The organism is Microbacterium terrae (genome assembly GCF_017831975.1).
GTDB classification, from domain to species: domain Bacteria; phylum Actinomycetota; class Actinomycetes; order Actinomycetales; family Microbacteriaceae; genus Microbacterium; species Microbacterium terrae.
Genome location: NZ_JAFDSS010000001.1, coordinates 3,133,997 through 3,364,682 on the forward strand (window position 1 = coordinate 3,133,997; position 230,686 = coordinate 3,364,682).

At 69.4% G+C, this 230,686-nt stretch carries 202 protein-coding genes and 3 tRNA genes (2 of these 205 cut by a window edge); 123 read left to right on the forward strand and 82 right to left on the reverse strand.

All coding sequences use genetic code 11. The features are described 5' to 3' along the window. Positions 1–1,387, forward strand: partial view of an alkyl/aryl-sulfatase gene (locus tag JOD63_RS14325; RefSeq protein WP_045276662.1) — the 3' portion only. The gene continues 485 nt to the left of window position 1, outside the view; only the last 1,387 of its 1,872 coding nucleotides appear in the window; its start codon lies beyond the left edge, outside the window; the stop codon is at positions 1,385–1,387. A gap of 398 nt (positions 1,388–1,785) precedes the next feature. Here the strand turns inward: JOD63_RS14325 and JOD63_RS14330 are convergent, their stop codons facing one another. Then, on the reverse strand, positions 1,786–3,036 hold the full coding sequence (locus tag JOD63_RS14330) for a lactonase family protein (RefSeq protein ID WP_045276661.1): 1,251 nt from the start codon (positions 3,034–3,036) through the stop codon (positions 1,786–1,788). After that, complete coding sequence (locus tag JOD63_RS14335) at positions 3,036–4,322, reverse strand: adenylosuccinate synthase (RefSeq protein ID WP_045276660.1); 1,287 nt, start codon at positions 4,320–4,322, stop codon at positions 3,036–3,038. The genes JOD63_RS14330 and JOD63_RS14335 overlap by 1 nt, the downstream gene beginning before the upstream one ends. A 78-nt stretch (positions 4,323–4,400) precedes the next feature. On the opposite strand from JOD63_RS14335, the gene JOD63_RS14340 reads away from it, so the two are divergent. Both JOD63_RS14340 and JOD63_RS14345 read left to right on the forward strand, forming a co-directional pair. Beyond that, positions 4,401–5,168, forward strand: coding sequence for a Pr6Pr family membrane protein (locus JOD63_RS14340; RefSeq protein ID WP_245243952.1), 768 nt, complete (start codon positions 4,401–4,403; stop codon positions 5,166–5,168). 203 nt (positions 5,169–5,371) lie between these two features. Then, the gene (locus JOD63_RS14345) at positions 5,372–6,106 is read left to right on the forward strand and encodes a Pr6Pr family membrane protein (RefSeq protein WP_157004040.1); all 735 of its coding nucleotides are present in this window, start codon (positions 5,372–5,374) and stop codon (positions 6,104–6,106) included. 44 nt (positions 6,107–6,150) lie between these two features. On the opposite strand, the gene JOD63_RS14350 is transcribed toward JOD63_RS14345, so the two are convergent. Continuing rightward, positions 6,151–15,417 (reverse strand): DUF5979 domain-containing protein, encoded by a 9,267-nt coding sequence (locus JOD63_RS14350; protein ID WP_157004039.1) that lies wholly within the window; start codon positions 15,415–15,417, stop codon positions 6,151–6,153. A gap of 156 nt (positions 15,418–15,573) precedes the next feature. Between JOD63_RS14350 and argG the strand changes: the two genes are divergently transcribed. From argG to JOD63_RS14375, 5 genes are all read left to right on the forward strand, one after another. Then, the gene (gene argG / locus JOD63_RS14355) at positions 15,574–17,016 is read left to right on the forward strand and encodes an argininosuccinate synthase (protein ID WP_045276656.1); all 1,443 of its coding nucleotides are present in this window, start codon (positions 15,574–15,576) and stop codon (positions 17,014–17,016) included. Between the two features lie 45 nt (positions 17,017–17,061). Then, entirely contained in the window at positions 17,062–17,688 is a 627-nt protein-coding gene (locus JOD63_RS14360; RefSeq protein WP_045276655.1) for a TetR/AcrR family transcriptional regulator, read from the forward strand. Then, positions 17,685–18,362, forward strand: a complete 678-nt coding sequence (locus JOD63_RS14365; RefSeq protein WP_045276654.1) for a hypothetical protein — start codon at positions 17,685–17,687, stop codon at positions 18,360–18,362. The genes JOD63_RS14360 and JOD63_RS14365 overlap by 4 nt, the downstream gene beginning before the upstream one ends. Continuing rightward, positions 18,362–20,257, forward strand: coding sequence for a YhgE/Pip family protein (locus tag JOD63_RS14370; protein ID WP_045276653.1), 1,896 nt, complete (start codon positions 18,362–18,364; stop codon positions 20,255–20,257). Before JOD63_RS14365 ends, JOD63_RS14370 begins: the two co-directional genes overlap by 1 nt. 166 nt (positions 20,258–20,423) lie before the next feature. Then, the gene (locus JOD63_RS14375) at positions 20,424–23,066 is read left to right on the forward strand and encodes a penicillin acylase family protein (protein ID WP_084613672.1); all 2,643 of its coding nucleotides are present in this window, start codon (positions 20,424–20,426) and stop codon (positions 23,064–23,066) included. Positions 23,067–23,262: 196 nt separating this feature from the next. Here the strand turns inward: JOD63_RS14375 and mnhG are convergent, their stop codons facing one another. The 7 genes from mnhG to JOD63_RS14410 all read right to left on the reverse strand — a co-directional run bounded on the left by mnhG (position 23,263) and on the right by JOD63_RS14410 (position 30,811). Then, positions 23,263–23,664, reverse strand: a complete 402-nt coding sequence (gene mnhG, locus JOD63_RS14380) for a monovalent cation/H(+) antiporter subunit G (protein WP_084613703.1) — start codon at positions 23,662–23,664, stop codon at positions 23,263–23,265. A gap of 17 nt (positions 23,665–23,681) precedes the next feature. Beyond that, the gene (locus JOD63_RS14385; protein WP_045276652.1) at positions 23,682–23,951 is read right to left on the reverse strand and encodes a monovalent cation/H+ antiporter complex subunit F; all 270 of its coding nucleotides are present in this window, start codon (positions 23,949–23,951) and stop codon (positions 23,682–23,684) included. Further along, on the reverse strand, positions 23,948–24,517 hold the full coding sequence (locus JOD63_RS14390; RefSeq protein WP_052682596.1) for a Na+/H+ antiporter subunit E: 570 nt from the start codon (positions 24,515–24,517) through the stop codon (positions 23,948–23,950). Before JOD63_RS14390 ends, JOD63_RS14385 begins: the two co-directional genes overlap by 4 nt. Continuing rightward, positions 24,514–26,121: a Na+/H+ antiporter subunit D gene (locus JOD63_RS14395; protein ID WP_045276651.1), complete on the reverse strand. Its 1,608-nt coding sequence runs from the start codon at positions 26,119–26,121 to the stop codon at positions 24,514–24,516. The genes JOD63_RS14390 and JOD63_RS14395 overlap by 4 nt, the downstream gene beginning before the upstream one ends. Beyond that, complete coding sequence (locus tag JOD63_RS14400) at positions 26,118–26,645, reverse strand: Na(+)/H(+) antiporter subunit C (protein WP_045276650.1); 528 nt, start codon at positions 26,643–26,645, stop codon at positions 26,118–26,120. Before JOD63_RS14400 ends, JOD63_RS14395 begins: the two co-directional genes overlap by 4 nt. Further along, complete coding sequence (locus tag JOD63_RS14405; RefSeq protein WP_045276649.1) at positions 26,645–29,641, reverse strand: Na+/H+ antiporter subunit A; 2,997 nt, start codon at positions 29,639–29,641, stop codon at positions 26,645–26,647. The genes JOD63_RS14400 and JOD63_RS14405 overlap by 1 nt, the downstream gene beginning before the upstream one ends. Positions 29,642–29,731: 90 nt before the next feature. Then, positions 29,732–30,811: a LacI family DNA-binding transcriptional regulator gene (locus JOD63_RS14410; RefSeq protein ID WP_045276756.1), complete on the reverse strand. Its 1,080-nt coding sequence runs from the start codon at positions 30,809–30,811 to the stop codon at positions 29,732–29,734. 103 nt (positions 30,812–30,914) lie between these two features. On the opposite strand from JOD63_RS14410, the gene JOD63_RS14415 reads away from it, so the two are divergent. From JOD63_RS14415 to JOD63_RS14430, 4 genes are all read left to right on the forward strand, one after another. After that, positions 30,915–32,144: an MFS transporter gene (locus JOD63_RS14415; protein ID WP_045276648.1), complete on the forward strand. Its 1,230-nt coding sequence runs from the start codon at positions 30,915–30,917 to the stop codon at positions 32,142–32,144. 91 nt (positions 32,145–32,235) lie between these two features. Further along, a complete protein-coding gene (gene nucS / locus JOD63_RS14420; RefSeq protein ID WP_045276647.1) occupies positions 32,236–32,931 on the forward strand; it encodes an endonuclease NucS in 696 nt (231 codons plus the stop codon). 57 nt (positions 32,932–32,988) lie between these two features. Continuing rightward, on the forward strand, positions 32,989–33,672 hold the full coding sequence (locus JOD63_RS14425) for an HAD hydrolase-like protein (protein WP_045276646.1): 684 nt from the start codon (positions 32,989–32,991) through the stop codon (positions 33,670–33,672). Further along, positions 33,665–34,930 carry a hypothetical protein gene (locus tag JOD63_RS14430; protein WP_045276645.1) on the forward strand — a complete coding sequence of 422 codons (1,266 nt, stop codon included), beginning with the start codon at positions 33,665–33,667 and terminating at the stop codon, positions 34,928–34,930. Before JOD63_RS14425 ends, JOD63_RS14430 begins: the two co-directional genes overlap by 8 nt. A 39-nt stretch (positions 34,931–34,969) precedes the next feature. On the opposite strand, the gene JOD63_RS14435 is transcribed toward JOD63_RS14430, so the two are convergent. From JOD63_RS14435 to JOD63_RS14465, 7 genes are all read right to left on the reverse strand, one after another. Next, positions 34,970–36,265, reverse strand: a complete 1,296-nt coding sequence (locus tag JOD63_RS14435) for a UDP-glucose dehydrogenase family protein (protein WP_045276644.1) — start codon at positions 36,263–36,265, stop codon at positions 34,970–34,972. A 68-nt stretch (positions 36,266–36,333) separates the two neighbouring features. Next, positions 36,334–38,082, reverse strand: a complete 1,749-nt coding sequence (locus JOD63_RS14440; protein ID WP_052682595.1) for a S8 family serine peptidase — start codon at positions 38,080–38,082, stop codon at positions 36,334–36,336. Beyond that, the gene (locus JOD63_RS14445; protein WP_052682594.1) at positions 38,079–40,157 is read right to left on the reverse strand and encodes a glycosyltransferase; all 2,079 of its coding nucleotides are present in this window, start codon (positions 40,155–40,157) and stop codon (positions 38,079–38,081) included. The genes JOD63_RS14440 and JOD63_RS14445 overlap by 4 nt, the downstream gene beginning before the upstream one ends. After that, positions 40,154–40,783 (reverse strand): acyltransferase, encoded by a 630-nt coding sequence (locus tag JOD63_RS14450; RefSeq protein WP_084613670.1) that lies wholly within the window; start codon positions 40,781–40,783, stop codon positions 40,154–40,156. The genes JOD63_RS14445 and JOD63_RS14450 overlap by 4 nt, the downstream gene beginning before the upstream one ends. Then, complete coding sequence (locus tag JOD63_RS14455; RefSeq protein WP_045276643.1) at positions 40,780–42,147, reverse strand: wax ester/triacylglycerol synthase domain-containing protein; 1,368 nt, start codon at positions 42,145–42,147, stop codon at positions 40,780–40,782. Before JOD63_RS14455 ends, JOD63_RS14450 begins: the two co-directional genes overlap by 4 nt. Continuing rightward, positions 42,144–43,064 carry a glycosyltransferase gene (locus tag JOD63_RS14460; RefSeq protein WP_045276642.1) on the reverse strand — a complete coding sequence of 307 codons (921 nt, stop codon included), beginning with the start codon at positions 43,062–43,064 and terminating at the stop codon, positions 42,144–42,146. Before JOD63_RS14460 ends, JOD63_RS14455 begins: the two co-directional genes overlap by 4 nt. Next, positions 43,048–44,220, reverse strand: a complete 1,173-nt coding sequence (locus JOD63_RS14465; RefSeq protein WP_052682593.1) for a glycosyltransferase family 4 protein — start codon at positions 44,218–44,220, stop codon at positions 43,048–43,050. The genes JOD63_RS14460 and JOD63_RS14465 overlap by 17 nt, the downstream gene beginning before the upstream one ends. 268 nt (positions 44,221–44,488) lie before the next feature. Here JOD63_RS14465 and JOD63_RS14470 point away from each other — a divergent pair, with 268 nt between their 5' ends. The 5 genes from JOD63_RS14470 to JOD63_RS14490 are packed head-to-tail and all read left to right on the forward strand — an operon-like array spanning position 44,489 to position 50,355. Then, positions 44,489–45,415, forward strand: coding sequence for a hypothetical protein (locus JOD63_RS14470; protein WP_045276640.1), 927 nt, complete (start codon positions 44,489–44,491; stop codon positions 45,413–45,415). A gap of 11 nt (positions 45,416–45,426) precedes the next feature. Continuing rightward, positions 45,427–47,034, forward strand: a complete 1,608-nt coding sequence (locus JOD63_RS14475) for an O-antigen ligase family protein (RefSeq protein WP_045276639.1) — start codon at positions 45,427–45,429, stop codon at positions 47,032–47,034. Continuing rightward, on the forward strand, positions 47,031–47,885 hold the full coding sequence (locus tag JOD63_RS14480; protein WP_052682592.1) for a glycosyltransferase: 855 nt from the start codon (positions 47,031–47,033) through the stop codon (positions 47,883–47,885). The genes JOD63_RS14475 and JOD63_RS14480 overlap by 4 nt, the downstream gene beginning before the upstream one ends. Next, positions 47,882–49,471: a lipopolysaccharide biosynthesis protein gene (locus tag JOD63_RS14485; RefSeq protein ID WP_052682591.1), complete on the forward strand. Its 1,590-nt coding sequence runs from the start codon at positions 47,882–47,884 to the stop codon at positions 49,469–49,471. Before JOD63_RS14480 ends, JOD63_RS14485 begins: the two co-directional genes overlap by 4 nt. Beyond that, positions 49,468–50,355, forward strand: coding sequence for a GDSL-type esterase/lipase family protein (locus JOD63_RS14490; RefSeq protein ID WP_157004038.1), 888 nt, complete (start codon positions 49,468–49,470; stop codon positions 50,353–50,355). The genes JOD63_RS14485 and JOD63_RS14490 overlap by 4 nt, the downstream gene beginning before the upstream one ends. 155 nt (positions 50,356–50,510) lie before the next feature. On the opposite strand, the gene JOD63_RS14495 is transcribed toward JOD63_RS14490, so the two are convergent. The 6 genes from JOD63_RS14495 to JOD63_RS14520 form a co-directional block, all read right to left on the reverse strand. After that, complete coding sequence (locus JOD63_RS14495) at positions 50,511–51,461, reverse strand: glycosyltransferase (RefSeq protein WP_052682589.1); 951 nt, start codon at positions 51,459–51,461, stop codon at positions 50,511–50,513. A gap of 12 nt (positions 51,462–51,473) precedes the next feature. Further along, positions 51,474–53,039, reverse strand: coding sequence for a sugar transferase (locus JOD63_RS14500; RefSeq protein WP_211088130.1), 1,566 nt, complete (start codon positions 53,037–53,039; stop codon positions 51,474–51,476). Between the two features lie 190 nt (positions 53,040–53,229). Continuing rightward, the gene (locus JOD63_RS14505) at positions 53,230–54,414 is read right to left on the reverse strand and encodes a glycosyltransferase (protein ID WP_045276638.1); all 1,185 of its coding nucleotides are present in this window, start codon (positions 54,412–54,414) and stop codon (positions 53,230–53,232) included. After that, positions 54,411–54,962 (reverse strand): acyltransferase, encoded by a 552-nt coding sequence (locus tag JOD63_RS14510; RefSeq protein WP_045276746.1) that lies wholly within the window; start codon positions 54,960–54,962, stop codon positions 54,411–54,413. The genes JOD63_RS14505 and JOD63_RS14510 overlap by 4 nt, the downstream gene beginning before the upstream one ends. Positions 54,963–54,967: 5 nt before the next feature. Continuing rightward, positions 54,968–56,188: a polysaccharide pyruvyl transferase family protein gene (locus JOD63_RS14515; protein ID WP_052682586.1), complete on the reverse strand. Its 1,221-nt coding sequence runs from the start codon at positions 56,186–56,188 to the stop codon at positions 54,968–54,970. A 70-nt stretch (positions 56,189–56,258) separates the two neighbouring features. Then, positions 56,259–57,488, reverse strand: a complete 1,230-nt coding sequence (locus tag JOD63_RS14520) for a hypothetical protein (RefSeq protein WP_045276637.1) — start codon at positions 57,486–57,488, stop codon at positions 56,259–56,261. Positions 57,489–57,641: 153 nt separating this feature from the next. On the opposite strand from JOD63_RS14520, the gene JOD63_RS14525 reads away from it, so the two are divergent. Continuing rightward, positions 57,642–59,717, forward strand: a complete 2,076-nt coding sequence (locus JOD63_RS14525) for a bifunctional lysylphosphatidylglycerol flippase/synthetase MprF (RefSeq protein ID WP_045276636.1) — start codon at positions 57,642–57,644, stop codon at positions 59,715–59,717. Positions 59,718–59,723: 6 nt separating this feature from the next. Here JOD63_RS14525 and JOD63_RS14530 read toward each other — a convergent pair whose 3' ends face one another. Then, positions 59,724–59,930 carry a cold-shock protein gene (locus JOD63_RS14530; protein WP_045276635.1) on the reverse strand — a complete coding sequence of 69 codons (207 nt, stop codon included), beginning with the start codon at positions 59,928–59,930 and terminating at the stop codon, positions 59,724–59,726. A 318-nt stretch (positions 59,931–60,248) separates the two neighbouring features. Between JOD63_RS14530 and JOD63_RS18080 the strand changes: the two genes are divergently transcribed. After that, positions 60,249–60,914, forward strand: a complete 666-nt coding sequence (locus JOD63_RS18080; RefSeq protein ID WP_045276634.1) for a GntR family transcriptional regulator — start codon at positions 60,249–60,251, stop codon at positions 60,912–60,914. Next, positions 60,911–62,275: an amidase family protein gene (locus JOD63_RS14540; RefSeq protein WP_211088131.1), complete on the forward strand. Its 1,365-nt coding sequence runs from the start codon at positions 60,911–60,913 to the stop codon at positions 62,273–62,275. The genes JOD63_RS18080 and JOD63_RS14540 overlap by 4 nt, the downstream gene beginning before the upstream one ends. Positions 62,276–62,347: 72 nt before the next feature. Here JOD63_RS14540 and JOD63_RS14545 read toward each other — a convergent pair. Next, positions 62,348–62,431, reverse strand: a tRNA-Leu gene (locus tag JOD63_RS14545). Between the two features lie 154 nt (positions 62,432–62,585). Here JOD63_RS14545 and JOD63_RS14550 point away from each other — a divergent pair. From JOD63_RS14550 to pknB, 7 genes are all read left to right on the forward strand, one after another. Continuing rightward, complete coding sequence (locus JOD63_RS14550) at positions 62,586–63,329, forward strand: FhaA domain-containing protein (protein WP_045276632.1); 744 nt, start codon at positions 62,586–62,588, stop codon at positions 63,327–63,329. Next, a complete protein-coding gene (locus JOD63_RS14555) occupies positions 63,326–63,859 on the forward strand; it encodes an FHA domain-containing protein FhaB/FipA (RefSeq protein ID WP_045276631.1) in 534 nt (177 codons plus the stop codon). The genes JOD63_RS14550 and JOD63_RS14555 overlap by 4 nt, the downstream gene beginning before the upstream one ends. Positions 63,860–63,872: 13 nt before the next feature. Further along, positions 63,873–65,111 (forward strand): PP2C family protein-serine/threonine phosphatase, encoded by a 1,239-nt coding sequence (locus JOD63_RS14560; RefSeq protein ID WP_045276630.1) that lies wholly within the window; start codon positions 63,873–63,875, stop codon positions 65,109–65,111. Then, entirely contained in the window at positions 65,108–66,502 is a 1,395-nt protein-coding gene (locus JOD63_RS14565) for an FtsW/RodA/SpoVE family cell cycle protein (protein ID WP_045276629.1), read from the forward strand. The genes JOD63_RS14560 and JOD63_RS14565 overlap by 4 nt, the downstream gene beginning before the upstream one ends. Further along, positions 66,502–67,959, forward strand: a complete 1,458-nt coding sequence (locus JOD63_RS14570; protein WP_045276628.1) for a peptidoglycan D,D-transpeptidase FtsI family protein — start codon at positions 66,502–66,504, stop codon at positions 67,957–67,959. Before JOD63_RS14565 ends, JOD63_RS14570 begins: the two co-directional genes overlap by 1 nt. After that, positions 67,956–69,734, forward strand: a complete 1,779-nt coding sequence (locus JOD63_RS14575; protein ID WP_045276627.1) for a serine/threonine-protein kinase — start codon at positions 67,956–67,958, stop codon at positions 69,732–69,734. The genes JOD63_RS14570 and JOD63_RS14575 overlap by 4 nt, the downstream gene beginning before the upstream one ends. Positions 69,735–69,823: 89 nt before the next feature. Continuing rightward, positions 69,824–71,527, forward strand: a complete 1,704-nt coding sequence (gene pknB / locus JOD63_RS14580) for a Stk1 family PASTA domain-containing Ser/Thr kinase (RefSeq protein ID WP_084613662.1) — start codon at positions 69,824–69,826, stop codon at positions 71,525–71,527. Here pknB and JOD63_RS14585 read toward each other — a convergent pair. Genes JOD63_RS14585 through JOD63_RS14595 form a run of 3 tightly spaced genes read right to left on the reverse strand, consistent with a single transcriptional unit; the run spans position 71,509 to position 73,047 of the window. Continuing rightward, positions 71,509–72,168, reverse strand: a complete 660-nt coding sequence (locus JOD63_RS14585; RefSeq protein WP_045276626.1) for a glutamine amidotransferase-related protein — start codon at positions 72,166–72,168, stop codon at positions 71,509–71,511. The two genes, pknB and JOD63_RS14585, sit on opposite strands and share 19 nt — an antisense overlap. A 10-nt stretch (positions 72,169–72,178) precedes the next feature. Continuing rightward, complete coding sequence (locus JOD63_RS14590) at positions 72,179–72,334, reverse strand: hypothetical protein (RefSeq protein ID WP_045276625.1); 156 nt, start codon at positions 72,332–72,334, stop codon at positions 72,179–72,181. Further along, positions 72,334–73,047: a class E sortase gene (locus JOD63_RS14595; protein ID WP_084613699.1), complete on the reverse strand. Its 714-nt coding sequence runs from the start codon at positions 73,045–73,047 to the stop codon at positions 72,334–72,336. Before JOD63_RS14595 ends, JOD63_RS14590 begins: the two co-directional genes overlap by 1 nt. A gap of 147 nt (positions 73,048–73,194) precedes the next feature. Here JOD63_RS14595 and JOD63_RS14600 point away from each other — a divergent pair, with 147 nt between their 5' ends. Next, positions 73,195–73,428 carry a cell division protein CrgA gene (locus tag JOD63_RS14600; protein WP_045276623.1) on the forward strand — a complete coding sequence of 78 codons (234 nt, stop codon included), beginning with the start codon at positions 73,195–73,197 and terminating at the stop codon, positions 73,426–73,428. Positions 73,429–73,573: 145 nt separating this feature from the next. Here the strand turns inward: JOD63_RS14600 and JOD63_RS14605 are convergent, their stop codons facing one another. Beyond that, positions 73,574–74,452 carry a rhomboid family intramembrane serine protease gene (locus tag JOD63_RS14605; protein ID WP_045276622.1) on the reverse strand — a complete coding sequence of 293 codons (879 nt, stop codon included), beginning with the start codon at positions 74,450–74,452 and terminating at the stop codon, positions 73,574–73,576. Positions 74,453–74,467: 15 nt separating this feature from the next. After that, positions 74,468–75,040 carry a peptidylprolyl isomerase gene (locus JOD63_RS14610; protein ID WP_045276621.1) on the reverse strand — a complete coding sequence of 191 codons (573 nt, stop codon included), beginning with the start codon at positions 75,038–75,040 and terminating at the stop codon, positions 74,468–74,470. A 96-nt stretch (positions 75,041–75,136) separates the two neighbouring features. Here JOD63_RS14610 and JOD63_RS14615 point away from each other — a divergent pair, with 96 nt between their 5' ends. Both JOD63_RS14615 and JOD63_RS14620 read left to right on the forward strand, forming a co-directional pair. Further along, on the forward strand, positions 75,137–75,721 hold the full coding sequence (locus JOD63_RS14615; protein WP_045276620.1) for a hypothetical protein: 585 nt from the start codon (positions 75,137–75,139) through the stop codon (positions 75,719–75,721). After that, positions 75,714–76,202: an aminoacyl-tRNA deacylase gene (locus JOD63_RS14620; protein ID WP_045276619.1), complete on the forward strand. Its 489-nt coding sequence runs from the start codon at positions 75,714–75,716 to the stop codon at positions 76,200–76,202. Before JOD63_RS14615 ends, JOD63_RS14620 begins: the two co-directional genes overlap by 8 nt. On the opposite strand, the gene JOD63_RS14625 is transcribed toward JOD63_RS14620, so the two are convergent. The 10 genes from JOD63_RS14625 to dnaA form a co-directional block, all read right to left on the reverse strand. Further along, the gene (locus tag JOD63_RS14625; RefSeq protein ID WP_045276618.1) at positions 76,195–76,632 is read right to left on the reverse strand and encodes an NUDIX hydrolase; all 438 of its coding nucleotides are present in this window, start codon (positions 76,630–76,632) and stop codon (positions 76,195–76,197) included. The genes JOD63_RS14620 and JOD63_RS14625 overlap by 8 nt on opposite strands. 74 nt (positions 76,633–76,706) lie before the next feature. After that, a tRNA-Ala gene (locus JOD63_RS14630) sits at positions 76,707–76,779 on the reverse strand. Between the two features lie 31 nt (positions 76,780–76,810). Next, a tRNA-Ile gene (locus tag JOD63_RS14635) sits at positions 76,811–76,884 on the reverse strand. Positions 76,885–76,957: 73 nt separating this feature from the next. Continuing rightward, positions 76,958–77,362 carry a DUF3566 domain-containing protein gene (locus tag JOD63_RS14640; RefSeq protein WP_045276617.1) on the reverse strand — a complete coding sequence of 135 codons (405 nt, stop codon included), beginning with the start codon at positions 77,360–77,362 and terminating at the stop codon, positions 76,958–76,960. Beyond that, the gene (gene gyrA, locus JOD63_RS14645; RefSeq protein ID WP_045276616.1) at positions 77,359–79,911 is read right to left on the reverse strand and encodes a DNA gyrase subunit A; all 2,553 of its coding nucleotides are present in this window, start codon (positions 79,909–79,911) and stop codon (positions 77,359–77,361) included. Before gyrA ends, JOD63_RS14640 begins: the two co-directional genes overlap by 4 nt. A 32-nt stretch (positions 79,912–79,943) precedes the next feature. After that, positions 79,944–81,971, reverse strand: coding sequence for a DNA topoisomerase (ATP-hydrolyzing) subunit B (gene gyrB / locus JOD63_RS14650; protein WP_045276615.1), 2,028 nt, complete (start codon positions 81,969–81,971; stop codon positions 79,944–79,946). Between the two features lie 121 nt (positions 81,972–82,092). Further along, entirely contained in the window at positions 82,093–82,644 is a 552-nt protein-coding gene (locus tag JOD63_RS14655) for a DUF721 domain-containing protein (RefSeq protein ID WP_084613660.1), read from the reverse strand. Next, positions 82,637–83,806: a DNA replication/repair protein RecF gene (gene recF / locus JOD63_RS14660; RefSeq protein WP_045276614.1), complete on the reverse strand. Its 1,170-nt coding sequence runs from the start codon at positions 83,804–83,806 to the stop codon at positions 82,637–82,639. Before recF ends, JOD63_RS14655 begins: the two co-directional genes overlap by 8 nt. A 64-nt stretch (positions 83,807–83,870) precedes the next feature. Continuing rightward, the gene (gene dnaN, locus JOD63_RS14665; protein WP_045276613.1) at positions 83,871–85,022 is read right to left on the reverse strand and encodes a DNA polymerase III subunit beta; all 1,152 of its coding nucleotides are present in this window, start codon (positions 85,020–85,022) and stop codon (positions 83,871–83,873) included. A gap of 495 nt (positions 85,023–85,517) precedes the next feature. Further along, on the reverse strand, positions 85,518–87,008 hold the full coding sequence (gene dnaA, locus JOD63_RS14670) for a chromosomal replication initiator protein DnaA (protein WP_407665026.1): 1,491 nt from the start codon (positions 87,006–87,008) through the stop codon (positions 85,518–85,520). Positions 87,009–87,272: 264 nt separating this feature from the next. Here dnaA and rpmH point away from each other — a divergent pair, with 264 nt between their 5' ends. Genes rpmH through JOD63_RS14705 form a run of 7 tightly spaced genes read left to right on the forward strand, consistent with a single transcriptional unit; the run spans position 87,273 to position 90,842 of the window. Beyond that, positions 87,273–87,410: a 50S ribosomal protein L34 gene (gene rpmH, locus JOD63_RS14675; protein WP_036304730.1), complete on the forward strand. Its 138-nt coding sequence runs from the start codon at positions 87,273–87,275 to the stop codon at positions 87,408–87,410. A 9-nt stretch (positions 87,411–87,419) separates the two neighbouring features. Then, positions 87,420–87,758 (forward strand): ribonuclease P protein component, encoded by a 339-nt coding sequence (gene rnpA / locus JOD63_RS14680; RefSeq protein WP_045276611.1) that lies wholly within the window; start codon positions 87,420–87,422, stop codon positions 87,756–87,758. Continuing rightward, a complete protein-coding gene (yidD, locus tag JOD63_RS14685) occupies positions 87,755–88,111 on the forward strand; it encodes a membrane protein insertion efficiency factor YidD (RefSeq protein WP_045276610.1) in 357 nt (118 codons plus the stop codon). The genes rnpA and yidD overlap by 4 nt, the downstream gene beginning before the upstream one ends. Before the next feature lie 8 nt (positions 88,112–88,119). Beyond that, positions 88,120–89,178: a membrane protein insertase YidC gene (gene yidC / locus JOD63_RS14690; RefSeq protein WP_045276609.1), complete on the forward strand. Its 1,059-nt coding sequence runs from the start codon at positions 88,120–88,122 to the stop codon at positions 89,176–89,178. Between the two features lie 35 nt (positions 89,179–89,213). After that, positions 89,214–89,735, forward strand: coding sequence for a Jag family protein (locus JOD63_RS14695; protein ID WP_045276608.1), 522 nt, complete (start codon positions 89,214–89,216; stop codon positions 89,733–89,735). 19 nt (positions 89,736–89,754) lie between these two features. Further along, positions 89,755–90,378: a 16S rRNA (guanine(527)-N(7))-methyltransferase RsmG gene (gene rsmG, locus JOD63_RS14700; protein ID WP_045276607.1), complete on the forward strand. Its 624-nt coding sequence runs from the start codon at positions 89,755–89,757 to the stop codon at positions 90,376–90,378. Then, positions 90,375–90,842 carry a GNAT family N-acetyltransferase gene (locus tag JOD63_RS14705; RefSeq protein ID WP_245618034.1) on the forward strand — a complete coding sequence of 156 codons (468 nt, stop codon included), beginning with the start codon at positions 90,375–90,377 and terminating at the stop codon, positions 90,840–90,842. Before rsmG ends, JOD63_RS14705 begins: the two co-directional genes overlap by 4 nt. 33 nt (positions 90,843–90,875) lie before the next feature. On the opposite strand, the gene JOD63_RS14710 is transcribed toward JOD63_RS14705, so the two are convergent. Further along, positions 90,876–91,268 carry a VOC family protein gene (locus JOD63_RS14710; protein WP_045276606.1) on the reverse strand — a complete coding sequence of 131 codons (393 nt, stop codon included), beginning with the start codon at positions 91,266–91,268 and terminating at the stop codon, positions 90,876–90,878. Between the two features lie 1,232 nt (positions 91,269–92,500). On the opposite strand from JOD63_RS14710, the gene JOD63_RS18290 reads away from it, so the two are divergent. The 5 genes from JOD63_RS18290 (at position 92,501) to JOD63_RS14735 (ending at position 96,869) form a co-directional block, all read left to right on the forward strand. After that, positions 92,501–92,641, forward strand: coding sequence for a hypothetical protein (locus tag JOD63_RS18290; protein WP_157004037.1), 141 nt, complete (start codon positions 92,501–92,503; stop codon positions 92,639–92,641). Between the two features lie 1,167 nt (positions 92,642–93,808). Next, the gene (locus JOD63_RS14720; protein WP_045276605.1) at positions 93,809–94,417 is read left to right on the forward strand and encodes a hypothetical protein; all 609 of its coding nucleotides are present in this window, start codon (positions 93,809–93,811) and stop codon (positions 94,415–94,417) included. A gap of 150 nt (positions 94,418–94,567) precedes the next feature. Beyond that, entirely contained in the window at positions 94,568–95,509 is a 942-nt protein-coding gene (locus JOD63_RS14725; protein WP_084613658.1) for a ParA family protein, read from the forward strand. Continuing rightward, a complete protein-coding gene (locus JOD63_RS14730; protein WP_045276603.1) occupies positions 95,509–96,459 on the forward strand; it encodes a ParB/RepB/Spo0J family partition protein in 951 nt (316 codons plus the stop codon). The genes JOD63_RS14725 and JOD63_RS14730 overlap by 1 nt, the downstream gene beginning before the upstream one ends. 65 nt (positions 96,460–96,524) lie before the next feature. After that, on the forward strand, positions 96,525–96,869 hold the full coding sequence (locus tag JOD63_RS14735; RefSeq protein WP_407665027.1) for a tryptophan synthase subunit alpha: 345 nt from the start codon (positions 96,525–96,527) through the stop codon (positions 96,867–96,869). 109 nt (positions 96,870–96,978) lie between these two features. On the opposite strand, the gene trxA is transcribed toward JOD63_RS14735, so the two are convergent. The 4 genes from trxA to JOD63_RS14755 all read right to left on the reverse strand — a co-directional run bounded on the left by trxA (position 96,979) and on the right by JOD63_RS14755 (position 102,334). Further along, positions 96,979–97,302, reverse strand: a complete 324-nt coding sequence (gene trxA / locus JOD63_RS14740) for a thioredoxin (RefSeq protein WP_045276601.1) — start codon at positions 97,300–97,302, stop codon at positions 96,979–96,981. A gap of 87 nt (positions 97,303–97,389) precedes the next feature. Beyond that, positions 97,390–98,376 (reverse strand): thioredoxin-disulfide reductase, encoded by a 987-nt coding sequence (trxB, locus tag JOD63_RS14745; RefSeq protein WP_045276600.1) that lies wholly within the window; start codon positions 98,374–98,376, stop codon positions 97,390–97,392. A 110-nt stretch (positions 98,377–98,486) separates the two neighbouring features. After that, positions 98,487–100,085, reverse strand: coding sequence for a murein biosynthesis integral membrane protein MurJ (murJ, locus tag JOD63_RS14750; protein ID WP_045276599.1), 1,599 nt, complete (start codon positions 100,083–100,085; stop codon positions 98,487–98,489). Further along, positions 100,082–102,334 carry a DUF6049 family protein gene (locus tag JOD63_RS14755; RefSeq protein WP_045276598.1) on the reverse strand — a complete coding sequence of 751 codons (2,253 nt, stop codon included), beginning with the start codon at positions 102,332–102,334 and terminating at the stop codon, positions 100,082–100,084. Before JOD63_RS14755 ends, murJ begins: the two co-directional genes overlap by 4 nt. A 106-nt stretch (positions 102,335–102,440) precedes the next feature. Between JOD63_RS14755 and JOD63_RS14760 the strand changes: the two genes are divergently transcribed. The 9 genes from JOD63_RS14760 to rplI all read left to right on the forward strand — a co-directional run bounded on the left by JOD63_RS14760 (position 102,441) and on the right by rplI (position 111,000). Then, positions 102,441–103,976, forward strand: coding sequence for a DUF7059 domain-containing protein (locus tag JOD63_RS14760; RefSeq protein ID WP_045276597.1), 1,536 nt, complete (start codon positions 102,441–102,443; stop codon positions 103,974–103,976). A gap of 119 nt (positions 103,977–104,095) precedes the next feature. Next, positions 104,096–105,538, forward strand: coding sequence for a CCA tRNA nucleotidyltransferase (locus JOD63_RS14765; RefSeq protein WP_045276596.1), 1,443 nt, complete (start codon positions 104,096–104,098; stop codon positions 105,536–105,538). A 60-nt stretch (positions 105,539–105,598) separates the two neighbouring features. Further along, positions 105,599–106,927, forward strand: a complete 1,329-nt coding sequence (locus JOD63_RS14770; RefSeq protein WP_045276595.1) for a GAF domain-containing protein — start codon at positions 105,599–105,601, stop codon at positions 106,925–106,927. A 122-nt stretch (positions 106,928–107,049) separates the two neighbouring features. Further along, the gene (gene exaC, locus JOD63_RS14775) at positions 107,050–108,597 is read left to right on the forward strand and encodes an acetaldehyde dehydrogenase ExaC (protein ID WP_045276594.1); all 1,548 of its coding nucleotides are present in this window, start codon (positions 107,050–107,052) and stop codon (positions 108,595–108,597) included. Between the two features lie 159 nt (positions 108,598–108,756). Beyond that, positions 108,757–109,152 (forward strand): DUF779 domain-containing protein, encoded by a 396-nt coding sequence (locus JOD63_RS14780; protein ID WP_045276593.1) that lies wholly within the window; start codon positions 108,757–108,759, stop codon positions 109,150–109,152. Between the two features lie 211 nt (positions 109,153–109,363). After that, complete coding sequence (rpsF, locus tag JOD63_RS14785; RefSeq protein ID WP_045276741.1) at positions 109,364–109,711, forward strand: 30S ribosomal protein S6; 348 nt, start codon at positions 109,364–109,366, stop codon at positions 109,709–109,711. Positions 109,712–109,715: 4 nt separating this feature from the next. Then, positions 109,716–110,222, forward strand: coding sequence for a single-stranded DNA-binding protein (locus tag JOD63_RS14790; protein WP_045276592.1), 507 nt, complete (start codon positions 109,716–109,718; stop codon positions 110,220–110,222). Between the two features lie 59 nt (positions 110,223–110,281). Then, entirely contained in the window at positions 110,282–110,536 is a 255-nt protein-coding gene (rpsR, locus tag JOD63_RS14795) for a 30S ribosomal protein S18 (RefSeq protein WP_045276591.1), read from the forward strand. Positions 110,537–110,547: 11 nt separating this feature from the next. Further along, a complete protein-coding gene (rplI, locus tag JOD63_RS14800) occupies positions 110,548–111,000 on the forward strand; it encodes a 50S ribosomal protein L9 (RefSeq protein ID WP_045276590.1) in 453 nt (150 codons plus the stop codon). Between the two features lie 249 nt (positions 111,001–111,249). Here the strand turns inward: rplI and JOD63_RS14805 are convergent, their stop codons facing one another. Both JOD63_RS14805 and JOD63_RS14810 read right to left on the reverse strand, forming a co-directional pair. After that, the gene (locus JOD63_RS14805; protein ID WP_157004036.1) at positions 111,250–112,911 is read right to left on the reverse strand and encodes an LPXTG cell wall anchor domain-containing protein; all 1,662 of its coding nucleotides are present in this window, start codon (positions 112,909–112,911) and stop codon (positions 111,250–111,252) included. An 85-nt stretch (positions 112,912–112,996) separates the two neighbouring features. After that, entirely contained in the window at positions 112,997–114,061 is a 1,065-nt protein-coding gene (locus JOD63_RS14810; RefSeq protein ID WP_245618032.1) for a hypothetical protein, read from the reverse strand. A gap of 469 nt (positions 114,062–114,530) precedes the next feature. Between JOD63_RS14810 and dnaB the strand changes: the two genes are divergently transcribed. Next, positions 114,531–115,904 carry a replicative DNA helicase gene (gene dnaB, locus JOD63_RS14815; RefSeq protein ID WP_045276588.1) on the forward strand — a complete coding sequence of 458 codons (1,374 nt, stop codon included), beginning with the start codon at positions 114,531–114,533 and terminating at the stop codon, positions 115,902–115,904. A 155-nt stretch (positions 115,905–116,059) separates the two neighbouring features. On the opposite strand, the gene JOD63_RS14820 is transcribed toward dnaB, so the two are convergent. The 3 genes from JOD63_RS14820 to JOD63_RS14830 are packed head-to-tail and all read right to left on the reverse strand — an operon-like array spanning position 116,060 to position 117,746. Continuing rightward, positions 116,060–116,425: a DUF2255 family protein gene (locus JOD63_RS14820; RefSeq protein ID WP_045276587.1), complete on the reverse strand. Its 366-nt coding sequence runs from the start codon at positions 116,423–116,425 to the stop codon at positions 116,060–116,062. Further along, positions 116,422–116,850, reverse strand: coding sequence for a (R)-mandelonitrile lyase (locus JOD63_RS14825; protein WP_045276586.1), 429 nt, complete (start codon positions 116,848–116,850; stop codon positions 116,422–116,424). Before JOD63_RS14825 ends, JOD63_RS14820 begins: the two co-directional genes overlap by 4 nt. Further along, complete coding sequence (locus JOD63_RS14830) at positions 116,847–117,746, reverse strand: helix-turn-helix transcriptional regulator (protein WP_045276585.1); 900 nt, start codon at positions 117,744–117,746, stop codon at positions 116,847–116,849. Before JOD63_RS14830 ends, JOD63_RS14825 begins: the two co-directional genes overlap by 4 nt. 127 nt (positions 117,747–117,873) lie before the next feature. Here JOD63_RS14830 and JOD63_RS14835 point away from each other — a divergent pair, with 127 nt between their 5' ends. From JOD63_RS14835 to JOD63_RS14875, 9 genes are all read left to right on the forward strand, one after another. Next, positions 117,874–118,923, forward strand: coding sequence for a zinc-binding dehydrogenase (locus tag JOD63_RS14835; protein ID WP_211088132.1), 1,050 nt, complete (start codon positions 117,874–117,876; stop codon positions 118,921–118,923). A gap of 73 nt (positions 118,924–118,996) precedes the next feature. Further along, on the forward strand, positions 118,997–120,562 hold the full coding sequence (locus tag JOD63_RS14840) for a Na+/H+ antiporter (protein ID WP_045276583.1): 1,566 nt from the start codon (positions 118,997–118,999) through the stop codon (positions 120,560–120,562). An 85-nt stretch (positions 120,563–120,647) separates the two neighbouring features. Continuing rightward, a complete protein-coding gene (locus JOD63_RS14845; RefSeq protein WP_084613654.1) occupies positions 120,648–122,180 on the forward strand; it encodes an MFS transporter in 1,533 nt (510 codons plus the stop codon). Further along, positions 122,173–122,499, forward strand: coding sequence for a carboxymuconolactone decarboxylase family protein (locus tag JOD63_RS14850; RefSeq protein WP_045276582.1), 327 nt, complete (start codon positions 122,173–122,175; stop codon positions 122,497–122,499). Before JOD63_RS14845 ends, JOD63_RS14850 begins: the two co-directional genes overlap by 8 nt. A 48-nt stretch (positions 122,500–122,547) precedes the next feature. Next, positions 122,548–123,432: an aldo/keto reductase gene (locus JOD63_RS14855; protein WP_045276581.1), complete on the forward strand. Its 885-nt coding sequence runs from the start codon at positions 122,548–122,550 to the stop codon at positions 123,430–123,432. Positions 123,433–123,460: 28 nt separating this feature from the next. Then, positions 123,461–124,477 (forward strand): aldo/keto reductase, encoded by a 1,017-nt coding sequence (locus JOD63_RS14860; RefSeq protein WP_045276580.1) that lies wholly within the window; start codon positions 123,461–123,463, stop codon positions 124,475–124,477. Positions 124,478–124,609: 132 nt separating this feature from the next. Then, positions 124,610–124,906, forward strand: coding sequence for a hypothetical protein (locus tag JOD63_RS14865; protein WP_211088133.1), 297 nt, complete (start codon positions 124,610–124,612; stop codon positions 124,904–124,906). Positions 124,907–124,926: 20 nt separating this feature from the next. Further along, positions 124,927–125,709: an SDR family oxidoreductase gene (locus JOD63_RS14870; RefSeq protein ID WP_045276578.1), complete on the forward strand. Its 783-nt coding sequence runs from the start codon at positions 124,927–124,929 to the stop codon at positions 125,707–125,709. Beyond that, entirely contained in the window at positions 125,706–126,086 is a 381-nt protein-coding gene (locus JOD63_RS14875; RefSeq protein WP_045276577.1) for a nuclear transport factor 2 family protein, read from the forward strand. Before JOD63_RS14870 ends, JOD63_RS14875 begins: the two co-directional genes overlap by 4 nt. A 91-nt stretch (positions 126,087–126,177) precedes the next feature. On the opposite strand, the gene JOD63_RS14880 is transcribed toward JOD63_RS14875, so the two are convergent. Continuing rightward, positions 126,178–126,828: a TetR/AcrR family transcriptional regulator gene (locus JOD63_RS14880; protein WP_045276576.1), complete on the reverse strand. Its 651-nt coding sequence runs from the start codon at positions 126,826–126,828 to the stop codon at positions 126,178–126,180. 182 nt (positions 126,829–127,010) lie between these two features. Here JOD63_RS14880 and JOD63_RS14885 point away from each other — a divergent pair, with 182 nt between their 5' ends. The 8 genes from JOD63_RS14885 (at position 127,011) to JOD63_RS14920 (ending at position 142,242) form a co-directional block, all read left to right on the forward strand. Then, on the forward strand, positions 127,011–128,522 hold the full coding sequence (locus JOD63_RS14885) for an MFS transporter (protein WP_045276575.1): 1,512 nt from the start codon (positions 127,011–127,013) through the stop codon (positions 128,520–128,522). Further along, the gene (locus JOD63_RS14890; RefSeq protein ID WP_045276574.1) at positions 128,519–130,537 is read left to right on the forward strand and encodes a hypothetical protein; all 2,019 of its coding nucleotides are present in this window, start codon (positions 128,519–128,521) and stop codon (positions 130,535–130,537) included. Before JOD63_RS14885 ends, JOD63_RS14890 begins: the two co-directional genes overlap by 4 nt. A 48-nt stretch (positions 130,538–130,585) precedes the next feature. Continuing rightward, positions 130,586–133,090: a family 78 glycoside hydrolase catalytic domain gene (locus tag JOD63_RS14895; protein WP_045276573.1), complete on the forward strand. Its 2,505-nt coding sequence runs from the start codon at positions 130,586–130,588 to the stop codon at positions 133,088–133,090. A gap of 86 nt (positions 133,091–133,176) precedes the next feature. Beyond that, complete coding sequence (locus tag JOD63_RS14900; RefSeq protein ID WP_211088134.1) at positions 133,177–135,525, forward strand: glycoside hydrolase family 2 TIM barrel-domain containing protein; 2,349 nt, start codon at positions 133,177–133,179, stop codon at positions 135,523–135,525. Beyond that, entirely contained in the window at positions 135,522–136,532 is a 1,011-nt protein-coding gene (locus tag JOD63_RS14905; protein WP_045276571.1) for an SDR family NAD(P)-dependent oxidoreductase, read from the forward strand. Before JOD63_RS14900 ends, JOD63_RS14905 begins: the two co-directional genes overlap by 4 nt. 50 nt (positions 136,533–136,582) lie before the next feature. Further along, positions 136,583–138,538 (forward strand): glycoside hydrolase family 30 protein, encoded by a 1,956-nt coding sequence (locus JOD63_RS14910; RefSeq protein WP_245618031.1) that lies wholly within the window; start codon positions 136,583–136,585, stop codon positions 138,536–138,538. Next, complete coding sequence (locus JOD63_RS14915) at positions 138,538–139,482, forward strand: aldo/keto reductase (protein ID WP_045276570.1); 945 nt, start codon at positions 138,538–138,540, stop codon at positions 139,480–139,482. Before JOD63_RS14910 ends, JOD63_RS14915 begins: the two co-directional genes overlap by 1 nt. A 549-nt stretch (positions 139,483–140,031) precedes the next feature. Continuing rightward, complete coding sequence (locus JOD63_RS14920) at positions 140,032–142,242, forward strand: hypothetical protein (RefSeq protein ID WP_045276569.1); 2,211 nt, start codon at positions 140,032–140,034, stop codon at positions 142,240–142,242. 69 nt (positions 142,243–142,311) lie between these two features. Here JOD63_RS14920 and JOD63_RS14925 read toward each other — a convergent pair whose 3' ends face one another. From JOD63_RS14925 to JOD63_RS14935, 3 genes are all read right to left on the reverse strand, one after another. Next, positions 142,312–143,049: a hypothetical protein gene (locus tag JOD63_RS14925; RefSeq protein WP_045276568.1), complete on the reverse strand. Its 738-nt coding sequence runs from the start codon at positions 143,047–143,049 to the stop codon at positions 142,312–142,314. A 187-nt stretch (positions 143,050–143,236) separates the two neighbouring features. Continuing rightward, the gene (locus JOD63_RS14930; protein ID WP_157004035.1) at positions 143,237–143,815 is read right to left on the reverse strand and encodes a hypothetical protein; all 579 of its coding nucleotides are present in this window, start codon (positions 143,813–143,815) and stop codon (positions 143,237–143,239) included. 242 nt (positions 143,816–144,057) lie between these two features. Continuing rightward, positions 144,058–145,041, reverse strand: a complete 984-nt coding sequence (locus JOD63_RS14935) for an exonuclease domain-containing protein (RefSeq protein WP_045276566.1) — start codon at positions 145,039–145,041, stop codon at positions 144,058–144,060. A gap of 238 nt (positions 145,042–145,279) precedes the next feature. Between JOD63_RS14935 and JOD63_RS14940 the strand changes: the two genes are divergently transcribed. Both JOD63_RS14940 and JOD63_RS14945 read left to right on the forward strand, forming a co-directional pair. Further along, positions 145,280–146,137, forward strand: a complete 858-nt coding sequence (locus JOD63_RS14940) for a hypothetical protein (protein WP_157004034.1) — start codon at positions 145,280–145,282, stop codon at positions 146,135–146,137. Between the two features lie 317 nt (positions 146,138–146,454). Further along, complete coding sequence (locus tag JOD63_RS14945) at positions 146,455–146,967, forward strand: hypothetical protein (protein WP_045276564.1); 513 nt, start codon at positions 146,455–146,457, stop codon at positions 146,965–146,967. Between the two features lie 73 nt (positions 146,968–147,040). Here JOD63_RS14945 and JOD63_RS14950 read toward each other — a convergent pair whose 3' ends face one another. The 3 genes from JOD63_RS14950 to JOD63_RS14960 form a co-directional block, all read right to left on the reverse strand. Then, positions 147,041–147,997, reverse strand: a complete 957-nt coding sequence (locus tag JOD63_RS14950; RefSeq protein WP_157004033.1) for a hypothetical protein — start codon at positions 147,995–147,997, stop codon at positions 147,041–147,043. Further along, positions 147,994–148,296 carry a hypothetical protein gene (locus JOD63_RS14955; protein ID WP_157004032.1) on the reverse strand — a complete coding sequence of 101 codons (303 nt, stop codon included), beginning with the start codon at positions 148,294–148,296 and terminating at the stop codon, positions 147,994–147,996. Before JOD63_RS14955 ends, JOD63_RS14950 begins: the two co-directional genes overlap by 4 nt. Positions 148,297–148,380: 84 nt before the next feature. After that, positions 148,381–148,776, reverse strand: a complete 396-nt coding sequence (locus tag JOD63_RS14960) for a tautomerase family protein (RefSeq protein WP_045276563.1) — start codon at positions 148,774–148,776, stop codon at positions 148,381–148,383. A gap of 109 nt (positions 148,777–148,885) precedes the next feature. Between JOD63_RS14960 and JOD63_RS14965 the strand changes: the two genes are divergently transcribed. Then, the gene (locus JOD63_RS14965) at positions 148,886–149,551 is read left to right on the forward strand and encodes a hypothetical protein (protein WP_052682581.1); all 666 of its coding nucleotides are present in this window, start codon (positions 148,886–148,888) and stop codon (positions 149,549–149,551) included. A gap of 110 nt (positions 149,552–149,661) precedes the next feature. Here JOD63_RS14965 and JOD63_RS14970 read toward each other — a convergent pair whose 3' ends face one another. Both JOD63_RS14970 and JOD63_RS14975 read right to left on the reverse strand, forming a co-directional pair. Continuing rightward, positions 149,662–150,858 (reverse strand): Fic family protein, encoded by a 1,197-nt coding sequence (locus JOD63_RS14970; RefSeq protein ID WP_045276562.1) that lies wholly within the window; start codon positions 150,856–150,858, stop codon positions 149,662–149,664. A 272-nt stretch (positions 150,859–151,130) separates the two neighbouring features. After that, positions 151,131–151,397, reverse strand: a complete 267-nt coding sequence (locus tag JOD63_RS14975; protein WP_045276561.1) for a hypothetical protein — start codon at positions 151,395–151,397, stop codon at positions 151,131–151,133. 83 nt (positions 151,398–151,480) lie between these two features. Between JOD63_RS14975 and JOD63_RS14980 the strand changes: the two genes are divergently transcribed. After that, complete coding sequence (locus JOD63_RS14980) at positions 151,481–151,753, forward strand: DUF1905 domain-containing protein (protein WP_045276560.1); 273 nt, start codon at positions 151,481–151,483, stop codon at positions 151,751–151,753. 152 nt (positions 151,754–151,905) lie between these two features. Here JOD63_RS14980 and JOD63_RS14985 read toward each other — a convergent pair whose 3' ends face one another. After that, complete coding sequence (locus tag JOD63_RS14985) at positions 151,906–152,490, reverse strand: dienelactone hydrolase family protein (RefSeq protein ID WP_045276559.1); 585 nt, start codon at positions 152,488–152,490, stop codon at positions 151,906–151,908. 175 nt (positions 152,491–152,665) lie between these two features. Here JOD63_RS14985 and JOD63_RS14990 point away from each other — a divergent pair, with 175 nt between their 5' ends. Together JOD63_RS14990 and JOD63_RS14995 are read left to right on the forward strand one after the other, a co-directional pair. Beyond that, positions 152,666–153,505 (forward strand): alpha/beta hydrolase, encoded by an 840-nt coding sequence (locus JOD63_RS14990; RefSeq protein WP_045276735.1) that lies wholly within the window; start codon positions 152,666–152,668, stop codon positions 153,503–153,505. Then, entirely contained in the window at positions 153,498–154,295 is a 798-nt protein-coding gene (locus tag JOD63_RS14995) for an alpha/beta fold hydrolase (protein WP_052682580.1), read from the forward strand. Before JOD63_RS14990 ends, JOD63_RS14995 begins: the two co-directional genes overlap by 8 nt. A 137-nt stretch (positions 154,296–154,432) precedes the next feature. On the opposite strand, the gene JOD63_RS15000 is transcribed toward JOD63_RS14995, so the two are convergent. From JOD63_RS15000 to JOD63_RS15010, 3 genes are all read right to left on the reverse strand, one after another. Next, the gene (locus JOD63_RS15000) at positions 154,433–156,583 is read right to left on the reverse strand and encodes an exonuclease domain-containing protein (RefSeq protein WP_169748417.1); all 2,151 of its coding nucleotides are present in this window, start codon (positions 156,581–156,583) and stop codon (positions 154,433–154,435) included. Positions 156,584–156,838: 255 nt separating this feature from the next. Beyond that, positions 156,839–157,531, reverse strand: a complete 693-nt coding sequence (locus tag JOD63_RS15005; RefSeq protein WP_045276556.1) for a type 1 glutamine amidotransferase domain-containing protein — start codon at positions 157,529–157,531, stop codon at positions 156,839–156,841. Positions 157,532–157,590: 59 nt separating this feature from the next. Next, complete coding sequence (locus tag JOD63_RS15010) at positions 157,591–158,196, reverse strand: TetR/AcrR family transcriptional regulator (protein ID WP_045276555.1); 606 nt, start codon at positions 158,194–158,196, stop codon at positions 157,591–157,593. A gap of 84 nt (positions 158,197–158,280) precedes the next feature. On the opposite strand from JOD63_RS15010, the gene JOD63_RS15015 reads away from it, so the two are divergent. Beyond that, a complete protein-coding gene (locus tag JOD63_RS15015) occupies positions 158,281–159,222 on the forward strand; it encodes an NAD-dependent epimerase/dehydratase family protein (RefSeq protein WP_045276554.1) in 942 nt (313 codons plus the stop codon). Between the two features lie 113 nt (positions 159,223–159,335). Next, a complete protein-coding gene (locus JOD63_RS15020; RefSeq protein ID WP_052682579.1) occupies positions 159,336–159,884 on the forward strand; it encodes a uracil-DNA glycosylase family protein in 549 nt (182 codons plus the stop codon). Positions 159,885–159,967: 83 nt separating this feature from the next. Here the strand turns inward: JOD63_RS15020 and JOD63_RS15025 are convergent, their stop codons facing one another. Continuing rightward, on the reverse strand, positions 159,968–161,014 hold the full coding sequence (locus JOD63_RS15025) for a DMT family transporter (protein ID WP_045276553.1): 1,047 nt from the start codon (positions 161,012–161,014) through the stop codon (positions 159,968–159,970). A 150-nt stretch (positions 161,015–161,164) separates the two neighbouring features. Here JOD63_RS15025 and JOD63_RS15030 point away from each other — a divergent pair, with 150 nt between their 5' ends. Both JOD63_RS15030 and JOD63_RS15035 read left to right on the forward strand, forming a co-directional pair. Beyond that, complete coding sequence (locus JOD63_RS15030; protein WP_045276733.1) at positions 161,165–161,467, forward strand: YciI-like protein; 303 nt, start codon at positions 161,165–161,167, stop codon at positions 161,465–161,467. Positions 161,468–161,542: 75 nt separating this feature from the next. Further along, a complete protein-coding gene (locus JOD63_RS15035) occupies positions 161,543–162,151 on the forward strand; it encodes a recombinase family protein (RefSeq protein WP_211088135.1) in 609 nt (202 codons plus the stop codon). Between the two features lie 108 nt (positions 162,152–162,259). On the opposite strand, the gene JOD63_RS15040 is transcribed toward JOD63_RS15035, so the two are convergent. Continuing rightward, a complete protein-coding gene (locus JOD63_RS15040; RefSeq protein WP_045276552.1) occupies positions 162,260–163,117 on the reverse strand; it encodes a permease prefix domain 1-containing protein in 858 nt (285 codons plus the stop codon). Beyond that, the gene (locus JOD63_RS15045; RefSeq protein WP_045276551.1) at positions 163,114–163,458 is read right to left on the reverse strand and encodes a PadR family transcriptional regulator; all 345 of its coding nucleotides are present in this window, start codon (positions 163,456–163,458) and stop codon (positions 163,114–163,116) included. The genes JOD63_RS15040 and JOD63_RS15045 overlap by 4 nt, the downstream gene beginning before the upstream one ends. A gap of 187 nt (positions 163,459–163,645) precedes the next feature. On the opposite strand from JOD63_RS15045, the gene JOD63_RS15050 reads away from it, so the two are divergent. Next, positions 163,646–164,035: a RidA family protein gene (locus JOD63_RS15050; RefSeq protein WP_052682578.1), complete on the forward strand. Its 390-nt coding sequence runs from the start codon at positions 163,646–163,648 to the stop codon at positions 164,033–164,035. Positions 164,036–164,183: 148 nt separating this feature from the next. Here JOD63_RS15050 and JOD63_RS18295 read toward each other — a convergent pair whose 3' ends face one another. Continuing rightward, entirely contained in the window at positions 164,184–165,059 is an 876-nt protein-coding gene (locus tag JOD63_RS18295) for a phosphotransferase (RefSeq protein WP_045276550.1), read from the reverse strand. A 74-nt stretch (positions 165,060–165,133) separates the two neighbouring features. On the opposite strand from JOD63_RS18295, the gene JOD63_RS15060 reads away from it, so the two are divergent. Continuing rightward, a complete protein-coding gene (locus JOD63_RS15060; RefSeq protein ID WP_157004031.1) occupies positions 165,134–165,610 on the forward strand; it encodes a DNA alkylation repair protein in 477 nt (158 codons plus the stop codon). A 30-nt stretch (positions 165,611–165,640) separates the two neighbouring features. Here JOD63_RS15060 and JOD63_RS15065 read toward each other — a convergent pair whose 3' ends face one another. Both JOD63_RS15065 and JOD63_RS15070 read right to left on the reverse strand, forming a co-directional pair. Next, positions 165,641–166,957, reverse strand: coding sequence for a serine/threonine-protein kinase (locus JOD63_RS15065; protein ID WP_045276548.1), 1,317 nt, complete (start codon positions 166,955–166,957; stop codon positions 165,641–165,643). 150 nt (positions 166,958–167,107) lie between these two features. Then, a complete protein-coding gene (locus JOD63_RS15070; protein WP_245618029.1) occupies positions 167,108–168,682 on the reverse strand; it encodes a molybdopterin-dependent oxidoreductase in 1,575 nt (524 codons plus the stop codon). A 196-nt stretch (positions 168,683–168,878) separates the two neighbouring features. On the opposite strand from JOD63_RS15070, the gene JOD63_RS15075 reads away from it, so the two are divergent. From JOD63_RS15075 to JOD63_RS15105, 7 genes are all read left to right on the forward strand, one after another. Beyond that, positions 168,879–169,304: a hypothetical protein gene (locus JOD63_RS15075; RefSeq protein ID WP_045276547.1), complete on the forward strand. Its 426-nt coding sequence runs from the start codon at positions 168,879–168,881 to the stop codon at positions 169,302–169,304. Between the two features lie 798 nt (positions 169,305–170,102). Next, a complete protein-coding gene (locus JOD63_RS15080; protein ID WP_045276545.1) occupies positions 170,103–170,540 on the forward strand; it encodes a hypothetical protein in 438 nt (145 codons plus the stop codon). 56 nt (positions 170,541–170,596) lie between these two features. Further along, a complete protein-coding gene (locus JOD63_RS15085) occupies positions 170,597–171,550 on the forward strand; it encodes a hypothetical protein (protein WP_052682577.1) in 954 nt (317 codons plus the stop codon). A gap of 114 nt (positions 171,551–171,664) precedes the next feature. Beyond that, a complete protein-coding gene (locus JOD63_RS15090) occupies positions 171,665–172,561 on the forward strand; it encodes an alpha/beta fold hydrolase (protein WP_045276542.1) in 897 nt (298 codons plus the stop codon). Next, complete coding sequence (locus JOD63_RS15095) at positions 172,558–173,052, forward strand: GNAT family N-acetyltransferase (RefSeq protein ID WP_045276541.1); 495 nt, start codon at positions 172,558–172,560, stop codon at positions 173,050–173,052. Before JOD63_RS15090 ends, JOD63_RS15095 begins: the two co-directional genes overlap by 4 nt. Positions 173,053–173,075: 23 nt before the next feature. After that, positions 173,076–173,636 (forward strand): dihydrofolate reductase family protein, encoded by a 561-nt coding sequence (locus JOD63_RS15100; RefSeq protein WP_045276540.1) that lies wholly within the window; start codon positions 173,076–173,078, stop codon positions 173,634–173,636. A gap of 215 nt (positions 173,637–173,851) precedes the next feature. After that, complete coding sequence (locus JOD63_RS15105) at positions 173,852–175,531, forward strand: esterase/lipase family protein (RefSeq protein WP_157004030.1); 1,680 nt, start codon at positions 173,852–173,854, stop codon at positions 175,529–175,531. Positions 175,532–175,612: 81 nt separating this feature from the next. On the opposite strand, the gene JOD63_RS15110 is transcribed toward JOD63_RS15105, so the two are convergent. After that, positions 175,613–178,546, reverse strand: coding sequence for a hypothetical protein (locus JOD63_RS15110; RefSeq protein WP_045276538.1), 2,934 nt, complete (start codon positions 178,544–178,546; stop codon positions 175,613–175,615). Positions 178,547–178,721: 175 nt separating this feature from the next. On the opposite strand from JOD63_RS15110, the gene JOD63_RS15115 reads away from it, so the two are divergent. The 4 genes from JOD63_RS15115 (at position 178,722) to JOD63_RS15130 (ending at position 181,010) form a co-directional block, all read left to right on the forward strand. After that, positions 178,722–179,321: an N-acetyltransferase gene (locus JOD63_RS15115; RefSeq protein ID WP_045276729.1), complete on the forward strand. Its 600-nt coding sequence runs from the start codon at positions 178,722–178,724 to the stop codon at positions 179,319–179,321. Between the two features lie 103 nt (positions 179,322–179,424). Further along, positions 179,425–180,288 (forward strand): AraC family transcriptional regulator, encoded by an 864-nt coding sequence (locus JOD63_RS15120; protein WP_045276728.1) that lies wholly within the window; start codon positions 179,425–179,427, stop codon positions 180,286–180,288. Between the two features lie 69 nt (positions 180,289–180,357). Then, the gene (locus JOD63_RS15125) at positions 180,358–180,585 is read left to right on the forward strand and encodes a hypothetical protein (protein WP_045276537.1); all 228 of its coding nucleotides are present in this window, start codon (positions 180,358–180,360) and stop codon (positions 180,583–180,585) included. Beyond that, complete coding sequence (locus JOD63_RS15130) at positions 180,582–181,010, forward strand: TA system VapC family ribonuclease toxin (protein ID WP_045276536.1); 429 nt, start codon at positions 180,582–180,584, stop codon at positions 181,008–181,010. The genes JOD63_RS15125 and JOD63_RS15130 overlap by 4 nt, the downstream gene beginning before the upstream one ends. A gap of 35 nt (positions 181,011–181,045) precedes the next feature. Here JOD63_RS15130 and JOD63_RS15135 read toward each other — a convergent pair whose 3' ends face one another. Continuing rightward, entirely contained in the window at positions 181,046–183,496 is a 2,451-nt protein-coding gene (locus tag JOD63_RS15135; protein WP_245618028.1) for a transglycosylase domain-containing protein, read from the reverse strand. 91 nt (positions 183,497–183,587) lie between these two features. Here JOD63_RS15135 and JOD63_RS15140 point away from each other — a divergent pair, with 91 nt between their 5' ends. Next, positions 183,588–184,043: a GIY-YIG nuclease family protein gene (locus tag JOD63_RS15140; protein WP_245243955.1), complete on the forward strand. Its 456-nt coding sequence runs from the start codon at positions 183,588–183,590 to the stop codon at positions 184,041–184,043. Between the two features lie 52 nt (positions 184,044–184,095). Here JOD63_RS15140 and JOD63_RS15145 read toward each other — a convergent pair whose 3' ends face one another. Next, positions 184,096–185,109, reverse strand: a complete 1,014-nt coding sequence (locus JOD63_RS15145; RefSeq protein ID WP_045276535.1) for a LacI family DNA-binding transcriptional regulator — start codon at positions 185,107–185,109, stop codon at positions 184,096–184,098. A gap of 218 nt (positions 185,110–185,327) precedes the next feature. On the opposite strand from JOD63_RS15145, the gene JOD63_RS15150 reads away from it, so the two are divergent. The 4 genes from JOD63_RS15150 to JOD63_RS15165 all read left to right on the forward strand — a co-directional run bounded on the left by JOD63_RS15150 (position 185,328) and on the right by JOD63_RS15165 (position 190,468). Further along, on the forward strand, positions 185,328–187,010 hold the full coding sequence (locus JOD63_RS15150) for a glycoside hydrolase family 13 protein (protein ID WP_084613648.1): 1,683 nt from the start codon (positions 185,328–185,330) through the stop codon (positions 187,008–187,010). A 65-nt stretch (positions 187,011–187,075) separates the two neighbouring features. Further along, entirely contained in the window at positions 187,076–188,443 is a 1,368-nt protein-coding gene (locus tag JOD63_RS15155; RefSeq protein ID WP_045276534.1) for an ABC transporter substrate-binding protein, read from the forward strand. A gap of 70 nt (positions 188,444–188,513) precedes the next feature. Beyond that, positions 188,514–189,500 (forward strand): carbohydrate ABC transporter permease, encoded by a 987-nt coding sequence (locus JOD63_RS15160; protein ID WP_084613646.1) that lies wholly within the window; start codon positions 188,514–188,516, stop codon positions 189,498–189,500. Beyond that, positions 189,500–190,468, forward strand: a complete 969-nt coding sequence (locus tag JOD63_RS15165) for a carbohydrate ABC transporter permease (protein ID WP_084613689.1) — start codon at positions 189,500–189,502, stop codon at positions 190,466–190,468. The genes JOD63_RS15160 and JOD63_RS15165 overlap by 1 nt, the downstream gene beginning before the upstream one ends. A 49-nt stretch (positions 190,469–190,517) precedes the next feature. Here JOD63_RS15165 and JOD63_RS15170 read toward each other — a convergent pair whose 3' ends face one another. Next, positions 190,518–191,210 carry a type 1 glutamine amidotransferase domain-containing protein gene (locus JOD63_RS15170; RefSeq protein WP_045276722.1) on the reverse strand — a complete coding sequence of 231 codons (693 nt, stop codon included), beginning with the start codon at positions 191,208–191,210 and terminating at the stop codon, positions 190,518–190,520. Positions 191,211–191,326: 116 nt separating this feature from the next. Between JOD63_RS15170 and JOD63_RS15175 the strand changes: the two genes are divergently transcribed. Next, positions 191,327–192,244, forward strand: coding sequence for a LysR family transcriptional regulator (locus tag JOD63_RS15175; RefSeq protein WP_045276533.1), 918 nt, complete (start codon positions 191,327–191,329; stop codon positions 192,242–192,244). 582 nt (positions 192,245–192,826) lie between these two features. Here JOD63_RS15175 and JOD63_RS15180 read toward each other — a convergent pair. Then, the gene (locus tag JOD63_RS15180; RefSeq protein ID WP_052682576.1) at positions 192,827–194,326 is read right to left on the reverse strand and encodes an HNH endonuclease signature motif containing protein; all 1,500 of its coding nucleotides are present in this window, start codon (positions 194,324–194,326) and stop codon (positions 192,827–192,829) included. An 833-nt stretch (positions 194,327–195,159) separates the two neighbouring features. Here JOD63_RS15180 and JOD63_RS15185 point away from each other — a divergent pair. From JOD63_RS15185 to JOD63_RS15205, 5 genes are all read left to right on the forward strand, one after another. Then, entirely contained in the window at positions 195,160–196,656 is a 1,497-nt protein-coding gene (locus JOD63_RS15185) for an MATE family efflux transporter (protein WP_045275067.1), read from the forward strand. Positions 196,657–196,809: 153 nt separating this feature from the next. Further along, entirely contained in the window at positions 196,810–197,211 is a 402-nt protein-coding gene (locus JOD63_RS15190; RefSeq protein WP_045275126.1) for a Rid family hydrolase, read from the forward strand. A gap of 91 nt (positions 197,212–197,302) precedes the next feature. After that, positions 197,303–198,115: an alpha/beta fold hydrolase gene (locus JOD63_RS15195; protein ID WP_045275068.1), complete on the forward strand. Its 813-nt coding sequence runs from the start codon at positions 197,303–197,305 to the stop codon at positions 198,113–198,115. Between the two features lie 31 nt (positions 198,116–198,146). Further along, positions 198,147–199,388, forward strand: a complete 1,242-nt coding sequence (locus JOD63_RS15200) for an alpha/beta fold hydrolase (RefSeq protein WP_045275069.1) — start codon at positions 198,147–198,149, stop codon at positions 199,386–199,388. Positions 199,389–199,407: 19 nt separating this feature from the next. After that, positions 199,408–199,710, forward strand: coding sequence for a SelT/SelW/SelH family protein (locus JOD63_RS15205; RefSeq protein ID WP_045275070.1), 303 nt, complete (start codon positions 199,408–199,410; stop codon positions 199,708–199,710). A 47-nt stretch (positions 199,711–199,757) separates the two neighbouring features. Here the strand turns inward: JOD63_RS15205 and JOD63_RS15210 are convergent, their stop codons facing one another. After that, a complete protein-coding gene (locus JOD63_RS15210) occupies positions 199,758–200,198 on the reverse strand; it encodes a hypothetical protein (protein WP_045275071.1) in 441 nt (146 codons plus the stop codon). A gap of 188 nt (positions 200,199–200,386) precedes the next feature. Here JOD63_RS15210 and JOD63_RS15215 point away from each other — a divergent pair, with 188 nt between their 5' ends. From JOD63_RS15215 to JOD63_RS15225, 3 genes are all read left to right on the forward strand, one after another. Beyond that, a complete protein-coding gene (locus tag JOD63_RS15215; RefSeq protein WP_084613441.1) occupies positions 200,387–201,775 on the forward strand; it encodes a pyridoxal phosphate-dependent decarboxylase family protein in 1,389 nt (462 codons plus the stop codon). Positions 201,776–201,862: 87 nt separating this feature from the next. Beyond that, positions 201,863–203,338: an SDR family NAD(P)-dependent oxidoreductase gene (locus JOD63_RS15220; RefSeq protein WP_045275073.1), complete on the forward strand. Its 1,476-nt coding sequence runs from the start codon at positions 201,863–201,865 to the stop codon at positions 203,336–203,338. After that, positions 203,335–203,535, forward strand: coding sequence for a putative acetyltransferase (locus JOD63_RS15225; protein WP_211088209.1), 201 nt, complete (start codon positions 203,335–203,337; stop codon positions 203,533–203,535). The genes JOD63_RS15220 and JOD63_RS15225 overlap by 4 nt, the downstream gene beginning before the upstream one ends. A 110-nt stretch (positions 203,536–203,645) precedes the next feature. Here the strand turns inward: JOD63_RS15225 and JOD63_RS15230 are convergent, their stop codons facing one another. Next, positions 203,646–204,080: an NUDIX hydrolase gene (locus JOD63_RS15230; RefSeq protein WP_045275074.1), complete on the reverse strand. Its 435-nt coding sequence runs from the start codon at positions 204,078–204,080 to the stop codon at positions 203,646–203,648. Between the two features lie 120 nt (positions 204,081–204,200). Between JOD63_RS15230 and JOD63_RS15235 the strand changes: the two genes are divergently transcribed. After that, a complete protein-coding gene (locus JOD63_RS15235; RefSeq protein ID WP_045275075.1) occupies positions 204,201–204,923 on the forward strand; it encodes a hypothetical protein in 723 nt (240 codons plus the stop codon). Next, the gene (locus JOD63_RS15240) at positions 204,920–205,246 is read left to right on the forward strand and encodes a hypothetical protein (protein ID WP_045275076.1); all 327 of its coding nucleotides are present in this window, start codon (positions 204,920–204,922) and stop codon (positions 205,244–205,246) included. Before JOD63_RS15235 ends, JOD63_RS15240 begins: the two co-directional genes overlap by 4 nt. A gap of 164 nt (positions 205,247–205,410) precedes the next feature. Here JOD63_RS15240 and purB read toward each other — a convergent pair whose 3' ends face one another. Together purB and JOD63_RS15250 are read right to left on the reverse strand one after the other, a co-directional pair. After that, positions 205,411–206,793, reverse strand: coding sequence for an adenylosuccinate lyase (purB, locus tag JOD63_RS15245; protein ID WP_045275128.1), 1,383 nt, complete (start codon positions 206,791–206,793; stop codon positions 205,411–205,413). A 38-nt stretch (positions 206,794–206,831) separates the two neighbouring features. Continuing rightward, positions 206,832–207,335 carry a low molecular weight protein-tyrosine-phosphatase gene (locus tag JOD63_RS15250; protein ID WP_045275129.1) on the reverse strand — a complete coding sequence of 168 codons (504 nt, stop codon included), beginning with the start codon at positions 207,333–207,335 and terminating at the stop codon, positions 206,832–206,834. Positions 207,336–207,513: 178 nt separating this feature from the next. Here JOD63_RS15250 and JOD63_RS15260 point away from each other — a divergent pair, with 178 nt between their 5' ends. The 3 genes from JOD63_RS15260 to JOD63_RS15270 all read left to right on the forward strand — a co-directional run bounded on the left by JOD63_RS15260 (position 207,514) and on the right by JOD63_RS15270 (position 212,420). Continuing rightward, complete coding sequence (locus JOD63_RS15260) at positions 207,514–210,729, forward strand: ExeM/NucH family extracellular endonuclease (RefSeq protein WP_052682459.1); 3,216 nt, start codon at positions 207,514–207,516, stop codon at positions 210,727–210,729. Positions 210,730–210,822: 93 nt separating this feature from the next. Continuing rightward, positions 210,823–211,095 carry a hypothetical protein gene (locus JOD63_RS15265; protein WP_045275077.1) on the forward strand — a complete coding sequence of 91 codons (273 nt, stop codon included), beginning with the start codon at positions 210,823–210,825 and terminating at the stop codon, positions 211,093–211,095. Continuing rightward, complete coding sequence (locus JOD63_RS15270) at positions 211,092–212,420, forward strand: hypothetical protein (RefSeq protein ID WP_045275078.1); 1,329 nt, start codon at positions 211,092–211,094, stop codon at positions 212,418–212,420. Before JOD63_RS15265 ends, JOD63_RS15270 begins: the two co-directional genes overlap by 4 nt. Before the next feature lie 8 nt (positions 212,421–212,428). Here the strand turns inward: JOD63_RS15270 and JOD63_RS15275 are convergent, their stop codons facing one another. Continuing rightward, positions 212,429–213,457, reverse strand: a complete 1,029-nt coding sequence (locus JOD63_RS15275; protein WP_157003961.1) for a helix-turn-helix domain-containing protein — start codon at positions 213,455–213,457, stop codon at positions 212,429–212,431. A gap of 180 nt (positions 213,458–213,637) precedes the next feature. On the opposite strand from JOD63_RS15275, the gene JOD63_RS15280 reads away from it, so the two are divergent. Beyond that, the gene (locus JOD63_RS15280; RefSeq protein ID WP_045275079.1) at positions 213,638–217,348 is read left to right on the forward strand and encodes a S8 family serine peptidase; all 3,711 of its coding nucleotides are present in this window, start codon (positions 213,638–213,640) and stop codon (positions 217,346–217,348) included. Between the two features lie 73 nt (positions 217,349–217,421). Here JOD63_RS15280 and JOD63_RS15285 read toward each other — a convergent pair whose 3' ends face one another. Then, a complete protein-coding gene (locus tag JOD63_RS15285) occupies positions 217,422–217,814 on the reverse strand; it encodes a phage holin family protein (RefSeq protein ID WP_045275080.1) in 393 nt (130 codons plus the stop codon). A 108-nt stretch (positions 217,815–217,922) separates the two neighbouring features. Here JOD63_RS15285 and JOD63_RS15290 point away from each other — a divergent pair, with 108 nt between their 5' ends. From JOD63_RS15290 to JOD63_RS15305, 4 genes are read left to right on the forward strand one after another with little or no spacing between them, the layout of a single operon-like run. Next, a complete protein-coding gene (locus JOD63_RS15290; RefSeq protein ID WP_045275081.1) occupies positions 217,923–219,032 on the forward strand; it encodes a histidinol-phosphate transaminase in 1,110 nt (369 codons plus the stop codon). A 5-nt stretch (positions 219,033–219,037) separates the two neighbouring features. Continuing rightward, a complete protein-coding gene (locus JOD63_RS15295) occupies positions 219,038–220,198 on the forward strand; it encodes a thiamine pyrophosphate-dependent enzyme (RefSeq protein ID WP_045275082.1) in 1,161 nt (386 codons plus the stop codon). 56 nt (positions 220,199–220,254) lie between these two features. Beyond that, positions 220,255–221,220: an alpha-ketoacid dehydrogenase subunit beta gene (locus tag JOD63_RS15300; RefSeq protein WP_211088204.1), complete on the forward strand. Its 966-nt coding sequence runs from the start codon at positions 220,255–220,257 to the stop codon at positions 221,218–221,220. Between the two features lie 11 nt (positions 221,221–221,231). Beyond that, positions 221,232–222,596, forward strand: coding sequence for a dihydrolipoamide acetyltransferase family protein (locus JOD63_RS15305; protein WP_045275084.1), 1,365 nt, complete (start codon positions 221,232–221,234; stop codon positions 222,594–222,596). A gap of 114 nt (positions 222,597–222,710) precedes the next feature. Here JOD63_RS15305 and JOD63_RS15310 read toward each other — a convergent pair whose 3' ends face one another. Beyond that, the gene (locus tag JOD63_RS15310; RefSeq protein WP_045275085.1) at positions 222,711–223,376 is read right to left on the reverse strand and encodes a hypothetical protein; all 666 of its coding nucleotides are present in this window, start codon (positions 223,374–223,376) and stop codon (positions 222,711–222,713) included. 116 nt (positions 223,377–223,492) lie between these two features. On the opposite strand from JOD63_RS15310, the gene JOD63_RS15315 reads away from it, so the two are divergent. From JOD63_RS15315 to JOD63_RS15345, 7 genes are read left to right on the forward strand one after another with little or no spacing between them, the layout of a single operon-like run. Beyond that, positions 223,493–224,539 carry a metal ABC transporter solute-binding protein, Zn/Mn family gene (locus JOD63_RS15315; protein ID WP_045275086.1) on the forward strand — a complete coding sequence of 349 codons (1,047 nt, stop codon included), beginning with the start codon at positions 223,493–223,495 and terminating at the stop codon, positions 224,537–224,539. 2 nt (positions 224,540–224,541) lie between these two features. Further along, positions 224,542–225,363, forward strand: coding sequence for a metal ABC transporter ATP-binding protein (locus tag JOD63_RS15320; protein ID WP_211088205.1), 822 nt, complete (start codon positions 224,542–224,544; stop codon positions 225,361–225,363). Further along, on the forward strand, positions 225,360–226,229 hold the full coding sequence (locus tag JOD63_RS15325; protein WP_045275088.1) for a metal ABC transporter permease: 870 nt from the start codon (positions 225,360–225,362) through the stop codon (positions 226,227–226,229). Before JOD63_RS15320 ends, JOD63_RS15325 begins: the two co-directional genes overlap by 4 nt. Before the next feature lie 10 nt (positions 226,230–226,239). Beyond that, on the forward strand, positions 226,240–226,653 hold the full coding sequence (locus JOD63_RS15330; RefSeq protein WP_045275089.1) for a Fur family transcriptional regulator: 414 nt from the start codon (positions 226,240–226,242) through the stop codon (positions 226,651–226,653). Next, positions 226,640–227,665: a permease gene (locus JOD63_RS15335; RefSeq protein WP_045275090.1), complete on the forward strand. Its 1,026-nt coding sequence runs from the start codon at positions 226,640–226,642 to the stop codon at positions 227,663–227,665. The genes JOD63_RS15330 and JOD63_RS15335 overlap by 14 nt, the downstream gene beginning before the upstream one ends. Then, complete coding sequence (locus tag JOD63_RS15340) at positions 227,658–228,464, forward strand: TIGR03943 family putative permease subunit (protein ID WP_245243957.1); 807 nt, start codon at positions 227,658–227,660, stop codon at positions 228,462–228,464. Before JOD63_RS15335 ends, JOD63_RS15340 begins: the two co-directional genes overlap by 8 nt. Next, positions 228,454–229,875, forward strand: a complete 1,422-nt coding sequence (locus JOD63_RS15345) for a hypothetical protein (protein WP_045275091.1) — start codon at positions 228,454–228,456, stop codon at positions 229,873–229,875. The genes JOD63_RS15340 and JOD63_RS15345 overlap by 11 nt, the downstream gene beginning before the upstream one ends. Here the strand turns inward: JOD63_RS15345 and JOD63_RS15350 are convergent. Further along, positions 229,844–230,686 carry the 3' portion of an MFS transporter gene (locus JOD63_RS15350; RefSeq protein WP_045275092.1) on the reverse strand. 792 nt of this gene lie beyond the right edge of the window, so 843 of the gene's 1,635 nt are visible here — the last part of the coding sequence; the start codon falls outside the window, past its right edge; the stop codon is at positions 229,844–229,846. The genes JOD63_RS15345 and JOD63_RS15350 overlap by 32 nt on opposite strands.

Consider the following 230,686-nt stretch of genomic DNA (forward strand, 5'->3'; position numbering starts at 1 on the left):
GCAGGAAGACGTCGACGCCGGCAGGATCGAGATCATCGCCCCCGAGGGCTTCACCGAGCACGCGGTCGCCGAGAACGTATATGCCGGAACGGCCATGGGCCGGCGCGCCGGCTACATGTACGGCGCCAAGCTGGCCCGCGGCCCGAAAGGACAGGTCGGCGCGGGGCTCGGACAGTCCACGTCGAGCGGGCTCGTCGGACTCATCGTTCCCACGAAGGACATCAGCACCACCGGCGAGACCTACACGATCGACGGCCTCGAGATCGAGTTCCAGATGGCGCCCGGCACCGAGGCTCCGTCCGAGATGCACTTCTACTTCCCGCGGTACCGCGCACTGTGCATGGCTGAGAACGCGACCCACAACCTGCACAACCTGCTCACCCTGCGTGGAGCGGTCGTGCGCGACCCGCACGTGTGGTCGAAGTATCTGACCGAAGCCCTCGACCGGTTCGGTGACCGCACCGACGTCGTGTTCGCCTCGCACCACTGGCCGACGTGGGGCGCAGAGGACATCCACGCGTTCCTCGGGATCCAGCGCGATCTGTACGGCTACCTGCACGACCAGGTGCTTCGGATGCTCAACCGCGGTCACACGGGCATCGAGATCGCCGAGACGCTCGAGCTGCCGCCGGCGATCGAACGCGCCTGGAGCACGCGGGGCTACTACGGCTCGGTGAGCCACAACATCAAGGCGATCTACCAGCGCTACATGGGGTGGTTCGACGGCAACCCGGCGAACCTGTGGGCCCACACCCCCGCCGAGATCGGCGCGCGGTACGTCGACGCGATCGGCGGCGTCGACCGCGTCGTCGAGGTGGCGCAGGCGGCGTACGACGCCGCCGACTACCGCTGGGCTGCCACCCTGCTCAGCCACGCGCTGTTCACGGATGCCGCGCACCCGGGCGTTCGAGCCCTCTACGCCGACACCCTCGCGCAGCTCGGCTACGGCGCCGAGAACGGCACCTGGCGCAACTTCTTCCTCTCCGGTGCCACCGAGCTCACCGAGGGCAACTTCGGAACGCCCACGCAGACGGATGCTCCGTCGATCGTCGCGCAGCTCTCGCCCGAACAGCTCTTCGACGCGTTCGCTATCCAGGTCGACGGACCGAAGGCGTGGGATCTCGACCTCGCGACCGACGTGACCTTCAGCGACCTGGGCCGGTCGTTCCGCGTGACGCTGCGCAACGGCGTGCTGGTCTACAGCGAGAAGGCGCCCGCGCCCGATGCGCAGCTGCACATCACGCTCACGAAGATGCGACTCCTCGCCGTCGCCGGCGGCGACGTGTCGCAGGACGGCATCGAGGTGGAGGGCGACTTCGGCGTGCTCTCGACGCTGCTCGGCGTGCTCGAGCCGGGAGACCCCGACTTCGACATCGTCCTGCCGTAGGTCCCGCGCGTTTCGTCTCGGGTGCTGCGCGCCCTCGCTCAACGACCGGCCGGTCGCGAACACCCCGGTCGTTGAGCGAGCGCAGCGAGACGAAACGCCCCACCCGGCCGGTCGCACATCCCCGGTCGCTGAGCGAGCGCAGCGAGACGAAACGCCCCACCCGGCCCGTCGCACATCCCCAGTCGTTGAGCGAGCGCAGCAAGACGAAACGCCCCACCCGGCCCGTCGCACATCCCCAGTCGCTGAGCGAGCACAGCGAGACGAAACGCCCCACCCGGCCGGTCGCACATCCCCAGTCGCTGAGCGAGCACAGCGAGACGAAACGCCCCACCCGGCCGGTCGCACATCCCCGGTCGTTGAGCGAGCACAGCGAGACGAAACGCCCCACGCGGCGCGACTCAGCGCAGCGGAAGCAGGCAGGTCGGGCTCGGCCCCGCGGTGCGGTGACGCGCCCGGCCGGGCACACCCGTCCGGATGTCGAGAGTGAGCGAAGCGACCTCGTCGCCGAGCTGACCGGCCACGATCAGCGCGTCGCGGGCAACCACGTGGTGGCGGGGCCAGCGCACGCCGGCCTCGACGAGGGCCACCGGGGCGAGCTCGTCGCCGGCGCCGCGCACGCGCACCGCCGCGAGGGTGTCCGACCCGCGCACGCCCGCGTACAGGAACGCCCGGTCGTGCGAGAGGGCGAGCTCTGCGGCGGTGTCGCCGGGCTGCGTCGGGCCGAGCGGCACCCCCGCGATCACGCGCCAGGTGCCGGTGACGTCGGGAGCGAGCACGAAGACCTCGCACGACAGTTCGGCGACCACGTACAGGTGCCCGCTCGGGTGCCACGCCATGTGCCGCGGACCGCTGCCCCGCGGCAGCACGACGTCGTGGGCGTGGCGCAGGCCCGCGGCGCTCGCGCGCCACAGGCGCACGATGTCGAAGCCCATGTCGGTGGTCGCGACGAGGCCGCCCGGCAGGAACAGCGACTGGTGCGCATGCGGAACTCGCTCGGATGCCGCGGCGTCGGCGGCTCCCGGCTCCAGCTCCGCCGGCTCGGTCGGCGCGCGGTCGTGGTCGGGAACGAGGTGGGCGTACTCGTCGCCCGCGGCCTCGCGGAGGGCCCGTGCCGCGGCCGCGAGATCGACCCCGCCGTCGAACGCATATGCCGCCGCGGCGGGCGACGCCGGCGAGCCGGTGCCTCCGTGGGGATCGACCGGATCGGGCGCGATCGTGGGGCTCGACGGCCGGCCGGCGGCATCCAGCGACATCCGCACCACGCGACCATCGCCCCAGCAGGTGGCGAGGAGGAACGCCCCGCCCGGGTCGACCGCGATGTGGCACACGAACGATCCCGCCTCGACCGGTGCTCCGAGCGGCACGAACGACGCCTCGCCCGTGCGGCGGTACGCCTGCACGGCGCCGGCGCCCTCGAGGGCGGCGTAGACGACGTCGCCCCGCGACAGGCTCGGCGACCCGGATCCGAGACTCGCCTCAGTGCCCGGGTGAGCGGTCAGCCACGACGGCGACGCTGCAGCGGCGACCTCGCCGGCGTACGCCAGCGGACCGCCCGCGGAAGCGCCGTCGGCGTCGCCGACGAGCAGCATCCCGATCCCCGACGCGTGGCCGTCCATGTCGGCGGTGTACCCGCCGAGGAGCAATCGCATCAGTCGACGAGGTCGTGGCGCACGATGACGGCGTCACGCGCCGCGCCCACGCCGATCACCGAGATGCGCGTGCCGCTCATCTGCTCGAGGGCGAGGATGTACTGCTGCGCGGTCAGCGGAAGCTCGTCGAACGTGCGGGCGCCCGAGATGTCTTCCTTCCAGCCCGGGAAGTACTCGAGGATCGGCACCGCGTGGTGGAAGTCGGTCTGGTTGACCGGCACCTCGTCGAAGCGCTCACCGTCGACGTCGTACGCGACGCAGACCGGGATCTGATCCAGGCCGGTGAGGATGTCGAGCTTGGTGATCACCAGGTCGGTGATGCCGTTGATCCGTGTCGCGTAGCGCGTGATCGGGGCGTCGTACCAGCCCACGCGGCGCGGACGGCCGGTCGTGGTGCCGAACTCGAAGCCGCGCGAGCGCAGCCAGTCGCCCTGCTCGTCGAACAGCTCGGTCGGGAACGGACCCGCTCCGACGCGCGTCGTGTAGGCCTTCGCGATTCCGACGATGCGGTCGAGGCGGTTCGGGCCGACACCCGAGCCGGTGGCGGCGCCGCCGGCGGTGGCCGACGACGAGGTGACGAACGGGTAGGTGCCGTGGTCGACGTCGAGCATGGTCGCCTGGCCGCCCTCGAACACGACCACATCGCCGGCGTCGAGCGCCTCATTGAGCTGCAGACCGGTGTCGGCAACCATGGGCCGCAGCCGCTCGGCGTACGACAGCAGCTCCTCGACGATCTCGTCGACCGAGATCGCGCGCCGGTTGAAGACCTTCACCAGGAGGTGGTTCTTCTGATCGAGCGCGCCCTCGACCTTCTGCCGGAGGATGTTCTCGTCGAAGAGGTCCTGCACGCGGATGCCGACCCGGTTGATCTTGTCGGCGTACGCCGGGCCGATGCCGCGCCCGGTGGTGCCGATCTGACGCTTGCCGAGGAAGCGCTCCGACACCTTGTCGAGGGTCGTGTGGTAACCCGTGATGATGTGTGCGTTGGCGCTCACGCGCAGTCGCGATGTGTCGACGCCGCGGGCGTGCAGTGCCTCGAGCTCGTAGAACAGCACCTCGAGATCGACGACCACGCCGTTGCCGATGACGGCGTTGACGCCCGGCGACAGGATGCCCGACGGCAGCAGGTGCAGCGCGTACTTCTCGTCGCCGATCACGACCGTGTGGCCGGCGTTGTTGCCGCCGTTGAACTTGACGACCCAGTCGGTGCGGTCGCCGAGCAGGTCGGTCGCCTTGCCCTTGCCCTCGTCACCCCACTGGACTCCGACGATCACGATGCCTGGCATGGGCTACTCCCCCGTTTATCGGACGGTTACACCCCATCCTATCGACGCGGTCACCCGGACCGCCGATATCGTGACGCCATGAGCCGATCCGCGTGGGCGATCACCTGGAACTCCGTACGCCTTGTGATGGCCGTCGCCATCGTCGCAGCGATCACGACGCAGCTGTCGGCATCGATCGCGACCGCGACCGACCTCGGCCGCGACCTCGGCACGACGATCGCGAACTTCTTCAGCTTCTTCACGATCCTCTCCAACGCCGCGGCTGCGGTCGTGCTGGCGTGGACCGCGCTCTGGTACTTCGCGCGCGCACGTGCGGCCGGCGCGGCGGGGGCGGCGGGGGCGGATGCCGAGCCCTCCGGTCTCGCCGTGGCACTGGCATCCGTCACCACCTACATGGTGATCACAGGCATCGTCTACAACGCCCTCCTGCGCGGCATCGAGCTGCCGCAGGGCAGCGAACCGGTGCCCTGGTCGAACGAGGTGCTGCACCTCATCGCGCCGCTCGTCCTCGCCGCCGACCTGTTCGTCGGCCCGCTCCGCCGCGCCCTGCCGTGGCGGGCCATCTGGGTCGTCGTCGCGTTCCCGATCGTCTGGGTCGTCTACACGCTCGTGCGCGGACCGCTCGTGACGAACCCCGCGAGCGGCGACCCGTTCTGGTACCCGTATCCGTTCCTGAACCCGAACAACCCCGGCGGCTGGCCGTCGGTCGTCGTGTACGTGCTCGGCATCGCCGCAGCCATCATCGCGATCGCCGCCCTCGTCGTGTGGTGGGGCCGGCGGGTCGGGCGTGCGGAGCGTTCTTCTCCGGTGGGCGCAGGGGCGTCCGCGGCATCCGATATCCCCTGATCAGGCACCAGATACAGCGCTTCAGCAGAAGTGTCCGCCGAACGGTGGACACGTTGTAGACCCCACACAACAACGCATTGCGGGCAGCCCTGTTCCGCAGGATCCCGGCGCCAACGATTCGCGCCGCGCGGTACCAGTGAGGCCACATTCGCCCTCAGGGGAGATGGCACGCGAAGAGCGTGATGTCGAATTGGGGTGATCTCATGAGCTGGGCATGGTTTCGAATCGCGGCGGGGATGACGGCGCTGTCGGGCGTCGTCGCAGGATTCATCGTCAACGTCGATCGAGCGGCACGGGAGGAGCAGGCGCTCAGCGCCGTGCTCGCCAACTACTTCAGCATGTTCACGATCGTCTCGACGCTGCTGAGCGTCTCGGTGCTCGGCTTCGCCGCGGCATGGACGCTGCGGCACCCGGGGACGGCACGCGAGCCGCTGAGCGTGGCGCTGTCGCTCGCGGCGGTCGCGGGTCCTGTCCTGCTGCTCGGGCTCGTCTACAACCTGCTGCTGCGCGACCTGCCGGCTCCGGTCGCGCTGGGCGACTCGGCGGGCATCGCGATGCTCGACACCTACGCGGTCGAGGTGCTGCACGTGGTGATGCCGCTGTTCTTCGTGCTCGATCTGCTGTTCGCCCCGCACCGTCGCGGACTGCCGTGGTGGTCGCTCGGAGTGCTGGTGGGCTACCCGGTCGCCTGGGTCACCTACACGATGATCCGCGGTGAACTCGTCGCGAACCCCGACGGCACCACGCCGTGGTGGTACCCCTACCCGTTCCTCGACCCGCACGGCGCGGGTGGCTACGGCTCGGCGTTCCTCTACATCGGCGCCATCACCGCCGGGTTCCTCGCGATCGGGGCGATGATCATCCTGATCGGGCGCTACCGGGAGCGCCGTGCCGTGCACCGGAGCGCCCCCGCGACCCACGGACCGCTCGCCATCTGACGCTCACGCCGCCGGCATCCTTCCCGATGCCGGCGGCGTTCGCCTCAGTTCTGGCGGCGTCGCCGGACGATGACCAGCGCCGTGATGCCGCCGCCGAGCAGCAGCACGGCGATGATGCCCGCCGTCCACAGCGTCGCGGTCTGAAGCCCTGTCGGGGGCAGCGGCGGCGGGACCGGGTCGAAGGTGTTCGTCACGACGATCTCGACGGCGCCTGTGCCCATCACAGTGGTCGCCGTCGTGCCCTCGAGCGGCACGCCGTCGATCGTGATCGTCGTCGCATCGGCGCCGCCGGTGTCGACCTCGGTGATCGTGCACTCCGCACCGGTCGGCAGGAGCGTGACGAGCGGGCCGATGGGTCCGCCGATCTCGTACGTCCCGTCGCGCAGGAGCAGGCCCGGCGCCGGATGCGATGCGTCGATGAGCACGCAGCGCACGTCGAAGGTGAACGAGCGGCCGGCGAAGTCGGATGCACCGGCGCCGTCGACCACCTTCGTGACGGTGATGGGCGGGTCGAGGTACTCGTTGACGAGCTCCACCGAAGTCTGATCCGCGGCGTCCACGTTCGGCAGCGGAGCGAGCTCCGCGACCGTGCCGTCGACGGGGTCGCCGGTGACGCCTGCCTCGGTGACCGCGACCGTGGTGCCCGCGGCATCCATGGTGTCGGTCTCGGTGACGGTGCACTCCGCACCCTCGGGCAGCTCCGTCCAGATGATGGTCTGGCCGTCGGCGATCGTCTGCGTCATCGGCTCGGCCGCCGTGACCGACCCGCCGTTCCACTCGCAGGCGAGCTCGACCTCGAATGGGCCGTAGGTCACGGGGTCGCCGTTGATGTCGACCGCGGTCGTCGGGGCGACGGTCTTGGTCACCGAGACCTGCGCGAGATTGAAGGTGTTCTGCACCTCGAGGCTCGGCTGGGGCTGGTCGTCGACGCTGAGGATCGTCGGGTCGGTGACGACGGTGAACCGGTACGGTTCGCCGTCGCCGGCGACGACGTCGCCGTTCTCGTCGAGGATCGCGGTCGAGCTCGCCCCGCCGTCGCCGGTCTCGGTGAGGCTGCACTCGGCTCCGGTCGGGAGGTTGGTCCACAGGGCGGTCGGCGACGCGGCGCTCACGGTGCGCGCGATCCCGTCGGGGATGCGGACCGGCTCGCCGTCGCGGAAGCACAGCAGGCGCAGATCGAACTCGTCCGTGCCGAACTTGTCGACGCCGTCGCCCGCGAAGGTCTTGGTGACCTCGAGCGAGCCGGTGAGGTACCAGTTCGTCGCCGTGACCGTGGCGAGGCCGCCCTCGGCCGGCACCGTGCCGACACCGGTAGCGAGGTCCTCACCGTCGTTCGGCTCGATCACCACGGCATCCGCGCCCGCCAGGTCGGGCTCGGTCACGGTGCACTCCGACCCGGCCACCACCTGGGTGACCGCCGTCTGCCAGTCGTTCGCGGCGCTCAGCTCGACACTGCCTTCGAGCACCACCTCGCCGTCGAACGTGCAGGAGTAGTCCAGCACGAAGCTGTCGGCGCCGAACTGGTCGGCTCCGGCGCCGGCCACCTCCTTGCGCAGCAGCACCTCGGTCGCGTTGAACACGTTGGTGTACGACACGGTGTTGACCACCGCGGTGCTGTCGGGCTGCAGCTCGGGGATCACGACGGTGCGCGTCTCCTGATCGATCTGCGGCGCGAGTTCACCCTCGGCGCCCGGCACGTCGGCCTCCGTGATCGTCGCATCCGCGCCGCGGGGGTCGGTCTCGGTGATCGTGCACTCTGCGCGAGCGGGGATCGGCGCGATCGTCTCGGTCTGGTTCCCGTCGAGCGTGAAGGTCTCGTCGACCACGGTCTCGCCCTGGAAGGTGCAGACCACCTGGAACCCGAACTGCGTCGGGGTCGCCGCCGACTCCGAGACCACCGTCTTGCCCACCTCGAGCGATGCGGTCTCGAAGACGTTCGTCACGGTGACCGTGACCGGCTCGGTGGCATCGGGGTCGACGACGACCACGCCGTCGGCCGGGTCGAGTTCCACACTGGTGGCACCGCCGTCGGAGGTCTCGGCCACGGTGCACTCGGCGCCGTCGGGCAGATCCTCGTACGTGGTGGTGAGAGACGTGCCGGCCGACAGGGTGCGAACGGCACCCCCCGGGATGCTGTCGGCCGGAATGGCCTCGCCGTTCCAGGTGCAGTCGATGCCGATCACGAAGTCGCCCACGGCCCATTCCGCGGCATCCCCGTCGATCACCTTCTCGACGACGATGTCGCCGACGTCGAACGTGTTGTCGACCGTCACCTCGACAGGCTCGACGTCGCTGCCCTGGGTCACGACGACGTGCCCGACTGACGTGTCGGAGCCGTCGTTGGGTCTGATGACCACGCTGCTGGCGCCGCCGTCGTCGTCCTCGATCACGTCGCACTCCGAGCCGACGGGCGCTGTGAACGGCTCGCTCGTCGTGTCGGCCTCGAGCTCGACGACGACCGGGAACCCGGGGAGGGTCTGGCCGTCGAACGCGCACGACACCTGCACCGAGAACGGACCGGCGCCCCACAGCTCGGCGCCGTCGCCGCTCACCGTCTTGGTGACCTCGAGCGCCCCGAGCTCGAAGGTATTGACGACGCGCAGCGAGAGCTCCGTGTCTTCCTCGATCGTGAACACCCGCACGGGGTTGCCGTCGGCGTCGAGGATCTGCGTCTCGGTCGCACCGCCGTCGTCGGACTCGGACAGGATGCAGCGGGCGCCGGTCGGCAGCCGGTCGTAGGTCGCCGTCCATCCGCCTGCCTCGGTCAGCTCCCGCGTCGGGCCGCCGGGAATGGCGACGACGAGGATCGCGCTGGTCGGATCGACGCAGAGCAGAGTGACCTCGAACGGACCCACGTAGTCGGGGTCGTCGAAGCCCTCGATCTCCTTGGTGACCGTGAGGCTGCCCTCGGTGTAGGTGTTGGTGACCGTCACGAGCGCGGTCTCGGGCGAGCCGTCGGGCACGATCGTGACGGGCGAGGTGGCGACGTCGACGTCGTTCGCGAACCCGGTGTCGGTCTCCTCGACGGTGCACACCGATCCGGCCGCGATGCCCTCCACCTCGGCGGGCACGGTGGGCGTGATCTGGAGGTCGCCGTCCCACGTGGTCACGTCGCCCAGCGTGCAGGTCACGTGCACAGTGAACTCGGACTCCGCGAACGGCGAGTCCGCCGGCGCGATGACCTTGTCGATCTGCAGCGGCCCGACCTCGTAGGCGTTGACGAACGCGACCGAGTTGGTGATCTCGGTGCCCTCGTCCGCGGTGAGGATGACGGTCGTCGAGGTGCCGTCGACGGGCGCGACGGGCCCTTCGGCGGTCTCGCTGGCCACGGTCGTCGACGATGCGTTCGCCGTGCCGGACTCGGTGACGATGCACTCGGCGTTCGCCGGCAGTCCGTCGAGCGTGACGGTGTCGCCGTCGGCGATCTCGAACACCATGGGATCGTTCTCGTCGTAGCCCTCAGCCCAGACCTCGTCGCCCAGGAAGGTGCACGTCACCGATACGTCGAACGGACCGAACTCGATCGGCGTGCCGTTCGCATCGACAGCGTCGGACTCAACGGTCTTGCCGATCTCGAGTCCGGCGAGCTCGTAGACGTTCTCGATCGCGATCCGTCCGACGGCGCGCTCGCGCACGGACTCGGCGATCACCGTGTCGGGGTCGACGTCGAACGACACCTGACCCTGGGGCTTCTCGTCGAGTGTGCACTCCGCGCCCCACGGGAGCCCCTGAACCAGTTCAGGTGTGGGCGGCGTCACCGTGATCACCCACTCGGCGTCGGGGTCGGTGCTGCCGGGCGGAGTGACGGGGACACCCACCGAGGTGCAGTCCACGATCACCTCGAATGACTCCGGCGCGTACTGCGCGCCGTCGCCCTCCACCTCCTTCGCGACGATGATCGCCCCGGTGGCGAGCGCCGCACCGACCTGCGTGCCCTCGCTCGGCACCATCGTGCGCGCGTCGATCCCGGTGTCTTGATCCTCGGTCGTGTGGGCGCCCGTTGCGACGGAGTTCCAGGCGATCGTGTCGTCGCCTGCCTCCTCATTCTGAGACGGTGTGGTCGTGACCCCCTCTATGAGGATCACTTCGCCCGGCTCCAACGGATTGTCAGGCATATCGACGACGGTGCGCACTCCGGTGATCGACGCCGGGTCGACGCTGAGCGGGGCGACCCACGCGCCCGGGGCGCACGCCTCGAGCGGATCGCCGGGCTCGCCCGGCGCGTACACGTCGGCCGCACACACCTCGGCATCCGTAGTCACGAGATACGTGATCTGGGCCCCGTCGGGCAGCTGCACTGCCGTGAGCGTCGCCGCGTCGAGCTGCGGCGTCCATTGCGAGCCGCGGTCGGTGTCGCTGATCGCGCCCGTATCCCCCGGCTTCGGCAGCTCGTCGACCAGGACGAGTCGATCGAGGGCGACGTTACCGGTGTTCTGGATTCCGAATCGCCAGACGACCTCGCCGCCGGGCTTCGACCGCGGAACGCACGGCCACCAGTAGAAACCCTCGTCATCCGGGTCGATGAGAGGCCCGGCGTTCGGCGCGTCGCATCCCTGCTCCAGTCGGGTGCGGAAGTCGAAGGCTCCGAGCTCGGTGTCCACCGCGCGCACGACCTTGCCCGAGCGCACCGCGCCGGCCACGAGAGGCGTGACCACGGCGTCTGCCGAGCACTCGTCGACCGGCGTCGCGACGTTGTTGCAGCTGTCGAACTGACGGTCTCCGGAGATCGTCGCGGTGTTGGTCACCGGCGCCCCGCCCGGAACCCCCGGGGCGAAGATCATGTCGATCGTGATCGTGTACGACTGACCGACCTCGAGGGCCGAGCCGTCGGCGAAGCTGAACGTCACCGTTCCCGACGCCTCGTCGACGACGGTCGTGACCTCGGCAGGGTCCTCCGGCAACGGTGTTCCCGTCGGCGGCACAGGGGCATCGCCCGCCAGGGCGAACGTGTAGGGTTCGGGGTTGTCGGGGTTGAGGATGAGCGTTCCCGGCGCGGCCGGCGCATCCACGATCACCGGATTCGCGATCGGCCAGTCACCGCTGTTGGTGACCGTGATCGTGTACGGGATGCTCTGCCCAGGCGAGTACTGGCCGCTCGGGGTCTTCGTGATGACGACCTCACTCGAGGCGTGCTGGTAGAAGATCGTGTCCTCGGCGAAGTCCGACACCGTGCCCGGCAGGCCGATGGCGCAGGTGGGGGCGAGGATCGCGCACACCGTCGCCGAGCTCTCGTTGGTGAACTCACCCGGAGCCTCCTCGCCGGGTGCCGCCGTGTTGCCCGCGAGGTCGCTGGGCACCTCGCCTCCGCTTCGCAGCTCGGTGCGGCGCTGCACGAGCACCGGCACCTCCTGAAGGGGGTCGGTCGGGTTCTCCCACTGAACGGGCGTTCCGGTGTCGTCGACGGATCGGAACCCGAACCGCACGCTGTCGACCTGGTCGGCCGTCACGTCGGGCGGCAGCGGCGTGGTGAGGAACGTCGCGAGGTCGACCCACGGGCCCTCCTCCCAGGTTCCGCCCACCGCGACCACGCCGGAGCCGGTGTCGACGAACGTGCTGCCCACGCGCGCGTCCATGCGCACCTGGTTGATCGGCGTCGCGAGCGCGAAGGAGGGGTCGATGCCGACGTAGTCGAACGCGTTCCAGAAGGTCGGCGCGGTGTCGCCGATCACCATCGTTCCGACGCGCGCCGAGGTGTCGACCGAGGGCTGGCCGGTGAGCGTCATCACGACCGGGCTGCCGTCGGGCTCGATCTGGGTGTCGGGGTCGAACGTCTTGCCCGCGCTCACCCCGATCTGCAGGTCCTCGAGCGTGACGGTGGCGGAGGCGTCCGCCGTGGGGATGTTGTCGTCGGTGCCGCCGCCGGCATCGGCGACCGTCGCCTGCGCCGCGTTCGTCACGGGGCTGTCGGTGGTGGCGACGCGCGTGTCGGTGGTGCCGCGCACGAACTCGCGCAGGCGCAGATCCATCTCGACGACGGCGACGGCCCCGGCGTCGATGCGCCCGTCGTGCGTCACGACGATGGCAACGACGTCGGCGAGAGCAGCCGACCCCCGGCCGAGCGCGACACTCGCCTCGATCTCTTCGGTGTCGTCGCCGAAGCCGTCGCCGTCGGTGTCGTGGATGAGGGTGACGAGGGTGGTCTCGGTGCCGCCCGGGATCGAGATCTGCCGGATGTCGTAGAGGTCGAACTCGCGGAACGGGCTGTCCTCCGGCGCCGTGTCCGGCGTCGGGTCGGAGATCGTCAGAGTGTCGACCTTGGTCGCGGTGCGGTTGGTCGCCGTCAGCTGAACGCGCCCGGTCGGGTACGCCGACTGCGGGATGCCGTCCGGCGGAACGCCGAACGGGCTGTTCGACCAGGTCTTCTCGAGATCGACGTTCAGCGGCACGTCGATGATCGCGATGGTGTCGCTGTCGTCGGTGTCGATGACGGTCTCGCCGGTCGAGTCGGTTCCCGTGACGTTGGCGACGTCGAGCACCGTTCCGATCGTGCCGTCGGGGTCGTCTGCGCTGTCGTCGATGTTGTACTCGAGCGTTCCGATCGCCGGCTGCGCCGGGTCGGAGCGGAGGTAGTCGCGCAGCTGCACGTCGACGAAGATCTGCCGGTCGTTGCCGGTGGAGCGGGCCACGCCGCTGCCGACGGGGGGTGCCGTGAGGTCACCCGCGGCCGTCGCGGCGCGCGTCGGGCTCTCCTCCCACAGCAGTCGGATCCCGAGAGCCTGCTCCCGGTCGGCCGCCGTCAGCGTCACGCCGGGGAAAGCGCCGTCGCACGACGCCGGGCAGGGGTCGTTCTCGAGGTCGACCCACGCACTGCCGTTCCACAGCTGCACCGCGGTCACCTGGTCGTACTGGATGTAGGCATCCATGTCGGAGGTGATGGCGGGTACGCCGGTGATGTCGAACGCATCCCAGAACGACCCATGCAGCTCAGCGGCATCCGGGCTGCCTGCCGGCGACGCCGGTGGAGCAGCCTCGTCCTGCACGGTGAGCTCCTGCACGTCGCTCAGCCCGCCGGTGGACCAGTTCAGGGTGATCCGGGCGTCCGCCTGCGAACGCGCGGTGATGACGTTGGGCTCGATGTCCTTCTCGAGGGCGTCGGGGCCGTCGCCGTCGGGGTCATAGGGGTCGAGGTCGATCTCGGCGCAGGCGGTGTCGTCGGCCGACGGGGTGGACTGCAGGCCGCCGCTCCCGGTGGCCGAGCTCTGGCCGCAGTTCGCGAGGGTCGCGGGGGCCACCGTCTCAGGATCGGGCACGCGCTCGGTGTCGCGCACCTCGGCCGAGAAGTGCGGCTCGACCGACGTGCCGGGCGGGAAGGGCTCACCGTCGTCGGCGGTGTAGGTGAACTGCAGACCCTGGATGAGCTCCTGCTCGCCGGGCGGGATCTCCATGCTGAACACGGTCGGACCCTCGACGACGACCGGATCGCCGCTCGCGTCCAGCAGCGGCACCCACGCCGAGCCGTTCCAGTAGGTGATCGTGAGCGTCGCACCCGCGGGCACGGCGGTCTCGGTGATGGCCGTGGCGTTGAAGCTGTCCCAGAAGGTGCCGTCGACCGAACCCGGGTTCGCGGGGTCCTGCACGACGATCGTCTCGGCGCCCGTGGTCGACCGGGGGAAGTCGGCGATCTGGCTGTCGAGGGTGACGAGCACCCACTCGCCCGGACGGTCCAGGATCGTCGTGGGGTAGATCGACTTGCCCGTGATCACCTCGAGGTGCTTCTCGTAGACGACGAGGTCGGCGCCGGCCTGCTCGGTCGACGAGCCGCCGTTCGGGTCGGTGCCGATGACGTCGATCACGTTGGGGATCGTCGCGGGGTAGCCCGCCTGGTCGGGATCGGTCTGCACGTCGAAGCTGATGTCGACCGTCGCCTCGGGCGGGATCGCGCCGGTGAAGGTGATCGACCAGCGCACCACGTCTCCGCTCGGCGCCGGGGGCTCCTCACCGTTTGCAACGGGGAGCGGCCCTTCGGAGGTGCCGTCGTCGTAGTAGTAGGTGATGGTCGCGCCGGAGGCGCCTTCCGGCCACACGATCGGGTCGGTGAACCCGGCGAACGCCATCGACTGGTCGAACCCGTCGGCCCACGGGTCGTCGGGGTCGGTGAGCGTGGGCTCGGTGATGGTGAGCTCGGACAGCGTGAAGTCGCTGCCGTTGCCCGCGGTGATCGTCGCGGTCGAGGTGTCGCCGGCGGCGACCTCCTCGGGCGAGAACGACTTCTCGGCGATGACGTCGATGTTCGCCGCGAGGATCTCGTGCGTCGCGTCGTCGGTGTCGGTCTCCGTCTCGTCGCCGAGGCCGACCTCGCTCTCCGCGATGTTGGTGACGGTGAGGTTGCCCGCGAGTTCGCCGACGTCGTCGGGGTGCTCGAAGTCGAGGTCGACTCCGCCGGTCGCCCCGTTCGGGATGCCGGGCGCTGTCGTGCTGGTGAAGACGATCTGCACGCCGATGACATCCTCGGGCGGGACGCCGGCGGGTGGACCGGGCTGCGCCGGGTTCGTCGCCGGGTCTCCGGCGACCGGACCTCCGTCGGTGATGTAGACGATCTGCGCGGTCTCGGCGCCGTCCGGATACGAAACCGTGCCGACTCCCGTGAATGCGAGCTGGTCGAACGGATTCGGGGTGGCGGTCGGGTCGGCCGGATCGCTGATCGTCAGCGTGTCGACCTCGGCGTTCGACTGGTTCGTCGCGGTGATGGCCGCGACGACCGGCAGCCCCGGGGTGGCCAGCGCGCTCGTCGGGTCGAAGGTCTTCGTCGTCTCGACCGCGAGTTCGAGCGGCACGACGGGCGTGACCTCGGCTGTGTCGTCGAGCGGGCCCGAGGTCTGCGTGTCGGCATCGGTGACCGCGGTGTTCGGGACCGGGATGCCGTTGGCGGAATACGGCAGATCGGGGTCGGCGTGCACCTGGATCGTCACCGATCCCGTCGCGCCCGCCGGGATTCCGGCGGATCCGTCGGGGAGGGTGGAGGTGAACTCGACCAGCACCGACTGGCCGTCCTGCGTGACGTCGCCGGCGAGACCGGAGGAGATCACGACGTCGTCGACGATGAACTCGTCGGGGACCACATCGGTGACCTGGGCACCGCTGCACCCCGCGCCGAGCGATGTGCAGGTGAGGGTGATCGTGTAGGTGAACGTCTGACCCGGCTGCACCGTCTCGACGCTCGCGGTCTTGATGACCTCGACGTCACCGTCTGCCGCGACAGCCGGAACGGTGGCGACAAGAGCGCTGCCGAACCCGAGGGTCAGAGCCGTGACCGCGGCGATCCACCGGCGTCGCACCCGAAGGCGCCGCTCCCGTCGGTCACGATCGTGCATGCGCAAACCCCCCGGTCTTGGTCACTCCCAGACAGCCTATGGACAACTCACAGGAGTTTCCAGGCGTTACGGGAGTGCCAGGAGTGAACTGTGTGATCGTCGGCGGCCGTCATCCGAGCCAGGCGGACCGGCATGCCGTCGGTAGACTTGATTCCCATGTCCAAGGTGCTTCAGTCCCTGCCCGTCGGCGAGCGCGTCGGCATCGCCTTCTCTGGGGGCCTCGACACCTCCGTCGCCGTCGCCTGGATGCGCGACAAGGGCGCGATCCCCTGCACCTACACCGGCGACCTCGGCCAGCCCGACGAGACCGACATCGCGTCGATCCCCGACCGCGCACTCGCTTACGGCGCCGAGGTCTCGCGCCTGGTCGACTGCAAGCCCGCCCTTGTGGAGGAGGGCTTCGGCGCCCTGGCGTGCGGCGCGTTCCACATCCGCTCGGGCGGTCGCACCTACTTCAACACCACGCCCATCGGCCGCGCCGTCACCGGCACGCTCCTCGTGCGCGCCATGAAAGAGGACGGCGTCGACATCTGGGGCGACGGCTCCACCTACAAGGGCAACGACATCGAGCGGTTCTACCGCTACGGCCTGCTCGCCAACCCGGCCCTGCGCATCTACAAGCCGTGGCTCGACGCCGACTTCGTCACCGAGCTCGGCGGCCGGCAGGAGATGAGCGAGTGGCTCGTCGCGCACGGCTTCCCCTACCGCGACAGCGCCGAGAAGGCGTACTCGACGGATGCCAACATCTGGGGCGCGACCCACGAGGCCAAGACCCTCGAGCACCTCGACGTCTCGCTCGAGACCGTCGAGCCCATCATGGGCGTGCGCTTCTGGGACCCCTCGGTCGACATCGAGACCGAGGATGTCACCGTGACCTTCGACGCCGGGCGCCCGGTCGCGCTCAACGGCGTGGAGTTCGCCGACCCGGTCGAACTCGTCTTCGAGGCGAACCGCATCGGCGGGCGCCACGGCCTCGGCATGAGCGACCAGATCGAGAACCGCATCATCGAGGCGAAGTCGCGCGGCATCTACGAGGCGCCGGGCATGGCCCTGCTCTTCACCGCGTACGAGCGACTGGTGAACGGCATCCTGAACGAGGACACGCTGGCGACCTACCACGAGCAGGGTCGCCGCCTCGGCCGCCTCATGTACGAGGGCCGCTGGCTCGAGCCGCAGTCGCTCATGCTGCGCGAGTCGATCCAGAAGTGGGTCGGCTCGACGATCACCGGCACGGTCACGCTGCGCCTGCGTCGCGGCGAGGACTACACGATCCTCGACACGACGTCGCCGAACCTCTCGTACGCCGCCGAGAAGCTCTCGATGGAGCGCGTGGGCGACGCGGCCTTCGGCCCCACGGACCGCATCGGTCAGCTCACCATGCGCAACCTCGACATCGCCGACTCGCGCACGCGCCTCGAGCACTACGCCGCCGCGGGCATCATCGGCGGTGCGACGGGCGAGCTGGTCGGCCACCTCGGGCAGGGCGAGGCCGCCGAGATCACCGAGCACGCGTCGCCGTTCGACGCGGCCCGCGAGGAGCTCGCCGAAGCGACGGATGCCGCCAACGAGGCATCCGCGTTCGACGCCGGAACCGACTGATCCCACTAACTTGCACACATCTGTGCAAGTTAGTACTCTGGGGGAGTGACCGACACCCTCCCTGCTTCTGCGCGCCGTCCGCGACGCGATGCCCTCGAGAACCGCGCCGGCATCCTCGCCGCCGCCCGGGTCGCCCTCGCCCACGACCCCCGTGCGTCGATCGACGCCATCGCCCGCGAGGCGGGCCTCACACGCCGGGCGCTGTACGGGCATTTCGACGACCGCGACGCCCTCATCCGCGAACTCATCGCCACCGGCGCCGCACGGTTCAACGCGATCGCCGGCACCATCGACCATGACGACGCCCGCGTGGCCCTCGCCCGCCTCGCCGCGGCGCTCTGGCGCGAAGCGGCGGAGGTGCAGGTCGCCGCCGCCATCGCCCTCGACGAGAACCACCTCGAGTCCACCGGTCTCGCGCTCGCTCCGCTGCGCCGTCGGGTCGCCGCCATCGTGCGATCCGGACAGGACGACGGCGTGCTCCGCACCGATGTGCCCGCCCCCACTCTCGCGCGGCTCGTCGAGGAGACAGCGCGCACCGTCATCACCCGCATGGATGCCTCCTCCCCCGTCGCGTCGTCGCTCGCGGTGCGGGCGGTGCTGAGCATCGCGGGACTCGGCTGGCGCGAGTCCGAGGCGCTCCTCGCCGAACACCCCGAGGTGCTGCCCGCATGAGGATCGAGATCGAGTCGGTCGCCAAGGGCCGCCGCGAGCGGGCGCTCCCGGCGATCTCGACGAGCTTCACCACCGGCGCGGTCACTCTCGTGACCGCCGAGACCGAGCAGCGCCCCACCGTGCTCGGTCTGATCGCGTCGGGGCGCATGCGGCCCGACAGTGGCCGCGTGCTCGTCGACGGCGCATCCGACGCCCGAGCACTCCGGCGCCGCGTCGCGCTCGTCGACGCCCCCGGCATCAGCGAGCCCGAGCCGAACGTCACCCTCGCCGGCGTGATCGCCGAGGAGCTGATGTTCGCCGGGCGCCGGTCCGACCCGCTCGCGGTCGGTCGCTGGCTCGGCGAGCGCGGCCTCTCGGACTGGGCGGGAACGCCGATCACCGATGTCTCCCCTGCCGATCGCGTGCGCGCGCTGTGCGAGACCGCGGTGCTCCGCCGCGGCGTCGAGGCGCTCGTGATCGTCGCCCCCGACCGGCACGGCGGCGCCCCCGCCGCCTGGTGGACGATCGCCCAGGACTTCGCGACCCGCGGCTACGCCGTGCTCGCGATCGCCGGCGAGGCGTCGCGCCTGGCTCTCGAGGCGCCTCCCGCACCGCCTGCCCGGGCACGGCGGATGCCCCGGCCGGCCGGCATCCGTCTGCATCGCCTCACCGCCCGCACGAACGGAGGTGCGTGATGAAGGTGCCGCAGATGATCGCGGCCGAGCTTCGCCGCCTCACGTCGACCCGCATGTCGGTGATCGCGCTCGTCGCACTGCTCGCCGTGCCCATCCTCTATGGCGGCCTCTATCTCTGGGCCAACCGCGACCCGTACGGCGCCCTCGCCGACGTCCCCGCCGCCATCGTCGTCGCCGACACCGGCGCCGAGGTCGACGGCACGATGCGCAACATCGGCGACGAGGCAGCCGACGAGCTCATCGCCGACGGCTCGTTCGCGTGGGAGCGCGTGAGCGCGGAGGAGGCCGACGCCGGCCTCGACGACGGCACGTACGACTTCGCGATCGAGTTCCCGGAGGACTTCACCGCCGCGGTCGCCTCGATCTCGAGCGGCGATCCGCAGCGGGCCGACATCCTGCTCCACACGAACGACGCCAACAACTATCTCGCCTCGACCATCGGCACCCAGGCGGTCGAGCGCATCCGCACGACCGTCGCCGAGAAGATCGTCGCCGAGGCCGGGCTCACCATGCTCGACGCGCTCGATCAGATCCGGCTGAGTCTGCTGGATGCCGCCGACGGCGCCTCGCAGCTCACCGACGGCCTCGCGACCGCCGGCGACGGGGCGACGCAGCTCGCCGGCGGTGCCGCGCAGCTGGCCGAGGGCACGTCGCAGCTGGCGGACGGCACGTCGCAGCTCGCGGACGGCACCGCCGAGCTCGCCACCGGTGCGTCGTCGCTCTCAGACGGGGCGGCCCAGGTGGCAGCCGGAACCGCCGAGCTCGCCGCCGCCGCAGACCGCGTGGGCGCGGCGTCGGCGTCGGTCGTCTCCGCCATCCCCGACGCCCGCACCGACATCGCCGAGCGCCTCACCACCGCCGGTCTCGACCAGGCGCAGATCGACGAGGTGCTCGCCGTGCTCGACGAGGTGGGGAGCGATGTGACCGCGGTCGACGACCGGGTGCAGTCGACGGTGTCATCGATCGACCGCCTCGACGACGGCGCCGCGCAGGTGCGTGATGGCGCGGCCGCGCTGGCCGACGGCACCGCCACCGCCGCGGCCGGCGCCGCCTCCGCTGCCGACGGCGCAGCACGACTCGAAGACGGCGCGGCACAGCTCGACGACGGCGCCGCCGCGCTCGTCACCGGGATCGACACGCTCGAAGACGGCGCGGCCCAGCTGCGCGACGGGCTCGCAGACGGAGCGGCGGAGCTGCCCGCCTACGACGCGGCGACCCGCGAGGCGCAGGCCGACACGCTGGGCGATCCGCTCCTGATCGAGCGCTCCTCGGTCACCGAGGCGCAGAACTACGGTGCCGGGCTCGCCCCGTTCTTCGCGGCGCTGGCCGGCTGGATCGGCATCTACGCCCTGTTCCTCATCGTCAAGCCCGTCTCCAAGCGCGCCGTGACCGCACTGCATTCGCCGGTGCGGATCACGCTCGCCGGATGGGCGACCCCCGCGCTCCTCGGCGGTGTGCAGATGGTGGGGCTGTTCGGCGTGCTCGCCCTCGCCCTCGGCTTCTCGTTCTCGCATCCGCTCGCCACTCTCGGCATCCTGGTGCTCGCCAGCGCTACCTACGCTGCGATCGTGCTCGCGCTCAACGTCTGGCTCGGGTCGGTCGGGCAGTTCCTCGGGCTCGTGCTCATGGTGCTGCAGCTGGTGACGGCCGGCGGCACCTTCCCCTGGCAGACCCTGCCGGCGCCCCTCGCCGCCCTCCACCACGTGCTGCCGATGGGCTACGTCGTCGACGCGATGCGCCAGGTCATGTACGGCGGGAGCATGGACCGCGTGCTGGTGGATCTCACCGTGCTGCTGACCTGGCTGGTCGGCGCCGGCATCCTCGCGGCGATCGGCGTGACGCGCATGACGCACTTCCGCACCCTGCGCGACCTGCAGCCGAGCATCATCGGCTGAGTGCGGCGTGCAGTCCCGCGCGCCCGCCGGGTTCCACAGGGATTCGGCGGCCGGGTGCGCCCGGGGTTACGATTCCTCCCGGTGAGCGCCACCCGAAGGCGCGACACCGCGATGCGCCGTGTGTGAACCGGCGTGTCACCGTCGCCGAGCTCTGAAGGCCCATTCAATGTCGAACAGCACCATCCCCGCATCCCGCGCAGAGGTCCGCGCGGCGTCGGGCCCCATCGCTTTGCCGGAGCGGCCCCGCCGGTCGCTGCGCCGCAAGGTCGCGATCGCGCTGTTCAGCATCGTCGCGGGTCTCACCGTCATCGCGCTGATCGCGACCGGTTTCGTCGTCTACACGATCCAGCGCTCCTTCCCGCAGCTCGACGGCACCGCCGCGGTGAGCGGGCTCGGCGCCGACGTCACCGTGCAGCGCGATGCCCTCGGCGTCGCGACCATCACCGCCGACACCACCGACGACCTCTTCTTCGCCGAGGGGTACGTCCATGCCCAGGACCGTTTCTGGGAGATGGACTTCCGCCGTCACGTCACCAGCGGGCGCCTCTCGGAGCTGTTCGGCGAGTCTCAGCTGGCGACCGACACGTTCCTGCGCACCCTCGGCTGGCGCTCCATCGCCGAGCAGGAGGTCGAGGCCCTCGACGAGACCACCCGTTCCTACTACGACGCATACGCCGCAGGCGTGAACGCGTACCTCGCCGACCACGACGGCGCCGACGCGTCGCTCGAGTACGCGATCCTCGGGCTGCAGAACTCCGACTACGAGATCGAGCCGTGGACCGCCGCCGACTCGGTCGCCTGGCTCAAGGCGATGGCCTGGGACCTGCGATCGAACATCGAGACCGAGACCGAGCGCGCGGTCGCCGCGGCCTCATTCAGCTCCGACGAGCTCGCCGAGCTCTATCCGGCGTACCCGTTCGACCGCAACCCGGTGATCGTGCCCGAGATCTCCGACGTGTCGGGCATTGCGACCGTCGCCCACACCGCTGACCCCGCGCAGGCCGAGGCGTCGACCGCGTCGATCGAGTGGACCGAGGTCGACAGCGTGATCGAGGCCGTGAGCACCCTCGTCGGCGGGGCCGGTGAAGGCATCGGCTCGAACTCCTGGGTGGTGTCGGGTCGGCTCACCGACACCGGGATGCCGCTGCTCGCCAACGACCCGCACCTCGGAGCATCCCTCCCCAGCGTCTGGCATCAGATCGGCCTGCGCTGCTCGACCGTGTCGGAGGCGTGCCCGTTCGACGTGGCCGGGTTCGGGTTCTCGGGCGTGCCCGGCGTCATCATCGGGCACAACGCCCGCATCGCCTGGGGCTTCACCAACCTCACGAGCGACGTCACCGACCTCTACCTCGAGAAGGTCGAGGACGACGGCTACTGGTACAACGGCGAGCTCGTGCCGTTCGAGGAGCACACCGAGACCTTCCGTGTCGCCGGTGGCCCCGACGTCGACCTCGTCGTGCGCAAGACGGCGAACGGTCCGATCGTCTCGGGCCTGACCGACGACTTCACGGCGATCGCCGAAGCCCCGTACACCGGCACCGGCGGCGACGTCACCGAACCGACGGATGCCCCGACCGGGGAGTACGCGGTGAGCCTGCGCTGGACGGCCTTGGAGCCCGGCACGACGGCATCCGCGATCTTCCGCCTCAACACCGCGGCCGACTTCACGGGCTTCCGTGAGGCCGCCGCGCTGTTCGACGTGCCCGCGCAGAACCTCATCTACGCCGACGTCGACGGCAACATCGGGTACCAGACGCCCGGGAAGCTGCCGATGCGCGGCGCCGCCGACGGCTCGATGCCGCAGCCGGGCTGGGATTCGGCCTACGCGTGGCAGGGCTACATCCCGTTCGAGGAGCTGCCGGTGTCGTACAACCCCGACGAGGGCTACATCGTCACCGCCAACAACGCCGTCGTCGGCGACAGCTACGAGCACTTCCTCACCCGGGATTGGGACTACGGCTGGCGCGCGGCCCGCATCGTCGACATGCTCGAGCGCCGGATCGCCGGCGGCCTCGTGACCGCGCAGGACATGCGCGACATCCAGGCAGACAACGAGTCCTTCATCGGGCGTACCCTCGCGGCCGCCTACCTCGACGTGCGCACCGGCGAGTCGGGGCCCGACGAGGCCCTCGGCCTCCTGCAGGAGTGGGATGCGCAGAACTCCGCCGACTCCGCCGCCGCCGCGTACGCCAACGTGCTGTGGGACGAACTCGCCCAGGCGCTGTTCGTCGAGGGCCGCGAGCACGCGGCACCGCTGAGCGGTCAGGGCCGGCTCTTCCTCGTGGTCGACAACCTGCTCGACGACCCCGCGTCGCAGTGGTGGACCAACGAGGCGCTCGGCGTCTCGAGCATGGACGAGATGCTCACGTACGCGGCGACGTCGGCCTACGACCGCCTCGTCGACCTGCAGGGCGACACCCCCTCGCGCTGGAACTGGGGCTCACTGCACGCGCTCGCCCTCACCAGCGACACCTTCGGCTCGTCGGGTATCGCACCGATCGAGATGCTGTTCAACCGCGGCCCGTACGCGGTGGGCGGCGGCTCGTCGGTCGCGAACGCGACAGGCTGGGTGCTCGGCGAGGGCTTCGAGACGGTGACCGTTCCGTCGATGCGCATGGTCGTCGACCTGTCGGACTGGGATGCCTCGGGCTGGAACCACCTCACTGGCACGAGCGGCCACGCCTTCCACACCAACTACATCGACCAGGTGGAGACGTGGCAGAAGGCCGAGACCACCCCGTGGGCGTTCTCGGAGAAGGCCGTGGATGCCGCGACCACGAACACCCTCGTGCTGACCCCCGCGGGCTGACCCCCGGTCCGTCGCTCGCCCGGTCGTTGAGCGAGCGCAGCCCCACCCCGGTCGTTGAGCGAGCGGAGCCCCACCCCCGGTCGTTGAGCGAGCGCAGCCCCACCCCGGTCGTCGACCGAGCGGAGCCCCACCCCCGGTCGTTGAGCGAGCGCAGCCCCACCCCCGGTCGTTGAGCGAGCGGAGCGAGACGAAACGCTCAGCCGCCGGCGGCGGGCGGGGTGCGGCGCGAGTCGGCGAGCTCGTCGACGTAGAGGTCGGACTCGTCGATCGTGCCGTTGCGGTACGCCTGGCGACCGACCATGTGGGCCGACAGCGGCGCTGTCGCGAGCTGGATCAGCACGACGGGCACCAGGAAGGCCACCACCGGCCACGACCGCAGCGACAGCGCAACGGCCAGGCACACCAGGATCAGCCCGAGCACCTGCGGCTTCGTCGCCGCGTGCAGGCGGGTCGGCACATCCCGGAACCGCAGCAGGCCGATCGCCGCGGTGAGGCACAGCAGGGCCCCGATGAGGATGAGGATGAGCGCGGTCGTGTCGAGCGCGACGTCGACGGCCGACGGGGCGGCATCCGTCGACGGCCCCGCAGCGGAGACCAGTGAGAAGAGGAGCGCGTTCACGGGGTGTCGTTGTCCCTTCTCGCGACGAAGCGCGCGATCGAGATCGACCCGAACACGCCGACCGCGGCGATGATCAGCAGCACCGGCAGCGTCTTGGTGTGGTGGTTGATCGCCATCTCGGCGCCGAGCACGCACATGATCTCGGTGAGGAGAACGTCGGATGCCACGGCCCGGTCGAGGATCGACGGGCCGATCACGATGCGCCACAGGGTCAGCAGCGCCGCGATGGTGAACACGACGTAGATGACGATCAGCAGGGGGCTCATGCCTTCACCGCCTCGACCTGGGCGCGCGATCCGACGGCCATGACGATCCGCCGCTCCCATTTGAGCACGCTCTCGCGCTGGTACTCCACGTCGCGGTCATTGCGCACGCCGATGACGTGCAGGTAGAGGATGCGCCGGTCACGGTCGGTCTCGACGATCAGCGAGCCGGGGATGAGGGATGCGGTCACCCCGGTGTGGGTCATGATCAGGTCGTCGTCGGTGCGCAGCTGCACCGCCACGATCGCGGCGCCCGGCTGACGCCGCCAGTCCAGCGCCTGCCAGGCGACGGTGAGAGAGCCGCGCACCAGCGCGTAGATGAACTCGAGCACGAAGATGAGCCCGAACCAGAGGTTGACGCGGCCTGACAGCTCGACCGGCGGCAGGCGGAACACGCGGGTGACGACCGCAGCCGCGATCACGCCGGTGAAGAACGCCAGCCACGTGAACTGCCCCCACAGCAGCATCCACAGCGCGACGAGCCACACGAAGAACGGCAGCTGCCGCCACACCAGTGCGAGCAGCGACCGCTTGTCCTCCCGCGCCGGCTGCGCGTTCTCGGCGCTCACGGCGAGTCCTCCTTCTCGAGACCGCCCGTGCTGACCTGGTGCTGCTCCTCGAGCTGCACCAGGGTGACCGGCTCGAGGAGAGCCGCGCCGATGCGCGTGCAGACGTCGTACAGCGGCCCGGCGAAGACGGTGAGCGCGACGGTGAGGGCGACCATCCCCGCCGTGGAGGCCGTCATGATGCGGGGGATCACGCGGCGCTCGGTCTCGACGCCGCCGGGCGACGCACCGAGGTACGAGATGCGGGCCTCGGTCTCGGCGGAGTCGTCCTCCTCGCGCCAGAATGCGAGGTTCCAGGCGCGCATGAGGGCGTAGAGCGTCAGGAGGGATGTGACCACACCGCCGACGATGAGCACGATCATGATCGGGGTGCCGACCTCGGCCGCCGCGTCGAAGAGCGCGAACTTGCCGATGAACCCCGAGAACGGCGGCAGTCCGCCGAGGTTCACCGCGGGGATGAAGTAGAGCACGGCGATCACCGGCGCCGCCTTCATGAGGCCCTTCACGCGCAGGATCGAGGTCGAGCCGGCTCGGCGCTCGACGAGACCGACCGCGAGGAACAGGGTCGTCTGCACGACGATGTGGTGCACCGTGTAGTAGATGGTCGCGCCGATCGCGGCGGGTGTCGCGATCGCGAGCCCGAAGATCATGTAGCCGATGTGGCTCACCAGCGTGAACGACAGGATGCGCTTGAGCTCGGCCTGCGCGACCGCGCCGAGGACGCCGACGACCATCGTCGCGAGCGCGACCCACAGCAGCACCGTGTTCACGTCGTTGTCGAGGAACATCTCGGTCTCGGTGCGGATGATCGCGTACACGCCGACCTTGGTGAGGAGGCCGGCGAACACCGCCGTGACCGGCGCCGGCGCGGTCGGGTACGAGTCGGGCAGCCAGAACGACAGCGGGAAGACGGCGGCCTTGATGCTGAAGGCGAGCAGCAGCATGACGTGCAGCACGTACTGCGTGTCCTGCGGGAGCTGCGTCATGCGCTCCGAGATCTGCACCATGTTCACCGTGCCGAGCGCGCCGTAGATCATCGCGATCGCCGCGAGGAACAGGATCGACGACACCAGCGAGACGACGATGTAGACGACGCCGGTGCGGATGCGCGACTCCGTCGACCCGAGCGTGATGAGCACGAAGGATGCCACGAGGAGGATCTCGAACCCGACGTAGAGGTTGAAGAGGTCGCCCGCGATGAATGCCGTGAAGATGCCCGCGGCGAGGATCAGGTACGACGGGTGGAAGATCGAGACCGGTGTCTCGTCATCGCCGTCCGCGGCGCCCTGACCCACCGAGAAGAGGAGCACCGCGAGGAGCACGATGCTCGAGACGAGCACCAGCAGCGACGCGAGCCGGTCGACGTAGAGCACGATGCCGAACGGGATCGGCCAGCCGCCCACCGACACCGCGATCGCCTCGTCGCCGACATCGACCACGACGAGCAGCAGCGCCGCGATGATCGACACGACGGTGAGCGTCGTGATCGACACCACCACCTGCGTGCGACGGTGGCGCCCGGCGATGAGGGCGACGGCGGCTCCGAGCAGCGGCAGCGTCGCGAGGAGCGGAACGAGCCCCGGAGCGATCTGGGCGAGGAACGTCATGCGTCGCCTCCCCTGTCACGCGGCCGGTCCACCGGCGCGTCGTCGTCGAGGGCAGCGAGGTCGCGGCTGCCGAGCACCGTCAGCGGGGCCGTGTCGATGCCCACGAAGTCGGTCGTCGCATCATCGTCGGCATCCTCGATCTCGGTCTCGTCCTCGATCTCGTCCTCGGCGATGCGGCCGCGCACCTCGAGGTCGGCCTCGTCGTCCTCGACCGTGTCGGCCTGACCGAGCTGCCACGACCGGTAGATGAGCGCGAGCAGGAACGCCGACACCGCGAAGGTGATGACGATCGCCGTCAGTGTGAGGGCCTGCGGCAGCGGGTCCGACATCTCGTCGGGCGTGCCCTCGCCGAAGAACGGCGCGATGCCGGGCTGGCCCATGACGATGAGCAGCAGCAGGTTCGCCGCGTTGCCGAGCAGCAGGAAGCCGATGAGCACGCGGGTGAGGCTGCGCTCGAGCATCGCGTACACACCGCACGCGAAGAGCACCGCCATGATGACGATCAGCACCATCGAGACATCCATCAGGCGCGCACCCCCTGCGGTCGCGCGTCGGCGACGTCCTGCGCCTGTCGATCGACCTCGGCGCCGAGGCTGCGCAGCACGTCGAGCACCAGCCCGATGACGACGAGGTAGACGCCGACGTCGAACAGGGTCGAGGTGACGAACTCGATGTGGCCGAGCACCGGCAGCTCGACCTCGAACCATGCGCTCGTGAGCGGCGCGGCGCCGAAGAACAGCGGCACGATCGCGCAGGCGACGGCGATCGCCATGCCGAATCCGAGGAGCCTGCCAGCGTCGGCGGGAGCCGCCGCACCCAGCTCGTACCGGCCGCCCGCGACGTAGCGCATGACGAGCGCCATGCCGGCGACGAGGCCGCCGGCGAACCCGCCACCGGGCAGGTTGTGGCCCGCGAAGAGCAGGTAGAGCGACACGATGATGATCGTGTGGAAGAGGATGCGCACGACCACCTCGAGCATGATCGAGCGGTTCTCGGGGCGCACCCGCTGACCGCCGACGAGCCAGGCCATGCGGCCCGAGGGCGCCTCGGCGCGGGGCCTCACGCCTTGGTCGGTCTCGACCAGCGGCCGCCGGGTGCGCGTCGCCGCGGTCGGAAGCGGGGCGATGAAGCTCGAGAGCGTGTCGGAGCGGTGGGTGACGAACACGAGGGATGCCACACCCGTCGCCGCGAGGATGAGCACCGACAGCTCGCCCATCGTGTCCCACCCGCGGAGGTCGACGAGCGCCACGTTCACGACGTTCTTGCCGTGGCCGAGCTCGTACGCCAGGTCGGGGAAGCGCTCCGAGATCGGCACGCTGCTGCGGGCCGAGGTCGCCACCATCACGACGGCGGCCATGGTCACGCCCACCGCCGCGCCGAGCACGGCGCGCGCGATCGGCCAGACCGACGCGTTGTGCTCCCCCATCCGCGACGGGATCCGCCGGAGCACCAGAGCGAAGGCGACCAGGGTGACGGTCTCGACGAGGATCTGCGTGAGGGCGAGGTCGGGTGCACCGCTCGTGGCGAACAGCAGCACCATGCCGAGGCCGGTCACCGACACCAGCACGACGCCGGTGTAGCGCTTGCGCGCCCGTACGGCGATGAGGCCGGCGGCGATCATGATCGGCGCCACGACCAGCTGCATCGGCGTCTGATAGGCGTCGAGCTGCGCGGTCCACGCGTCACCCGCCAGCAGGGCGGTGCCCTGGGCCGCCACCAGCACCACGAAGATCGTGCCGACGTACACCGGCAGCGAGCCCCGCTGGGTGAAGCTCGTCGTCACGACCGACAGGCGCGCGACGGCACGGAGGGCGCCGTTGTACGCGTCGGCCGCCGTGAACGGCAGCATCCGTCGTGCGAGCACCTGTCGCCGGGTCAGCTGGAAGACCAGGGCGCCGACCACGATCGTTCCGAGCGAGATCCACAGGGCCGGCTCGAGCCCGTGCCACAGCGCCAGGTGCGCGGGATGCTCCGGGGCGGCGATGCCGGGTGACGCGGCCGGGGCGAGGTCGGCGTAGCCGGCGAACGCGGTGTCGAGCATCGATGCCGCGAACCCCGAGACGACGGTGAGCGCGGCGAGCACGACCGGAGCCCCGAGGAAGCCGATCGGCGGGTCGGGCCAGCGGGTGGGCTCGACGGCCGCGCCCGCGGCTGGGCCCCCGCGCCCCGAGGCTCCGCGCGCCGCGTCAGCGGCGGGTGGAGTGGGTGTGGGGACTTTCTTGGTCCAGAAGGCGCCCCACACGAAACGCACGCCGTACGCGACGGTGAGCACCGAGCCGAGCACGACCCCGGCGAGGGCGACAGCGCCCCAGACGGAGCCGGAGGTCGCCTCGTGGAGCAATGCGGCGAGCACGCCTTCTTTGGCGACGAAGCCGATCGTGGGGATGATGCCCGCCATGGATGAGACGGCGACGATCGCGAACGTCGCCATGATCGGCGCCTGCCGGCCGATGCCGCTGAGCTCGGTGATGTCTCGGGTGCCGAGCTGGCGGTCGATCACGCCGACGACGAGGAACAGCGCCGACTTGAAGAGCGCGTGGCTGAGCAGCAGGGCGAGGCCGGCGAGGGCGACGTCACGGGTGCCGTACCCGAGCACCACCGTGAGGAAGCCGAGCTGGCTGACGGTTCCGAACGCCAGGATGCGCTTCAGATCGGTCTCGCGCAGGGCCTGGAAGCCGCCGAGGAGCATCGTGAACACGCCCAGGCCGATGACCATCGGACGCCACGACGGCGCGAAGGCGAACACCGGGGCGAAGCGGGCGATCAGGTAGATGCCGGCCTTCACCATGGCGGCCGCGTGGAGGTACGCGCTCACCGGCGTGGGCGCGGCCATGGCGCCGGGCAGCCAGAAGTGGAAGGGGAAGATCGCCGACTTGCTGAGGGCGCCGACGAGCAGCAGCGCGAGCGCGACATCGACGACGAGGCCGGTCGGCGCCGCATCGAGGATGCCGGTGATGCTCGAGGTGCCTGCGTCGACCACCAGGAGAACCACCCCGATGAGCATGACGAGACCGCCGAGCGTCGTCACGAGGAGCGCCTGCAGAGCGGCGCGGCGGCTGGCGGCGCGGCGGTTGTAGTACCCGATGAGGAGGTACGACAGCACGCTCGTGATCTCCCAGAACATCACGAGCACGACGAGGTCGTCGGTGAGCACCAGGCCGTACATCGCTCCGGCGAAGGCGAGGAGCACGGCGGCGAACTGCCCCAGGTTCTCGCCCTTGCCGCGGAAGTACCAGCGGCAGTAGAGCATGACCAGCGCGCCGACGCCGGTGACCACGAGGGTCATGAGCCACGACAGCGTGTCCATCCGCATCGACAGGTCGATGCCGAGCGGCGGGATCCACGCGTAGGACTGGAACGGGATGTCACCCGAGAGCACGCGCGGCGTGAGCGATGCGGCATGCACGAACGCGCCGATCGGCAGCAAGGCGGCGACGAAGAACGCGCGGGGACCGAGCTTCGAGACCAGCCACGGCAGGGCGATCGGCAGGAGTGCGAACGCGCCGAGGAGGAGGAGCATGAAGCGGCCTCCTCATGGTCGTCGGCCGCGGGCTTCACACACGGCACAGGCGATCGGGGTCGCGTCCAGTCTACCGACGGCAGGGAGTGGTCAGTCCCGGTCGGGTGGAGACGCCGTCGTATTCCCCTCACGGAATGCGCACGTGAAGCGGATGGATGCCGCGTCCGCGCCCTCGAGCATCGTCGCCACCGCCTGACCGGCGGCGCGGCCCTTGTCGGTCGCGGGCTGCACGAGTGTCGTGAGCTCGTAGGGCGCGAGGCCGTCGACGACGATGCCGTCGAACCCCGTGACGCTGACGTCCTCCGGCACGCGCAGGCCCGCCTCCTCCACGGCGCGGATGACCCCGGCGGCGAGCAGGTCGCTCTGCGCGATCACCGCGGTGGGCCGGTGCACGGGATCGGCGAGGATCACACGGCCCGCCGCGAGCCCTTCGTCGATGAAGCTCCCGGCTGCCGCGAACGCGCGCGCCTCGGGGAACACGTCGAGGGCGCCGGCCAGGCGGTCGCGCGTGACGTCGATCGTGATGGCGGTGTCGTCGAGGATCCAGCCGCGCTCCCACCCGCCGCGCGCCGGCAGGGTGACGACCGCGACCTCGGTGTGGCCGAGGGTGCGCAGGTGACTGGCGGCCTGGCGGGTGGCCTCGCGGTTGTCGAGGTCGATGCGGGGCACGCCGTCGCCGGCGTCGCCCTCGATGACGACGACGGGGATGCCCCGCGCGATCACGGTCTCGAGCGACTCGCGCAGGTGCCCGCTGCAGCCGATGAGCACCGCCGCATCGAGAGGCGCGGTGGTGAGGGTCGGCACCGCGCGCGCCGGCGACCCGGAGTCGAGGGCCTCCACCGGCTCGTGGTCGCGCAGCAGCAGCAGGCCGGCGCCGATCGGGGCGACGCCGTCGGCAAGGCCGTCCATCATGAGCGTCTTGACCGGGTCGAGGAACGCCGTGCCGAGGTGCTCCTCGAAGACGACGCCGACGATGCCCGATCGCCCGCGGCGGAGCGAGGCCGCCCGGGGATCGGGTCCGGTGTAGCCGAGTGCGGATGCCGCGTCGAGAACGCGGCGCCGGGTCGCATCGGAGACGGGCGTCTTGCCACTGAACACGACGGACGCCGTCGAGGGCGAGACTCCCGCCTCGCGGGCGACGTCGGCGATGGTTGCGCGGCGCGTGCTCATGACGCCTTGATGGTAGCGGGATTCCGCGGGATCGGCCGAATCGATTCGAGGCTGATGCGAGGCTGATTCGGGGAGCGTCGAATCGATTCGGTAGAGTGCTCGCATGGAATTGGAACTCTCCCGGACGCAGCTCGCGCAGTGGCGCGCGGCGATCTTCACGATCTTCTTCGTGACCGGGCTCGGATTCGCGTCGTGGGCGTCGCGTCTTCCCGCCGTGAAGGCCGACCTCGGCATCAACGACTTCGAGATCGGCGTGCTGCTGTTCGTGATGGGCGCCGCGTCGATCGTCGGCCTCTCGCTCGCGAACGTGATCGTGGCGCGCTGGGGCGCCCGGCGCGGGCTCTTCGCCACCATCATCGTCTTCACGATCGGCGTGGTGATCGCCGGACTCGGCGTCTCGTACTCGCAGTCGTTCGCCGTCACCGCGGTGGGCCTCGTGTTCGTCGGGCTCGGGATGAGCGCGACCGACGTGCTCATGAACGTCGAGGCCGCCGCCGCCGAGCAGGCCACGGGCAAGACGCTCATGCCGCTCTTCCACGCCTTCTTCAGCATCGGCACGGTCGTCGGCGCCGGTGTCGGCATCGCGATGGCCGCGTGGGGTGTCGCCGTCGCCCTGCATCTGTGGGGCATCGGTGTGCTGGTGGTCGTCGCCGGGCTGGTCGCCGTGCGCTTCATCCCCCGCCGCGAGGTCACCCACGATGACGACGCCCCCGCCGCCACCCGCTCGGAGCGGCTCGCGCAGGTGCTCGCCGTATGGCGCGACCCGCGCACCTACGCGATCGGCGCGATCATGCTCGGCATGGCTTTCGCGGAAGGCAGCGCGAACGACTGGCTCACCATCGCCGTCGTCGACGGGCACGGGCAGACCGAGGCCATGGGCGCCGTCGCCCTGACCGTCTTCTCGGTCGCGATGACCGTCTTCCGCATCCTCGGCGGCCCGCTCGTCGACCGCCTCGGCCGGGTGTGGACCCTGCGCATCCTCGCGGTGCTCGCCGCCGTCGGCCTGATCATGTTCATCCTCGCGCCGTCGCTGCCGATCGCCTTCGTCGGCGTGGCGCTGTGGGGCGCGGGAGCATCGCTCGGATTCCCGCTCGGGATGTCGGCGGCGGCCGACGACCCGACGAAGGCCGCGGCATCCGTCTCCGCCGCCGCGACGATCGGGTACATCGCGTTCCTCTGCGGCCCGCCCGTGCTGGGCTGGATCAGCCACCAGATCGGCATCCTCCCGACGCTGTGGATCATCGTCGGCCTGATCGCGATGTCGGGCCTCGCCTCGGGCGCCGCCAAGCCGATCGCGGGTTCGACCGTGGGCGCCGGGCACCCCCGGCACTGACCGCCCCCCCCCCCCGTTCATCTCCGTCGAACTTGTGGGCGGAGGGCGACGGGGAGGGCGGGGGAGCGGCCGCGGCGATTAGGCTTCACGGGTGCGTCTCGTCATCGCCCGCTGCTCCGTCGACTACACCGGTCGGCTGAACGCGCATCTGCCCCTCGCCACCCGCCTCCTCGTCCACAAGGGCGACGGCAGCCTGCTGGTGCACTCCGACGGCGGGTCGTACAAGCCGCTGAACTGGATGAGCCCGCCGTGCCGGCTCGACGTCGAGGTGCCCGACGAGGAGTCGGCCTCGGCCGGCGTGATCGAGCACTGGCGGGTGACGCACGCCAAGACCGGCGACGCACTGCTCGTGCGCATCTACGAGGTGCTCCACGACAGCTCGCACGACCTCGGTGTCGACCCGGGGCTGCAGAAGGACGGCGTCGAGGCCGACCTGCAGCGCCTGCTCGCCGAGCAGGTCGACGTCATCGGCGCAGACCTCACGCTGGTGCGCCGCGAGTTCCCGACCGCGATCGGCCCCGTCGACCTGCTGCTCCGCGATCCCGCGGGCGGCACCGTCGCCGTCGAGGTCAAGCGCCGCGGCGACATCGACGGGGTGGAGCAGCTCACGCGATACCTCGAGCTCCTCGGCCGCGACCCGCACCTGGCCCCGGTCACCGGCGTCTTCGCCGCGCAGGAGATCAAGCCCCAGGCGAAGGTGCTGGCAGCCGACCGCGGCATCCGCTGCGTCACCCTCGACTACGAGGGCATGAAGGGCATCGAGTCGGGCGCCCCCCGGCTGTTCTGAGCCGACCCGACCCCGCGGGCCGCGGCGTCGCCGTGCTCGCGCAATAGGGTGGAGGGCATGACGAGCCGATCGCCCTGGACCTGTGTGCTGTGGGACGTCGACGGGACGATCGTCGATGCGTCCGACGGCATCCTGCGACGCCTGAAGATCACGCTCGAGCACTTCGGGCGCCCGGCCCCCACCCGCGCCGAGCTGGTGCACTGGATCGGGCCGCCCATGTTCCAGTCCTTCCAGGTGAACGTCGGCATGACGCCCGAGCAGGCTGACGAAGCCGTGTCTTTCTACCGCGTGCTCGGCAAGGCTGACGGCTACACGACGGGCGCGAAGCTGTTCGACGGGATCGCGGCCCTCATCGAGGATGTCGCCGCCGCGGGGGTGCCGCAGGCCACCGCCTCGTCGAAGCCCGAGGTGCAGGTGGTGGCCCTCATGGACCACTTCGACCTCTCGACCTCGCTCACCGCGACCGTCGGCGCCACCAGCGACGAGAAGACCCTGAGCGCCAAGAGCGACATCGTCGCCGAGGCGCTGCGCCGTCTGCAGGTCTCGGGCGTCGACACGAGCCGTCCGGTGCTCGTCGGCGACCGGCACCACGACGTCGAGGGCGGCGCCGAGCAGGGTGTGCCCGTGATCTTCGTGCGCTGGGGGTTCAGCTGGCCCCACGAGTCCGACGGAGCTCAGGCCGCCGTCGACACCGTCGACGAACTGCGCGCCCTGCTGCTGTTCCCCGAGGACGATGCCTGAGCTCGTCGCCTCGGTGCTCGGCTGGCTCGTGCCCGCCGCCGTCGTGTTCGCCGTCGCAGCCCTCGCTCTCGCGATCGGCATCTGGGCGGTGCGTCGCGCCCGTCGCTCGCCGCGCGCCCGCGCGCGCGCCGAGGCCGTCCGGGCCGCTGCCGGTGCGGAGCTCGTGCGCCTCGACGACGCCGTGGACGAACTCGACCTCGAGGTCGGGCTGTCGGGTGCCCTCTACGGCGGTGAGGCGCCGGCGTCGCTGCGCCGGGCACGCCTCACCTCGCAGCACGCACGCGACGACGCGTTCGATCGGTACCGACGGCTGAGCGACCCCGACCTGCACCCGGCCGAAGTGCGGCGCGAGGCGGCGCGCGTGAGCACCGCGGCACGAGGCGCCCAGGCCGTGATCGCGCGCGCCCGGGCCGACCACCGCGACTGGGTCGCCGCGAACGTCTCCGCGGCCGACCAGGTGTCTGCCGCCGAGCAGCGGCTCGACGCGCTGCAGCAGACGATGGGCGACCCGAGCGCCCTGGTCGCCGACCTGTCGAGCCGGTACGCCGACGACGAGTGGCAGGATGCCGCTGCCGCGGCGCGCTCCGCCCTGGCTGCATCGTCGGAGGCCGGGCGCCTCCTGCGCACCGCGGCCGCGCAGGCCGCCGACCCCGCGCAGTCCGCCCTCGCCGACCTCACCGCCGCCGAGCGGGCGCTGCGCACGGCAGAAGCCGACGCCCGCGCCCTCGAGGAGGCGCATCGCCTCGTCACCGAGGCCGCACGCGCCCTCGCAGGCGAGTTCGCCTCCGCACGGGAGGCGCTCCGTCAGGCAGCCGTCGTGCGTGAGCGGATGCCGTCGGCCGAGGGCGACCGGCTCGCCGACGAGATCCGTGCGATCAGCGCCGAGCTCGATGCGCTCGAGACCGACGCGGACCGTCGTCCGACCCGCACCGTCGATCGCATCGCCCGGCTGCGCGACCGGCTCGACCTCGCGGTCGGCGACGCGCGCACGGCGCAGCAGCGGCTGCGTGCCGCGCGCACGGCGCTCCCCGGCACCATCGCCGCGGCGCGGACAGCAGTCGCGCAGGCCGAGACGGCGATCACGCGCGCGCGCACGGGCGCCGATGCCCGGGCACGGCTCGGAGCGGCCCAGCATGAGCTCGCCGCGGCTCGGCGGGCGGGCGACCCGATCGAGGCGCTCGACGCCGCGCGACGCGCGATGCGCCACGCCGAGGACGCCAAGGCCCTCGCCGATCACGACCGCCTCGGCGTCCGCTGACGCTGCCGCTCCCGGGCTCGGGCGCGGCAGCGCCCTGACTCACGAGCGGCCGAGGCCGGCGTAGGTGAACCCGGCGTCCTTCCACGCGGTCGGGTCGAGCGCGTTGCGACCGTCGATCACCCGTCGGTGACGCACCAGCTCGCCCACCTCGCGGGGGTCGAGCGAGGTGAACTGCGGCCATTCGGTGACCAGCACCACCAGGTCGGCAGCACGCAGTGCCTCCTCGGCGACCGACGTGTAGATCAGCTGCGGATGCCGCAGGCGGGCGTTGTCGATGCCCTCCGGGTCGGTGACGACGACCTCGGCGCCGAGTCCCTTGAGCCGCACGGCGACATCGAGCGCCGGGGAGTCGCGCACGTCGTCGGAGTGAGGCTTGAACGTCACCCCGAGCACGGCGATCTTCCGCCCGTTCACCGAGCCGCCCAACGCGTCCACCGCGAGGTCGGCGACGCGCTGGCGCCGCCGCAGGTTGATCGCGTCGACCTCCTTGAGGAAGGCGACCGATTCGCCGCGGCCGAGCTCCTCGGCACGCGCGGTGAAGGCCCGGATGTCCTTGGGCAGACACCCGCCGCCGAAGCCGACGCCGGCGCCCAGGAATCGTCGGCCGATGCGGGTGTCGTGGCCGATGGCATCCGCGAGCTGCGTCACGTCGGCACCGGTGACCTCGGCGATCTCGGCCATCGCGTTGATGAACGAGATCTTCGTCGCGAGGAACGCGTTCGCCGCCACCTTGACCAGCTCGGCCGTCGCGAAGTCGGTGACGATCCGGGGGGCGCCCGCGGCGAGCGCGGTGGCGTACACCTCGTCGAGCACGTCGACCGACGACGGATCGGCGATGCCGTAGACGAGCCGGTCGGGGCTGATGGTGTCCTGCACGGCGTAGCCCTCGCGCAGGAACTCCGGGTTCCACGCGAGCGAGGCGCCGGTGGGGGCGACGACCGCGGCCAGTCTCGCCGCGGTGCCGACCGGGACGGTGCTCTTGCCCACCACCAGATCGCCCTCGCCGATGTACGGGAGGAGCGCATCGACAGCGGCATCCACATAGGTGAGGTCGGCGGCATAGGAGTCCTTCGTCTGCGGGGTGCCCACCGCGATGAAGTGCACGCTCGCGTCGTCGACGGCGGCCATGTCGGTGGTGAACCGCAGTCGTCCGCTCGCCAGTGCCGAGGCGAGGATCTCGGGCAGCCCCGGCTCGAAGAACGGCGCCTTCCCGGCGGAGAGGAGCGCGATCTTCGCCTCATCGACGTCGACCCCCACCACGTCGTGGCCGAGCTCGGCCATCGCGGCGGCGTGCACGGCACCGAGGTAGCCGCATCCGATCACCGACATCCTCATGATCGCTCCTTCGTCGTGGGCGTGCTCACCCGGGTCTTGCCGTGCATGTATTCCTCTCGCGGAATCTGTCAGTTGCGGATGGTGAACGTCGCCGGGTCGCTGAAGCCGACATTGCCGGCCGCATCGGTCGCCCGCGCCGTGAGCGGGTAAGTGCCGTTGGGGTACGCGCGGGAGTTCATGCTCGCCCGCCACGTGCCGTCGCTCTGCCGCGTGGCGCTGCCGAGGCGGGTGGATCCCGACCAGTACGAGACAGACACGACGCCCACGTTGTCGGATGCCGTCGACACGACCGCCACCGTGCCCGAGACCGTGGCACCCGACGTCGGCGCGGTGACCGTCACCGTCGGCGTCGTCACATCGGGCGTCGGGGTCGGAGTCGGCGTCGGGGTCGGGGTCGGAGTGGGCGTCGGTGTCGGAGTCGGAGTCGGCGTCGGGGTCGGCGTCGGGGTCGGAGTGGGCGTCGGTGTCGGAGTCGGAGTCGGCGTCGGCGTCGGCGTCGGGGTGGGTGTCGGAGTCGGCGTCGGTGTGACCCCTCCCGCGGGAACCGTCGACGCGAGATAGCCGTAGAACTTCCCCGCGATCGGCGAGAGCGGGTCGCCGGTGAACCGGTGGCCGCGCGCGGCAGCCGCGGCCGCCTGACCCATCACGATCGCCCGCACCTCAACCGGCGTGCGGCCGGTGCAGTCGCCCGCAGCGAAGCAGTCGAGCACGACGCCGCTGACCGCCGCGGCCGACATGCTGGTGCCGGACTGGATGTAGCCGTACCGGTTGCCCTTGGTGGTCGTGTACGGGCACATGCCGGGCGCCGCGATGGTGTGGGCCTGATCGGCCGTCGACACGGCGTAGTTGGAGTTGACGGCGGGCCGGTCATCGGGGGTCGACACCGCGCAGGGCGCCGTGCCGCGCCCGCCGGGCGCGCCGTCGTAGTCGGCGACGTTCGTCGCGGTGAGCACCTCGTCATACGAGCCCGGCACGAACTTCGCCATGTCCGTGGTCGAGTTCGCCGCCGAGGCGACGACGACGAGCCCGTCGGCGACGAGGCCGCACACCGCCTGGTGCAGCGCGTCGCCGTTCGTGTAGCCGCAGTTGCCGTCGTCGGCGCCGTTCGTGCCGAGGCTCATGTTGACGACGCCGATGCCGAGGCGGTCGGCGTTGTTCGCGACCCACTCGAGGCCGCACAGGATCGTGGAGAGCGTGCCGAGGTTCTTCGCGTCCATCACACGCACCGAGTACACCGGCGCACCGGGCGCGACGCCCACGATGCCGGTCTCGTTGTCGTAGGCCGCCATGTAGCCGGCGACCGCGGTGCCGTGTCCGTTGCCGTCGCTCGCATCGAGTCCGGGGACGCAGCCGACGGACCCCGCCAGGTTGTAGTCGTCGTGCGGGCTCACGCCCGAGTCGATGATGGCCACCGCCGGACCGTCCCACTCGGTCACCCCGTCGCCGGCGTCGACCGGGGTTTCGTCGGCCTCGACCGAGCGCACGTGCGGCGGCACGGTCTGCGCCATGCCCTCGAACACGACGTCGGGACTGACCGCGTCGATGCGGGGGTCGCGCGCCAGGGCCGTGGCTTCCTTCGCGGTGAGCTCCACTGCGAACCCGTCGATCGCCGCGGTGAACCGCTGATCGGCGCCGTACTTCGCGGCGAGCGCCCGCGCATCCACCCCGTCCGCCACCGAGACGACGTACGTGCCGGCCGGGAGGGGCGCCGCCGTCGCGGCCGGAGCCGCCGACAGCGTCGCCGCCACCAGGATCAGTGACGCCGCGAGGGCCACGCGGGATCGCGTCGTGGGACGGCGTGCAGCGGTGCGGTTCATCCTCGTGCTCCTTCAGCGGCCACCTGCGGCCGCGATATCGGTGTCCTGCCGCGCCGGGATCGGCGCCGGAACTCGTCGTAGGCGGTCAGGGTCTGCGCAGCGATCGCATCCCAGTCGAGCGCGCTGAGATCGGCCGAGGCCGGCCGGCCTTCCTCGGTCGCCCACGAGAGCGCTTCGCTCAGGTCTGCGGTCGTGAGCTCACCGGCGTACAGCCGCACCCACGCGGTGCCGAGCTGATCGCGCAGCTCCCGCATGCCGCCCTGATCGGGCACGAGCACCGGTCGGTCGGCCGAGGCCGCCAGGATCGCGGACCCCGAGTTCTGGATGCGCGAGTACGGCAGCACGACGACGTCGGCGGCGGCGAGCACGACGGGGATCTCCTCGTCGGGGAGGAATCGCAGATCGAGCACGACCCGCGGGTCGGCGCCCGCGGCTTCGCGCAGCTCATCCGCGAGGGCCGCGGGCGACGCTGATCCGGCCACGAGCAGCACAGCGTCACCGGGCATGTCGCGGAACACGCGGATGAGGTGCGGGATGTTCTTGTACGAGCGGATCTGGCCGACGGCGGCGATCACCGGCCGCTCCGGCGGGATCCCCAGCGCGGCGCGGGCCGCGGAACGCGGCATCCCGAACGTGTACTCGTCGCGGTAGTGCCCGTGCGGGGTCACCGCCGCAGGCACGTCGCGCAGCCGCGGATAGGCGTCGCGGGCCGCCTCGACCCCCTGCTCGGTGAGGCCGATGATGCCGTCGATGTTGCCGAGCAGCAGCCGCTCGGCAGCGCCGCGGATGGCGGGAGTCGAGCGCTCCTCGTGCGACGAGACGTTGTGGACCGTCCACACGAGCAGCGTTCCGCGCGGCCGCGCAAGGCGCAGCGCGCTGTAGAAGAGCACGAGGCGGGCGACGTGGATCGACCGTCGCCGCCCCGACAGGAACGACAGGTCGGGCCAGTGCAGGTGCACGACATCGGTGCGATGGGCGAGCATGCGCCAGTAGCTGAGGTCGCTCACGCGCACCCCGCGGCGCTGCAGTGCGCGGTAGAGGCTGCCGTTGTAGGGGTTGGCCTTCTCGGTGCGGAATGCGGGCTCCGCCTGAACGGTGAGCGGTCGCGGCGCCGGCGGCGCGGCGGGTGGCGGCGTGCGACCGAACAGCGTGCGCTCGGCCGCGGGGTAGCCGCGGCGCCAAGCCCGCCGATGGTAGAAGACGTCGCGCCAGGTGCGGCGCTTCGCACGCGTCACCCACTCGAGGAGGCCGCGTACGGCGGCACCTGCCTGCAGCAGCAGGATGCCGGCGAGCGCGAGGACCCGCGGCCACACCAGGTTCACGTAGGTGGCCTTGCCCGCCATCACCATGGCCATCTTGCGGCCGGTCGACGACGTCGACCCTCCGACGTCGTGCTGGATGACCGCCGACGGCACGATCACGGGGCGGAGTCCGTGGGCGCGGGCACGGGCGCTGAACTCGGCATCCTCCCCGTAGAGGAAGAAGCGCTCGTCCATCCCGCCGATCGCATCCCACTGCGCACGCGGCACGAGCAGCAGGCATCCCGTGATCACCGGCACCTCGCGCACGGTGTCGCGCTGCCAGCGGCCGAGCGATTCGGGGTCGAACAGCGCCGACCGTTTGAACACGGTGCTGAGGCCGGTGGCGAAGCACAGCAGCGACCACGGCGTCGGGGCGCCCCAGCACGACGACGGGTCGAGCGAGCCGTCCTCGCGCACGGTGCGCCCGCCGTACAGACCGTGCTCCGGATGCTCCTGCGCGAAGTCGATGAGCGCTTCGAGCGAACCGGGGAAGACCGTCGCGTCGGGGTTGAGGAGCAGCACGTACTCGGCCGTCGACGCCTCGACCGCGCGGTTCACTCCGCGGGCGAAGCCGAGGTTCTCCCCCGCGTCGATCACCTGCGCCTCGGGGTGCGCGGCGGCGAACGCCTCGGCCGAGCCGTCGGTGGAGCCGTTGTCGACGACGATCAGCCCGACTCCGGGGATCTGCTGGTCGACGACCGACCGCAGGCATTCGAGCGTGCGCTCGCGCGTGTTGTAGTTGACGACGATCACGTCGACGGTCGGAGCGCTCATGCGGCTCCGCGCTCAAGATCGGCGTCGACCGGGGGAGCGGCATCCGGCGACGGCGATGCGTCCGTCGCCGCGGCATCAGGCGCCTCCGCTGACCGCACGCCCGCGGCATCCATCCGCCAGCCGATCACCTTCGCCGGCACACCGCCCGCGATCGCGTCGGGTGGCACGTCCTTGGTGACGACCGCGCCCGCCGCGATGACGGCGCCGTCGCCGATCGTCACGCCGGCGAGCACGACCACGTCGGCGCCGAGCCAGGTTCCGGCGCCGATCACGATGTCCTGCTCGATCTTGGGCTGGTCCATCGGCGCGGTGCCTCGTTCGATGCCGTAGTTCGACGCCGTGATCGTCACCCGCGGCGCCAGCAGCGCCTTCTCGCCGAAGGTGATGCGACCGATGGAGTTGCCCGCCCAGATCGTGGAGTACTCGCCGATGTGCGTGCCGGCGCCGATGACGATGCGCTCGGCGTTGCGGAACGAGACGTTCGGCGCGAACGAGACGCCGGGCCCGCGGGTGAGGCGGCGCACCTGCGCGACGTGGGCGTAGCCGTAGAAGTGGAGGATGCGGAGGCCGTGCAGGTACACGCGCGGATCGAGCACAGAGCCGAGCGCCCGCAGCAGCCGCCTCATGCCGCGGTCTCCGTCGCCGCGGTCTCCGTCGCCGTGGTCTCCGGGGGGGCGGCGGCTGTCGCCGAGACGGTCGCCGGCGTCAGCGCCTGCTCGACGCGTGCGGCGATGCCCTCGACGTCGAGCTCGTCCCGGCTGATCACCGTGACCGCGAGGGTCGAGGCGTAGACGGTGGCGAACACCGAGATCTCGCTGCGGGCATCCCCCGCCGGGAGGATCGCGATCTGCTCGACCCGGGCGTCGCCGAACCACCGAGGCTCCTCGGCGAGCGGCATCAGCGTGGCGTAGCCGACCATCCGGCCCTCGTCCACGTCGGCCTCCTCATCGCGCACGACGCTTCGGACGAGGGCGCGCACGGCCGCCACGCGCTCCGCGAGCGAGGCGCCGGCGGGTCCGTGGGCGCGCGCCATCGACACGTGGTTGCGCACGTCGCCGCCCGCGCCGCCGCGGCGGCGCGAGACCGGCACGAGCACGTCGACCCCGCGGTCATCGTCGTCGACCGCGCCCATGGCCGCCGCGACGAGCAGGTCGCTGAGCGAGCCGCGCATCCGCGCCGCCTCGCGCGCCGCCCGAGAGGCGTCGACTTCGAAGATGACCGGCCGGGTGGGTGGCAGCATCTGCGCCCGGAGCCCCTTGCGCCGGATCAGGTACTCCTTGACGAATCCGGCATTGCGGGCCGCGACGCGCTTCGCGCGCCTGACGACGGGCTTCCGCCAATACTCGTGCCACATGCCGCCGAGTCCCTCGGTGCGGCCGCGGAAGTCGCGCAGCGCCTGTGCCGGCACGGCGAACGCGGTGCGCGGCGGTGCGCCGATCGGGGTGAGCACCTGCTCGAGATCGGGCGTGACAGGCTCGGACTCGGTCATCCGCTCGATCACGCTGAAGCCCCACTGGCCGTCGCCGACGACGTGGTGCATCCGCGCCCCCAGGGCGATCCGCCCGTCGGTGAGCACCGTGACCCGGATGTCCCACAGCGGCCGGTCCTTCGACAGCACGGGCCGTCCGAAGCCCGCGAGCCGCCGCACCGTGGTGCTGTCGAACGCGCTCGGGGTGTCATCGAAGACGACGTGCGCGCGCGGATCGAACGACGGGTCGGGCACCCAGGCGGGGGTCGTGATCCCGAGCGGCGAACGCAGCAGCTTCATCCGGAACTCGGGCACGCGGCCGAGCGTGCGGCGCAGATTGGCGTGCACCCGCTCGCGGTCGATCGTGCCGTCGGGGCGCAGGAACGGCGCTCCCTCGAGCACGAGCACCGCACCGGTGTGCATCGCCTCGAACGCGATGCTCGACGAGATGTTCTGCTCGTCGAGCGTGCGCACCATGTCGATGTGCACCTCGCGTGCGGCGATGGGTGTGGTGGTGGTCATCGCGTGACTCCTTCCGCGCGCAGGACAGGGATGGGGGCGCCGCTGCCGGCTCCAGCGAAACGCTCGCCCACGATCGGGATGCCGCGCACCTCCCACGCGCCCTGCGCCATGCCGGCGAGCAGGGAGCGATCGTGCCGGGTGTCGTGGTGGCGGCGCGTGCCGCGTGCGATGCGGGCGCCGGTGCGGCGGGTGAGTCGCCACCCGATCCGCAGCCCGAACAGCGGATCGAGCCGCAGCCACTTGCCCACGAGGGCGCCGAGGCCGAGCCCGTAGCCGTGGTGCAGTTCGACGTACGCCTCGCCGACGCGGGTGTTGGCGTGCAGCACCACGCTGTGGGCGTCGTGCACCACGTGGGTGCCGGCGCGCAGCAGCCGGATGAAGATGTCGAGATCCTCAGCGCCCGCCAGGTGCTGACCGGCGCCCATCATGTCGTCGAAGCCGCCGATGCGCAGCAGCACGTCGCGGCGGAACGCCATCACCGCACCGTGGCCGGCGTCGAGCCCGCTCACCGGCTCGATGTACCGCTCCGCGCGTGCGTAGGGGGCGTGGGCGTCGGTGGTGTGGTCGAGCATCCGGCCGGTCACAGCCGACACGCGCGGGTCGGCGAAGGGGGCGATCAGGCTCTCGATCCACCCGGTCGTGGGCCGGCAGTCGTCGTCGGTGAAGACGACGATCGGCCGGTCGGCGGTGGTGATCCCCGCGTTGCGCGCGACCGAGAGCCCCTTGCCCGCACGGGTGTAGCGGGCGCCCGCTTCGAGCGTCACCAGCCGCGTCTCGTCGGTGTCGCTGGCGCTGTCGACGACCAGCACCTCGGTCTCCGCCGGCGTCGAGGCGAGGATCGAGGCGAGACCGTCGCGGAGCATCTCCGGGCGGTTGCGCGAGCACACCAGCACGGTGGCGTCAGACGGTGACGGCATCGGGCACCTCCTGGGCGACGGCGGTCTCGTACGCGCGGACCAGTTCCACCGCTGCCGCGTCCCACGTGAGTTCGGGCGCGTGCTCGAGGGCTGAGGCCGAGAGCCGGGCGAGCTCGCCGCGATCTGCCGCGAGCAGGTCGAGCTGTGCGGTGAGCGCCCCGACGTCGCCGGGCGTGTGCACGAGTCCGTGCACGCCGTGGTCGAGCATCGCTCCGGCGGCGGTCGAGACGAGGGGCACCGTGCCCATCGCCTGCGCCTCGTAGGTCACCAGCGCGCTCCCCTCCTCGACGGTGGGGAGGAGCAGGACGTCGGATGCCGCGAGCACGGCGGGCACGTCGGACTGGAAGCCCACCAGGCGGACGCTCGGGTGCTCCAGCCGCGCGCCGAGGTAGGCGGCGTAGGCCGGCAGCATCCGCCCGGCGATCGTGAAGGTCCCGGTGCCCGACGCGTCCGAGGCCAGCCACGCGTCGAGGGCGTGGTGCAGACCCTTGCGCGGCTCGCCGAGGCCGACGTACACCGCCCGCAGCGGCTTCGCGGCGGCCGTGCGCACCGCGGCGCGACGCGTTCCCGGGCGATATCCGTAGCGATGGCGCAGCACCCGCTCGGGGGCGAACCCCTCGGCGCGGAACGATTCGGCGACCGGCTCGCTCGGAGCGAGCACGCCGGTGACGGCATCCCACTCGACCTGCTCCATCGCGAGGTGCCGCGCGTCAGCCGTGTGGGCGGTGCGGTCGGCGCCGGTCATGCCGATGCGGTCGATCTCTGCCGCGACGGCCTCCCACGCCCGGCGGGTATGGGTGTTCGGCGCCTCGCGGACGGCGGGGATCCCGGCGTCGCGGGCCGCGTGCGCGGTGAGCCCCGGCGCGAGCGGCCACAGGTGCACCACGTCGACGTCGACGCGGCGGAGCCGATCACGGGCGACGAGGTCGTGCCAGGCGAACGCGCGCTCCCGCCCGATCGCCCGATGGGGAACGCGCACACGGCCGGCGGCAAGCGATGTCGTGATCGATGCGGCACCGGGAACCGGGCGTGCGAGGCTGCCGGCGACGAGGTGCACGTCGTGACCGGCGCGCACCAACGAATCGGCCTGGTTCCACGCGGTCCAGCCGATGCCGGGGGCGCCCAGGGCGTGAGGGAACGACAGCAGGACCCGCATCAGCCTCCCCATCGGCGTGCGGCGGAGGAGGCCCCCCGCCCCCTTGCATGAGAACAGCGTGGATCGCGACCCCCGGAGCGCGCAAGCCTTGCGGGACGCTCCCACCGAACTGTCTCCGGCCCTTAACATTCCGGCAATACGTCGGCCTCTTGATCGGCCCATGATGAACGTGGGTAGGCCGGACGAGCTCCATCGGTCGACCCCTCCACGCCACGGCGGCACGCGACAAGCCAACTCGCCCGCTGGGGGCGGGAGGGGGGCAACACCGATGGATGTTCCGCAGTATCTTCAGATCCTCTGGCGCAGCAAGTGGCTGCTGCTGGTCGGAGCCGTGGTCGCGGCGGTAGCCGCGTTCTTCGCCGGCTTCACGATCATCGACGGCAAGGTCACTTCACGGGCCGTGCAGTCCTACACCGCGACGACGACGCTCCTCGTGTCTGCGGCCGGTGACGACATGTACCAGGCGGTCCTTCCGGGGCAGCCGCTGGTCGAGGGCCAGACGCAGCCCGAGACGGTCGACCTCACCTCGAAGGCGATCCTCTACGCCTACATCATCAGCGGACGCGACATGCGCACCACCGTCGAGGAGTCGCTCGGCGAGTTCTCCGACACCGATTCGCTCACGGCCCTGCGCCGCACGACGCAGCCCGGCGGCGACGAGTCGTTCCCCGGCCGCTACGTGCTGCCGATCCTCGCCGTCGTCGGCGCTTCGCTCGACCCGACCCGCGCGGAGGACATCGCCGCGACCGCGGCCGCGCAGTTCCAGGCCGACGTGATCGCGTCGCAGGATGCCGAGACGCTGCCCGATGCCGATCGCGTGACGCTCACGGTGCTCGACGAATCGCCGGCCGCCGAGGTCGAGGGCAGCAATCCCGCCATCCCGCTCGTCATCACCTTCCTCGGCGTCTTCCTGCTGTTCGTGGCTGCGGCGTTCATCATCGCGGGCATCCGCTCGCGTCGCTCGGGCACAGCGGCGGCCCCCGCGACCGAGCAGGCGGACGAGACGACGGACGAGCCGGCCGCGGATGCCGCCGACTCCGAAGACGTCTACGCCGACGACGAGCGGGCGCTCGAGCCCGTCGGCGAGAACTCCGACGGGTGGCCCACCGATGGGGCGGGCGACGGGATCACCTCGCGGCGCGGTCGTCGCGAGGGCACGGCGACCGACGCCCCTGAGCCGACCTACACCGGCTGAGCCCGATCCCGATGTCGACTCTCGAACGCCGCGCCGATCCGCCCCCGGCGACACCCGACGGCGCCGCGGGGGCGGATGCCGCGGCCGCGGCGCCGCGGGAGCGGTGGCGCCCGATCGTCGCCACGGTGATCCTCGTGGCGGTCGCGGCGGCGTGCGTGCTGCTGCTGCCGCCGATGGCGGGCGGCGCGCTGATGCTGCTCGTGGCGATCGGATACCTGGCGCGGCGTCTGGTCTTCAGCTGGACCGGCGGACTCGTGCTCTTCGTCGCCATCGTGATGTTCATCCCGGTTCGCCGCTACGCCCTGCCCATCCCGCTTCCGTTCGCGCTCGAGCCGTACCGCGTCATGCTGCTGGTGCTCCTCGCGGCGATCGTCGGAGCGCTGCTCCTCGACAAGCGCCACCGCTGGCAGCCGGTGGCGTTCGGCTGGCCGATCGGCATCTTCATCGCCTCGCTCGTCATCTCGATCCCGCTGAACGCGGCGGATCTCGTCGAAGCGGGTCTCGCTTCGACCGCGGTCGGCGCGCTCGTGAACTACCTCATCCTGCTGTCGTCGTTCTACGTGGTGCGGCAGGTGCTCACCTCTCGGCGCATCGTCGAGGGGCTCGTGGCGGGGCTGGTGTGGAGCGGCGTCGTGGTCGCGATGTTCGCCACCTTCGAGCGCGTGACCCAGGTGAACGTGTTCTGGCGTCTCGCGACCTTCCTCCCGCTCGACGTGATCGCCGACGAGGGGGCGGCCTTCCGCGCCGGCGGCTACCGCTCGTACGGCTCGTCGCAGCATCCGATCGCCCTGTCGGTCATGCTCTGCATGCTGATCCCCCTCGCGATCTACCTGGCGAAGTACGCGAAGTGGCCCGGCAACGAGTGGAACCGGCGCATCGTCTACGGCATCGCCACCGGCGCCCTGTTGCTGGGCGTGCTCTCCGCCGTCTCGCGCACCGCGGTCGTCGTGCTCGCGGTCATGCTGCTGCTGACGCTGCTGCTGCGGCCGTACCTCGGGATCACCCTCGTGCTGCTGTCGTTGCCCGCGCTGGTGCTCGGATTCCTCGTGCTCCCCAACATGTTCGACACCCTCATCGGGTCGTTCCTCGACCTCGACGCGCTGATCGCCTCGCAGCACACGTCGCCGGGCTGGGGAGGCGCAGGACGCCTCGCCGACCTCGATCCGGCGTTCGCGCTCATCGCGCAGGACCCGTTCTTCGGCACCGGCGTCGGAAGCCGCATCGTCGTGGGCGATGACAGCAACGCGTTCATCCTCGACAACCAAGTGCTCGGCACGCTGATGGAGGCCGGCGCGATCGGCGTGGCCGGTCTCGCGGCGCTCATGCTGATGCCGCCCATCATGCTGCTGCGGTTCGCGTTCGTCACCGCCCGCCACGACACCCGCTTCGCGATGCTCGCCTTCGCGATCGTGGCCTCGTGCACCGGCTACATCACCGCACTGTTCTTCTACGACGCCTTCGGCTTCTACCAGACCTTCTTCGTGCTCTGCATGGAGCTCGCCATCGGCGCCTGGCTGCTCACTGCGAGCCCGCCGGCGAAGGCCGCGGCAGCGGCGAAGGCGGCTGCGCGAGAGGCCGCCGCGGCGCGCACCCCCACCCCGGCGGAGGCCCGGTCGTGAGCATCCTGTCGATCGTCGTCCCCGCGCACGACGAGGGCCCGCTCATCCGCGCGACGCTGGTGCGGATGCTGGCGGACGCCGAGCCCGGCGAGTTCGAGGTCATCGTGGTCGCCAACGGCTGCACCGACGACACCGCCGCCCACGCGGCTGCCGTGCCCGGTGTGACTGTCGTCGAGATCGCCGCCGCGTCGAAGATCGCCGCGCTCAACGCCGGAGACGACGCGGCGACGGGCTACCCCCGCGCGTACATCGACGCCGACGTCGACATCACCACCGATGCGCTGCGCGCCCTCGCCGCTGCGCTCTCGACCGCCGCCGAGCCGCGCGTCGCCGCGCCGAGGATCGAGATCGACGCAGCGCGCAGCACGTTCGCGGTGCGCGCCTACTACCGCGTGTGGGAGCTGTCGGACTACCGGACGACCGGACACATCGGCTCGGGCGTGTACGCCGTCAACGCCGCAGGACGCGAGCGGTGGACGGAGTTCCCCGACGTCATCGCCGACGACCGCTTCGTGCAGCAGCGGTTCCACGCCGACGAACGCGTGAGCGTGGCCGACCACTCCTTCACCGTCGCGGCATCCCGGGACATGCGCACGCACATCCGCCGCGGCATCCGGATCGAACGCGGGAATCGCCAGCTCCCGGCGACCGCGCAGCTGGCAGGGCAGGACCCGGCCGCGCGTCGATACGCGCGGCTCCTCTCCCGCGTCGCCCGCCGGCCCCCGCGGTGGATCGACCTGCCGTTCTACGTCTACGGGTTCGCCTCCACCACGCTGCGCGGCCGTCGCTCGATCGACGGACCCACCGCCTGGTCGCGTGACGACGCCCTGCGACAGGAGGCTCGCGCATGAGCACGCCGGGCCTCAGCCATCGCGCGTCGCGGGGGGCAGCCGTCACAGCCGGCGGCCTGTGGCTGCGCACCCTGTTCCAGCTCGGGTCGACCATGGTGCTCGCGCGCCTGCTCGAGCCGAGCGACTTCGGTCTCGTCGCGATGATCATGGCGATCGTCGGCATCGCCGACCTCGTGCGGGACTTCGGGCTGACGGGCGCGATCGTGCAGTCGCGCGACCTCACCTCGAAGCAGTGGTCGAGCCTGCTGTGGTTCTCGGCGGCGCTCGGCGGCGCGCTCATGATCGCGATCGCGGCCTGCGCCCCCCTCATCGCCGCGCTCTACGCCGAGCAGCGGCTCGTCGTGCTGACCCTCGCGATCGCCCCGACCCTGCTGCTGAACGGCATCGCGATGCCCATGCAGGCGGCGGTGCAGCGGCAGCTGCGCTTCGGCACCCTCGCGATGATCGACATCGTCTCGATGGCTGTGGGTGTCGTGCTGTCGATCGTCGCGGCCCTCCTCGGCTGGGGCGTCTGGTCGCTGGTCGTGCTCGCCGGCGCCGGCCAGGTGTACCGTCTCATCGCCCTGTGGGTCGCCGCGAAGCCGCATTGGGGCCGCCCGCGCATCGGCCGCGACATCCGTCCGTTCGTCAGCACCGGCGGCAGCATCTTCGGGGTGCAGCTGCTCAACTACGCGGCGCGCAACCTCGACAACGTGATCATCGGCCAGCAGCTGGGTTCGGCGGCGCTCGGCCAGTACTCGCGGGCGTACTCGCTGTTCCTGCTCCCCCAGCAGCAGCTCACCGCGCCGATCGGGCGGGTGGCCCTACCGGTGCTCAGTCGCCTGCAGGACGACGGCGAGCGCTACCGCCGCTACATCCGCGGCGCGCTCACCGTGATCGGCTACCTCGCCCTCCCCGTCTACGCCGTGGCTGCGGCGATCGCGCACCCACTCATGCTCGTGATCCTCGGACCGGGATGGGATGCCGCCGCCGACGTGTTCGCCCTGCTCGCGATCGCCGGCGTCGCCCAGGCGGTGGGCAACGTGCAGGGCTGGATGTACATCAGCCTCGGGCGGGCGCACCGGCAGTTCGTGTACTACCTCGTCACCCGCCCCTTCGTGATCGCCGCGTTCTTCGTCGGCGTCTGGTGGAACGGCATGAACGGGCTCGCGCTCCTGTACGGCCTCGTGACGCTGCTCCTGCTCGTCCCCGGCTTCGCCGTCGCCATCCGCGGCACCTTCCTGAAGGGCTGGACCGACGTCGCCCTGCCGCTCGTGGGCCCGGCTCTGGTGGCCGCCGGCGCGTTCGGCGCCGCGACGGGTGTGACCATGCTCACGACCGGATGGCCGGCGCTGCTGCAGGTGCTCGCCGGCGGGCTCGCGGGCCTAGCGGTCATCGCAGCGGCGGCGCTCGTTCCGCCGGTGCGGCGCGACTACCGAATGATGGTCGACTTCGTGAAGCAGGCCCGCTCCCCGAAGACCCCCGCACGCGAGGACGTCCCGGTCGACGCCGAAGCCACCCAGCTCGGCGCTGACGAGGTGTCGGCGGGCGAGATCGAAGAGCTGCTCGAATCCGACGAGCGCCGACCGGAAGGACGCACCAGATGAGGTCACGACGCGCCGCCGTGGCGATCCCCCTGGGAGTGCTCGCCCTCTCGCTCGCCTTCACCGGCTGCGGCGCCCAGCCCGCTGCCGCCCCGACGGTCACGCGCACCCCGACGCCGACCGCGACACCGACCGCCGAAGCCGGCGGAGTCGAGTCGATCGCCGTCGTCGGCGACTCGATGTCGCTGGCGGCGACCGCGTGCGGAGAACCCACGGCGTGCGTCGAGCAGTCGTGGGCGATCGGCACGGATGCCGCCGTGGACTCGGTCGCGACGCGCCTGGGTGCGCTCCAGGGCAACACCCCCTCGACCACCGCCATCGCCAAGCTCGGCGCCAAGGCGTCGTGGGCCCGCGGCCAGGTGGCCGCGCTGAAGGCCGCCGATCCCGACGTCGTGCTCGTGCTCCTGGGTGCGAACGACGCGTGCGCGCCGTCCGACGACGAAGTGACCGGCCCCGACGCGTTCGCCGCCGACTACGCCGAGGTGCTCGCGGGCGTTCGCAGCTCGGCCCCGGGCGCCGCGATCGTCGCATACTCGGTCCCCGACCTGCTGCGGCTGTGGGAGCTGGGTCGCGATGACCCCGAGACGGTGGAGATGTGGCAGGCGAGCCCGTCGTGCCGGTCGCTCCTCGCCGATGCCGGCTCCGACGCATCCGACGCCGTCGCGCGGCGCACCGCGATCGCCGACCTCGTCACGTCGTACAACACGTCGATCCAGGCGGCGTGCGCCGCCACCGAGGGCTGCACGTGGGACGAGGGCGCGGTGAACGCCACGCAGTTCGAACTCGAAGACGTGTCGACCCTCGACCACTTCCACGCCTCCGCCGCGGGCCAGGCGACACTCGCCGCGGCGGCCTGGCCGGTGGTGGAGCGGGCGCTCGGCCTCTGACGGTCGGCCTCCGGGGCTCGGCGTCTGGGGCTCGGCCCCTGACGATCGGCCTCTGACGGCCGACCTGCGACGCGGGATCTTCGCGGCCGGGCGCGGACAGTCGTCCGCCCTGTCCGCGGATCGGGTGCGCGGGCAGGGCGGACGGGTCAGGATTGTCAGGCTGCGACGCGCAGTGGCGGAGCGCTGACGAGATCGACCGAGCGTCGCGCCGCTTCGAGCAGCACGGTCTCGTCGAGCTGGTCGGGCGTGCGCATGAAGGCGAGCCCGCGTCGCTGCATCTCGCGGGCGATCTGCACCTGGTGGTCGTCGACGTGCTCGCGGTGCTGTGCCAGGCGCGGCACCAGCACGGGGAAGCGCCCCTGCTCGAAGGCGGCGATCGCCGATCCGGTGCCGGCGTGCGCGATGACGACGTCGGCCTCGGCGATCGCGGCCGACAGCTCGTCGTGCGGCACCCGGTCGCGGCCGTCGATGCCCCACGACGACACGTCCTGGGGACCGGTCTGCCACAGCACCTCGTCGGCATCCGCGAGGAGCGGGGCGAGTGCGTCGAAGAGGCGGTCGAATCCGTACCCCTCCTGCGTGCCGACCGTCACCACGGCGCGACGGATGCGGTCGGGGGCAGGCGTGATCGTCTCCGACGGCGTGAAGCCGTCGTAGATCGACCCCGCGTACGCCCAGCGCGAGCTCTGCCACGCGGGGTACTGCGTGTAGGTGCGGATGCGCGGGAACCGCTCGAGGATGCGGCCGGTGATGCTCGGCCCGACCGCCCGCGCTGCGCTCTCGATGTAGTGAGCCTGCGCACCGCGCGCGGCCGCCATCGGCAGCACCGCGACGGCGGGGCTCGACCCGGTGCTGAACGCGCGCTCGTATTCGTGGCTGCGCATCACGGTGCCGGCCATCGACCGCAGCCGCCAGAGGTTTCGCACGTCACGCGGCGCGACGAAGGGCGCGTAGTGCACCTCGCGGTCGGCGAGCAGCGACGTCGACAGGCCGTTCTCGAAGGTGATCCAGACCTGGTCCTCGGCCGGCACCCCGAGACGCTCGGCCAGTGTGTAGAGCTGCTTGAGGTGCCCGCCGCCCGAGCACACCATCATCGTCTTGGCCATGTGTGTTCTCCTTCAGTAGGCGCCGTCGTGCTTGAACAGCTGCACGACCGTGCGCAGGATGAGGATCAGGTCGCCCGTGAACGACCAGTTCTCGACGTAGTAGAGATCGAGGCGCACGCTCTCCTCCCACGAGAGGTCGCTGCGTCCGCTCACCTGCCAGAGCCCCGTGATCCCGGGCTTCGACAGCAGCCGCCGGGTCTCCGAGCCCTCGTACTCGCGCACCTCGCTCGGCAGCGGAGGGCGCGGCCCGACGAGGCTCATGTCGCCGCGGAGCACGTTCCACAGCTGCGGCAGCTCGTCGAGCGAGAAGCGCCGCAGCACTCCCCCGACCCGGGTGATCCGCGGGTCGTCCTTGAGCTTGAACAGCACGCCGTTGCCGTCGTTGCTCGCCTCCAGCTGCGCGCGCTGCCGCTCGGCATCCGTCACCATCGAGCGGAACTTCAGCATCGTGAAGGTCGACCCGCCGACGCCCACGCGCGTCTGGCGGAACAGCGCGGGGCCGCCGTCGCCGAGGCGCACGAGCAGCGCGATCACCGCGAACACCGGCGCGAGCACGATGAGCCCGAGCGAGGTCGCGACGATGTCGAAGACGCGCTTGAGCGAGTGCGTGAATCCGGAGTACTGGGGCAGCTGCACGTGCACCATCGGCAGACCCGACACGGGACGCAGGTGGATGCGGGGGCCGGCGACGTCGGTGAGGCGGGAGACGAGGATGAGCTCCGCCTTGGAGTTCTCCAGCTCCCAGCCGAGGGACCGGATGCGGTCGCGTCCGCCGGGCAGGTCGCCGGCGATCATCAGCGCCCGCGTGCGCGATCCGCGGGTCGCTTCGACGACGTCGTCGAACTCCACCCGGGGAAGGTGCGACAGGCGCTCCCACACCTCGCGGGGCACCTCGGTGCTCGACGCCGTGAGCGAGATCGCCACCGGGCGATAGCCCGCGATGATGTTCCCGTTGAGCTCCTGCACGGTGCGGTCGACATCGACGGGGGCGCCGACGACCATCGCCCCGGTGAGCGCCCGGCCGTCACGGCGAAGCTCCATCAGCACCTTGCGCCAGATGAGCCGGTTGCCGAGCAGGAGCGCCCACCCGAGCGGCATCGCGACGGCGACGTAGCCGCGCGCGAAGTCGATCTGGCCGACGTAGCAGAAGATCGCCACGCATCCGAAGGCGATGAGCGTGGCGTTGGTGACGCGCTGATACTCGGTGAGGCCCTCGCCGATGATGCGCTTGGCGCGGCTCTTCGCCGCCCACAGGGCGACCAGCCACACCCCGGCGACGCAGGCCGCGGCGACGCCGTACGCGGCTGTCGACTGCGCCGTCCAGTCAGGGGCGCCGAAGCGGACCAGGCTGGCGATCGACAGCGCCGCGACGATGGCGACGACGTCGCCGGCGACGATCCCGGTGACCAGCCGCTGGAACCACAGCAGCGCGAGCGGCTGCCGCGGCACGCGCCCCGGACTCACCGTCGTCTGGACCTGCGTCCGGACCGCGCCGGTGTCCGCGCCGATTACCGCGCCGGTATCCGCAACAGGCGCAGCCGCGCTCGTGCTCATCGAACCCATGTCGACCCCAGTCATGAGTACTCAGGGGACGACCTTGGCCCTGCGCTCCCCCGGGCGACTGCCCGGCGAAGTGATGCGATGGTGCTTCGGTGATGCTCAGGTGGTGCGGTGGTGCTTCAGATGGTGCACGTCCACGTTCTCCCGAACGAGCGTGGCTCAACGGTATTGGGCCGGAGCCCGGAGCACACCCCCTGGGGGGCGGTCTTCATACGGCGGGTGCGAACTCTTCACCTCGGCGTAACACGGCGGGCCGCTCCATCAGGTCGAGGATCGTGCGATGCCGTGCAGCCCAGCTGTTGCGCTCGACGAACGCCTCGCGGGCACTCTCGTCGGCACGGCCCCGGCGCAGCGCCTCGTCGACGTACGGGGCCATCTCGGCCGTGCTCGGCGCGATGAGCACGCCGGGGTCGATGCCGTGGATGGGCGGAAGGTCGATCGCGACGACGGGGAGACCCGCGGCGAGGTACTCGTACACCTTGAGCGGGCTCATCGCCTCGGTGAGCGGCGTCCGCCGGTGCGCGAGCAGCGAGAGGTCGCAGTTGCGCAGCGCCGCGACCAGCTCGGCCCTGCCGACACCGGGATGGATGTGGACGTTCGCGATGTCGCGCAGCTGCGCGACGTACCCCGGATCGGGCGCCGGCCCCAGCAGCACGATGCTCACGCCCGGCCGCTCGCGCGCGAGAGCGGCGATGCCCTCGGTGTCGAGCCGCTCGTCGATCGTGCCGACGTAGATGGCCCGTGGCCCGGGGATGCCCGCCAGCCACGCCGGCTCGGCCGGCACCGGCCCCGCCCAGTCTCCGGGCTCGACGCCGTTGGGGATGACCGCACGGGGTCCGCGCGGATCGATCCGGTCGATGATCTGCTGCGACACCGCCGCCACGGCGATCTCGGCGTCGCTGATCTGCCGGTAGGCGGCCTGGAACGCGGGCCAGTACTCCCGCCGCCCCGCGTAGCTCAGCCAATCGTCGCGGGCGAAATACGTCACCGTAGAGGCCCACGCGAGCGGACTGAACGCCGCCACGAGCGGGTTGGTGGTGATCACCGCCGGCGCCTCGAGGCCGAGCCGCTCGGCCCGCCGGCGCAGCACGTCGTCGTAGCGCCGGTAGCCGCGCACCAGCGCCGGCAGCTTCACCGGGTCGGCGCGCGCGAGTCGCCGCGGCGTGACGAGCGATCGTCGCGGTGCGGGCGGCAGCGGCGGGTCGGCGCGGCGCAGGCGCCGTGCGACGACGCTCGGCAGCGACCGGAAGGGGTTCGCGACCAGCAGCCCGTCGATCTCGGCGGACGCCATGAGGGTCTGCAGAATGCGGTCGGGTGGACGCATCATGCCGCGCGCGACGGCATCGGCGTACGTCTCGTACGAGAACGTGAAGACCGCGTCGCGCGGGGTCATGGCACCAGTTCGCGGATGACGCGCGCCGGCGCTCCGACGGCGACGGTGCGGGCGGGGATGTCGCGCGTGACGACGCTGTTCGCGCCGACGACGGCTCCGGCGCCGATCGTCACGCCGGGCATGACGACCACGTTCTGGCCGAGCCACGCACCCCGCCCGATCCGCACCGGCGCGACCCGCACGAGGTCCTGGTCGCGGATGGGGAGGTCGGGGTCGTCGAAGCCGTGCATGTGGTCGGAGATGTAGACGCCCCGCGCGAGCTCGGCCGCCTCCTCGATCACCACCTCCTGCACCGCGGTGATCGACGTCTGGTTCATGCGCACGCGATCGTGCAGGTGGATGACGGGCCCGGGGTGATCGAGGCGCGGCACCATGAACCACGACGACGGGCCGATGAGCACCTGCCGCCCCACCGAGACCATGTGCGGGTTGCCCGAGCGGAACGGGAGCATGATGCGGCTGCGGTCGCCGAACTCGGCGAAACCGCCCCGCACGAACGCGGTGTACATCGCATCGCGCAGCCGCGCCGCGTTCTGCATCGTCGTCATGCCGTTCACACGGCCACCTCCTGTGCTGCGCGGTGCATCTCGACGTTGCGCTGCGCCAGCGCGACCACCTCGGGAAGACGTCCGGCGATCGTGTCGCCGAGTTCCGCCACGTGGTCGAGCGCATCCTCGACTGCCGCGGGAAGACGTGTCGCGAACCCGTCGCCCGGCTCGACGCACAGCTGCGGCGTGCCGGTCAGCTGCATCAGCCCCTCGACCTTCCCCTGCGTCGAGATGGTGACGGCCGGTGTCGCCGACAGCATCGACATCACGGCGAGGTGCATGCGCCCGGTGACGGCGATCGTCGCACGGGCGCCGAGGCCGCGGATCTCGCGCGGCGAGAGCAGCCGCGGCACGAGCGTCACCCCGGCGTCGTCGGCGAACGCGTCGGCGATGCGGGTGCACAGCGGCATGTCGTCGGCGCCGTGCCGCGACACGTGCGGGATGATCGCGACCCGGATGCCGCGGGCGCGCAGCAGCCGCACGGTCTCGGTGTACGCGTCGACGGCCACGCCGACGAGCCCCGAGGCGTTCACGAGCGCCAGCGGCTCATCGGCCCCGAGGCCCGCCACCCAGCGGGCCGGCGCGTCATGGTCCACGGTGCGTGCGGCGAACACGATGTCGGCGGCGTCGCGCACAGCCAGTCCGTCGGCGCGTGCACGCCCGGCCGACACCGGGTCGCGCAGGTACAGTGCGACCCCGGCGTCCCCCGCCGCGCGGAGCGCCGCGATCGCGGCCGGCGTCGGTGCGGCGTTCCAGCTGAAGCCGATGACGCGCGCGTCGAAGCCGAGCTCCGCGGCCCGGCGCACGAGCAGCGCCCGGTTCAGCGATGCGCGTTCGACGTAGGCGCCGTCCATGACGTCGGCGCCGAGCACGCTCACCGTCGCGGCCTGCGCGAGCACCGGGCGCAGCATCCTGAGGTCGCGCGCGCGGCCGAGAGCCGACCCGTAGATCAGGGCGGGCAGGGGGACGAGCGTCATGCGGTCCGCCAGGTGCTCGGGCACGTCGATGTCGGCGACGGAGCGCACGACCACGTGGACCGGGCCGTCGACGGCTTCGACGAAGGCTTCCACGAGCGCCTGGTCGCCGATGTTGCCGCGCCCGGGCGGTGCGACGACCACGTGACCCGTGACTCCTGCGCGGGCGCGGGCGGTGAGCACGAGGCGGTCGGCCGCGCGGATCAGCCGCCGGTCGCGGAGCGGCCGGAGCATCCGTTCACGCAGGCTCATGCGACGTTCCGATCCGGAGCAGCGGTGCGGACCTCAACGCTCATCGGCTCTTCCCTCTCTCCGGTGCCGGTCACAGCGCCCAGATGGCACGCAGGCGGTCGTCGGAGGGCACGGGCACGGTTCGCTCCAGCCACGCGGCGTCGATCTTCGCGAGGCTCGGGTCGGACGTGAATCCGCCCGAGGCGACCGGCACCGACGCCGATCCCGAGATCGTGCTCGACTGCACGCTCGCCCACTCGCCGCGCACGATGCCGATGAAGGTCGAGCCCCGCGACGACAGGATGCCTCGGGTGCCGGAGCCGTTGACGGCCGCGGGGGCTCCCGAGGTGAAGTTGTTCGCCTGGGCGGGAACCGGGTACCGCTGCAGCATGCGGTCGCCCGCGACGAGCAGCGAGCCGTCGAACATCACGTTCTTCGCGAGCCCCGAGGGGATGAACCCCGCGTTGGTCGACGCGAACAGCACGGTGTCCTTCAGCGTGATGTTCGCCTGCGCCTTGTCTCCCGAGAGCTGGAGGGTGTCGCAGTGCGCGGTCGAGCCCGCGGGCTTGTACGAGGGGGCGATGTAGCAGCCGATCACACTCACCCCGTCGAGCACGTTGCCGGCGGTGCGGAACGCCCAGGCATCGCTCTCGGTGAGCTTGGCGTCGGGCGTCACGCACTCCACGAACTCGACGTTGGAGAGCGGCCCGCCCTTGCCCGCGGTGGCGTTGAACGCCTGTCCCTTCGACCACGCCCAGGCCACGTCTTCGACCGAGGTCAGCACGACGCTGTTGGGGTGGGTCCAGAACCCGACGAACGACACGCCCTTCACCCGGTCGATCCGGATCGAGCCGGTGTGCGTGATCGAGCCGATGCCGTCGCGCGGGGCGACCAGCACGCGCGAGGCGCGACCGCTCGACCCGACCAGCTGGATCACCGGTGCGCTCGAGGAGCCTGCGCCGTTGCCGGGCAGGGTGCCGGGCTTCACGAGCACGGCGCCGGCGCCGTCGCGCGAGCGCTCGTCGACGTAGGCGATCGCCTTCGAGATCGCCGCCCACGTGCAGTCGGCCTCGACGACGACGTCGAACGTGTCGGTGGCGCGCGGTGTGCGAGACGGCCAGTGCGTGCCGTTCGGCCCGTACGAGGCGGCGGCGAGCGCCCCCGTCGGGCCTGCGCCGGATGTCGCCAGCGTTGTCGTCTTCGGAGTCGGTCGCGGTGTCGCGCGTGCCGCCGGGGCGGCATCGGGCGCACATCCGAGGAGCACGCCCGCAGGGAGCGCTCCGAGCAGCAGGAGTGCCGCTCGACGGTCGAGTTCTGCCATCAGGCGGTTCCATCCCTGTCGGTGCACGAGACGCCTTCGGCCCGGCCGGGCCGTGAGGTCCAGCCGTACTCACGCTAAAGCGCGAGTGAGTCATCCACGTTACGAAGAGGGAAACTCCGAGAGCGGGCATCCGCCCCTCGCTAAAGTGACGGCATGACGGCACCTTCGCCTCGGCCCGCCCGTCCGCTGTCCGTCGTCGCCGGCAGGCTCCCGGCGACGCTGTCGCTCGTCGCGGCCCTCCTCGTCGCCGGACTCGCCTGGCAGGGACTGTGGCGGCCGTTCGAGGACTCCGACCTCTTCGACGTCGTGGCGTACGGTCTCCCCGCATTCGAGGCCGGACGCTGGTGGACCCCGGTGACCGGCCTGTTCTTCGTCTCGCAGCCATGGGTGTACCTCTTCACGATCGGCGGCTTCGTCGGCATGGCGTATCTGGAGTGGCGCCGGGGGTCGATCGTCGCCCTCGCCTACTTCGGCGTGGGTCACCTGTTCGCGGTCTTCGGGTCGGCGCTCGTGCTGTGGCTGTGCGCGATGCTGCCCTGGCCCTGGGCGCAGGAACAGGCGCTGGTGCTCGACGTCGGCCCCTCGGGTGGCACCATGGCGTGCATCGCGGCCGCCGTCGCCCTACTCGCGGCGCCGTGGCGCATTCGCGCCCTCCTGGTGCTCCTCGCGTTCGTGTTCCTCGCGATGCTCTTCTGGGGCGAGCTGGCCGACCTCGAGCACCTCCTCGCGGTGCTGCTCGTGCTCGTCGTCGACCGGTCGCTGCGCGTGCAGCGCACGACGGTGCGCGAGCAGCGACTCATCGCCTTCACCGGGATGCTGGTGCTCGGCGTCGTGCAGCTCATCACCCTCGTCGTCCCGACGGACGGAGTGTTCGGCCCGACGGAGCCGGTGTCGGGCGGGTTCCTCGACTTCGCCCTCGACTCGCTCGTGATCGTGCTGATCGCGAACGGCCTGCGCCGCGGACGCCGGTGGGCGTGGGTGGTCGCCGTGGTCCTCGGCGCGATCAACATCGTCACGGCGGCGCTGGTGCTGACCCTCGTCGTCGTGTTGTCGGAGTCGGCCGTCGAAGGCGCGATCGCCGGTGAGACCGAGCTCGCCCTCGCGAGCGGCTCCATGTGGCTGATGCTCCTGGTGTACCTGCTGTGGGTGCGCGGCGCCTTCCGAGCGCGGCGGCGTTCTCGGCTGGGGAGCCAGCCCGCCCCCGACGTCGACGAGGTGAAGGAGCAGCTGCGCCTCTACGGCGGCGGCACGCTGTCGTGGATGACCACGTGGGACGGGCTGGAGTATGCCCGCACCGAGCACGGCATCGTCGCCTTCCGGCGTCGCGGTGGGGTGGCCCTCGCCCTGGCCGATCCGATCGGACCGGCCGCAGACCGGGCGGCCGCGGTGCGGGAGTTCATCGGCGTGGCGGAGCGCGCCGGCCTCATCCCCTGCTTCTTCAGCGTCGACGACCGCACCGCGGCAGCCGTGCCGAGCAGCTGGCACAGTCTCGTGGTCGCTGACGACACGATCGTCGACCTGCCGGGCCTGGAGTTCACGGGCAAGCGCTGGAACTCGGTGCGCACCGCCCTCAACCGCGCCGGGCGCGATGAGATGACGGTGCGCCTGACGCGACTCGCCGACGAGCCGTGGGGCGTGCGTCAGCAGCTGCGGGCCATCTCGGAGGCGTGGGTGGGCGACAAGGGGCTGCCTGAGATGGGCTTCACGCTCGGCACCCTCGTCGAGGCGGAGGACCCGGAGGTGCGGCTCGCGATAGCGATCTCGCCGGACGGCGACGTCGACGGATTCCTGTCGTGGCTGCCGGTGCACGGCGAGGGCGGCCGCATCCGCGGCTGGACCCTCGACCTCATGCGCCGGCGCGACGGCGGTTTCGGCCCCGTGATGGAGCTGCTCATCGGATGGTCGGCGCGGGAGTTCTCCGCGGAAGGCGCAGAGGTCATGTCCCTGTCGGGGGCGCCGCTGGCGCACGAGTACCCCGAAGGTGCGGGGCTCATCGCGCCGCTCAGCGAGAAGCTCGCAGAAACACTCGAACCGGTGTACGGCTTCCGCTCGCTACACCGGTTCAAGGAGAAGTTCCACCCGCGCTACGAGACGCTCTCTCTCCTTTATCGGGATGAGAGCGACCTCGCGCGCGTCGGTGGAGCGCTCACACGCGCGTTCCTGCCCGAGGCCTCACTGCGGCAGTTCGCCGATGCAGGGCTCGAGCTGGTGCGCGGCTCGCGCGACTGAGGAAACTCAGACGGGGCGGATGTTCTCCGCCTGCAGGCCCTTCGGACCCTGTGCGATGTCGAACTCGACCCGCTGGTTCTCCTCGAGCGAGCGGTAGCCGCCCGCCTGGATGGCCGAGTAGTGGGCGAAGACGTCTGCGCCACCCTCATCGGGCGCGATGAACCCGAAGCCCTTCTCCGAGTTGAACCACTTGACGGTACCCTGCGTGCTCATTACTTGCCGTTCTTCGGGGGTGCCCGTGCGCTTATGCGACGAGTCGGAGTCAACGCTACTGATCTCGGGCCCGAAGAGCGAGGTTTATCACGGAAGGTGACACAAATGTCACCTTCATCAGGCATGGTCCCATCGCACGCCCGGGCCGAGCAGAGCTCCAAGCCCGGGCGCCGACGGATCCCCCCGGATAGGCCACGCAGAGCGTGACAGGCACCATCGTACCGATATATCGCGCGATCGGCGAGGGAGCGAACCGTTTTTCCGGGCGGCGCCGGACTGGCCGCGACCGCCTGGTCCGCGCGTACAATCCAGATACTCATGTCCTCCGCCTTCCCCCCTCTGGAGCCGCGCGGCTCGGTGCTCGGCGACGAGGTCTACCAGCTGCTGGGTCAGGCGATCATCGACGGCACGCTGGCGCCGGGCCAGCGTCTGCGCGACCAGGACCTCGCCGCCGACCTCGGCGTCTCGCGCACACCGGTGCGCGAGGCACTGCAGCGTCTTGAGTTCTCGGGCGTCGTCGAGGTGCTCCCCGCGCGGTTCACGCGCGTCTCGGCGCCCACCGACAAGTCGCAGTCCGATCTGTTCGAGCTCGTCGGCTACCTCATGGGCATCACCCTCCACATGTCCTTGGCCAGGTGCGACGACGAGACGCACGCGCGGCTCGTCGGGGAGGCCGACACCTTGGTCGCCGCTTCGCTGGCCGATGACTACGAGGCGCTGATCGCGGCGAGCATCGACTTCTTCACGCAGCTCACTTTCGCGTCGGGCAACACCGCTGTGCTGAAGTTCATGCGCGAGGCCCAGATCGCGATCCGCCGCAACCTCCGCGCGTGGCGGCCCGGGGTCGCGTGCCCCATCCACCGGAGCGACCTCTATCAGCAGTTCCGTGACGCGGTGGCGCGCCGCGACGCGACCACGGGCGAGGCGGTCCTCCGCGAGATCCACGGACTCGGCCGGGCGGCCGCCGAGACGGTCGACGGGTGACCCTCGACCCCGCGCGCGCCTCGGCGATCGATCTCGCCACCGCGGTGCGACGCCGCGAGTTCAGCGCCGTCGAACTGGTCGAGCACGCTTTCGCCCGCGCGGACGCCGCCGACGCGCAGGTCGGCGCGCTCGTCGTGCGCGACCCCGACCGTGCACTCGCCGATGCGCGCGCGGCCGACGAGGCGATCGCGCGGGGCGATGAGCGCCCGCTGCTCGGAGTGCCGATCAGCGTCAAGGAGAGCTTCGACCTGCGCGGCCATCCGACAACGTGGGGATTCGCCGACCTCACCGGGCACCGCGCGGAGCGCGACGCCCTCGCCGTGCGACGACTGACGGATGCCGGTGCCGTCGTCATCGGCAAGACGAACGTGCCGGTCGCCCTCAACGACTGGCAGAGCGACAACCCGATCTACGGACGCACCCGCAACCCCTACGACCTCAGCCGCTCGCCCGGGGGCTCGTCGGGCGGATCGGCCGCGGCACTCGCCCTGGGGTACTCCGCGCTCGAACTGGGCTCCGACATCGGCGGATCGGTGCGGGTGCCGGCGGCCTTCTGCGGCGTGTTCGGGCACAAGCCGACCTGGGGTCTCATCCCCGCCGAGGGTCATTCGCCCGGCGGCTGGGACGGCGTCGGCCCACCGCTCGCCTCGATCGGTCCACTGGCGCGGACGGCCGGCGACCTCGCGCTCGCCCTCGGGCTGATCGCGGGCCCCGACGACTTCTCGCCGGCGACCACGCTCGCCCTGCCGCCGTCACGGGTGGAGTCTCTCGTCGGATGCCGGATGCTCGTGCTCGACGAGCATCCGTCGGCCGCGACTGATTCCGTGGTGCGCCGCGGGGTCGACGACGTGGCGACCGCAGCCGAGCGCGCCGGCGCCCTCATCGCGCGTTCGAGCCCGCTGGTTCCCGACCTCGCGGCCGTGCTCGAGGACTACCGCACGATGCTCGCCGCCGTGGGCTCGCGCCGGGCGCCGGCCGGCACGCCGTCGCTCCCGGTGCGGGACTGGTTCGAGCTGGTGGACCGGCAGCTCCACGTGCGTCGGCGGTGGGCGGCGCTGTTCGAGGAGTTCGACGTGGTGGTCGCGCCGACGTTCGGCACCGTGGCCTTCCCGCTCTCCGACGAGCCGGTGCCCGATCGGCGCACCCTGGTGATCGACGGCCGCGACGAGCCGTTCGAGCCGCAGCTCGCGTGGCCGTCGCTCGCCACGTTCGCGAACCTCCCGGCGACCGCCGCCCCGATCGGCATGACCGCCGACGGGCTGCCGATGTCGGTGCAGGTGATCGGACCGCACCTCGGCGACCTCACGACGATCGCCGTCGCGGCCGCCGTCGCCCGCGAGATCCCGCCGCCGGCGCTCTGACGTCATCGAGCCCGGTGATCACGGGCATCAACGAGAATGGGCCCCCCACACGGGGAGCCCATTTCGCGTCTGTGCGCGAGGGGGGAGTTGAACCCCCACGCCCTTTCGGGCACTGGCACCTGAAGCCAGCGCGTCTGCCTATTCCGCCACTCGCGCGAGTCTTGGATCCGGAGATTCCACGAACTCAACTTGCCGAGGATATCATGCCTCGCGGCGCACCCCGAATCGGCGGTTCGCGCCCGCGGTTCGCGGGTGATTCAGTGTGTGCAACTAGCATGTACCAACCGGCACCCCCCGTCCGAGGAGCCCCGTGGGACTACTTGACAGCTTCGAGAAAGGTCTCGAACGCGCTGTGAACAGCGCGTTCGCGAAGACCTTCCGCAGCGGCATCCAGCCCGTGGAGATCGCCGCGGCGCTGCGCAGCGAGCTCGACAAGAAGGCCGCGGTCGTGAGCCGCGATCGCATCCTCGCGCCCAACACGTTCACCGTGCGGCTGTCACCGGCCGACGAGGAGAACATGGCGCGACTCGGGGGAGCGCTGACGCACGAGCTCGACACCCTGGTGCACCAGCACGCCAAGGCCCAGGGGTACTCGTTCCCCGGCCCCGTCTCGATCACCGTCACGCGCGACGAGCAGCTGTCGACCGGCACGCTGCGCGTGGACTCGGCAACCGGCCAGGGCGGCAGCGTGTCGTGGCGCGGTGTCGTCGACATCGCCGGCAAGCGGCATCCGCTCGTCAAGGCCCGCACCGTGATCGGCCGGGGCAGCGACGCCGACATCACCATCGCCGATGCCGGCACCAGCCGGCGGCACGTCGAGATCCTGTGGGACGGCACGCGTGCGATGGTGCGCGACATGAACTCGACGAACGGCACCAAGCTCGACGGGAACAAGGTCACCGAGGCCGCACTGCCGCCGGACTCGACCGTCACCATCGGGCGCACCGACATCGTCTTCCACGTCATCGCGCAGTCGGCCCCGCCGAAGCCGACGATGTCGGCCGACGACGCCACCCGCATCTTCGACATCCGCGACGGAGGTGGATCGGCGTGAGCGAGCTCACCCTCCTGCTCCTGCGCATCGGCTTCCTCGTGCTGCTGTGGGGCTTCGTGTTCGCCGTGGTCTACTCGCTGCGCGCCGACCTGTTCGGCGTGAAGGCGCGCAAGCTCCCGGAGGCCGCGGCTGCCGCCCCCGCCGCTGCCGCCCCCGCGCGGGCGCAGTCCGACGCGACCGCGCCGGTCGTCGCAGCAGCCCCGGCGCCACCGGCGAAGGGCGGCGCCGCGACCACGTCGTCCGTGTCGCGCATCGTCATCACCAGCGGGCCGAAGGCCGGGCTCGAGCTGACCCTCGGAACCGACCCGCTGACCATCGGGCGATCGAGCGAGTCCGGTCTCGTCATCCGCGACGACTACACCTCGAGCCACCACGCGCGGCTCGTGCTGTGGGGCGACCAGTGGATGATCCAGGACCTCGACTCGACCAACGGCACGTGGCACGACGGCGCCCGTGTCGCCGCGCCGACGGCCGTCGCCATCGGCGCACCGATCAAGGTCGGCGCCACCACCTTCGAGCTGCGGAAGTAACGGCCCCGCCCCGATGGTCTTCCAAGGCTCGAGCGTTGCGATCTCGCATACCGGCAAGGTCCGCTCCAACAACCAGGACTCCGGCTACGCCGGCTCGAACCTGTTCGCCGTCGCCGACGGCATGGGCGGTCACGCCGGCGGCGATGTGGCGTCGAGCATCGCGGTGCACCGGCTGGAGCAGCTCGACCAGCCGTACGAGTCGACCGCCGCGGCAGAGCGGTCGCTCCGCGACGCCATCTCCGACACCGCCGTCCAGCTGATCGACACGGTGCACGACCGCCCCGAGCTCGCCGGCATGGGCACGACCGTCAGCGCGCTGGTGATGGTCGACGACTACGCGGTGATCGCGCACATCGGCGATTCGCGCATCTACCTCTTCCGCGATGGGTCGCTCACCCAGATCACGACCGACCACACCTTCGTGCAGCGCCTCGTGGACTCCGGTCGCATCACGCCCGAAGAGGCGCGCTACCACCCGCGCCGCTCGGTGCTCATGCGGGTGCTCGGCGACATGGACCCCGAGCCCGAGGTCGACACGTTCATCATGCCGACGCGGCCCGGTGACCGCTGGCTGCTGTGCTCCGACGGACTGTCTGGCGTGGTCGACGACCCGCACACCACGAAGGCCCTCGCGCAGGGCATGGCTCCGGGGCGCACTGCCGACGCGCTGCTCAAGCAGGCGCTCGACGGCGGCGCACCCGACAACGTCACGATCGTCATCGTCGATGTCGGCGGGGCGCACCCGCTGTTCTCGGGCACCCCCACGATCGTCGGCTCCGCCTCGAACCCCGACGGGGTCGACGTCCCCGCCGCACGCCCCGGTCGCACCAGCTGGCTGCACCCCGGGCGGCAGGCGGCGAACGAGCCGACGCACTTCGAGCCCGCGCCCCAGTTCCTCGAAGAGCTCATCGAAGAGGACAAGCGTCGGGCACGGCGCCGCCGGGTCGGCTGGATCGTCGGCATCGTGGTCGTGCTCGGCCTGATCGCGGGCGGACTGTGGCTCGGGTACCAGTTCACGCAGACCCGGTACTTCGTCGGCGCCGACGAGGACACTGTCGTCATCTTCCAGGGCACGCAGCAGAACATCGGTCCGATCACGCTCTCGACCCCGTACGAAGACACCGGGATCCCGCTCGACTCGCTGTCGGACTTCGCTCGCGCCACGGTGCAGCAGACCATCTCGGCGAGCTCCCTCTCAGACGCGCGCCGTATCGTCGCCGACATCAGCGAACTCGCGGGAGGAGGCGGATGAGCACGCCGACGAACACGCAGACCGGCGACGTGTCGACCGACACCGCCGTGGTGCGCGCGCTCCGCCGCATCCGCACGCCCCAGACGCTGCGCAACCGCGAACTCGTGCTGCTGCTGTTCGCCTTCGCGATCAACGCCGCCGCCGTCGCGCTGGTGCAGCTCGGCGTCAACGACGCGATCGACTGGACGTTCCTGGTCTACTGCGGCGGCCCGAGCGCGCTGATCATCGCGCTGCACATCGTGCTGCGCCTGCGCGCGCGGGACGCCGACCCGTTCCTGGTGCCGATCGCGACCCTGCTGAGCGGCCTGGGCATCGCCCAGATCTATCGCCTCGACCTGCATTGGGACCGGCACGGGTGGGATGCCTATTCCGCACGACAGCTGGCGTGGGCGGCCATCGCCCTCGTGCTCGCCATCGTCGTGGTGATGTTCCTGCGCAACTACCGGGTGCTCTTCCGCTACACGTACATCTTCGGGTTCATCGGCATCCTCCTGCTGATCCTGCCGGTCATCCCGGGCCTCGGCACCGATGCGAACGCCGACGTGTGGGTGCGTCTCGGGTTCTTCTCCTTCCAGCCGGGCGAGCTCGCCAAGATCTGCCTCGGCATCTTCTTCGCCGGCTACCTGGTGCGCACCCGTGAGAGTCTCACCTCGACGGGCACGCGATTCCTCGGCCTGACCTGGCCGCGGGCGCGCGAGCTCGGCCCGCTGCTGGTGATCTGGCTCGTCTCGCTCGGCATCATCGTGATGCAGCGCGACCTCGGCACCGGCCTCCTCATCTTCGGCATGTTCGTCGCCATGCTCTACGTCGCCACGAGCAAGACGAGCTGGGTGCTCATCGGCCTGCTGCTCGTGGCAGTCGGCGCCTTCCTCGCGACGCGTCTGCTGCCGTACGTGCAGGGCCGGTTCACGAACTGGCTGGATGCCTTCAACCCGGCGCTCATGGACAACAGCAGCTACCAGCTCGTCAACGGCCTCTTCGGCATGGCCCAGGGCGGACTCATCGGAACAGGACTCGGCCTCGGCCGCCCGTACCTCACGCCCGTCGCCGAGAGCGACTACATCTTCCCGAGCCTCGGCGAGGAGCTCGGCCTCGTGGGGCTGTTCGCGATCCTGGCGCTGTACATGGTGCTCGCCAGCCGCGGCATCCGCATCGGGCTCGCCGGGCAGGACGACTTCGGCAAGCTCCTCGCCACCGGGCTGTCGTTCACCCTCGCCCTGCAGGTGTTCATCATGGTCGGCGGCGTGACCCGGCTGATCCCGCTCACCGGTCTCACCACCCCGTTCCTCGCGGCCGGCGGCTCGTCGCTCGTGGCGAACTGGATCATCGTGGCACTGCTGCTGCGCATCTCGGATGCCGTGCGCACACGCCCCCGGGCGGTGATCGGCTGATGACGAAAGAGCTCCGGCGCATCAGCATCCTCATGCTCGCCATGTTCTTGGCCCTGTTCGGCGCGGTGAGCTGGATCCAGGTCGTGCACGCCGACGAGCTGTCGGCGAACGAGGCGAACCGGCGCGCCCTGTACGACTCGTACGAGGTGCAGCGCGGGTCGATCATCGTCGGCGGCTCGGCGATCGCGTCGTCGGTGCCCTCGAACGACCTGTACAGCTGGCAGCGGGTGTACACCGACGGCGACATGTGGGCGCCGGTCACCGGATTCATCAACCCGGCGCTCGACTCGTCACGCGGGATCGAGCAGGCGATGAACGGGGTGCTCAGCGGCACCGCGAGCTCGCAGTTCCTGCAGCGCATCGAGCGCATCGTCACCGGCCAGCAGCCGCGCGGCTCGAACGTGGTGCTCACGCTCGACCCCGCCGTGCAGCAGGCCGCCTACGAGGCGCTCGGCGACCTCACCGGCGCGGTGATCGCGATCGAGCCCGACACCGGGCGCATCCTCGCGATGGTCACGAGCCCGAGCTACGACACGAACCTGCTCGCCTCGCACGCCACCGACGAGGTCAACGCCGTCTACGACGCCCTCGAGGCGGATGCCGGCAAGCCGCTGTCGAACCGCGCCATCGCCGGCGACCTCAACCCGCCGGGGTCGACGTTCAAGCTCGTGGTCGCCTCGGCCGCGCTGGCATCGGGCGACTACACCCCCGAGTCGACCCTGCCGAACCCGGCCCAGTACCAGCTGCCCCAGTCGTCGAGCATCGTGCACAACGCCAGCGGCGGCACCTGCGGCTCGGGTTCGACGGTGACGATCGCCGACGCCCTGCGCCTCAGCTGCAACATCCCCTTCGCCGAGCTCGCGGTGGAGCTGGGTGACGACGCGATCCGCGAAGAGGCCGAGAAGTACGGCTTCAACACGTCGTTCGAGATGCCGCTGGTCTCGACGCCCTCGACGTACCCGCGTGCGCTCGACGACGCCCAGACCGCCCTCACCGGGTTCGGTCAGGGTCAGGTCATCGCCACGCCGCTGCAGATGGCGATGGTCTCGGCGGGCATCGCGAACGACGGCGTGGTCATGAACCCGCAGATGCTCGATCGCGTCATCGGCGCCGACCTGTCGGTGCAGCAGACGTTCGACAGCAGCGAATTCTCCCGCGCGCTCGACCGTGATCTGGCCGAGGAGATGGTGTCGATGATGGTCGCCAATGTCAGTGACGGGGCGGCGTCGGGTGCAAGAATAGACGGGGTCGACGTGGCCGGAAAGACCGGAACCTCTGAGAACGGCACGGACGATCCGTACACACTCTGGTTCACCGGGTTCGCCCCCGCCGACGACCCCGAAGTCGCCGTCGCGGTCGTGGTCGAAGACGGCGGTGGGCAGGGGCAGTCTGGCAGTGGGAACACAATCGCGGCTCCGATCGCGAAGAAGGTCATGGAGGCGGTGCTGACGAGATGAGACCGACGCAGGGTGTGACCTTCGGCGGCCGTTACGAGCTCGATTCGCGGATCGCGATCGGCGGTATGGGCGAGGTGTGGGAGGCGACCGACCACGTCATCGGACGGACGGTCGCGATCAAGATCCTCAAAGACGAGTACATGGGCGACCCCGGGTTCCTCGAGCGCTTCCGCGCCGAGGCCCGCCACGCCGCGCTCGTCAACCACGAGGGCATCGCCAGCGTGTTCGACTACGGCGAGGAGAACGGCAGCGCCTTCCTCGTCATGGAGCTCGTCCCCGGCGAAGCCCTGTCGACCATCCTCGAGCGCGACACCTCACTGTCGACCGACAAGACGCTCGACATCGTCGCGCAGACCTCCGCTGCCTTGCAGGCCGCCCACGCGGCCGGGCTCGTGCACCGCGACATCAAGCCGGGCAACCTGCTGATCACGCCCGACGGACGGGTGAAGATCACCGACTTCGGCATCGCGCGCATCGCCGACCAGGTTCCGCTGACCGCGACCGGCCAGGTCATGGGCACCGTGCAGTACCTGTCGCCCGAGCAGGCCTCGGGTCACCCCGCGTCGCCGGCGACCGACATCTACTCGCTCGGCATCGTCGCGTACGAGTCCGTCGCGGGCAAGCGTCCGTTCACGGGCGAGTCGCAGGTGGCCATCGCGATGGCGCAGATCAACGAGCAGCCCCCGCCGCTGCCGCCGACCGTCGCCGAGCCGGTGCAGAACCTCATCATGGCGATGATCGCCAAGAAGCCCGAGGAGCGTCCGACGTCGGCCGCCGCCGTCGCGCGCGCCGCCACGGCGCTCCGTCGCGGCGACGTGACGGCTGCGGCCGCCGCTGTGCCCGCTGTCGCCGCCGGCGTCGTCGCATCCGACGATGTGACGCGCCTGCTCACCTCGGCGGGGTCGACGGCTGCGGCGACGCAGCTCCTGCCCGCGCCCGACGGCGAGGCCGAGGAGACGCCCGAGAAGAAGAAGCGCAGCCCCTGGACGTGGCCGCTCATCGCGCTCATCATCCTGCTGCTGCTCGTTCTCGGCGGCACCATCGCCGCGATCGTCGCGAACCAGGGCGGCGAGGAGCCCACGGCTTCCACGTCGACCCCGCGCGACACGCCGACGCCGACGCCGACGCCGACCGACACGCCGACGCCCACGCCGACCGAGGAGCGCATCAACGTCAACGACCTCGGGCTCGTCGGCAAGACCTGCGACGAAGCCCGCGGCATCGTCGAGGGCGCCGACCTCGTCGCCAGCTGCTCCGCAGGCGCGGCGGCCCCGACGGCCGATGACGTGGGCCTCGTGTACAACGTCGACCCCACCGGCAACGTCGTCGCGGGCGCCACGATCACGATGCTCGCCTACGGCGACCAGACCGCACTGGAGGCACCGACGGCGCCGACGCTGAGCGCGACGGAGGTCGAGCCGGGCGGCACGGTCCAGGTCAGCTGGACCGGGTACGCGTGCCCCGCGGGCGAGGGCTCGCCGAGCTCGTACGACTTCACGGCATCCAACGGCACATTCGCCAACGGCCAGTCGACGTCGTCGTTCACGCTCGCCCAGGCCCCGGCGGTCGTCACCGTTCCGACCACGTCGACCTCCGGGTCGGTCGTGGTGTCGTACACCGTGACCTGCTCGGGCGGACCCTCGGGTGCCCGCACCTCGCCGGCCTCGTCTGAGGTCACCGCTGCGATCGTCGCCCCGGCCGAGGACAACTCAGGTGAGGGCGGCGACGGCTCGGGTGAGGGCGGCGGAGACGATTCGGGCAGCGGCAACGGCTGAGCCCGCCGCACGCCTCGACTGAGCCGAGTGCGACGAGCACCGTCGCCGCACTCGGCTAGTCTGGCTGTTGTTCCACGCAGGGAGATACTGTGACCGCTGAGCCGCGCGTGCTGTCGGGGCGCTACCGCATCGACGAGCCCATCGGTCGCGGTGGCATGGCCAGCGTGTACCGCGGACGCGACCTCACGCTCGGTCGCGAGGTCGCCATCAAGATCCTCGACCGCGACCTCGCAGGCGACAACGCGTTCCGCACCCGGTTCCGCCTCGAGGCGCAGGCGGCATCACGGATGGCGCATCCGACGATCGTCCGCGTGTTCGACGCGGGGGAGGACTCCGAGACGACGCCCGAGGGCACCGTCCGCGCTGTCCCGTTCATCGTGATGGAGCTGGTCAAGGGGCGCCTCCTCAAAGACGTGATCGCCGAGGGCCCGGTTCCGGTGGCCGACTCGGTGCGCTACGTCGACGGCATCCTCGAGGCTCTCGAGTACTCCCATCGCGCCGGCGTGGTGCACCGCGACATCAAGCCCGGCAACGTGATGATCACCGACGCCGGCCAGGTGAAGGTGATGGACTTCGGCATCGCCCGGGCCGTCTCCGACAGCTCGTCGACGGTTGCCGAGACCACCCAGATCCTCGGCACGGCGGCCTACTTCTCGCCCGAGCAGGCCAAGGGCGAGCCGGTCGACGCCCGCGCCGACCTGTACTCGGCGGGGGTGGTGCTCTACGAGCTGCTCGCCGGCCGCCAGCCCTTCCGGGGTGAGTCGCCCGTCGCGGTGGCCTACCAGCACGTGAGCGAGACGCCGCTGGCGCCGTCCGAGGTGCGCGAGGGAGTGCCCCGCTCGCTCGACGCGGTCGCACTGCGCGCCCTGGCGAAGGACCCGTTCCAGCGCTTCCAGGATGCGGCGACCTTCCGCGAGGCGCTCGATGCGACGGTGGACGGACGCTCTCCGTCCAAGCGCCAGGTGGGAGCGCTCACCAGCGAGCTGTACGGTCCGAACCCGAAGCAGGCGGCCGAGACCGCGCGCTCGCTCCGCCAGCTCAGCACCGACACCACGATGAAGCGCACGCAGTCCGGTCCGCCGGTCGCGTGGATCTGGGCGGGGGTGGGACTGCTCGCCGTGCTCCTCATCTCGATCCTGTTCTGGACGCTGTCGATCCGCCCGGTCGACACCGAGGTGCCGAGCACGTCGCGCATCGTGCCGAACGTCGTCGGCATGACGTTCGCCACGGCGAGTGAAGAGCTCGGCAAGAACGATCTCACCGCCTTCCAGGTCGACGAGGAGAACGCCGACGTCGCCGAGGGCGATGTGATCCGCACCGACCCCGAGGCCGGGGCATCCGTCACCCCCGAGCAGACGGTTCGCGTCTATGTGTCGACCGGCCAGGAGACCTCGACCGTTCCCGTGCTCGAAGGACTCGGTCAGGATGCCGCGACCGCCGCGCTCGAGGAGGCCGGGCTACAGCTCGGCACCGTCACCAAGCGCAACGACCCCGACCTCGCCGCCGGCACCGTCATGACCGCGGACCAGACCGCCGACAGCGAGGTGGCGCGGGGCACCGTGGTGAACCTCGTCGTGGCGTCGGGTCTGATGACCGTCAAGGACTACACCGTCACCTACACGGTCGAGAGCGCCAAAGCCGAGCTGGAATCGGCTGACTACGGCATGACCGTGAAGACCGAAGAGGATGCCGCGTGCACCGCGACGTCACCGACGACGGTGCACCAGCAGTCGCTCGTGGGCGATGTGGCGATCCACTCCGAGATCACGCTGACCTACTGCACGGGCCCCTGACCCTCGGCGCCGCGTCCGGCGCGGTGCGGGTGAAGGAGTGCACCGCGGGGTGCCGCGCCCGGGCTGCCCACCGATGACAGCCAGTTGCCGAGCAGGCGGTAGCCGCCTTCGGTGAGCACGCTCTCGGGATGGAACTGCACGCCGTCGATCGGCAGGTCGCGATGCCGGAGTCCCATGATCACGCCGCCCGCGGTGCTGCTCGCAACCTCGAGTGCGTCAGGCAGCGACGCCGGCTCCACGGCGAGCGAGTGGTACCGCGTCGCGGTGAACGGGTCGGGGAGGCCCGCGTAGATGCTGCGGCCGTCGTGGTGCACCGGGGAGGTCATGCCGTGCATGAGCTCGGGTGCGTGCGACACCGTCGCTCCGAACGCCTCGGCGATCGCCTGATGGCCGAGACAGACGCCGAGGAGCGGCATCCGTCGTTCGGCGCACGAACGCACCACGGCGACGGATGCTCCCGCCGCGGCAGGTGTGCCGGGGCCGGGCGAGACGAGCACTCCCGCGTAGCCCGCGATCGCCTCGCCGACGTCGATGATCGCGTCGGCCTCGACGACGTCGGTGTCTGCCCCGAGCTCGTGCAGATACCCGATGAGGGTGAAGACGAAGCTGTCGTGGTTGTCGACGACGAGGATGCGGGTCATGTCGTCACCGTCAGCCGACGGTGACCTCCTGCGGGTTGACGAACTGGCTCACCCACGGGAAGGCGTAGAAGACGAGTCCGTACAGCACCGCGAGGGCGAGCACGATGAGGAAGAGGATGCGGAGCCAGACCGGCCCCGGGAGGATCCGCCACAATGCCGCGTACATCAGGCCTCCACATCCGTCATCGCCGGCGGTGCGCCCGCCGACCGGGGGGTGAACGATTCGAACACGCTGTAGGCGACGATGCGCTCGGCGAGCGAGTACATCGGGCTGCAGCTGGTCATCGTCAGGTACCGGGTTCCGGGCGGCACGTCGGGTGCCTGCGGCACCGGCAGCAGCACCTCGACCTGATCGGGCTGCACGTACTCGAGCGTTCGGAACCGGTAGGTGTACCAGCCGACCTCGGTCTCGACCACGATCGCGTCGCCGACCTGGAGCTCGGCGATGCGGTTGAACGGCTTGCCGTAGGTGGTGCGATGGGCGGCGACCGCGAAGTTGCCGACCTCGCCGGGCATCTTCGTACCGGGGTAGTGCCCGATGCCGATCGGGTCGAGTGTGCCCGAGCGCGTCACACCGCCCGCCATGGGAACGTGGTAGTCCGCACCGAACCGCGGGATGTACATCACGCCGAACAGCTCGGTGTCAGCGGGCTCGGCGAGGATCACCGGTTCAGCGGTCACCGGATCGGTGTCGTCGGCTGTCGGCGTCGGCGTGGGGCTCGGCGTCGCGGAGTACTCCTGCGCCCACTCCTGGCTGATCTCGGATCCGGTGGCGTTGCGTTCGGCTCCGTAGATGAGGTCGCCGACCCAGAGCTGCCACACGACGTAGAGCAGCGTGATCACGCCGAGTGTGATGAGGATCTCGCCGATGACGCCGATGATCGACGTCCGCCGCCTCGGTGGGCGGTCATCGCCGGCGGCGCTCCGGGACGCCCCGCGTCCGGGAGAATCCACCCCCACAGATTCCTCCACAGGGTGATTCTAGTCAGCGTGGGGTGGGACTCCGCTGGCAGTTAGACTGTCCGAATGGCACGCAAGGATGACGACGCGCTGGTCGAGCGCGCAGAGGGCGAAGCCGCGCCCAACCCGGTGTGGTTCAAGCCGATCATGGTCGGTCTGATGCTGGTCGGATTGGTATGGGTGCTCGTCTTCTACCTGAGCGGCACGCAGTACCCCATCCCGGGCATCGGCCCGTGGAACCTCGCGATCGGCTTCGGCATCGCGTTCGTCGGCTTCCTCATGACCACCCGCTGGCGCTGACGCCCGCTTCGACTCGAAAAGCCCCGGTTGATCCGGGGCTTTTCTGTTGGCCGAGGGTTCTTAACAGGGTTGTTAACACCTGTGAATTACACGGGTGTGATTCTCCCCACCTGTGGATGAGCCTGTGGATAACTCCCGGACGAGATCAGAACACGATGCGGGGAGCGACGACGAGCACGCCGATCAGCACAGCGGTGAGGGCGACCAGGAGCCAGATCTGCAGGGCGCGCCGGCGCACCGAGCGGGTGCGCGCGTAGATGAGGCCGACGAGGGCGCCGGTCACCAGTCCGCCGACGTGCGCCTGCCACGAGACGTTGAACCCGGGGATGAACCCGATCACCAGGTTGATGCCGAGCACGATCGCGATGCCGGCGACGTTGGCGCCGATGTGGCGGCCGATCACCAGCAGCGCACCGAACAGGCCGAAGATCGCTCCGGATGCTCCGACCACGGGCGTTCCGAACGAGAGTGCGGCGACCGCGGCCGAGCCGCCCAGCATGCTGAGCAGATAGAGCGCGAGGAACCGCCACCGGCCGAGAAGCGGCTCGAGCGATCGCCCGAGCATCCACAGCGCCAGCATGTTGAGCCCCACGTGGTAGAAGCTCGAGTGCACGAGGCCCACGGTGAAGACGCGCCACGGCTGGAAGAAGCCGCTCAGGTCGGGGTAGAGCAGGGGAGGCCACAGGGTGAAGGCATCCTTGATCGCGTCGCCGATGCCCGGGATGAGCGTCAGCAGATACACGAACGCGGTCAGCCCGATGATCGCGTAGGTGACGATCGGACGACCGGAGGTCGTTGCGAGCGCGCGCGGCCGCGACCACCGGCGTTCCGCCTTCTTCTGCGCCGGAGTGGCGGCCTGCTGCTGCGCGCGCAGGCACTCCGGGCACACGACTCCCACGGGTGCCTGCGTCTGGCACTCGGGGCAGATCGTGCGCAGGCACCGCTGGCAGAGCACGAAGCTCTGCCGGTCAGGGTGCCGGTAGCAGAAGTTCTCGCTGTTGCGACGGAACGCGTCGGTGGTCACGGCGCGGCGTGCGTGTCAGACCGTGACGATGTCGATCGACGAGATGACGACCGGCTCGATGGGGCGATCGCCCGCTGCGGTGGGAACCTCGACGATCGCGTCGACGACGGCCTTCGAGGCGTCGTCGGCGACCTCGCCGAAGATCGAGTGCTTGCCCTGCAGCCACTCGGGGCCGCGGCCGCCCTGACCGGGAACCGTGATGAAGAACTGCGAGCCGTTGGTGCCCTCGGCCTTGCCGGTGATCGCGTTGCGACGCAGGCCGGCGTTGGCCATGGCGAGCTTGTACGGCTCGGTGAAGGTCAGCTCGGGGCTGATCTCGTCGTTGAAGTTGTAGCCCGGGCCGCCGACGCCCTGACCGAGCGGGTCGCCGCCCTGGATCATGAAGCCCGAGATGATGCGGTGGAAGATGACGTCGGTGTAGAGGGGGCCTTCGCCAGGCTTGCCGGTGGCGGGGTGGGTCCAGGCCTGCGTGCCATCGGAGAGCCCGATGAAGTTCTGGACCGTGCGAGGGGCGTGATCGCCGAACAGGTTGACGACGATGTCGCCGTGATTCGTGTGGATGGTGGCGACAGCGGTGTGAAGCGGCATGATGCCATTCTTTCAGAGTTCCTGCGAACCTCTCCCGTCTCGGATAACGTCTGGCAGGATGGGGAGACCAGATCCCCGGTCGATTGGGAGGGCACCGTGAGCCTCAGCCGCAAGCGCAAGAAGGAACTCCGCAAGCTCCAGACGCAGGCGAACAACCTGTGGGAGTCGCAGCAGGTGCTGGTCGGTGAGGCCGCATCCGTCGCGCGGGAGGCCAGCAGACAGCTCGGCCACTTCCACCGCGAGCAGGTCGCACCCCAGGTGCAGGCCGGCTACGACAAGTACGCGGCGCCCTACGTCGACCGCGGCGTGCAGGTGTCCAAGCGGGTGCTCGAAGACCGCATCGTCCCCGCGGCGGGTGCCGTGGTCGGATCCGCACTGTCGGTGTGGGATGCTGCCGCCGAGACGCGCGACCGCCTGTCGGCGGGCAAGGGCCTCGCGATGCCCGACTCCGACAAGTACGCCAAGATCGCGAACAAGTACTCGAAGGACGCCGCCAAGAAGCTGCAGGCGCGCCTCGCCGGTGCGCCGCCTCAGAAGCAGGGCATCGGCGCCGGCGGGGTGATCGCGATCATCCTCGGCGTCGCCGCCGCGGTGGGCGTGCTCTACGCCGCATGGCAGACGCTCCGCGCCGATGACGAGCTGTGGGTGGCGGACGACCCGCTGCGCGCACCGGATGCCTGAACCCACGGCATCCGTCGCAACAGAACGTGTCCGTGCCGCGGCCGCTGCCCGTGATCTCGACATCGAGATCCGGGAGCGGCCAGCGGCGGACAGCCTGACGGCGGCGGCAGAGCTGCTCGGCATCCCCGCCTCGAGCATCGTCAAGACGCTGGTCGTCAAGCGCAGCGACGACACTTATCTGTTCGCCCTCGTTCCCGGCGACCGTGCGATCTCGTGGCCGAAGCTGCGCGCCGTCGTCGGCGTGAACAAGCTGCAGCTGCCCGACCCGGCGCGAGCCCTGGCAGCGACGGGGTACGAGCGCGGCACGATCGTGCCGATCGGAAGCACCACCGACTGGCCCGTCTACGCCGACGAGCTCATCGTGGGGGAGCGGATCGCGATGGGCGCCGGTGCTCACGGCTACAGTCTGTTCGTCGAGGCGGACGATCTGATCGCCGCCTACGGCGCGATCGTCGCCGACATCTTTCAGCCCGTCAGCTGACCTGATCGCGGTCTCGGTCCATCGCCAGCGCGATGTCGACCAGCTTCACCCGTTGGAGCGTCTCCACCTCGGCGAGCGGGAACCACTCCGCGCGATCGGTGGAGCCATCGACCTCGTTGCGCAGTCGGCCACCTGTCACCCGCGCGCGGTAGACGATGCGCAGGGTGTGCAGCGGCTCGGTGGCATCGGCTGCGAGACGTCGACCCGCCGGGATGACGCGGGAGTGGATGCCGAGCAGGCCATCGAGGCTCACGCGGTAGCCGGTCTCTTCGAGCACCTCACGGCGCGCGGCGTGCTCGGGGTCTTCGCCGGGTTCGAGCCCGCCGCCCGGCAGCGTCCATGCCGACCGCCGGCCTTCGATCCAGTGGGCGAGGAGCATGCGGTCGTCGTCGTCGATGACGACCGCGTAGGCGGCCACTCGCAGGTCCATGCTTCACCCTACGACGCGGCGGAAGGATTCGAAACGAAAGCGCCGCCCCTGCGGGACGGCGCTTGTCGTATCTGTGGAGCCTAGGAGATTCGAACTCCTGACATCCTGCTTGCAAAGCAGGCGCTCTACCAACTGAGCTAAGGCCCCGGGGCTTGTACCGCGGACGATGTCCGCTGAGTGGGGCTACCAGGACTTGAACCTGGGACCTCTTCATTATCAGTGAAGCGCTCTAACCGCCTGAGCTATAGCCCCGTTGTGGTGGCACTTTCGCGCCGCCAACCTCCAAGACTTTACCCGATGCGCGGGCAAAGTCGAAATCGAGGTGTCAGTTCGAGGTGAAGCCCACGAGCAGACCGCCCGTGACCTTGACCGCGAGGTTGTAGATGCCGGCGATGACCGCGCCGAGCACGGTCACGACGACCAGATTGAGGATCGCGACGATCGCGGAGAACGCCAGCACCTGCGGGAAGCTGATGAAGTTCGACAGCAGCACGCTGCCGTCGGACAGGCTGCCGACGAACTCGTCGGCCTGGCCGATCAGCCCGGTGGTCTGCACGACGAGGAAGATCATCACGAACGACACGACGGTGACGACGGCGATCGCGATCGCGGCGAGGAAGGACAGCTTCACTGCCGACCAGAAGTCGACGTAGACGAGGCGCAGGCGAACCTGCTTCGCGCTGGTCTTGTGGCTGGACTTGCGGGCGAGCTTGTCGGCTACCGTGCTCATGCGTCAACGCTCTCTTCAGGGGACTCGGGAGAGGCCTCGGGTGTGCCGTTCTCGTCGGCGACCTCTGATTCTTCGGCGAGGCCGCGCTCTCCGTTCCGAGCGATCGCCAGGATGCGATCGTCGTCTGCGGCGCGGGCGAACACGACACCCATGGTGTCTCGGCCCTTGGCAGGGACCTCGGCCACGGCAGAGCGTACCACCTTGCCGCTGGCAAGAACCACCAAGACCTCGTCGATCTCGGAGACGATCAGACCGCCCGCGAGATCGCCGCGATCCTCGTGCAGTTTGGCCACCTTGATGCCGAGTCCGCCGCGGCTCTGCACCCGGTACTGGTCGACGGAGGTGCGCTTGGCGTAGCCGCCCTCGGTCACCACGAAGACGTATCCCTCGTCGCGGACGACCGATGCGGACAGCAGGCTGTCGCGGTCGCGGAACGACATTCCCTTCACGCCCTCGGTCGACCGACCCATCGGACGCAGCGCGTCGTCGGTGGCCGTGAAGCGCAGCGACATCCCGTGCCGGCTGATGAGCAGGATGTCATCGCCCTCGTCGACGAGCATCGCGCTGACGACCTCGTCGCTCTCGCGGAGGCGGATCGCGATGACGCCGCCCTGACGGTTGGTGTCGTAGTCGGTGAGGCGGGTCTTCTTGACCAGGCCGCCGCGCGTGGCGAGCACCAGGTAGGTGGCGGCGCTGTAGTCGCGGATGTCGAGGATCTGGGCGATCTCCTCGTCGGGCTGCAGGGCGAGGAAGTTCGCGGCGTGCTGGCCCTTCGCGTCGCGACCGGCCTCGGGGAGCTCGTACGCCTTCGAGCGGTACACGCGACCCTTGGTCGTGAAGAAGAGCAGCCAGTGATGGGTGGTCGTGACGAAGAAGTGCTCGACCACGTCGTCGGCGCGCAGCTGCGCACCCTTCACGCCCTTGCCGCCGCGGTGCTGCGAGCGGTAGTTGTCGCTGCGCGTGCGCTTGATGTAGCCGTCGCGCGTGACCGTGACGACGACCTCCTCCTCAGCGATGAGGTCTTCCATCGAGACGTCGCCGTCGAAGCCGTGCAGGATCGTGGTGCGCCGGTCGTCGCCGAACTTGTCGACGATGGCGGTGAGCTCGTCGCGGATGATCGTGCGCTGGCGCTCCGGCCGGGCGAGGATGTCGTTGTAGTCGGCGATCCGGGCCTCGAGCTCCTGGGCCTCGTCGATGATCTTCTGGCGCTCCAGCGCCGCGAGGCGACGCAGCTGCATGTCGAGGATGGCCTGCGCCTGCACCTCGTCGATGTCGAGGAGTCCCTGCAGTCCCTCGTTCGCCTCCTGCACGGTGGGCGATCGGCGGATGAGCGCGATGACCTCATCGAGCGCATCGAGCGCCTTGAGGTAGCCGCGCAGGATGTGCATGCGTTCTTCGGCCTTGCGCAGGCGATACGTCGTGCGGCGGACGATCACCTCGACCTGGTGGTCGACCCAGTTCGAGATGAACGCGTCGAGCGAGAGCGTGCGCGGCACCCCGTCGACGATCGCGAGCATGTTCGCGCCGAAGTTCTCCTGCAGCTGGGTGTGCTTGTACAGGTTGTTCAGCACGACCTTGGCGACGGCGTCGCGCTTCAGCACGACGACGAGGCGCTGACCGGTGCGGTCGGACGTCTCGTCACGGATGTCGGCGATGCCGGTGATCTTGCCCTCTCGAGCCAGGTCGCCGATCTTGACCGCGAGGTTGTCGGGGTTCACCTGGTACGGCAGCTCGGTGATCACGAGGCACGTGCGGCCCTGGATCTCCTCGATCGAGACGACCGCGCGCATCGTGATCGATCCGCGGCCGGTGCGGTACGCCTCGCGGATGCCCTTCGTGCCGAGGATCTGCGCGCCGGTCGGGAAGTCGGGACCGGGGATGCGCTCCATGAGCGCTTCGAGCAGCTCTTCGCGCGTCGCATCCGGGTTCTCGAGCGCCCACAGCGCGCCGGCCGACACCTCGCGCAGGTTGTGCGGCGGGATGTTGGTGGCCATGCCGACCGCGATGCCGACCGAGCCGTTGACGAGCAGGTTCGGGAAGCGCGCCGGCAGGACCGTCGGCTCCTGGGTCTGACCGTCGTAGTTGTCCTGGAAGTCGACGGTCTCCTCTTCGATGTCGCGCACCATCTCGAGCGCAAGCTGAGCCATCTTCGTCTCGGTGTACCGCGGGGCGGCGGCGCCCATGTTGCCCGGCGATCCGAAGTTCCCCTGGCCCTGCGCGAGCGGGTAGCGCAGCGACCACGGCTGCACGAGGCGGACGAGGGCGTCGTAGATCGCCGAGTCGCCGTGCGGGTGGTACTGACCCATGACCTCGCCGACGACGCGCGCGCACTTCGAGAACGACTTGTCGGGGCGGAATCCGCCGTCGTACATGCCGTAGATCACACGGCGGTGCACCGGCTTGAGCCCGTCGCGCACGTCCGGCAGAGCGCGGCCGATGATGACCGCCATCGCGTAGTCGAGGTAGCTGCGCTGCATCTCCAGCTGCAGGTCGACCTGATCGATCTTGCCGTGGTCGTGCTCGGGGGTGGGGCGTTCTTCGTCAGCCATGTCTTCTCGTTCTCAGTTCCGTTCGCGCCGACTCAGATATCCAGGAAGCGCACGTCTTTGGCGTTGCGCTGGATGAAGCTGCGTCGCGATTCGACGTCTTCACCCATGAGCACCGAGAAGATCTCGTCTGCCGCGGCGGCGTCGTCGATGGTCACCTGCTTGAGGGTGCGGGTGGTGACGTCCATCGTCGTCTCCCACAGCTCCTTCGCGTTCATCTCGCCCAGACCCTTGTAGCGCTGCACGCCGGAGTCCTTGGGGAGACGCTTGCCGTTCGCGAGGCCCTCGGCCATGAGCGCGTCGCGCTCACGGTCGCTGTAGACGTACTCGTGCGGGTTGTTCGACCACTTGAGGCGGTAGAGCGGCGGCTGCGCGAGGTAGACGAAGCCGGCCTCGATGAGCCCGCGCATGTAACGGAACAGCAGGGTGAGCAGCAGGGTCGTGATGTGCTGGCCGTCGACGTCGGCATCGGCCATCAGCACGATCTTGTGGTACCGCGCCTTGTCGATGTCGAAGTCCTCGCCGATTCCCGTGCCGAAGGCCTGGATCATCGCCTGCACCTCTTTGTTCGAGAGGGCCTTGTCGAGACGGGCGCGCTCCACGTTGAGGATCTTGCCGCGCAGCGCCAGGATCGCCTGCGTGTGCGGGTCGCGGCCCTGCACGGCCGAGCCGCCGGCCGAGTCGCCCTCGACGAGGAAGATCTCGCTGATCGACGGGTCCTTGCTGGTGCAGTCCTTGAGCTTGTCGGGCATCGCAGCCGACTCGAAGACGCTCTTGCGGCGCGCGGTCTCGCGCGCCTTGCGCGCGGCCATGCGGGCGGATGCCGCGTCGATCGCCTTGCGGATCACGTTCTTGGCCTGCTGGGGGTTGCGGTCGAACCAGTCGCCGAGCTTGTCGCCGACCACCTTCTGCACGAACGCCTTCGCCTCGGTGTTGCCGAGCTTGGTCTTGGTCTGCCCCTCGAACTGCGGTTCGGAGAGCTTCACCGAGATGACGGCCGTCAGTCCTTCGCGGATGTCTTCACCCGTGAGGTTGTCGTCCTTCTCCTTGAGCAGGTTGTTCGCCCGCGCGTAGCGGTTGACGAGCGTGGTCAGCGCGGCGCGGAAGCCCTCTTCGTGCGTTCCGCCCTCGTGGGTGTTGATCGTGTTCGCGAAGGTGAACACGTTCTCGGTGTAGCTCGTCGTCCACTGCATCGCGAGTTCCAACGCGATGTTGCGGTCGGTGTCTTCGGACTCGACCTCGATGATCTCGTCGTTGACGACGTCGGCGTGGCGCACCTTGTTGAGGTACTCGACGTAGTCGACGAGTCCGCGCTCATAGAGGAAGCTGTCGTGGCGGCCCTGCGGCTCGCCGGTCTCGTCGACGTCGACGCTGAACGCACCCGGACGCTCGTCGCGCAGATTGATGCGCAGCCCCTTGTTGAGGAACGCCATCTGCTGGAAGCGTGTGCGCAGGGTGTCGTAGTCGAAGTCGACGGTGTCGAAGATGGTGTCGTCGGGCCAGAACGTGATCGTCGTTCCGGTCTCGTCGCTCTCCTCGCCCTGGGCGAGCGGAGCCTGCGGCACACCGCCGGTGCGATACGACTGCCGCCAGGCATGACCCTGACGCTTGACCTCGACCTCGAGGCGGCTCGACAGGGCGTTGACGACAGATGAGCCGACGCCGTGCAGACCGCCCGAGACGGCGTAGCCGCCGCCGCCGAACTTTCCGCCGGCGTGCAGCACGGTGAGCACGACCTCGACGGTCGACTTGCCCTCGGTGCGGTGCATGTCGACGGGGATGCCGCGGCCGTTGTCGATCACGCGGACGGCGCCGTCTTCGAGGATCGTGACGTCGATGGTGTCGCAGTAGCCGGCGAGTGCCTCGTCGACGGCGTTGTCGACGATCTCGTACACGAGGTGGTGGAGGCCGCGCTCACCGGTCGAGCCGATGTACATGCCCGGACGCTTGCGGACGGCCTCGAGACCTTCCAGCACCTGGATGGCGTCTGCCCCGTACTCGTTCGGAACGTTCCCTGCTGCTTGTGGTTCCTCGGGAACGCTCTCGGGGGTGTCAGACGTCATATTCTCGGGCGCTCCAAATCGATAGACGGGGGCTCCGACAGTCTATCAAGTCAGCGGGCGCGAACGGGCTTGTACGCCCCTGTGGCGCGATGGAATCCGTGGGGACAGGACCGGACGTGTCTCAGCCGTAGGTATCGCGCGGGCCGCGCCCTGGAACGGTTCTCGTGCCCCATTTCCAGGAGGGGACGTCCGGGCCGATGAAACGGACCACCTTGACACCCGCGTCGGGGAAGCGCCGGACGATCTCCGAGAGGATGTGCGCGCGCATGAGCTGGAGCTGCTTGGCCCATGCCGTGGAGTCGGCCTGGACGGTCAGGGTGCCCTCCGAGAAGGCGACCGGATGCGTGTGCGCAGCGGTCTCCGCGCCCGCGACGTCGGCCCATGCGGTGACGACGTCTTCGCGTGCCAGTTCGCGGTTCCATCCGCTGTCGCGCGTGAAGTCGGCGAGCACGTCGGCGACGCCGCGGGGGTCGCGCCCCGACGTGAACGGCTGATTCTCGTCGTCGTCCGCCGGTCGCCGCCGGCGGCGGCGGAACGTGCGCCCTGACGGGGCGAGCCCGCGCAGGCGCAGGTACGTCGCGACGGTCTCGGGAAGATCGCCGGCCGATGCCGCATCGCGAGATGCCGCGTCGCCGGATGCCGCGTCGCCCGTGGGGAGCTCGGGATCAGGCATCCGTCTCCTCCACGATCCGGCCGGCTTCGACCCGCACCACACGGGCGCGGAGCCCGGGGGGCACATCGGCTTCGACCGCTGCCGTGACGACGACCTGCTCGTAGCCGCCGGCGAGCTCGGCGAGCCGGCCGCGGCGGTCGGCGTCGAGCTCGGCGAACACGTCGTCGAGGATGAGCACCGGGTCGCCGAGGCGCGACTCGGCGCGCAGCAGCTCGGCCGACGCCAGCCGCAACGACAGCGCGACCGACCACGACTCGCCGTGCGAGGCATAGCCCTTCACCGCGAGGCCGCGGATGCGCAGGAGCAGATCGTCGCGATGCGGGCCTACCAGGGTGACGCCGCGATCGAGCTCCGACGACCGGCCGGCGGCGAGGGCGGCACGGAAGCGGTCTGCGATCTCGCCCGCGGGCGCCTCGGCACCGGCATCCGACGCGGTCGTCGTGCCGTCGTCGCTCTCGCCGCCGCCGTCGATCGACAGCGCCCACGCGATCTCGGGCCGATGGTCGTCGCCGGCGATCGCCGTGTACGCCGCGGCGAGCGGTGCGCGCAGCTCGCGCGCCAGCGCCAGCCGCGCGGTGATCACATCGGAGCCGAGCTGCACGAGCTTGTCGTCCCAGACATCGAGCGTCGAGAGTCCTTCGCCGCGCACGCCGCGGGCGCGCGCGGACTTCAGCAGGGCGTTGCGCTGCTTGAGCACGCGGTCGTAGTCGCCGAGCACGCCCGCCATGCGCGGGGCGCGCTGCACCAGCAGCTGATCGGCGAACCGGCGCCGGGCCGACGGATCGCCGCGGACGATCTGCAGGTCTTCGGGGGCGAACAGCACCACCTGCGCGTACCGCGGAAGCTCGGCGGGCTTCACGGGGGCCCCGTTCACGCGAGCCTTGTTCGATCCCTGCCGATTGATCTGCGCCTCGAGAAGAACCCGGCGCTCACCGTGCGCGAGCCGCGCCCGCACGATGGCCGCATCCGCACCATCGCGCACCATCGGTGCGTCGTTCGAGACCCGGTGCGAGCCGAGAGTGGCGAAGAACCCGATCGCCTCGGCGAGATTCGTCTTGCCCTGGCCGTTGCGGCCCACGAAGACGTTCGGACCGGCGACCAGCGTCACATCGGCGACCGCATAGTTGCGGAAGTCGACGAGGTTCAGCTGCTCCACGATCACCGGACAAGCCTAATGACGCGCTCCGACGTCGGGTGGGCCTCCGAGGGGCTGCGCAGCGATTCGATCAGCGCAGCAGGAGGTTCGGCTGCAGCAGGTACTTGAACGACTCGCCGTCCTTGTCGACCGACGTCTGCGGCGTGATGAGCACGGGGCTCAGCTTGTTGGCGTTGTCGCTCGAGGTGAACGTGATGCGCACGAACTCGCTCTTCACGGCGCCGAGCGACTCGAGGAGGTACTGGGGGTTGAGCCCCAGCGTGACCTCGTCGCCGCCGAGGAGCGTCGCGTCGACCGACTCGGATGCGCGCGCCTGCTCGGTGCCCGAGGCATCCATCGACACGCTGTCGGGTCCGAACGTGAAGCGCAGGGGCGCGGAGCGGTCGAGCACGAGCGACACACGACGCACCGCCTCGACGAGTTCAGCGGTGTTGACGACCGCGTGGTGTTCGGTCTGCTCGGGGAAGAGGCGCCGCACCGGCGGGAAGTTGCCCTTGATCAGCAGCGACGTGACGGTCTTGTTGCCCGCGGTGAAGGCGATGATCTCGCGGTCGCCCGAGCCCGAGAACGCGATCGAGATGTCGCCGGAGTGCGCGAAGGTCTTGCCGACCTCGGTGAGGGTTCGTGCGGGGACGAGGGCGGCGGTCGATTCCTCGGATGCGGCGGTGCCGCCGTCCCACGGGATCTCGCGGAGCGCGACGCGGTAACGGTCGGTCGCGACGAGGCTGAGGCGGGTGCCCGACACCTCGAGCTGCACACCGGTGAGCACGGGGGTGACGTCGTCGCGGGATGCGGCGAACGCCACCTGGGCGATGGCGGTGCCGAAGTCCTCTGCGGGGACGAGACCCGACTCGCCGGTGACCTCGGGGATGGCCGGGTACTCCTGCACCGGCATGGAGGCGAGGGTGAACCGGGCCGAGCCGCACGTGAGGAGGATTCCGCCGTCAGCGTCGACCTCGATCTGGATCGGGGCGTTCGGGAGCCGGCTCGCGATCTCGGAGAGCAGTCGGCCGTGGACGAGGATGGTGCCCGGCTCGTCGACTGTCGCCTCGATGGTCGTCCGAGCCGATGCCTCGTAGTCGAACGCCGCGAGGGAGAGACCCTGATCGGATGCCTCGATGAGCACACCAGCGAGGATCGGCTGCGGGTTGCGCTGCGGAAGCAGCTTGACGACGAACGACACGGCTTCGCTGAACACATCGCGATTGACGTGGAACTTCACGAATGCTCCCTCGGCAGCGGGTTGGGGTTCTCATGCTAGCGCCACACGGTTCGGATGCCAGTGCCTGCACCACCGGCTCCGGGTTCCACAGGCGTATCCACCGACAAGGTGATCGGCTCGAACTCTAGAGATGGATATTTGTCATGGTGTTAACGGCTGTGGAATCTGTGGACAACTCCCCCGATGCCTGTCGACACAACGGAACTACAGACGTGTGAGTTGTGGACGGGTTCGGGAGAGCTCTCGGGACGGTGGTTTCGGGCATCCGTCGCTTTCCACGGTTATCCACAGGCTCGTCGTCGAGATCCACATGATCTCCGCAGAGGTGTGAAGTTATCCACAGGTTTTCCACACTGTGAAGAACGGGAATCATGGCCCTGTCCGCGGGCGATGTCAAGCAACTTCTGCGGCATATTCGGGCGCGTCGCAGGAACGACGAAGCGCCACCGGCTCGCGGTGGCGCTTCGAGGGGTGCAGCGGAGAGTACGGCTCGGGTCAGCGGCCGTTGCGGCCGAGCTGCGCGGTGATCTCGGACACCTGGTTGTAGATGGAGCGACGCTCCTTCATGAGGTCGCTGATCTTCTTGTACGCGTACATCACGGTCGTGTGGTCGCGGTTGCCGAAGAGCTGGCCGATCTTCGGCAACGACAGGCTGGTGCGCTCGCGGCACAGATACATGGCGATCTGGCGTGCGGTCGCGACCGACTGGGATCTGCTCGACCCGTACAGGTCGTCGACGGTCAGCTTGAAGTAGGCGGCCGTCGCCGTGATGATGTCGGTCGGCGAGATGACGTTGGTGTCGTCCTGGTCGACGATGTCGCGCAGCACCGTCTGGGCGAGCGACATGTCGAGCGTCGACCGGTTGAGGCTCGCGAACGCCGAGACGCGGATCAGGGCGCCCTCGAGTTCGCGGATGTTCGACGACACCACCGTCGCGATGTACTCGAGCACCTCGTCGGGGATGTGGAGGCGCTCGGACTGCGCCTTCTTGCGGAGGATCGCGATGCGCGTCTCGAGGTCGGGTGCCTGCACGTCGGTGATGAGGCCCCACTCGAACCGGCTGCGCATGCGGTCCTCGAACCCGGTGAGGTGCTTTGGCGGAACATCGCTCGTGATCACGACCTGCTTGTCGTGGTCGTGCAGCTGGTTGAACGTGTGGAAGAAGGCTTCCTGCGTCTCGGCGCGCCCCTGGAGGAACTGGATGTCGTCGATCAGCAGGATGTCGACGTCGCGGTAGCGCGCCTGGAATGCCGAGCCGCGGTTGTTGGCGATCGAGTTGATGAAGTCGTTGGTGAACTCCTCGCTCGAGACGTACCGCACGCGGATGCCGGAGTAGAGGCTCATCGCGTAATCGCCGATGGCGTGGAGGAGGTGCGTCTTGCCGAGACCCGAGTCGCCATAGATGAAGAGCGGGTTGTACGCCTTCGCCGGCGCTTCGGCCACCGCGACCGCGGCGGCATGCGCGAAGCGGTTGGACTGGCCGATGACGAAGTTGTCGAAGGTGTACTTGGGATTGAGGCGCGTATCGCTGCGCGAGCCGACGGCCGCGGCATCCGGAACCTCGTCGATGGGCGAGCGGGGCAGCGACACCGGCGACATCGCCGGCTGCTGCGCCGGGGCCTGCTGGATAGGGATCGGCGCGGTGAGATGGGCGTCGGCGAGCTCGGGGTTCACCACGGCGCGGAACGTGCCGGGAGTGCCGGGGTCGCGCTGGCCGATGCGTGCGAGGGCCTCCATGATCGGCGCGCGCATGCGCTTGGTGAACTGCGCGGCGGTCAGATCGTTCGGCACGTCGAGGTAGAGGGTGCCGCCCATCGTGCCCTGCGGCACGGCGAGGTTCAGGAACCCGTGGAGCTGCGGCGTGATGCGCTCATCGTGCTCGAGCTCGGCGAGGATCTCTCGCCATACCGGGACATCCGGAATCTCGTGCGATGACATGGCCCCCCCGGGTGGTGATGACTCCACATCGTGCCGCGGAATGATCATGCCGAGCCTGTGGATAACTGCGTGTGCAACGCTAGGTCAGCAGGTGCCCGCGGAGCAAACTCCCTGCGTAGACCGGTCAGCGTGTCGGTCGCGAAGTCTGAGCATCCGGTGTGCATAATTACAGGTTTCGCGGCGCCGGTTTGAGTTCTCGGCCCGCCGGACGTAGCCTTAGTCGGTTGACTTATGCCCCTTCTGGGGTGGTCCCTGTGTACGAACGTCCCCGGCCTGAGCGTCCCGGTGACATCTGATCCGGAGTTTGATCTCATGAGCAAGCGCACTTTCCAGCCCAACAACCGCCGTCGCGCCAAGAAGCACGGCTTCCGCGCCCGCATGCGCACCCGCGCCGGCCGCGCCATCCTCTCGGCTCGCCGCGGCAAGGGCCGCACCGAGCTCTCGGCCTGACTCCGAGCGGTGCTCGCGAGGCCGAATCGACTGACCCGCGGAGCGGATTACAAGGCCGTCGTCCGTCGGGGCCGTCGGTGCGCCGGTGCGCACACCGTCACGTACGTCCGTCCTGCTGAGCAGGGCGGCGCCCCGCGATTCGGATTCATCGTGAGCAAGCAGGTCGGCGGAGCCGTCGTGCGCAATACCGTGCGCCGACGGCTCAAAGCTGTCTGTGCGCAGTCTCTTCCCGGACTCGGCGCCGGCGGCGACATCGTCATCCGTGCGCTGCCGACCGCGGCATCCGCGTCGTTCGACGAGCTGCGCGACGAGGTCTCGCGCTGTCTTGCACGACGGGCGGCGGCATGAGCGTTCTCCCGTCGTACGCGCTCGGTGACGCCCACTTCGAGGCGACCGATGCGCTCCGCGCCGTGCCTCTGCTCCCCCGCAACGTCGCGCTGGCGGTGATGCACGGCTACCGTGCGACGATCTCGCACACCTACGGCGACGTCTGCAAGTACTACCCGTCGTGCTCGGCCTACGCGGTCGGCGCACTGCAGCAGCACGGCGCGATCAAGGGCATCGCCCTCACGGCGGCGCGTCTCGCACGCTGTCATCCCTGGGCCCAGGGTGGCGTCGACGACGTGCCCGCCCACACGAACTTCCGGCACGCGCTCACTCCCCGTGGCTTCGTCGTGCCGTCCTCCCCCGGAAAGGACTGATCCTCCGCATGGATCTCATCGGCATCATCCTCTGGCCGCTCAAATGGGCGGTCGAAGCCGTACTCGTCTTCTGGCACTGGCTCTTCACCGCCATGGGCCTGCCCGCCGCCGACGGCATCACCTGGGTGCTCTCGATCGTCGGCCTCGTGATCGTCGTGCGCTCCGCGATGATCCCGCTCTTCGTTCGGCAGATCAAGAGCCAGCGAAAGATGATGGAAATCGCCCCTGAACTGCGAAAAGTTCAGGAGAAGTACAAGGGCAAGCGCGATCAGCTCTCGCGTGAGGCGATGAGCCGCGAGACCATGGCGCTGTACAAGAAGCACGGCACCACACCGGTCTCGAGCTGCCTGCCGCTCCTGGTGCAGATGCCCGTCTTCTTCGCCCTGTTCAGCGTGCTCAACGACGTCACCAAGCACGCGGCTGCCGGCATCGGCGGTGTGGGCCTGCTCAACGCCGAGCTCACGCAGGAGTTCTACAACGCGAAGCTGTTCGGCGTCGCGTCGCTGCACGAGACGCTCATCGACGCGTTCGAGACCGGCAACACCGCGGCGATCATCATCCTGCTCACGCTCGTCGTGCTCATGATCGCGTCGCAGTTCTTCACCCAGCTGCAGATCATCTCGAAGAACCTGTCGCCCGAGGCCAAGACCGGCCAGGCGTACCAGATGCAGAAGATCATGCTCTACGTCCTGCCGTTCGCCTTCGTGTTCTCGGGTGTCTTCTTCCCGCTCGGCGTCGTCATCTACTGGTTCGTCTCGAACCTGTGGACCATGGGCCAGCAGTTCCTCGTGATCCGCGAGATGCCGACACCCGGGTCGGATGCGGCCAAGGCGCGCGAGGAGCGCCTCGCTCGCAAGGGCAAGGCGATCGATTCCTCCGGCAAGGTCGTTCCGATGGAGAAGTACCAGGCGGAGCAGCAGCGACTGTTCGAGGAGGCCGAGCGCGCCCGCGCCGCCGCACCCAAGCGTCAGCAGCCCGTGAACAAGCAGCGCGCGAAGAAGCAGGCGCAGAAGCAGCAGGGCAAGCCCGCTGCTTCGGCCGACGGCTCCGCCGGAACCGCTTCCTGACTCCGCTCCCCTGACGAGAGATCTCTGAGGACGACATGACCACCACGCCCGAAACACCCACCGCCGTGCACGAGCGCGCCGAGCGCGAGCCCGCGACCGTGGAGCAGCTCGAGCAGGAAGGCGACATCGCCGCCGACTTCATCGAGGGTCTGCTCGACATCGCCGACATCGATGGCGACCTCGACCTCGACGTGCGCGCCGGGCGCGCCTATGTCTCGGTGGAGGCGCCGGCGGATGCGTCGGTGTCGGTGCTCGCCGACCCCGACACGGTCCAGGCGCTGCAGGAGCTGACCCGCATCGCGGTGCAGACGCGCACCGGCCGCTTCTCTCGACTGATCCTGGATGTCGGCGGATCGCGCGACACCCGACAGAGCCAGCTCGCCGGTCTCGTGGATCGCGCGATCGCGCGTCTCGACGAGGGGGCGTCGCAGGCGTCGCTGCCGGCGATGTCGAGCTACGAGCGCAAGCTGGTGCACGACTTGGTCGCTGAGCGCGGCCTGGTCTCGGAGTCGTACGGCGACGGTGCCACTCGGCACACCGTCATCCGCCGCGGCTGACGTTTCACGTGAAACATCGATGATCGAGATCGAGCAGGAACCAGCCGCCGCGGCGGAGATCTTCAGCGACCGGATCGACGTCGCGCGTCGCTTCACCGAGGCGCTGGGTCGACACGGTGAAGAGCGAGGCTTGATCGGCCCGCTCGAGCCCCCGCGTCTGTGGTCGCGGCACATCCTGAACAGTGCGATCATCGCGCCCCTGTTCTCGGGTCGCGTCGCCGACATCGGTTCCGGCGCCGGGCTGCCCGGTCTCGTGCTCGCGATCGCGCGTCCCGATGTGGAGTGGGTGCTCATCGAGCCGATGGAGCGTCGTGTCGCCTGGCTCACCGAGCAGGCCGGCGAGCTCGGGCTCGATAACGTCGAGGTCGTGCGTGCGCGGGGCGAGGAGTGGAGGGGCGGTGCCGTCTTCGATGCCGTCACCGCTCGTGCCGTCAGCGCGCTGCGGACGCTTCTTCCCCTGACCGCTCCCCTGGTGCGTGATGGCGGCGAAGTGATCCTGCTGAAGGGCACCAGCGCTGAGAACGAGATCGGCGCGGCTGAGAAGGCGCTCCGCAAGTTCAAGGTCACGAATGCGCGTGTCGAGATCGTGGGCGAGGGCGTCCTCGACGAGCCCTCGCGCGTGATCCGCGGCACCGTGCGGTGACGCAGGACGGTATCCGTCTGACCCGCGCGCGGCGCGACGACACCGCACTGCTCGAGCAGATGCTGCGTGGTGCCGACCTCACCACGAGTGGACTCGATGCTTCTTCCGTGCGCTTGTGGATCGCGTGGATCGGTGACGAGCCGGTCGGGACGACGGGTTACGAGGTCGCGGACGGCGGCAGGGATGCCCTGATCCGCAGTGTCTGCGTCGTCGACGGCCGGCGCGGATCAGGGCTGGGCCTCTGGTTGGCGCAGCAGGCGATGGACAGCGCGGCGCTCGAAGGCGCGGAGCACGCGTGGTTGTTCAGCCGCCGCTCCGGGCCGTTCTGGCAGCGGCTCGGCTTCTCGCCGGCAGCGACGGATGATCTTGCCCGAGCGCTGAGCGACACCCATCAGGTGCGGCTGTTCCGGGCGACCGGACAGCTCGAACGTGAAGTCGCATGGAGTCGTCCACTTTCGGGGTGACGGCGAATCGAGTGCGATGTTTCACGTGAAACGTCAGATGCCTGTGGCGACGACCTCGACCTTGAAACCGGCGGTGTTCTCGAGCCACCCGGCGTAGTGATCGGGCCCGCCGGCGTGCGGGTAGCGATCTGAGTAGAGCTGGCTCCATCCGTGCTCAGGACCGGCGGCGAGGATGCGGTCGACGTCGCTGCGCGCTCCCCCGTCGAACGCGAGGTGGTTGAGTCCGGGGAGTCGGCGATCATGCGCTTCGCCGGCGATGTTCGGTGAGGTGGTCAGTGTGAGGTACGCGCCACCGGCGCTCCACGACTCCCCTTCGTTCCACGCTGAGGTGCGGGTGTACCCGAGCTCACCCAACAGCCACCCCCACTCCGTGCGCGCGGATGGAAGGTCGGCGACCCAGATCTCGACGTGATGAAGTCCTGGCATCCGTCGATTCTTCCAGTTGGAGCGGGACGTGCGTCGGCGAGTGGATGCGTGTGGAATAGACGTCGGTCCGCTGCCGGGGTGTGGGCATCTCCCCGCCCGTGGTGCATTCGCGGCGATGTGGATGACTGATGTTTCACGTGAAACATCGCTCGCGATCCATCGTGTAGGCACGCCGCGCGATTCATATGAGCGCCCTCTGTGCGTGGCCGAGGGTGTCGCTGGCGTGTCGCTGCGTGGCGGTCGGGGCGACTTCGGTGCGCACCGCGTGTTGCTCGTCGTGCACTGGGTCTGCTCCGCGTTTCGGGGGCGACGGCGGCCCGGCGACTCAGCGGCCTTGTTGGGCGCCGCGCATGTCTGATGTGGGAGCCACCGCGGCGATGGCATGCCGGGGGTGACGACGACTCCCAGAGATGTTTCACGTGAAACATGGGGCTCCCCGAACGACTGGCATTTTGGTCGGCGCTCACTCGCTGTATGGCCGGCTGCTGATGTGCGCATGGTGGATCGCACGACAGCACGACAGCACGCGTGGTCACGGTGCCTGCCCTGCATCGACACGTGTGGCCGCTATTGCGTGATCGTTGGGCACGCCTGCCGGGTCGCGTTCGGCTTCGACGGAATTCGAGTCCGAACCTCCGTACGCGAGTGTGTGCTGAGCGGAGGGCGGCAAGTGGTGCGCGGGACTCTCTTCTGGCGTCCTTCAGGAGCGGAACCCTCTCCCGTGGTTACGTGCCGGGGCGACGGTGCCGGCGGTGCACGCGCACTCTTGCGTCGACTGGTGAACTCCCCCGCAACGCCCCGTTCGGTCACTCGATGCTGAGCACTTTCGGTCGGCGCGAGTATCGATCTGCCAGTTCGTGGGTGACCTGGGCTGCATCATTGATCGACTCCTCGATGAGCTCTGTGCATCACGGCCAGCTTCGACTCTGTCGCGCACCGAAGGAGCCGCGGTCGCGCGCGGAGATTCGCGGCCTCCTCCGAACGCGACGACCACATTGTGCATCGCCGTGTGCACTCGGTCCGGCCGAGCCACCTCGGATGCGCGCATCGAGTCCGCTCTCGCGGCCGCCACCGCACTGACCAATCGGAGCTCCGCCTCGTCACCCCATGGGCCGCCACGAATCTCCAGCAGAAGATCCGGAGAACGTCGCGCACAAGGCGCGCGTGGTGTTCAGACCGGGTCGAGTGTACGACGCCGGCTTGCCGGCGGCTTGGGCGTAGGCGATCTCCCGGTGGTTGGACTGGCCGACGTACCCTCCCGGATTGACAACCAGCACCCGGTCGGCGAGATCGATCTTGCGCAGGTGGAGGGCATCGAGTGCGGTCTTCTGCTCGTCAGCAACCGCTTCACCTGCCTCACCCCGGCGCGATGACGATGACGCCTGCGGAATGTCAGATCACGGATCGCCGCGCGCATCTCAGGTGCAAATCGAGCCGACCCGCAGATGCCGACAATCTCAGATCGATCACGCAAAGCTCAGACCTTCACTCGAACTGAGACGATTCGTGCACCTGTCCCCCTTACGAACAGCAGCCGGGCGCATCCCGCCGTTCCCCGTCGAAGAAGGTCGCGTGAGCGAGCCATACGGCCTTCTGCTCAGCATCTATCTAGACGCAGATGACGGGCGCGCGGACGATGGCCGAACGCCGGTGCATCCGTTTCACGTGAAACACCTCGCCGGGACCGAGGTCACTTTCGCAGTTGGTGCCTGCACGAGCTTGGTGCAGAGCGACCTGGCGATGGTTCCCAAACGTCGCCGACGAAATGGGCGACCCCGTTGCAGACTGAGCCGTTCGTCGGGGGTGCGCCCCTCACCCATGATCGGGTGCGCGCGTGCTCGCATGTCTGGGTCCTCTGTCGCGACCGACGCTAGCGGATGGAGCTAGCGACAGGCGGCTGATGACCGGCGCTATCGACGGGGCTAATCGTGGGCACAAGGACCTGCGTCACACGACCAGCTCTAGCGACCGGCGCAGTGCGGCGTCGCCAACCGACGGGCGTCAACGACAGGCGTCAACGACGGCCGGCCGATGACCGGCGCTATCGATGGGGCTAATGGTGGGCACAAGGACCTGCGTCACACGACCAACTCCAACGACCGGCGCGATGCGGCGTCGCAAACCGACGGGCGCCAACAACAGGCGTCAACGACAGGCGTCAACCACGGGCGCCAACGTCAGGCGTCAACGACAGGCGCCAACGTCAGGCGTCAACGACAGGCGCCATCGATTGGCTCCGTGCCACCATTTGTGCGCGACCGTGCGCGTGCGGCGGCCTGCGTACGGCACCTCGGTCGGTTCGGCGCCGCATGGCGGGGGAACACACCCTAAGCTTCGCCGTTGGATCCGCAGTTGCGATGTTTCACGTGAAACATCGCAACTGCGCAGTAGATGAGCGCTGATCAACCTCTCATGGCACCTCTCACCACGGGCGGTTGCAACGGCCGTGTGCGGATGTTGACCCACTGTCCTGCGGGTGACACCCCGCTGTCCGTTCGCACGCGGCTGCCTATGTCGGTGCCCGGGCTAGTGTCGAGGCCATGACGAACCCGTTCGCGGTCGTGCCCCGCTCGGACCACGGATTGCACGCGCGTGACTTCATCGCAGCGCCTCATCGCCGACTGCCGATGGTTCGTGTGCTCCTGCCGATGCGTGATGACGCCGACCGGGCGGTTCGCTGGTCGGAGTACGTGACACTGGAAGACGAGCTCGCTTCGCTCGACTGGCGGGAAGTCGTCGAGCGAAGCGCGACACACCGCCCTCGGATTCGCGACCTGGTGTCGTGCCGCGGCGTGATCGACGCGCAGACCACAGCGGCGCTGGGCGACGCAGTCGGCGACCTCGAACTGACGGCGCTCCGCTGGACGGGCTATGAGATGAGCGCGAAATCAGAGCCCACCATTCGCGTGTTCGGCAACGAGTTCGCTTCCGCGGACTTCCGTCGCGGCGACGTTCGTCCAGGAGAGCGGCTCCCGGAGTTCGTCTGGGATGCCGCCGGCGTGTTCGCATGGGGCACGCACCTGTACCCCGACTCCCTGATTGTGGCAGCCGAGATCACGCGCCTGCGGCGGATACATGCCGACCCGCGGCTCGACACCATCACGGTCCGCGTCGACCGCGACGCGCTGCCGCCGAGTGCGGGAGACTGACGCGCTCACTCCCGCGCCTACGGGATCGTTTCACGTGAAACATCGAGCCAGTATCCGCCGCCGACAGTGCCAAAACGCTGTGCGAAAGCGGTTCTGTCGGCCCGGCGGGATAGAGTGGGGAGCGTTGTCCGTCCGCTCGTGAAAGGGAGTGTGTTTCACGTGGAACAAGCCGGCGAGACGGAAGTGAACTCCGCTTTCTCGTTCGACGACACACCCCTCGCGCGTGAACTTGCCGATCTGTCGGCTCGCCGCCGGGCCCTCGAGACAACCGATGTGAGCCTCTCAGGTCGCACCCGCGTCTTGACGGTGTCGAATCAGAAGGGTGGCGTCGGCAAGACGACGACCACCGTGAACATCGCTGCGGCGCTCGCATCGGTCGGCGCCCGCGTGCTGGTGATCGATCTCGATCCGCAGGGCAACGCATCGACGGCCCTCGGAGTTCCGCACACCGCCGACATCCCGAGCGTGTACGACGTGCTCATCGACGAGTTCCCCCTCGCCGACATCGTTCAGGTGAGCCCCGAGTCGCCGAACCTGCTGTGCGCTCCGAGCACCATCCACCTCGCCGGCGCCGAGATCGAACTGGTCTCGCAGGTCGCCCGCGAGCACCGTCTCAAGACCGCACTCGACGACTACCTGGCCAACCTCGACGAGCGCCTCGACTTCGTGCTCATCGACTGCCCCCCGTCGCTCGGTCTGCTCACCATCAATGCGTTCACCGCCGCCCACGAGCTGCTCATCCCCATCCAGTGCGAGTACTACGCGCTCGAGGGTCTCAGCCAGCTGCTCGGCACGGTGCGCATGATCCAGAAGCACCTGAACCCGGCGCTCCACCTCTCGACGATCCTGCTCACGATGTACGACGCCCGCACGCGCCTCGCGCAGCAGGTGGCGGAAGAGGTGCGCGAGCACTTCGCGCGTGAGGTTCTCGAGACGGTCATCCCCCGCTCGGTGCGGGTGTCGGAGGCGCCGAGCTTCGGGCAGACGGTGATCGCCTACGATGGGCAGTCGGCCGGTGCGATCGCGTATCGCGAGGCGGCAGTGGAGATGATCCGGCGCGACACCGCGTCGGGCGAAGAAGGAGGCGCCTGATGGCGGCGAAGCGCACAGGACTGGGACGCGGAATCGGGGCACTCATCCCGGTGAGCGACGCAGTGGAAGAGCGTCCCGCTGACGTCTTCTTCCCCAAGCCCGTGGCGGTGGTCGACGAGAGCGAAGCCGACCTGATCGCCGTTCCCGGCGCCCGGCTCGCCCACATCGACCCGCACTCGATCGTTCCGAACCCACGCCAGCCGCGCACGCACTTCGACCCCGAAGACCTCGCCGAGCTGGTGCACAGCGTCCGCGAGTTCGGCGTTCTGCAGCCGGTCGTCGTGCGCGCCCAGGGCGACGGCACGTTCGAGCTGATCATGGGCGAGCGCCGCACGCGCGCCGCACGCGAGGCCGGCCTCACCTCGATCCCCGCTGTCGTTCGCGACACGTCGGATGAGCACCTCCTCCGCGACGCTCTTCTCGAGAACCTGCACCGCTCGCAGCTCAATCCCCTCGAAGAGGCTTCGGCGTACGAGCAGCTGCTCGACGACTTCGGCATCACCCAGGAAGAGCTCGCGTCGCGCATCGGCCGCTCCCGCCCGCAGATCAGCAACACGATCCGCCTGCTGAAGCTCCCGGTCCCCGTGCAGCAGCGGGTCGCCGCCGGTGTGCTCTCCGCCGGGCACGCGCGCGCGATCCTCTCGCTCGACGACGCCGTGGCGATGCAGAAGCTCGCCGACAAGATCGTGAACGAAGACCTCTCGGTGCGCGCCGCCGAGGCGATCGCGAAGGACTCGGATGCGTCGCGCACGCGCGCGACCAAGCCGCAGGCGGGCGCTCGTCGGGCTCACCTCGACGAAGTCGCCGGCCGCCTCGGAGACCGCCTCAACACCCGTGTGCGCATCAGCCTGACTGCCAAGAAAGGCCAGGTCAGCATAGATTTCGCGAGCATCCAGGATCTGAACCGCATCCTGGCGGAGATCGGCGAAACCGAGTACGGCGCTCTCTGAGCGCGTTCTTCGTCGAACCGCGCCCGACTTCGCCGAACGTCGCCGGGGCAACGTACCCTGGAATGGTGACGTCAGCCGATCAGAGCCCCCGCCGAGCCAGCCTGGAGCTGCTGCGAGCCGAGGCGACCGATGAGCTGTCGGTGCTGATCGCCGAACGCCTGCGGGCCGGCGAAGACCCGTGGGACTTCATGGAGGACCTCCCCTCGGTCGATGAGCTCGTGGTCTTCATGCTCCGCGCTGAGAACATCTCGGCAGACGGCGGGTCGCGCCCGTCCGCCGCGCGCAACTATCGGGTGCTCCGCCAGATCGCGCTCGACTATCCCCCGCTCACGAAGGCGGTGTGGCGGCTGCTCGGTGCCTCGAACACGCATCGACGGTGGGACGCGACTGTGCGCATCGACGCATCCTGACGCCTGATGAGGGAAACATGCTGATCGGGGCATGCACAGAAATGCCCCACTGACCAGGATTTCCTGGAGCAGTGGGGCGCTTCTTCTCGCTGAGCAAGTGACTCTCGGGTCAGCCGATGTAGGCGGCGAGGTCCTTCTCGAGTGCGAACTTCGGCTTGGCGCCGATGATCGTCGTCTCGACCTGACCCTTGTTGAAGACCTTCATCGCCGGGATCGACGTGATCTGGTACTTCATCGCGAGATCGGGGTTCTCGTCGACGTTGAGCTTCACGATCGTGATCTTGTCGGGGTGCTCCGACTGGATCTGGTCGAGAACGGGAGCGACCATGCGACACGGGCCGCACCACTCCGCCCAGAAGTCGACCAGCACAGGGCCGTCGGCATTCAGCACGTCCTGCTCGAACGTCGCCGAGCTCGTCACCTTCGCAGTCATCTGCATCTCCTTGTTCGGAAGTCTGTCGCCTATTCGAACACGACGAGGCAACGGATTGTTCCGGATGCCGCGGGCCGCGGCATCCGGTCAGGCTGCGTCAGCCTCGGGAAGACCCTCGATCTGGTCGGCGTCCACGGCAGGAGCGCCGGCCTCCCCCAGTGCCGCGAGGTAGTGCTCGACGTCGAGGGCGGCGACGGTTCCGCTGCCCGCGGCGGTGACCGCCTGGCGGTAGGTGGGGTCGATCACGTCGCCCGCGGCGAAGACGCCCGGCACCGAGGTGCGCGAGGTGCGGCCGTCGACCCACACGGTGCCCTCACCGGTGAGGTCGAGCTTGTCGTGCACCAGGTGCACACGCGGGTCGTTGCCGATGGCGACGAACACGCCCTCGAGCGCGAGCTCGCGGCGCGAGCCGTCGACGGTGTCTTCGAGCACGACGCCGGTGACGGCATCCTCGCCCAGCACGTCGACGACAGCCGCGTTCCACACGAACTCGATCTTCTCGTTGGCCATCGCGCGGTCCTGCATGATCTTCGACGCGCGCAGCTCGTCGCGGCGGTGGATCACGTAGACCTTCGATGCGAACTTCGTGAGGAAGGTGGCCTCCTCCATCGCCGAGTCGCCACCGCCGACGACGGCGATCGCCTTCTCGCGGAAGAAGAAGCCGTCGCAGGTGGCGCAGTACGACACACCACGGCCCGACAGGCGCTGCTCGCCCTCGATGCCGATCTTGCGCGGTGCGGAGCCGGTCGCGAAGACCAGAGATGCGGCCTCGTGCACGGCGCCCGAACCCAGCGTGACCTTCTTGACCGGGCCGTCGAGGTCGAGCGACACGACGTCGTCGTAGAGCACCTCGGCGCCGAAGCGTTCGGCCTGCTCCTGCATCTTCGTCATGAGGTCGGGGCCCTGGATGCCTTCGGGGAATCCGGGGAAGTTCTCGACATCGGTGGTGTTCATCAGCTCACCGCCGGCCTCGACCGACGACGCGACCACGAGCGGCTCGAGGTTCGCGCGAGCCGCGTAGATCGCGGCGGTGTAGCCCGCCGGACCTGATCCGATGATGATGACCTGACGCACGAGCGCCCCCTTCGAATAGCTTCCGGATGCTCCAACACATGGTAACCGGGCGGCATTCCGCTGCCGTCGGCGAAGCGGGGTTGCGCAGGATTCGCCGAGCCAGCCGTCCGTCAGCGACCGGGCAGGAACCGCTTCGCGATGTCGACCGCGGGCTTGATCTCCGGTGCACGGACCAGCAGCAGCACGCCCGCGTAGACGACGAGGACGACCGTGCCGATCACAGCCGCGCCGATCGCGCCCCACCACTTGTCGGCGACCATCCAGCCGTCCACGCCGCCGCACAGCAGGAAGACGCCCCACCCCGCGAGCCCGGCGGGGATCGACGCGAGGAAGAAGCGCCCGAGCGCGAGCATCCACGTCGCCACCCCGATGCCGCCCAGCCGCCGATCGAGCAGGATCGTCGCGATGACGACCTGCACGATGCTCGCGAACGACTGACCGAGCGCCACGCCTGCGGCGAGGAACTCGAGCGGCACGGTCGCTCCGGCGATCAGGGCTGTTGCCACGACGATGCTCGCCTGCACGAGGGTGAACATGAACGGGGTGCGGGTGTCGTCGTACGCGTAGAAGGTGCGCTGGATGACGAACAGCACGGCGAGTGGAACGAGGCTGACGAGGAAGCAGAGGAGCACCCACGAGGCGGCGACGGCGTCGTCGACGCTGTTGGTGAGGATGCGAGACGCCGGCACCGCGGCGACGCCGAGCGCGACCGCGGCCACGACGATGAAGAGGCCGAGGGTGCGGATGCTGCTGACGACGTCGGCGCGCACCTCGTCGTGGCGACCGGCCTTCGCGTGCGTGCTCAGCTGGGTGAAGTACGGGGTGCCGATCGAGACGACGATGATCGAGTACGGGAGCATGAACAGCAGCCAGGCGTTCTGCGAGGCGAAGTTGGCGGGGCCCGAACCCGACGCGCCCGCCATCACGTTGGACTGCACGATGCCGGCGAGCTGCCCGATGAGCACCATCAGGAACGTCCACCCCGCAAGGCGACCGATGTGGCGCAGGCCGATGCCCCGCCAGCGGAAGTCGGGTCGCAGGTGCAGCCCTGCGCGCCGCCAGAAGACGAGCAGCACCGCGCACTGCACGATGATCCCGGCGGTGGCCGTGCCGGCGAGCACGGCGACCATCGCCGGCGTCCAGCCGTCGAGCGCGTCCCGAGCGCCGCCGAACATCACGATGAAGACGATGAAGCCGGCGATCGAGACGATGTTGTTGGCGATCGGGGCCCACGTGTACGGGCCGTACACCCGGCGCGCGTTGAGGATCTCGCCGAGGAGTGCGTAGACGCCGTAGAACACGATCTGCGGCAGACACCAGTAGGCGAACGCCGTCGCGAGGGCGAGCTGGTCGGGCGTGAAGTCGCGGGCGTACAGCTGGACGAGCCAGGGGGCGCACGCCGTTGCGATGACGGTGATCGCGACGAGTGCCGCGGTGCCGAGGGTGAACAGCTTCGAGATGAACGACTGGCCGCCGTCGGGATCGGCGCTCGCGCGCACGATCTGAGGCACGATCACCGCGGCGACGAGCCCGGTCGACACGATCGCGTAGATGTTGTTCGGCAGCTGATTCGCGACGCCGAAGGCGTCGCTGGCCTGGCCGATCGACCCGATCGCCGTCACGAGCACGGCGCTTCGGAGAAATCCGGTCAGGCGCGACACGATCGTGCCGGTGCCGATCATGACGCTGGAGCGCCCGATGCCGCTCATCGGCCGACCTCGTCGGTGTCGTCGGCAGGCGCGCGGTCGACCTCGTCGTCGGATGCGTCGCGGGCACTGTCAGCGGATGCGTCGGACGCGGCATCCGGATCGCCCTTCCGACGGCGCCGGGCGCGCAGCACCGTGCGCACCACGCCCAGCACGAGGAGCGAGCCGACGACGACCGACAGGAGCGCCACGCCCGCGGCCTCCCATTCGGCGCGCACGCTGACGTCGACCGACAGCGGGTCGCCGATCGCGACGCTCGCGGGGCTGCGCAGCTGCAGGGCGAGCGTGACATCGCCGCTGCCGAGCCGTGCCTGCACGGGCACCTCGACGCGCGTGTTGCTCTCGGCGGTGGCCACGACGTCGGTGGCGCGCTGCACGTCGAGGCGCAGATCGTCGGGCGTCGTGTAGAGCACCAGGTTGACCGGGTAGGGCAGGTCGTTGCGCACCCAGAACCGCAGGCCGGCGCTCGATCCGTACAGGTCGATGGCGGGGGTGGGCTGCAGGCCGACGGAGTCGACCGTCTCGGCGGTCGCGTCGCGGTGCGCGCGCACGGTGTCGCCCCACGTCTCGTCGCCGATCCAGGCGACGCCGAGGAGCTGGAGGATCTCGAGCCGCTCCGGGCCGGTGAGGAGGGCAGGGGTGTCGAGCACGGTGGCGAAGCGACCCAGGTCGCTCTCGTCGTCGAAGAGAGCGGATGCCGCGGCCACGCGGCTGTCGTCTTCGGCGGGGCCTGACACCTCGACGGCGGCGGCGGGGGCGGCGATGACCTCGTCGAGCGTCACCGGGGCGACGCCGGGCAGGCTCGTCGCCGCGGTGATGGTCGAGCGCAGGCCGACACTCGAGCGGTCGGTGTCGCGTTCGAGCGTCACCGCGACGGGGGCGCCGTCGGCATCGGCGATCGCGAACGCGAGGTGTGCGGTGGCGGCGGTGAGGGCCGCGCCGCGCGCTGCGGTGTCTTCGAGCGAGGCCGCGTGCAGCGCATCCGAGATCGACGCGTCGTAGACGAGCAGATCGGCGTCGCCCGCCGTGCGGTGGGCGGTCACCGTCGCGCCGTCGGTGCCCTGCGTGGTCGACTGCGACGCGAGCACGGTGAGCGACTGCTGCTCGTCGACCGTGATGGAGCCCAGCGTTTCGACGACGTCGGCGGTGGCAGTGCCGGCCGCGGGCCAGTACACGGCGGCGCGCGCGTCGGGGAGGGCGAGGAGGTCACCGGCGGTCGGCAGTACGGGCGCGTCGGGATCGACGGTGGCCGTCGGCGTCGGGGTCGGCGTGGGCGTCGGTGTGGGAGTCGAGCTCGGCGTCGGCGTGGGCGTCGGCTCGGACGGTGTGTCGTCGACGGCGAAGTCGGCGGCGTCGAGGAACCGCTCGAACGAGGTGGGCCGGGTGGGCTTCGCGAGGCCGGCTTCGAGCTGCACCGCGACATCCGCATCGCCGTACTGCAGCGCGAAGCGCGTGTTCGGCAGCGCTTCGAGGGCCTCGAGCCAGGCGACGGCCGATGCGGGCGCCGACGAGCCGAGGGCCCGGATCGAGGCGATGATCGCGGGATCGACGGCGAGGATGACGTCGGTCGAGCTGACGCCGTCGAGCTGGGCGGTGAGCGACCCGCCCGGGCCGGTCAGCTCGGAGAGCTCGTCTGCGGTGAGCAGCGCCTCGGTGCGGGCGGCGACGGTGATGGGCACGATCACAGCGAGGGGAGCATCGTCGACCGTGGGGTCGGGCACGACCAGCGCGCTCGACGACGACACCGTCTCGCCGGCGCTCTCGTACGAGGCGATGACGGGGTAGACGCCGGGCTTCAGCCGCTCGACCACGGGATCGTCGGCGGGAATCGTGACACCGGTCGTCTGCTGCGACTCGGGGGCGACGGCGTCGAGCGTCGTCTCGGCTACCGGTGTGACGGAGGGGCTCGATGTGCCGTCGAGCCAGGCGGTGAGCGCGGTGCGGTTGCGCAGGGGATTGCCGCCGATCGACACCGTGGCCGTCGTCGACGGCACCGTGAACGCGGTGCCGTTCTCGACGACGAGCGACAGGGCGACCGCCTCGCCCGCGCCCACCACGCCGCCGGCGACCGGAGCGAGGGTGAAGTCGACCACGCCGGTGGCAGCGGTGGGAGTGGGCGTCGGCGTCGGAGTCGCCTCGGCGAACGCGGGGGATGCCGCACCCGCACCGAGCAGCGCCAGGGCGCCGGCGGCGGCGACGAGCACGCGCAGGGGGCCCGTGCGGCGCGTGGAAACGCGGGGGATCTCGGTCATAGGGGGTGCAAGCTCCTGTGCGATGCCTGACCGCACGATCGGAGTGATTCTACGGCGCGAGCCTCGGTGCTCCCTGGCGCACCGCGCGGCGAGGTTGAATGGATGCGTGCTCCCCCAAGACGACCCTGCGCTGTGCGCCGCACTCGCGGCCGACCTCGACCGTGCCGGCTTCACCGCCGAGGCGCTGCGCTCCGCGTGGGGCGACGCGGCCGACGACGCGATCGCGCGGGGCCTCCGGCGCCCGGCCGATCGCGCCCTCGGTGACCGCGGCGATCCCCTCGCGGTGCTCGGGCGCCTGCTCGTGCTCGGCATGCCGCAGGCCGCGGCATCCGTCGACTCCGCCCTTCCCGCGGCGGGCGCGGACGGCCTCGTCGCGCTGGGGCTCGCGACGCGCGACGGCGATGCGACGGTGCCGACGGCGCTCATCCGTCCGCAGTCGGTGGAGGATGCCGCCGCCGGCGCCGCACGGTGGTGGATCGCGAGCGACCTCGACGAGGCCGCGCTCGGCGGCGCCCTTCCGGTCGACCACGTGCTGGGAGTGGGCGGTGCCTCGCTGACGCTCGCGTCGCTGCAGCTGCCGACTCCGGCGGCATCCGCTCTCGACATCGGCGCCGGATGCGGCATCCAGGCGCTGCGCGCGCGGCGATCGGCCGATCGCGTGGTCGCCACCGACATCTCGGAGCGCGCGCTGGCGTTCACGCGCCTGAACGCGCGGCTCAACGGGGTCGACGCGATCGAGACCCGTCACGGCAGCCTGTTCGCGCCGGTCGCCGGAGAGCGCTTCGAGCGCATCGTGTCGAACCCGCCGTTCGTCATCACCCCGCGCACGGCCGACGTGCCAGAGTACGAGTACCGCGACGGCGGGATGGTGGGCGATGACCTCGTCGCCGCCTTCATCGGCGGGGTCGGCGAGCACCTCGAGCCCGGCGGCGTCGCGCAGCTGCTCGGCAACTGGGAGACCCGTTCAGGCGTCGCCGGCATCGACCGGGTGCGCGAGTGGGTCGCGGCGTCGCCCGTGCCGCTCGACGCGTGGGTCGTCGAGCGGGAGGTGCTCGACCCGCTCTCGTACGCGGAGCTCTGGGTGCGCGACGGCGGCACCCTGCCCGGCACCCCCGGCTTCGCGCGGCTGCTCGACGCGTGGCTCGACGACTTCGTCGACCGCGAGGTCACCGAGGTGGGGTTCGGGTACATCCTGCTGCGCCGCCCGGCAGCGGGTGAGCCGACCCTCGACCGTTTCGAGTCGCTGCCCCAGCCCGTCGGCAGCGAACCGCTCGGCGCGCACCTCGCCGAGGCGCTCGCGGCCCACGACGCTCTCGCGCTGCTCGACGACGAGGCACTCGCCGCGGCCGTGCTCACCGTCGCCCCCGACGTCACCGAGGCCCGTCACCATCTGCCCGGCGCCGAGGAGCCGACGGTCATCGAGGTGCGTCAGGGCGGCGGGTTCGGGCGGGCGCTGTCGGTCGATCCGGGGCTCGCCGCGCTCGTGGGAGCCAGCGACGGCGACCTGCCCGTGGGCGTGCTGGTCGACGCGATCGCCCAGCTGCTCGAGGTGGATGCCGCGGCGCTCCGAGCCGACCTGCTCCCGCGGGTGCGCGAGATGGTGTTCACCGGCTTCCTGCGCCTCGCCGGCCACGGTCGTTGAGCGAGGAGCGCAGCGACGAGACGAAACGCGGCTGGTGGTCAGGGCGTCTCGTCTCGCTGCGCTCGCTCAACGATCGAGCGCTCAACGACCGGGTGAGTGCCCTCGGTAGGCTGGAACCCATGCTCAACATGGCCGACGGTGTCGCGCGCCTCGGCGCGCTCGCGGAGTCGCCCGTCGTCGCGACGCTGGCGCAGGCATTCGCCGACGCCGGGTTCGAACTGGCCATCGTGGGCGGTCCGGTGCGCGACGCGCTGCTCGGCCGGGCCACGAACGACCTCGATTTCACGACGGATGCCCGCCCCGACGACATCCTGCGCATCGTCAAGCCGATCTCGACGGCGCAGTGGGACATCGGCCGCGCCTTCGGCACGATCGGCGCCCGCATGCGGCTTCCCGGCGGCGGCTTCGAGCAGGTCGAGATCACGACCTACCGCGCCGACAGCTACGACGGCGTCACGCGCAAGCCGACCGTCGAGTTCGGCGACTCGATCGACGGCGACCTCGTGCGCCGCGACTTCACCGTGAACGCGATGGCGCTGAAGGTGCCGAGCCGCACGCTGGTCGACCCGACCGGCGGTGTGGAAGATCTGGTGCGCGGCATCCTGCGCACCCCCGCCGACCCGCGGGTGAGCTTCGGCGACGATCCGCTCCGGATGCTGCGCGCCGCGCGCTTCGCGTCACAGCTGGGCTTCGAGGTCGATGCGGCGACGCTCACCGCGATGGGCGAGCTGCGCCAGACGCTGTCGATCGTGTCGCCCGAGCGCGTGCAGGGCGAGCTGGTGAAGCTGCTCGCCACCGACGACCCGGTGCGCGGCATCCGCATCCTCGTCGACACCGGACTGATGGACGAGTTCCTCCCCGAGATCCCCGCGCTGCGGCTCGAGGTCGACGAGCATCACCACCACAAAGACGTCTACGAGCACTCGCTCACCGTGCTCTCGCAGGCGATCGAGCTCGAGCAGAGCCGTCACCCCGGCGAGGCGCCCGACGTCGCCCTGCGACTCGCGGCGCTGCTCCACGACATCGGCAAGCCCGCCACGCGCCGGCTCGAGCCCGGCGGCGGGGTGACCTTCTACCACCACGACCTCAAGGGGGCGCGGCTCGCACGCAAGCGCCTCACGGCGCTGCGCTTCGACTCCGACACCATGAACGTGGTGTCGCGGCTGATCGAGCTGCACCTGCGGTTCTTCGGCTACGCCGAGGGCGCCTGGACCGATTCGGCGGTGCGCCGCTACGTGCGCGACGCCGAGAACGAGCTCGAGCGCCTGCATATCCTCACCCGTGCCGACGTCACCACCCGCAACGCCCGCAAGGCCCGGCGGCTGGCCGGTGCCTACGACGACATCGAGCGCCGCATCGAGGCGCTGGCAGAGCAGGAGCAGCTCGACGCGATGCGCCCCGAGCTCGACGGCAACCGCATCCAGGAGGTGCTGGGCATCGGTCCCGGCCGAGAGGTCGGCGAGGCGTACCGATTCCTGCTCGACGTGCGGCTCGACGAGGGTGTCATCGGACCGGATGCCGCCGAGCAGCGCCTCCGCGACTGGTGGGCATCGCGGGGCTGACCCCACGGCGCGTCGCGCCTACACTGGTGCCACGCTCCACCGACGCCGATCGGAGCCGGCATGACTTCGTCCTGGTCGCAGCGGCGTGACGTCTCGCCCGAGAACGCCCGTCTGCTGATCGAACGCGCCCACGACGAGCTTCTGGCCGGCAACGCCGCCGACGAGCGCCTCGGCGATGTGCGGGCGCTGGTGCGCGATTCGTGGCGACGCTCGCTCGCGAGCCTGGTCGGCGCCGACGCGCTCCCGCCGCTCGACCTCGACCTCGAAGCGCTGGCGGCGTATCGGCGCGAGCATCCTCTCGCCGTCGCGATCGACATGGTGCGCGGACTTCTGCTGCCCGGCGGCGCCGACGAATCAGGTGTGGTGGTCGCGGTCGGCGACGCCTCAGGGCGCCTCCTGTGGGTCGAGGGCGACCGCACCGTGCGCACGCTCACCGGTGACGTCGGCTTCATCGAGGGCACCAACTGGTCGGAGACCGCGGTGGGCACCTCGGCACCGGGCACCGCGCTCACCCTCGACCACTCGGTGCAGATCCACGGCGCCGAGCACTTCAACCGCCTCGTGCAGCCGTGGTCGTGCACTGCGGCGCCCGTGCACGACCCCGAGACCCGGCGGGTGCTCGGCGTGATCGACGTGACGGGCGGCGTCGAGGCCGTGACGCCGCAGGCCCAGCTGCTCGTCGACGCCACCGCGCGTGCGATCGAGGGCGAACTGCTCGTCGCGCGGCTGCGCGAACGCGCACAGGCCGCGTCGTCGGGGCTGCCGCGCCGCCCGCAGCGGCGCGTCGAGGCGACCCACGCGACGCTCCGGGTGCTCGGCCGCAACAAGGCCGTGCTCGAGGTGATCGGCGACGGGATCGAGACCGTGTCCGAGCTCGGCCCGCGCCACGCCGAGCTGCTGCTCATGCTCGCCGTGCACCGGCAGGGGCTGTCGGCGGAGCGCCTCGGCGAGCTCGTGTACGGCGAGCCCGACGCATCCGTCACCCTGCGGGCCGAGATGGTGCGGCTGCGCAAGGTGCTCGAGCGCACCGCGCCCGCCCTGGTTCCGCAGTCGCGGCCGTACCGGCTCGGGGTGCAGCTCGACACCGACGCGCACCAACTGCTCTCGCTCCTCGGGCGGGGCGCCCACCGCGTCGCACTCGCCGCCTATCGCGGAGACGTGCTGCCCGACTCCGTCGCGCCCGGGGTCGAGGAGTTCCGCGACACGGTGCGCACCGCGCTGCGCGAAGCGCTGCTGGCCGAGGCATCCGTCGACGTGCTGCTCGCGTACGCCGACACCGATGCCGGCGCCGACGACGTCGAGGTGCTGCGGCTGTGCCTGTCGATGCTGCCCGCCCGCTCGCCGCGCCGCGCCGGCCTCGTCGCGAGGATCGAGAAGCTCGAGGCCTGACGGCGTTTCATCTCGCCGTGCACGCTCGGCGATCGCAACGTTCTGCAACCTCGCTCGGCCTACCTTCGACCCACTACCCCAGCGCGACACGGTTGTCGCGACAGCGTCGAAGGAGACCAGCCATGACCATCGTCGAAGAAGGTGTCTCGAGCGTCTACGCCGCCCCCGGGCAGCGCGGATCGGTCGCCGACTACCGTGCCCGCTACGGCCACTACATCGGCGGCGAGTTCGTCGAGCCCATCAAGGGCCAGTACTTCGAGAACATCTCGCCGGTCAACGGCAAGCCGTTCTGCGAGGTCGGTCGCGGCACCGTCGAAGACATCGACCGTGCGGTGGATGTCGCGTGGCAGGCGTTCGCGTCGTGGAAGCGCACCACTCCCACCGAGCGCGCCGTGATCCTCAACAAGATCGCCGACCGCATCGAGCAGAACCTCGAGGCCATCGCCGTCGCCGAGACCTGGGACAACGGCAAGCCGGTGCGCGAGACCCTGGCCGCCGACATCCCGCTCGTCGTCGACCACTTCCGCTACTTCGCCGGCGTGCTGCGCGCCCAGGAGGGATCGCTCAGCCAGATCGACGAAGACACCGTCGCATACCACTTCCACGAGCCGCTGGGTGTGGTCGGTCAGATCATCCCGTGGAACTTCCCGATCCTGATGGCCACGTGGAAGCTCGCCCCCGCCCTCGCCGCCGGCAACTGCGTCGTGCTCAAGCCCGCCGAGCAGACGCCCGCGAGCATCCTCTTCCTCTTCGACATCATCGGCGACCTCCTCCCCGCCGGCGTCGTCAACATCGTCAACGGGTTCGGCATCGAAGCCGGTGCGCCGCTCGCGCAGCACAAGCGCATCCGCAAGGTCGCGTTCACGGGCGAGACCACGACCGGCCGCCTGATCATGCAGTACGCGTCGCAGAACCTCATCCCGGTCACGCTCGAACTCGGAGGCAAGAGCGCGAACATCTTCTTCGAAGACGTGGCGCGCTCGCAGGACGACTACTACGACAAGGCGCTCGAGGGCTTCACGTTCTTCGCCCTCAACGGCGGCGAGGTCTGCACCTGCCCGTCGCGCGCGCTCATCCAGCGCTCGATCTACGACAGCTTCCTGGGCGACGGGCTCGAGCGCGTCGGCAAGATCGTGCAGGGCAACCCCCTCGACCCGGCCACGATGATCGGCGCGCAGGCGTCGAACGACCAGCTCGAGAAGATCCTCAGCTACATCGACATCGGCAAGCAGGAAGGCGCGAAGGTGCTCATCGGCGGCGAGCGGGTCGACCTCGGCGGCGACCTCAGCGAGGGCTTCTACGTGCAGCCGACCGTGTTCGAGGGTCAGAACAGCATGCGCATCTTCCAGGAGGAGATCTTCGGCCCGGTCGTCTCGGTGACCTCGTTCGACGACTTCCAGGGTGCGATCGACATCGCGAACGACACGCTCTACGGTCTGGGCGCCGGTGTCTGGAGCCGCTCGGGCGACACGGCATACCGCGCCGGCCGCGCCATCGAAGCCGGCCGCGTCTGGACCAACACGTACCACCAGTACCCGGCGCACGCCGCGTTCGGCGGGTACAAGCAGTCGGGCATCGGCCGCGAGAACCACCTGAAGATGCTCGACCACTACCAGCAGACGAAGAACCTGCTCGTGTCGTACGCCGAAGGCGCGATGGGCTTCTTCTAAAGAGCCGGTCCCCGGGCTCGGCTCTGTTCGGCCATCGAGCCCGTCGAAGGGCCCCACGCTGCGACGCCTCCGGGGGGTCGCGTCGCAGCATCCCCTGACCCGGGCGGATTTCCCCAACCTCCGCCCGGGTCATCCCCCGGTTCACGAAGGAGCGCTGCGATGACGCAGACACGGCAGTTCACCAGAGTCGACGTGACGGATGCCGCAGCCGGCCTGCTGCGCGAGCTCACCCGGCAGCACGGGCCGCTGATGTTCCATCAGTCGGGCGGATGCTGTGACGGCTCGGCACCCATGTGCTACCCCGTCGGCATGTTCATCACCGGTCCGAGCGACGTGCACCTCGGATCGATCGATGCCGGGCTCGACCTCCCAGTCGAGGTGTTCATCTCGGAGGCCCAGTTCGAGTACTGGAAGTACACCCACCTCACGATCGACGTCGTTCCCGGCCGCGGCGCGGGCTTCAGCGTGGAGGGCCCGACCGGCAATCGGTTCATCGTGCGCTCGCGCATGCTCGACGACGACGAGCTCGTGCACTTCGGGCTCGGCCCCTCCTGACCCTCGGTGGGCCGGGCGGCGCGGCATCCTGACCCCGCGGATTGGGCGCCTGACCGGGCATCCGCTACCATTGGAGGGTTGTCCGCGTATGAGCGCGCCCGCGCGCATGCCGGATGACGTGCAACACACCCTCCTGCTGCCGGGAAATGCCCGTCAGCCGTTCTAGTCCGAAGGAGGTGGGTTAGTGACGCACTCGCACCAGTACGAACTCATGGTCATCCTGAACCCTGAGATCGATGAGCGCACGGTCGCCCCGAGCCTCGACAAGTTCCTGAAGGTCATCACCGCTGATGGTGGCTCGATCGAGAACGTCGACATCTGGGGCCGTCGCCGTCTCGCTTACGAGATCCAGAAGAAGAACGAGGGCATCTACGCCGTCGTCAACTTCACCGCGACCGCCGAGGCCACCCAGGAGCTCGACCGTCAGCTGAAGCTCAACGAGCAGATCATGCGCACCAAGGTGCTGCGGGCCGAGGAAGCGATCGCCATGATCGCCTCGGAGAAGCAGCGTGCCGACGAGCGTGCTGCCCGCAAGACCGCCAAGGCTGCGAAGGCCTGACGCGATGGCCGGCGAGACGATCATCACCGTCGTGGGAAACCTCACGGCTGATCCCGAACTGCGCTACACGCAGAACGGCCTCCCCGTCGCGAACTTCACCATCGCTTCGACGCCGCGCACGTTCGACCGTCAGGCCAACGAGTGGAAGGACGGCGAAGCGCTGTTCCTCCGCGCGTCGGTGTGGCGCGAGTTCGCGGAGCACGTGGCCGGGTCGCTGACGAAGGGTTCCCGCGTCATCGCGACCGGGCGACTCAAGCAGCGCAGCTACCAGGACCGTGAGGGCAACAACCGCACCGCGATCGAGCTGGAGGTCGACGAGATCGGCCCGTCGCTGCGCTACGCGACCGCACAGGTCACGCGCGCCGCGAGCAGCGGCGGTGGCGGCGGCGGACAGTCGCGCCCCCAGGCGCAGGTCTCGGACGAGCCGTGGTCGACGCCCGGTTCTGCCGGCGGCGCCGGTGGCGACGCGTGGGCTGCCCCGGGCGCCTACGGCGACGACACGCCCTTCTAAATCTCGAAGCCGGATGCCGCGGCATCCGATCTCTCATCAATTCTCAGTAAGGAATCACCATGGCTGGAAAGGCAACCGGCGATCGCCGGAAGCCGCGGAAGGGCGCTAAGAACGCCGCTCCCGCGAAGTCGATCCGTGTCGGCGTCATCGACTACAAGGACGTCGCCACTCTTCGCAAGTTCATCTCGGAGCGTGGAAAGATCCGCGCCCGTCGTATCACCGGTGTCTCGGTTCAGGAGCAGCGTCTGATCGCCAAGGCGATCAAGAACGCACGCGAGATGGCTCTCCTGCCCTACGCCGGCGCTGGCCGCTAAGGAGTACCGATATGGCAAAGCTCATTCTCACGAACGAGGTCGCCGGGCTCGGTAGCGCCGGTGACGTGGTCGAGGTCAAGAACGGGTACGCCCGCAACTACCTCATCCCCCAGGGTTTCGCGGTCGCGTGGACCCGTGGTGGCGAGAAGCAGGTCGCATCGATCCGTGCTGCTCGTGACGCCCGCGCGATCCACGTCCACGAAGAGGCAGTCGCCCTCAAGGACGCCCTGGAGTCGAACAAGGTCAAGCTCACCGTCAAGGCCGGTGCCGAGGGTCGTCTCTTCGGTTCGGTGAAGACGGGCGACGTCGCCGACGCGGTCAAGGCCGCGGGTCTCGGTGACCTCGACAAGCGCAAGATCCACATCACCGCGCCGATCAAGGCCGTGGGCGAGCACGAGGCGACCATTCGCCTGCGTGACGACGTCACCGCCGTGATCACCCTGCAGGTGGTCGCCGCCAAGTAAGCCTCGGCTTCACAGCGACGAACGGATGCCGCGGACCTTCGGGTCCGCGGCATCCGTTTTTCGTCGTGTGCGCGAAGCCCCCTGCGCGCACTCGGTGACCACCTCGGCGTCGCGACAGCCGGTCCAGGCAGTTTCCCGGGTCACGACGCCGAGACGGAGCAGGGAGTGCGGGAGGACCGCTGGGGATCGGCCCTCCCGCTGCTCACGCGTGCGCGGCGGGGGGACGTGGGGTGCACCCCCGCCGCGTCGTCACGCGGAGCGTCGCCGCGACACGAGCACCGATCCGGCCGCTGCCAGCACGAGGCCGAGCAGCAGGCCGAGCCACGGGCTCGTCCCTCCCGTCGTGGCGAGATCGGTGGCGCCGGATGCGGACGGGAGTCCGATCACGCGCGCGCCGGTGAATGCGGGCGACCCGGTGGTTCCGTCGGTGCCGTCTGCGCCCGGGATGCCGTCCGTGCCGTCGGTTCCGTCCGTTCCGTCGGTGCCGTCACCCGGATCGGTGGGATCGGTCGGATCGGTCGGGTCGGTCGGGTCCGTCGGATCGGTCGGGTCGGTCGGGTCGGTCGGATCGGTCGGGTCCGTGGGATCCGTCGGATCGACCGGGCCAGCCGGGTCGGTGTCGCCGAGCACGTCGGTGAGCAGATCGTCGACCAGCCCGGTGGAGTCGGCCGCATCGGCCACGTTGTCGCCGACGTTCTGAACGGTGTCGGAGATCGCACCGGCGACGTCGCCGCCCGTGACGAGCTCGTCGACGACGTTCGAGGCATCCCCGAGCGCATCCCCGACGAGGCCGTCGATCACCTGGTCGGCGGTGTTCTCCGTGGCGTTCGTCACGGTGGTGCCGAGGTCGGTGCCGAGGTCGTCGACCGTGGTGCCGAGGTCGTCGACGACGGCGTCGAGGTCGCCGTCGAGCAGGTCGTCGATCGTGTTGTCGGCGTTGTCGACGAGGTTGCCGACGAGTCCGCCCTCCACGAGGATGCCGTCGCCGACCACGTCGTTCATGCCAGAGTCGCCACCGAGGAGACCGTCGACGATGCCGGTGCCGGCCGTCGTGCCGGTCAGGTCGTCGACGAGGCCGCCCACAGCGTCGGTCACGGGCTCGAGCGCACCGTCGTCGCCGAGGATCGGGTCGAGGATGCTGTCGCCGGCGAGGCCGTCGATGAGACCGTCGTCTTCGGTGAGGCCGGTGAGCAGCCCGTCGGCGTCGTCCACGGGAGTGGCCGGTGTCGATGCCGGGCCGCCCTCGAGCGTCTGCTCCAGGGCGTCTTCGGCGAGACCGGTGCTGTCGAGCGCGTCGGCGACGTTCTCGCCCGCGTTCTGCACCAGCTCGTCCAGCCCGGCGTCAGGGTCGCCCGAAAGGATGCCGTCGACGTCGGTGAGGGCGTCGGCGACGAGGCCGTCGACCACCTGGTCGTCGGTGTTGGCCGCGGCATCCGTCACGGTCTGTCCGACGTTCGCGCCGAGGTCGTCGACGGTGGTGGCGAGGTCGTCGACCGCTGCGTCCACGTCGCCGGCGGCGACGTCGTCGATCACGGCGTCGACATCGGCGGCGAGTGTGCCGACCGTGCCGCCTTCGACGATGGCGCCGTCGGCGACGACGTCATCGACCGCGCCGTCGTCACCTACGACGGCCTCGACGATCTCGGTGCCGGCCGTCGTGCCGGTGGCCTCATCGACGACGTCGGCCACCGCGTCGGTGACCGGCGCCACCGCGCCGTCGTCTCCGATGAGCGGGTCGACGATGGAGTCTCCTACGAGGGAGTCGACGAGCCCGTCGTCGGCGACGACCGACGAGAGGAGGTCGGCGTCGACGGGTGGTTCGGCCGCGTTGGCCGCGATTGTCGCGCCGAACAGCGTGATGCCGCCGGCGAGGAGCGTGCCCAATAGGGCGCGCTTGTAGAAAGTGCGCATGATGGATTCCCCTTAGTTCTGATCGTTGGATGGCGCGTGAGGGCGCGCCGGAGCTCTGCCGCCCACGAGGGCGGCGGGAGCCCGATCAGTCGGGGGAGACGTCGGTGGCGGCCGCGGGCGCCGCGGGCGCGCGTTCATCTTCGGGGCCGGCTCGTCGCACCCAGGCACGGTGCGCGAAGAGCAGGACGAAGGACGCGAGCGCCCAGACGCCAGGACCCGCACCACCGGCGGATCCTGAGATGGCGAGTGCCGACGGCGAGCCTGCCGACGGAAGAATCGAGTGCGCGAGCGAGGTCGCGAGGCCGACGGAAGCCGCGACCGCGACATCGACGAAGTCGCCGGCAGCGCGGAACGCGGTGGCGAGGCTGTCGACGCTCGCCCACGTCGTCGCCGGGCCGGCGGAGAGGGGAACATCGCCGAGAGCGGCGGGTGCCGTCGGCGCCTCGGTGCGAGCGGTGTCGGCTGCGGTCGGGGCGGAGGGTGTCGTGACGCTCGGTGCGAGACCGTCGGTGGCGCCGTCACCGGGGAGCGTGACCTCGGGCAGCACGACGCCCGGGGAACCGTCGGCCGGTGCGGAGGGAGCCGTGACGGTGGCACCGGTGTCGGCGACGACGTCGACCACGCCCACGACGGTGTCGTCGACGGTCTCTCCCAGATCGGTGACGGCCTCGGTGACGCCGAGTTCGGCGACGACGCCGCCCACGACGGGAACCTGCTCGACGACCTCCACGACCGGCTCGACGACGGTCACCACGGGGGCCACGACGTTCGAGACGATGCCGCTCGACGCGGCATCCGATACCGGCTCGACGACCGCGTCGACGACCGAACCGGCGGCTGCGACCACCTCGCGAACGGGCTTCTGAACGGGCTTCGGTGCGACCGAGACCACGGCGTCGACAGTCTTCGCGGCGGTCTTCGACACGGCCGAGGTGGTCTCGGCCACTGTGTCGGTGACGGCGGCGGCGGTCTTGTCGACCACCGAGGTGACAGCACCCAGCAAGCCCGTGCGGTCGTCTTCGTCGGCGTGGGCCTGCGTGGAGCCGAGGCCCAGCACGAGGCTGAGTGCGACCCAGGCGAACGTGACTCCGACCCCGGCAAGGGCTAGTCGCGACCAGCGAGGCACGGCCGGCAAGGCTGCGATCTTCACGTTCACCTCCCACAACGAATAACGTCACACGGTCCGAACGGATCGCGCTTGCGGGTGCCTGGAGCACCGAACCTACTCCCCCGGCGCGAAGATTGTCCAGAGGCCCCGCCGGAATTTCCGCGCGCTCACCCCGGATGCCTCGCGCGACGCGCGCGGGCGCGGGTGGAGTTGCTTAACCCCGGTACTTGTGCACAGGTCGCCCTGTGGGGGCAAACCTTCAACCGCTGCTTCAACCCGCATGTCATCCACAGGCTGTGGAACAGTAAACGCGAGATCAAACGGCTTTTCCAAAGCGGGTATGGGGGAAACTGGCCGAGTTGTCCACAGCGGTTGTTCACAGGACGTCCGGCGTTTTACGCACACTCTCCACAGAGTTATCCACAGGCGCTGTTGCGGGTGTCCGAGGCCCTCCATACCGTTGTGTTCGGCCCGGTTACGGGCGCGCGTACCCGAGGGAGAATCCGCATCCATGTCGATTGCCGACATCTCCGAAGACCGTCTCGGTGGGGCATCCCGAGACCATGAGCGCACCCCTCCGCACGACATCCTCGCCGAGCAGAGCGCGCTCGGTGGAATGCTCCTGTCGAAGGATGCTGTCGCCGACGTCATCGAGTCGCTGCGCGGCGCCGACTTCTATGTGCCGAAGCACGAGCTGATCTTCGAGGCGATCCTCACCCTCTACTCGCACGGCGAGCCGACCGACGTCGTCGCGGTCACCGACGAGCTGATCAAGACGGGCGAGCTGCAGCGCGCCGGCGGCGCAGATTACCTGCACTCGCTCACCTCGATCGTGCCGACGGCTGCGAACGCCGGCTACTACGCGTCGATCGTGCAGGAGCGCGCGCTGCTGCGCCGGCTCGTCGAGGCCGGCACGCGCATCGTGCAGATGGGCTACAAGGGCGAGGGTGACGCGGTCGACCTGGTCAACAACGCGCAGGCCGAGATCTACGGGGTCACCGGCGCCGATGCCGCCGAAGACTACGTGCCGCTGACGATCGCCGTCGATGCCGCGGTCGACGAGATCGAGGCCGCCCGTGGTCGCGACGGGTCGATGACCGGCATCCCCACCGGCTTCGCCCAGTTCGACGAGCTCACCAACGGCCTGCACGGCGGTCAGATGATCGTCATCGCCGCGCGTCCCGCGATGGGCAAGTCGACGCTCGCGCTCGACTTCGCCCGTGCGGCGGCCATCAAGCACAACATGCCCACGATCTTCTTCTCGCTCGAGATGGGGCGCAGCGAGATCGCGATGCGCCTCATGAGCGCCGAGGGCTCGGTGCCGCTGCAGAACATGCGCAAGGGCACACTCGATTCGCGCGACTGGACGACGATCGCCTCGACGCGCGGTCGCATCAACGACGCGCCTCTGTACATCGACGACAGCCCCAACATGACGCTCGTCGAGATCCGCGCGAAGTGCCGGCGCCTCAAGCAGCGCGTCGGTCTCAAGATGGTGATCATCGACTACCTGCAGCTCATGACGAGCGGCAAGAAGGTCGAGTCGCGTCAGCAGGAGGTCAGCGAGTTCTCGCGTGCGCTCAAGCTGCTCGCGAAAGAGCTGCAGGTTCCGGTCATCGCGCTCTCGCAGCTCAACCGTGGCGCCGAGCAGCGCACCGACAAGCGCCCCCAGGTCAGCGACCTGCGCGAGTCGGGCTCGATCGAGCAGGATGCCGACATGGTCGTGCTGCTTCACCGCGACTCCGTCTACGACCGCGACGTGCGCCCCGGCGAGGCCGACCTGATCGTCGCCAAGCACCGCAACGGCCCCACCGCGACGCTCGAGATCGCGTTCCAGGGTCACTTCTCGCGATTCGCCGATATGGCGCCGGGCGACTTCGGGTAGTTGTTGTGAATTCCGGCTGAAGATGTCCTATTCCCAGTGAACTTGTCCCGAGATGTCCCTTTTGACATTTCCGGCTGACAGGCAGGGGGCTGCCGACGCCCGTCGAGTAGAAGCCACCACGAACTACGTGGCGCGCTAGTGGCGGGTCGGTGTGATCAGCTTGGGTCGACTCGCAGCGTGGTCTGTTTCGAGAGCGAGTTCGTTATGGCGCGGGTGGCGGACCCGTTGCCGTACTTTGCCGTGTAGGCGGCGTCGATCGCGGAATCGTGCGTGGGGTCGAGCGTGTAGGTGACCGGTCGGGTCTGGCCGCCCCAGGCGAGGAATCCCTCGAAGTAGCGTGCGACGCATTTGTACCAGTGGCCTTCGGGTCCTTTGACGGATCGTAGGTAGAGGTTCCCGTCGACGACGACGTGCCAGACGATGACGAGTGTGCGTGACGTGCCGTCTGCACGTCGTCCTGCGACACGGACCTCACCGGCACGATCCAGTTCCCGGAGTTCCTCCGACGTCCACGCGCTCAACGGCCTTCCTCACGTTGGTCGACAGTCGTTCCGGCGTAGTCGTCGTCGGTGATGTGTTCTTTCCAGGTCGTGGTGGTAGCGGGGTCGTCGCCGGCTTCGAGCATGGCGATGTGTTCCATGAAGCAGCCCGGTGCGGCGGCGTGCCAGTGGTCTTCACCCGGGGGCGTGTAGAGAGTCTGGCCGGGGTGGACTTCGATGACGGTGCCGTCGCGGTGTCCGAATCGGGCGATGCCCTGCGTGACGCGGAGGTACTGGCCGCGGGCGTGGGAGTGCCAGGCTGTGCGGGCCCCCGGCGCGAAACGCACCGTGGCGACGGTCATTCGCTGGTCGGGTTGGTGTGGTGCGGCGATCACGTCGACCCACACGTCGCCGGCGAACTGCTCAGGCGGATTCTTCGCGGTCGCAGCAGTTGTTTCGATGATCATTCGGTTCTCCCGGCTCCAACGTCGATGTGTGCCTGCGGTGTCGGCGCGGGCGGGACTTTTGTCGCGGCCCAGCTGGCCAGAACCCGCAGCGCGTCGGCGGACGCGGAGCCGGGTTCGGCGGTGTAGGTGGACATCGTCAGCCCAGGGTCGGCGGGCAATTCGAAGGCTTCGTATGTGAGCTCGAGGTCGCCTACGACAGGATGCCGGAGGCGTTTCACGCCGCTGCGGTGGTAGCGGACGTTGTGCGCTGCCCAGAGGGTGCGGAATCGCTCTGATCGCGTGGACAGTTCGCCGACGAGGTCGGTGAGGCGCTTGTCGTAGGGGTTACGCCCGGCTTCGCCGCGCATGGTGGCGACGAGCTCTTGGGTGTTCTTGTCCCAGTCGACGTAGAAGTCTGGCGCGACCGGGTTGAGGAACGCGAAGCGAGCACTGTTCGGCGCGGGTTCGGCGAAGACGGGCGAGTACAGGGCGCGACCGAGCTGGTTGGCGGCGACGTAGTCGAAGTAGTTGTTGCGGATCATCGCGGGGGCGTCGGTGATCGCGTCCAGGAGCCGCAGGATGCTGGGGCGGAGACCGTCAGCGCGCTTGCGTGGTTTCCTGGCGGATGGTGAGGCGTTGGCGGTGTGAGCGAGGTCGAACAGGTGTGCTGTTTCGGCGTCGTCGAGCTGCAGGGCACGGGCGAGGGAGTCCAGGACGCTGTCGGACGCTCCGGAGAGGTCGCCGCGTTCGAGGCGGGTGTAGTAGTCGACGCTGACTCCGGAGAGGAGAGCGACCTCTTCACGGCGCAGCCCGGGGACACGCCGGTTCCCGCCGTATGCGGGAAGTCCTGCCTGGTCGGGGGCGATGCGGTCTCTGCGCGTGGAGAGGAATTCGCGCACTTCGCCTCGGTGATCCATGTGCTCGACGGTACGCGCCGGCCGCGGGGTGCGGGAGGGTCTGTCAGTACCGGTGACAGCGGTCACTCCCGCGCGCGAGAGGGACGCGGTTGTCTTGAAGCATTCCGACCACTGAGGAGTGTTTCGCATGCTTGCGACTTTCATGTACGGCGCCGGCGACGTGCGCGTCGAGACCGTGTCCGATCCGACCATCAAGAACCCGACCGACGCGATCGTCCGCACCGTGCGGTCCTGCATCTGCGGTTCCGACCTGCACCCGTACCACTCGATGGATGCGTCCAGCGAGGGCAGCCCGATGGGCCACGAGCTGATCGCCGTCGTCGAAGAGGTCGGCGCCGACGTGACCACGGTCAGGGCCGGCGATTTTGTCATCGCGCCGTTCGCGTTCCAGGACAACACCTGCGTGTTCTGCCGAGAAGGGTTCCAGACCTCCTGCATTCATGGTGGCTGGTACGGCTCTGCCGAGACCGGTGGGCTGCAGGCGGATCTTGCCCGGATCCCGCTCGCTGACGGCAGCCTCGTGAAGGTTCCCGACCTGAACCCGGCCACGGCCGATGACGGGATGCTCGCGTCGCTGCTGACCCTGTCGGACGTGTACCTGACCGGGTATCACGCCGCCCACATGGGGCAGGTGCAGCCCGGCAAGACCGTCACGGTGATCGGTGACGGCGCGGTCGGTCTGTCCGCCGTGCTCGCCGCGAACCAGCTCGGCGCGGAGCGGATCATCCTGATGGGCCGCCATACCGCCCGCACCGACCTGGGTGTGGAGTTCGGCGCGACCGACGTCGTTGCCGAACGCGGCAATGACGGTATCGCGAAGGTCATGGATCTCACCGGCGGTGAGGGTTCGCACATCGTGCTCGAAGCCGTGGGGCACATGCCTGCGTACGAGCAGGCGTACGGGATCGTCCGTCCCGGCGGGATCATCTCCCGCGTGGGCGTCCCGCAGTACGAGGACGCCCCGGTCGGGTTCGGTTCGCTGTTCGGGAAGAACGCCCGCCTGGCGGGTGGCCCGGCCCCCGTCCGCGCATACATCGAAGCGGCGATCCCGCAGGTGCTGTCCGGTCAGATCAACCCGGGACGGGTGTTCGATCGCACGATCTCTCTCGCCGAGGTGCCGGCAGGCTACCAGGCGATGGATGACCGTACAGCCCTCAAGGTGATGGTCACCCCGTAGGCGCACTGTTGCTATCGGAGCCCGGTCGTTCCCCCGCGACCGGGCTCCGACGCCTCCGGAAAGGAGCGGACGGATGAACCCGCTGGAGATCATCGTTCTCGTCGGTGTCCTGGTGCTGCTCGGGTCCTGGCTGGGTCCGCGGGTCAGGGTGCCCGCCCCGTTGCTGCAGCTCGCGGTGGGCCTGCTGGCCGGGTTCGTGCCGGTGGTCCGCGAGATCCATCTGCCTCCTGAGGCGGTCCTGGTGCTGTTCCTTCCCGCGCTGCTGTTCTGGGAATCGCTCACCACCTCCCTGCGGGAGATTCGCCGCGACCTGCGCGGCATCCTCATCCTCTCCACCCTGCTCGTCGTCGCCAGCGCCTTCGGGGTCGCCGGGATCGGTGTCGCCCTCGGGTTGGGGTGGAGCGCCGCACTGATCCTCGGCGCCGCCCTCGCACCCACCGACGCGACCGCGGTCGGTGCGATGGCGCGGGCCCTCCCACACCGAAACATGACGATCCTCCGCGCGGAAAGCCTCATCAACGACGGCACCGCCCTGGTCGTATATTCGATCGCGGTAGGGGCCGCGGTCAGCCACCTCGCCTACACCGGGTGGCAGATCACCGGGCTGGTCGCCCTCGCCTACCTCGGCGGCGGCGCGATGGGTCTGCTCACCGGATGGCTGGGCACCCTGCTGCTGCGACGACTGACAGACCCGGTCGTGAACAACACCGCACTTGTCGTGATCCCGTTCGTCGCGTTCCTCGCCGCTGAACTCATCCACGCGTCCGGGGTGATCGCCGTCGTCATCGCCGGACTCATGCTCAGCCAGACCGGACCACGCGCCAGCACACCACAATCCCGGCAACAGACTTTCGCGTTCTGGTCACTGAGCACCAGCATCCTCAACGGGGCACTGTTCGTACTGATCGGCATCGAAGCACAATCCGCTGTTCGCGCAGTTCCCACCCCGGAGATCCCCACACTCCTCGCTCTGACCGTTCTGGCATGGATAGCGATCGTCGTGATCCGGTTCGTGTTCCAGATGATCACCGTCTCGCTCATCCGGCTGCTTGACCGGCGCCCATCGCAACGAACCCGCCGCATGTCGCACCGCGCCCGCGTCGTCTCGGCGATCGCCGGGTTTCGCGGCGCGATCTCCCTCGCGGTGGCGCTGGCCGTCCCAGCGACCCTGTCCGGGCGGGCGGAGATCATCTTCGTCGCCACCGGTGTGGTCATCCTCACCCTCGTCGTCCAAGGTGTCTTGCTGCCCCCCGTCGTCCGGTGGGCAGGGTTCGCGCCCGATAGCTCCCTCGACGACGAGCTCGCCACCGCCCAACGCACCGCCACCGCAGAGGCCGCCCGCGACATCCCCGAGCTCGCCGCCCGCCTTCACGTCACCGACCTCGTTCGTGACCGCATCCTGGGCGAATACACGGAGCACCTCGACGTCATCGAGGGCTCGGGTCAGCCCGACGACCAGGTCGCCGCCGCCCGAGACGTGGAGTACACGACCCTTCGCCTGGCAGTTCTCGAACGCAAGCGGGACGTGATGATCCGGCTGCGCGACGAAGGCACCATCAACGACACCACCCTCCGCACGATGCAGACCCGCCTGGACCGGGAGGCATTGCGTCTGAGCCAGCCCGAAATCCTCGAATAGGGAAGGGGGTTCCGGTAGTACCTGGGACACCCGGCACTGCCACGGAAACAGGCCCAGTGTTGACATGGAGGTGGGAAGGAAACCGATGACCTCGACCTCCGGTGCGATCCGCACCACACCGCGGCACAGCACCCCGCTCCATAAGGGCGCGATTCTGACGATCATCCTCGTCAGCTACTTCATGATCCTGCTCGACAACTCCGTGATCTTCACCGCGCTACCCAGCCTGCAAGCAGACCTGCAGCTGACCGGCACGGAACTCGCCTGGGTGCAGAACGCCTACACTCTCGTCTTCGGAGGCCTGCTACTCCTCGGTGCCCGCGCCGGTGACATCCTCGGACGCAAACCCGTGTTCATCTTCGGCCTCATCGTCTTCTCCGTCGCGTCACTGCTGATCGCACTCTCCCCGGCAGGATGGTGGCTGATCACCGCCCGCGCCATCCAAGGCATCGGCGCAGCGATCGTCGCCCCCTCCGCCCTCTCGCTGATCACCGCGACCTTCCAAGGCACGGAACGGTCCCGTGCGGTGGCGTGGTACTCCGCGACCGCCGGAATCGGTGCCAGCCTCGGGCTGGTCGTCGGCGGAGCGATGGCGTCCTGGTTCTCCTGGCGCGCCGGGTTCTTCATCAACGTCCCCATCGGGCTGGCGATGCTGATCCTCGCACCCCGTTTCCTGCCCCGCACCCCCGCTCTCCCCGGCCGGTTCGACATCACCGGAGCCATCACCTCCACGCTCGGCGTCGGATCCTTGGTGTTCGCGATCCTGAACGCGGCCGAGAACGGCTGGGCCGACCCCGCCACCGTCATCGGGTTCGTCTCCGCTGCCGTCATCTTGACGGTGTTCATCGTCGCCGAGTCCCGCGCGGCACAGCCGATCATGCCGTTGCGTCTGTTTGCCAGCCGATTCCGCACCGGCGCATACCTGACCCGGCTGCTGTATCTCGGCGCGATGATCGGATTCTTCTTCTTCACCAGCCAGTACCTGCAGGAAGCGCTCGGCTTCACCCCCTTGCAAGCGGGGCTCGCATTCCTGCCGATGACGCTGGTTAACTTCGCCGTCGCGATCGGGATCCCTCGCCTCACGGCCCGGCTCGGCAACACCGTCCTCCTCATCGTCGGTGTGACGCTCACCCTCGCCGGGATGTTCTGGCTCAGCCGAATCGGACCGGACAGCACCTACCTGACCGCGGTCGCCCTCCCCATGCTGCTGATCGGCGCAGGCCAGGGTCTCGCGTTCGCGCCGATGACCACCTTCGGCATCACCGGGGCCACCGCGACCGATGCCGGCGCTGCGTCCGGCGTCGTGAACACGTTCCACCAGGTCGGGTCATCCCTCGGCCTCGGCATCCTCGTCGCCGTCGCCGGTGCCGCGGCCTCGGGAAGCACAGGGGATGTCGCGGCCACGATTACCACGGAGGCCGGCGCTGCACTCACCGCTGGAAGCATCTTCCTGTTCGTGAGCCTGGTGATCGTCCTCGCCCTCATCGCTCCCGCATCCGCAGCACTCCGCCGAACCCACACCACCGCCACCACCACGGGCGCGCGAGACATTCCCGCTGTCAAAAGCTCCGCGACACGCCTGACCGGCAGCACCACACGAAAGGACGTTCATGCCTGAACCCACCCCCGCGCAGCGCGCTATCGGCGACTTCGCTCCCAAACTCGTCGAACTCACCGACGATGTCCTGTTCGGAGACATCTGGAAGCGACCCGGCCTGGCACCCCGCGACCGCAGCCTGATCACCGTCGCGACCCTCATCGCCAACGGCTCGACCGAACAACTCGTCGGCCACCTCCGCATCGCGCAGGAGAACGGCCTCACCCAAGACGAACTGATAGAGGCCATCATCCACCTCGCGTTCTACGCCGGCTGGCCCCGCGCGATGAGCGCCGTCACCGTCGCCAAGAAGGTCTTCAGCGACACCGCCGACGCCTGACCCCTCCTCTCCCTGCACCGCTTCCCGCTGACCGAAGAAGGACCCATCATGAATCTCACGCTGAACAACGGCGTCACCCTCCCCACCATCGGACTCGGCGTCTTCCAAAGCGACCCCGAAGAGACCGCCGCCGCCGTCGAAGCGGCTCTCCGCACGGGGTACCGGCACATCGACACCGCAGCCGCATACGGCAATGAACGCCAGGTCGGTGAAGGCCTGCGCCGCTCGGGCGTGGATCGGGACGACGTGTTCCTCGAGACCAAGGTGTGGGTCACCGACTACGGCTACGACCAGACCCTCCACGCGTTCGAAAAGGCGACCGGCAAGCTCGGCGTCGACACCCTCGACCTGCTGATCCTGCACCAGCCCATCCCCACCCGGTTCGAGAACACCATCGCCGCGTACAAAGCGCTCGAGACCCTCCTCGCTGACGGAAAAGTCCGCGCGATCGGAGTCAGCAACTTCATGCCCCACCACCTCGAACGGCTGCTCGCCGAAACGGACATCGTTCCGGCGGTGAATCAGGTGGAGCTGCACCCGTACTTCTCGCAGCCCGACGTCCAGCGCGCCGACAGCGCGCACGGCATCCTCACCCAGGCGTGGTCACCGATCGGCGGGATCACCTTCTACCCCGGCCCGTGGGGTGACGAACGTCGCAGCGTCATGCAGGACCCCTCGATCGCCGAGATCGCCGCGGCACACGGAAAGAGCCCCGCACAGGTCATGCTGCGCTGGGGGACCCAGGAAGGCCGGTCGGTGATCCCCAAATCCACCAACCCGACCCGCATCGCCGAGAACTTCGACGTGTTCGACTTCGAGCTGAGCGAGGAGCAGATCGCCCGGATCGACGCGCTCGACACCGGCGTCCGCGGCGGCCCGGACCCCGACCAGCCCAGCGACGCGTACTTCGCCCGCCAGATCCCCGAAGCGTGACACCGGACACCGAGAAGGAGAACCCCTGATGGACTACCGCCCCCTCGGACGCACCGGCGTCCAGGTCAGCCCCCTGTGCCTCGGCACCATGATGTTCGGCCCCTGGGGCAACCAGGACGAAGCAGACAGCATCCGCATCATCCACCGCGCCCTGGACGCCGGCATCAACTTCGTCGACACCGCCGACGTCTACTCGAACGGTGTCTCCGAAGAGATCACCGGCAAAGCGCTCGCTGGACGCCGCGACGACGTGTTCCTCGCCACTAAGTTCTTCATGCCCATGGGCGACAACCCCAACCACCGCGGCGGATCCCGTCGGTGGATCATCCAGGAGGTGGAGAACTCTCTGCGACGCCTCGGCACCGACTGGATCGACCTCTACCAGGTGCACCGCCCCGACCCCGCGGTCGACATCGAGGAGACCCTCGGCGCGCTCAGCGACCTCGTCCACCAGGGGAAGGTCCGCTACATCGGATCGTCGTCGTTCTCCGGGTCGCAGATCGTCGAAGCGCAGTGGGCGTCACGCGCCCGGAACCTGGAGCGGTTCGTCACGGAGCAGCCGCCGTACTCGATCCTCGTCCGCGGCATCGAGGAGGACATCCTCCCCACCACTCAGCGGTACGGGATGGGCGCGCTCACCTACAGTCCCCTCTCCGGCGGGTGGCTGTCCGGGAAATGGCGGAAAGACGCCGCGGGCAAGCCGGCCTCCTCGGCCCGCCCAAGCGCACGCTTCGACATGAGCAGCCCCGCCAATCAGCGCAAGCTCGATGTCGTGGAGAACCTGGCTCAGCTGGCCGAGAAGAACGACATGACGCTGATCGAGATGGCGATCGCGGTCGCGATCAACCACCCCGGTGTCACGGCCGCGATCGTCGGCCCGCGCACGATGGAGCAGCTCGAGTCATACCTTCCCGCCGCCGAGCGCACTCTCTCGACGGAGATCCTCGACCAGATCGACGCGCTCGTCGCCCCGGGCGTAACCATCAACCCCGACGACAACAGTTACGGCACCCACGAACTGCAGCCCGCCGCCCGCCGCCGCTGATCGCCAGTGCACATGTCTTCCATAACGGGTCGGAGCAGCGCAGCAGTGGGGGTGGCGCTTCTTGGCGCGGCTCTCGCCTCCTGCGCCGCCCCCGAAACACCCACCCCCTCGATGACGGGAGAAGCGGACGCGGTGAGCGACTACCAGGACGGCAGCTACGACGCGACCGGATGGTACGGGTCGCTTCCCTCACACCATGACGTGACCCTCACCCTCCGCGACGACGCCGTCACCGAGGTGCAGATCACCACCCCCGCCGATGACCCCGTCTCTCTCGAGTATCAGCAGCGGTTCGCTGCCGCGCTGCCCGGGGAGATCATCGGCCGCGACATCGACACACTCCAGATCGACCGACTCGCGGGCGCATCCGGTTGCTCGGAGGGCTTCATGGACGCCCTCGCGAAAATCAAGAACGCCGCCCAGTCCTGAACCGCCCCGAAAGGCACCCCATGAGCACCACCCCTCTCACCATCCTCCTCGTCGGCGGAACCGGCAGCATCGGCCGGCACGTCACGACCGCCGCCACCCGCGCCGGGCACCGCGTGCGCATCCTCAGCCGTACCCCCGGAGAGGCCTCCACTCCCGGGGTGGACACCGTCACGGGAGACTTGACCGATCAGTCCACCCTCGGCCCCGCTGTCGACGGGATCGACGCGGTCATCTTCACCCACGGCACCCACGGCGGTGAGGCCGGCTACCGTGACGTCGACTACGGCGGCGTCCGCAACGTCCTGACCGCGATCGGAGGCGAGCAGGTGCGGGTCGCTCTGATGACCGCCATCGGCGTCACCGTCCGCGACGGCTCCTACAACCGGTCCTCGAAAGCGCACGATTGGAAGCGTCGCGCTGAACGACTCGTCCGAGCCAGCGGACACCCGTACACGATCGTGCGCCCCGGATGGTTCGACTACAACGACGCCGATCAACACCAGCTCCACTTCCTACAAGGAGACACCCGGCGCGCTGGAAACGCGTCGGACGGTGTCATCGCCCGGTCCCAAATCGCCGACGTCCTCGTGGCCGCACTCACCTCACCGGCCGCCGCAGGCAAGACGCTCGAGCTGGTGGCCGAGCGCGGACCTGCGCAGACCGACCTGGAACCGCTGTTCGCTGGCCTCACCCCAGACGTCGAGCTGGACGGCCCCGGCGACCAGGACAATCAGCCGGTAGCGGACGAACCAGCCGTGGTCCGCGCCGAGCTGGAGCACCTCACCGGCATCGCCACCGCATGAACAGTCAGGACGCGGAGATCGTCGACGAGATCACCCGCAACTACCGGGAACAGTGCGACGCCGTGGTCGGCGCCGACGTCGACGCGCTCCGGGGTCTGTTAGCAGAAAACTTCACCCTCACACACATGACCGGCTACCTGCAGCCCAATGCTGAGTGGCTCGACGACATCGCGAGCGGGCAGATGACCTATCACTCCATCCGCAACGTCGACATCAGCACCGATGTCCGCGGAGACGACGTCACCCTCACCGCCCGGTCGCACACCCACGCCACGATCTGGGGCGCCACCGGAACTTGGCCGTTGCAACTGCACATCACCTACGCGCACACACCCACCGGTTGGGTCGCCGCCCGCATCGTCGCCAGCACCTGGTGATGCGGTTCGACCCAGCTCGCTGTTCAGCTACTGCACAGCGGCTCAACCCGGTCGGACGGAGAATGAGAAGAGTTCCGCAATCCCTCCGGCGCTAGGACCGCAGCGAGTTGCTGGTAGCGCTGAGCATCGCCTGGATTTCCATCAGGTTCTGGCCGGTGAGTCGCTGAATGGCGTCGATGAGGACCGGCGCCACATCGAAGGTCGGGTCCGACATCCAGACCTGCGTCAGTCCGTCCCACACCGCGATCACTTGCCGGGCAGTGGTGACCGGGTCCAGCCCTGGATGGGCGCGTCCGACTCTCTGACTATGGACGATGAGCCGCGCAAACAGGTCGATCTGGCGTGCCGTGCGCTGGGCGAAGTGAGCGGCCGCGGGATGGTCTGGTGTGGCCGCTTGCCCTCGGAGCATGAGAAAAAGACGGTTCCGGCGATCGTCCAGATCGACAGTGGCCAGCGCGCCGAACGCTTCCGCATCCAGGATCGTGTCTTCCTCGTACGCCCCCGACTCCTCGGCTTGGGTGTCTTCAATGCGCTCGAGGGCGGCCACGAGCAGGTGATCCTTCGTGGGGAAGTGGTACAGCACGGTGGTCTCGCCGACGCCTGAGCGCTTCGAGACCAGCGCCGTGGTGACGCATTCGTGACCGATCTCGTCCACCAGTTCGAGCACAGCCGCGGCGATGGCTTCCCGTCGCTTGCGCGTCGGCGCGTAGGGTCCGCGCTTCGCAGTGGCTGCCGTAGTCATGCTCTCACCGTAGCCCGGAAGCAGAGCGATGACCAGGATTCAACCTGCAAATTCCCCGATCAGATGCTTGCCCACGGTTGAACCTTGTGGTTTACTCAGTTTTCACGACCCGCATTCTCCTCGTTCACCGACCCGGCCCCACTGCGGTGAACGTCCTCCAACGAAGGAAGTTGATGACAAAGATGTCCAGTGCAACAACAGATCGCGCCGCTCGGCGGGCTGCGAAGAAGAACTCCCCTGAACGGCTCTCCGCCGGTGCCACCCTCGCGTGGACGACCACCGGCGCTTCGGGCGCCGTGAACGTGATCGTCCTCAGCTATGTCGTGTTCTACGGCACCGACGTGCTCGGGTTGAACGCCGCCCTGCTGGGTGTGCTCGCGTTGCTGAGCAAGGTCCTCGAGGCCGTCGCGGTCATCATCGCCGGGTGGATCGTCGACCGCTCACCCGAGACCCGGTGGGGCAAGGCGCGCCCGTACGAGCTGTCCATCGTCGGCGTGTGGGCCGCGACCTGGATGCTGTTCTCCACCCCCGACATGAACGACGTCGGCAAGGCCGTCTGGGTCTTCGTCGCGCTGTTCTTCGCAAACGTGGTCTTCACGTCCCTCCTCGGCGCGAACGACGTGCTGTACCTGGCACGGGCCTTCCGCGGCCGCGTGGTGTACGCCAAGGTCGCCAGCCGCACCGGCTTCTTCACCGTCCTGGCCGTGGTCGCATTCAACGTCGCCCTGCCGATCCTGATCGCACAGGCGGGTACCAGCGCGCCGGCGTGGTCGATGATGATCCTGTTCATCGCCGTCCCGATGGCGGTGATCGGCTTGGGCCGGTTCATTTTCGTGAAGGAGAAGTACCAGACCGAAGCGGCCGACGTCCCCAAGGTCACTTTCCGCGACATCATCGATGTCCTGAAGTCGAACAAGTACATCTGGATCGTCGCCGGAATCACGTTCGTCTCCACCGTGGCCAGCGGCACCGGCGTGTTGATCTACTACTTCAAGTACCTGGTCGGGGACATCGCGCTGATGAGCGTCGTGGCCCTCATCCCGTTGCTGGTGCTGCCGTCGCTGCTGATCTTCCCGTGGCTGATGAAGAAGATCGGCGCCAGCCGAACCATCACCTTCGGCGCCATCGCCGGTGTCCTCGGCGGCATCGTGATGATCTTCGCCGGTGGGAACCTGCTGCTCGTCTTCCTCGCCTCGATCCTGTCCAGCCTGGGCATCCTGCCGGTCACGTTCCTGGCGCAGGTGCTGATCCTCGACAACGCCACCTACAACCAGTGGTCCGGACGGCGCCGCATCGAGAGCACCATGGGTGCGATCACCGCGTTCGCTCAGCGACTCGGAAACGGCATCGGCGCGGGCCTGACCGGTGTGGTCCTCGGACTCACCGGGTATGACGCGGCCCTCGCCGAGCAGCCCAGCTCGGCGATCACCGGCATCGTCGTGGTGGCCGGTGTGGTGCCGGCCGTCCTGTGGGTCGGCGTGATCCTGGTCATGCGGCCCTACCGCAAGTTCGAGCAGATGCTGCCCACCATCACCGAGGAGCTCGCGGTGGTGCTCGCCGGGGACCCGGACATCGACGCACCCGCGGTGGAGGGTGAGCACGGCACCAAGTTCGCTCCGGAGCCGGTCGCGGCCGACACCGACGCGGACACGTCCACACCGTCTTCCTCCTCGCCGAAAGCGTCCGACTCATGACGATCACCGCCGCAGCGTCGCTGACGGGTGTCAGCTGGAGCCCCGACGCCGAGGATGACGCGTTCCAGCAGCCGTACGTCGACATCGATGAAGAGCGGGACTGGCCCGTCCGCCACCGGTACGTGCACGGCGGCTTCCACGACAACGAGACCCGCTTCTCGCTGTACCTGCCGCCCGCGGGGCAGTTCGAGGGTCGGTTCTTCCAGCACGTCACGCCGGTCCCGCAAAGCGAGAACCTCGCCCAGGACGAGAGCCGGAACGAGAACCCGGTGCCGTTCACGATCGCCAGCGGCGGGTACTTCGTGGAGACCAACGGCGGCGGACCGAGCGTCGCCACCCCGATGGCGGGGGGCGACCCGACCATCGGCGCCTACCGGGCCAACGCGGCCGCGGCCCGCCTGTCCCGGCAGATCGCCGCGCAGGTGTTCGGTCCGCAGCGGATCTACGGCTACCTGTACGGCGGCAGCGGCGGCGGGTACCGCACCATCGGTGCGTCCGAGAACACCCAGAACGTGTGGGACGGGTTCGTGCCCTACGTCATCGGCAGCCCGATGGCCGTCCCCAACGTGTTCGCCGTCCGCATGCACGCGCAACGCATCCTGCGCGACAAATTCCCCGCGATCGTGAACGCGTACGACGTCGGCGGGGACCCGGCGACGCTGGACCTGTCCGACGAGGAACGAGCCGCGTTCGAGGAAGTGTCCCGGATGGGCTTCCCCGTCAAGTCGTGGTTCGGCTGGCAGAGCATGGGGATGCACGCGTTCAGCGTGCTCTACCCCGGCATCATGATGGCCGACCCCAGCTACGCCGATGACTTCTGGACTGTCGACGGATACCTCGGCGCGGACCCTGCCGCCTCGGTGCACAAGGACCGGATCCGGCTGCACACTCGCATCACGGACCTGCTCACCGAGACAGGCAGTGCCGAAGATCGGCCCTCCGGCGGGGTGGACGAATCTTTCAAAGCAACCACCGCCGGCACCTCCGCCGTGACCGGCGTGCGTCTGAGTGACGCACCGTCCGGGTGGGCGCTCGGGGCCGAACTGCACGTCCTGACCGGGGAGGCGGCGGGGGCCACCCTTCGGCTGTCCGCCGTGGACGGCGACACGGTGCGCATCGAGCCCGGTCAGGTGCTCGACGCGCTCCGCGTGGGCGATGAGGTGCTGCTGGACAACTCCAGCTTCCTCGCCGCCCAGACCTACCACCGCCACCAGGTCCCCGCCGACGGCTACCCCGTCTGGGACCAGTTCCGTCACGAGGACGGAACGCCCCAGGCTCCGCAACGGCAGATGCTGCTCGGCCCGCTGTTCGCCTCCGCCGCAGCCGGCACCGTCCAGACCGGCCACATCAGCGGCAAGATGATCGTCGTGGCCTCGCTGCTGGACCGTGAAGCATTCCCGTGGCAGGCGGACTGGTACCGCACACAGGTGAGCGCCTTCCTGGGCGATACCGTCGATGACCGGTTCCGCCTGTGGTACACCGACAACGCCCTGCACGGAGACGAAAGCGGCATCCAGGAACACGAGACCCACACCATCACCTACGTCCCCGTCCTGCAAGCTGCGCTCCGTCAGCTCAGCGCCTGGGTCGAGCAGGGAATCGAACCGGCGGACAACACCGCCTACGAGATCCTCGACGGACAGGTCCTGGTCTCGGACACCGACCCGAACCGTGGCGGCGTGCAACCGGTCGTCACCGTGACCGCCAACGGATCCGCCCACGCAACCGTTCGCCCCGGAGAGCCCGTCCAGGTGCGCATCGAGGCGACCGCAGCAACCGGGGCGGGAATGATCGTGCAGGTGGCCACCGACCTGACCGGCGCCGGCACACTCACGGACCCGTTCGACGTCCAGCCCGCCGTGTCGGTGACGGTTGAGCGATCCACCACGTTCGACCAGCCCGGCACGTACTTCATCGCCGCCCGGGTCACTGCCCAGACCGGCAACGACGACACCGTCGACCCGCACGCCCGCGTGTTCAACATCGCTCGCGCCCGCGTCACCGTCGCCGACTGACCCGCACGGCGTGCCCCGCACGCCCTCCCACCGAAAGAGATCCGGTCGATGACCACGCCCGCATTTATCAGCACCGCCGACTACACACCCGCCGGCCCCGCCGTGTACTTCCGCCGTGACTTCCCGGTCGCTGCGGACCTGGTGCGCGCGACAGTCAAGGTGACGGCGCTGGGCATCGTGGTGCCCCGGCTGAATGGCTCCCGGATTGGCGACGAGGTGCTCGCTCCCGGGTGGACCTCCTACACGCACCGGGTGCACGTTAGCGAGTACGACATCACGGACCTGATCGAGCAGGGCGCGAACACGTTCGCCGCGATCGTGGGCGAGGGGTGGGCGGTCGGCCCGCTCACCTGGGAACTGAACCGGGAGAACTACATCGACCGGCCAGCGCTGTGGACCGAAATCACCCTCCACTACCCCGACCGCGTCGAAGTCATCGGCAGCGACGACAGCTTCCACGTCGGGCAGGGAGCAGTCCGCGAGAACGGCATCTACGCCGGCGAGACCTTCGACGCACGCCTCGAACCGGCCGGGTGGGACCGTCCCGGATTCACCGTCGACAACTGGTCGCCGGCTGTACTGGTGCCGTGGGATCTGGACACCCTGCAAGTGACCAGCGCGCCACCGGTGCGTCGCATCGAAGAGCTCGCGCCGGTGACGATCTCCACCACCCCCTCCGGGGCGAGCATCATCGATTTCGGGCAGCTGCTGTCCGGGTGGGTGCGATTGACGGTCGACGGTCCGGCGGGCACGACCATCACGTTGCGTCACGCCGAACTGCTCACCCCCGCCGGTGAGCTCGAGGCAGAGACCCTCCGACAGGCAGCAGCGACGGACACGTTCATCCTGGCCGGGACCGGGCAGGAGGCGTGGGAGCCGCAGTTCACCTTCCACGGGTTCCGGTACGTCCAGATCGGCGGGTGGCCCGGCGACCTGCAACCGGACGCGATCCGGGCGGTCGTGGTGCACACCGACATGACCCGAACCGGGTGGTTCGACACATCCGATCCGCTGGTGTCGAAACTGCACGAGAACACGGTGTGGGCGATGCGCGGCAACTTCGTCAGCGTCCCCACCGACTGCCCGCAGCGCGACGAACGCCTCGGCTGGACGGGCGACCTGAACGCGTTCGCACCCACCGCGAACTACCTCTACGACACCCGCGGGATCCTGACCTCCTGGCTGCAGGACCTCGCCGCGGAACAGTTCGCCTCCGGCGACGTGCCTTGGGTCGTCCCCGATGTGCTCCCCACCTCCTCCTCACCCACATCGGTGTGGAGCGACGTCGCGGTCAGCCTGCCCTGGGAGCTGTACCAGGAGTACGCCGACCTGGACATCCTCCGCGCCAGCTACGAATCCATGGCCACCTTCATCCGCCAAGTCGAAGGCCTCCTCGACGACAGTGGGCTGTGGAGCGACGGATTCCAGTTCGGGGACTGGCTGGACCCGGACGCACCCGCCAACAACCCTGCCGGCGGAAAGACCGACCGGTACCTGGTCGCCAACGCGTACCTGTGCAAAACCACCCGAGAGATGACTCAGACGGCACGACTGCTCGGTCACACCGAGGACGCGGAGCATTTCGCGGCACTCCACGACCGGGTGCTCACCGCGTTCCACCGCGAATACGTCACCGCATCCGGCCGTGTCGTCAACGAATCCGCCACCGCCTACGCCCTCGCGATCGTGTTCGACATCCTCACCGACACGCAGAAACAGAAAGCCGGCGAACGTCTCGCCGAGATCGTCGAAGCGACCGGCTACACGATCTCCACCGGGTTCGCCGGCACCCCGCTGGTCTCCGACGCGCTCAGCAGCACCGGTCACCTGGACGCGGCCTACAAGCTGCTCCTCGAGCAGCAGTGCCCCTCCTTCCTGTACCCGGTCATCATGGGGGCGACCACCATCTGGGAGCGGTGGGACTCGGTGCTGCCCGACGGGACGGTCAACGCCACCGGAATGACCTCCCTCAACCACTACGCGCTCGGCGCGGTGGCCAGCTGGCTGCACCGCGTCGTCGGCGGGCTGTCCAAACTCGAGCCCGGATGGAAACGCATCCTGATCGCCCCCCAGCCCGGTGGGGCACTCATGTGGGCGCGGACCAGCCACATCACCCCGCTGGGGCGCGCCGAGGTGAGCTGGCAAGTCAAAGACGGCGAGGTCGTCCTTGACGTGACCATCCCGGAGGGCGCAGCCGCAACTGTCGTCCTCCCGCTGCACCCGGACGGCGCCACCGAAGAGGTCACCGCGGGAACCCACGCATGGCGGTACCCCGCACCGGTCGGATACGGCCAGCGGGCACCGTTCACCATGGACACCCCGTTGAAAGAGATCGCCGCCGACCCGGACGTGTGGGCGCAGGTTGTCGAGGTCTTCAAGATCTACTTCCCCGGCGTCCCAATCGACGCGGCCGGCTCCCACCTGGCCGCGATGCCGCTCAGTGCCGTCCTGGAACGTTTCCCCGGCGGCGACACCAGCGAGATCAGCCGCGATCTGCACGCCGCGATCGCCCCCCATGAGGCGACCCTCGACCGGACGGAGATCCCCGTATGAGCGCCCGCACCTTATTCACCGACGGGTGGACCTTCCGCCGTACGGACAATGACACCTCGGCCTCAGTGCGGCTTCCGCACGACGCCATGATCCTCGAGACCCGGACCGCCGACGCGGAGACCGGCAACCACGGCGGGTACTTCCCGGGCGGCTCCTACGTGTACGCCAGATCCTGGACCGCGCCGGCGGATGCGACGCAGCGCACCTACTCGCTGTTCTTCGAAGGCGTGTACGGCGACACCCGGGTGCTCGTCAACGGCCGCGAGGTTGCCCGCTGCAACAGCGGCTACCGGGAATTCACTGCACCGCTGACCGGGGTCGCCCCGGGCGAGACGGCACTCATCGACGTGCTCGTCGACAACACCCGGGTGCCCAACAGTCGGTGGTACTCCGGCTCGGGCATCTACCGGCCCGTGTGGCTGGAATCGGCCGGCCCGGTGCGGATCGCCCCCGACGGGGTGCACGTGGTCACCCGCTCCATCAGCGGCGACGCGACCGTCGATGTCACCATCCGCGTCGAGGGCGAGCTTCCGTCCGGCGCGACGGCATCAGCGGAGTTCTCCTATGACGGCGAGCGGGTTGTCCGCGAGCATGCGGCTACCGCGACCGGCGGAGTGTTCAGCATCCCGGTCACGATTCCCACCCCCCGCCTGTGGTCAGCTGACTCCCCGCACCTGTACGAGGTCCGGGCCAGCATCGCCGTCGACGGGGACCCGGTCGACCAGGAGCAGCTGCGCACCGGTCTGCGCACTGTCACGGTGGACGCACGGCGCGGGCTGCGCATCAACGGCGCCACAGAACTTCTGCGCGGCGCGTGCGTGCATCACGACAGCGGCATCCTCGGTGCCGCAACGTTCGCCGCCTCAGAAAGCCGGCGGGCCCGGATCCTCAAAGCGGCCGGGTACAACGCCATCCGCAGCTCCCACAACCCACTCTCGCGCGCGTTCCTGGACGCCTGCGACGAAATCGGGTTGTACGTGATGGACGAGCTCACCGACGTGTGGCTCAAGCACAAGACCCACCACGACACCGCCGACCAGTTCGCCGACGTCTGGCCGGCAGATGCCGCAGCGATGATCCAGAAGGACCGCAACCGTCCTTCGGTGATCATGTACTCGATCGGGAACGAGATCGCCGAGACCGCCACCCAGGACGGCATCGACGCGGCGCACGCCATCCACCGATACTTCGCACAGAACGACCCGACCCGACCAACGACACTTGCCGTGAACCTGCTGCTGAACCTGATGTCCAGCCGCGGATCGTCCCCGTTCGAACGGGAGCAGTACCTGGGCGAGAAGAAGGAAGCCAAAGACAAGAAGGAAGCGACCAGCACCGCGGCGAACATGCTCACCGCGAAGCTCGGCCGTGTCATGGAACTCGCCGCCCGCCTACCCGCCGCCGACAAAGCCAGCCGAGGCGCCTTCGGCACGGTCGATGTCGCCGGCTACAACTACGCGTACGGGCGGTACGCCGCCGACCGGAAGCGCTACCCGAACCGGGTGATCGTCGGCAGCGAATCCATGCCCGGCGACCTGCCTGCGATCTGGAAACGGGTCACCACGGTGCCCGGGGTGATCGGTGACTTCATGTGGACGGGGTGGGACTACCTCGGCGAATCCGGCATCGGCACGTGGAGCTATGGGTCAGAGCCCGGCAGCATCAACAAGCCCTACCCCGCCCTCACCGCAGGCCCCGGCGCGTTCGACATCACCGGGCTGCCCGGCGCACCGGCGCTCCTCGCCCAGGCGGTCTGGGGCACCGCAACCACGCCCGGCATCGCCGTCCGACCGCTCGGCACCTCCGGGCAACGAGCCAACAGGACACCCTGGCGCACGTCCGACGCAGTCCCCAGCTGGTCGTGGCGGGCACTGGCCGGGCAGGCGCAGATCGAGGTGTACTCCGCGGACGACGAGGTCGAGGTTCTGCTCAACGACCGGTCCCTCGGCCGCAAGAAGGCCGGCGAACGGGTCGGGTTCGTGACACGATTCCGCACCCAGTACGAACCGGGCGAACTGGTCGCGATCGGCTACCGCGACGGCGCGGAAACCGGACGGAGCACCCTCCGATCCGCGGGCACCCCCACCCTCCGACTCCGCCCGGAAACCACGGCGCTGCAGGGGCCGGACGATCTGGCCCACGTGTGGATCGAGCTGGCAGACGAGAACGGCACCGTCGATATGAGCACCAACGACACGGTCACCGTCACCGTCGACGGCGCCGGCACTCTCGCCGCGCTCGGCACCGGCGCAGCAGCCACCACCGAATCGTTCACCGACGACCAGCACAGCACCCACCGCGGCCGCGCCTTGGCCATCGTCCGCGGCAGCGACCAACGAGGTTTCGTCACCATCACCGCAACATCCGCACGGCACGGGTCCGCGACGATCATCCTCAGCCCGGCAGACACCGAACACGAAGGAGTCCCCGCGTGAGCGATGACCTCACCCTGACCGGAAACAGCACCATCGACGCGTGGCTGCACCACCCTGTCGGCGCGCAGATCGTGCGGGGCATCGCTGAGCAAGCCGGGATGGACGAGCACGCCCTGCGCGTCCTGCGCAAAGTACCGCTCGGCCGGTTGATCGCCTCTTCACCCAACGCGCCCGCCGGTCTCCTCGACACGCTCGTCAGCCAAGCCAACGGGGGACGGATCCCCGCCGACGCAGACGCCGCAGGGCTCGCCTGGGCGGAGCGGATCACCCCCGGACGATTCGACGGAAAAACGGTGATCGTCACCGGGGCGGCATCCGGAATCGGCCGCGCGGTCGCCTCCAGGGTCGCCCGCGAGGGCGGCACCGTGGTCGCCGTCGACATCTCCGCAGAACCGCTCACCGCCCTGCAGCGCGAACTCAGCGACCACGACCTCCGCCCCGTCGTGGGAGACATCACCACGGCGCCGGGAATCGCGGCGATCATCGACACCGCAGCAGGTCGTGTCGACGCCCTGGCCAACGTTGCCGGTCTTCTCGACGATTTCAGCCCCCTCCACGAAGTGGACGACACCATCCTGGAGCGAGTCTTCAACGTCAACGTGTTCGGGCTGATCCGCCTCACCCGCGCCGTCCTCCCGTTCATGATCGAGGCAGGCGCCGGTTCCATCGTGAACATCGCCTCCGAGGCGGCGCTGCGCGGGTCCGCAGCCGGTCTGGCCTACACCGCGTCGAAGAACGCTGTCGTGGGAATCACCAAGAGCACCGCGTTCATGTACGAGCCCTACGGCATCCGCACCAACAGCGTCGCTCCGGGCGGCACCCTCACCGGCATGCGCCCCACTCGCACGAACCAGTTCGGGCAAGAGCGGGTCAACAGCCACACCGCGGATGTCCCCATCGCCGTCCCCGAAGCTCTCGCCGCCTCCATCACCTTCCTGCTCAGCGACGACAGCGTGAACATCAACGGCGTCGTCCTTCCCTCCGATGGAGGGGAGTCCGTGTTCTGACCCACCCTTACCAACCCCCGTCGGTCCCACCTCTGGCACCCATCGACGGGGTGGTTGCCGACGGCGTGCTGATCGCAGAATCCGCCGTGCGCATGGCCACGAAGAACTTCCTCCTCCGGTCAGCGCTGCGCGACCACCTCGACTACAACCAGGCCAGCCTGTCCGCGTTCACACGGACAGAACTGCGCCACCTCGCCGACGAGAACTTGGCCAGTGCAGATCGGCTGGCCGCCGTGGACCGTCCCCCAGCCGAGTCATCGAAGCACAGCCAAGCGCAGCGAATGCACTACGCCTCGCTGCAACGAGCACCCGACGTGCACCGCCGCCTCGCCCACGAACTCCAGCAGTACGCGACAGACGATGCGAAAGTCGCTGACCTGGTCGCCAGCGCACAACAGCACGCCGCCGACGAACTCCGGCACGAGCTCACCCGCAAACTGGCCGGGCAGGTCGTTGAACCGGACGTGGACTACGACACAGCCCGCCCCAAACGACTGCGCAAACTCATCAAATCCGACCTGAAACATCTCCGCCGACAGCACCGCACCCACGCAAGGACCCCCATGGCACCCTCACCCGCCTCGGACAATCGATCAGACCTGCCCGACACCCTGCCCGACACGACCGCCAGCGCGCGATGGATCGCCACCACCCCGGACGCTCCCTGGCAGGAGCAGGAACGCATCGCGATCACCGGAACGGTCGCAATGCCCGATGTGATCGGCATGATGGATGACCCGAAACAGATTGTCGAAGGATTCGGGGCCAGCTTCAACGAACTCGGATGGACATCCCTCAGCATCCTCACCGACGCCCAGCGAGACGAGATCTTCCGCGAACTGTTCGCGCCCGGGGTGGGCGCCGCGCTCAACCTGTGCCGCATGCCAATCGGTGCCAACGACTTCTCCCGCGACTGGTACTCCTACGACGACACCGCCGACGACTTCTCGCTCGAGCACTTCAACATCAGCAACGATCTGGACACCCTCGTCCCGTTCATCCACGCAGCGCAGAAGCACCAACCGGACCTGCAGGTGTGGGCATCACCGTGGAGCCCGCCCACCTGGATGAAAACCAACCAGCACTACGCCGGCGCCCAACCCCACCCGTTCATGAGCGCCGCGACCAACGGGCTGCGCGAGGACCAGATCGGCCACGAAGGAACCGACATGTTCCGAGTCGAAGAGCCCTACCTACGCGCCTACGCGGACTACTTCGGCCGGTTCATCGACGCGTACCGGCAACAGAACATCCCCATCTCCATGGTGATGCCGCAGAACGAATTCAACTCCCCGCAAGTGTTCCCCAGCTGCACCTGGACACCCGGCGGTCTCGCACAGTTCCTGCACCACCTGGCACCGGTCATGCGAAACCGAGGCGTCGAAATCTTCCTCGGAACCCTCGAACGCGGCGACGACCACCTCGTCCGCGACGTCCTCAACGACCCCGCCGCCGCTGCCGCCGTCACCGGAATCGGCGTGCAATGGGAAGGCAAACGCGCCGTCGCCGCACTGCACGCCCTCTACCCGGCGCTGCGGATCTACCAAACCGAGCAAGAATGCGGCGACGGAGCCAACGACTCGCGGCAAGCCCGCCACGCCTGGTCACTGATGAAACACTTCTTCGACAACGGCGCCAACGCGTACATGTACTGGAACATCTCCCTCCTCGCCGGAGGTCTCAGCCGGTGGGGATGGACGCAGAACTCGCTCATCACCGTCGACGCCGACAACGCCGCATACCGGTTCACGCCCGACTACTACGCCCTCAAACACGTCAGCGCGTTCGTCCAACCCGGTGCACGAGTCATCCACACCTGGAGCCTCGCCGGCTACGACAACCAACTCGTCTTCCTCAACCCTGACGGCAGCAGCATCATCGTCATCGAAAACGACACCACCGAAGTCCTGCCCGTCCACATCAGCATGGGTGACACGATGATCAGCCCCACCCTCAGCCCCCAGTCCCTCAACACCTTCATCCTGGGTGCAAGCGAAGGAAACTGATGAGCACCGAAGATCGCCTCCGCCACCGAACCCTCGGTCCGCATGGTCCCGCCGTCACCCCGGTCGCGCTGGGAACCAGCCCGCTCGGAGGCATGCCGCACATCTATGGGTACGACGTCGACGAGACAACCGCGATCGACACAGTCACAGCGTTTCTGGAATCCAGCCTCAATTTCATCGACACCTCAAACGACTACGGAGCCGGGGAAAGCGAACGACGGATCGGCGTTGCGCTGCGAGAAGCAATCACTCCACGCGACGATCTTGTCATCGCCACCAAGGCAGACCCCGCGCCGGGCAGCCGGGACTTCTCCGCCGAGCGCATCCGGACGTCCTTCAAAGAAAGCACCGCCCGACTAGGCGTCAACTACATCGACGTGTTCTACCTGCACGACCCGGAAAGATTCGCGTTCGAAAGCGTCACAGCGCCAGGCGGCGCGTTGGACGCTGCGATCGCGTTACGGGAATCAGGGCACGTCGGCATGATTGGTGTAGCCGGGGGCGACATCGATCAGATGCGCCGCTATATCGACACCGGCAAACTGGACGTCCTGCTCAACCACAGCCAGTTCAACCTGATCGACCGGACAGCGAGCAGCCTCATCGACCATGCCGTCGCGGCCGGGATTCCATTCATCAACGCCGCACCCTACGCCAGCGGCATCCTCGCAAAAGGCGCCGCAACCCAAGCTCGATACCGCTACCGACCGGCCGGTGCCGCCGTCACACGCGCAGTCGCCCACCTCGAGGACGCGGCCCGAAACCATGGTGTGCCGTTGGCGGCACTGGCGCTGCAGTTCTCAACTCGAGACCCGCGAATCGCATCCACCGTCGTCGGCGCCTCTTCGCCGTCGCGCGTGGCAGCCCTCATCAGCAATCAGCAGCTCGCCATCCCCGACGAGCTCTGGACCGAGGTGATCGGACTCTCGCTGGAGGAGCAATGAGTCGCCACTGATCAACCGTCAAACGGGCCTTCTGGCACACGCGCCCGAGGTCCTCATCGTCGGGTTGCTCCATCGACGCTCACTTAACCCCGGACGGCGGGCGCCGATGTAGGAATCCGCAAACTAGCGGGGACGCGAGAGACGAAAATCACGCAAACTACCGTGAAATCAGACGGGTTCAGCGCAAGGTCCATCGGGATCCGACAGTAGTAGTCGTAGCGGCGGCGGCGGCGTCGTAGCGCTGCAGTGGTTGGGGGCGGCCCGTGTGCGTCGCGCATGCGCGGCGCTCAGGGCTGACAGCTGCGCAACCCGGTGTTGCAATTGAGGGAGCCGGACCGTGCATTTCACCGGTCTGGTCTTGCGGGCGGCGAACGCCACCGCGGTGGGGTTGGCGAGACACGCGAAGTTTGTCCGGTGACCGACCGGCGTGCGTGCGCGGGCACCACACCGCCGTGCGTAAACGACGTGGTCAGAGTGCGAGAGAACCTCGGGAGTGATTCAGCGGATTAGGACAGCCGACATCGGGTCGCACGTTGCTAATGTCAGCGCATGCCGCAATCCCGATTCGAACTAGCGCTGAGCCTCCTCTCGTCAAGCGACTGGAGAGCGTTTGAGAAGTTTGCCTCTGAATTCCTTGCTGTCGAGTTCCCTTCGCTCCGAACGACGGCGTCTCCGGGGGGCGACGGCGGTCGGGACGCAGAGCTCTACTCTCCGCTCGAGGACTCAACGGTCGTCGTTCAGATTTCGGTTCAGCAGGATTGGGACGCCAAGATCCGGCAGACGGTCAAGCGCCTCGGCGAAACGCTTCCTGGGGTCACGGAGCTCATATACGCAACGAACCAAACAATTGGCGCTGACGCGGACGAGCTTAAGCGGAAGCTGCGGACAGACGCGAAGATCAGCCTGGACATCCGTGATCGTCACTGGTTCGTCGAGCGAGCAAACTCTCCCGCTCAGCGGGCCGTCGCAGCGGAGACGCTCGCGAAGCAGTTTGTAGATCCGCTCATTATGAGCACGGGCGTGCAGGGTAGCCCCGTTTCACTGAAGGACGAAGAAGCACGCATTGCGCTGCTCCAACTCGCGCTGGATGTGGAGGACACGAGCTCCGAGCGCAACTTGACGAAGAGTTGCTTCGAATCTCTAGTTGTCGCCGCTCTGCGAGGAACCTCATCCGACGATATGCGTACTCGGGACGAGGTACACCGAGCCATCGCGGCGTTTGTTCCGGCCGGCGTGCCGGGACAACTTGAAGCGCTGATTGACGGTGCGCTCGCGCGACTCGCGAAGAAGAACGGGCCTATCAAGCACCACCGTTCCAGTGATCACTTCCACCTCAGTCACGCGGAGTCGACGTTGCTCAAGGAGCAAACGGCGCGCTTCCTCATCGAAGAACAACTTCTCGGCGATGAGCTCGCCGCGCGGGCTGTCCGAGCAGCGGGCAAGGAGCAAGGCGAGATTGACGGCGACGAGTTAGGCGTTGTGCTCCGCGGCATACTCGAGACCGTGATTCTCCAGCGAGCTGAAGACTTCGCCGCCGCAGTCACGACAGGAGAGTCCGTCCACGTCGACGCACAGGCACTCTTGAACGAGGCGAGTCGCGCCGGATCATCACTGGGTGTGTCGCCGGAATCGGCCGTCGTGGCCATCCAAGATGTACTCGCTGCCCCTTCACCTTCGACCACATCCCACCTACGTCGACTCGCGGACTCGTACACACTCTTTGCCTTCCTTCGGCAGACGCCCGACGTTCAGAAGGTCGTGCTCACCGTCTTCTCGGGCGGCAAGATCTGGCTCGATACGTCCGCAGTCCTTCCGCTGATCGCTGAAACCCTTCTCGACTCCCCGGACCACCGTCAATACACGCAGCTACTTCGCGCGGCGTCCGATGCAGGACTTGAGCTGTTCGTCACGCCGGGCGTGATCGAGGAAGTCGAGCGCCACCTGAATCTTTGCGCGGCATTTTGTCACGTCCCACGGGATGAGTGGAGCGGCCGAGTGCCGTTCATCTACTCCGCGTACATCTACTCTGGCCGCGCTAGCGGCACGTTCCTCTCGTGGCTTGAAGGAATCCGCGGGCGTGCTAGGCCCGAAGATGATGTGCGGGAGTATCTGCACGACTTGTTCTCAATCAGCGAAGAGAGCCTTGAGGAACTCGCCGACTCTGCTGACCCAGCTCTCCGAGCGGCGGTTAAGGAGCTCTGGATGGAGCAGCACGACCAGCGACGTCAATCCATGGATCCGTGGCAAATGGATCCAGGCACCGTCGCTCGGCTAGTCGCGCACGACGTCGAGAACACAATCGGCGTCCTCGAAATGCGGAAGTCTGAATCGGCGAGTCCGATGGGGTATCGAAGCTGGTGGCTGACCATGGACCGGACCGCCCTCCGCATTAAGAGCTATCTCAGGGATCGCATGGGTTCAGGAGCGCCGACGTCCTCACCTGCACTTAGCCCCGATTTTCTCAGCCAGTATCTTCAGCTTGGGCCAATGCGAGCCTCACTCGAGCGGGGCGATTCGGTCGCGCTACCGGTGATCCTTGACGTCTCACACCTCGAGAACGTCCCGCGTGCGCTGATCGATTTCTCGGACGAGTTCCGATCCAACCACGCCGGAGTCGAGGAGCGAGTGCTCAGGCGCATGGTTCGCGATCAGATGGATGAGCAACGCACAAGGCTGGGGCCGGTCGCCGCTGGCGGCTGGAACGCCATGGAGAAGTCCATCACTGACCGCATCAAGTCAACCCCGGCAGCCTCGGAGTGAGCCGTCGACCACGCCTGCTGCGCGTCGCGGTCCGCTTTCGCGCATCGCCCGTGTGAGGGTTGGCGAGGCCTACTCCCAACCCCACGAGCCGGGTAGAGACGGGTCAACGTCCGACTCCAGGAGAACAGTCACTGCCGTCGGGGCAGCAGCAAAATCTTGATCGTCGTCCTCGTTGCCCTCAAAGAATTCCGCCGATAGAACGCCTGCGACAACGTGCGCAGTAGCGATCATCTGGATCGAACGGATCAGAGCCTTGCGGCTCACTGTGAGAGCATCCTCCTCGGCACTGAGCTGACGTATGAAGTAGCGTCGCTCCAGCCCACCTTGCTCACCAAGAGCCGAATGGGTCGGGTCCAGAAAGACCTTCTCGAGTTGAGGGACTGCGTGAGCCAGAATCTCCGCGCTCGTGCGGTCCGCTCGTACTTCCTGCTGGAGGGATAGCTTCATTCGGCGCCCGCGGTACAGGCCGACATCAATCCGACTTCCGTCAAAGATGGCTTCCTGATGGAGAGTGACGTTTCTGCTCCGGTGGAAAGCTGCCAGGACAGGGTCGTCCCAGAATGGCTGGCGCGCCGCCTTCCATTCCTTAACGAGACCACGCTTCTGCATCTCCACCTGGAGCAAAGCTCGTGTCGACGCCACGGCGGCGAGCACCGCGTTGAGGTTGAACCGGAATGCGCGCGGATCGTGGTAATTCGCCTGAAGCTGTAAGAGGAAGTGGGAGGCTTCGTCGAGGCGGTCTTCTGCGGCAGGCAAGGCACAAGTCGCGCCTTCCACGAAATCGCACGTCCGGACTTTCTCGGCCATGCCGCTACCGTACTGGCTTGCACACCGCCGAGAGATCACCGGCGGTCGAAAGCCGAGGGGGTGGACCAGTGAGGCTCACGTAGGGATCCTCGCAACCGTGGACGTGACGGCCCCACCTCCGGACGATGCCCGTTTGGGGATGCTGCAGAGCAGCTCACCACGAGTGAGTGTGGGCATTGCGAGCGTGCTACAAGTAGAAGACCTCCTCCAAGTCGCCGCCGCTGGGGCGCGTCCACTTCACGAGAACGGCGCAGAAGTCCCCGAAGCCTGCGCGCTCATCAATGAACGTGAGTGCGAACGACGCCTCACGAGGGATTACAGCGGGCATCGAGAGGTCGAGGTCGAGTTCAATGGCGACCGGACCGATCGCACTCACGCGCGTTACCTCAACGTGCGCATCCACGCCCGTGTTGCGGAGTCTCCTCTGCTTGCCGGCTCTCGAGACCTCCCACTGCGGCGCATACTTCCCATCGGGGTCGGCGTAGATCCGCCGTCGCACCCATTCGGGGTAGTCAGCGGGAATCGCGCCATTCTTGTGCCACCGGTTCACCAGTCCGTACATTCGGACCTCTCGAACGAAGTTGATGGGGCCCATCACGGCAGGTGCGATCAGAGTGCAGACGAACATCGCAAGGCCAGCCCAGACGAGGGTCAGCCCCACCGGCGTGGACGGAAACGGGCCCTCCCGTGCCGCGAGGAACGCGGCACCGAGTCCTATCACCGTGAGCGACACGCCGAGCCATCGCCACGAGAAGTATCGCCTCACGGCATCACCCTATTGGCAACGAGGGCTGGTTCGAATTCGCGCGCGTCGCCCCTCCGCATTTGGCTGATCGTACGTCTCCGCCCGATCTGCGCGCAGCGCCGGTTTGAGGATCGCCGCCGTCCGCTACGAACAAGGGACCGCCACAACGCGCTCCCCCGATAGGTCCACGCCTCGCACGAGGCGCTCCTCTGCAATACGGAGCCTTCAGCGAGCACCGCCCGCAAGGGGATCGAGTGATCGCGTCAGGCCGAGCGCTCCGATTCGGCGAGTAGCACCTCGGCCGATTCCAGCGTGTTGCCATCGAGGCAGCGGAGGAAGTCGTCCTCGGTCATGACTTCAATCTCTTGGCCCTTGTCCTGCAGCTCGAACGCCTTGCGAGCTTTGCCGGTGACGTTGGAGCCGGGTCGGAGTGCAGCCGGATTGATGTCGCCCACGACGAGGACGTTGGTTCGCTTGGTGGTGGCCTGTTCCGGAATCGCGCCGACCTTGGCGCACTCCTGGCGGGCCGCGTCCCGTGTCATCGACATGAGCGCGCCGGTGAAAACGACGACTCGGCCATAGAGGTATCCGCTGGGGTCGGCGTCCGTGTTCACCTCGACCGGGGTGAGCTTGCCTGCACCGTGGCCGCCGCTCGAGACGGCGACGCTGCCTCGGTAGATCCCGGAGCCCATGCGTCCGACGGCGACGCCGAGAGACCCCGCCAACTCGAGCAGATCGGTGGCTTGCTGGTGCTCGGCCAATCGCGCGGCAACGTCCACGACGACGGTCGCGTCAGCGAGCGCGTCGTGATGGTCGTCGAATGGGATGCCCATCGTCTCAGCGAGGAACGGCAGCCTGTAAGTGGGGAGGGCCATTGCGCGGCGAGCCATGACCAGTGTGCAGAGGAAGCGCATCTCGGGCCATTCGATGTTGTCCACGGCGCAGGCGTACCGGATCACGCCGAGGTCAAAGCCTGCGTTGTGAGCGACAACCACGTCGTCGCCGATGAAGTCCACAATGGCCGGAAGGATGTCCTTCCATCTGGGAGCGTCCGCCACCATCTCGGCGGTGATCCCGTGGATGGCGATGTTCCAGCCGTCGAACCAATCAGCGCCCTCCGGCGGCCGGATCAGCCAATGCTGGCTCTCGACGATCTGCCCGTTTCGCACACGAACCAAGCCCACGGAGCACGGAGAACCTCGATAAGAGTTGGCGGTCTCAAAGTCGATCGTCGTGAAATCGAGCATCCTTCACGCCGCCGGTTTCTCAGTCGTACGGTTCGTAGTCATTGCAGCCCCTTCGCACTAGCCCCCCCAGATCGGGCCACCGAGAGCTGAGTCTGCCGTACCGGGGACGCAACTCCGATGAAGACACGTCGATTGTGGATGCGAGCCCCTCCGGCGACGCCCCATGTGGCCCGCTGTCGTCCCTCATCCGGGCAAGGCCCGTATGAGGATGGTCCGCTCGCCTGTACAGCGGGACGGGATGTCCTATGCTCATCGCACCCGCTCACTCGAGGTGATCGCCGCTCGCCGAGCCAACGGCGGCAGCGCCAGCCCCGGCTTGCCTGCACTGGCACTGACTGTTAGGACGCATATGGTCGCGCCGCGCCGCACTATCGGGCTGATGCTTTTCGCATCCCTCACACTTGCGGCAACAACGGGCTGCGCGTCCCACTCCTCCTCCGAGTACTACGACCAGCTCGCCAATGAACCACCGGAGGAAGTCGCGGTTGAGGACTACGAGCCTGACGACTGGGAAATCCCCGAGTCAGACCACGGGTGGATGTGCTCGTATTCACCCACCTACAACGACGACTGGCACGACGACGTGCTCTGCATCAACGGCAACGACAGCCAACGCCCCTACCTCCTTGAAGGAGAGTCCTTCGTCACGGAGGCCGAAATCATGGCGGCGGCCGCCGAATTCGAAGCGCAACTGAACGGCGGGAGCGTGCCCGCAGCGGCTCTCGATGATCCGGCCGCGCCAAGCAACACAGGAGCGAGTGTCTCCTACGACGTCGGCTGGGCGCAGCAGTACGAGTCGGTTACGGAACTCAAGGACGCGGCAGTTTCTGCTGGCTACTACTGCCAGTCCTGGACCCAGAACAACAATGTTTCGTTGGCATCCGGATCTGGCAACTGCTCCGACCGAGACGTCTTCTCGACCTTCGCTAATGCTGCTGACGTCCAAACACAGGTCAACAAGACGGTCAAGGGTTCCAAGGGCTATGCACCGGTCCACCTTCTCATCGGCCCGAACTGGATCATCAATACCCATCAGCCAGACCTCAGCGAACTCGCCAGGGTGCTTGGTGGAGCTGTCCTCGAGCTGTCTGAGTAGCCGATCTCACCTGCTGCCGTTGGCAGTACCTAATCGGATGGAGATCCATTCGATCGGGTGAGCATTACGAGACGATCACTGGAAACTATCCGTCTTGCTATGGCCTCATTCTTCAACCGTCGCCGACACGCCGGCTACACAGCTGCAAGCAACCGAGCAGCGCGTTCGGCGACGTGCAATTGGCGACTCGCGACCATCACCAACGGCATCGCAGCCGTGGGCGATATCGAGGATCACGGGACGCTCACCTCTACTGCCGAGCAGTCCACTCCACGAGAATGAATCCAGGTATCGAACGAACGAGAGGGGCACCCGCGATGGACTCCGACGACGAAGCGCGCACCTGGACCAAACGCCGCGGCGCAGCCGGTCCCGCCGAGGATGACTGGGGGGCTCGCGGTCTGTTCATCGAAGAGGTCTATCCGCTCGCCCAGATCAGCCCTGGAAAGACCGAGTCGCAGTGCTCGTCATGCGGAACGGGCAAAGAGGACAAGTGGTACCGCGCCGAAGACATCTCGGTTGTCTTCCACTGGCAGCCCAAGGCCGATGTCGCCGCACACGTGTACGGCTGGTGGTACTGCCCCGACCACCTCACGCGGACGAACCTGCCGTGGTCGCACTGGGAGGAAGCGCCCGAGGAGCTATGGGGGCCTCGACTTCGGTCGATCAAGTACCCGGACTGCCAGCAGGCCATCGGCCTGGGCGCGTCTTGTGGTCAGCCTTACGCGGGCGTCCGCGACGGCCATCCAATGTGCGCCGAGCACGTCGAACGGTTCGATGCAGCCGAGCGGCTATCGGTCATGGAGCGACGGTTGCTGGGCGATTCCTAGTCGGATAGAAGCGCCGAGCGTTGCTGCCCGCTCTCGTCCCCTCATTGATTGATGCGCGTATAGGGATCAGCGCTCAGCTACGGAACACATGCTCTCGGTGCCAGGCAAAGTAGGTCGCACTCGTGGCGTACTCGCCCACCGCGCGACCTCGAATCTGGTTGATCTTGCGCCCGATCGCGCTAGCTTCGTCGACGGCCGCAGTGCCGATCACTGCGCCGGCCTCAACGCTCACGTAGCCGTCCTCGAACAAGGCATCGCATCCGAAGATGCATGCGAGCATCGCGATTCGCGGCAGATCGCGGGCTTCCGCTTCCGTCGCCGCCGCACGCTTCTTGATGTGCGACGCCCAAAGGAACCGTGCGGGAAACGTTTCTCCGCACAGCGCGCATGTGGCTTCGTCGCGCCCGCGGAGGAGGGCCGCGCGAAGACGATGTTGCTCACGTCGTTGCCGGGTTGTGACAGGACGATCAAGCGCGCCCTGGAATGGCCCCGGTTCGACGTCGGGAGCTATCCGTGTAGGCGGGTGGCCGGGCTCGGCATCGCTGCTCTCGCTGATTGTGATGCGCGGGGGCGCCGCACCGACAACTCGCGCTCCTGGCACCTGCAACAGGACGGCGCCGAAGAACGCACTCCGATACCCCAGCGACTCGACATTGGCGTCGATGATGCCGTCTTGCTTCAGGTGCTCCAGGGCTGCGACTACTTCGGCGATCGGCACTGGCTGACCCGTCGGAGTTCGGCTCGTGGCAACAAGAACGTGATCAGTCCCTACCGAGAGGATGGTGTTGGTCCGGGTGCCCGAGACGGTGGGGATCGGCGTCCCGATCAGCTCCCGCAAGAACCCATCGACAGCGCTGAGGGAAGCATCCAACACCTTCGACGGCCGCGACAGTACTGAAGCCAAGAGCGCTGACTCGCTCGGTTCAAACCCGGGCACGGCGACGATGAGTCTGATCTTCTTGGTCCGGTTCCCTTCGCCAATGGCGTTAGGTGCACGGTGGACCGCCGCCGCAGACTTGCCGAGCTTCATGCGGAGCTCGGCAACGTCCGTACTGCCATCGAGATGCACCGGGCCCTCGATGATCCGACGAGCAGAATCCGAGAGACCGCGGTCGTCGAGGAGTCGACGAATGCATCGACAAGCTCGCTTCCGAGGGTTGCAAGCCGGGCTAGGAGAAGCTCCATGGCAATCGTGTAGTCAGGGTTGCGTGGCAGTGCTCCATTCACGGCGCCCCCACGACTCTCGAGAATCACCGCCAACCACGGGGCGTCGGACTCAACGAAGAACTCAGCATCGACAACGACACCCTCGTCTGAAAAGGCGAACACGACCCCAGGATTTCATGCCGCCGAGGCAACGCCGCACGCGACCAACCTCTACCGGGCACTGCCCGTAGGGGGATCGGCGAAGGGCTAGACGTTGACGTCGAAGCCGAGGTTGACGTCGCTGGCGGCGTGGCCTCCGCCCATGCCCCAGTTGTCGCGGTTGATCTCGTGCAGGATGGTCGACACGTGATCGCCTGGGATGCCGAGTGTGCCCAGTTGCTCGACGATCGCGGCGTACAGCTTGCGCTTGGCGTCCAGCGAGCGGCCCACGAAGCAGTCGATTGTGACGATTGTCCGATACTCCGGAAGCTTGAGATCCGGGGAGCAGGCGAAGCGATGCGGCTCGTGAACGATCAGCCGGATGTTGCGGTCCTCCGGTGGGATCTGGAACGCCTCGACCAGCGCGTTGTGGACAGCGCCGATGATGGCGATTTCCTCGTCGAGGGAGTACTGGCGGCGAACCTCGATAAGGGCGGCAGGCATTGCGCCATTATCTTGACCAGCCTGAGGTGACGCCAGTCTTCGACCGTCTGAGGTGGCGTCGGATGCACGCAAGGATCCCGCATCCGAGCACCGCCCGCAGAGGGATCGCATGTCGGCGGGCTTCCCTAGGATCGATGGGTCGGAAGCCGACGACAAACCTGGGGAGTTCTTCGTGAAGATTCGTGGTGCGATCGCTTCGCTCATCGCCTGTTCGGTGTTCGTGCTGGGCGGTTGCTCGGCCGGCGGGGACGCTGCGACCAGCAACTCGTCCGCTTCGCCTGCCACGATCGAGGTTGAGGAGGATCTGGTGACCGTCGATGTGCGAATCGCCCGCTCGCTTCTGGACCAGAACGGGTCACTCACCGACGAGGAGATTGTGGCCGGCGCACAGGAGAACGGCATCGCCGCGGTCGTTGAGGGCGACACCGTCGTCTACACGATGACGAAGCCCCAGCGCGACGAGATGCTCGCGCAGATGCGCTCGTCCGCACAGGACGCCGCCGATGAGCTGATCGCGGACGACACGAACTCCGTAACTGGGGTGCAGTTCAACGACGCGATGACATCGGTCAAGGTGTCTGTCGATGCTGCGAAGTACGGTGCGCTGGAGAGTTTCCTTGCACTCGGGTTCTACATCCAGGGCGCGCTCTACCAGCAGTTCAACGGCGTCGCTCCGGACGACATCGACGTTATCGTCGAATTCGTCGACGAAGCGACAGGCGAGGTACTGGACACGGGGTCGTACCAGGAGATGCGCGAGAACCTCGGCCAATAGGCCTGCCGCCCGGATCCCACTGCGCGGATCGGCGCCCTCTGCGTGCAGTGCGCGTATGGGGATCGGAGCGCGCACGGCGCTTTGGTTGAATGTTTGGCGAGGTCAATCTCTTACGAATCGACGGACTGGGCGCCGCCGTCCTGCTCGTACGTCATTGGCATCTCCATGACGTCGTAGATGGCAGGCGAGTACCACAGCTCGCGTCCACCCTGACCGTGCGAGCCAAGACTTCGGAGCCAACCGCGCGACTCCGCGTTCTTGATGAGATTGCGGGCGCCCTGGTTAGTGAGCTCCAGGCGGGTCTCCACCGACTTCACGGTCACGAACGGATTTCTCACGATTACATCGACGAGTCTCGGCAGACTTGATCGCTCCTTGATCGCTGCGCTATGGAATGCCTCTCGGATCTCAACCAGCTTCCGCGACCGAGCGACCGCGTCGTCGGCTTGGGCATGCACTGCTTTCAAGAAGAAGGTCAGCCAGCCGTCGATGTCTCCCTGCTCACGCACAGCCTGTAGCCGCTCGTAGTACTCGTCGCGATGTGTCTCAAAGTAGTGCGACAGGTAGAGCAGTGGCAGGGGCAGGCGCCCGCGCTCCATCAGGAGGAGGTTGATGAGGAGTCGGCCGATTCTGCCGTTTCCGTCAAGGAAGGGGTGGATCGTCTCGAACTGGTAGTGCATGAGGGCCGCTTGAACGAGCGCGGGCAGTGCGCGCCCATCGTCGTTGACGAATCGCTCCCAGTCGGCCAGCAGGTCCCCGAGATGCACCGGCAAAGGTGGCACGAAAGTTGCCGTATCGGGAGTCGCGCCCGCTCTGCCAACCCAAACCGGTGTCTTGCGGAACTCACCCGGGGACTTCTCTTCGCCCCGCACGCCCTCCATGAGCGTGGCGTGGACTTGAAGAATCAGTCGCTGAGTGATCGGCAACGTCCGAGCCAGCTCGTATGCCTGCTTCGTAGCTTCGAGATAGCGCTGGACCTCCGACGTGTCATCGCTCACGCTGCTGGCGTCGATCTCGGCCTGAAACACGTCGGAGAGAGAAGCCTGGGTCCCCTCGATCCTGGAACTGGCAAGTGCCTCGCGGCGCAGGTATGGACCAATCAGCAGTCCTGGATCGGTGATGAGGAGACCGAGCCCTTGAAGGTGTCCCAGGGCGGCATCAGCCTCGCTCAGCTGTGCGATTACCGGTGTCGGCAGATCGACTGACCGGGGCATTGGCTTCGGCAGGTAGTAGGTGAAAGCCCACTTGTTCCCTGGCTCTTTCGTCGGGGCGCCGAAGGGTGAGTCGACGAACTTGGATGCATCCACGTCATGAACTTACAACTGAAGCTGTCCTTGATTTGGAACTTCGCGCGCGTTTCTGAAGTCGCGTTGGAGCGTTTGCGTCCGGTTCCAACCGCAAGCAGCCTGATTTGGAGGGTCGCGTGGTCACTCAAACAGCACTTGGAGCGTGGAGAAGAACTTCCAACTCTCGAAGTTCAGGGTGGGAACGTTGGCGCCCACCTCAACGAGATCACGTACCTCATGCGCGCGAGGCTCCCGCATCCGCGCCGTGCTCGTAAGAGGATCGTGACCGCTCGCTACGGAGAGAGGACGGCTTCGACGTCGGACAGCTCTACCCGCAGTTGCTGGATCGCCTCGGGTGTGAATCGCCGCACCTGCATGGTCAGGATCGCGTCCGCCTGAATCACGTCAACATCGAAGGCTTTTCGTATCGCTGCGTTCGCTGACGCGATGTCTCCCTCGACTGTCGCGCACGCACGGAGCAACTCGTCTTGGTGCTCGGCGGCGTAGAGCATGGCGCTGATGATATGGCGACGCGCCAATGCGTTCTCCCGACCGTCCATGCCTCGAACGTAGCGCTCATGCACGATGCGGAGCCCTCAAGTGAGCACTGCCCGCAGGTGGATGGCGCCCGTACGCTGGCGCCATGGACGCGGAAGAACTGAGCTTTCGGACGACGATCGGCGTCGACGTCAAGGGCGAGACCTGGAACTGCGTTGAGATCCTCGGCAGCGCCGACTTCTTCGGCACAGGCAAGTCTGTCCGGGTCGACGCCAAGATCGATGACGTGCTGCTGGTGAACGTCGGTACCCTGCCAACGGGCGATGGCGGCCATATGGTGTCCCTCAACGCCAAGGCACGCAAGCTGCTCGGCAAGGGCATCGGAGACGACGTCGAGGTGACAATCGTCAAGAGGTAAGCCCGACGCATCCCGGGGGAGCCCGCTCGCCCGCGGACGAACCTCATCCGCGCAATGCCCGTATGAGGATCGCGTCTGCCGGCCGATGATCGGGCGTCCGCGCGAGGTCGCGGCCGCCTGTCGCAGCGGCTGATGCCCTGAGCCGGCCGGCCTCAGTGATCCACCCGGCCGAGGAACGCGAGCACACGGCTCACCAGCACGTCCGTTGCCTCGGCGTCGTAGCTCGGGAGCGAACTGTCCTCGAACAGGTGCTGGTCGCCCGGGTATGTGAACAACTCGCCGTCGTCGGCTGCCGCGACGATCTCGCGCGCTGCGTCGATATCGCCTTCGCCAGCGAAGAACTCGTCGGCGTCCATACCGTGAATCTCCACTGGCACGCCGTCGGGCCACGGCCCGAACGCCCACTCTCCCGACACCGGGATCGCCGACTCGAGCAGCACCGCTCCCGCGGCACCCGCGCGTTTCTGAGCGAGCCGCTGCGCCCGCATCACTCCGGACGAGACACCGAGGTACACCAGTCTCTCCGGAAGATCAGCGGCTGCGGCATCCGCCCGCTCATCGATGTCGATCACTCCGCTCTTGACGAAGGCGAACGCGCCTTCCATCGAGTCGAAGACGCGTCCGTCGTACAGGTCGGGTGCGTGCACCGTATGACCGCCGGCCCGTAACCGGTCGGCGAACTCACGCATGCCGGGCGTCAGCCCGAGGATGTGGTGGAACATCAATACCTCAGCCATGCACCCTGTGTACGCGGGGCGTCCGACATCGTCAAACGGGTCGACGCAGACCACCGGTCGATGCACCGTGCCCGCGGAGAGATCGCGAGCGCACGCTGCGGTCCCTACTCCGCACGATGCCCGTATGGGGATCGCACCCGCTCTGCGTGAATAGAGTCGTGGGGTGCCGTTCACGATGCCATTCAGCCCGTTGCCGTTCTCGCCGCGGGACGTCGAGTACGCGTACGGGCCGGACTCTGAGTTGCGCGCGGGGGTTGCGCGCGGCCGCTTGGAGGAACTGTGCCTTCCCGACAGTGTTTGCTTTCCGGGGACGGCGCGGAAGGTGTGGCTCCACACCCCGGCTGGTCACTCCGCTGAGGCGGAGAGCGGGGTGATGTTCTTCAACGATGGCTGGTGGTACCTCGACCCCACGGCCGCGGTTCGCGCGGCCGCTGTGCTCGACAACCTGGCCGCTGAGGGTGCATTGCCGCCGATGGTCGGCGTGTTCGTCGACCCTGGAGTGCTGACCGTCGACGGCGAGACGGTGAAGAACCGCAATATGGAGTACGACGCGTTCAACTCCGACTACGCCGACTTCCTCCTCGAAGAGGTTCTTCCGCTGGTGCAGGAGCGATTCACCGTGTCGGCAGATCCGATGATGCGCGGCATCTGCGGTGGCAGCAGCGGTGGGGATGCGGCGATGACCGCGGCGTGGACCAGGCCGCACGGGATCGGGCGGGTGATCGCGTTCAACGCGAGCTTCGCGCAGATGCCGGGCGGCAACCCGTACCCGGCACTGCTCGCGACCGAGCCGCGGCGGTCGACGCGGGTCTTCCTGCACGCTGCTCACCGTGATCTGAACTGGAACCAGCGCGACGATAACTGGTTCGCCGAGAGCCTCGAGACCGCTGCCGCGCTCGCCCGCGCCGGGTACGACTTCCGTCTCGTCGTCGGCGACGGCGGCCACAGCCCCAACCACGGCGGCGTGCTCCTTCCGGACGCGCTCCGCTGGCTCTGGGCCGACGGCGATGACTGAACCGGCTCGCCGCGAAGTCGTCGTCGACGATGGGACGACGGTGTCCTACTTCGTGTTCCCCGGCACGGAACCGACCGTCGTGATCTTGCATGGGCTGGCAGGCAGCGGCCGGGAGTTCGAACCGACAGCGCGGGCTCTCGCCGGGCGTCGGGTCATCCTCATCGATCAGCGTGGTCATGGACACAGCACTCGCACCCCGCCGGACACGAGCCGCGCCGCCTACGTCGGCGACGTCGTACGGGTGATTGAAACCGAATCCACCGGCCCGGTTGACATTGTCGGGCAGTCGATGGGTGCTCACACCGCGATGCTCGTCGCCGCTTCTCACCCGAACATGGTTCGCCGTCTGGTTCTGCTCGAGTGCGATGCGGGCAGCGGAACCCCCGAGGAGCGTGCCGCGCTCGGCGCGTTCTTCCGGTCATGGAAGGTGCCGTTTCCCGATCGGGATGCCGCGACCTCGAGCCTCGGCGGCGGCCCGCTCGCACGCGCATGGGCCGCCGACCTTGAGCAGCGCGCCGACGGGTTCTATCCGCGCTTCGATCCAGACGTGATGGTCGCCACGATCACCGATGTCGCGGAACCTCGATGGGCCGAGTGGGCGGAGGTCACGGCGCCGGCGCTCGTGATCTACGCCGAGCACGGCATGTTTACCACGCAGCAGCAGGCCGACTTCGTTGCCCGCGGTACCAACGTGACGCGCGTCGACCTCAGCGCCGGGTCCCACGACGCACACCTTGACGCGTTCGATATCTGGATCATCGCACTGTCGTCTTTCATCGACTCACGCTGACGAATCGAGGCAACTCGACGCCCGAGCACGCCAGCGTCCCCCAACCGTGCACGGCCCGCAAGAGGATCGGTCGCAGCCCGTGCAGGGATCATCTCCATGCCTCGACCGCTTCTGGCGAGCTGCGCGACGGGCGGCGCTCAGCCGTTGCTGAGCTCGCCTGCGCGTCGTTCGTTTGTGCGGGCGATGATTTCGTCGGTGACGGAGGTTCTCGCGGGGTCGTCGGCGAGATGGATGAGCCGGAGTTCTAGAGCCGGTTGATCGCTTGTGCCCCCGGACGCATGCGCATTCAACAGTGGAAGCGCGCCGATGTCCATCGCTGACTTGACCAGCTCGTGGAGTGTCGCCGACTGGGATTCCGGGAGGTAGCCGGCGACGGTGCGCGCGCGGCCTACTACGAGGTCGACTCGCACGGCGTTCGCGATGTGTGGGTGGAGGGGTTCGGCGATGAGCATGGCCATCAGTTGGCCGTCTTCTTCCTCCTTCCACGTGAGGAGCGCGTCCCGCACGTTGGCCTGATACTCGTCGGTCCTGGCGACATGCAGGTCATCACCACCTGTGAGCCCCATCGCTTGGGTGGGCACGATGGGGGCGTAGGCCCACTCGCCGAGGGGAGCCATCGGTTCGCCCTGGAACTCAAACTCGTCGACGCGGACGTCTGTCGCTCCCACGCGCACGGGAGCAACGACTGGGGTGTGCGCTGCTGCGTATGCTTCCCAAATCTCGGCGGAGATGCGTCCGCGGACACCGACTGCGTACCCGTTGGCGAGCGCCCAGGTGCGCACGGCACCGGGCGACGCGTCGGAAATCGATCGCGCTGCCGTCGCAGCGGGATTTCCAGGTCCGGTCGTTGTGGTTTGGGTCCGTGCAGCGTCGGCCTGGGGGCGTTCTTCCGCAGGGGCGGCGGGCTGAAGGTGAGCGAGGAGAATTTCGAAGGTGTCGGGGTGCACGATGCGGGTCCCGACTTCGCGTGCCTTGGCGAGCTTGGTGCCGTCCATGGACCCGTCGGTGACGAGCATCGCGGTGAGTCGGGACACGTTGTTCATCACTCGAACGCCGAGTTCGTTTGCGCGGCGTTCGAGCCGGTCGCGCTGACGGTCGTCGCAGCCGGTGAAGGCGACCTTGTCGCCCACTCGGAGGGAAACGCCGAAACCCCAGTCGTCGGGCAGTGGGAGCAGGTCAGCGCTCATTCGTGCGGCGCGTGCCGCGGCCGCGTGCGCGATCAGCTCGTTGACGGTCGCGCGGGGGACGTCGAGCGCGTCGCACAAGGTGTGCAGCTCTGCGCGTTCGTCGTGCGAGACGTGCCCGTCATCGACGGCCTTGTGTGCGAGGGCGAGGACGAACGCTCGATGGGCTGCGTGGAGGTCGATATCGGTGAGCCTGTAGACCTCTATCAGCTCGCCAAGTTCGCCGGCTTCTTCGTCGCTAATCTCACCGTCCTCAAGGGCGTCGAGGAGCGTCTCGAGGTACGCGAGCGTACCTTCAGGTGCCCCCTCTTCGACGGTCTCGAGGAGGCTGACGTCGGTCAATTGACGAAGCAACGGAGGCTGCTTCTGCCTGGCTGGGGTGATTCGCTTCGGACGGTCACGCGTCTCATCGTCAGCGTTCGCCAACGAGGTTGCAGGTGCACGGGAGGGACTCTGCGGCCAGCTGACATTGCGGGCATCGTCGCGGAGTGCGGTCAGGACCTGACCTTGACGCCGGCCCGTCCGGGCGAGGTAGAAGCGAAGCAGTCCTGCCGTCGCACGAGCATCGCCGAGCGCCGAGTGAGCATTCTCGAGCGGGACTCCGGCCGCCCAGCAGCAGTCGGCCAGTCGCCGGCGATCCAGATCGGGGAGATACTCGCGGCTACCGTCAAGGGTGCAGAACGCCGGTAGCCACGGTGTATCCCAGCCCGCGCGCTGGAACTCCGCTCGCAGGAACGCGAGGTCGAAATTCGCGTTGTGCGCCGCGATCGGCACGCCCGAGATGTACGGGATCAGACCAGCGGCAACATCGCGAAAGAGTGGCGCCCCCGCCACGTCCGCCTGCGTGATCCCGTGGATGTGGGTCGCACCCACAGGGCCCTCCGGATTGAATCGCGTCGACCATTCATCGACAAAGTTCCCCTCGCTGTCGACGCGCACCACTGCGAGCTCGACGATGCGATTCTGGCGCGGGGAGAGCCCGGTCGTCTCCACATCGACAATCGCAAAATGTGGAACGCTGCTCGTCGGGGGCGTTGTCGGCCGCTTGAGTTCAGTTGTGGCAGCGGCAGTTGTCTTCCGCTTGCCGAAGAGCCAGTCGAACATCCCCATGCGTCTTGATCCGATCCCTATCGCGTTCCGCCCCAGACGGAAGCCCGGAGTCAGTCCGGGCACAGCAAGTATCCTGCCGGATGCCGACGACACGCCCCGCGCTCGGTCCTGCCATCCGTGTGACGACGCAATGCCCGTCTTGGGGATTTGCGCGTCGCCGTCCCTCTTACGGGCATTGCCCGGATAGGGATCGAGGGGGAGCTGTCGAGTGTGGTGCCCCTGCGTCGCATGCCGACCGTACGAGGGTGGTCAGCGGAGGGCGAGGGCGAGGGCGACCTTCTGTGCGGTCTCCTTCGCGGATCCGGGGTTCTGCCCGGTGACGAGTCGACCGTCGGTGACGGCATATGACACGAAGGGCAGCCGGGCCTTTTCGTACAGCGCGCCGCGTTTCTTCATCTCTTCTTCGGCGTTGTAGGGAACGAGCTTGTCGACGCGGGCGAGGACTTCTTCCTGCCACGCGAACCCGGTCACGCGTCGCCCTGCGACGAGGAGGGTGCCGTCGGAGAGGGTGGTGTTCAGGAGCCCGCAGTAGCCGTGGCAGACCGATGCGACAACCCCGCCGCGTTCCCAGATCTCGCGGGTGAGGCGCTGCAGTCCGGGACTGTCGGGGAAGTCGTACATCACGGCGTGACCGCCGGTGAAGTAGATCGCGTCGTAGTCGGCGGGGTCGATGCTCTCAGGATTGGCGGTGTTCTGCAGCAGCTCCATGCGTGCGGGGTCGACGCGCCAGGCCTTCGCGGATCTGTCGTAGTTCGGGAACTTCAGCGATCGCGGCTCCAGCGGGGACGGGCCGCCGCTGGGGCTGACGATGGTCTGCTCGAATCCGTGCTCGTCGAACACGTCCCAGGCGTGGCTGAGTTCAGACAGCCACAGCCCGGTGGGGTGCCGGGAGGTGTCGTCGTAGTGGCCGACGTTGGTGACGACGTTGAGGATGCGGGGCATGGGGCCCTCCGGGATCAGGTAGGTGCAAGTGGAGTCAGATGGATGCCGGCGGCAGCTGTTCAGGCGCTCGCCGGGGTTGTGGGGAGCGCGCGGATGGCTGCGATCGCGTCTCGGACTCGGACGGCAACGGCCTCCGGGGAGTCCGCTGTGAGCTTGCCGTCGAGGTGGAGGAACGCGAGCCCGTGGGTCAGCGCCCACAGTGCGGTCGCCAGCGGGGCGGGATCGATATGCGCGTAGACCTGCGAAATAGAGTCCTCCAGGAGCGTGTGGAGTTCGCCGGCAGCGAGGACGCGTTCGTCGTTGCGGTCGTCGCAGGGCTGACCGAACATGAGGCGGAACACGGCGGGGTGCTGCAGCGCGAACCCCACGTACGCCACCGCGAACTCGGTGAGCTCCGCTTCGGATGCCGCCAACCGCCCTCCCTGGGACAACCGCCCGCGAAGCTCGTGGAAGCCGCGCACCGCCAACGCGGACTCCAGCGCCTCGCGGTCCGCGAAGTGCCGGTACGGGGCGGACTGCGACACGTTCGCATGTCGGGCGACGGCGCGCAGCGAAAACGACGCCCCCGCCTCGAGCATCTCGGTCGCGGCGTCCAGGAGCGCCGCCCTCAGATCACCGTGATGGTATCCGTCCCGGACGGCCGGCGCTGGTTGCGTCTCCTGCATGGCCATCCTTCTGATGTGTTCACTGCTCACACCTGATGCTAGAGTCCCAATGTAAGCAGTGTCAACATTGGGGAGAGGTGACGCATGCAGACCATCCTCGGAGCAGGCGGCCAGATCGGGACCGAGCTGGCGCGCGAGCTGCACGATCACTACACGACGGAGTTGCGGCTGGTCAGCCGCAACCCGCAGCGGCTGCACGAAACCGACGACCTCATCGCTGCGAGCCTGCTGAGCCCAGAGGAGACCGATGCGGCCGTGGTTGGAAGTGACATCGTGTACCTGACTGTGGGGTTGCCGCCGGACGCCAAGCTGTGGGCGGAGCAGCTTCCGGTGATGATGCGGAACACGATGGACGCGTGCGAGAGGCACGGCGCGAAGCTGGTGTTCTTCGACAACACGTACATGTACCCCATGACCGGCGGGCCGCTCACGGAGGAGACCGCGTTCGATCCGCACGGACCCAAGGCGAAGACCCGGGCACTGATCGCGACAATGCTGCTCGAGACCATGGCTGCCGGTCGCGTCGAAGCGGTGATCTGCCGTGCGCCGGAGTTCTACGGCCCAGGGAGGACCCAGAGCTTCACCAACAGCCTCTTCTTCGACCCGATCCAGCAGGGCCGAATACCCCGCGTCCCGCTGCGCGACGACACCCTCCGCACCCTGATCTGGACTCCCGACGCCAGCCGGGCGATGGCTCTCATCGGAAACACCACGTCTGCGTACGGGCAGACCTGGCACCTGCCGTGCGACACGCCCATCAGCTACGAGCAACTCGCCCGACTCGCATCCGAGGAATGGAACAGGAAGATCCGCTACACGGTCATGCCGAAGATCGCGTTCCAGACCGCGGGCATCTTCGATGCCGGCGCCCGCGAAATCCGCGAACTCCTCCCGCGCTACGCCCACGACAACGTCTTCGTAACCGAGAAGTTCACCCGCGCGTTCCCCGACTTCCCCGTCACCACCTTCCCAGTCGGCATCCACACGATCCACGCCGGCGAGGCCACCCCTGCCAACAACAGGTGACACGCACCACCCGTCGTCAGCGCCGACGAACGCAACGGTGCCATCACCGGGCAATGACCGCAACGGGATCCCGCCGTCCGCGCAGGCGTGGCGCACTCGGGTACAACTGACTCATGCAGCTGATCGGGTACCAGGAGTCCATACCGTGGATGGGCTCGACTGTGCTGACGCTCGCCGACATCTGGCCTGAGCGGCCAACCGCCATGATCGTCGGTTTGAATCCAGCGCCGAAGAGCGTCACGGCGGGGCACTACTACCAGGGTGCTGTCGGCCGGCGTCAGATGAACCGGCTTGTCGACGCTGGCCTCTTCCCGCGCACCTCGGACGGACCGTTCTTCGAAGCGGACGCTCTTGTCGGCGGCGTCGGGTTCACCGACCTTGTCAAGCGACCCACGGTCGGGGAGAACGACGTCCCCGTGGAGGAGCAACGCCACGGACGATCCGCGCTCATTTCCGAGCTGGCGCGACGCCGTGTTCCACTCGTGATCTGTATCTTCCGACACCCGGCGGATGCGATCCTCGGCAAACAGAGCGTCGTCGGGTTTCAGCAGCACGCGACCGACTGGGGAGGTCACCTCTTCCGGATGCCCGGGCCGTTCGAGAGCGCTGAGCGAAGCGCGGCGCGCATGAACACGCTTCGAGACTTTCTCCTTACTGCATAGCGCTCGCGACGCGATCGCTCACGCGGGTCCCCTCAGCGAGCAATGCCCGGATACGGATCGTGGGCGGCGGCCAAACGGCTGCCTTAGTGGTTATGGCGGTGGTGCGCGTCGGGGTAGTGCTCGTGAGTGTGCGTGAGCTCGGCGTGCTCATGCTCGTGTCGGTGCCACCCACCCGCGGGGACCAGCTCTCCGTCAGGATGCTCGTGCTGGTGGTGCTCGTCGTGGGTGTGCCAGTGATCGTGGATCATCGGCTCGTGCGTGTGCTCGTGCTCATGCCGCTCGGTGAGATGCAGCCAGACCCCGAGCCCCATCAGCGCTGCCGCGACCAGCAACGGAACGGTGATCGGCTCGCCGAACGCGACAGCGATGACGGCGCCGAAGAACGGTGCGACGGAGAAGTACGCCCCGGCCCGGGCTGTGCCGATATGCCGCATCCCCACGATGAACAGCGCGAGCGACACCCCGTACGCGAAGAACCCGACCAACATCGCACCACCGACGACCCACGGCCCGGGGAGCGTCGCTCCCAGCAAGAACGCCAACGCGAGATTTACCGGTCCGGCGACCGCCCCCTTGACGGCCGCGAGCCAGGTCGCGTCGTTGAGCGCGACCTTCCGGGTCAGGTTGTTGTCGAGCCCCCAGCACAGGCACGCACCCAGGACCGCGAGAGCCGGCCACGGCGACCCGAACGTCGCCCCCGTCGGGACGCTCAGCACGATCGCACCCGCGACGATAGCGATCATCCCCAGCGCGATCCGACGGTCGAAGTTCTCCCGGAAAACAAACCACGCAAGCATCGCGGTGAAGACCGCTTCGGCGTTCAAGAGCAGCGACGCACCGGACGCGGGCATGTTCGCCAGTCCGGCCATGAGCAGAACCGGTGCCACCAGGCCGCCGAAGAACACCGCTCCGATCAGCGGTGGGAGCTCGCGAGCCTGCAGGCGAACGCGCGGTGCGCGGCGAACCAGCCGCCAGGCGATGAGCCCGATCCCGGAGCCCGTGTACAGCAACCCGGCGAGCAGCCACGGGCTCACGTCGCCGAGCAGGACCTTCGCGAACGGTGTGCCGGCACCGAACAGCACCGCAGACGCGAGCGCCGCCTGAACGCCGACATGACGCAAGCTCCTCATGCTTCAAGTATCGGCGCGGGAGACTCGCGCGGCATCATGCAGTCGCCCACAACCCCTCCACCAACGGGCAATGCCCGGATACGGATCGTCTGATTCGCTGGTGGACTGGTTATGAAGCACCCGTATTCGGGCCGATAGGTTTGACGCATGATGCACGCTGTCCTTCAGTACACCTACGGAGACGACTACTTGGAGTCTCGCGAGAGGTATCGGTCGGCCCACCTCGAAGTTGCTTGGGCAGCCGTCGAACGCGGCGAGTTGGTTCTCGGGGGCGCCGTCGGAACCGGACCCTTCGACGGCCTGCTCGTGTTCAAGGGCGAGGACGCAGTGGAGCTGGCGTCCACCTTCGCGGCTGCCGATCCCTACGTGACGTCGGGCCTCGTCAAGTCATGGACGGCACGTCCTTGGACCACGGTCGTCGGCGTCGACGCCGCGAAACCTGTTCGCCCGTAACGCCCCGCCATCGGGCATTGCCCGCACAGGGATCCCGACCGGGGTGCGGTGGCGCCTCGGTGGGACTCTGAGCGGATGGATGGAATACAGATTGGATACGCCAGGGTCTCGACCACCGATCAAGACCTCACTTCCCAGCGCGACGCGTTGCTGCGCATGGGAGTTCGCGATGCGAACATCTACGTCGATCACGGACTGACCGGCACTAACCGAGCCAGACCCGGGCTCCGCGAAGCCCTCGCAGCCGTCCGAGAAGGCGACACGTTCGTCGTGACCAAACTCGACCGGCTCGCCCGGTCGGTGAAGGACGCCCGGGACATCGCCGATGAGCTGACGACCAAGGGCGTCGCACTCAGTCTCGGCGGCAGCAGGTACGACCCCACCGACCCGGTGGGGAGGCTGTTGTTCAACGTGCTCGCGATGGTTGCGGAGTTCGAACGTGACTTGATCAGCATGCGAACGAAGGAGGGGATGGCGGTCGCGAAAGCGAAAGGCAGGTTGAAGGGCAAGCAGCCGAAGCTTTCTCTATCGCAGCGCAGGCTGCTGTTCGAGGTCCAGGACCGTGGCGAGTACACCCAGGCGGAAGTCGCTGAGCTGTTCAGTGTCTCTCGCGCCACTGTCTATCGAGAGCTCCAGAAGCGTCGCAAGGCGTTCCTCGCAACCTGCGAGACGCACCTCTTCTGAAGCCGGCTCCGCCCATCCCCCCGCGGAGCCCGACTAGAACATGACCACACTCACCGACGCAGGATCGCGAACGTCCCTCTCCCGTGCATCGCACATAAGAGGATCGCGTCAGCGCTGAGCGTGGGACCGTGTGCGCTTGCTGTGGGTGAGCTTTTCAGCGACGGCGCGCGGCCAGGCGTTGCGCATGAGGATCTCGAGTCCCGCGGCGACGAGGAGGAGTATCACGGCGGTGAAGATGCCGGTCCAGAACTGGCCTCCATCGCCTTCGTCAGCGAACAGCGAGTAGGCGATCAACGGCACGGGGGCGAGGATCCAGAGTGCGACTGCGACGATCAGGGCGCGGACGAGCGTCGGGTCGTGACGCTCCGCCAGGCTCTCGGCCCAGTGGCTGACCTCGGGATTGCGCGAGAAGCGCCCTGTCTGGATTCGCTTCACGGATGCGTACGCGCCGTCTGCGGTGAAGATCATCGCGAGTCCGGCGACGACGAGGCCCAGGAGGATCAGTATTCCGACGAACGTCACGACCTCGGACGTGAAGGGCAGCAGTCCGGACTTCACACCCAGGATGCCGACGATCAGCACCGCCGGCGACAGGATGAAGAGACTGATCGCGCGGGCGACTCGGAAGGTGGCCCGCCTCTCGGCCTCGGCGTAGTCACGCGCCTCGTCCATGGTGATCGGGAGGAGCGGAGTGCCGTCAGCCGCGGCCCGATCCTCTGTGGATGCGCCCGTGGCAATCGACGTATGCAGCTCCGAGGTGATGCCGAGCACAGGCGCGACCTCGTCGAGGTTGCCGAAGTCGCTGATGACCCGACCGATGGCTTCGTTCTCGGAGCATCCCTGCGCGATCAGTGCCGCGTAGGCATCCTCCATCATTCCCTGCAGCTCAGCCTTCGCTTCGAGCAGCCGCGGAGTCTGCGGGTACCCGCTGAACATGGTGGACAAGTAGTCGACGAGAACGTTCATGATGGGGCATCTCCAGTATCGGAATCAATGAATCGGTCGACGACAGCCTTCGTCTCCCGCCATTCCGCGACCTTGGCGTTCAGATGGGCCAGGCCGTCATCGGTCATCAGGTAGTAGGTGCGAGCCTTTCCTGAAGGCGACAGTCCGGGTGTGGAACTGACCAGCCCCGACGACTCCAGCCGCTTGACGGCCGAGTAGAGCGTCGTCTGCTTGATCGAATAATCGTCGCCGCTGATCGAGCTGATGCGCTGCGCGAGCTCGTAGGCGTAGGAGGAGCCGTGTCTGAGCAGCGACAGGATCATCAGATCGACGTAGCCGCGGATGGCGTCGGCACTGATCATCGGAACCCCTGTCAGACGTGAGCGATGCGTCACTCAACGTACTACGTCTGACACAGTATGTCTAGTGCACTACGCGTCTGCGCGAAGCATCCCGTCTCTCAATCGGGCATGGTCGAGGCGGGCTGTGATCCGATCAGGCGCTCGGGAGGCGTGGACTCTGCCGGGCGCGGCCGTGAGGATAGGCGCCATGACTATCACTCGCACTCTCACCGGTGATGGGCTGCCCACGGGGTTCCCGTTCAGCCTGGCCGCCGCAAGCAACGACACGTGCTTCATCAGCGGGATGCCCGCGCTCGGGCCCGATGGAGCCTACGTACCCGGCACATTCCAGGAGGAAGCCGAGCTTGCATGGCGCAACATCGCGAGCATCGCCGCCGCGGCCGGGTACACCACCGCGGAGATCATCTACGTGCAGTGCGTCGTCGCCGACATAGCCGACTACGCAACCCTGAACGACTGGTGGCGTCAGCAGTTTCCCGACGTCACGACCGCGCCGGCACGATTCACCTTCCAGGCTGCCGCGCTTCCGTTCGGCTGCAAGATCGAGATCCAGGCCGTCGCCGCCCGCGGCCACTGACTCGGCGCGCGGTGCGGTCTGCCTCCGGGGCACGCGCGAGTGGAGTTCGAAGGGTCGACGCTGCGGATGGCCGTCGATGCGGTCTTCCGGGATGCCGAGCGCGTTCAGCGCAAGTAGGACCAGGGTCGGGGCTCGCCAGGTGGATTCGCTAGGAAGTGAAGAAGTCGACGAGTGCCTGGCGAACCCAGCTACCGGGGATCGCCGGGTCAGCGCCCGGGAGGATCTCGGTCGAGGCATCCACTGCCCAGTCGATGAGCAGGAACCGGCTGATCTGGACGAGCGCCTCGTCGACGTGACTCCGGGGATCGATTCCGATGTCGTGGAGGAGATTGGCGAGGTCGATGCCGCGTGGTCCGCGCACCGGCCGTTGCCAGTCGATCACCCGCGGTCCGTCCGCCATGGGGAACACCTCGTGACCGGTGAGGTCTCCGTGCTGGATCACCGCTTCGGTGTCGACCGCTGCGAGCACGGGAAGCGACTCCGACCAATCGCGCAGCCGCCGCACGTCTGCGCCGTGCACCCCGGGGTAGCGCTGGGCGTCGACTTCTCGCGCCAGCCCGTCGAGCGTACGGGCCGCGAGCGTTCGCCACGCGTCTACTCCTCCGATGTCGCGAAGTACCGGGAGCCGCGGGTCGAGCAGCGAGATCTCTGCACAGGCTCGTTCGGCGATGGATGCCGCGGCAGTCAGTGTGCCGAACGCAGGATCGTCGACGAGCTCGCGAAGTGAAGGAGAGCTGATCCACTCTGTCGCTATCCAGCGGCCTGCGCTCCCCTCGATTCGGGGGAACTCAATGTGTGGCGGAAGGAGACTGCCTCGGGCGGCAGCGTAGAACTCGACCTCGATGCTGGGAGGGAGCTGCGCCTTGTAGGCAAAGGCACGCCCGTCATCGAGGATCACTCTGTCGGTGACCGTGAGGGGCCACTCGTGCACCCTCACGCGCGAGGTCACGGGACCGCCGAGTTGATCGCCGAGTTCGTCGTCGTCGTGGACCAGAAGGTTCGGCCAGATCGGATGCGCCCGCACACGGCCACACTAACCGCTGCGATCGCAGACCCCCGCCCAACCTGAGCGGGTCCGCGTCGGGTGAGGATGGAGGCGTGGATTCCGATGCTGCAGCCTTCATCGACCGCACATTGCGGGCCGAGGCGTCGGAATGGCGCACCTGGGCGGACGGCGACGCCTCCGTGGGCGGACTGCGCGTGTACGGCACGTCGATCGGTGCGATCCGCGGCACCGTCCGCGACGCACTGCGTCGGCATCGAGATCTCGAGCACGACGACATCACGGCACTCGCGTCGGAGCTGTGGGCGGTGCCGGTCTTCGAACGGCGCCTCGCAGCTGTTGTGCTGCTGCAGGGTCAGGTCGACACGCTCACGGGCAATGACCTCACCCGCATCGAGGGGTTCCTCCGCGACGCCCGCGTCCCCGATCTCGTCAAGCCGCTCACGCTCGACGTGGTGCGGCCCTTGCTCGCACGACTGACGGGGCCGGAGGCCGAACGAGCCCGGCGCATCGTGAATCGCTGGGCCACGTCCGGCACTGACGGTCTGCACGCTGCTGCCGCGTTGCTCTGACGGCCGTCGTGCGACGGGTGATCCGTGGCGTCAGTCGTCTTCGTTCTTCCGCTGCTCTTCCTTGAGCCGCTTCTCCTCCTCTTTGGCCTGCTGGCGCTGCTCCTGCTCGAGCTTCTTCTGCTCCTGCTCAGCCTGCTTGCGCTGTTCTTCGGTCAGGTTCGAGTCCTCGCCTGCGCCGCCGGTTCCGGTGCTCACCTGGGTGGGCGGCGCGTCGGACGGGTTGGGGGCTGCGGGCGTGGTCGCCACCGGCGCGGGTTGCGGCTGATTGAGCGCCGCGATCCCGAAGGCTGCTCCGATGAGGACGGCAGCCCCCGCAAGCCCGCCCGCAACTGCGGCCGTCAGGCGCCGGCGCCGTGCGCTCCGCCCGGCCTCGGGTGCGTCGGGGGCGGGTGTTGCCGGAGTGAATTGGCCGGACGCGGCCGGGGGGACGCCGTCGGCCGGAGCTATCAGCGTCGGCGCGGTGAACGGGGCCGTGGCCGCCATCGTCGGGGCGGAGTTGCCGGCGGGAGCACGCTGCGCGAGGGTGCCTGCGGCGGCCGCGACCTCGGCGGCCGCCGGGCGCTGTGCGGCATTCGGATGCAGCATCCCTGTCAGGAGATCGATCCAGGGCTCACCCAGGGAGGTGGGGATCTCGGGTCGGCGCCCCACGCGGGCCACCGCGGCGGCGATGCCTCCGCCCTGTGGATGCACGCGCTCGCCGGTGAGCGCCTCGAGAAACACGAGACCCAGGGAGTAGATGTCGGCCGCGGGGGTGGGCGGGTCACCGCGGAGCTGTTCGGGCGACAAGTACGCCAGCGTGCCGATCACCAGACCCGGCGAGGTCATCCGTGAGGTGTCGAGCAAGTAGGCGATGCCGAAGTCGGCGAGCTTGGCGCGCGGGCGCGCGCCCGCGATCTGCGGAGGACTCAGCAGCACATTGGATGGTTTGATGTCGCGGTGCACGACACCGGCTGCGTGCACGACGTGCAGGGCCTCGGCGAGCTCGGCTCCGAGATGACCGACGACGTCGGGAGGCAGTGGCCCGCCCGAGGCCAGTCGAGAGGCGAGAGTCGGCCCGTCGATGAACTCCATCGCGAGGTACTCAGGCTGACCGGGCACGAGGCGGGCGTCGAAAAGGGTGACGAGCGACGGATGGTTCAACGAGGCGAGCACCGTCATCTCGCTGCGCGCGCGCTCCGTCGAAGCGTCGTCCGTGCCGGGCCGGATGAGCTTGATCGCTACCGTGCGGCCGAGCAGCACGTCTTCCGCGCGGTAGACGCGGGCCATGCCGCCCTCACCGACGCACTCGCCCAGCCAATAGCGGCCGTCGAGCAGCGGCGCCGTATCGTCGGCGTTCGCATCTGTCATCGGTACCTCCTCGACGCGGACCGAGCCCGCGACGGCCTTTACGACGGTAGTCGCTGCCCACGGATCGCGGCATGCCCTTGACGGTTCTGCACAGCCGTGAGAATGCCGACGCGAACCCGCCGTCCCGCCCGACACCCTGTGACAGGCGGCTCAGGTGATGGAGATCAGGGATCTCTGCCAGCCTGATGAGCCGTCGGGTGCGATCGGGGCTGGCTCTTCGAGCTGCAGCTCGCCGTTCTTGTTGATCGCTCGCACCGAGACGTAGTGCGTGCCTGGAACGGCATCCCATTCCAGAACCCACTGCACCCACGTGTCGTCGTTGATCGGGGTCGAGAGCGTCGCCTGCTGCCAGTCGCCGTCGTCGATGCTGACCTCGACCGCCTGGATGCCGACCGACTGTGCCCATGCCACACCCGCGATCGGGATGCGGCCGGCCGGGACGGACTTGCCGAGCTTGGGGGTGTCGATGCGCGAAGAGAACTTGATCGGCGCCTCGGCGCTGTACCCGCGCGGCGTCCAGTACGCCTCGTCCTTCTCGAATGTGGTGACCGTGAGCTGGGTCAGCCACTTCGTCGCCGACACGTAGCCGTACAGGCCCGGCACGACCATGCGCACGGGGAATCCATGCTCCAGCGGGAGAGGCTCGCCGTTCATGCTGACGGCGAGGATCGCATCCAGCCCGTCGTCGGTGAGCGCCGAGAGCGGGGTGCTGGCGGTGTAGCCGTCGATGCTGCGCGACAGCACCATGTCGGCGCCCGACTGCGGACCCGCCAGGCGCAAGATGTCACGCACCGGCACGCCGAGCCACAGGGCGTTGCCGACGAGCTCCCCGCCGACGATGTTCGACACGCACGTCAGGGTGATCGCGTACTCATCGAGCCCCATGGCGACCAGCTGGTCGAAGCTCAGCTCGACGCGCTGGTCGACCATGCCGTCGACGACCAGACGCCAGGTGGCGGGGTCGATCGCCGGCACGGTGAGCGCTGTGTCGACACGGTAGAAGTCGGCGTTCGGCGTGATGAGCGGGGTGATGCCGGGTACGTCGAGCTCGGCGCCGGCGGGGATGCTCACCGACGAGCGCGGTGCGGGCAGGCGCAGGCGCTGACGAATCGCCTCGACCGACGACGTCGCCGCGCTCACCGCACGTGCGGTGAGGCCGACGATCACGGCGGAAGCGCCCACGATCCCCGAGAGCACGAAGAACCGGCGACGGTCGAGGCTCGCGGTGCCGCCGGGGGGCGATACCGGCGTGCTGGATGCGGACTCCGACGTGCGTCGTGCGGCGAGGGCCGAACGCTGCCAGGCGCGAAGTCGGCGGCAGAGCACGTGGAGCGCCGCAGCACCGGCCACTCCGCCGATCACCGGGGGCAGGAACGCCAGCGGCGTGACGCCGGCGCGCGTCACGATCGCCGCGACCGACAGTGCTCCCGCGATGGCGAGCGCGATCACGCCGAGCGGCGGTCGCGCGGTCTGCAGCACGCCGGCGATCGCCGAGGCGATCACCACGGCCAGGCCGAGCCCGACCAGGAGGGCGATCTTGTCGTACTCCCCGAATGTCGTGATCGCGAGCTCTTTGAGCGGCTGCGGGATCACGTCGATGACGAACGACCCGACCGCCAGCACCGGGCTCGCCTCGCGGGCCACCAGCAGCGCCATCAGCTCTGTTGCAGCCAGGAACACCAGTCCGCTGATCACCCCGGCGACCGCGGCGGACGTGATGTACACGCCTCTTCTGCCGCGTTCTGACACCGTGCCCCCGATCGCCTTCACGCAGTGTTCGGAGCCCGACCGCGATCGGATGCCCAGACGACGAGGAACTCGACCTGCCCGGCAGGATTGGCCCGGCAGGGGCCGGAGTGCGAGTATCCATGGGGTGATCGTCGACTCCTACCGACTTGTGCGGCCCGGATCGGAGCCTGCCATGCGCAGCGCCCAGCGCTCGCGGCGCGTGATCGAGACGGGCGGCATTGTGCTCGGCGTCCTGGTGGGATCGGGCGCGGGCATCCTCACGCTGGCGATCACGGTGCCGGCGACCCTCGGCCGCGAGAGCCCGTTGCCGACGTGGATGCGCCTCGCCTGGCCGGTCTTCATCGCCGCCCTTCTTGTGCTCTCCTGTGCCCTCGGCGGCTGGCTGATCGCCCTGCGCGTCGCGGGAGCTCGCTATGACCGCCGCCGCGACGCACTGACCCGCAGCGCGTTCTCGATGTACGACTACTGGGCCGCCATCCCGGATCTGCCGCCGGTCGAGCTGTGGGCGCTTCTCGACCGCTACGAGAGAGAGGGTGTTGCCGCGTACACGGACGTCCCCTCGCCGTGGGATCAGCGACCGGAGCACCCACACCCCTGAATCCGCCCCACATAGATCAGAGGCGTGACCCATGCGTTCGTGATCGGGAGGAACATCGGCGACTTGCACCTGGAGCGTGATCGTGGACGTCTCGCCGGGAGCAATAACCAGCTGCTGGTAGACGAACACGTTCGTCGAATCGATCGCGCAGATGAGTCGGACATCCTCCGTGGAGGGTAGCTTCAACTCCACCGTCGCTCCGACGCCGCCGGATGCCTCCTAAGGAGGGCCTGGTTGACGTCACCATCATGTGGGAATTCATCCAACGCAACAGCCCTGAGCCTCCGCTCGGGGGTCGGGGCTGAGTGCTACTGCAACATATGCAGAAGCGATTCACTACTTCGTGGCAGTGGACCGTCTCTTGATACGTGTGCGCCAGACAGCGAGCAGACCAGCGATCAGGATCTGGGCGATGAAGACCCACGCATACTGACCAGTCGCGATGCCTACGATCAAGCCGAGGGTGATGCTCACAACCGCGATCAGCGCGACCGCGATGTAGAAGTTCCGGAGCTCATTTCCGTGTGACATCGGTTGCCCTACTTCCTTCAATCGCAGTCACGTCCACTGTGGACGAACGGGTTCCAGCCGACGGCCGGCGGGAAGCCCCAGAAGGACGGGCCGGCGCAGATCCCGTTGTCCCTAGCGTAGGTGGCAGTGGCTCCGATTGCACCGGCGGCAAGCCCACACGCCGCCACCCCAACCGGCCCGGCGACGGCCCACCTGGGCTCGGGCTCCCGCGGCCGCTACGGTCAACACATGAGACGCTCGGCGCGCACGCTCGCCAGGGAGCGCGTGATGACGGAATCGCGGGATCCCGATGCCGCCGGGCCGCCGCGGCGTCCAGACGCCCGAGACCGCCGCATCCTGACGCTGACGATCACCGCGATCGTCCTCGGGGGCTACGTCGTCTGGCAGCTCATCGGCCTCGTGACCGTCAAGGATGTGCCGCCGCCGTCTTGGCTGATCACGGCGCCGGCCGGAGCATCCGTCGTCGGCGAACCTCGGGTCACTCGCGAGCCCTACCGGGCGACCACGTATGTGACGGTCCGTCCGGCTGAGGGTCAGAAAGCACATCAACTCGTGGCGGAGATGGGACTGTCTGAGCAGCCGACGCAGATCGGGCCGACGCCGTTGGACTGGCGTCCCGTGTGGGTGTACACCAGACCCACCGAGGACGGTGTCGAGATACGGCTGGTGTACCTGCGGGACTCGGGCGAGCTCATCACGCCCTGACGAGGGCCCCGTTCGGTGGCCGGTCACCCCCGTGAGGCGTGTGGCACAGTGGCTGGATGACGGAACCAGATCTGACTGCGCCCGCCGAGGCGGTCCGCGCCGCCGCAGAGGCGCGCGCTCGTCACCGGCGGGTGGGCATCCAGCTCGAGACCACGGCGGCACTCGTGCAGACGCGGCGTGGGGAACTGACCGAACTCGAGCGGAGCCTGCACGCTGAGCAGTCGGATGTCCGGCGGCTCGAGCAGCTGTCGCTGACGAAGATCTGGGCGACGCTGCGCGGAGACACGCTCGATCGCCTGGCCATCGAGCGCGCCGAGGCGGATGCCGCCGCACGCGCCGTGGCCGGAGCGCAGACACGGCTCGACAGCGCCATCGCCGACGACGCGCGCGTCCGCCGCGAACACGATGCCCTGAGCGGCGCGGAGCGCGCATACGGCGAGGCACTCGCGGCCTACGAGGTCGCCGTGCACGCTGCCGGCGGCCGGGCCGCGGCAGAACTGACGGAGATCGCCGACCAGCTGGGTGTGGCCGGGGCGCATCAGCGCGAGGTCGCCGAGGCCGTCGATGCGCTGCGCGCCACGAGAGCAGCACTCGACACCGCCCTCGCGAAGCTGAACAGCGCCGGCGGCTGGTCGACGTACGACACCTTCTTCGGCGGCGGTTTCGTCGCCGACATGATCAAGCACTCGAACATCAGCGAAGCCACCGACGCGTTCACGCAGGTCAACCGGGCGCTCGAGCGCCTCTCCACCGAGCTCGCCGACATCGGGACCGCGGCCATCGACAGCGTCGCGATATCCGACACCCTGGCCGTCTTCGATGTGCTGTTCGACAACATCCTCAGCGACTGGATGGTGATGGACCGGGTCTCCGCGGCACGCGCGAGCGCCGACGAGCTGGGCGACCGCCTCGCTCACCTCGCCGACGAGCTCGCCGGCGACGCCGCCGCGACCTCGACGCAGATCACCGCGCTGCTGCGGCGGCGCGAGGCGATCCTCACCGCGGCCTGAGCAAAGGGAGAGCCCGCGAGACGCGAACCGCGCGGGCTCGGAGAAGTCGACGCCTGCAGAGCCCGATCTGGCCGAGCGAGGCTCGGCGTCGTACGGTGAAGTCGACACGACGGAATGGAGCTTGCGGTGACTGAACGCACTCTCGAGCTGCCTGGGGTGGATCTCGTCTACGACGTGCACGGGCCTCTGCCGACGACGGACGGTCGACCGCCGCTGATGATGATCGGCCAGCCGATGGACGCCAGTGGATTCCAGGCACAGGTGCCGTTGTTCGCGGATCGCACGGTCGTGACCTACGACCCGCGCGGGCTGGGGAGGAGCAAGCGAACCGACGGCGCGGTCACGAATGAGCCCGAGATTCAGGCCGAGGATGTCCACGCGATCATCGAGGCGCTGGGAGCAGGCGCGGTCGACATGCTCGCGAGCAGCGGCGGTGCGGTCACCGCCCTCGCGCTGGTTTCCGCGCATCCCGGCGACGTCGCGACTCTCGTCGCCCATGAGCCGCCGATCGACTGCGTGCTGCCGGACGCGGCGGCCGTTCAGCAGGCTCGAGAGGCGTACACGCGGCGCTACGAAGAGGGCGGATGGGGCGCTGGGATGGCGGGCTTCATCGCGTTGACCTCCTGGGAGGGCGAGATCACCGACGAGTTCCTCGCCGGGCCGCAGCCTGACCCGGCTGCGTTCGGACTGCCCGCGGACGACGACGGCACACGTGATGACCCGCTGCTGTCGGACCGGTCCTGGGCGGTGACCCACTACCGGCCCGACCTCGACGCCCTGCGCGCAGCGCCGACCCGGATCGTCGTCGCCGTCGGCGAAGAGTCCCTGAAGGTCTACACCGGACGTACAGCGCTCGGGCTGGCACGTGAACTCGGGCAGGAGGCTGCCGTCTTCCCCAGCCATCACGGCGGCTTCATGGGTGGCGAGTTCGGTTACGCAGGGCAGCCCGAAGCGTTCGCGTCGCGACTCCGAGAGATCTTGGACGCCGACACTGACACTATGAGCGGATGAGCTTCACCACCCGGCCTCCGGTGCTGCAGGATGCCGCGGCCATCGCCGACCTCCACGTCTCGACGTGGCGCGAGGCGTACGCCCACCTGCTGCCCGACGACTTCTTCTCGGAGGAGTACGTCGCGGGTCGCCACCGGATGTGGAATCACGTGCTCACGGACGCGCGCGAAGACATGACCGTCCGGATCGTCGAGAGCGACGGTGCGATCATCGGGTTCGCGTGGGTGGGGCCGGGCATCGGGCTCGACGGAGAGGAACCGCCGCGCGAGCGTCAGCTGTACGCGATCTACGTCAGCGCAGCGCACTACGGAACCGGTGCCGGACAGGCGCTCCTCGACGAGACTCTGGGCGACGGACCGGCGATGCTGTGGGTCGCGAAGGAGAACCCGCGCGCATCCGCGTTCTACCTGCGCAACGGCTTCCGCTTCGACGGCGTCGAGCAGATCGACCCGTACGCTCCGCTGATCACCGACGCCCGGATGGTGCGATAGCCGACTCACAGGAGAGGTTCGACATGAGGTCACTTCGCTACTCGATCAACGTCACGCTCGACGGATGCTGTCACCACGAGGCAGGGCTGCCACCCGACGAGGAGTCGATGCAGTACTGGACCGACGAGATGGCGCAGGCCGATGCCCTCCTCTTCGGTCGCGTCACCTACGAGATGATGGAGTCCGCCTGGCGGAAGCCGGCTACGGGCGTCTGGCCCGACTGGATGCAGCCGTGGGAGACCCCGTTCGCGGAGACCATCGACGCGGCGCGGAAGCACGTGGTGTCGAGCACGCTCGGCGACGTGGACTGGAACGCCGAGCTGGTGCGCGGCGACCTGGGTGAGGCGGTCCGGCGCCTCAAGGAGGAGCCGGGCGACCTCCTGTGGGTGGGCGGAGTGACGCTCCCGCTGGCGCTCGCCGATCTCGGACTGATCGACGAGTACGAGTTCGTCGTGCAGCCCGTGCTCGCCGGCCACGGGCCGACGCTGCTCGCCGGTCTGCGCGAGCGCATTCAGCTCGAGCTCGTGGAGCGCCGGGAGTTCCGGTCGGGCGCGGTCGTGCAGCGGTACCGGTCCCGAGCGTGACGGCAGGTGCGGTGCCGGCGCTGCGCTGATCACCGACGCCGAGGGTCCGCCAGGTTTCGGAGGTTGCCAGGCAACGGCGCTGATGCCACACTGTGCGCAACGATCCGATGGGGTGGGTCGAGGGCTGACCGGGGTTCGCCTGCGCGAGGAGTTGCGTCGCGGCGCGATGCGGCCGGCGCGCGTGGTTGCGTTGATCGCTCGGGAAGGAGCAGGTCGTGACGGCTGAGCCCACGGGATTGATCGTCCTCGTGCCGGGACTGGGACGAACGAAGATCGAATCGCTCGAGAAGCAGCTGATCGCCGCGTATCCAAATCATCGCGTCAAGACGTTCCAGCATGGCATCAAGCCCCTCTCGACTCGCCGGGGGCTCGATGCCGTCGTGGACAGGCTCGCCAACTCGATCCGCGCCTGGGCGGGCGACAACGACGGCCGACGCGAAGAGACCGCCTCCGTCATCCTCGTCGGGCACAGCATCGGCGGCATCATCGCGCGCGCAGCCTTCCTCGAGGCGGCTGGATTCGGGTCGGAGGCCCCCGATGATGAGCCGAACGGCTGGGCCACCAAAACCGTCCGCATCGTGCTGCTCGGGTCGCCCAACTCGGGCTATCACGTCGAGAACTTCCCACGGTCCTGGCGCTGGGCGGTGCCGATCGTCTCCGGCTTCGCCGCATTCACCATCGAATCGGTCGCTTCTGGCGCGTACTGGCTCGCCGATCTGCGGTTGCGATGGCTGCACGGAATCCGAGTGCTCGGAACGACCGAGGCACCGAAGGGATCCGGCCCGCGGCCCCTGATCGTCCAGGCCTACGGCGACGACGACGAACTCGTGACGAGGGATGACATCGACGACAGCGAGTACATGCCGGGAACGGTGCGCACACGCATCTCGAGCACCGACCACGGCGGTCTGGTCGATCTCACCGACGCGTCCACCAAGGATCAGCGGTGGTCGGAGTTGCGACACGTGATCTTCGGCACCTTCCACGGCGCCGACACGTTCACCCCGCCCGTAGAGACACCGGTGCACTTCCTGCTGCACGGCATCCGCGCCTCCGCCTATGACGGCTGGATCGGCGGAGTCGCGGCCGCATTGCGTTCGCAATCGACGGATGCGGGCAGCCCGCCTCCGAAGGTGGTGTCTCTCAACTACCGGTTCTTCAGTGCGATCGAATTCGCGCTCCCGTTCACGCGCCGAAGGAATGTTCATCAGTTCCTCGACACGTACATGGCCGCCGTGCTCACGCACTCACCGGATCAGTTCACCTTCATGGGTCACAGCAACGGCACGTACATGATGGCGACGGTCATGAAGCACGTGCGCGCGGTCAGGTTCCGTCGCATCCTGCTCGCTGGTACCGTTCTGCCGCCCGGGTTCGACTGGGCGAAGCTTCGCGGGCGACGGCAGATCGGCGCATATGACGCGAACGGTGTGTGGGCTGACGGCGAGGTGCACAACGACTGCGCGCGGTTCGACGTGCCCGTCGGGATCCTCGCGACTGCGATCGCGGGTCTCGGGTTCCGCGACATCGGCGCCGCAGGTCTGCGGGGCTTCGAAGGGTCGCACGCACTCGACGTCACCAGTCACCCGACCGTGTTTCCCCAGGGGCACGGCGGCGCCCTGCAGGATCATGACGGATACCCGTCCCGAATGCCCGAGATCGCACGGTTCCTGAGCACAGGTACCGTGTGCACCGACCCGCACGAGCAGCGCTCACGGGGGTTCGGGATCGCGAGCAGAGTGACGCAGATCCTCGCTCCGCTCGTGGTCCTCGGAATCCTGGTCGGACTGGGGTTCGCGTTCGCGGGTCTCGTGGTGTCGATCGGCGTATGGGGCGCGATCGCCGCGTTCGCCGTACCGCTCGTGCTGATCTACGTCGGACTCAGGACCGTCTGATCCTCCCCAGCAGGACGAACTGCCCCATCTCACGTCGCGGCGCGGGGAGTCGTCGGCAGGGCATCCGCTCGGGCAAGCAGTTCATCGCGCTCCGCTCACCGCCGTGACCGCCACCGCCGATCCTTCGCGCAGCTGGTCCACCAGCTCGTCGCGCGCTTCGCGGTACTGCGCGGTGGAGAGGTAGTCGTTGTGCCGGGCGATCTTCCAGAGGTACGAACTCGGGCAGCGCTCGGTCGCGCCCCGGTCGATCGGGTTGCCGATGACCGTCGTGCCGTCGCGTTCGCTGATCTCACTCGGGTACGCCAGCACGGGGAAGCCGAGGTAGTCGGTGCGTCGCCAGAGGTTGCGCCACCGGGGAGCCTTCCAGGCGTCGGCGTCGGTGAAGCTTCCGCCGAGCAGGCTGACGAGGGTGGGAGCATCCGATGCCGCACCGAGCGACGCGCGCGGCTGGCGCGCCTCGTCGATGACCTGCTTCTTCCACGGATCGGTGCGGACGAGGCTGGGGCCGCGCGTGCCGCGCGTGCCGAGCACCCGCGGGCCGAACACCTCGGGGAAGAACCGGCTGAAATAAGCACGGATCTGCACGCCGTGCGTGAGCAGCGCGACGCGCGGCACCACGTCTTGCGAGTCGTCGGCTTCGTCGTCGGCGCTCTTGTCGGCGTCGGGCGCGACGGCGGTGCCGAGCTCGAGCATGAAGAGCGCTGCGATCGCGATCGTCGCACCCATGGAGTGCGCCGAGAGGATCACGTACGGGTCGTCGCCGTCGGCGCGGGTCTCCTTGATGAATCGGCGCACCCGCTTCGCCACCTCCGGCACCGCGCGTTCGGCGTAGCAGGGCGCGGTGAACGGATGCCCTGCCCGTGGGAAGAAGCAGACGATGTCCCACACCAGTCCGAGCGGGCGCTCGGCCGAGGTGGCGGCATTCGACACCACCCACGCGACTGCCGTGAGGGCGAGGAGCCCCAGCGCCCACCCCGAGACCCGCTGGAGCTCGCCCCAGAGCGGGAACCCCTCGAGCCAGACACCGAGCACCGGGATGCCGAGCACGAGCAGCGCCGCCGCGGTGAGGATCGCGAGCAGCTGCAGCACGGGCTCGCCGCGGTGGGCGAGGCCGGCGATGCGACGAGCGTGGGCGACGCTGCGCAGGCGGCCGCTCGGCTGGTGCTCGGAGGTGGGGTAGTCGTTCGGGATGCTGGTGACGCCGCCGAGCGAGACGTCGCGCTCCTTCTGCTCACGCGACTGGTCGGGGGTCAGATCCTTCGGGAACAGCATCCCGGGCAGGCTGAAGGCGGGGAAGCGGTGCAGTGCGCCGACCAGCGCGATCAGCACGGCGACCGCGATCACGATCATGATCAGCACGAGCATCGTCGCGAACCGGGAGTAGAACTCCGGCAGCGGGATCTCCGACGGGGTGCCCGCCGCCGCGTCGCCGGCGGATGCCGTGCGCAGGTGAGCGCGCGTATCGGGGGTGTCGGTGTTCGTCGTCAGCAGCGCGTACGACCCGAGCACGAGCAGGCTCGTGATCGCGAGCGACGAGAACCAGGCGATGAGCAGGGCCACCGCGGCTCCGTTGCCGTGCCAGCCGGCCACGACGCTGACCTCTCGGTTCTTCGCCGCCCCCAGCGGCGAGTACGACGCGGCGACCGCGATCACCACGAGCACGGCGGCGACCGCCGACATCCTGAGCTGATCCTCGAACGTCGTCAGGAACGCCGTCGCGATGACTCCGCACACGAGCGCCGCGAAGATCAGCGCTGCGCAGACGTAGCGGACGATGCGGCCGTATCCCCACGAGAGGCTCGCGAGGGCGATGAGCGCGCCCAGTGCCGCGATCGCCGTGGGCACGAGGATCATCCCGTGCAGGCCGTTCGTCGTGCCCGCATCCGTGTACACCGCCTCGGCCTTGTCGATCCAGATCGCCCATACGAGCCACACCGCGAACGCCAGCGCGGCGAAGATCAGGACGAAGGCGGAGAATCCGCGCAGCGATCGCCTGCCCTGGTTCTCGCCGCTCAGCGCGCCGGTCCAGGCCAGCGCGAGCGTGACGGCGACGACGACGATGCCGATCAGGCTCATCACGAACGGGAAGGCGGCGGTGTCGATGACCGCGGGGATCTGTCCGAGCACCTCCACGAGCCCCAACCCGGTCGCGTCGAGGAGCGCATCGACGGCGAGCACCGCCAGGATGAGCCCGAAGACGGCGGCCAGATGCGTGCGCTCGGCCGTCTCGGCCGTGCGCGTGCGCTGCCAGAAGCCCTGCGATCCGAGGATCGGCGGGATGGGAGGCGCGTTCTCGCCGCGGGTCTTCCCTCGATCCGCGCGGGGCACGGCCTCGTCGTCGAAGGCGGTCTCGGGGTGGAAGTCGGCCCGAGCCCGCCGGCTGACGATGTAGAGGAACAGGATGACGGCGATCGGCGCCAGCGAGAGGAGTGCTGCACGCGCATTGGGCGTCCACGCGGCGAGGAAGTCGAGCCAGGTGGGAAGCACCGCACAGACCTCCTGAGGCTCGCCGCGCGCGGGCGTCGGGAAGCACTCGGCCGCGATCAGGTGCACGAAGACCGCCAGCAGACCGACCGTGTAGAAGAGCGTCTGCAGGAGGGCGAACACGCGGATGAGGCCGGCGCCGTCACCGCCGAGCCAGATCTTGGGGTGCTCTCCCTCGCCGTTGATCCGGCGGCGCGCCCAGTACGCGAGGTTGCACAGGCCGAACGGGAGCACGAGCAGCCAGCCGACGTGCACGATCGAGCGGCCGATCACCGCCAGCGCGGATCCGCCGGAGCGGGCCTGGTTGCCCCAGGAATATGCCTCGGTCGTGATCTGGGGCGCAGCATCCGTCGCTCCCGTCATGGGGGCAAGGCCCGGCGGCGTGACGGCGGGCGCCTTCACGCGCCAGAACGACCCCTGCGCGTCGCCGTCCTCGCGCATGATCTCCTCGTCGTTGGCGAGGAGCGCGTCAGCAGGCGGCGAGTTGGCGATGCCGTGGATGCGCAGTTCCAGAACACGAGTGATTCCCACGAGAGATCCTCCTTCGTACGAGCGGCGGCGCGTCGTCGCGTACGTCGATCCACCTGAGAGGAGCGGACGGAGCCGCTCGCAGATACACGGCCCGTCGCGACGCGTCCCAGCCACCCTTGCCGAATGTCAGCCACCCTCGGCAGACTGGCGCCACCGGTCGGAGGAGGATGCCGTGATCGACGAAAATGCGCCCACCGGGCACGTGGTCCGGCCGCTCACGTCCGAGACCTTCCCCGCGTGGCTGGCGCTCGCCGAGAAGCACAACGGCGTGTGGGGCGGATGCTACTGCTCGTACTTCCACGGCGACACCGAGCAGACCGTCAAGGACGACTACGACCGTGCGACGTTCAAGGAGCGGCTCGTCGCCGAGGGGATCGCGCACGCCGCGCTGGTCTTCGACGGCGAGGATGCGATCGCCTGGTGCGAGTACGGGAGCCCGGTCGAGCTGCCGAACATCTACCACCGCAAGCAGTACGACGCGGGTGAGGAGCATCCCGCGCCGTGGCGGATCACCTGCTTCTTCGTCGACCGCGACCATCGTCGCGGCGGCGTCGCCCGGGAGGCCCTCGACGGGGCGCTCGACCTCATCGCGCAGGCCGGCGGCGGCGAGGTGGTCTCGTTCCCCAACGAGCTCGTGCCCGGCAAGCGCACATCGTCGTCGTTCCTGCACAACGGCACGCGGGCCATGTTCGAGAAGGCCGGCTTCACCTTCGAGCGGCACATCGGCAAGAGCAAGACCGTCATGCGCAAGACGATCGCGCCCGCATCCCGCTGATCGGGTCTCGCCGCCCGGAGTCCGACCTCCGATCGGATCGGACCGGAATGATCGGGTGGAGGGTGTCGCCGGGCGCCGAGGATGGATCGCGAAGGAGGACCGCATGATCGGCACGCTGAACGCCCTGGTCGACCTCGTCGAAGACCTCGACGCGGCCGACCTCGACGTCGCCGCGTTCGCGCGCGAGCACGGCACGACCGAGTACCACCTGCGCCGCATGTTCTCGACGCTCGCTGGCATGCCGCTGTCGGAATACGTGCGTCGTCGGCGGATGACGCTGGCGGCCGCCGACCTCGTCGCCGGGGCGCCCGACCTGCTCGAGGTCGCGGTGCGGTACGGGTACGGCTCGGTCGAAGCGTTCGGACGGGCGTTCCGGTCGGTGCACGAGAGCGCACCGGCCGACGTGCGCCGTGACGGGGGTCCTCTTCGCACACAACCACTGCTCAGATTCCGTCTGAGCGTCGAAGGGAGCACCCCCATGCACGTCACCGTCGTCGACCGCCCCGAGATGATCCTGATCGGCCACGCCGCCCAGGTGCCGCTCATCCACACCGGGGTCAATCCGCACATCCAGGCCCACATCGCCGGGATCGCGCCCGAGGAGCACGTGCGGCTGAAGGCGCTGAGCAGCGCCGAGCCCGCAGGCATCCTCGCCATCACCGGAGATATCGAACCGGATGCGCCCGAGGGGACGCTGCTCACCTACCTGCACGGCGTCGCCGTCGCTCCGGGCGCCGTGCCGCCCGACGATCTCGACACCCTGCGCGTCGACGCCGGCATGTGGGCGGTGTTCGCCTCGAGCGGCCCCTTCCCCGAGACCCTGCAGAACCTGTGGGCTGCGACGGCGACCGAGTGGTTCCCGTCGAACCCGTGGCGGATGCGCCCGGGCCCGTCGATCGTGCGCTACCTCGAGTTCACCGAGACGCACGCGACCTGCGAGCTGTGGCTGCCCGTCGAGCGGGGGTGATGCGGGCGGGCGGGTGAACAGGCGGACGGATGCTTGACCGGGTGATGCGTGATGCGTGATGCTTGATGCATGCGCACCACCCTCACCATCGACGATGACGTGCTCGCCGCGGCGAAGCAGTTCGCAGACGCACGCGGCATCACGCTCGGCGAAGCCGTGTCGCAGCTCGCACGTGCCACGCTCACCGAGCGTCAGCGGTTCGGCACCCGCAACGGCATCGTGCTGCTGCCCGCACCGCCCGCCGCCGGCCGGCCGACGATGGACGACGTGAACACGCTGCGGGACGACACCGCGTGACGGCCTACCTGCTCGACGTCAACGCGGTCATCGCGCTCATCGACCCGCTGCACGTGCACCACGACCGTGCACACCGCTGGTTCGCCGGTCGCGGCGACGGCGTCTGGCACACCTGCCCGATCGTGCAGAACGGTGTCGTGCGGGTGGTGAGCAACCCGAAGTACCCGAACAGTCAGCCGGCGCCCGTGGTGATCGCGAGCCTCGCGAGCCTCGCCGCCCGCGAGGGGCACACGTTCCTCCCCGATTCGGTGAGCCTGCTCGACAGCTCGATCCACACCGAGCGACTGCTCGCGAGCACGCAGGTCACCGACTCGTACCTGCTGCACCTCGCGGCATCCCACGACGCCCTCCTCGCGACGTTCGACACGCGCATCGTGACCACCGCCGTGCCGTCAGGATCGTCGGTCGTCTTCCCGATCCCCTGACGGCAGACCGCCGCGCCTCCCCGATGGGCGACGGGTCAGTCGTCGTCGCGGTCTCGGTCGCGACCGCCGCCTCTGTCGCGGCGATCGTCGTCAGGCCCGCGGTCGTCGGAGTCGTCGGGTGAGGGAGACGTCGGCGGCGGCACGTACGGGCGCCGCAGCAGCTCCGTCGGCGGCGCGGGGAACGTGCCTCCGGGGTAGACCCGGTCGACGGCGGATTGGATGTCGCGCGACAGCACGAAGCGCAGGTTCGAGAGCGTCATGCCGTTGTGCCACGTGCGGAAGACGTTGGCGGTGCCGCGCGAGTTGCCGGCCCACACGGCGGTGGTCACCCGGGTGTTCGACGACACGAGCCACGTCTGGATCTGCTCGTGCGTGCCCGTCTTGCCGATGAGCTGCGCACCGTCGCCGGGGTTCGCCAGCGATCCGGTGCCGCCGGGGCGCATCACGCCCTGCAGTGCGAAGGCGGCTGCGGCGGCGACCTTCGCGCTGATCGCGCGGGAGCACCGATCCCCCGGAACCGGGAGCTCTTCCCCGTCGGCGTTCACCACGCGCTCGATCGCACGCGGGGCGCAGCGCACACCCTTGTTCGCCACGGTCGCGTAGGCCGAGGCGAGGGCGACGGGAGCGATGTTCGCCGTGCCGATGATCGAGGCGGCGCCGTCGAGGTCGACAGCCTGTCCGGTACCGCGGGTCACGCCCAGGCGGGCGACGACGCCCTCGATGTCGCAGAGGTCGAGCTGTTCGGCCATGCCCAGGTAGCCGGTGTTGAGCGACTGCGCGGTGAAGGCCATCGGCGTTCCGGTGTAGCCACCGACCCCGCCGAAGTTGCGCACGACGTGGTTCTCGAGGTTGACCCACGGTCCGTCGCACCGGTCGGCGAGGCGCGGGATCGCGCGCAGCCGCCCGTTCACGCTCTCGTTGAGCGACTTGCCCTTCTCGAGCCAGTCGATGAGCGTGAACAGCTTGAACGTCGACCCCACGGAGAAGCCGTCGGATGCGCCGTGCACCGTATCGCCGGCGTAGACGAGCGACGTGTATGCGGAGTCGGATGCCGCGAGGTCGCGGTCTTCGGTGAAGCGGTTGTTCTGGCTGATGGCGAGGATGCGCCCGGTCGTCGCCTCGATGCTGACGGAGGCCGACCCGAACGACATGCCCGCGACCTTCTCGGGCGCGTACTGGTGCATCGCGTTCTGCGCGGCCTTCTGCAGCCGCCAGTCGAGGGTGGTGTAGATGTTCAGGCCGTCACGGGTGAGGGCGCGATCGCGCTCGTCGATCGTGGTGCCGAACGCGTCGGCGTAGTCGGGATCGGAGCGCACGGTGTTCACGACGTACTGGCAGAAGAACGGCGCGGCGCTCGAGACGCAGCCGACCCGTGCCGGGTGGATCACGGGTGCGATGGGCTCGACGGCGGCTGCGACGTACTGCTCGGGCGTGATGCGTCCGTCTTCGCGCATGCGATCGAGCACGTACAGTTGGCGGCCCTTCGTCGCGCTGTAGGCGTCGCCTGCCGCGAGGTACTGCTCCTGGGTGATCGTGCCGTCGGCGAGCAGCGTGTCGAGACCGGCGAGGGTGCCGGGCGTGACGTCGTCGACCGATCCGTCCGCCTTCTTGTTGAACGTGGCGCCGTCCGCGCCGGGGATCGACCCGCCCGGGCGGTCGATGCGGAACGTGTTGGGATTCTGCACCATGCCGGCGAGGGTCGCCGCCTGCTCCAGTGTGAGCTCGGCCGAGGTCGTGTCGAAGTAGTAGCGCGCCGCGGCCTCGATGCCGTACGTCGTGCCGCCGAAGTTCGCGATGTTCAGGTACCCGAGCAGGATGTCGTTCTTCGAGTACTTCCGCTCCAGTTGGATCGCGTAGCGGATCTCCTGCAGCTTGCGCTGGTACCCGTCGGTATCGGTCGCGTCGGTGGCATCGGTCCAGCAGGCACGCAGCACTTCATCGCGCGTCTCGGTCTCGGTGGCGACGGCGTCGCGCTCGCACCGCTGCACCAGCACGTTCTTCACGTACTGCTGGCTGATCGACGACCCGCCCTGGATCTGACCTCCCTGGGCGTTGCGCACGATGGCGCGCGTCGTGCCGATGATGTCGACGCCGCCGTGCTCGTAGTAGCGCGGATCCTCCGACGACAGCATGGCGTCGTACATCACGACGGCGACCTCGTTGAAGCTCACCGGCACCCGGTTCTGGTCGTAGAACGACGTGAGCTCGACGTCGTCGCCGGTGTCGGGATCGCGGGCGTAGATCGTCGTCGGCAGCATGAGCCGGTCGATCGCGAGGTAGCCGGGGAGCGCCTCGAACAGCGAGATGGCGCCCGTCGCCGCGTGCCCCGAGAGGGCGAGCACCGGCGCCATGGGCGCCACCACGAGAAGCCCTGCCACGATGCTCAGCGCCACGAGCCCGACCAGTCCGCCGAGCACTCCGGCGACCGTGCGCCGGTACGGCGGCAGCGGAGTGTCGCTGCGGGGACCTCTCGATGACCTGCCCACGATGAGTTCCAATGTCCGGTGGGGGCAAGCATGCCAGAGGAGGATTCGATCCGCGAGGGTGTACGTCGGAGGGTCGGGTTACGGTTTCGACATGGCACGTGACGACCCGCGGATGCCGGCGGAGCCGGAGCCGTGCGTGTTCTGCGGAGCGCCCGAAGGTGTGCTCCGGAGTGGTGGTGGCGGCGCGCCGAGCTGCATCGTCTGCGGCTGGGCGCTCGGCGACAGTCCGGATGCTGACCTGCCGCGGCCGCGCGTCGAGGTCGTCTACTACCTGCGGTGGGAGCAGCGCGTCAAGATCGGCACTTCGTCGCAGCCGCGGCAGCGCCTCGCCGCCATCTGGCATCAGGAGCTGCTCGCGTTCGAACGCGGGGGACGCATGCTCGAGCGCGAGCGTCATGCCCAGTTCGCCGACCTGCGCGAGGGCGGGGAGTGGTTCCGGGCCGATCCGGTACTGCTCGCACACGCACGGGCGCTCGCCGGTGACAGAGACCCGTGGCACAGCTATGCCCGCTGGCTGGCCGAGGCGTTCCGCAGCGTCACGACCTGAGGCCGACGGGGAAAGCGGCGCGTGGCGCACGCCGCACGTCGCCCGTCGCTCGCTACGCGGGGCGCGGCGCCGCGACCGAGCCGCGCTCGACGAGCGCGACGCCCAGCGACACCGGGGCCCGCGGTCCCTCGTCGCGCTCGATCTCGTCGAGGATGATGCGCGCAGCTTCGGCGACCTTCGCCGGCATGTCCTGCGCGACGGTGGTGAGCCCGGGTGAGGTGTAGGCGCTGATGTCGAGGTTGTCGAAGCCGATGACCGAGATGTCGTCGGGCACCCGTCCGCCCGCCTCGGCGATGCCCGCCATGATGCCGACGGCCATGACGTCGGCGGTGGCGAAGACGGCGGTCGCCTCCGGGTGGTCGCGCCGCAGCCGGAGCCCGAACTCGCGTCCGGCCTCGAAGGTCGTGTGCACCTGCTCGGTCTCGATCCGCACCGAGGCATCGGCGGCGGCGCAGGCGGAGCGGAAGCCCTCCCAGCGCTGGCCGACCACGCCCATCCCCTCGTACGGGGGTCGGGCGAAGATGATGTGGCGGTGCCCGGCGTCGGTCAGCCGGGCGCCGGCGAGCCAGCCGCCGCGGTGGTCGTCGGTGCGCACGCCGATCGTGCGCGGGTTCGCCGAGTAGCTGTCGAGCGCGACGAGCGGAACCTGATCGATGCGGATGCGGTCGATGACGGCATCCGGGAACTCCACCAGGATCGCCCCGTCGAGCGACCACCCGCGGATCGCGTCGGGGATGTCGGTCTCGTGCTCGATGCCGCGCAGCAGCACGTGGTACCCGCGGTGGCGGAGGTGCTGCTCGACGCCGCCGATCACGGCGACGGTGTGGGGGCTGAGCAGCAGGCTGTTGTTCTCGCCGACGGGCACGAGGGCGGCGATGATGCGGGAGCGGGATGCCGCGAGGCTGCGGGCGGGCATGTTCGGCACGTAGCCGAGCCGGTCGGCGATCGACTGCACGCGCTCGATCGTCGCCTTCGACACGCGGGCGCTCTTGCCGTTCATGACGTTCGAGACGGTCATGACGCTGACGCCGGCCTCCTGGGCGATGTCGCTCAGCTTTACGGTCACAGATCCTCCGCGCACATCCTAGGCGCTCGTTCGACGGCCCGAATCGCTCCGCGAACGGGTCGTGGGAAGTGTACCGATAAACACGCGCGATTCCAGAGGCGAATCTGCGTCGCGAGGATTGACAGCCGCCGGATCGGTGTCTTATGGTCATCTCGCTGGTGTACCGCTAAACCTTCGCGGAGCACCGAGCGCCTGCGGACGAAGGAGGCCGCGAGCGGATGGTCGATGAGGATCTGGACGGCACGCCCCCGGTGGCGCGAGCAGAGGCGGGTGCCGCGCTCGGCACCCTGGCGGGCCCGTGGTGGCGCGATGCGGTGATCTACCAGATCTACCCGCGCAGCTTCGCCGACGGCAACGGCGACGGCACGGGTGACCTGGCCGGCGTGCGCGCACACCTGCCGTACCTGCAGAGCCTCGGCGTCGATGCCATCTGGTTCACCCCCTGGTACGTGTCGCCGCTCGCCGACGGCGGGTACGACGTCGCCGACTACCGCGCCATCGACCCCGCGTTCGGCACTCTGGCCGACGCCGAGCAGCTGATCGCCGAGGCGCAGGCTCGCGGCATCCGCACGATCGTCGACGTCGTGCCCAACCATGTCTCCGACCAGCACCGCTGGTTCCAGGAGGCGCTCGCCGCCGGGCCGGGATCCGCGGCGCGGGAGCGGTTCTGGTTCCGCCCCGGGCTCGGCGCGAACGGCGACCAGCAGCCGACCGACTGGGTCTCGAGCTTCGGCGGTGACACCTGGACCCGCACGGTGAACGCCGACGGCACCCCGGGCGAGTGGTACCTCCACCTCTTCAGCCCCGAGCAGCCCGATCTCAACTGGGACAACCCAGACGTGCGGCGCGAGCACGAGGAGATCCTGCGGTTCTGGTTCGACCGCGGAGTCGCCGGCATCCGCATCGATTCCGCAGCCCTGCTCGTGAAGGACCCGGCACTCCCCCCGCTGCCCGCCGCTGCCGTCGCTCCCGGCGAGCACCCGCATCTCGATCGCGACGAGCTGCACGACATCTACCGCTCCTGGCGGTCGATCGCCGACGCCTACGACGAGCCGCGAGCGCTCGTCGGCGAGGTCTGGCTCGACGACGCGAAGCGGTTCGCGGCGTACCTGCGACCCGACGAGATGCACAGCGCCTTCAACTTCGACTTCATGACCCGGCCGTGGGATGCCGCCGAGCTGCGCGGCTCCATCGAGCGCACCCTGCGCGAGCACGCGCCGGTCGGCGCCCCCGCCACCTGGGTGCTCTCGAACCACGACATCACGCGGCCGGTCACGCGGTACGGGCGCGACGACTCGGGGTTCGCCTTCGACCGCAAGCGCTTCGGCACGCCGACCGACCGCGACCTCGGCACCCGCCGCGCCCGCGCCGCGGCGCTGCTGACCGCCGCCCTCCCGGGGGCGCTCTACATCTACCAGGGCGACGAGCTGGGCCTCCCCGAGGTCGAGCTGCCGCGCCATGTGCTCGACGACCCGATGCACTACCGGTCGGGCGGTGTCGACCCCGGTCGCGACGGATGCCGCGTGCCGCTGCCCTGGTCGGGCCGGGCGGCGCCGTACGGGTTCGGCACCGCCGCGGACGCAGAGACCTGGCTGCCGCAGCCGCAGGACTGGGCCGACCTCACCGTCGCGGCCCAGCTGGACGACGAGGGGTCGATGCTCGCGCTGTACCGGTCCGCCCTCGCGCTGCGTCGCGCTCGCGCCGACTTCCACGCCGAGGGCCTGCAGTGGCTCGACCTCGGGCCCGGAGTGATCGCCTTCCGCCGCGGCGGCGGCACGGTCTCGATCACGAACTTCGGGCCGCCGATCGTGCTGCCCGAGCACCGCGGCATCCTTCTGAGCAGCATCCCGCTCGACGGCCGGCTGCTCCCCACAGACTCCACCGTGTGGATCGACGAATGATCCACAGGCACCCGGAGCGCGCCCCTCGGGCGCACACAATTGACACAGCACGAAAGGACCAGACAATGAGGTCGAACATCACCCGTGCCGGTTTCGCCGGCATCGCACTGCTGTCGGCGGGGGCCCTGCTCGCCGGCTGCACGGGGGGCGGCGGCGAAGCCGAACCCGCGGACGGGACGGCGACGATCACGGTCGCGATCGACGCGGGACTCGAGCAGGAGGCCCGTGACAACTTCGACGCCCGCGTCGAGGAGTTCGAGAGCGACAACCCCGACATCACCGTCGAGGCCCAGGAGTACACCTGGACCGCGACCACCTTCACCGCCGACCTCGCCGGCGGCACCCTGCCCGACGTCTTCACGATCCCCTTCACCGACGGCCGAGGGCTGATCGCCGCCGAGCAGATCGCCGACATCAGCGCGCTCGTGGCCGACCTCCCCTACGCCGACCAGTTCAACCCGAACGTGGCACAGGCGGGTCAAGCCGAAGACGGCAGCCAATGGGCCATTCCGATCGCGGCGTACGGTCAGGGGCTCCACTACAACCGCACCCTCTTCGAGGCGGCGGGCCTCGACCCCGACGACCCGCCCACCACGTGGGACGAGATCCGCGAGGCTGCGAAGGCGATCACGGATGCCACGGGCGAAGCCGGGTACGCCCAGATGACCTCGAGCAACACGGGCGGGTGGATCCTCACCACGGTCGCGAACGCGTTCGGCGGACGCACCGAGAGCGACGACGCGTCGGAGCCCACGATCGACTCCGACCCCGCGGTCGCCGAGGTGCTCCAGTACCTGCACGACCTGCGGTGGGAAGACAACTCCATGGGGGCGAACTTCCTCTACGACTGGGGCACCATCAACCAGGACTTCGCCTCGGGCCGCATCGGCATGTACGTCTCGGGCGGCGGCAACTACAGCAACCTCGTCACGCAGAACGCCCTCAATCCTGACGACTACGGGCTGAGCATCGTTCCGCTGCAGAGCGACGACCCGGGGCTGCTCGGTGGCGGCACGCTCGCGGCGGTCAGCCCGAACGCGAGCGAGGCCGAGCAGGCCGCGGCCGTGAAGTGGATCGACTTCTACTACCTCGCCAAGCTCGCCGACGAAGACACCGCCGTCGAGACGGCGGAGCTCGCGGCATCCCTCGACCAGCCGGTGGGCGCTCCCGAGCTGACCATCTTCGACGATGAGCTGTACGCGCAGTACCAGTCGTGGATCGCGCCGTTCGTCAACGTGCCGGTGGAGCAGATGGCTCCGTACACCGAGAACGTCGGCTCGCAGCCGCTCATCGCCGAGCCGCGCACGGCCACGCAGGACGTGTACGCCCTGCTCGACGTCGTGGTGCAGGCCGTGCTGACCGACGAGAATGCCGACATCGACCAGCTGCTGGCCGACGCTCAGGCGCAGGCCGAGGCGCTGTACGCCAAGTGACACCGTGGTCCCGGGGGCGCACCGCGCCCCCGGGATCACCACCCCCTGACCCGGAAGCAACGATGCACCGATGACACAGCTCACCCCCTCGCGGGCGGCGCCGCCCGTGGCCGATGTCGCCGCGACGCTCGACTATGCCGTCGAACGCCCGCGCCGCCGCAAGCGCGCCGGCGTGCTCGGCTGGTTCCGCGGCGACGGACCCCACATCCTCGTCTTCCTGATCCCGCTGCTGTTCAGCTTCATCCTGTTCTCGTGGAAGCCGATCGCGGATGCCGCGATCATGGCCTTCCAGCACACCAACCTGGTCTCCCCCGCCGAGTGGGTCGGTCTCGACAACTTCGTGACGGTGTTCTCCGACCCGCTGCTCGGTGTCGCGGTGCGCAACACCCTCTACTTCGCCGCCCTCGCACTCGTGCTCGGGTACCCGATCCCGCTCCTCGTCGCGGTGCTGATGAGCGAGGTGCGCCGATCGCGCGGCCTGTTCAGCGCGCTCGCATACCTCCCGGTGGTGGTGCCGCCGGTGGTCGCGGCGCTGCTGTGGAAGTTCTTCTACGACGGGTCGCCCAACGGCGTGTTCAACACGATCCTCGGCTGGTTCGGCATCGGGCCGGTGCAGTGGCTGTCGGATCAGGCGATGGCGATGCCGTCGATCGTGCTCTTCGCCACCTGGTCGGCCGCGGGCGGCACGATCATCATCTACCTCGCCGCCCTCGTGGGCGTCGCGCCCGAGCTGTACGACGCCGCCGAGGTCGACGGCGCCGGGGTCTGGCGCAAGGTGTGGCACGTGACGGTGCCGCAGCTGCGCGGCATCCTCCTCGTCACGTTCATCCTGCAGATCATCGGCACCGCACAGGTGTTCCTCGAGCCGTTCCTCCTCACCGGCGGAGGCCCGGCCAACTCGACCATGACCATCCTCATGCTCATCTACAAGTACGCGTTCCAGTCGAGCCTCGGCGGCGACTACGGTGCGGCGACGGCGCTGAGCCTCATGCTGGCTGCCGCGCTCGCGGTGTTCTCGGCGATCTACTTCCGCCTCACGAAGGGGTGGAGCAGCTGATGACCGCCGTCGAGACCCCTGCTGCGAGCACTGCTCCCGGCTCCGCCCCGCTGTCGGAGCCGTCGCGTCGGCGACGGGAGCAGACGGATGCCGCGGACCGCGGCATCCTCTCCCCTGCCGACTGGCGTCGGCGTCGCGTACGGTTCACCGCGCGCACCTCGCACCTCGTGCTGCTGGTGTCGCTCATCGTGGTGGGGCTCGGGCCGATCCTGTGGCTTGCGAAGTCGGCGATCACCCCGACGCAGGACACACTGCGGCAGCCGCTCGCGCTGTGGCCGAACGGCATGGACTGGGCGAACCTCGCCACGGCGTGGACGCGGGTCGAGATCTCGACCTACTTCGTCAACACGGTGATCCTCGCGCTCGGCGTGTGGGTGGTGCAGGTGATCGTCGCGACGACCGCCGGCTACGCGCTGTCGGTGCTGCGGCCGCGGTACGGCAAGGTGATCGTCGCGCTGGTGCTCGCGACGATGTTCGTGCCGAGCATCGTGCTGCTCGTGCCGCTCTATCTGACGATCGTCGATCCGCCGCTGCTGCAGCAGTCGCTCATCAACACGTTCTGGGCGGTGTGGCTGCCCGCCGGCGCGAACGCCTTCAACGTGCTGCTCGTCATGCGCTTCTTCGACTCGCTGCCCCGCGAGGTGTTCGAGGCCGCCCGCATGGACGGCGCCGGGCCGTACCGGATGTTCTGGTCGGTCGTGCTGCCGATGTCGAAGCCGATCATCGGCGTGGTGTCGGTGTTCGCGGTGATCGGTGCGTGGAAAGACTTCCTGTGGCCGATGCTCGTGCTGAAGGACCCGGCTCTGCAGCCGCTGTCGGTGCGCCTGCCGCAGCTGCAGCAGTTCATCGAGCTCGACGTCTTCCTCGCGGCGCTCGCGATCGCGACGATCATCCCGATCGTGCTGTTTCTGGTGTTCCAGCGCATGTTCCTCGGCGGCGTGGGGATGGGCGGCGCCGTCAAGGGCTGACGGATGCCGCGGCCCGGCCCTGCTACGTCGGCCGCGGCATCCGTCGCCGTCATCGCGAGGCGAGTGAGGCGAGTGCGGCGACGAGCGCGCGGGCTGTGGCGACGCTCGACTGCGGGTTCTGGCCGCTGACGAGCGCGCCGTCGGTGACGACTGTCGAGCTCCACGGCTCACGCGATTCGACGATCGCCCCGAGGTCGCGCAGGCGCGACTCGACGAGGTAGGGGCTGCGCTCGCCGAGGCCGCCCTGCATCTCTTCCGCGTCGGTGAACACCGCGAGGCGGGAGCCGGCGAACGCGAAGGAGCCGTCGGCGCGGATCGCGCTGAGCAGGCCGGCGGGCCCGTGGCACAGCACGCCCACGAGCGCGCCGCGATCGACCGCATCGACGAGCAGTCGCCCGAGGTCGACGTCGGCGACGAGGTCGACCATCGGCCCGTGCCCGCCGGGCAGTGCGATCGCGTCGAACTCTCCGACGGCGATGTCGCCGAGCGCCCGCGGGTGGGCGAGCACAGCGTCGATGCCAGCCAGGTAGGAGCCGAGCGATCGGTCGTCGCCGGCCATGCTCCCCGGGTCGACCGGCGGCCGCACGCCCCCGGGCGTGGCGATCGTCACCTCGTGCCCCGCCTCGACGAGGCCGCGGTGCAGCTCGACGAGCTCCTCCGCCCAGAACCCGGTCGGGTGCATCGTGCCGTCGGTCAGTTCGATCGCGTCCGCGCCCGTCACTGCCATCAGTACCCGTGCCATGTCATCTGCTCCCTTCGCCGCGACCTGTTCGCGTCTGCGTGTCGACAACGCCTCGCCCATCGCCGTGATTTCATATGTCGCAACCCGGCCATAGATTTTCCGATGGGAAGCCGTCGATGCCCGATCTCGATCTGCTCCGCACCTTCATCGCGGTGCACCGCACCGGATCCATCAGTGCCGCCGCGGCGAGCCTCGGCGTCAGTCAGCCGTCGGTCAGTGAGCGCATCGCGAGGCTCGAAGCGGCGATCGGCGAGCCGCTGCTCGTGCGCTCGGCCCGGGGCGCGGCCCCGACGCCCGCGGGCGATCGCCTCGCTGCGCAGACAGCCGACGCCGTCGACCGGCTGAGCGCAGTGTGGTCGCAGCCGCGCGCGACGGTGCCCTCGGTCGTGCGGATCGGCGGTGCGAGCGATGTCGTGGCGAGCAGGGTCATTCCGGCGCTCGCCGAGCTCGCCGCTGACGGGCCTGACGGCGCTGGCGGGCTGCGGCTCGAGTTCACGCTCGGTCTCGCTCCTGATCTGCTCGCCGCGCTCGCGGACGGCGACCTCGACATCGTCGTCTCGTCGGTGCGGACGCCGCTGCGCGGCATCCGCTATCGCGGGCTCGTCGACGAGGAGTTCGTGCTCGTGGGGTCTCCGGCACTCGCGCGCACGATCGATCGTCGTCGTGCCGCCGAAGACACCGCTCGGGCACTCGTGCATCTTCCGCTCGTCGCATACGACACCGATCTGTCGATCGTGCGCCGGTACTGGCGGAGTCAGTTCGGCGATCGGCCGGCGAACCCCGTCGCCATGGTGGTGCCCGACCTGCGAGGCATCCTCGCGGCCGTCGTCGCCGGTGTCGGCATCTCTGCGCTGCCGCGCTACCTCGCCGACCCCGCCGTGGCCGCCGGCACCGTCGAGGTGCTGCATCGCCCCGACGAGGCGCCGATCAACACCCTGCACCTCGCCATTGCGGCAGGCGATGCCCCGACGGGCGTCGTGGGTCGCGTCATCGATGCGCTCGTGGAGCGAGCCCGCGGGTGGGATGTGTTCTGACGGCGGAAGTCGGCTTGCGAGCCTGGCGGTGTCAGTCGTCACTCGATGGGAGCTGTCCCCTCCCGCCTGGGCCACCGGGTCCACTCGAAGGCGGTTGCCCGCCTGCGCCGCCACCGGGTCCATCCGAAGGCGGTTGCTCGCATGTCGGGCGCGTCTCTGGGACGGATCACTGAATCGATGGATTGCGTATGAGTCGTGGGGCGGCTCACGCCGTCGTGCGGGCTGCACAGTCGAGGATCGGCGCGGTCGGGTGTCGGCGCGAGCGAGCATCGGTGCGAGCCAGCGTTGGGCGCGGTCGGGTGTCGGCGCGAGCGAGCGTCGGCGCGAGCCAGCGTTGGGCACGGGCGCGCGTAGGCTCGGCGGGTGTCGGCGCGGTCCACGGTCGGCGGCGGGCGAGCGTCGGGGCGAGCGAGCGTCGGGCGCGCGGGCGGGTGGGCGACGAAGGCAGGCGAGCGGGCGCCGAGGCGGGCGAGCGAGCTTCGGGCGCGGGCGAGCGTCGGTTGATCGTGCTTCAGCGCAGTCGAGCGGCAGCGCGATCGAGCGGCAGAGCGTCGGAAGTGGGTGAGCGCTGGAGTTCGCGCGTCAGAACGGCGGCGGGTCGGCGTCGCCGGCCGGTGCTTCCCCGCCGGTGCGCGCCAGTCCGCGGGCGTGTTCGAGCCACGCGCTGGGGACGAACTGCACGGTCGCCGGTGGGGAATCGGGGTACCTGCGACCCGTGGGCGCGCGCCATTCGAGCACGCCCCCTCCGAGCTGACGAACGCGCCAGGCGGTGGAGTGCTTGACGGTGTGATGTCGTCGGCAGACGTGAGCGAGGTTCTGCGCTTCGGTGCGGCCGCCGAATGCGTGGTCGACCGTGTGGTCGGCGTCGCACCGCCAGGTCTTCTGAGTGCAGCCGGGGAACCGGCAGCGCTCGTCGCGCACGCGCAGGAACCTGCGCAGCGCCTTGCTCGGACGGTACCGGTCGACCGCGAGCGGTGCACCCGAGTGCGGGTGGAACATTACACGGTCCCAACCGGGTGCACCGGCCGCCAGGGCACGGGCCGTCTCGACATCGATCGGACCGCTGCCGGCGAGCAGCGCCGGCTCGTCATCGACACCGGCGAGAGTGAGCACCGGCACGGTGACCTGTATGTGTGCACGGATCGCGCCGAGCGCGCCATCGCCGTGCGCGGTCGGCGCGCCGGTGAGCAGCAGGTCGGCGAGGATGTCGACGCGCTTCTGGTCCATCGTGCGCGCGCGGAGATGCGGTGCAGACGACCGCGGACGCGCCGCGGGTGCCGTCAGGTCGTCGCGCCCGATCGACGGACCGGTGGTGGTGGCGGGCACGTCATGGTGGGAGGCGCCGCCCTGTACGTTGCTCGGGTTGCGTGCGTGAGCGCCGCGGTCGTCACCGGAATCGTCGTCGGCGTCGACCTCGTCATTCGACTCACTGTCGTCGATCTCGTGCGCCATCTGCGTCAGGCGATCGATGATCGCGTGGCCGAGCGCGGTGGGAATGTCGACGAGGAGGCGAGACAGGCCGTCGCCACGGTCGGTCAGGCGCACCTGTCGTTCGGACCGCGCCCTCCGGTGCATGTCGGCGAGCATCTCCGGATCGAGCCGGACCGCCACCACCTGAGCGATCGCGCGCAGCCGCGGCGGCGTCTCGAAGCGCGCCGCCTCGAGCAGGATGCGTTCGTATTCGGCGCGCACGGCAGGGTCGATGATCGCCGCGCCCGCGTCGACGATCACTCGCGCGTGCGCGGCATCGACATCGCCGCTGAGGAGCGTGCGCATCGTGGCGGGGAACGACTCGGTGAGCACGAACGCATCACCCATGCGCGCCTGCACCACCCGGTCGCTGACGCGCAGAGCCGCGCCGAGCTCGGCGGAGACCTCACGCAGCGCGATGTCGTGCGTCTCGCGGCGACGGGCGACGCGGCGCTCGTCTGACCGTGCCCGCACGAGCTCGGTCGCCTCGGCCAGCAGCGCCGCCTGCCGAGCTTCGAGCACGGCGATGCCGCGGCGCGTCTCGCTCACCCGAGTCACCAGGTGGTCGAGCGCCGGCCAGTCCGGCGGTGTCGCGCGTTCGTCGTGCCCCATGGATGCTCCAGCCTCACGAAGGGAAGGTGCAAGCTCACGCAGTGGGCACGAGGCGTGATCTCTTGAACCCACGGTAGCGGGGGCCTCCGACATCGGCCGGGTGGGCGGGTGGCCGGAGTGCACGGGGTGGGCGGGATAGGGGTGGTGGACGGAGGCGCGGGATGGGCCGGCGTGCGCGGGGTGGGCCGGCGTGCGCGGGATGCGCGGGAGGGCCGTGTGGCCGGGTAGCCGGAGTGCACGGGGTGGGCGGGATAGGCGTGGTGGACGGAGGCGCGGGATGCGCCGGTGTGCGCGGGATGGGCCGGCGTGCGCGGGATGGGCCGGCGTGCGCGGGATGGGCCGGGTGGCCGGGTACGCGTGGGTGGGCGGCATGCCCGGCATGGGCCTGGCGGAGTGCGGGATGCGCGGGATGCGCGGGATAGGGGGATGCGCCGGATAGGCGTGGCGGGCGGAGTGCGCGGCGGAGCGGCGGAGTGCGCGGCGGAGCGGCCGGACGCCAGCCACCCGGAGCGAATCCGGGAGACGATTTTCGGCGCAGGGCTTTTCAACCCCCGGGGGGTCCGTGCAACAATGGATGCAGCGCTCCGAATCGATTCGACCACGGCCACGATGCACGGGATCTCGGACACTCCCCACGGGGACGGACGCAAACACGCCGGTCACCGGCAAACACGCCGGTCACCGGCAAACCGCCGGTCACCGGCAAACCCGCCGGGCTCCGGCACAACCGCCGGGACTCTGGCGCCTACCGGTCACCGGCACACGCCGGTCTCCGGCCCGCCGACATCCGGCACACACCCCACATCCGGCATCCCGCCCTCGAAGGAACACCCGTGGCGAAGTCACTCACCACCGGCAGCCCGTGGCGCGTCATCCTCGCGTTCTCGGTCCCGCTGCTCATCGGCAACGTCGTCCAGCAGCTCTACCAGTTCGCCGACGCGGTCGTCGTCGGGCGCCACCTCGGCGTCGACGCGCTCGCCGCCGTCGGTGCGACGGGCAGCCTTCTCTTCCTGCTGCTGGGCTTCGTCTGGGGCATGACGAGCGGTTTCGCCATCCCGACCGCGCAGGCGTTCGGCGCCGGAGACCACGCCGCCGTGCGGCGCTCGGTCGCGACCGGAACGATCCTCACCGCGATCGCCTCGGCGGCGCTCACGATCGGCGGCCCGCTCCTCGCCGAGCCGGCGCTCACCCTCATGCAGACCCCGGCCGAGCTCATGGACGACGCGGTCGTCTTCGCGCAGGTGAGCCTCATCGGAGCATCCACGATGCTCTTCTTCAACTACCTCGCCGCCGTCATCCGCGCGATCGGCGACTCGCGCACGCCCCTCATCTTCCTCACCATCGCGTGCGTGCTGAACGTCGTGCTCGTGATCGTGATGGTCGGCGTGCTCGAGTGGGGGGTCGCCGGCGCCGCCTGGGCGACCGTGGCGTCGCAGCTCGTGTCGGTCGTGCTCTGCCTCGAGTACGTGCGCCGGCGCATCCCGGTGCTGCAGGTGCGTCGCGCCGACTTCCGGGTCACGCGTGCCGACTACAGCGCGCACCTGCGCCTCGGTCTGCCGATGGGCTTCCAGGCATCCATCATCGCCATCGGCACGCTCGCCGTGCAGGTCGCGCTCAACGGCCTCGGCGCCGACGCGGTCGCCGCGTACACCACCGCGTCACGCGTCGACGGCCTGGCCGTCGCGCTGCTGCAGTCGATCGGACTCGCGGCCTCGATGTACGTCGCGCAGAACTTCGGTGCCGGTCGCCCCGATCGCATCCGTCGCGGCGTCGTGCAGGCGACGTGGCTCGCCGTCATCGCGTCGGTGATCCTCGGCGTCATCCTCGTCTTCTTCGGTGCGGCGCTGGTGCGGCTGTTCGTCGGGCACGACGGGGCGCAATCGGATGCCGTCGTCGAGATGGCCGCGCTGATGCTCGTCATCAACGGCGTGACGTACTGGGTGCTCGGCATCCTGTTCGTCCTCCGCGGCGCCCTGCAGGGCCTCGGCGACGCGCTCATCCCGACCCTGACCGGCGTCGTGGAGCTCTTCATGCGTGTGGGCGCCGCCGTCGCGCTCGGCGCGGTGTACGGCTACGTCGGCGTGGTCTGGTCGAACCCGCTCGCCTGGGCGGGCGCGGTGGTGCTGCTCGTCCCCGCCTACGTCGTCGCCCACCGTCGCCTCGGACGCACGGTCGTCGCACCCATGGTGGTCACCCCGACCACGCCGATCGCGATCGTCGGTCCGACCGACGGCTCGATGACCGTCGAGACCGTCGTCACCGCTCCCATCCCGCTCCCGGGTGCGCGCCGTCGGTCGCTCCGGGAACGACTCGGCTCGGGACGCCGCTGACGCGGACGGATGCCGGATGCCCGGGCACGGCCGCATGCCCGGAGCGCGCCCGGACGCCGGATGCCGAATGCCGGATGCCGGGGCGTGGACGGATGCTCGATGCACTGCCGGATGCCCTGGCGGGTGTCGGCGGCCCGTGCCAGGGTGGGCGCCATGTCAGCAATCGAGCGCATCCGTCCTGAAGGACTCGTTCGGAGTCCGGCCTTCTCGCACGTCGCCGTCGTTCCGCCGGGCGCGACGACCATCTACGTCGGCGGCCAGAACGCGGTCGACGGCGATGGCGGCCTCATCGGAGACGGGGATGTCGCTGCACAGGCGATCCGCGCGGTGCAGAACGCGAAGACGGCGCTCGCCGCTGCCGGGGCGGATGCCGGCGATGTCGTGCAGTGGACCGTGCTCTTCGTCGACGGCGTCGATCTCGCAGGGGCGTATCAGGCGATCGCCTCGGAGGTGGCGTCGGACGACCCCGCCCTCGTCACCGCGGCGATGGTGGCCGGTCTCGGCGTGCCCGGAGCGCTGATCGAGGTCTCCGCGGTCGCCGCCGTCGTGCGCTGACCTCAGCCTGATGACGGACTGACCGTACCCACGCGCCACCCCGCGGGCGGTTGCGGACGACGAGGCGCCGGCGGAGGGCACAATGGCAGACATGGAAGCCGTCCCCTCGCTCCTCACGCAGATGCCCGCGCCGCAGTTCGTGATGTCGGAGGAGGGGCACCGGATCGCCACCTACACGTGGGGTGATCCGGATGCTCCGCCCGTGCTCTGCGTGCACGGCTTCGCTTCGAGCTGCAAGGACAACTGGGTCGACACCGGGTGGGTGCGCGATCTGCTGCGGGCGGGGTACCGGGTGATCGGCGTCGACCAGCGCGGGCACGGCGCGAGCGACAAGCCGACCGACCGTCGCGGCTACGCGATGGACGCCTTCGTCGCCGACCTGCTCGTCGTGCTCGACACGTATCTGATCGACGAAGTGCGCTACGTCGGGTACTCGCTCGGCGCGCGAGTGGGATGGCAGTTCGCGGTCGACCACCCGGAGCACGTCACCCGCACCGTGCTCGGCGGCATCCCCGATGGGCGACCGCTCGCACGCCTGATGATCGACCAGGCGCGGGCATATGCCGACGCCGGCACCCCCGTCACAGACACGGTGACCCGCAACTACGTGAGCCTCGCCGAGCGCATCGCGGGCAACAGCATCCCGGCCCTCGTAGCGCTCGCCGAGGGCATGCGCGACGGCGATGCCGATCCCGACCCGATGCATCCGCCGACTGCGCCCGTGCTGTTCGCCACCGGCAGCGCCGACGCGATCATCGAGGCCTCGCGCAGGCTGGCCGCGAGTGCGCCGCGGGGCGAGTTCGTCGAGATCCCCGGCCGACACCACTTCAACACCCCGGGCTCGCGCGACTTCCGCGCCGCGGCGATCGCATTCCTCGCGGGGAATGCTCCGCCCCAGGGGTGAGCGGGTCGGCGGGCGGTCCTAGGCTTCTGCCATGTCCGTCACCACCCGCCGCATGCAGGATCTGACCGTCGACGACCACACCCTGACCGTGCCGCTGGTGTGGGGCGACGCTGCCGACACCCGCACCATCGACGTCCACGCTTCCGTCGTCACGCGGGAGGGCGGCGAGACCCTGCCGTACCTGGTGTTCCTGCAGGGTGGGCCGGGGCACGAGGCCCCGCGCCCCTTCCACTCCCCGGTCTCGCCGTCGTGGCTCGACGACGCGCTCGCCCACCACCGCGTCGTGCTGCTCGACCAGCGCGGCACCGGCCGGTCGACCCCGGTGGGCGACGCCGACCTCGCCCGCCCCGACCTGGCCGAGTACCTCACGCACCTGCGCGCCGACGCGATCGTGCGCGACTGCGAGGCGCTGCGCGCCCACCTGGGCGCCGACACATGGAGCGTTCTCGGCCAGTCCTTCGGCGGCTTCACCGCCCTCGCCTACCTGTCGACGGATGCCGCCGCCCTCGACGACGTGTACATCACCGGCGGGCTCAGCGCCATCGGCCGCCACCCCGACGAGGTGTACACGCTCACCTACGACAAGATGCGCGCCGCCTCGGAGCGGTACTACCGGCGGTTCCCGCACCACCGCGACGCCGTCCGCCGCCTCGCCGACCTGGCGTCGACGGGGTCGCTCGTGCTCCCGGGCGGCGAGGTGGCCTCGGCGTCACGGGTGCGTTCGATCGGGTCGCTCCTCGGCTCGAACGACGGCTGGCAGACGCTGTGGGCGCTGCTCGAACTCGACCCGTCGACGAACGCCTTCGCCCACGACCTCGCTGCGGCCATGCCGTACGACGCGCGCAACCCGCTGTATGCCGTGATCCACGAGTCGAGCTATGCCGACGGGCACGCGACCCGGTGGTCCGCCGAGCGGGTCGAGCCGGCCGACTTCCGAGACGACCCGACCCTCCTCACCGGCGAGCACGTGCGCCGCGAGTGGTTCGACACCGTCCCGGTGCTCGAGCCCTGGCGCGACGTCGCACTCGCCGTCGCCGACCACGAGTGGCCGTCGGTCTACGACGCGGCCGCGGTCGCGGCATCCGACGCCCACGGGGCTGCCGCGGTGTACGTCAACGACGTGTACGTGCCCCTGGAGTTCTCACTCGAGACGGCAGCGCTGCTGCCCGGCGTGACACCGTGGATCACCAGCGAGCACGAGCACAACGGCCTGCGCGCCGGCGGCGTGCTGCCGCGCCTCATCGACCTCGCCCACGGCCGCCGCGTGCGCTGACCGATCTCGGAGGACTGACATGACCCACGGCATCCGCGTCGTCTACTGCACGCAATGCGCCTGGATGCTGCGTGCGGCATGGGTCGCGCAGGAGATGCTGACGACCTTCCAGGAGGAGCTCATGGGCGGCGGCGCCACCCTCGAACCCGGCACCGGGGGCGTCTTCGAGGTGTACGCCGACGACGTGCTCGTCTGGTCGCGCAAGACGGACGGCGGGTTCCCCGACATCGTCGCCCTCAAGCGGCGCGTGCGCGACGTGATCGCGCCTGGCCGCACCCTCGGCCATGCCGACCGGGCCGCCGACCGGGCCGCCGACCGCTGAGGGCGTCCCATCTCCGGTGCCCGCTCAGCGGCCGGCGACCCAGGCCGTCAGCTCACCGCCTGCCGCACCAGCGCAGTGAACTTCTCCTCGATCGCCGGGGTCCAATCAAGCACCGCGAAGCTCGTCGGCCACACGTCGCCGTCGTCGAGGTTCGCCGTCTCGTCGAAGTTGATCGTCGCGTAGCGCGTCTTGAACTTGCTCGCGGGCTGGAGGAAGATCACGACCTTGCCTGCGGCGTTCGCATACGCCGGGAAGCCGTAGAAGGTCTTCGGCACGAGGTCGGGTGCGACCTCCGACACCAGCTTGTGCAGCGCGTCACCGAGCTTGCGGTCGGTGCCGTCGAGCTTGCCGATCGCGTCGAGCACCGCCTTCGTGCCCGCCTCACGGTTCTTGCCTGCTTTCGCCTGGGCCCGCAGCTCCTTGGCGCGGTCCTTGACGGCGTCGCGCTCCTCCTGGCTCAGCCCGTCGGCAGAGGTCTTGCCGGCCATGTCGGCCCCCTTCGTTCTTGTTCTTTCCGTGGTCTCCGGGCGGCTTCTCGCGCCCTGACGGTCACGCTACGCGGTGCCATCCGTCGACGCTTCTCCAAATCTGACCGATGCGCCACGCTCCCGAACGACGCAGGGAACAATGGACGGATCGATGGGCCGCGCGGCCCGGATGCACGATGATGAGCACCATGAGCGACACCTCCGCCCTGCCCGACCGCATGCACGCGATCACCGATGAGACGCGCACGACCGTCGACGACGTGCTGCAGTACGCGCGCCGGCGCGCCCTCTACGAGGACATCCCCCTCGACAAGCCGATGCGTCCGAGCGACCTCGCTCGCCTGGCATCCGGATCGATCACCGCCGCCGGCATCGGCGACCGCCGCGCGATCGCGCTGTTCGAGAACGTGCTCGCCCCCGCCTGCATCTCCACTGACCACCCCGGGTATCTCGCGTTCATCCCGTCGGCTCCGACGAAGGCGTCGCTCGCGTTCGACGTCGTGGTCTCGGCTTCGGCCATCTACGGCGGCTCGTGGATAGAGGGCGCGGGCGCCGTCTACGCCGAGAACGAGGTGCTGGCGTGGCTCGCGGGAGAGTTCGGGATGCCCGACACCGCGGGCGGCGTGTTCGTGCAGGGCGGCACGATCGGCAACCTCTCGGCGCTCGTGACGGCGAGGGATGCCGCGCGGCGGCGCAACCGCGAGGCGGGGGTCGCCGACCCGGCGCGCTGGGTCGTGGTGTGCAGCGCCGAGGCGCACTCGTCGATCGCGTCGGCAGCCGCCGTGATGGACATCGAGATCGTCGCGGCCGCGGTCGACGGCGACGGACGGATGCACGGCGACGCGGTGGCCGCAGCGCTCGACGCCCACGGCGGCGCGGTGTTCGCGGTGGTCGCGACGGGCGGCACCACGAACTTCGGCATCGTCGACGACATCGCCTCGATCGCGGCGGTGACCGCCGCCCGCGACGTGTGGCTGCACGTCGACGGCGCGTACGGCCTCGCCGCCATGCTCGTGCCCGAGATGCGCGATGCCTTCGCCGGCGTCGCGTCGGCCGACTCGGTGATCGTCGACCCGCACAAGTGGCTTTTCGCGCCGTTCGACGCGTGCGCCCTCATCTACCGCGACCCCGCCCTCGCGCTCGCCGCCCACACGCAGAAGGCCGAGTACCTCGACACCCTCACCGGCAAGCCGGACTGGAACCCGTCCGATCTCGCCGTGCAGCTCACCCGCCGGGCCCGCGGTCTGCCGCTGTGGTTCTCGCTCGCGACCCACGGCACGGATGCGTACCGCGCGGGCATCCGTCATGGGATCGACCTCGCCCGGCGCATCGCCGACGACATCGCCGCGCGCCCCGAGCTCTCGCTCGTGCGCGAGCCGCAGCTGTCGGTCGTGGTGTTCCGGCGCGAGGGGTGGACGCTCGCCGACTACGAGGCGTGGTCGGACCGCCTGCTCGACGAGCAGCGTGCGTTCGTGGTGCCGAGCTCGCACGCTGGGGAGCCGGTGCTGCGCTTCGCGATCATCAGTCCGCTCACCACGTACGAGCTGCTCGTCGACATCCTCGACTCGCTCGACTGACGCGCCCTGCTGCGTCGCGCCGGCCCCGCGTCGGGCGGCCCACGGCCGTCGCAGGCGCCGTCCAGGCGGCCCCGGATAAAATGCTCTGTGACCTCCGCGACCCCAGACCCTGACGCACCCGCGTCGATCGACCCCGCGGAACTCGCGATCGCCCTCCGCGTGATCGAGGCGACAGCCGCTCTCGACAAGGACGACCCGGCCTACGTCGCCCTGCGCCACGCCACCGGCAAGATGTACAAAGACGTCAAGCGGCAGTCCCGCCGCGACAAGCGCGACCGCATCGCCGCCGCAGACAAGGCGGTCGTGGCGGCCACGGCCACCGGCGCCCCCGACCGCATCGACGACGAGACGCGCGGCATCCCGCTCGCCACGCGCACCCAGGCGCCGACCGCCGGTGAGCTCATCAAGCCGCGCGCCTGCTACATCTGCAAGCAGCCGTACACGCTCGTCGACGCGTTCTACCACCAGCTGTGCCCCGAGTGCGCGGCGATGAGCCACGAGAAGCGCGACGCCCGCACCGACCTCACCGGGCGCCGTGCGCTCCTCACCGGGGGCCGCGCCAAGATCGGCATGTACATCGCGCTGCGGCTGCTGCGCGACGGCGCGCACACCACGATCACCACCCGGTTCCCGCGCGACGCGGTGCGGCGCTTCACCGCGCTCCCCGACTCGGGCGAGTGGATGCACCGGCTGAAGATCGTCGGCATCGACCTGCGCGACCCCGCCCAGGTTCTCGCGCTCGCCGATGCGGTGGCCGCCGACGGCCCGCTCGACATCCTCATCAACAACGCCGCGCAGACCGTGCGGCGATCGACCGGCGCGTACAAGCCGCTCGTCGACGCCGAGCTCGCGCCCTTGCCGTCGGGACCCCTGCCCGAGCTGCTCACCTTCGGGCACACCAACGACGCCCACCCGCTCGCGCTCGCGCAGTCGGTGTCGAGCCACCCGATCCTCGCATCGGCCGCGCGCACCGCCGAGGAGCTCACCGCCGAGGCGATGGCCGCCGGGTCGTCGTCGCTCGAGCGCCTCGCCGCCGGCACCGCGATCGACGCCGGTGGGCTCGTGCCCGACGAGAATCACGTCAACAGCTGGACTCAGCACGTCGACCACGTCGAGCCGCTCGAGATGCTCGAAGTGCAGCTCGCGAACATGACGGCGCCGTTCCTGCTCGTCTCGCGGCTGCGGCCGTCGATGGCCGCCTCGCCCGCCCGGCGCACCTACGTCGTGAACGTCTCGGCGATGGAGGGCGTGTTCGGCCGCGGCTACAAGGGCCCCGGGCATCCGCACACGAACATGGCCAAGGCCGCGCTCAACATGCTCACGCGCACCAGCGCCCGCGAGATGTTCGAGAAGGACGGCATCCTGATGACGGCCGTCGACACCGGCTGGATCACCGACGAGCGCCCCCACTTCACCAAGGTGCGCCTCGCCGAGGAGGGCTTCCACGCCCCGCTCGACCTCGTCGACGGAGCCGCGCGCGTCTACGACCCCATCGTGCGCGGCGAGGCCGGCGAAGACCTCTTCGGCATCTTCCTCAAGGACTACCGGAAGAGCTCCTGGTGACGATCGCCGTCGGTCGCCGCGTGGTCGTGCGCTACCTGCTGCCGACGGGCCATGCGACGGATGCTCTCGGCACGCTGCTCGCCGCAGACTCCGAGACCCTGGTGGTCGACGGCAAGCGCGGTGTCGAGACGATCGCCGTGGCCGACGTCATCGCCGCGAAAGAGGTGCCCCCGCCGCCCGCTCCGCGCCCGCGGTAGCGCGTTTCGCCTCGCTTCGCTCGCTCAACGGCCGCGGTAGCGCGTTTCGTCTCGCTTCGCTCGCTCAACGGCCGGTCAATCGAGGAGCGCGGCGACGAGACGAAACGCGCTCAGGCGTCGGGGAGGAAGTACGTCGCGGCGAGCGGAGCGACCTCGAGCGAGGCGGCATCCGCCCGCGACACCCAGCGCAGCTCCTCGATCTCGGCGGCGATCTCGGGAACCTGCGCGCCGATGTCGGCCGCGAACACGTCGGCCACCACGACGAAGCCCGGCTCGTTCGCGGCGTGCGCCTCGTACCGCCCGAGCGGTTCGAGCGCGGCGGGATCGAGACGGATGCCGATCTCCTCGTCGAGCTCGCGGCTCAGGGTCTCGGCCGGGCTCTCCCCTACCTCGGGCTTGCCGCCGGGCTGCATGAATGCGGTGGTGCCCGCCTTGCGCACCAGCAGCAGCCGGCCGACGGCGTCGGTGATGACGGCTGCCGAGACATGGATCTCGCGCCGGGTCGCGGCATCCGTGGTCGTGGCGTCGCCTGATCCAGAAGTCACGGTCGCACGGTAGCACTGCGGCCCGGGAGCCGGGCGGCAGCCGCGCGCGGGGCACGAACTAGACTGGAGGCAGTCCGCTCCGCTTTGCAGGGAGCCTCCGCGTTCAGCAGGAATCCCATTGTGACCTCAGCTTCTTCCACCCGCACGTTCGACGTGCGCCACGTGCAGCTTCTTCGCGCCCTGTTCGCCGCGCTCGCCGCGGTGATGATCACGTTCTCGCCCGACCACTCCGCGGTCGTCGGCATGTCGGTGTTCAGCGGCTTCGCGATCGCGACCGCGCTGGTGCTGCTCGCCTCGGTGTGGCTGGTCTACCCCGCCGGTCGCCGCTGGCCCGCCGCGGCGCTCGGTCTCGTGACCCTGGTCGCCGGGATGATCGGCGGTCTCACGCCGCTGCGCACCGTCATCGGATTCTTCGTCGTGGTGGTCGTGTGGGCGTTCGTGAGCGGAATCATCGAGCTCGTCGCCGGCTGGCGCCAGCTGCGCGAGGGCGCCACGCGCCGTCAGATCGCCCCCGGGGTCGAAGACGCCCGCCCGCTCGCGCCGGCGGTGCCGCGGTCGGAGAGCCGCGACGCGGTCGTGGTCGGCGCGATCACGGTGATCCTCGGCATCGCGCTGCTGTTCGTGCGGCCCGACTTCGCCCTCGACTACACGATCGAAGAGGCGCGCCAGAGCTTCACCCTCACCGGCGTCACGATCGGCGTCGGACTCTTCGGCGGATACGCCGCGATCATCGCGGTGTACCTCGCCATCGCCGGGTTCTCGCCGCGCACGGTCGCCGCCGGAGCGGCATCCGACCCTGCCGCGGCGGCATCCGCCCCCGCAGAACAGAAGGACACGCTGTGAGCGACGACCACCCCACCCGACGCGACCTGATGAAGCCCGTGCAGCTGCTCGGGCTGGCGTTCGGCGCCGCGCTGTTCGCGGGGATCGTCACGCTGGTCTCGATGGGCTTCTTCCAGGGCGGATCGCCCGAGCAGGCTCAGGCGGCGGTCGTGCTGGCGCTGATCATCGCGGGCATCTCGTTCATCGCCGTGCTGCTGATCGTGGCGCTCCTGCTGCTCGCGGTCGACCCGAAGCAGCTCACGACGCCGATCGACAAGCCGGTGCTCCTGCCCGACGAGGACGACACGACGGATGCCGCTTCCGGCGAGGCCCCGAAGGCCTGAGCCGCGCGACGTTTCGTCTCGGTCGCTGTCGCGCTCAACGGCCGGGTCTCAGCCCGGTGGCGGGAGCTTGTCGGTCGCTGTCGCTCCCTCGCTCGACGACGGGGTCTCGGCCCGATGGCGGGAGCTTGTCGGTCGTCGAGCGAGCGGAGCGAGTCGAAACGCCCCTAGCCGAGCTCGTCGACCAGCTGCGAGGCGAGACCGTCGTAGGTCGCGGGGGTCAGCGCCAGCAGGCGCTCCTTAGCGGCGTCGCCGATGTCGAGCCCGGTGACGAACGCGGCGAGGTCGGACGCGCCGACCCGGTGCCCGCGCGTGAGGTCCTTGAGCAGGGCGTACGGGTCGCTGATCTGCGAGCGGCCGGCGGCGATCTCGGCGCGGATCACGGTCTGGATCGCCTCGGCGAGCACCTCCCAGTTGCCGTCGAGGTCGGCCAGGAGCACGTCTTCGGCGAGTGAGATCTCGCCGAGGCCGCGCTGAAGGTTGTCGAGCGCGAGCAGCGAGTGCCCGAACGCGACGCCGATGTTGCGCTGCGTGGTCGAGTCGGTGAGGTCGCGCTGCATGCGGCTCGTGACGAGCGTCTGCGACAGGGTCGCGAGGAGGCCGCCGGCGATCTCGAGGTTCGCCTCGGCGTTCTCGAAGCGGATCGGGTTGATCTTGTGCGGCATCGTCGACGAGCCGGTCGCCCCGGCCACCGGGATCTGCGTGAAGTAGCCGATCGAGATGTACGTCCAGATGTCGGTGGCGAGGTTGTGCAGGATGCCGCCGGCGTGACGCACGCGGTCGTACAGCTCGACCTGCCAGTCGTGCGACTCGATCTGCGTGGTGAGCACGTTGAAGTCGAGGCCGAGGCCCTCGATGAACGCGCGGGAGAGCTCGGGCCAGTCGACCTCGGGGGCAGCCGAGAGGTGGGCCGACCAGGTGCCGGTCGCGCCCGAGAACTTGGCGAGGTACTCGCCCGCGTCGATCTGCGCGGCGACGCGCTCGAGGCGCCAGGCGAAGACGCCGAGCTCTTTGCCCATGGTCGACGGGGTCGCCGGCTGCCCGTGCGTGCGCGACAGCATCGCGGCATCGCGGTGCTGCACGGCGAGGGTCTTCAGCGTGCCGATGACCTCGCGCAGCTTCGGCAGCCACACCCGCTGCACGGCGCGCTGCACGGTGAGCGCGTACGAGGCGGAGTTGATGTCTTCACTGGTGCAGGCGAAGTGGGTCAGCTCGGCGATGCCGTCGAGCCCGAGGGTCGACAGGCGGTCGCGCACCAGGTACTCGATCGCCTTGACGTCGTGGCGGGTGACCGCCTCCTTCGCGGCGAGCCAGTCGATCTCGGACTGGCCGAACTCCTCATACAGGGCGCGCAGGCGTGCCGTGTCGTCGGCGGACAGCGGCGCGGTGCCGAACAGCGACCGATCGGTGAGGGCGATCAGCCACTCGACCTCGACCTCGACACGGGCGCGGTTGAGGCCGGCCTCCGAGAGGTAGTCGGCCAGACCGGTCACGGCGGCGCGGTAACGGCCGTCGAGAGGGCTGAGGGGCTGCGGGGGGAGAGAGGACACGAGGCTCCCGTCGTGGTCGGCATCCCGCGCGGCGCGCGTCACATCGCGGGACGTATGGCGGGTTCGAGTTGCCGGAAGAGCGCCCGGCTCGCACTCTCGATCATACCGAGCACCTCGTCGAACATCCCGGGACCCGCATAGTAGGGGTCGGGCACGTCGAGGGTGTGCGCTGACTGATCGAACGACAGGAGCAGCGCGATCTTGTCGGCCTCCTCGCCCCGTGCCCACCCGCGGAGGATCCGCTCGTGCGAGCGGTCGAGGGCGACCACGAGGTCGCTGCGGCGGAAGTCCTCGTGCGTGAACTGGCGCGCGCGGTGCTGCGTGCCGTCGTAGCCGGCCCGCGTGAGGGCGTCGATCGTCCGCTGATCGGCGCGCTCGCCGACGTGCCAGTCGCCGGTGCCGGCGCTGGTCGACGACACGCGCGCGCCCAGGCCCGCGGCATCCGCGAATCCACGGAACACGACGTCGGCCATGGGTGATCGGCAGATGTTGCCCGTGCACACGAAGACGACGCGGAAGGGCTCACCGACGGGCACGGTCATGCGCACCATTCTGGCCCTCTGCGCCTGCGGACCCAAGAGTCAGATCCGTCACAGACCACCGAGCCGAAACCGAACGTTAATGAACTCTCCTCCGGGGAGTCTTCCGGCGACGCGCGCGCTCCCCTACGGTCAGACGATGGGCCCGACCCGGGCTCGATCTTCGTGTGCTGGAGGAATCGTGCGTCATACACCCAGAGCCGTCGTCGCCGCCGGCGCGGCCGGAGCGCTCGCCCTGACCGGGCTGATCAGTGCCCCCGCCGCCGTGGCCGACACCCCGACCGAGCTGTTCATCAGCGAGGTCATCGAGGGGTCGAGCAACAACAAGGCTGTCGAGATCTACAACCCCACCGGCGCAGCCGTCGACCTGACCGGCTACAGCCTGAAGATGTACTTCAACGGCGGCGTCAGCGCCGGCCTCACGATCCCCCTCACCGGCAGCGTCGCCGCGGGCGACGTGCACGTGGTCGCCAACTCGTCCGCCGGCGCCGCGATCCTCGCGCAGGCCGACCAGACCAACGGAGCAGGCTGGTTCAACGGCGACGACGCGATCGAACTGGTCTCCGGCACGTCGACGGTCGACGTGTTCGGTCAGATCGGCGTCGACCCGGGCGCCGAGTGGGGCACGGGTCTCACCTCCACCGCCGACAACACCCTGCGCCGCGCGGCCGACGTCTGCGTCGGCGACGCCGTCGGCACCGACGCGTTCGACCCCGCCGCGCAGTGGACCGGGTTCGCCGTCGACACCTTCGACGGCCTCGGCGCGCACACCGCCGACTGCGGCGACGTGGAGCCGCCCGCGGCATCCGTCGTCATCAACGAGTTCTCCGCGAACACCGTCGGGTCGACCGACGTCGAGTACGTCGAGCTCCTCGCCTCGCCCGCATCGACCGATCTCAGCGGCTACCGCGTGCTCGAGGTCGAGGGCGACGTGAACGGCACGGTGACCGGCACGGTCGACGAGGTGATCTCGTTCCCGGCCGCCGACGCCGAGGGGCGCAGCCTCGCCTCGCTCGCCAACGGCGCCCTCGAGAACGGCACGATGAGCCTCCTGCTCATCACCGGCACCGCGCCCGCGCTCGGCGCCGACCTCGACGCGAACGACGACGGCGTCATCGACGAGGGCCTCGGCTTCGAGGTCGTCGACGCGATCGCCGTCGACGATGGCGGCGCCGGCGACCTGACCTACGGCGGCGTGACGCTCGACGTCGCATACGACGGCTTCTCCTTCGCCCCGGGCGGCGCTTCGCGCATCCCGGACGGCACCGACACCGACGCCGCGGCCGACTGGGTGCGCAACGACTTCGACCTCGCGGGCTACGACGGCACGGCCGGCACGCCTGTCGAGGGCGAGGCGCTGAACACGCCGGGCGCCGCGAACGCCGTCTTCACCCCCGGCCCCGAGGAGCCGGAGCTGCTGCCCATCGGCACCGTGCAGGGCGCGGGTGACGCGTCGCCGTACGCCGGGACGCCCGTCATCGTGGAGGGCGTCGTCACCGCCGACTTCCAGCAGGGCGGCTTCAACGGCTTCTACGTGCAGGATGCCGGCGACTCAGACCCGGCGACGTCGGACGGCATCTTCGTCTTCCAGGGCGGCGTCGAGGTCTCGGTCGGCGACCGGGTGAGCGTCACCGGAGTCGTCGCGGAGGACTTCGGACTCACCAGGATCAACGCGACGGCGGTGTCGGTCGCCGCCTCGGGCGAGTCGCTTCCCGCGCCGGTGGAGCTGACGCTCCCCGCGACCGCCGCGCAGCGCGAGGCGCTCGAGGGTATGTACGTGACCCTCCCGCAGCAGCTGACGATCGGCGAGACCTTCGAGTTCGGCCGCTTCGGCACCGTGACCCTCACGGTCGGGCGTCAGTACCAGCCGACGCACCTGTTCGACGCGGGGTCGCCCGAGGCGATCGCGAAGCTCGCGCAGAACATCGACGAGAGCATCGGCCTCGACGACGGCCGCGGCAACCAGAACCCCGACCCGGCGATCCACCCGAACGGCGAGGAGTTCACGCTCGAGAACACGTTCCGAAGCGGTGACCTCGTCACCGACGCCACCGGTGTGCTCGACTACCGCTTCGACCTGTGGAGTGTGCAGCCGACCGAGGGTGCGCAGTTCGAGGTGGGGAACCCCCGCACCGAGGTGCCCGAGGTGGGCGGCGACCTGAAGATCGCGAGCTTCAACGTGCTCAACTACTTCACGACGCTCACCGGCTCCGACGCCCGCGGCGCGAACGACGCCGTCGAGTTCGAGCGGCAGGAGGCGAAGATCGTCGCCGCGCTGGCCGAGATCGACGCCGACGTGTTCGGCCTCATGGAGATCGAGAACAACGGCATCGCGCTCGAGACGCTCACCGCGGCGCTCAACGAGCACCTCGGCGCCGACGTCTACGACTACATCGAGACGGGTGAGATCGGCACCGACGTCATCGCGACGGCCATCATGTACAAGCCTGCCGCGGTCACACCTGTGGGCGACTTCCTACTGATGGACGAAGAGAAGGATGCCCGCTGGCTCGACGACTTCAACCGTCCGGGCCTGACGCAGTCGTTCGCGGATGCCGCCGGCTCGACCTTCACGGTCGTGGTCAACCACCTGAAGTCGAAGGGATCGGCCTGCGACGCCGTGGGCGACCCGATCGACCCGAACGGCCAGGGCAACTGCAACGGCGTCCGCACCGATGCCGCCGCAGCCCTCGCCGACTGGCTGGCGACCGATCCGACCGGTGCCGGCGCGGGCCGCGAGATCATCCTGGGCGACCTGAACTCGTACGCGCAGGAGGACCCGATCCAGGAGCTCACCGGCGCCGGGTTCACCGATCTGCTGAAGCAGTTCTCGGGCACGGAGGCGTACTCGTACGTGTTCGACGGCCAGTCGGGCTACCTCGACCACGCCCTGGCGGGCGGCGACATCGTCGACGAGGTGACCGGTGCGGCCGACTGGCACATCAACGCCGACGAGCCGAGCCTCATCGATTACGACATGTCGTTCAAGGCCGACGCGCAGGACGCACTGTACGCCGCGGACGCCTACCGCTCCAGCGACCACGACCCGGTGGTGCTGGGCCTCGCGATGCCGGCTCCCGACACCACGGCGCCGACCATCGACGCCGTCGCGCTGCCGTCGTTCATCCTCGTTCCCAACAACAAGGACCGCACCGTGTTCATGTACGTGGATGCGGCGGACGACAGCGGCGAGGTGACCGTCGAGCTCACCGACGTCACCACCAACGGCAAGCCGCGGGCGGAGTGGTCTCAGACCGGCGACCGCACCGTGAAGGTGAAGGCCGTCAACGGGGCGGTGTACCGCTTCACCTGGACGGCGACGGATGCGGCAGGCAACTCCGCGACCGACACGGCGGTGGTCGTCGTCGGCATCAGGGGTCTGATCGACTTCCTGTAGGCCGCTCCTGCACAGGCCGCGGCATCCGTCCCCTCGTCAACAGATGAGCCGGACGGATGCCGCGGCTTCGTGCTGCGCGGCCACGATTGCCGCATGCAGTGCACACCCGCCGACGTCGCGCGACTCGACGTCATCGTGTCCGAGCTCGACCGGCTCGTCGAAAGACTCGCCGCCGTCACCGGCACCGTGCGAGGGCTCGAGGCCGGCACCCGCTGGCGCGCCCGCGCGGCGGCGTCCTTCCACGACCGCGCGCAGGCGTACGCAGGCGACGTCTCGGCGCTCGGCGGGCTGAGCGAGCAGGTGCGGTCCGCGGCGCGGCGGGCGCGCTGGGTGACCGTGCTGAGCGTCGACTGGGCGGGCCGATGAGCCTCGAGATCCGCGGCGGCGGGGCGGTGTCGGTCGACACGGCCACCCTCCGCGCGACGGCTGCCCGCTTCCTCGACGTGCGCGACGAGCTCGAGGCGATCGCGCAGCGGCTCGGCGCGGTGCAGAACATGCTGTTCGAGGCACGGGCGACCGCGTGGGAGGCCGCGAACGACGCCGCCGTCCTCGGCAGGCGCATCGCCGACGAGTGCATCGCGGCGGCCGAGATCGCCGAGGCGCTCCGGGAGGCTGCGGCGATCTACGAGCTCGTCGAGGTGAACGCCGCCCATCATGCGGCGGTGCTGGCGGGCGACCGGGCCGCCGCCGCGCTCGCCGAGGCCCGCCGCTCCGAGGTGCTCGCCGCGTACCCCGACGCCGATCTGCCGGCGCGTCTGGCGGACTTCGAGCGGCAGGTGCTCGTTCCCGGCGAAATCGTGCGGCAGGCGACCGAGGCGGGCTTCAACATCGGCGACAACTTCTCAGGTCCCCTGGGTGCGGCCTACGGCGGGGTCGGCGCGGGCGGCGCCGCGCTCGCCTTCGGTATGCTCGCCAACCTCGATGGCCGGGGCCGACTCACCCGAGACGCGCGGCTCACGCCGAGGCAGGCGCCCGTCACCGTCGCGCGGGTGTCGACAGCCCCGGCCGCCGCCCCGCGCTCTCTCGCCGCGGCCGTCGCGCGCATGCCGACGGGCGACGCGCAGGTGCGGGTGGAGCGCTACACGATGCCCGACGGGTCGAGGCGGTTCGTGCTCTACGTCGCGGGGACCCGCTCGGTGGCGCCGAGCACCGTCGACCCGTGGGACGGCACCTCGAACCTGGAGCTCTACAGCGGTGTCGCCTCGGCGTCGTACGTCGCGACCCAGCGCGCCCTCGACGACGCGGGAGTGCGGCCGGGAGACGTCGTTCATGCCATCGGCCATTCGCAGGGCGCGATGATCACGACGCACCTGGCGCTCGAAGGCGGCTACGACACACAGACCTCGATCACCCTCGGCTCGCCCGTGCAGGCCGATCTCGACGACACGACGCTCAGTGTCGATCTGCGCCACACCGACGATCCCGTCGTCTCGCTCGCCGGCGGCGGGCACGTCGGGGCCGTCGGCGCACCGGGCAGCTTCATCGTCGAGACGGTCGCAGACCCCGCGGTCGGCCTCCGCGACGCTGCGATCCCGGCGCATCAGCTCGACTCCTACGCGGTCACGGCAGCCGACGTCGACGCGTCGGGCGACCCGCGGGTCGCGCAGCTGCAGTCCGTGTTCGACGAGCTCGGCGGCGCGGTCGAGGCCGACGCGGTGGAGTACGGTGCAACGCGGGGCGGAGACGGCTGAAGCGGCGGTCAGCGCGTGCCGGCGGCATCCCAACCCGCTCGCGCGGCGTGCCACCCCAGCTGGGCGCGGGTGCGCACCCCGGCGCGATCCATCAGGTCGCGCACGCGTCGCTGCACCGTCCGCAGCGACACGCCCAGGTGCGAAGCGGCCGCCTCGTCGGTCTGGCCGGCGAGCAGCAGCGAGAGCAGGCGGGCGTCGAGCGCATCGACGACACCGACTCCGGACACCGGACCCGTCGCGTCGAGCACGATCGGCGCAGCCATCGACCAGGTGAGGTCGAACAGAGCGATGAGGCCGGTCAGAAGAGCGCTCGGCCGCACCAGCAGCGCGGCCGCGAACGCCCGATCGCGGTCGGAGGGCACCGGCATGAACGCGAGTTCGCGGTCGACGATCACCATGCGGACCGGGAGCGAGTCGACCACCCGCGCCTCCTCGCCCGCGGCGAGGGACTCCGCGAACGAGTCGAGGCCCTCGGCGTGCGACTCGAGCATGGCCCGTTCGAGCACGACCCGGTACAGCACTCCGCGCGCGACGAGTTCGTCCTCGATGCCGTTCTCGTGGGCAGCAGTCACCGCGACCGGGTGCTGCACGAATGCGCACACCTCGCTGGTCGCCTCGGACTGCACGCGAGTGAACCACTGGGCGACGTCGTCGGCGCCGCGAACGACCTGCACGACGTCGTCGGCGGTGTCGCCGCCCCTGCTCACCATCCGGTACAGCTCCTGGAGCGAACCCAGGTCGGCCTGGGCGCGCTGCACAGCTTCCTCCCGCGCGGCGACGGCGGCGCCGAGGGCGACCGACGGCGGTGCGGCGACGAACCGGCGGCCTTCCGCCCCGCGGGCGTCGATGGCGAGGGGAGCAGCGAAGCCCGCCGACGCGAGCTGCGTGAGGGAGGCCGCCGCGGTGGCCTCGTCGACGCCGAGGGCGGCCGCGAGCTGCGCGGCATCCGACGATGACGCGGTGAGGAGCACGCGGTACGCGCGCATCAGCCCGGGCGCCATCCCGCCCGCCTCGGCGAGGAGGTCCTGGTCCGGCACCGGGTGCTGCTCTGCGGGATGCGACGACATCGCGGCACCACCACCCTTCCCTGAGACCCTACGTCGCCTGCGGGTTCCCGTCATGTCGCACACCCGCCAGTGGGATCCCTGCGCGACCGCGGGGTCGGCGTGAGACAGTGACCGACAATCCCCACACCCCCTTTTCGGAAAGGCATCACGATGCTCCCTCCCGCCCGCGCGCGGCTCGCTGCTATCGCAGCAGGCCTCGCCCTCGCGACCGGGGTGATCACCCCCGCGTTCGCGAGCACCGGATCCGACGAACCCCCCGCCGTCGACGACACCGCCATCCCCGCCGGCGAGTCGAAGACGGTCACCCTCATCACCGGCGATGTCGTGCACGTCACCACGCTGCCGACCGGGAAGGACACCGTCACGGTCGACGCCGTGTCGGGTGCGCCCGACACCATCCAGACGGTCCAGATCGACGACGACGTCTACGTCCTGCCGGAGGCGGCGTCGAAGTACCTGAGCTCGGGCGCCCTCGACCGTCAGCTGTTCAACGTCTCGGACCTCATCGAGTACGGCTACGACGACGCCTCGTCGAGCGGCATCCCGGTGATCGCGCAGTACGACATGCGGGCGCGCGCCGCGCGGACCGCGCCGACGGGCAGCGAGCAGACGCTCGCGCTGGGCTCGATCGACGGCGCTGCGCTCCAGACCGACAGCGAGCAGTCCACGGCGTTCTGGTCGGCGCTCACGGCCCCCGCCACTGCGCGGGCAGGCGGCAGCGGCGAGCTCGCAGGCGGCGCGATCACCAAGCTGTGGCTCGACGGCCAGGTCAGCTCCACCCTCGAGGTCAGCGTTCCCCTCGTGGGCGCGCCCGAGGCATGGGCGGCGGGCCACGACGGGTCGGGCGCCCGCGTCGCCGTGCTCGACACGGGGATCGACGCGGAGCATCCCGACGTCGCCGACGTCGTCACCGAAGCGGTGTCGTTCGTCCCCGGTGAGGAGGTCACCGACGTGAACGGCCACGGCACGCACGTCGCCGCCACGGTCGCCGGATCGGGCGCGGCGAGCAACGGCACCCACACGGGGGTGGCGCCCGGCGCAGAGGTCGTCGTCGGCAAGGTCCTGAGCGACGCCGGCACCGGCCAGGACTCCTGGATCATCGCCGGGATGGAGTGGGCGGTCACCGACGGCGGCGCCGACATCGTGAGCATGAGCCTCGGCGACGACGAGCGCAACGACCAGGACAACCCGATGGCGCAGGCGGTGAACGAGCTGAGCGAGCGCCACGACGCGCTGTTCGTCATCGCGGCCGGAAACTCCGGGGCGAAGGGGACGATCGGAACCCCCGGCACCGCCGAGGCGGCGCTGACCATCGCGGCGACCGATGACGACGACGACCTCGCGCCGTTCTCGTCTCGGGGGCCGCGCGGTCTCGACGACGGTCTCAAGCCCGACATGGCGGCGCCGGGCGTGGGCATCACGGCAGCGCGCTCGCAGTACAGCAGCGGCAGCGGGCTGTTCAAGACGCTGAGCGGAACATCGATGGCGACCCCGCACGTCGCGGGCGCCGCGGCCATCCTCGTGGGCGCGCATCCGGACTGGAGCGCACCGCGACTGAAGAGCGCACTGATGTCGTCGGCCGTCGAACTCGACTACACCGCCTACGAGGTGGGCACCGGGCGCCTCGACATCCCGGCGGCGCTCGACGGAGTCGACGCGACCGGATCGGTGTACTTCGGCAAGGTCGCCTGGGGCGACGCCGACCCCGAGCCCGTCACGAAGACCATCACGTGCAGCAACGACACCGACACCGCGCTCGAGCTCACGCTCACCAGCACGTCGAGCGGCCCCGACGGCGCGGTCGACCTGGTCGAGCTCTCCGCCGAGACGCTGACGGTGCCCGCGCACGGCACCGCGACCGTCGACGCCACGGCGTCGTTCGGGTCGGCTCCGACGGCGGGCAACCACCTCGGTCAGGTCGTCGCGACAGCGGCCGACGGCTCCGTCGCTGCGCGCACCACCACGGGCCTCACCCGCGAAGACGAGCGGTACGACCTCGACATCACCGTTCTCGGTCCGGACGGAAAGCCCGCACGGGCCGACGTGCTGACCTTCCAGTACGGCACGACGTCATTCGTCGAGCGGTCGACCGACCCTGCGACCGGCACGGTGGCGACCCAGCGCGTGGCGCCGGGCACATTCGCGGTGATGACGAAGCTGCGGTTCGGCTCGGGCGCCGGCACCGACAACACCTACTGGCTCACGGCGCCCCACCTCACCGTCGCCGACGGCGATGCGCACATCGTGCTCGACGCGAGCAAGGCCGTGCCGGTGGAGCTGAAGACACCGAAGAAGAGCGCGCCGTACACGAGCCGGGTCGAGTGGTTCCACGATGCGGGGCTGGGCGACGAGCCGACGACGTTCCTCTCGTCGCTCAACGTCGCGCCGGGATCGCGGATGTGGATGCTGCCGACGGGTGACGTCGCCGGTGGCGAGTACGACTTCACCATGCGCTGGTCGAAGACCGAGCCGCTCCTCGACCTCGCCGTGAAGTCCGGATCGGACAAGACCGCCGTCGCGGGGCTCTACCAGCGCAGCAGCGCCCGCCTCGACGGACGGGTGGATCTCGCGGTCGTCGACGCCGGCGACGGCACACCGGACGAGATCGCCGCGGCCGACGCCGAGGGAGCCGCGCTCCTCGTCGCCGACGATCCGACTCTCACCCCGGCCGGTCGCGCGGCGCGCGCCGCGGCCGCCGCAGAGGCCGGTGCCGAGCTGCTCATCCTCGCCAACAGCCAGGCGGGGGCGCTGTACGACGCCGCCGGCGGGTCCGTCGTTCCGACGATCTCGGTGTCGACCGACACCGGTGCCGCGCTCGCGGCCACCGCGGAGTCGGGTGCGCGTCTCACCGGGTCGGCGACGAGATACCCCGACTACACGTACGACTACGTCCACACGTGGAAGGGATCCGCACCGGAGAACCTCACGCTCTCGCCGCGTGAGCGTGACCTGGTGAAGATCACCGATCGGTTCGTCGACCCGCAGCCGAAGCTGATGTACATCCACCGCTTCGACTGCCCGGCGTACCTGCTTCGCTGCTTCGGATCATCGCAGGACTGGATGACCGGCTCCGACCACGTCGTGTACGTCAGCCCGGCGCAGAAGGACGCCGGATCGACGTGGGTGGCTGCGGTCGAGACGGTTGCGCCCAGCTGGTACCTCACCACCGACGAGGAGTCCTACACGCCCGGAGAACGGGAGACGCTGGACTGGTTCGAGATCGCCGCACCGCGTCAGGGCGGCGGGTTCACGGAGTCGTACAGCCGGGGCCTCCAGCTGCGTGCGAACGTGCCGTCGGGGAGCGCCTCCGAGCAGCTGTCGGGGTACTACCCGTCAGGGGCGAAGCTCGCGAGCCGGCTCTACAAGGGCGACACGCTGCTGCGGTCGAGCTCCTCGCAGTCGGTGGCGGTGAACGTCCCCGCGGCGACCGGCCCGCAGACGTACCGCTACGAGCTCGACGTCACGGCTCCGGCCGGAACCGTGAACTCGACGCGCACGGCCACGGCGTGGACGTTCGTCGACGACCAGGCCGAGGACGGCGACCTGCCGATCATCGGACTGAGCTACGACGCCCCGGCAGACCTGTCGGGCGAGGTGCTGCGCGCGAGCCTGGTGACGATCACGCCGTCGCACATCGAGGGGGCGCGGAACACCGGAAAGTTCACCTCTCTCACCGCGCAGGTCTCGTTCGACGAGGGGGCCACGTGGAAGAAGGCGCACGCGGTCCGTGTCGGCGACAGCTGGACGGTGCCGTTCCTGGCCCCGAAGGGGTCGTCGAGCGTGTCGCTGCGCACGACGGTGAACGACGACGCCGGAAACGCGGTGACGCAGGAGATCATCAGAGCCGTCGGCGTGCGCTGATCCCCGCACACAGAGACGCCGCCCCCGCCCGGAATCCATCGGGGCGAGGGCGGCGTCGTTACGGGTGCCCCGTTCAGTCCTTGCGCTTGGGTCGCAGGATGATCCCGAACACCCAGTTGATGAGCGAGATGATGATCGCCGCGACCAGCCCCCACCAGAAGTCCTCGACGCGCAGGCCGAAGTTCCAGAAGCTCGTGAGCCAGGCGGTCAGCCACAGCAGGAACGCGTTGATCAGCAGGCCGATGAGGCCGAGCGTCAGGATGTAGATCGGGAACGCCAGCACCTTGATCACGGTGCCGATGATCGTGTTGACGAGCGCGAAGATCGCGGCGACGAGCAGCAGGGTGAGCACCAGCTGCAACGTCGCTCCCGGGGGGAAGGCGATGACGGTGACGCCGAGGGCGGGGATCAGGGTCACGACCCAGATCGCGAATGCGTTGACGACGACGCGGATGAGGAATCCCATGGCCCGCAGTCTGGCACGGCGCGGACCGAATGCACGGATGTCGGGCGGGGTCGTCGGAGGTCCGAGTATCCTCCCGTCGGCATACGGGGCGCTCGTAGACTCGACTGCGTGACCGACGACCATGAGATCCCCGTCCGGGTCCGCCCCGAGATCGCCGCACTGCCGCCCTACCGTCAGGGCCGCCAGGCCGGCGCAGAGGCGTTCAAGCTGTCGAGCAACGAGAACCCCTTCGATCCGCTCCCGGGCGTCGTCGACGCCGTCCGCGGCGCGAGCGCCCTCAACCGGTACCCGGATGCCACGGCCCTGCGCCTGCGCGAGCGCCTCGCCGACCGGTTCGGCGTCACCGCCGACGGCGTGCACATCGGCGCCGGCAGCGTGTCGATCATCGCCCAGCTGATCGCAGCCACCTCCGGGCCCGGCGACGAGGTCGTGTACGCCTGGCGCTCGTTCGAGGCATACCCCGGCCTCGCCGTCGTCGCCGGGGCGCGGAGCGTGCAGGTGCCGCTCGACGCCGACGCCGGTCACGACCTCGACGCGATGGCGGCGGCGATCACCGACCGAACCCGTGCCGTGATCGTCTGCACCCCCAACAACCCCACCGGCACGATCGTGACGCAGGCCGCGTTCGACGCGTTCGTTGCGCGCGTGCCCGCCGACGTGCTCGTCATCCTCGACGAGGCGTACGCCGAGTTCGTCACCGACCCTGCCGCGGTGCGCGGTGAGACGGTGCTCGCCGCCGGTCGCCCGAACGTCGTCGTGCTCCGCACCTTCTCGAAGGCGTTCGGTCTGGCGGCGCTGCGCGTCGGCTACGCCGTCGGGCACCCGCGCGTGCTCGACGCCGCCCGATCCACCGCGATCCCCCTGTCGGTGACGGCGCAGGCCGAGACCGCCGCGCTCGCGAGCCTCGACGTCGAGGATGAGCTCCGTGAGCGGGTCGCCGTCATCGCCGAGCGTCGCGACCGCGTCGCCGCGGGGCTGCGCGCCGCGGGCTGGCGCGTGCCGCAGGCGCAGGGAAACTTCGTGTGGCTCCCGTCGGGCGAGGCCACCGCGGCTGCCGCGGTGCGGTTCGATGCGGCCGGGCTCATCGTGCGAGCCTTCCCCGGCGACGGCATCCGCATCTCGATCGGCGAGGAGGAAGCTGTCGACAAGGTCCTACAGATCGCAGCATCCGTTGTCGAAGACCTTCCAGAAGGCCACATCGGACGAGGGATAGCGTGACAACCATGACCCCGCTCGAAGACACGGCGTCGACCCCGGTGACCGCCGCCGACCCTGCGCTGGTCCGCGTGCTCGACGCGGACGGAGCCTTCGCTCCGACTCCCGCCGCGGAGCCGTATCTCGACCTCGTGGCCTCGCTGAGCGACGCCGACTTCGAGATCTTCTACCGCGACATGGCGGTCATCCGCGCGTTCGACCAGCAGGCGACGAACCTGCAGCGCCAGGGTCAGCTGGCGCTCTGGCCGCCGAGCTACGGGCAGGAGGCCGCGCAGGTCGGCAGTGTGCACGCCGCCCGTACCCAGGATCACCTCTTCCCGTCGTATCGCGAGCACGTCGTCACCCGCGTCCGCGGCGTCGACCCGATCGACATCATCCGCCTCATGCGCGGACTCACCCACGGCGGATGGAACCCGTTCGACCCGAAGAACGGCAACACGCACATCTACACGCTGGTGCTCGGTGCGCAGACGCTGCACGGCACCGGGTTCGGCATGGGGCTCGTCTTCGACGGCCGCTGCGGCACCGGCGACCCCGAGCGCGACGAGGCCGTCATCGTCTACTACGGCGACGGCGCCTCGAGCCAGGGCGACGTGCACGAGGCCATGGTGTTCGCGAACAGCTACCAGACGCCCGAGGTCTTCTTCCTGCAGAACAACCAGTGGGCGATCTCGGTTCCCGTGGCCACGCAGTCGCGCTCGCCGCTGCACCGCCGCGGGGCGGGCTACGGAATGCCGAGCATCCCGATCGACGGCAACGACGTGATCGCGAGCTGGGCGGTCACGCGCCGGGCGCTCGACGAGGCGCGCGCCGGGCACGGCCCCCGTGCGATCGAGGCCCTCACGTACCGGCTCGGCGCGCACACGACGAGCGACGACCCCACGAAGTACCGCACCGGCGACGAGGAGGAGTCGTGGCGCCGCCGCGACCCGATCGCGCGCATGAAGACGTTCCTGCTCGGGCGGGGCGCATCCGAGGCGTTCTTCGCCGACGTCGAGGCGGAGGCGGCCGCCGTCGCCGATGACGTCCGCACCCGGACGAACGCCCTCGGGGGCCTCGAGCGCGGCGACATGTTCGCGCACGTCTACTCCGAGCCCCACCCGCTCGTCGACGAGCAGCGGCGGTGGCTCGACGACTACGAGGCGTCGTTCGAGGGAGGTGCGTCATGACCGATGCGGCCACCGGCATCGCGCCCGCCGCACCGCCGGCATCCACCGTCCAGACGATGCCGTTCAGCCGCGCGATCAACGCCGGCCTCCGCGCCGCGATGACCGCGAGCGACCGCGTGCTGCTGATGGGCGAGGACATCGGCAAGCTCGGCGGCGTCTTCCGCGTGACCGAGGGGCTGCAGGCCGAGTTCGGCGACCGCCGGGTGCTCGACACCCCGCTCGCCGAGTCGGGAATCGTCGGCACGGCGATCGGTCTGGCGATGGCCGGGTTCCGCCCCGTCATCGAGATCCAGTTCGACGGATTCGTCTTCCCCGCGTTCGACCAGATCACCACCCAGCTCGCCAAGATGACCAACCGCCACGAGGGCGCGCTGTCGATGCCGGTCGTCATCCGCATCCCCTACGGCGGTCACATCGGCGCCGTCGAGCACCACCAGGAGAGCCCCGAGGCGTACTTCACGCACACCGCCGGGCTCCGCGTGGTGAGCCCGTCGACGCCGAACGACGGGTACTGGATGATCCAGGACGCCATCGCCTCGAACGACCCGGTGATCTTCCTCGAGCCCAAGGCCAAGTACTGGATGAAGGGCGAGGTCGACACCGCCGCCCGAGCCATCGACCTCCACGCCTCGCGCGTGGTGCGCCGCGGCACCGACGTCACCCTCGTCGGGCACGGCGCCATGGTGACGACGCTGCTGCAGGCCGCAGCGCTCGCCGAGTCGGAGGGCACCAGCTGCGAGGTCATCGACCTGCGGTCGCTGTCGCCGGTCGACTACGCGCCGATCCTCGACTCGGTGCGCCGCACCGGCCGCATGGTCTACGCCCAGGAGGCGCCCGGGTTCACCTCGGTCGGTTCCGAGGTGGCCGCGACCGTCATGGAGCGGGCGTTCTACGCTCTCGAAGCTCCGGTGCTGCGCGTCTCGGGCTTCGACGTGCCGTTCCCGCCCGCCAAGCTCGAGGGTGCGTATCTGCCCGACGCCGACCGCATCCTCGAAGCCGTCGACCGCGCCCTCGCCTACTGAACGGACCACCCATGAGCACTCAGACATTCGTCCTCCCGGACGTCGGCGAAGGACTCACCGAAGCCGAGATCGTGCAGTGGCGCGTCGCCGCAGGCGACACCGTGGGCGTCAACGACGTGCTCGTCGAGATCGAGACGGCGAAGTCGCTCGTCGAGCTTCCGTCGCCGTTCGCGGGCACGGTCGGCGAGCTCCTCGTCGGCGAGGGCACGACGGTCGACGTCGGGGCCCCGATCATCACGATCGAGGCGACGGATGCCGCATCCGCCGGCCCGTCGACGATCGGCCAGACCGAGCACGGCGCGCCCGAGGCCGCCGCAGCCGAGGGCGAAGGTGCGGTGCTGGTCGGCTACGGCACCGGGGGGAGCGTCGCGTCGCGCCGCAAGAAGCCCGCGCCGTCACCGGCCGAGCGCGTGGCATCCTCTGTGGGCGTCGTGGCCAAGCCGCCGATCCGCAAGCTCGCCCGCGACCTCGGCGTCGACCTGTCGGCCGTCACCCCGAGCGGGCCGGCGGGCGAGGTGACCCGCGACGACGTGGTCAAGCACGCGTCGCAGGCCAGCGTCTTCCGCAACCTCGAGACCCCCGAATGGGGTGCTGTGCGCGAAGAGTCGATCCCGGTCTCAGCGCCGGCGCCGGCATCCGTCGCCCCCGCCCAGGCCGCGCCGCCGGCCGCGGACTCGCGCGAGGAGACCATCGCGGTCAAGGGCGTGCGCAAGGCCACCTCGTCGGCCATGGTGCAATCCGCGTACTCGGCGCCGCACGTGTCGGTGTGGACCGACGTCGACGCGACGCGCACGATGGAGCTCGTCAAGCGGCTCAAGGCCTCGCCGGACTTCGCCGATGTGCGCATCTCGCCGCTGCTCATCATGGCCCGCGCCGTGATCTGGGCGGCACGGCGCACGCCGATGGTGAACGCCGCGTGGGTCGACGGCGCCGACGGCGCGGAGATCCGCGTGCGCCGCTACGTGAACCTCGGCATCGCGGCGGCGACGCCCCGCGGCCTCCTCGTGCCGAACATCAAGGACGCCCAGGATCTGTCGATGCGCGACCTCGCCCGCGCGCTCGAGAAGCTCACGCTCACGGCGCGCGAGGGCAAGACCTCGCCCGCCGACCAGCACGGCGGAACGATCACGATCACGAACATCGGCGTGTTCGGGATGGATGCCGGCACGCCGATCATCAACCCCGGTGAGGCGGGCATCGTGGCGATGGGCACGATCCGCCAGAAGCCGTGGGTGGTCGACGGCGAGGTGCGTCCGCGCTTCGTCACGACGGTGTCGGGGTCGTTCGACCACCGCGTGATCGACGGCGACGGCATGTCGCGCTTCATCGCCGACGTGGCGTCGATCCTCGAGGAGCCGGCGCTTCTGCTCGACTGAGATCGCTCCCCGGCCGAGCAGACGGTCGCCGGTGTGCGCGAATCCTGCGGGTGGGCATCAGATCCGCTGCACACCCACAGGATTCGTGCCCAGCCGCGATGCGAGGCGCTCGGCTCAGATCCGTTCGGCGTGACGCAGCAGCGAGTGCGGCGCGATCGAGCGGGGCCGGCGCAGCAGCACCAGCAGCACGATCGCGAGGAGGCCGCCGAGCGTGCCCGCGACGATGTCGCTCATCGTGTCGGCGTTGCCGTTCTGGGCGGTGGTGCCGATGAGGATGTCGCTCGAGTACTCGCTGATCTCCCACGCCGCAGCGAACGCCATCGGCGTCATCTGCACGACCACGAGGGCGAACCACATCGGCAGCGGGTGGCCGACGCGCTCCTCGGCGCGCCGCACCGCCAGCATGCCGAGCCACGCGAGCATGACGCCCGAGTCGAAGTGCACCAGGGTGTCCCACTGCTCGATGTAGCCGTACACGTTCAGTGCGCTGCCGGCGAAGGGGCCGGCGATGATGAAGATGATGTAGTGCAGCTGCAGCGCGCGCGGCAGCGCGGTGCGCAGGATCAGCTCGACGAGGGCCGGCACGAACAGCGACAGCGCGATGAGGCTGCCGAGCCACGGCTTCGCCGGCTCGCTGAACGCCGACACGACGAACCCGACCGCGATGCAGGCCACGACGAACGGCAGGGCGAACAGCGCGGATGCCCGTGCGGTCTGGGCGATCGGCGTGGATGCGCCGGACTGGGCGAAGTCGGGCTCGGCTGCCGGTCGGTCGGTCATCGGCGTTCTCCTCGGGAAGACGGATGCCGCCACAGTAGCGCCGCCGACTCCCGGTGCCGAGGTTGGACGCTCCCATTCGATTCGAGAACGATTATCAATAGCGTTAGTCTGGCTTCATGGTCCCGAAGCACTCCGCCGTCTCCGCGCTCGCCCTCGGCGCAGCATCCGCCCTCGTCCTCACCGGGTGCGCCACGGCGACGGGCACGGCGGCGGAAGACGACGGCCCTATCTCGGTGGTCGCGTCGACCGATGTGTACGGCGACATCGCCGCCACGGTCGGCGGCGACCTGGTCGAGGTGACCTCGATCATCTCGTCGGCGGCGCAGGACCCGCACAGCTACGAGGCGAGTGCGCGCGACCAGCTGACGGTCTCGAAGGCCGACCTCATCATCGAGAACGGCGGAGGCTACGACCCGTTCATCGATGCGCTCATCGACGCGAGCGGGAGCGAGGCGACCGTGCTCACCGCCTCGGAGTTCTCGCACGACTGGCCCGGAGGCGACGCCCACGGCGACTCGGGCGACGAGCACGCGGAAGACGAGCACGCCGACGACGAGCACGCGGAAGACGAGCACGCCGACGACGAGCACGCGGATGATGAGCACGCGGATGATGAGCACGGTCACGACCACGTCGAGGGCTTCAACGAGCACGTCTGGTACGACCCGCACGCCATGGCCGACCTCGCCCTCGGCATCGCGTCGCAGCTCGAGCTGCTGAGCCCCGACGACGCCGACACCTTCGCCGCGAACGCCGAGGCCTTCGTCGCCGATCTCACCGGCCTCGAGGACGAGCTCGACGCGCTCTCCTCCGCCCACGCGGGCGCCGAGGTGTTCCTCACCGAGCCAGTGTCGTTCTACCTCGTCGAGGCGGCGGGTCTCGTCGACGTCACGCCCGCCGACTTCAGCGAGGCCGTCGAGGAGGGGCAGGATGTCGCTCCCGCGACGCTGCTCGAGTCGCTGCACCTCGTCTCCGACGGCCACGTGAGCGTGCTGATCACCAACTCCCAGACCGGCGGCGCCGAGACCGATCAGATGATCGCCGAGGCCGAGGATGCCGGCATCCCCGTGATCGCGTTTTCGGAAACGCTCCCCGAGGGCCAGACTTACATCTCGTGGATGCAGGCGAACATCGAGGCGCTGAGCACGGCGCTGCAGGCGTGACCGTGCCGCCGGCGGGCGGCGAGGCGGCGCTGCGCATCCGCGGTGCCGCCCTGCGGCGCGGCGACCGCGAGCTCTGGGCCGACCTCGACCTCGACGTGCGCCCCGGCGAGCTCATCGCCGTGCTCGGCCCGAGCGGGTCGGGCAAGACCACGCTCCTCCGCTCGATCCTCGGGCTCGAGCCGCTGAGCTCGGGCGAGATCACGGTGCTCGGCGAACCCGTGACCGCCCGCGGAAACCGCCGTGTGGGCTACCTGCCGCAGTCGCGGCCGCTCCCGCCCGACACCGCGCTGCGCGCGCGCGACCTGGTCGCGCTCGGTGTCGACGGTCACCGGTTCGGGCTGCCCATCCCCCGGCGCGGCGACAAGCAGGCGGTCGACGCGCTCATCGACGCGGTGGGCGCGCGGGCGTTCGCCGATACACCCGTCGGCCGACTCTCGGGCGGGGAGCAGCAGCGGCTGCGCGTCGGTCAGGCGCTCGCCGGCGACCCGAAGCTGCTGCTGTGCGACGAGCCGCTCACCAGCCTCGACCTCGCGAACCAACAGGCCGTGATCGGCCTCATCGACCGTCATCGGCGCGAGAAGGGCGCCGCCGTCGTGCTGGTCACCCACGACATCAACCCGCTCCTCGGCAAGGTCGACCGCATCCTGTACCTCGCCGGCGGCCGCTTCACGCTCGGCACCCCGAAGGAGGTGCTCCGCAGCGACGTGCTCACCGACCTGTACGGCGCGCACGTCTTCGTGCTGCGCGCCGGCGACCGGCTCGTCGTCGTCGGCGCGCCCGACGCAGAGGAGTCGCACCACCACCACGACGAGGCCCACGCATGAACTGGAGCGACATCGCCGACGCGATGTTCGGCGGGCTGCCCGTCTACGGCGAGATCCTCGCCCTCGTGTCGAACGCGGTCTGGGCGGGGGCCGTGCTCGGTCTCGTCGGCGGCCTCATCGGGGTTTTCGTCATCCAGCGCGACATGGCGTTCGCCGTGCACGGCATCAGCGAACTCTCGTTCGCCGGCGCCGCCGCGGCGCTCCTCATCGGCGTCGATGTCGTCACCGGGTCGATCGTCGGCTCGCTGATCGCCGCCGCGCTCATCGGGTGGCTGGGCGCCCGCGCGCGCGACCGCAACTCGATCATCGGCGTGCTGATGCCGTTCGGCCTCGGCCTCGGCATCCTGTTCCTCTCGCTGTACCAGGGCCGCAGCGCCAATCGCTTCAGCCTGCTCACCGGGCAGATCGTGTCGGTGCAGTCCGACCAGCTGTGGTGGCTCGTGGGCATCGGCGTGGTCGTGCTCGCCGGCGTCCTCCTCATCTGGAGGCCGCTGCGCTTCGACTCGCTCGACCCCCAGTCCGCCGCCGCCCGCGGCGTTCCCACCACCTGGGTGTCGCTCGGGTTCATGCTGCTGCTCGGCCTCGTGGTCGCCGTCGCGGTGCACATCATCGGAGCGCTCCTCGTGATGGCGCTCCTGGTCACCCCCGCCGCCGCCGCGATGCGCGTGTCGTCGGGCCCGGTGGCGGTACCGGCGCTCGCCGCGGTGTTCGGGTTCGTGTCGGCGGTCGGCGGCATCCTGCTCGCGATCATGGGAACGCTGCCCGTGAGCCCGTACATCACCACCATCTCGTTCGCGATCTACGTCGTCTGCCGGATCGTCGGGGGTCGCCGCGACGCCCGGTGGGCGCACAGCACCCGACGGTAGACTCGCCGCCATGGCCCAGCGCAACACCTGGCAGCGCGAGCGCGTGCGCGAAGCCCTGTCCGAAGCACGGGGCTTCGTGAGCGCGCAGACCCTGCACGCCACGCTCCGCGAAGAGAACACCGGCATCGGGCTCGCCACCGTCTATCGGGCTCTGGCCGGCCTCGCGGCCGGCGGCGAAGCCGACTCGCTGCAGAGCCCCGACGGCGAGAACCTGTTCCGCGCCTGCGCGACCCCGGGGCATCACCACCACCTCATCTGCCGCAACTGCGGGCTGACGGTCGAGATCGCCGCGACCGACGTCGAGCAGTGGGCGCAGCGCACCGCTTCGGCGCACGGCTTCACCCGTGCCGAGCACATCGTCGACATCTTCGGGCTCTGCGCCGCGTGCACGGCGGCCCGGGACACCGAGCGTGCCGCGCACTGAGCCGCGCACCGCTCGGCTCGCCCCGTCGGCGTCCGCGCGCGTGCTCGCGGGGCTGGGGCTCGGTGCAGCCTTCCTCGCGCTCCTGGTGCTGATCGACCTGCTCGCGCCGACGCTCTTCGAAGCCTCGCTCCCCACGCGCGCGCAGGACGGTCTCACCCTCGCGATCAGCGTGCTGATCGAGTCGCTGCCGTTCGTCGCCCTCGGCGTGGTGCTGTCGATCGTCGTGCAGGTGTGGGTGCCGCCCGGCGTGATCGAGCGATGGATGCCGCGCGCGCCCTGGGCGCGCCGCGCCGTTCTGTCGCTGCTCGGCATGGTCGTGCCCGTGTGCGAGTGCGGCAACGTGCCCTTCGCCCGCGGACTCCTCATGCGCGGGTTCTCGGTGCCCGAGACCCTCACCTTCCTGATCGCCGCACCGATCGTGAACCCGATCGTCATCATCACCACCCACCAGGCGTTCGGCTTCGACGACGGCATCCTCATCGCCCGCCTCCTCGGCGGATACGCGATCGCGAACCTCATCGGCTGGCTGTACAGCCGGCATCCGTCGCCCGATGCGCTGCTCACCGACCGGTTCCGCGAGACGTGCGACCTCGTCGTCCACGAGCCGGGCGGCCGCTGGCGCCGCAGCCTCGCGCAGTTCGTCATCGAGCTGCGCGCCGTGATGCCCGCTCTCGTCATCGGCTCGGCGCTCGCCGGCGCCGTGCAGGTGCTCGTGCCGCGCGACGCGCTGCTGGCGATCGGGTCGAACCCGGCGCTGTCGATCGTCGCGATGATCGTGCTCGCGATGGTCGTGTCGATCTGCTCGAACGTCGACTCGTTCTTCGCGCTGTCGTTCGCCTCGACGTTCACGCCCGGGTCGATCGTCGCCTTCCTGCTGGTCGGACCCCTCGTCGACGTGAAGATGCTGGCCCTGCTGCGCACGACGTTCACCACCCGCACGCTGGTAGGCCTCTCGGCCGTCGTGATCCTCGCCGCGTTCGCGATCGGAGCGGCGGTGAACCTCATTGTCTAGTACCTCCTCGAGGGCCGGAGCGATCGGCACCCGGTGGCTGGGCGTCGGTCTCGCGTCGGCGCTCTCGGTCGTGACGCTGGGGCTCGCCGTCACGGGCCGCCTGGGGCTGTACATCAACCCCGATTCGACGTGGTTCGCGGTGTCGATGTCGATCTTCGTGCTCGCCGGAGCCGTCGGCTCGTTCGCGCTGCCGCTCGGCGCCGAGGCCGACCACGGGCACGACCACGGCGACGACCACGCCCCCCACGTCGAGGGCGGGGGGTCGCACGGCGGCGATGACCGCCCGCGCCACGGCCCGTCGGCCTTCGGGCTCGCCGCGACCGTCACGGGCGGCGTCGTCGCTTCGGGAGTGGTCGTCCTCACCCTGGTGCTGCCCCCCGCGTCGCTCTCGGCCGAGCTCGCCATGTCGCGCGATGTGGGGGCGCCGCCGCTGTTCGCGGGGCAGGATGCCGTGACCCTGGCCACGACGGGCGACACGTCGGCCTTCGGAGTCGGCGAGTGGGCGTCGGTGTTCGCGACGACGACCAACCCCGAGGCGTTCGACGGCGATCCCGTGGAGCTCACCGGGTTCGTCACCCCCGGCGACGACGGCGACTTCGACCTGTCGCGGCTCGTGATCACCCACTGCGTGATCGATGCGCAGCCCGCGAGCATCCCCGTGCTCGACGAGTCTCTGCCCGCGACCGGCCAGTGGGTGACGGTGACCGGCACGGTGCGCTCGAGCTCGGACGGGCGCCTCGCGATCGTGGCGACCGGGGTCGAGCAGATCGACGAGCCCGAGGACCCGTATGAGTACTGAGCCGCGCCCGACGCGGCGCACACGCTCCCGGCGCCGACGCGGCCGTGCGTTCGCGGGGGCGTTCGCGATCGTCGTCGGCGTGCTCGCCGTGGTCGGCGTCACCGCGGCCGCCGCGTCGGTGGTGCAGGGCCCGCGGGTCACCGCCACGAACGTCGACCCGGCGGCGGCTGTCGCGGCATCCGGATCACGGGTCAACATCACCCTGTCGCAGTCGCTGGAGGAGGTCGACCCGTCGCAGGTGACGATCACCCCCGCGACGCCCTTCGCCGTCGACACCTCGGGCCGCAGCGTCGGCGTGCGCTTCACCCTGCCCCTGTGGGACGAGACCGACTACACGGTGCGGATCGACGGGCTCCGCGGTCTCGGCGGGGGCCCGGAGGCGACGGCGACCGTGGACTTCACCACGCCGGCGCTGACCGAGTATCTGCTGCAGCGCGGCGACGACGAAGACACCGTGTTCCGCACCGGGATCGACGGCGAGGCCGCGGTGCCGGTCTTCACGCACGCGCACATCGAGGACTTCCGCGCGACGGGATCGCACCTCGTCTTCTCGGTGCGCACCGAGAACGACGAGGCGGCGCTCATCGTGACCGATCGCGACGGGGCGGATGCCCGGGAGCTCGCGCTCCCCGGCGAGGGATTCGTGTCGAATCTGCAGAGCGCGGACCGCGGCGAGATCATCGGGTACACGTTCTCGGATGCCGACCTCGAAGCCGATGGCGCCCGCGAGAGCGTGCTGTATACGGCGTCGCTGCAGGAGTCTGCCGCCGGCGACGATCCGACCCCCGTCGAGATCGAGGGCTCCGACCCCCGCGTGGCGGACTGGCGGTTCGTGCCCGACACCGACAGCGTGCTGCTGCTGTCGTTCGACGGCACCCTGCTCCTCGCGGGTGCGCACGGCGAGGATGCGACAGCGCTCGGGTCGGCACTGGGCATCGACGGCATCGCGCGCGGCTCGTCGCTCGCCGTCGTCGAGCGGCTCGACGGCCTCGGCGTCGTCGACCTCACCACCGGCACGGAGGAGCCGCTGGTCGAACCGGAGGGCGCGACCGGGCCTGCGACATCGGTGACGCCGCTCCCCGACGGCTCCACGATCCGCGCGTCGGCGGTGCTCGAAGACGACGGCAGCCCGACCGGCCGCACGGCGGTCGACCTCGTCGCCGCCGACGGCGGGGTCGTCTCGCTCACCGAGGTCGCCGACACCGACGCCGTGCTGCAGACCTGCGTATCGCCGAGCGCGCGGTACGCCGCGGTGCTCGTCGCGCCCGATGCGATCGGCAACCCCTACGACACCTACTACCTGCCGCTGCCCGAGACGGTGGAGACGCGCATCATCGCGGTCGACGACGCCGAGCAGCTCGTCGCGCTCGCCGGGTCGTCTATCTCGTGGTGCCAGACTCCGCCCCGGTAACCTTCGGCTCGGCCGTCGGCGCGATCGTCGACGGGAGACCGCGCGAGAGCAGCGCACCGAGCACCGTGAGCGCGAACACCAGGAACAGTGCCTGCCGCAGCGAGTCGAGCTGCGTGTCGGCGTAGAGCTGCGCGATCTCGGCGGCGTGCTCGGCCGGCACCCCGGCGTCGGTGAGCGCCTGCTCGGCCTGCTGCTCCGAGACGATCGGCGCACCGGTCTCGACGGCGCTCACCACGTCGGCGCGCACGTCGTCGGGCACGTCGGGGCTCGCCGCGACCGCCCCGGCGAACCCGGTGGTCAGCATGAGGATGAACACCGAGCCGACGATCGCGGTGCCGAACGACGAGCCCAGGTTCTGGAACGTGCCCTGGAGTCCGCCCACCTCGGACGTGTCGTCGTCGGTGACGGCCGACATGTTGACGTTCCCCAGCTGCGACGCGAGCAGACCGAACCCGGCCCCCACGACGAACATGCCCGCCGCGAACAGCCAGCCCGCGAGGTCGGGCTGCACGGCGATGAAGACGAGTGCGAGGCCGCCGGCCATGGTGAGCTGGCCGATGCGGCCGAGGTGACGCGCGGCGTGCACCGTCGACAGCCGCGACCCGAGCATCGAGAAGATGATCAGCCCGACGGAGAGCGGAAGGATCTTCAGCCCGGTCTGCAGCGCGTCGTACCCGAGGATCGTCTGCAGGTACACCGGAACGACGAAGAACAGCGCCGCGATCGCGAAGTACTGCGCCATGAACATGGTCAGGCCGCTGCGCAGCGCGGTGATCCGCAGCAGGCTCACCCGCAGCAGCGGCACGCGACC

Coding starts and splice junctions, on each gene's coding strand:
- JOD63_RS14330 (WP_045276661.1), bottom strand. CDS start 3,036: ATGCGATTGCTCCTCGGCGGGTACACCGCCGACATGGACGGCCACGCG.
- JOD63_RS14335 (WP_045276660.1), bottom strand. CDS start 4,322: ATGCCAGGCATCGTGATCGTCGGAGTCCAGTGGGGTGACGAGGGCAAG.
- JOD63_RS14340 (WP_245243952.1), top strand. CDS start 4,401: ATGAGCCGATCCGCGTGGGCGATCACCTGGAACTCCGTACGCCTTGTG.
- JOD63_RS14345 (WP_157004040.1), top strand. CDS start 5,372: ATGAGCTGGGCATGGTTTCGAATCGCGGCGGGGATGACGGCGCTGTCG.
- JOD63_RS14350 (WP_157004039.1), bottom strand. CDS start 15,417: ATGCACGATCGTGACCGACGGGAGCGGCGCCTTCGGGTGCGACGCCGG.
- argG (WP_045276656.1), top strand. CDS start 15,574: ATGTCCAAGGTGCTTCAGTCCCTGCCCGTCGGCGAGCGCGTCGGCATC.
- JOD63_RS14365 (WP_045276654.1), top strand. CDS start 17,685: ATGAGGATCGAGATCGAGTCGGTCGCCAAGGGCCGCCGCGAGCGGGCG.
- JOD63_RS14370 (WP_045276653.1), top strand. CDS start 18,362: ATGAAGGTGCCGCAGATGATCGCGGCCGAGCTTCGCCGCCTCACGTCG.
- JOD63_RS14375 (WP_084613672.1), top strand. CDS start 20,424: ATGTCGAACAGCACCATCCCCGCATCCCGCGCAGAGGTCCGCGCGGCG.
- JOD63_RS14385 (WP_045276652.1), bottom strand. CDS start 23,951: ATGAGCCCCCTGCTGATCGTCATCTACGTCGTGTTCACCATCGCGGCG.
- JOD63_RS14395 (WP_045276651.1), bottom strand. CDS start 26,121: ATGACGTTCCTCGCCCAGATCGCTCCGGGGCTCGTTCCGCTCCTCGCG.
- JOD63_RS14400 (WP_045276650.1), bottom strand. CDS start 26,645: ATGGATGTCTCGATGGTGCTGATCGTCATCATGGCGGTGCTCTTCGCG.
- JOD63_RS14405 (WP_045276649.1), bottom strand. CDS start 29,641: ATGCTCCTCCTCCTCGGCGCGTTCGCACTCCTGCCGATCGCCCTGCCG.
- JOD63_RS14410 (WP_045276756.1), bottom strand. CDS start 30,811: ATGAGCACGCGCCGCGCAACCATCGCCGACGTCGCCCGCGAGGCGGGA.
- JOD63_RS14415 (WP_045276648.1), top strand. CDS start 30,915: ATGGAATTGGAACTCTCCCGGACGCAGCTCGCGCAGTGGCGCGCGGCG.
- JOD63_RS14425 (WP_045276646.1), top strand. CDS start 32,989: ATGACGAGCCGATCGCCCTGGACCTGTGTGCTGTGGGACGTCGACGGG.
- JOD63_RS14430 (WP_045276645.1), top strand. CDS start 33,665: ATGCCTGAGCTCGTCGCCTCGGTGCTCGGCTGGCTCGTGCCCGCCGCC.
- JOD63_RS14435 (WP_045276644.1), bottom strand. CDS start 36,265: ATGAGGATGTCGGTGATCGGATGCGGCTACCTCGGTGCCGTGCACGCC.
- JOD63_RS14440 (WP_052682595.1), bottom strand. CDS start 38,082: ATGAACCGCACCGCTGCACGCCGTCCCACGACGCGATCCCGCGTGGCC.
- JOD63_RS14445 (WP_052682594.1), bottom strand. CDS start 40,157: ATGAGCGCTCCGACCGTCGACGTGATCGTCGTCAACTACAACACGCGC.
- JOD63_RS14450 (WP_084613670.1), bottom strand. CDS start 40,783: ATGAGGCGGCTGCTGCGGGCGCTCGGCTCTGTGCTCGATCCGCGCGTG.
- JOD63_RS14455 (WP_045276643.1), bottom strand. CDS start 42,147: ATGACCACCACCACACCCATCGCCGCACGCGAGGTGCACATCGACATG.
- JOD63_RS14460 (WP_045276642.1), bottom strand. CDS start 43,064: ATGCCGTCACCGTCTGACGCCACCGTGCTGGTGTGCTCGCGCAACCGC.
- JOD63_RS14465 (WP_052682593.1), bottom strand. CDS start 44,220: ATGCGGGTCCTGCTGTCGTTCCCTCACGCCCTGGGCGCCCCCGGCATC.
- JOD63_RS14470 (WP_045276640.1), top strand. CDS start 44,489: ATGGATGTTCCGCAGTATCTTCAGATCCTCTGGCGCAGCAAGTGGCTG.
- JOD63_RS14475 (WP_045276639.1), top strand. CDS start 45,427: ATGTCGACTCTCGAACGCCGCGCCGATCCGCCCCCGGCGACACCCGAC.
- JOD63_RS14485 (WP_052682591.1), top strand. CDS start 47,882: ATGAGCACGCCGGGCCTCAGCCATCGCGCGTCGCGGGGGGCAGCCGTC.
- JOD63_RS14490 (WP_157004038.1), top strand. CDS start 49,468: ATGAGGTCACGACGCGCCGCCGTGGCGATCCCCCTGGGAGTGCTCGCC.
- JOD63_RS14495 (WP_052682589.1), bottom strand. CDS start 51,461: ATGGCCAAGACGATGATGGTGTGCTCGGGCGGCGGGCACCTCAAGCAG.
- JOD63_RS14500 (WP_211088130.1), bottom strand. CDS start 53,039: ATGACTGGGGTCGACATGGGTTCGATGAGCACGAGCGCGGCTGCGCCT.
- JOD63_RS14505 (WP_045276638.1), bottom strand. CDS start 54,414: ATGACCCCGCGCGACGCGGTCTTCACGTTCTCGTACGAGACGTACGCC.
- JOD63_RS14510 (WP_045276746.1), bottom strand. CDS start 54,962: ATGACGACGATGCAGAACGCGGCGCGGCTGCGCGATGCGATGTACACC.
- JOD63_RS14515 (WP_052682586.1), bottom strand. CDS start 56,188: ATGAGCCTGCGTGAACGGATGCTCCGGCCGCTCCGCGACCGGCGGCTG.
- JOD63_RS14520 (WP_045276637.1), bottom strand. CDS start 57,488: ATGGCAGAACTCGACCGTCGAGCGGCACTCCTGCTGCTCGGAGCGCTC.
- JOD63_RS14525 (WP_045276636.1), top strand. CDS start 57,642: ATGACGGCACCTTCGCCTCGGCCCGCCCGTCCGCTGTCCGTCGTCGCC.
- JOD63_RS14530 (WP_045276635.1), bottom strand. CDS start 59,930: ATGAGCACGCAGGGTACCGTCAAGTGGTTCAACTCGGAGAAGGGCTTC.
- JOD63_RS18080 (WP_045276634.1), top strand. CDS start 60,249: ATGTCCTCCGCCTTCCCCCCTCTGGAGCCGCGCGGCTCGGTGCTCGGC.
- JOD63_RS14560 (WP_045276630.1), top strand. CDS start 63,873: ATGGTCTTCCAAGGCTCGAGCGTTGCGATCTCGCATACCGGCAAGGTC.
- JOD63_RS14565 (WP_045276629.1), top strand. CDS start 65,108: ATGAGCACGCCGACGAACACGCAGACCGGCGACGTGTCGACCGACACC.
- JOD63_RS14570 (WP_045276628.1), top strand. CDS start 66,502: ATGACGAAAGAGCTCCGGCGCATCAGCATCCTCATGCTCGCCATGTTC.
- JOD63_RS14575 (WP_045276627.1), top strand. CDS start 67,956: ATGAGACCGACGCAGGGTGTGACCTTCGGCGGCCGTTACGAGCTCGAT.
- JOD63_RS14585 (WP_045276626.1), bottom strand. CDS start 72,168: ATGACCCGCATCCTCGTCGTCGACAACCACGACAGCTTCGTCTTCACC.
- JOD63_RS14590 (WP_045276625.1), bottom strand. CDS start 72,334: ATGTACGCGGCATTGTGGCGGATCCTCCCGGGGCCGGTCTGGCTCCGC.
- JOD63_RS14600 (WP_045276623.1), top strand. CDS start 73,195: ATGGCACGCAAGGATGACGACGCGCTGGTCGAGCGCGCAGAGGGCGAA.
- JOD63_RS14610 (WP_045276621.1), bottom strand. CDS start 75,040: ATGCCGCTTCACACCGCTGTCGCCACCATCCACACGAATCACGGCGAC.
- JOD63_RS14620 (WP_045276619.1), top strand. CDS start 75,714: ATGCCTGAACCCACGGCATCCGTCGCAACAGAACGTGTCCGTGCCGCG.
- JOD63_RS14625 (WP_045276618.1), bottom strand. CDS start 76,632: ATGGACCTGCGAGTGGCCGCCTACGCGGTCGTCATCGACGACGACGAC.
- JOD63_RS14640 (WP_045276617.1), bottom strand. CDS start 77,362: ATGAGCACGGTAGCCGACAAGCTCGCCCGCAAGTCCAGCCACAAGACC.
- gyrA (WP_045276616.1), bottom strand. CDS start 79,911: ATGGCTGACGAAGAACGCCCCACCCCCGAGCACGACCACGGCAAGATC.
- gyrB (WP_045276615.1), bottom strand. CDS start 81,971: ATGACGTCTGACACCCCCGAGAGCGTTCCCGAGGAACCACAAGCAGCA.
- JOD63_RS14655 (WP_084613660.1), bottom strand. CDS start 82,644: ATGCCTGATCCCGAGCTCCCCACGGGCGACGCGGCATCCGGCGACGCG.
- dnaA (WP_407665026.1), bottom strand. CDS start 87,008: ATGATCATTCCGCGGCACGATGTGGAGTCATCACCACCCGGGGGGGCC.
- rpmH (WP_036304730.1), top strand. CDS start 87,273: ATGAGCAAGCGCACTTTCCAGCCCAACAACCGCCGTCGCGCCAAGAAG.
- yidD (WP_045276610.1), top strand. CDS start 87,755: ATGAGCGTTCTCCCGTCGTACGCGCTCGGTGACGCCCACTTCGAGGCG.
- yidC (WP_045276609.1), top strand. CDS start 88,120: ATGGATCTCATCGGCATCATCCTCTGGCCGCTCAAATGGGCGGTCGAA.
- JOD63_RS14695 (WP_045276608.1), top strand. CDS start 89,214: ATGACCACCACGCCCGAAACACCCACCGCCGTGCACGAGCGCGCCGAG.
- rsmG (WP_045276607.1), top strand. CDS start 89,755: ATGATCGAGATCGAGCAGGAACCAGCCGCCGCGGCGGAGATCTTCAGC.
- JOD63_RS14710 (WP_045276606.1), bottom strand. CDS start 91,268: ATGCCAGGACTTCATCACGTCGAGATCTGGGTCGCCGACCTTCCATCC.
- JOD63_RS14720 (WP_045276605.1), top strand. CDS start 93,809: ATGACGAACCCGTTCGCGGTCGTGCCCCGCTCGGACCACGGATTGCAC.
- JOD63_RS14730 (WP_045276603.1), top strand. CDS start 95,509: ATGGCGGCGAAGCGCACAGGACTGGGACGCGGAATCGGGGCACTCATC.
- trxA (WP_045276601.1), bottom strand. CDS start 97,302: ATGACTGCGAAGGTGACGAGCTCGGCGACGTTCGAGCAGGACGTGCTG.
- murJ (WP_045276599.1), bottom strand. CDS start 100,085: ATGAGCGGCATCGGGCGCTCCAGCGTCATGATCGGCACCGGCACGATC.
- JOD63_RS14755 (WP_045276598.1), bottom strand. CDS start 102,334: ATGACCGAGATCCCCCGCGTTTCCACGCGCCGCACGGGCCCCCTGCGC.
- JOD63_RS14765 (WP_045276596.1), top strand. CDS start 104,096: ATGCTCAACATGGCCGACGGTGTCGCGCGCCTCGGCGCGCTCGCGGAG.
- JOD63_RS14770 (WP_045276595.1), top strand. CDS start 105,599: ATGACTTCGTCCTGGTCGCAGCGGCGTGACGTCTCGCCCGAGAACGCC.
- exaC (WP_045276594.1), top strand. CDS start 107,050: ATGACCATCGTCGAAGAAGGTGTCTCGAGCGTCTACGCCGCCCCCGGG.
- JOD63_RS14780 (WP_045276593.1), top strand. CDS start 108,757: ATGACGCAGACACGGCAGTTCACCAGAGTCGACGTGACGGATGCCGCA.
- rpsF (WP_045276741.1), top strand. CDS start 109,364: ATGGTCATCCTGAACCCTGAGATCGATGAGCGCACGGTCGCCCCGAGC.
- JOD63_RS14790 (WP_045276592.1), top strand. CDS start 109,716: ATGGCCGGCGAGACGATCATCACCGTCGTGGGAAACCTCACGGCTGAT.
- rpsR (WP_045276591.1), top strand. CDS start 110,282: ATGGCTGGAAAGGCAACCGGCGATCGCCGGAAGCCGCGGAAGGGCGCT.
- rplI (WP_045276590.1), top strand. CDS start 110,548: ATGGCAAAGCTCATTCTCACGAACGAGGTCGCCGGGCTCGGTAGCGCC.
- JOD63_RS14805 (WP_157004036.1), bottom strand. CDS start 112,911: ATGCGCACTTTCTACAAGCGCGCCCTATTGGGCACGCTCCTCGCCGGC.
- dnaB (WP_045276588.1), top strand. CDS start 114,531: ATGTCGATTGCCGACATCTCCGAAGACCGTCTCGGTGGGGCATCCCGA.
- JOD63_RS14825 (WP_045276586.1), bottom strand. CDS start 116,850: ATGATCATCGAAACAACTGCTGCGACCGCGAAGAATCCGCCTGAGCAG.
- JOD63_RS14830 (WP_045276585.1), bottom strand. CDS start 117,746: ATGGATCACCGAGGCGAAGTGCGCGAATTCCTCTCCACGCGCAGAGAC.
- JOD63_RS14835 (WP_211088132.1), top strand. CDS start 117,874: ATGCTTGCGACTTTCATGTACGGCGCCGGCGACGTGCGCGTCGAGACC.
- JOD63_RS14840 (WP_045276583.1), top strand. CDS start 118,997: ATGAACCCGCTGGAGATCATCGTTCTCGTCGGTGTCCTGGTGCTGCTC.
- JOD63_RS14845 (WP_084613654.1), top strand. CDS start 120,648: ATGACCTCGACCTCCGGTGCGATCCGCACCACACCGCGGCACAGCACC.
- JOD63_RS14850 (WP_045276582.1), top strand. CDS start 122,173: ATGCCTGAACCCACCCCCGCGCAGCGCGCTATCGGCGACTTCGCTCCC.
- JOD63_RS14855 (WP_045276581.1), top strand. CDS start 122,548: ATGAATCTCACGCTGAACAACGGCGTCACCCTCCCCACCATCGGACTC.
- JOD63_RS14860 (WP_045276580.1), top strand. CDS start 123,461: ATGGACTACCGCCCCCTCGGACGCACCGGCGTCCAGGTCAGCCCCCTG.
- JOD63_RS14870 (WP_045276578.1), top strand. CDS start 124,927: ATGAGCACCACCCCTCTCACCATCCTCCTCGTCGGCGGAACCGGCAGC.
- JOD63_RS14875 (WP_045276577.1), top strand. CDS start 125,706: ATGAACAGTCAGGACGCGGAGATCGTCGACGAGATCACCCGCAACTAC.
- JOD63_RS14880 (WP_045276576.1), bottom strand. CDS start 126,828: ATGACTACGGCAGCCACTGCGAAGCGCGGACCCTACGCGCCGACGCGC.
- JOD63_RS14885 (WP_045276575.1), top strand. CDS start 127,011: ATGTCCAGTGCAACAACAGATCGCGCCGCTCGGCGGGCTGCGAAGAAG.
- JOD63_RS14890 (WP_045276574.1), top strand. CDS start 128,519: ATGACGATCACCGCCGCAGCGTCGCTGACGGGTGTCAGCTGGAGCCCC.
- JOD63_RS14895 (WP_045276573.1), top strand. CDS start 130,586: ATGACCACGCCCGCATTTATCAGCACCGCCGACTACACACCCGCCGGC.
- JOD63_RS14900 (WP_211088134.1), top strand. CDS start 133,177: ATGATCCTCGAGACCCGGACCGCCGACGCGGAGACCGGCAACCACGGC.
- JOD63_RS14915 (WP_045276570.1), top strand. CDS start 138,538: ATGAGCACCGAAGATCGCCTCCGCCACCGAACCCTCGGTCCGCATGGT.
- JOD63_RS14920 (WP_045276569.1), top strand. CDS start 140,032: ATGCCGCAATCCCGATTCGAACTAGCGCTGAGCCTCCTCTCGTCAAGC.
- JOD63_RS14925 (WP_045276568.1), bottom strand. CDS start 143,049: ATGGCCGAGAAAGTCCGGACGTGCGATTTCGTGGAAGGCGCGACTTGT.
- JOD63_RS14935 (WP_045276566.1), bottom strand. CDS start 145,041: ATGCTCGATTTCACGACGATCGACTTTGAGACCGCCAACTCTTATCGA.
- JOD63_RS14940 (WP_157004034.1), top strand. CDS start 145,280: ATGTCCTATGCTCATCGCACCCGCTCACTCGAGGTGATCGCCGCTCGC.
- JOD63_RS14945 (WP_045276564.1), top strand. CDS start 146,455: ATGGACTCCGACGACGAAGCGCGCACCTGGACCAAACGCCGCGGCGCA.
- JOD63_RS14950 (WP_157004033.1), bottom strand. CDS start 147,997: ATGAAGCTCGGCAAGTCTGCGGCGGCGGTCCACCGTGCACCTAACGCC.
- JOD63_RS14960 (WP_045276563.1), bottom strand. CDS start 148,776: ATGCCTGCCGCCCTTATCGAGGTTCGCCGCCAGTACTCCCTCGACGAG.
- JOD63_RS14965 (WP_052682581.1), top strand. CDS start 148,886: ATGTCGGCGGGCTTCCCTAGGATCGATGGGTCGGAAGCCGACGACAAA.
- JOD63_RS14975 (WP_045276561.1), bottom strand. CDS start 151,397: ATGGACGGTCGGGAGAACGCATTGGCGCGTCGCCATATCATCAGCGCC.
- JOD63_RS14980 (WP_045276560.1), top strand. CDS start 151,481: ATGGACGCGGAAGAACTGAGCTTTCGGACGACGATCGGCGTCGACGTC.
- JOD63_RS14985 (WP_045276559.1), bottom strand. CDS start 152,490: ATGGCTGAGGTATTGATGTTCCACCACATCCTCGGGCTGACGCCCGGC.
- JOD63_RS14990 (WP_045276735.1), top strand. CDS start 152,666: ATGCCATTCAGCCCGTTGCCGTTCTCGCCGCGGGACGTCGAGTACGCG.
- JOD63_RS14995 (WP_052682580.1), top strand. CDS start 153,498: ATGACTGAACCGGCTCGCCGCGAAGTCGTCGTCGACGATGGGACGACG.
- JOD63_RS15000 (WP_169748417.1), bottom strand. CDS start 156,583: ATGTTCGACTGGCTCTTCGGCAAGCGGAAGACAACTGCCGCTGCCACA.
- JOD63_RS15005 (WP_045276556.1), bottom strand. CDS start 157,531: ATGCCCCGCATCCTCAACGTCGTCACCAACGTCGGCCACTACGACGAC.
- JOD63_RS15010 (WP_045276555.1), bottom strand. CDS start 158,196: ATGCAGGAGACGCAACCAGCGCCGGCCGTCCGGGACGGATACCATCAC.
- JOD63_RS15015 (WP_045276554.1), top strand. CDS start 158,281: ATGCAGACCATCCTCGGAGCAGGCGGCCAGATCGGGACCGAGCTGGCG.
- JOD63_RS15020 (WP_052682579.1), top strand. CDS start 159,336: ATGCAGCTGATCGGGTACCAGGAGTCCATACCGTGGATGGGCTCGACT.
- JOD63_RS15025 (WP_045276553.1), bottom strand. CDS start 161,014: ATGAGGAGCTTGCGTCATGTCGGCGTTCAGGCGGCGCTCGCGTCTGCG.
- JOD63_RS15030 (WP_045276733.1), top strand. CDS start 161,165: ATGCACGCTGTCCTTCAGTACACCTACGGAGACGACTACTTGGAGTCT.
- JOD63_RS15035 (WP_211088135.1), top strand. CDS start 161,543: ATGGATGGAATACAGATTGGATACGCCAGGGTCTCGACCACCGATCAA.
- JOD63_RS15040 (WP_045276552.1), bottom strand. CDS start 163,117: ATGAACGTTCTCGTCGACTACTTGTCCACCATGTTCAGCGGGTACCCG.
- JOD63_RS15045 (WP_045276551.1), bottom strand. CDS start 163,458: ATGATCAGTGCCGACGCCATCCGCGGCTACGTCGATCTGATGATCCTG.
- JOD63_RS15050 (WP_052682578.1), top strand. CDS start 163,646: ATGACTATCACTCGCACTCTCACCGGTGATGGGCTGCCCACGGGGTTC.
- JOD63_RS15065 (WP_045276548.1), bottom strand. CDS start 166,957: ATGACAGATGCGAACGCCGACGATACGGCGCCGCTGCTCGACGGCCGC.
- JOD63_RS15075 (WP_045276547.1), top strand. CDS start 168,879: ATGCGCAGCGCCCAGCGCTCGCGGCGCGTGATCGAGACGGGCGGCATT.
- JOD63_RS15080 (WP_045276545.1), top strand. CDS start 170,103: ATGACGGAATCGCGGGATCCCGATGCCGCCGGGCCGCCGCGGCGTCCA.
- JOD63_RS15085 (WP_052682577.1), top strand. CDS start 170,597: ATGACGGAACCAGATCTGACTGCGCCCGCCGAGGCGGTCCGCGCCGCC.
- JOD63_RS15090 (WP_045276542.1), top strand. CDS start 171,665: ATGGAGCTTGCGGTGACTGAACGCACTCTCGAGCTGCCTGGGGTGGAT.
- JOD63_RS15095 (WP_045276541.1), top strand. CDS start 172,558: ATGAGCTTCACCACCCGGCCTCCGGTGCTGCAGGATGCCGCGGCCATC.
- JOD63_RS15100 (WP_045276540.1), top strand. CDS start 173,076: ATGAGGTCACTTCGCTACTCGATCAACGTCACGCTCGACGGATGCTGT.
- JOD63_RS15120 (WP_045276728.1), top strand. CDS start 179,425: ATGATCGGCACGCTGAACGCCCTGGTCGACCTCGTCGAAGACCTCGAC.
- JOD63_RS15125 (WP_045276537.1), top strand. CDS start 180,358: ATGCGCACCACCCTCACCATCGACGATGACGTGCTCGCCGCGGCGAAG.
- JOD63_RS15140 (WP_245243955.1), top strand. CDS start 183,588: ATGGCACGTGACGACCCGCGGATGCCGGCGGAGCCGGAGCCGTGCGTG.
- JOD63_RS15150 (WP_084613648.1), top strand. CDS start 185,328: ATGGTCGATGAGGATCTGGACGGCACGCCCCCGGTGGCGCGAGCAGAG.
- JOD63_RS15155 (WP_045276534.1), top strand. CDS start 187,076: ATGAGGTCGAACATCACCCGTGCCGGTTTCGCCGGCATCGCACTGCTG.
- JOD63_RS15160 (WP_084613646.1), top strand. CDS start 188,514: ATGACACAGCTCACCCCCTCGCGGGCGGCGCCGCCCGTGGCCGATGTC.
- JOD63_RS15165 (WP_084613689.1), top strand. CDS start 189,500: ATGACCGCCGTCGAGACCCCTGCTGCGAGCACTGCTCCCGGCTCCGCC.
- JOD63_RS15170 (WP_045276722.1), bottom strand. CDS start 191,210: ATGGCACGGGTACTGATGGCAGTGACGGGCGCGGACGCGATCGAACTG.
- JOD63_RS15175 (WP_045276533.1), top strand. CDS start 191,327: ATGCCCGATCTCGATCTGCTCCGCACCTTCATCGCGGTGCACCGCACC.
- JOD63_RS15180 (WP_052682576.1), bottom strand. CDS start 194,326: ATGGGGCACGACGAACGCGCGACACCGCCGGACTGGCCGGCGCTCGAC.
- JOD63_RS15190 (WP_045275126.1), top strand. CDS start 196,810: ATGTCAGCAATCGAGCGCATCCGTCCTGAAGGACTCGTTCGGAGTCCG.
- JOD63_RS15195 (WP_045275068.1), top strand. CDS start 197,303: ATGGAAGCCGTCCCCTCGCTCCTCACGCAGATGCCCGCGCCGCAGTTC.
- JOD63_RS15200 (WP_045275069.1), top strand. CDS start 198,147: ATGTCCGTCACCACCCGCCGCATGCAGGATCTGACCGTCGACGACCAC.
- JOD63_RS15205 (WP_045275070.1), top strand. CDS start 199,408: ATGACCCACGGCATCCGCGTCGTCTACTGCACGCAATGCGCCTGGATG.
- JOD63_RS15210 (WP_045275071.1), bottom strand. CDS start 200,198: ATGGCCGGCAAGACCTCTGCCGACGGGCTGAGCCAGGAGGAGCGCGAC.
- JOD63_RS15215 (WP_084613441.1), top strand. CDS start 200,387: ATGAGCGACACCTCCGCCCTGCCCGACCGCATGCACGCGATCACCGAT.
- JOD63_RS15250 (WP_045275129.1), bottom strand. CDS start 207,335: ATGACCGTGCCCGTCGGTGAGCCCTTCCGCGTCGTCTTCGTGTGCACG.
- JOD63_RS15265 (WP_045275077.1), top strand. CDS start 210,823: ATGCAGTGCACACCCGCCGACGTCGCGCGACTCGACGTCATCGTGTCC.
- JOD63_RS15270 (WP_045275078.1), top strand. CDS start 211,092: ATGAGCCTCGAGATCCGCGGCGGCGGGGCGGTGTCGGTCGACACGGCC.
- JOD63_RS15280 (WP_045275079.1), top strand. CDS start 213,638: ATGCTCCCTCCCGCCCGCGCGCGGCTCGCTGCTATCGCAGCAGGCCTC.
- JOD63_RS15285 (WP_045275080.1), bottom strand. CDS start 217,814: ATGGGATTCCTCATCCGCGTCGTCGTCAACGCATTCGCGATCTGGGTC.
- JOD63_RS15295 (WP_045275082.1), top strand. CDS start 219,038: ATGACCCCGCTCGAAGACACGGCGTCGACCCCGGTGACCGCCGCCGAC.
- JOD63_RS15300 (WP_211088204.1), top strand. CDS start 220,255: ATGCCGTTCAGCCGCGCGATCAACGCCGGCCTCCGCGCCGCGATGACC.
- JOD63_RS15305 (WP_045275084.1), top strand. CDS start 221,232: ATGAGCACTCAGACATTCGTCCTCCCGGACGTCGGCGAAGGACTCACC.
- JOD63_RS15310 (WP_045275085.1), bottom strand. CDS start 223,376: ATGACCGACCGACCGGCAGCCGAGCCCGACTTCGCCCAGTCCGGCGCA.
- JOD63_RS15315 (WP_045275086.1), top strand. CDS start 223,493: ATGGTCCCGAAGCACTCCGCCGTCTCCGCGCTCGCCCTCGGCGCAGCA.
- JOD63_RS15325 (WP_045275088.1), top strand. CDS start 225,360: ATGAACTGGAGCGACATCGCCGACGCGATGTTCGGCGGGCTGCCCGTC.
- JOD63_RS15330 (WP_045275089.1), top strand. CDS start 226,240: ATGGCCCAGCGCAACACCTGGCAGCGCGAGCGCGTGCGCGAAGCCCTG.
- JOD63_RS15345 (WP_045275091.1), top strand. CDS start 228,454: ATGAGTACTGAGCCGCGCCCGACGCGGCGCACACGCTCCCGGCGCCGA.